We start from the raw sequence: 230,686 nt of genomic DNA on the forward strand, positions 1-230,686 counted from the left end.
AATCGATCGAGCCGTTCACGCGCGCGCTCACGGTCGGCGGTCCGTCGCCGATCGCGATGTACCAGCGCGTCGTCTCGCTGTGGAGCGTTGACCGGCTGGAGGAGGCCGACGGCGCGATGGAGGAGGCATATGCGCTCTACCCGCTCCATTATGCCGTGTGGTTCACGCGCGCCTTCCTGCTCGCCTACACCGGACGTGGCGCCGAGGCGCTCCGCATGATCGAGGATTCGGACCATCGGCCGAGCAGCGTCGACGACGCGAGCTTCACGCTGGCCGCAGGGGGCGCGCGCGCGCTGACGACGCGCGCGCCACGCGAGGTCGCCGCGGCGGCCGCGGCCTATGTCGAGGCGGCGCACCGCGGCAGCGGCCATGCCGAGAACGCGATCCAGTTCCTCAGCGCGGCGGGGCGGCTCGACCAGGCCTTCGCGATCGCGCAGGGCTATTTCCTGCAACGCGGCTTCGCGGTGGGCACGCTGCGCTTCTCGCGGCGGCAGGGCACCTACACCGCGCCCGACCAGAGGGTGAGCTGGTTCCTATTCGCGCCGCCGTGCGCGGCGTTGCGCCGCGATCCGCGCTTCGGATCGCTGGCTCGGACCATGGGGCTGACGCGCTACTGGCGCGAGACCGGCACCCGGCCGGACGATCCTGCCTTGGTACTCGGCTGATCGGCTTCGGCAGGTTTGCGCTAAGGGAAGCGATGGCGACGCCGTCACCCCCGACGCGTCGTCCGACCGCCCCGAGCCCTTCAGCGGGTTGTCAGCGCGGTGGCGTCGCGCTCGCCCAGCGCGATCCGCAACGGGGACGAGCGCCGCGCCGCGCTGGCGACGGTCGCGGCCGCGCAGGCGCGGCGGTCGGCGGCGAGCGGCTGATGCGCGCACAGACGCGTGGCGGCGCGCTCCACCCGCGCCAGCATCGCGGCGCGGCCGGCACTGGTCCGCTGATCGAGTTCGCCCGCGACGATGTGGTAGCTGCCGTTGCCGACGCGATAGCTCTGCGCGGCGGCGGGCGTTGTGGCGGCGACGAGGCCGAGGAGCATGAGCGAGCGCATGGCGAGTCTCCGTTGGCGCGACGGGGATCGTCGCTTCGTCGGAGACTCGCCGTTCGGTGCCGTCCAGTCGCGGCGGCAATGCCGATATGAAACCGATCAATCGCCGATGATCGGATGAAAAGGAGCAGGTCGCGGCACAGCTGAACGCCGGACCGCGGTCACGCCCCGCCCATCAAAGCCGCAGCCCCAACGCCTGTTCACGCGGTCGCGCCAGGATCGCGCGCGCGTCTCCGGGGGTGCGCACCTCACCGTGCGGACCACCGGCGGCGGTGATCACGCGGTCGAGCAGCTCCAGCCCCTCGGGCCAGCGACCCAGCCCGCTCGCGGCGTTGATATGGCCGCACGCGCCGTAGTCGATGAAGTGGCTGCCCCAGTCGACCGCGAGGCTGTGCGCGCGGTCGAGCGTCACCCAGGGATCGTCGCTCGAGGCGACCACGATCGAGGGGAAGGGCAGCGGCTGCTTGGGCGTCGGTGCGAAGGGCGCGAGCTCGGGCGCGACGTCGGCGCGATCGACATCGGCGGGTGCCACCAGCAGCGCGCCGGCAACGGGCCAGCCATAGGGCTGCGGGCTGAGCGATGCCCACCACGCCACCGCGACGCAGCCGAGGCTGTGCGCGACCAGGATCACCGGCGCGCGCGCACTCGCCACCGCCTGGTCGATCTTGGTGACCCAGGTGTTGCGATGCGGTCGATCCCACATCCCCAGCTCGATCCGGGCGGTATCCGGCCGGCTCCTCTCCCACAAGGTTTGCCAGTGCGACGGTCCCGAACCGCCCAGCCCCGGGACGGTCAGAACGGTCGGCTGCACCGACAGATCGAACGCGGAATGTCCCATGACACACCTCCAGTTGGTGAGACCGCGGCGATCGGTCTAGGGGTCGGCACGGCCGCGGCCTCTGACCCTTGAGTATTGCCTACTAAATCGATCGGCAATCCTGCACCGCAGCATTTGACGCGAACGGAGGCCGCCGAGCGACGAGCGGTTGCGGCCAGGCCGTGGCGGCGCGATAGGGCGCCATGCCCAAGCAGCGCGTGGACCAGATGCTCGTCGATCGCGGCCTCGCCGAGTCGCGCACGCGCGCGCAGGCGCTCGTGATGGCCGGGCTGGTGTTCGCCGGCGAGCGCAAGGTCGACAAGCCGGGGCAGGCGCTCGCCGACGACGTCGCGCTGGAGGTGCGCGGGCGCGACCACCCCTGGGTGTCGCGGGGCGGGATCAAGCTGGCCCACGGGCTCGATCGATTCGGCTGGGACGTGACGGGCGCGGTGGCGATCGACGTCGGCAGTTCGACCGGCGGCTTCACCGACGTGCTGCTCAGCTGCGGCGCGGTGCGGGTCTATGCTGTCGACAGCGGCACCAACCAACTCGCCTGGAAGCTGCGCCAGGATCCGCGCGTCGTCGTCCACGAGCAGACCAGCGCGCGCCTGCTCACCGCCGCGCACGTTCCCGAACCGATCGACCTGGTGGTATGCGACGCGAGTTTCATCGGCCTGGCCAAGGTGCTGGAGGTGCCGCTCGGCTTCGTCCCCCCCGGCGGGCGCGTGCTGGCGCTGATCAAGCCGCAGTTCGAGGCCGGGCGCGCCGAGGTAGGCAAGGGCGGGGTAGTGCGCGACCCGGTCGTCCACGCGCGGGTCTGCGCTGAAGTCGTGGCATGGCTCGAGCAGAGCGGCTGGCAGGTACAGGGCGTGGTCGAGAGCCCGATCACCGGGCCGGAAGGCAACGTCGAGTTCCTCGTCGCCGCGACGCGTGCGTGAAAATGGGTAAAGTACCATTTACCTGAGTCGGGCGTTGCGGCAGCAGTACCGGGACGGACCGATCAGGAGACGAGCGTGGGGGGTGTCGCTTCTAGGGAACAGTTGAGAATGTCGTTCCTGCGCTGGGCGGCAGTGGCCGTGCCCGGCGTGCTGCTGCTCGGCTTCCTCTCGGGACGGACGGTACCCTCGGGCGACGCCAACGGCTGGTATCGTGCGCTGGCCAAGCCCGAGTTGACGCCGCCCGGATGGCTGTTTCCGGTCGCCTGGTCGCTGCTGTACGTGATGATGGGGGTCGCGCTCGCGCTGGTCCTGAGCGCACGAGGCGCGCGGTTGCGCTGGCTCGCGCTCGTGCTGTTCGCCGCGCAGCTCGCCGGCAACCTGCTGTGGACCCCGCTCTTCTTCGGGGCGCATCAGGTTTCGGCGGCGTTCCTGCTGATCGTCGCAATCCTCGGGCTGACGATCCTCACCACCTTTGTCTTCGCGCAGGTGCGTCGTCGCGCCGCGTGGCTGCTCGTCCCTTATATGATGTGGCTGGGCTTCGCCGGAACGCTCAACTGGCGTATCGATCAGCTCAACCCCGACGCGGAACGGCTTGTGTCGCCGGCCGCGGCGTCCCAGATGGTCGGTTAAGCGCCTCTACAGGAATTTGAACTTATGCAGTCCGAGAACCATCTGTTCGGCGATCTCGCCAAGCTCTTCAACGGCGCGGCGGGCACGCTCGCCGGCGTCGGGCGCGAAGCCGAGGCGAATGCGCGGGCGCGCGCGCGCGAGTGGATCGGTGGCCTCGACTTCGTCGCGCGCGACGAGTTCGAGGTGGTGAAGGCGATGGCGGCCGCGGCGCGCGACGAGAACGACGCGCTGCGCGCGCGGATCGAGACGCTGGAGGCGGCGCTGGCTGCCAAATCCGGCGTCTGATCGCGCCGCGCCAGGGAAGGGGGCCGCGTGCCAAGCGATAAGTTACTGATGCTCGACGAGGCGGACGACGACACGGCGGGCGAGGCGCCGCTCGACATGCTCGAGGCCTATTTCCTCGCGCATGGCTGGCCGTGCGAGCGCGGCGAGGACGAGATCACCGCGTCGATCAAGGGCAGCTGGACCGAATATGAGCTGCGTGCGCTGTGGCGCGAGGAGGACGGGGTCCTCCAGCTGCTCGCCTTCCCCGACGTTAAGGTGGCCGAGGGCCGGCGCGGGCCGGTCTACGAGGTGCTCGCGCTCGTCAACGAGCAGCTGTGGATGGGGCATTTCGAGATCTGGTCGAGCAGCGGTATTCTACTCTACCGCAACGCCACCGCGATCGAGGCGGAGGACGGCGACGCCACGATGGCGCTGAGCACCGCCGAGCTGCTCGTCGAATCCGCGATCGACGAGTGCGAGCGTTTCTATCCCGTCTTCCAGTTCGTGCTGTGGGGCGGCAAGTCGCCGAGCGAGGCGATCGCCGCGGCGATGGTCGAGACCGCGGGCGAGGCCTGACGCGCGATGCGGCTGTGGATGATCGGCTGCGGCAACATGGCCTCGGCGATGCTGCGACGCTGGCTGGCTAGCGGTGTGGTGGCGGCCGAGGACGTCGACGTGGTCAATCGCCAGCATCGCGTGCTGCCCGTCGGCGTGCGCCAGGCGCGCGACCTGCCCGACGCGCCGCCGCCCGACGCGGTGATCCTCGGCATCAAGCCGCAGCAACTCGACGAGGTCGCGGCGGTGCATCGCGGCCGCGTCGTCGCGGCGCCGCTGCTCATCTCCATGCTCGCGGGCGCCGATCCGGCGCGACTGGCAGCGGCCTTCCCCGGCCCAGTGCCGATCCAGACGATGCCCAACCTGCCGGTCGAGCTCGGGCGCGGCGTGGTGGCGGTGCACGCGCCCGACGCGCCGGCGACGGCACGGACAGTGGCCGACCGGTTGCTCGTGCCACTCGGCCTGGTCGAGTGGTTCGACGATCCGGCGCTGTTCGCCGCCGCTGGCGCGCTCTCGGGCACTGGGCCGGCCTTCCTGTTCCGCTTCGTCGACGCGCTGACCGCGGCGGGAGTCGCGCTCGGTCTGTCACGCGAGGCGGCCGCGGCGGTGGCCCTCGCGACCGTCGATGGCGCCGCGGCGATGGCGTCGGCGAGCGTGCGCAGCCCGGCCGCGCTGGCCGACGCGGTGGCGAGCCCCGGCGGCATGACTCGCGCCGGGCTCGACGTGCTCGATCGCGAACGCAGGTTGGCGGCGTTGCTGGAGGAGACACTGCGTGCGGTGGCGCGACGCGGTGCGGAGATGGCGGCGGGTCAGTAGGCCTCGGCCGCGATCAGAGCGGCAAGGCGGTGGTGGACTTGATCTCCTGCATTGCGAAGGAGGAGCTGACGTCGTGCAGCGACGCCACCTTGATCAGCTTGCGGTAGATCCGGTCATAGTCGGCGATGTCGCGCGCGACGACCTTGAGCAGATAGTCGACCTCGCCGCTCATGCGATAGAATTCCACCACCTCGGGGATCCGCGCCACTCCCTCGGCGAAGGTCTGCAGCCACTCGTCGCTGTGCTGCGTGGTGCGCACCGCGACGAAGACGGTGACGTCGAGCCCGAGCGCGGCACGGTCGAGCAGCGCCACGCGTCCCCGGATCAGCCCGGTTCGCTCCAGCCGTTTGACCCGCTTCCAGCAGGGCGTCGGCGAGAGACCGATCCGCGTGGCAAGGTCGGCCACCGATAGAGCGGCATCCTCTTGCAGCAGAGCCAGCAGGCGGCGGTCGATGGCATCGAGTACCACATTCTCCATATAGGCTGTCACGTAGCACAAATCGACTGCACTTACCTCGTTATCGTAGCGTGAAGAGATGCTCATCGCCGCCGATCGACGCTATCCTGCTCGGAGAGTGAGGAGGGCCTAATGCTGAGTCGGATGTTCGTCGATCACCCGCGCGCGGTCGGAGAGAGCTATCTCGCGCATGCGCGCGTCGCGTCACATTTCGGGGTCACGTTGCTGGGGGCGGGTCTCGCCTGCCTGGTCCACGCGCTCGTCCCGGGGCTCTTCCGCTCGACCGGCAGTGGCGCAGTGGAGCGACTATACCAGGAGATGATCGCACGTCGTCGTGCGGGCTGACCGGTTCGGCGGACGACTCGCCGGCGCTGATCGGTAGCGTCGTTCGCGGGCGGTTCGCTCTAGACGCGTGATCGCGTATGGTGACTGCTCGACCCACGCGGAGGACTGCCGTGTTCACCCTTCTCATGCTCGGAGCGACGCCGATGACCGATGCGCCCGATCCACCGGCACAAAGTCGCTCGCGACTGGCACCGCCCGGCGCTTCGCAGCGGCGCCTCGCCGGCACCGGGGCGGTGCCGAGCTGTCGTGGCGCAGCTCTGGTCGGTAAGAGATGGTCCGAGGACATGCGCGCGCCGCTGCGCGGCGATCGCTATCGCGAGGTGCGAGTCCTCCGCGTCGGCCAGCCGCGGACCATGGACCTGCGCGAGGATCGATTGAACGTGATCCTCGATTCGACGGGGCATGTCGTCGAGGTCACCTGCGGCTGAGGGCGAGCTGTCCTGATTCCACGCGTCATCCTCGCGATTGCGACCGTTGGTAAGAACTATCCTCGAAGTTTCAGAGCATCGCACTTTATTTCAGAGCAGTAATTCTCCGTCTTGTCAGCCTCCTTGCTCATAGTTAACCTCGATCTCGCTCGAGCAACAATGTGCGTCCGACCGATCAGGGAAACGGCGGCGACGACAACGGCGGCACCACCGCCGCGCGCTCGTGCATCCCCGGCCGGCCGACCTTCACCGGGAGTGAGACAGGCATGGCATCGAAGCTTAACACAGCGTTGCGGACCGCCGGGCAGCGGATCGACCAGGGCACGTTCGGCCCCGGCGACATGGCCGCGCTCGCCCCCGCACGCGCCGGTGTCGTCGGACAACGGGCGACCACCGGACCGCTCGACACCGCCGCGCTGAGTACCCAGCCCGGCGCCGCCCCCGCCGCAGCGGCCACCCCGACCCCGAACCTCGCCTTCGATCTCTCGACGGGGAAGGACGTCACCACCGCGTTCAAGCTCTACGCGATCGACGTCGCCGATCCGCTCGCGAAGGACCAATGGCATCTCCAGCGCCTCGGCGACCTGCAAGCCGTGTGGAAGGACTATACCGGCAAGGACGTGACCGTCGGCGTCTACGATTCCGGGGTGCAATATGCGCATTGGGACCTCGACGGAAATTATGACGCCTCGAAGCAGGTGGTGGTCGATGGCAAGGTCTACGACGGCGACTATCGACCCGCCTCGGGCCCGCACGGCACCTCGGTCGCCGGGCTGATCGCGGCCGAGCGCAACGGCGCGGGCGGGGTGGGTGTCGCTTATGGCGCCCACGTCACCGGCGTGAACATCTTCGATCCCTATTCCGAGGACGATTCGAAGGAAGGAATCTTCGTCAACGGCGCCGATCTCACCAAGTTCTTCGAGGCGGTGAAACAGTCGGCGCGCTACGACGTCACCAATCACAGCTGGGGCGGGCTGGACTATGTCTCCACCGCCGCGGCGCGGACCACCGCGGGCTCGTTCGCCAACGGCATGGTGACGGCGCTCAGCTACGGCTCGGCCGAGGGACGCGGCGGCCTGGGCACGACCCACGTCGCCGCGGCGGGCAATGACGTGATCGACGGTCAGGCCGACAGCTGGAAGAGCGACCGCCACGTCGTCGCCGTCGGTGCCTATCGCGAGGTCGACGGCAGCTCGTCGCAATATGTCGACAGCGGGGCGCACCTGCTCGTGTCGGCGCCGTCGAACGACTATGCCGAGCTCGGCGGCACCGGGCAGGTGACCACCGATCTGCTCGGCCGCGACGGCTACAACACGAACGCCAAGCCCGGCGGGCCGGAGGACTATACCGACACGTTCGGCGGCACCTCCGGCGCGACCCCCATCGTGAGCGGCGTCGTCAGCCTGATCCTCGACGCGAACAGCGAGCTCGGCTGGCGCGACGTCAAGGACATCCTGGCCGCCTCGGCCAAGCTGCCGGTCGCCTTCGACACCGGGCAGACCGCCGCGACGTCGACGATCAGCGGGTTCACCTACGTGCTGAACAATCGCCAGTTCCAGCTCAACGGCGACGATGCCGGCTGGAACGGCGGCGCGATGCACTACAGCAACGATTATGGCTATGGCGCGGTCGACGCCTACAATGCGGTGCGGCTCGCCGAAGTGTGGTCGCTGTTCGGCGCGGCCAAGACGAGCGACAACGAGCTGAGCGCGTCGACGGGCACGATCCGCGTCGGCAAGACCTCGGTCGCGACCAAGGCGGACACCGCGCTCACGCAGTTCCATGATTTCGTCGGCACGCCGACCAGCTTCCAGTTCCGCGTGACCAAGGACGTCGACGTCGAGCACCTCGACCTCACGCTCAACTTCGCCACCCAGCTCGGCGACGGAACGTCGCTGCTCAACACCAGCGCGGTCGGGCTCAAGATCAAGCTGATCGCGCCCGATGGCACCGAGGGCTATATCGACCTCAGCGACACCAACGCCACCACCGTCACCGGTACGTCGCAGACCTTCACCTTCGGGCTCAGCGGCTTCCGCGGTGTCGACACGCTCGGCACCTGGACGTTCCAGTTCGAACAGACCGCCGGGGTGTTCGACACCTATGATGCCAATCGCACCACGGTGAACACGCTCAAGCTCGACATGTACGGCGCCGCGCCTGGCACCGGCGACGTCTACACCTATACCAACGAGTTCTTCACCATGGCCGCGATCGCGGGCGAGAGTGGGCGACACACGCTGGTCGACAGCGACGGCGGCACCGACTGGATCAACGCCGCCGCGATCGCCGCGGACGTGACGATCTCGCTCAAGCAGGGCGGCGTGACCAGCTTCGGCGGCACCCAGGCCTTCACCATCGGCGCCGGCACGCAGATCGAGAATGCGGTCAGCGGCGACGGCAACGACACGCTCAACGGCAACGCTTTGGCCAACGAACTACATGGCATGCGCGGCAATGACCGCCTGTTCGGCGATGCCGGTAGCGACATCCTGTTCGGCGGTTGGGGCGACGATCGGCTCGACGGCGGTAGCGGCGCCGACGTGCTGCGCGGCGAGCAGGGGAACGACACTTACGTGGTCGATAACCGCGGTGACGTGGTCATCGAAGATGCCGGCCAGGGAACGGACGCCGTCCTAGCCTCAATCGACTACACCCTCGGCTCGCAGGTCGAGAAGCTGTACCTCGCGGGTGACGCGCGCGTCGGAACTGGCAATGGGCTCGACAACGAACTGTATGGCACCGCCGGTGACGACTCGCTGTACGGCCTCGATGGTCAAGACCTGGTACGTGGCGGCGCTGGCAACGACCGACTCGACGGGGGTGCCGGCAACGACCAATTGTACGGCGGCGTGGGTGACGACCGGCTCGACGGCGGTGCCGGTGATGACCGTCTGGACGGCGGCGTGGGCAACGATCGGCTCGACGGCGGCAAGGGTGACGACGTGATGCGCGGGGAGGAAGGTAACGACACGTTCGTGGTCGACAGCCTCGGCGACCAAGTGATCGAGCTCAGCGGTGGCGGTATCGACCTCGTGCTCGCCTCGGTCGACTATCGCCTCGCCGTGAACGTCGAGAACCTCACGTTGAGCGGCAGCGCCTATAGCGGCACCGGCAACGCGCTCAACAACGTGATCCGCGGCAGCGCGGGGGCCAACGCCCTCAGCGGCGAGGCGGGCAACGACACGCTGATCGGCGGCGCCGGCGACGACGTGCTCACGGGGGGCAGCGGCAGCGACCGCTTCGTCTTCGCCGACGGCTTCGGCAAGGACACGATCCGCGACTTCGGGCGGGGCGACACGATCGACTTCGCCGCCTACACGCTCGACGGCACGCCGATCATCACCGACGTCGGCAGCGACACGCTGATCGACCTGGGCCACGGCAACACGATCCTGCTCAAGGGGATCCAGCCGGGCCAGCTGAGCTTTACCGGCGACGCCTTCGGTTACGTCGGTTGAGCACCGGAGGGACGGGCGGCGACGGCTCGCCCGGTCCGCTCAGGCGATCGTCCAGGGGTCGACCGGCGCGGCGCGAATCCAGCGCGTGGCGAGCCATTTGGCGCCCCGGGTGACCGGGAGGCCCGCATGCCGTGTCGCCGGGTCGGGGCGATCGTCGCCGCGCGTGTTGGCGAACATCAGCGCGTCACCGCCGCGTGGCGTGACCGTGACGCCCGCCTCGGGGAAGTGCGTCTCGCCCCCCGCAAACCCCTGGTTGAGGTAGAGCAGCACGGTGACGATCCGCTGATTGGCGGCGCCCTGGATCGTGTCCAGGTGCGGGCGATATTCCTGCCCCGGCAGATAGCGCAGCACCGTCAGCGGCTCGCCCTGCTCGACGCGGGTGCCGCTGATCGCGGCCACGCGCGCGTTGATCGCGCGGACGACGAGATCCTCGCGCGTCGGTCCGATCGCGCCGCCGTCGGAGGTGCGGATCGGATGTGCCACCCAGGCGCCGCTGCGCGGATCGATCACGCGCGCGGGCTCGAGCAGCGCCGCGCCGACTCCGGCCAGATGCGCGCACTCGGCGGCGGTGAGCAGCGCCGGGAAGCGGACGATGCGGGGTGCGACGCTCAACGGCTCGGACGCGGGCAAGTTGGCCGGCGAACCGCCGGCGGTGAGCGACATCGCCTCGACCAGCGCGAGCTGCGCCGCGGCCACGGGATCGCTGACGGCGGCGGTCCGCAGCAGCGTGAGCGCGCGCGGCCAGTCTGCCGGCATACCGCTGCCGTTGGCGGTGAGCGCGATCTCGGTGAGCGCGGCGTCGACGTGACCGATCGCCACCGCCCGCCGCAGCCAGACCCGTGCGCCGGCAAGGTCGCGCCGCAGCGGCGTGCCGCGCAGCAGCCAGACCGCGAGCAGCATCGCCGCCTCGGCATCGCCGCCGCCGCCGGCGTTCGCCAGCAGTTCGGCCGCGGCGACCGCCTGCCCCGATGCCGCGAGCCGCTCTGCCTCCTCCACTGCCATCTGCCGCTCCGTGCCGAATGAAAAAGGGGCCGGGCAGATGCCCGACCCCTCTTCCCTAACACGCTGATCCGCAGATCAGAACTTCGCGGTGACGCCCATGTAGATGAAGCGGCCGCGATTGTCGTAGATGGCCGAGGTCGTGCCGATGTTCGACACACCGACACCGGTCAAGCCGTACGGCGGATCGACGTCGCCGACGTTTGTCACACCACCGTAAAAGTTGAACATGTCGCTGACGTCGAGGCCGAAGCGGATGTCGTTGTAGGTGACGCTCGGATACTTCTGGATCGGTGCGTAATCCAGGTTCTGCGCCGGCAGACCGTTGACCCCGTTATAATCCTCCCAAGTGTTCAGGTACATCTTGTCGATCCAGCGCAGCGAGTGGCCGATCGTGAAGTTGCCGAATTTCAAGTTGGTGCTGATGTTGAAGCGGTCCGACGGGCTGCCCAATTCGTCGGTGATAACGTCCTTGAAGTTGGGGCGCGACGGATCGGTGTAATCGTCACGCTGGATCGCGTGGGTCCACACGCCCTCGATCGAGGCGCGAACGAAACCGAAGTCGTGATTGTACGCGATCTGCGTGTCGATGCCGCGCGCGCGCAGCTGTGCGTAGTTGCGCGGCGCATCCTGGTACGAGCCCTCCAGGATCTGGTAAGGCTGCTCGCCGGCCGGCCCGCCGTCGGCGCCCGCGCGCTGGAACAGCGCGCAGAACTGATTGTCGATCGAAGGCGCGTCGTAGCAGGCGTTGAGGGCCTGCTGCACCGACGGCGAGGTGATCACATTCTCGACCTTGATGTCATAATAGTCGACCGACACCGACAGGCCGGGCACGAAGCTCGGCTGGTACACGCCGCCGAGCGTCAGCGACTTGGACGTCTCGGCCCCGAGATTGGGGTTGCCGCCGCTGCTGATCTCGAGCGACTGTGTGTAAACGTAATCGTAGCTGGTCGGAATGCCTTGTGCGGCGCAGTTGGCGGCGCGGTTCGCCGAGCCGGTGCCGATATTGCGCAGCGAGCAGGGATCGTTCGGGGCTGGCGTGAAGTTCTGACCCGCCGCCGCATAGGCCTCGCCCAGATAGGGCGAACGCACCGACTTGGCATAGCCGCCGCGCAGCTGCAGGTCGCTGAACGGACGCCACACCGCCTGACCGTTCCAGGCGACGACGGTGCCCACCGAGCCCTTGTAATCCGCCACGCGCGCCGCGCCGGAAAGGGTCAGCTCCTTGATCAGGAAGATATCCTTGAGCAGCGGGACCGACAGCTCGCCGAACGCCTCCTTCACCTCGAACGAGGGTGCACGGAAGCTCGGGATGGCATTGTAGAAGTTGTAGCCCGCCTGGGTCAGCGGATCGAGATCGTAGGTCAGCGTCTCGCGGCGGTACTCGGCGCCGACCGAGAAGCCGACGGGGCCGCCCGGCAGCTCGAACAGCTGGCTGAGGTCGCCGGCGACGAAGCCGTTGGCGACGAACTGAGTCGCCTTGCCCGAGGCGGTGGTGGGCGCGATCAGATAAGCACGCGCGGCGTCGCTGACCGAACCCTGGCCGAACGGGTTGAGCGGCACGCAGGCGGCGATGTCCGCGGCGAGACGCGCCGGATCACCGCCGATGTCCTCGCCCGCATAGGCGGGATCGACCTGCGAGCGGCAGACGACCTGGCCGGCGGCGTTGCGCGTCGAGTCGAGCGCCAGGAGGAAGCGCTGCGTGTTCACGTTGCCCGTGATCACGCTGTTCTCCTTGTGCTGACCGTAGTTCGCCGACACTTCATAGTGCCAGTCGTCGTTGAAATCGCCGCGTACGCCGACCACCGCGCGATAGGTGTCGCGGTTGAGCCGCTCGTCGCGCGTGCCGAGATCCACCCAGTTGCGGCGCAGCGAGAAGCGATAGGTGCCCGCCGCGATCTGCGCCAGTGCGGCAGCCTGGTTGGCGGCCGCGTTGGCGCCGGTGAAGGCCGCACCCGTGTTGGGGTTCACGCCCGAGTTGACCGCGGCGGCCAGCTGCGCCGCGATGGTCGTGCGCGCGTTCGCGTTGAGATACGGGTTGTCCAGCCGGACGCCCTCGCGGTTGGTGCCGGCCGTGCCGGCGTTCGAGTAGGAGCGATCCGCGAAGCCGCTGTCGACGAAGTCACCCAGCGTGGTGCCCTGCGAGAAGAACGGGCCGCTCTGCGAGCCGAACGCCTCGGTGCGGACGTACTTGGCCTCGAAGAAGGGCACGAACGCCGGTGACACCTCGAAATGGCCGAGGACGTTGACGACGTAGCGCTTCAGGTCGGGCGAGAGGACGACCAGATTGCCCTCCCGGCTGGTCGTGCCGTTGCCGCCGACGAAGTTGCCGTTCGGCGCGAGGCCGACGCGGGTACCGGTCTGCGACGCGAGCGAGCCGTCGGGCTGGAACAGATAGGAGCAGGTGAACGAACCGCCGATCGAGTCGGTGCCGCACGGCGCCGTGCCCGCGCCGTAGCGGAAGCCGAGCTGGCCGCCGAGCGAGATCGTCGCGGCGCGCAGGTCGCGATAGAAGGTGCGGTCCGGCGTGCCGTCCGAGGGTGCGCTCGCCGGGTCTGTGTCGGTGACGATGAAGGCGTCGTTCTGGCGCAGGTTGCGACGGCCAGAGGCGTAATAATCCTGTTGGTGCGCGAACTCGGCGTTGATGGCGATGTTGCCGCGCCCGTCGGCGAAGTTCTTGCCCGCGAGGACCGAGACATACTGGTTCCCGGCGTCGCCGTAGGTGCTGATGCCGTTCTGGCCGTGCAGCTGCAGTCCGTCGAAATTGTCTTTGAGCACGAAGTTGACGACGCCAGCGATCGCGTCCGACCCGTAGACCGACGAGACGCCCCCCGTGACGATGTCGATCCGCTCGACCAGGTCGGTCGGGATGGTGTTGATATCGACGGCGTTGCCGTTGTTGATGATATCGGCCGTGACCTGCCGCCGGCCGTTGGTCAGCACCAGCGTGCGCGAGCGGCCGAGGTTACGCAGATCGAGGAAGTTGAGGCCGCGCGTGCCGAGCCCCGAGGTCGAGTTCTGCGAACCGAGCGTCGGGTTGAGCTGCGGCAGCTGGTTGAGCGTGTCGCCGATCGAGATGCGGCCGGTCTCGAAGATATCCTGCGCGGTCACCGTGGTGATCGGGATGGGCGAATCGTCGTTCGGGCGACGGATGCGCGAGCCGGTGACGACGACGTCCTCGGTGCCGACCTCGGTCGTGCCCGGCGCGGTGGCGTCCTGCTCCTGGCTCGGCGAGCCGGCCTGGGCTGATGCCGCAACCGGCAGTGCGATGGCGCCCGCGATCGCGGTGGCGCACAGGAAACGCGACAATCTCATGGTTTTTGAACCCCTTTATCGTTGGGGCCACTCAAAACATTGGAGCAGGAAGACACAAGCCTTGTAGCGCGGCCGCAATACGCGGGTAACAAATTTGCAAATTCCTGTGACATTCTTACAACGGCGCGACAGGTTGCGGCTGTGGCTTAGCCGAGTGTGAACGTGGCCGCGAGGCCGTCTGCCTCTGCGGACGGCGCGACCCACAGGCGGAACGCGCCGGGCTCCACCGTCCGTTCGAGATCGCGGCCGACGAACAGCAGGTCATCACGGCGCAGCGTGAAGGTGACCACTTTCCGCTCGCCGGCCGCCAGCGCTACCCGCTGAAATGCCTTGAGCTCGCGCACGGGCCGGGTGACGCTGGCGGCGACGTCGTGGACGTACAATTGCACCACCTCCTCGGCGCCGTGGCGCCCGTGATTGGCCACGGTCGCGCGGACCGTCAGCGTGCCGCCCGGCGCGAGCCGCTCGCCGCTCAGCGACAGGTCCGAATAGACGACGTCGCCGTAGGTCAGGCCGTGGCCGAAGGGGAAGAGCGCGCCCTGCTCGAATTCGCGGTAATGCGCCTTGAACGGCTGGAGCGGACCGGGCGGGTTGGGGCGCCCGGTCGACTTGTGCGCGTAATAATAGGGCGACTGGCCGGTCGCGCGCGGGAAGGAGACGGGCAGCCGCGCCGAGGGCGCCACCGCGCCGAACAGCACGTCCGCGATCGCCGGCCCGTCCTGCGAGCCGAGGAACCAGGTCACCGCGATCGCGCGCGTGCCGAGCACCGCCGCGTCGAGCGCGAGCGCGCGTCCGGTGCGCAGCAGCACCACCACCGGCGTGCCGGTCGCGGCGACCGCGCGCGCCAGCGCGAGCTGCGGCTCGGGCACCACCACAGCCGAGCGCGACTGCGCCTCGCCCGACATGTCCTGTGCCTCGCCGATCGCGAGCACCGCGACGTCGGCGTCGCGCGCCGCCGCGACCGCCGCGGCGATCCCGCCGGGCAGCGGCGCGTGCACCGCTGACCCCGGCGTGACGCTCACCTGCGTCGCGTCCGCGACCGCGCCGCGCACCGCGGTGGCGAGGTCCACCGCGCCGGCGTCGGTGCCGTAGACGTTCCACGGACCGACCAAGTCGTGCTGGCCGGAGACGAAGGGGCCGATCAGCGCGATGCGCTTGCCCGCGCGCGGCAGCGGCAGCAGCTGGCCGTCGTTCTTGAGCAGCACGATCGATCGCGCCCCCGCCTCGCGCGCCAGCGCCAGCGTGGCGGGCGTGCGCACCTCGGCACGCTCGCGCGCCGGATCGATGCGGCGGAACGGGTCGTCGAACAGCCCCAGCGTCACCTTGAGCGCGAGCACGCGCCGCACCGCCGCGTCGAACCGCGCACCGGGCACCTCGCCCGTCGCGACGAGGCCGGGCAGGTGCTTGAGGTAGAAGCCGCTCTGCATCGACATGTCGACGCCGGCGAGGAACGCCAGCCTGGTCGCCTCGCGCGCGTCGGCGGCGAGGCCGTGGGCGACCAGCTCCTCGTCGCCGGTATAGTCGGACACGACCAGCCCGGCGAAGCCCCACTCGCGGCGCAGTACCTCGGTGAGCAGCCAGTCGTTGGCGGTGGCGGGCACGCCCGAGATCTCGTTGAACGAGGCCATCAGCGTGGGCGCACCCGCCGCCAACGCCGCTTGGAACGGCGGGAAATAGATCTCGCGCAGCGTCCGCTCCGAGACGTCGACGCTATTATAATCGAGCCCGCCCTCGCCGGCGCCGTAGGCGACGAAATGCTTGGCGCAGGCGGCGACCGCGCGCGGGTCGGCGAGCCCGCTCTCGCCCTGGAAGCCGCGCACGCGCGCCGCCGCCATCAGGCGCCCGAGCAGCACGTCCTCGCCCGCGCCCTCGACGCCGCGGCCCCAGCGTGCGTCGCGCGCGATGTCGACCATCGGGGCGAAGGTCCAGTCGATCCCCGACGCCGCCGCTTCCGCGCCCGCGGCGCGCGCGGTGCGGCGCGCGAGCTCGGGATCGAAGCTCGCGGCCTCGGCCAGCGGCACCGGGAAGACGGTGCGGAAGCCGTGGATGATGTCGGCCGCGAACAGCAGCGGAATCTTGAGCCGCGACTGCGTCATCGCCGCGCGCTGCATCCGCTGCGCCATCACCGCGCCATTGCCGTTGAACACGCCGGTGATCCGGCCGCGCCGCACGTCGCGCAACTGTCCCTCGAAGCTGGCGCCCGCGCCCGCGGGGTTGAGCGCGGCCGCCGCGCCGCCCGCCCAGGCCGCGGCCATCAGCGTCAACTGGCCCGCTTTCTCCTCTACCGTCATGCGCGCGACGAGCGACTCGACCGCGGCGGGAAGCGGCGCCACGGCGGCCTGCGCGAGTAGGGCGCGCGCCGGGCTGGCAGCCCAGGCGAGCGTCGCGCCCGCGCCCATCAGCCAGGCGCGGCGCGAGGGCCGTGATGCCTCCTGGGTCATGTCCTCTCCCCTCGTTCGCGGCAGGATTGATCGTCTCGAATGTTACGTGTAAACGGTTACATCAACGACGGCAATCGCGACATGCGTGCCGTCCCGGGAGAGGATGTCCAGGCGGCGCATGCCGAACGCTACGATCCGTGACGTCGCCCGCGAGGCGCAGGTATCGGTCGCGTCGGTATCGCGCGCGCTCAACGGGCATGAGCGGGTGCGCCCCGAATTGCGCGCGCGCGTGCAGGCGGTGGCGGCGCGGCTCGGCTATGTGCCGCACGCGGGCGCGCGCAGCCTCAGCCTGGCGCGGACCTCGGTGATCGGCGTGGTGCTGCCCGACCTCCACGGCGAATTCTACTCCGAGCTGCTGCGCGGCATGGATCGCGAGGGGGCGGCGCACAAGCTCGCGCTGTTGCTCACGGTGCTGCAGGACGGGCGCGGGCTCAACACGCTGGCGGCGCTGCGCGGCCAGGTCGACGGGCTGGTGGTGATGGCGCCGCAGCTCGGCGCGGCGGAGCTGCGCGCGCAGCTGCCCGCGGGGCTGCCCGCGGTGTTCCTCAACTGCGTGCCGGAGCTCACCGGCGCGGCCTTGCGCGTCGACAATGCGGCGGGCGCGGCGGCGATGGTCGATCATCTCGTCGCCGGTGGGGCGTGCGCTATCGCGCATGTCGCCGGGCCGGTGGGCAACGTCGACGCCGAGGAGCGCCGCTACGGCGCGATCGTCGCGGCCGAGCGCGCCGGCGTCGCGCTGACGGTGATCGAGGGCGACTTCACCGAGGCGAGCGGCGTCGCCGCGGGGGCGCAGGTCGCGCGCGGCGCGGTCCGGGCCGACGCGCTGTTCGCCGGCAACGACGCGATGGCGATCGGCGCGCTCGTCGCGCTCAAGCGGCACGGCATCGCGGTGCCCGCGCAGGTGCGCGTCGCGGGCTTCGACGACATCCCGCTCGCTCGGCTGGTGACGCCGGCGCTGACGACGATGCAGGTCGATATCGCGGCGCTGGGCGCGCGCGCGGTGCAGCTGCTGGCGCGGCGGATCACCGCGCCGGCCGAGGGGCTGGTTCAGGTCGGCCCGGCCGAGGCGGAGGCGATCGTCCCGCGTCTGGTGGTGCGCGACACGACAACAGAAACGGACAGGGAGAGACAGTCATGATCATGAGCTCGAACCGGCGCAGGACGATGCGCGCGGCATGGGCGCGCGCGACCGCGCTCGGCGCCTTGGGCGCGCTCGGCGCCACGCTCGCCACCGCCTGGAGCGCCCCCGCGGCGGCGCAGGTGGGGCAGGCGTCACTGCGCGGCGTCATCCGCTCGACCCCGGACAATCCCGTCACCGAGGTGACGATCGTCGAGGTCGCGACCAATTACCGCCGCTCCACCGTGGTCGGCCCGGACGGCAGCTACAATTTCGCCTCGCTGCGCGCCGGCGCCTATCGGCTTGAGATCCGCACCAAGGCAGGCGTGCGCAACTCGGACCAGTTCACCTTGCGCGTCGGGCAGAACGCCGGGCTCGACCTCGATCTCTCCACCCCCGCCTCGACCGCGCCGGCGCCGGCTTCCGGAGGAGACGCGAACGGCACCGCACCGCAGCAGGGAGCGACGGGCGACGCCGCCACCGAGGAGCAGGGCGGAGCGACGCCACAGGGCGAGCCGGGCGACATCATCGTCACCGGCAGCCGGCTGCGCTCGCTCTCGGGCGGGCAGGTCGGCATCAACGTGACCCAGCGACTGATCGAGCAGCTGCCGCAGAACAGCCGCAACTTCCTCGCCTTCGCGGATCTGGCGCCCGGCGTGCGCTTCATCGAGAGCGCCGACGGCAGCTCGCGCATCCAGGGCGGCGCGCAGGGCAGCAACTCGGTCAACGTGTTCATCGACGGCGTCAGTCAGAAGGATTATGTGCTGCGCGGCGGCCTCACCGGGCAGGACAGCTCGCCCGGCAACCCGTTCCCGCAGCTCGCCATCGGCGAGTATCAGGTGTTGTCGTCCAACTATAAGGCCGAGTTCGACCAGGTCGGCTCGGTGGCGATCGTCGCGGGCACCAAATCGGGCACCAACGAGTTCCACGGCGACGGCTTCTTCGACTATACCAACCAGAACCTGCGCGATCGCCGCCCGACCGAGATCTTCCCCGAGAAGATCGACAAGGTCGCCTCGACCGACAAGCAATATGGCGTGGCGCTGGGTGGCCCGATCGTCAAGGATGTCGCGCACTTCTTCGCCAGCTACGAGGGCAAGCGTCGCGAGATCCCGGTCGACATCCTGCCGGGCAACGGCGTGGCGGTGAGCAGCCTGCCGGCACAATATCAGGACCTGTTCGGCTCGTTCAACGCGACCTTCAAGCAGGACCTGTATTTCGGCAAGATCGACCTGACGCCGACCGACAAGGACCTGTTCGAGCTCACCGGCAAATATCGGAACGAGTCGGGCTACCAGATCAGCAACGGCATCGCCGCTTATTCCACCGCGACCCTGACCAAGGTCGAGGAGGTTCGCGCGATGGGCCGGTGGCAGCACAGCGAGGAGAAGTGGGTCAACGACTTCCGCGTCTCCTACGAGGACGTCAGCTGGTCGCCGCAGCCCGCCACCAATGGCATCAGCCAGCAGTTCCGCGCCACCTCGCGCACGCCGACGGGGGTGAGCACATACAATCTGTTCCGCGACGGCGCCGGGCTGAGCCTGCAGGACAAGGGCCAGACCGGCTGGACGGTGCAGGACGATCTCACCTGGACCGGCTTCGAGGGTCACACGATCAAGGTCGGCGCCAAAGCCAAATGGGTGAAGCTCAACTCGCTCGAGCAGAATCTGATCAACCCACTCTATTCGTACGACACGACACTGCCGAGCGCGAGCGGCTTCAATAACGCGATCCCGTACAGCCTGGAGTTCGGCGCCAACGGCTCGCTCGGCGACCCGCGCATCCGCTCGAACAACTTTCAGTTCGGCGCGTACATCCAGGACGATTGGGACGTGACCGATCGGCTGACGCTCAATCTCGGCGTCCGCTGGGACTATGAGCGCACGCCGGCGTTCCTCAACTATGTCACCTCGGCGGAGGATCTCGCCGCCGTGTCGCCGGCGAACTACCCGAACCTCGTCGCCGCCGACTACAACATCAACGACTATATCTCGACGGGCAGCAACAGGAAGGCGTTCAAGGGCGCGTGGCAGCCGCGCCTCGGCTTCACCTACCGGCTCGACGAGCAGGGCCGTTACACCGTGTTCGGCGGCTATGGACGCTCCTACGACCGCAACCAGTTCGACTTCCTCCAGCAGGAGCTGTCAAACGGCCGCTTCCAGCGCCGCCAGTTCCTCTTCCAGGGTGCCGACACGGTCAATCCGTGCACGCCGAGCGCGACCTGTATCCCGTGGAACGAGACCTACCTCACCGAGGCGGGGCGGCAGCAGCTGGCCGGGAACGGCGCGCCGGGCGGGCGCGAGTTCCGCTTCATCAAGAACGACCTGAAGGTCCCTTACTCGGACCAGTTCAGCCTCGGCATCCGCGGTCGCTTCAACCCGGTCGAGCTCGAGCTGGGCTACACGCGGATCGTCAGCAAGGACGGCTTCGTCTACCTGCTCGGCACGCGCCGCCCGGACGGCTCCTTCTTCGCGCCGTCGTCATCGACTGGCGCGCCGCAGGGCCCCGACGTGTCGTTCGCGCCCTCGGGCTACGGCGCGATCATCATCGGCGACAACGGGCTCGAGACCAAGGCGAACTCGGCCTATGTCAAGCTGACCAAGGCCTATTCGGCGGCCTCGCCGTGGAGCCTCGACGCGACCTACACCTTCACCGCGGCGACCGACAACCGGCCCAACAACGACCAGGCGGCCTATTTCCTGCTCGATTTCCCCAGCGCCTCGGACTACCCGATGCTGCGCTCGGGCGTGGTGCCGCGCCACCGCTTCGTAGTGGCGGGCAGCGCGGACACGCCGATCGGCGTGACGCTCTCGGCCAAGTTCCAGATCGAGTCGCCGCTGTTCCAGCGCGCGCTGCTCGACACCGCCACGCCGTATGAGCGCCAGATCGTCGGTTCCGAGGTGTTCGGGCTCGGCGATCGCTGGGGCCGGCGCCAGCTCGACCTCGCCTTCACCAAATATGTGCCGCTTGGGTTTCTCTCGGACCAGACCCGCGTGCGCCTGCGGGTCGACATCCTCAACGCGATGAACGATCGCAATTTCGTCGACTATAACAACGACCCGACCGACACGACGCGCACCGATGCGTCGCCGAGCGTCTATCGCGAACGCTCGACCTACAGCATCGGCGGCAACCCGCCGCGCACGGTGAAGCTGTCCGCCGGTTTCAGCTTCTGACACCAGTTCGAGCGGACGGTCTGCTAGGATAGATCGTCCACTCTCCCTCATCGCCAGGAGGTATGTGATCCTAGACCGACGTGACATGCTGCGCGCCGCCGCGTTGGGCGGCGCGGCGTTCGCCGGGGGATGTACCGCCCCGGCACCCCGCGTCCCGCGGCTCGCTTTCCCCGGCGTGCTGCCCGAGGTGGGCACCACGCCGGCCTCGGCGAGCGACCCGCTGATGGACGACATCCAGAAGCGCACCGTCAGCTTCTTCTGGAACACGACCGACCAGGTGATGGGGCTCGCCCCCGATCGCTGGCCCACGCCCAGCTTCGCCTCGATCGCGGCGGTCGGCTTCGCGCTGACGACCTATCCGATCGCCGCGACGCGCGGCTGGATCACGCGGCCGGCGGCGGCGGAGCGGACGCTGACCACCTTGCGCTTCTTCGCCGAGGCGCCGCAGGGGGCGGGCGACGACACCAGCGGCTACAAGGGCTTCTTCTACCACTTCCTCGGCACCACCAAGGGCCACCGCTTCGCGCGCTGCGAGCTGTCGACGATCGACACCGCGCTGCTGCTCGGCGGCGTGCTGTTCGCGCAGACCTGGTTCGACGATCCCACCGACGCGCGCGAGAAGCAGATCCGCGACCTCGCCGACCAGATCTATCGCGCGGTGGAATGGGACTGGATCACGCCGCGCGCGCCCTTCGTGGCGATGGGCTGGCATCCGGAGAGCGGCTTCATCGGCTCGGACTGGAACATCTACAACGAGAGCCTGATCCTCTACGTGCTCGCGCTCGGCTCGCCGACGCACGCGCTGCCGCCGACCACCTGGGCCGAGTGGACCGACCGTTTCGACCCTTCGTGGGACGAGAAGTACGACAACCCGTTCACCGCTTTCCCGCCGCTGTTCGGCCACCAGTACAGCCAGGTATGGCTCGACTTCCGCGGCGTGCGCGACGCCTATTCGATCCGCCGCGGGCTCGACTATTTCGAGAACAGCCGCCGCGCCACCTACGCGCAGCGGCGCTATTGCATCAACAACCCGCCGGGCTGGCGCGGCTATGACGAGAATGTCTGGGGTCTCACCGCCTGCGACGGGCCGGGCGACTTCGTCCGCCAGATCGACGGGCGCAACCGCGAGTTCTTCTCCTACTCGGCGCGCGGGCCGGGCGACCGCGACGACGGCACGATCGCGCCGACGGCGGCGCTCGGCTCGATCGCTTTCGCGCCCGAGATCGTGCTGCCCGCGGCGCGCGAGATGTACCAGCGCTACGGCACCGCGATCTACGGCCAGTACGGCTTCTTCGACAGCTTCAACCCGACGCTGACGCTCCCGAACGTGCCGCTCAAGCACGGCAAGGTGGTGCCCGGGGTTGGCTGGGTGGCGAGCGACTATCTGGGCATCGACCAGGGACCGATCGCCTGCATGATCGAGAACTGGCGCAGCGGGCTGATCTGGAAGACGATGCAGCGCAACCCGTACATTCGCGCCGGGCTGGAACGCGCGGGGTTCAAGGGCGGCTGGATGGGGAGCTGAGGGTGGAATCGCGGGCGGGGGCGGCTTGGTCAGTCCCGTCTCGCCTGCTTCCGCTCCGTTCGTGCTGAGGAGGCACTGAGCGGAGTCGAAGTGCCGTCTCGAAGCATCGCCAGGTCCGCCGGGCAGGGTGCTTCGAGAGGAGGCTGCGACAAGCTCAGCCTCAGCACGAACGGAGCGTGGGGATCAGCCTGGCCCAAAAGGGGAGATGCGTGCGGCGCCCCTCTCACGCGTCCCCGAACGCGCCGATCTCCGCCACCGTCAGCTGCGACACCGGCAGCGCGACCGCGTCGAAGCTCACGCGCAGGTAGCGCGCGCGGCGCGGCGTGAACGCCACCCGCTGCGTCGACAGCGCATAGGCGATGTTGCCGAACTCGCCGCTGGCGGCGGGCTGCCAGCTCGTGCCGTCGGCGCTGGTCTCGCAGCGATAGCCGCGCGGCGGTGCGGTATCCTTCGCCACCGTGCGCGAGGGCGTGAGGCTGAAACCCGTCAGCGTCAGCGGCTTGGCCAGGTCGATCGTCACGCTCGCCGGAGCCGCGGCGGAGGGGGCTGGGACGGTCCAGCGCGTCGCCGCGTCGCCGTCGATCAGCGCCTCGGCGCCGGCGCCGCTCGCGGCGACGATCCGCCACTTGTCCTTGGCGAGCACGGTCGGGTCGGACGAGCGCACGGGCGCCACCGCGGCCGGTGCGACCTGGCGGAACAGCGCGATCTCGCTGATCGCGGGGCAGGCGGGCGCCTCGATCACGCGCAGCCGCAGCCGCCGCGCCGCGCTCGGCCGCGGCAGACGGATGATCCGCTGCGCGCCGATGCCTTCGTGCTCCGCGACCGTGCGCCACGCGCCGCCTTCCTCCAGGTCGATCGCGAACCGGGTCACGCGTACGCCGAGCGGGAGATGCTCGCGCAGCCGGATCACGTCGAACGCGCGGCCCGGCGGCAGGTCGAGCGTCAGCGTCGGAGTCGTGATCGCGTCGGGCGTCGACCAATAGGTGTCGCGCCGTCCGTCGAGCACGTACGCCGCGGCGAAGGCGGGCCCGCGCTCGGCGCTGGCGTGCGCGACCGCGCCGCGTGCGAGATCGGTCGCGTAGGTCGCCGCCTGCGCGTCGCCGAAGCTCTTGAGCACCGCGACGTCATGGTCGTGGAGCCGGCCGCGGCGATCGGGCGGCAGGTTGAGGTTGAGGTTGGTGCCGCGCCCGACCGACTCGTCATACAGCCGCAGCAGCCGCGCCGGGTCCTTGACCTTGGCGTCCTCGTCGGCGTGATAGAACCAGCCCGGGCGGATCGAGACGTCGGTCTCGGCCGGCCACCACAGAGGTGCGCCGCGCACGCCCGAATTGCCCTCGCTCTGCACGTAGGGGTGGTTGGGCATGGTCGGCCAGCACGGGTCGCCCGCGACGCCGTCCTCGTTGCCGACCCAGCGCACGTCCGCGCCGAGCGGGTCGAAGGTGCAGGCCATCGGCTGGTGCTGGTGGACCAGCGCCACGATCGAGGGCCAGTTATAATATCTCGGCGCGTCGATCTTCCGCGCCTCGCGTGCGCCGCCGTAATAGCCGTCCCCGCCGTTGGCACCGTCGAACCAGAACTCGAACAGCTCGCCGTAGCCGGTGCAGAGCTCGACCACCTGCTTGCGGAAATAATCGACGTAGCCGGGACGCCCATACTCGGGATGGTTGCGGTCCCACGGCGACAGGTACAGGCCGAAGGCGAGCCCGGCGCGGCGCGTCGCCTGCTCCATCTCGCGGACGATGTCGCCCTTGCCCTGCTTGTACGGGCTGTTGCGGATGCAATGCTCGGTCAGCCGGGTCGGCCAGAGGCAGAAGCCGTCATGGTGTTTGGCGGTGAGGATGATGCCGCGCATGCCGCCCGCCTTGGCCGCGGCGACGATCTGGTCGGCCGAGAAGTCGGTCGGGTCGAAGAGCTGGGGGATCTCGTCGCCATAACCCCATTCGCGATCGGTGAAGGTGTTGATGGAGAAATGGACGAAGGCATATTGCTCGCGGGCGTGCCAGGCGAGCTGACGCCGCGACGGCGTCGCGCCCCAGGGCTCGGGCGCGCCGGAGCGCTGCGCGGCGGCGGGGAGGGCGGCGGTGGCGGCACCGGCGGCGAGCAGCGCGCGGCGGGTGAGGTCGGTCATGGGCGGCTCCAGCGTGAAGAGCTTGTGCCCCGGCGCAGGCCGGGGCCCAGTATCGGGTCGGTGAGAGGGGTGCGGCAACGTCCCCCAACTGGGCCCCGGCCTGCGCCGGGGCACCGCGTCATGAGGGCACCCGCCCGAACGACGGCGGTCGGTCGGCCATCGCGCGGCCGAAGCCGGGCGCCGGCGTCGCGCTCATCGTGAAGCGCAGCGTGCCGCCCTTGACCAGCTCGGCGTGGCTGATCCAGCTCCTGCTCCACGGCCGCCCGTTCCACGTCACCGCGGCGACATAGGGCGTGTCGGCGCGGTTGCCCGGCGCCTCGATCACCAGCCGCTTGCCGTCACCGACGCGCAGCGTCGCGCGAGCGAACAGGGGCGAGCCGAACACATAGGCCGCCTCGACCGGGTCGACCGGGTAGAAGCCGAGCGCCGAGAAGACGAACCAGGCGCTCATCTGCCCGCAATCGTCGTTGCCGATCACGCCCTTGGGCGCGTTCTGGTACATCTCGACGCAGAGCCGCCGCACCATCGCCTGCGTTTTCCACGGCGCGCCGACATAGGCGTAGAGATAGGGCGCGTGCTGGTCGGGCTCGTTGCCGTGCGCGTATTGCCCGACCAACCCCGCGATGTCGGGCGGCGCGTTGGCGGGCAAGGTCGAGGGCGCGGTGAACAGCGCGTCCAGTCTGGCCTCGAACGCCTGATCGCCGCCGATATGCCGGATCAGGCCGTAGACGTCGTGCTGGTTGAGGAAGGTCGCCTGCCAGCCGTTCGCCTCGGTGTAGTCGCGCCACCACGGCTTGGGCATGTGGCCGAGCTGGATCGGGTCATAGTCCTTCCACCAGCTGCCGTCGGCGAAGCGCGGGCGCGCGAACCCGATGGCGGGGTCGATCACGTTGCGCCAGTTGCCGGAACGCTTCGCCAGCCGCTCGGCGTCGGCGCTCTGCCCCGCGGCGCGCGCGAGGTGCGACGACGCCCAGTCGTCATAGGCATATTCCTGCGTGCGGCTGACGCTCTCGAACCAGACGTCGGCGGGGACATAGCCCTTGGCGTCGTACAGGTCGCGGCCCTTGCTGTTGTCGAGGTCGGGCGCGGCGAAGTCGAACGAGCGCCTCCTGATCGCCGGCCAGGCCGCGGCATAGTCGGCCGGAATGCCCTTGGCCTGCGCCTCGGCGAGCACCGAGACGCCGTGCCAGCCCATCATCGTCCCGGTCTCTACCCCCTGGAGCGGCCAGACGAGCGGGCCATAGGGGCTCTGCTGCGTCTGGCGGACGAGGTCGCGGACCAGTGCGCCGGCCTGATCGGGCGCCACCAGCGTCAGCAGCGGGTGGAGCGCGCGATACGTGTCCCACAGCGAGTAGGTCGAGAAGGCGCGCTCGCCCGCGGGGACTCGCTGCGGCTTTCGGTCGAGCCCGATATAGCGACCGTCGACGTCGGAGAAGAGCGTCGGTGCCACCATCGCGTGGTACAAGGCCGAGGCCATGATGACGCGCTGGTCGGCGCTGCCGCCCTCGACCGTGACCGCGCCGAGCTGCTCGGCCCAGCGGCGCGCGGCGGCGCGGCGGACCGTGTCGAAGTCCCAGCCGCGCGCCTCGGCGGCGAGGTTGGCGCGCGCCCCCGCGACGTCGACCGCGGAGATGCCGCAGCGCGCCAACAGCGGCGCGCCGCCGGACTCGTCGAAGTGGAGCACCGCCTTGACGCGCTTGCCCTGCACGCCGCTGGCGCCGGCGGGCTGCTCCCTGTCGTCGTCGCCGTAGAAGGTGACGCGGTCGGGCCGGCGCGAGAGCTGCAGCGCGAAGTGGATGCGGCGCCCTTTGGCCCAGCGGTGGACGCGGCGGCTGCCGGTCAGCGTGCCGTCGGCGTCGAGCGCGAGCGAGGCCTCGTCGATCAGCGGTTTGGCGTCGCTCTTGTCGAGCACGAGATGCGACAAGTCGACCAGCACATGTGCCGCACCCTTGGGGAAGGTGTAGCGATGCCAGCCGGTGCGCTCGGTCACGGTGAGCTCGGCGAGCACGCCGCTCTCGAGCTTCACCCGGTAATAGCCGGGCTCGGCGCGCTCGTCCGAGTAGCGCTGGCGATAGCCAGCGTCGGGATCGGCGAGCGGGCCGGGTGTGAGCTTAACCTCGCCGCGCGCCGGCACCAGCAGCACGTCGAGCATGTCGCCGATGCCCGTGCCGGAGAGGTGGGTGTGGCTGAACCCCATGATCGAGCCGTCACCGTGGTGGTAGCCCGAGCAGGTGTCCCAGCGCTCGACGTCGGTGTCGGGCGAGAGCTGCACCATGCCGAAGGGCAGCGTCGCCCCCGGGTAGGTGTGGCCGTCGCCGCCGGTGCCGACGAAGAGATTGGGCACGGTGCGCTCCGCTCGCGCCGCGGCGGCGAGCGGAAGGGGGGCGGCGAGCGCGGTGCTCGCGGCGGTGGCGAGCAGCGCGCGGCGGCTGAGCTGGAGGCGGGGGGTGGTAAGGGGGGCGGTGCCAGTCCCCACACTACCACCCCGGCGGACGCCGGGGTCCAGTTGGGAAGGCCGTGGTGACTTCTTACCAGCGTCCCCCAACTGGGCCCCGGCGTCCGCCGGGGCGGAGCCAGGAGCGGGGGCCGTTGCAGCGAGCGCCCCGACCTCATCCCGCTCCATCACAGCGCCCCCGCGAGCAGCGCGGGCTGCGTCGTCGCCAGCCGCACGATCAGCTCGCCGAACAGCCCGTTGGCCCAGGCGAACCAGTGACGTGTCCACGTGTTCGGATCGTCTTGGTCGAAGCTCTCGTGGATGAAGCCGGTGCCCGCATCGGTGTCGCGGATCGTCGTGAGGCAGGCGCGGATCACCGCCGGATCGCTGGTCGAGAGCGCGCGCACGATCAGTGACATCGGCCAGATCTGGCGCAGTCCCGCGTGCGGGCCGCCGATCCCCTCGCCGGCGCGGCCGCGGAAGAAATAGGGGTTCACGTCGCTCCACGCCGCCGCCTCGGTACGGCGCCACAGCGCGTCGTCGGGGGCGACGCAGCCGAGATAGGAGAGCCCCGACAGCGACGGCACGTTGGCGTCGTCCATGAAATAGGCGTTGCCGTAGCCGTCGACCTCATAGGCCCAGACCTCGCGGCCGTCGCGCAGCTTCATCGTGCCATGGGCGCGCAGCGCCGCGTCGACCTCGTCGGCGAGCGCGGTGGCCTCCCGCGCCAGTGCGGCGTCGCGCCTGGCCTCGTTCGCCACCGTCGCGAGGCCGCGCAGCGCGCTCACCGCGAACAGGTTGGACGGGATCAGGAAGGGATATTGGCACGCGTCGTCCGAGGGGCGGAAGCCCGAGGCGATCAGCCCGACCGGCCTGATCGGGTTGCCATAGCCGCGCGAGGGCAGGGTCTCGGTGTTGCGATCGGACACGCGCAGGAAGCGGTACGGCCCCGGCCCATCCTTGCGCTGCTGCTCGCGGAAGGTGCGGATGCTCGCTCGCGCGCCCGCGGCCCAGGTCGAGTCGAACGGGCGGGGGTCGCCGGTCGCCCGCCAATATTGCAGCGCCAGCCGCATCGGATAGCAGAGCGAGTCGATCTCCCACTTGCGCTCGGCCACGCCCAGCTTGAGCTCGGTGACGTCCTTGAGCGACCATTCCAGCTGCGTCTTGGCTTTGGGATCTTCCAGGAAGGCGTTGGCATAGGGGTCGATCAGGATGCAGCGCGCCTGCCGCGCGATCAGCCCGCGGAACAGCTCCGCGAGCCGCGGGTCGGCCTTGGCGAGATGGACGTAGGGGGCCACCTGCGCCGAGCTGTCGCGCAGCCACATCGCGTCGATGTCGCCGGTGATCACGAACGTGTCGGCGCGGCCGTCGACCGTGCCCAGCCGCACCGTCGTGTCGAGCGTGTTGGTGTAGCAGTTGCCGAACATCCAGCGCAGCTTGGGGTCGCCGATCTTGGTCGAGACACGCTGCATCTCCTGCTCCACCGCGCGACTGGTGAAGCGGCGCTCGCCGAGCGGCGGGCGCTTGCTGGCGAAGGTCGCTGGGGTGGCGGCACGCGCGGTCGTGGGGGCGGTGGCCAGTGCCGCGGCGGCGCCCACGAAGGTGCGGCGGTCGATCGTCATGCTCTGTCTTCTCCTAGGCCGTCATCCCGGACCCGATCCGGGATCCACCGCGCCGCGCACGCCGCGGTCGCGCGGTGCGCTGCGAGGTAGGCCCCGGAACGAGCCCGGGGAGACGAGGTGGTCAGGCGAGGCGCCCTCACTTCGGCAGGTCTTCGTCCTCGCCCGTTAGAGTCACGTCGACCCAGTTTCCTGCCGCGTCGCCGGGCTGACCGCCGCCGACCCAGACGCGATAGGCGCCCGGCGGCACGTGGCGGCGGCCGTCACGCTCGACCACGCTGAGGAAGCGCGGATCGAGCGTGAGCCGCGCGGTGCCGCTCTTGCCCGGGCGGAGGGCGATGCGCTGGAAGCCCGCCAGCTGGCGCTGCAGTACCGGCGCGGTGAAGCTGCCGCCCTTGATGGCGGGCGGCACGACATAGGCCTGCACCACCTCCTCGCCGGCGCGCGGGCCCTGGTTGGTGATGCGCGCGGTGAGCGTCAGCGGCGCGCCCGCGGCGAGCGTCGCGGGCGCGCTCACCCGGTCATAGCCGAAGCGCGTGTAGCTCAGCCCGTGGCCGAACCCCCACAGGGGCGTGCCGGTGAAATAGCGATAGGTCCGCTCCTTCATGCCGTAGTCGACGAAGGCGGGCAGGTCGGTGGTCGCCTTGTAGAAGGTCACCGGCAGCCGGCCCGACGGGTTGGTCGCGCCCGAGAGCACGTCCGCCAACGCGGTGCCGCCCGCCTCGCCGGGGTACCACAAGGCCAGGATCGAGTCCGCCACCGCGGGGTCGACCGCGACCGCGCTGCCGCTGGCGAGCACGAGCACGATCGGCTTTCCCGTCGCCTTGAGCGCGGCGAGCAGCCGCTGCTGCGGCGCGGGCAACGCGATGTCGGTGCGGTCGCCGCCGACGAAGCCGGGCACCTGCACCTGGAGCGCCTCCCCCTCGAGGTCGGGCGAGAGCCCGCCGACCACCACCGCCACGTCGGCAGCGCGCGCGGCGGCGACCGCCTCGTCCAGCAGCGCGTCCGCGGGCGGCAGCCACAGCAGGCGGAAGCTGTCGTCCTCGCTGCGGTGGTCGAGCAGGAGCTCCAGCGGCTGCGCGCTGCCGTCGCTGTCATAGTCGATCTCGACGCGGCCCTTGGGCAGCGCACCGTCGTGGAGCACGCGCCCGCCGATCGTCAGCCGCGCGCTGTCGTGCGTGGTGCAGTTCTTCCAGCATTGCGTCTGGTCGAGCACCAGCCGGTAGCGTCCCGCCGCGGGCGGCTGGAGCGCGCCCCTCCAGCGCGCGACATAGCCGTTCGCCGGCAGGTCTGGCGCCGGGGCGGCGCGGTTGAGGTCGAGATCGATCGTGCGCGCCGCGGCGGCGGCGACGGTGCGCTCGCCCGCGGTGTAGCTCACGGTCAGCCCCTTGAGCGCGGTCTCGGGCAGCACCACCGGCGCGCCGTCGGCGAGCACCGAGCCCTGCGCGTAGGTCGCGCCCGGGAAGCGCGCGCGCACGCCCTGGAGCGGCGTCACCGGGCGCGCCGCGGTGCCGTGGTAATTGCCCTGGAGCACGCCGAGATCGTCGGCGTTGGCGCCGATCACCGCCACCTTGGTGCCCGGCGCGAGCGGCAGCCGGCCGGCGTCGTTCTTGAGCAGCACGATCGCCTTGCGCGCCGCCTCGAGCGCGACGGCGTGGTGCGCGGGCGTGCCGACCTCGCTCGCCGCGATCCTCGACCAGGGGCTGGTCGCGCCGAAGGCGATGCCGAGCGCGCGGCGTGCCTCGAGCGAGCGGATGAGCGCGCGGTCGACCTCCTGCTCGCTCACCAGTCCGCGCTTCACCGCCTCGGGCAGCGCGCCATAGGTATTGCCGCAGTTGAGATCGTCGCCGCCGCGCACCGACACCGCGGCCGCCTCGGCGGCGTCGAGCCGGTAATGGTGGAACAGGTGGACGTTGGCGACCGCGTCGCAGTCGGAGACGGTGAAGCCGGTGAAGCCCCAGTCGCGCCGCAGCCGGTCGTTGAGCAAAGGCGACGAGGCGCAGGCGGGAACCCCGTGGATCGAGTTATAGGCGCACATCAGCGAGCGCGCCTTGCCCTCGGTGATCGCGAGGCGGAAGGCGGGGGTGTAGGTCGCTTCCAGGTCCTGCGGGCTGGGGTCGACGTCGAAACCGTCGCGACCGGCCTCGGGGCCGCTGTGGACCGCGAAATGCTTCGGGGTGGCGATCACCTTGGGATAGAGCGGGTTCGGTCCCTGCAGCCCGCTGATGAAGGCGACTCCGAGCGTGCCCGTGAGATACGGGTCCTCGCCGTAGGTCTCCTGCCCGCGGCCCCAGCGCGGATCTCGGAAGATGTTGATGTTGGGGGACCAGATCGTCAGCCCCTCGTAGATGCGACGGTCGGCGTCGATCGGCCGCGCGTTGAAGCGCGCGCGCGCCTCGGTCGCGACCACGTCGCCGATGCGGTGGACCAGGTCGGTGTCCCAGGTCGCGGCCATGCCGATCGCCTGCGGGAAGACGGTGGCATAGCCGTTGCGCGCCAGCCCGTGCAGCCCCTCGTTCCACCAGTCATAGGCGGGCAGCTTGGCCTTGGCGTCGGCCGGCGCGGTGCTCTGCAGCTGCGCCGCTTTCTCCTCGATCGTCATCGTCGCGACGGTCGCAACCACCGGGTCGGCGGCCTGCGCGAGTAACAGCCAGATCAATGCGTTCCTCCTAGCGAACGAAGCATCAGGGCGCGCTTCAGCGCGGCGGGGGATGCCGCGGACTCGATCGTGATGGTGCGGCTCTCGCCGGGCAAGAGGTCGAAACCGTCGTCGGACGGTTGCGCCGCGGTGGCGCCGAAGTCGAGCATCACCGCCCGCGCCAGCTTCCGCGCGGTGACGGTGACGCTGCGTCCGTCCCAGCGCGCGCTGAGACCGGGGTCGGGCCAGCGCATCGCCTTGGGCAGCACGCGCTCGATCACGCGGCGGCTCACCACCGCGTCGCCGATGATGAGCTCGGCCACCGCGTAGCTCGCCTCGGCGGGGGCGGCGGCGAACAGCCCGGCGTCGGCGATCGACGCCACCTCGGCGGCGGTGAGCGGCGCCAGCGTGAGGTCGCCGCCGCGCTCGCCCACCACTCCCCCGTCGGTGGCGAAGGCACGCACGCGCCAGCGCGCCGCGATCGGCTGGGTCGCGTCGGACACGACCGCGACGCGCAGCGTGCCGTCGTGATGCTCGGCGACGATCGCCTGCGGCGCGAAGAAGCGACGCGCCGCGTAATGGAGCAGCTTCCACCGCCCCGAGTGATCGATGCTTGCCCAGGAGATCGCGGGCCAGACGTCGTTGAGCTGCCAGAAGAGCGAGCCCATGTTGGTCGGCCGGCAGGCGCGGTGGTGCAGCGCGGCGAGCTCGATCGCCTGCATCTGGTTGACCTGGGTGAGATAGACGAAGTCGGCGAAGTCGCGCGGCTCGCCGAGACGCTCGCGCAGGTAGAACATCAGCCGCTCGTTGCCCGCGCCGGCGAGGAACTTCTGGTGCGCGCGCATCACCGGCGCGTCGGGGGTGAGCTCGAGCGTGCCCGCGAAGTCCTGGATCGTGGCGAGGTCGGGTGCGCCCTGGAAGCCGTACTCGCTCATGAAGCGCGGGCAGCTGTCGAGATAGTTCTCGACCGGCTTGGAGCCCGACCAGACGTCCCAGAAGTGGCGGTCGCCCGCGGCATCCGTGTCGACCGGTCCCTCGTAGCCGGTCGAGGGCGAGCCGGGCCAATAGGGGACCGCCGGGTCATAGTCGCGCACCGCGTCGCGCAGCACGCGGTCGAACAGCACCGCCATGCCGGTGCCGATCCGCTCCTGCTCGTCGGCGCCGACGCGCTTCTTGAACGCCTTGCGATCGGACCAATTCTCCCAGCCCGACAGCACCTCGTTGCCGCCCGCCCACAGCACGATCGAGGGGTGGCCGGAGAGGCGCGCGACCTGCTCCTCGGCCTCGACGCGGACGTTCTCGCGGAACGCCGCGTCGGGCGGGGTGACCGAACCGCCGAACATGAAGTCCGACCAGATCATCAGCCCCAGCTCGTCGGCGGCGTCGAAGAAGGAGTCGGGCAGATAATGGCCGCCGCCCCAGACCCGCAGCATGTTCATGTTGACCGCCTTGGCGTCGCGCAGCAGCCCGCGCATCGTCTCAGCGGTGACGCGCGACGGGAAGCTGTCGAACGGGATCACGTTCGCGCCCTTGGCGAAGATCGGCGTGCCGTTGACGCGGAAGCCGAAGGCGCCGTCGTCGCGGATCAGCTCGACGGTGCGCAGGCCGATCCGCCGCTCGGCGCCGTCGTTCGCGACGCCGTCCTCGACCAAGGCGCCGCTGACGCGGTATAACGGTTGCGCGCCGTAGCCGACCGGCTGCCAGCGCTGCGGCGACGCGACCGACAGCGGCACGGTGACGCGGTTGAGCCCGGCGGCGAGCGAGACGTTCTGCTCGGCGGTGACGGTCGTGCCGTCCGGTCCCGCCACCTGCGCGCGCAACGTCGCGGTGCGCGCGCGGTCGGCGATCACCTCGAACTTGGCGGCGAGCCGCGCCTCCTGGTCGTTGAGCGCGACCTGCTCGACCAGCATACGGTCGAGCCGCGCCTCGTCCCACGCCTCGAGCCGCACGCCCTGCCACACGCCGATGTTGACGATGCGCGGGCCCCAGTCCCAGCTGTAATGATACTTGGGTTTGCGGATATAGGGCGAGGTCTGCTTTCCCCTGGGCTCGTCGCCGAACGCCGAGTCATACTCGCCCGGCAGCGGCTCGGCCTGGGCCAGCACCATCGGCTGGAGCTTCCTGATCGGCGAGGCGAAGGCGATCGTCACCTCGTTGCGACCGGCCCTGAGCCATTTCTTGGCGTCGACCCGCCAGCGGCGGTGCGCATTGTCCGCGGTGAGCGCGACCTGGCCGTTGATCGAGACGGTCGCGAACGTGTCGAGCCCGTCGAACACGAGGTCGAGATGGTCGCGCGCCAGCGTCGCGGGCGTGACGTCGAGCACGCGCTGATATTGCCAGGCGGTGAGCCCGGCCCATTGGATCGCGGCCTCGTTGGTGCGCAGGAAGGGGTCGGGCACCTGCCGCGTCGCGATCAGGTCCTGCTGGACGCTGCCGGGCACCGTCGCGGCGAACCAGCGCGCGGCGCGGGGATGCGCCTTGGCCGCGGCGGTATCGGCGGGATCGATCCGCACGCGCCAGCCGGTGTCGAGCGAGGTGACGGTCTTGGGAGCGGCGGCCGCGGCGCCGGTGACGAACAGGAGCGGCACGCAGAGCAGAGCGGTACGACGCATCAACGGCGATCCGCGAGGCTGACTCGCTCGACCGCGTAGAGCGGCTCGGTCAGTGGGGAGGTGAACTGGAAGCAGAGGTCGCGGTCGCCGTCCGTCGCGGGCAGCGTGCCGGTGAAGCGCAGCCGCTGCGGCGCGCTCGCGGGATCGGGCAGCGGGAAGCTGGCGGCGATGACGGGGCGGGGCGCGTCCGGGTCGGGCTTGCCGTCCTTCATCGCGGGGCAGCCCAGCGTCACCAGCAGCTCGCCGTGCGGGGTGACGTTGAAGTGGCGGCGCACCTTGTCGATGTCGTGCGCCAGCCCGTGGTTGCGCGCGAGCCGAGCGACCTCGACGGTGAAGCCGCCCGCCACGTCGAGCGGCGCGGCGGGGTAGACGCTGCACAGGTTGAAGATGTTGACGTCATAGGTCGGCGCGTTGGCGGTCGCGTCGGTGGTGAGCGGCACGCGCAGCCCGCGCGTCTCGCCGGGGCAGGCGGCCATCTCGCCCGACACGCGCGTGAGCAGCGCCTCCCGCCCGGTGTCGAACGCGCGCGGCGCGGCGAGCGCGGTACCCGCGGCATCGAACGGCGCGGCGCGCACGGTCTGCCCGAGCGCGAGCGACAGCGGCGCGGCGTAGCGGCGCGACCGGGGCGTCGGCGCCGAGCCGTCGAGCGTGTAGCGGATCGCGCCCTGCGGCGCGTCCTGCGCGAGCGTGAGACTGACCCGCTTGCCGCGCAGCGCCTCGCCGCGCGTACCCGCGAGCTTGAAATCGACCGCGGCGCTGGAATCGGCCACCTCTACCCCGCCGCGCTTCCAGCGCGCCACCTGCGGCTGGAGCCGCGTCAGGAAGCCGGCGAAGTCGCGCGGCCGCTCGATCCAGCTGTTCTCCGCCAGCGCGGCGAGCCGCGGGAAGATCGAGTGCTGGTACTGGTAGGGCGAGACGAGATACTCGCTCCACAGGTTCATCTGCGCGCCGAGCACGTGGCCCGCCTTGGCCGGGTCGAGCCCCTTGGGCATCGGCTCATAGGCATAGGTGTCGGCGAGCGTCTGTACCTGGATCGGGCCGGGCGGCTCGTCGGCGCGGTGGCTCTGGAGATAGTTGATGTACATCGTCGGCGCGGGCGAGAGCACGACGTCATGGTCCTGGTTCGCGGCGTCGACCGCGCCTTTCTCGCCGCGCCACGACATCACCGAGGCCGAGGGGGGCAGCCCGCCCTCGAGGATCTCGTCCCAGCCGATCAGCCGCCGGCCCTTGCTCGACAGATAGGTGCCGAGCTCGTCGATCAGCCAGCTCTGCAGCGCGTTCTCGTCCTTGAGGTTGAGCGCCCTGATCTGCGCCTGCACCGCGGGGCTGCGCTCCCACTGGTCCTTCACCGCCTCGTCGCCGCCGAGATGGACGTAGGTGCCGGGGAACACGTCGATCAGCTCGTCGAGCACCTGCTTGACGAAGGCGACGCCCTTCGGCCCGGGGTTGAGCAGATAGGGGAAGATGCCCCAGCCGTTGCCGGTCTCGGGCCGGTCGCCGAGCACGCCGAACTCGGGATAGGCCGCGACCAGCGCCTGGGCATGGCCGGGCAGGTCGATCTCGGGGACGATCGTGATGCCGCGCTCGGCGGCGTAGCGCACGAGGCCGCGCAGCGCGTCCTGCGTGTAGAAGCCGCCGTAGCGCTGCGTCGGCGCCGCGCCGCCGGTGGAAGGCGGGGTGCGCCACGCGCCGACCTCGGTGAGCCTGGGGTAGCGCTTCACCTCGAAGCGCCAGCCCTGGTCGTCGCTGAGATGGAGGTGGAGCGTGTTGAGCTTCACCGCCGCCATCTGATCGACGATCTTCTCGATTTCAGGGAGCGGGAGGAAGTGGCGCGCGGTGTCGAGCATCAGCCCGCGCCAGGCGAAGCGCGGCGAGTCCTCGATCGTCACCGCGGGCACGCGCACGGGCTGGCCGACGCGCGCGTCGGGGCTGAGCAGCTGCACCAGCGTCATCGCGCCATGGACGAAGCCTGGCGCGGCCGAGGCGGCGACGCGGACGCCGTCGCGCGCGACGGTGAGGCGATAGGCCTCGTCGCCCTTGACCGATGCGTCTGCGACGAAGCGGATGCGGGCGGTCGCGGCCTCGACGGGCGCGAGCGCGATACCGCGCGCGGTGCGGACGTGATCGATCAGCAGCGTGGCGGCGCTCCGGGCGAGCGGGGACTCCGCGGCCACGCCGGCACCGGCGCCGATCGTCAGCGTGCCGGAACCGCGCGCGATCGACTGCGGCATGGGGAGCAGCTTGGGTACGTCACCGCCGCGCTGCGCCGCCGCCGGCGCCGCGATCACCAATGCCGCCCCGATCGAGGCTCCCAGCGTGCTGCGGATCATGCCCACCCCTTGGTTACGTTTTGGTATTAAGAGGTATCATGACCGATGCACCGCCGGGCGTCCATGCCTCGGCCATAAAAAGAAAAGCCGTACAATGAGGGGGCTGGCACGACCTGATGCGGACAGGCGGTAGTAATGTGGGAGGAGGACCTCTCCTCCTCCTGTCACCCCGGCGAACGCCGGGGTCCAGTTGGGCGACGTTGGTGGCTCCCACTTCGGCTTTCCCAACTGGGCCCCGGCGTCCGCCGGGGCGACAGGTAGAGAAGCGCAACTCACAGCCGGAAGGTGACACTCCCCACGAAGGTGCGGCCGTTCTTGTACGAGGCCGAGGGGCGATCGCGCGTGCCGCTATATTGCAGGTAGGTCTCGTCGAGCAGGTTCTGCGCGTTGACCGTCAGCGAGATGTTCGGCGTCAGCGCGAACGAGGCCGAGGCGTCGAGCTGGTTGTACGGCGCCACCATCTCGAACGAGTTGAGGCGGCCGATCGCGCGGAAGTAGGACGAGCGATAATTGTAGCTGACGCGCGCCTGGAACGGTCCCTTCTCGAAATAAGGGATGACGTTGACGGTGTGCTTCGAGAGATAGGGCAGGTTCAGCTCGCCGTCGACGCCCGGGATCACCGAGGTCGAGCTGTCCTGATAGGCATAGTTCGCCTGGATGCCGAAGCCGCCCCAGATCTCCGCCTGGCCGTTGACTAGCACGCCGTTGACCTTCGCCTTGCCCGCGTTGATCGGGCTGGACAGGCGATAGGTGTTGATCACCCGACCCTCGAGCGAGTTGTAGAAGCTCTGGTTGTTGAGTGTGGTCGACAGGATGTAATTGCCGATCTCGCGCCGATACAATTCGAGCGACAGCAGCGCGCCCGCGCGCGGGTAGAATTCGGCGGTCACCTCATAGTTGGTCGACTCATAGGGCTTCAGGTTCGGGTTGCCGCCGCCCGCGTCGAAGGTGACGTCGTTCTGCGTGATCGACGCCGCGAGGTCCTGGTAGCGCGGACGCGAGATCACCTTGGCCACCGCGCCGCGGACGATCACCTGCGGGTTGATCTCATAGGCAACGTTGAGCGCGGGCAGGAACTTCAGGTAATCGGTCGAGGTGCTCGTCGGCACCGGCACCGGGTTGGGGTTGTCCAGGGTCGGCAGCGACAGCGCGTAGTACGAGACGTCGCGCGTGTAGACCAAGCGGCCGCCCAGGTTGCCGCGTAGACCCCCTTGATCGAAATTGACCTGGACGTAGCTGGCCGCGGTACGCTCCTCGACGCGGGTCGAACCGCCGACCTTGGTGAACAGCGGCGTGTTGATGCTGTTCGCCAGGATGTCGATCACCGCGTCGCGCGGCAGGTTCAGATATTTGGTCGCCGAGCCCGAGCCGCCCGAGCCGTCGAAGATGCCGTCCGGCGTGGTCAGCGTGGTCACGCCCAGCTCGGAGCCGAGCTTCGACGTGGTCAGATAGGTGTTGATGCCGCGCGCGTCGATCTTGTTGACGTGGTCGGTGATGCGTGCGCCGATCAGCACCTGCTTGAAGAAGCCGTCGCTGAGCGGGACGGTCGCGTCGAAGCCGCCGAAGATGTCGCGATCGGTGGTGACGCTATAGTCGAGGCCGCCGATCTGCGCCGCGTTCAGCTGCGTGCCGTTGACGTTGTAGGGCACGCCCTCGATCGTCACCGGGTTGTTCTGCGGGTTGGTGAAGTAATTGGCCGGGTTGGTCAGGTCGCCCGTGTAATTGACCTCGGCCGTGGTGGGGCTGATCGCGTAACTGAACGGCAGCTTGGTCTGGACGTTGAAGAGATACTCGGGGTTGCGGCCGCCGGTCGCCTTGCTCCACCCGCCGAGGAACGTCACCTTGGCACCGTCATCGCCCTCCCAGTCGGCGAAGAAGTTGAGGTTGTCGGTCTTCAGCTTGGTCGAGCGCACCAGCGTATCGAGCTGCGCGTTGCGCTGACTGGTCGCCGCGCCGAACGAGGCCTGGGTGACGAGGCCGTTCGAGATCGTCGCCGACTGCAGGTCCGCGCCGCTCCACGCGCCCGGGATGGTGTACATCGACTGGCTGTAGTTGTTGTAATTACCGTTGATGTGTAGGCCGTTCAGGGTCAGCGTCAGGTTGCTCGCGGGCCGGTACTGTACCGTCCCCGAGACGCTGGTGCGCTCGCGCTGCTGCTGGAAGTACGCGTAGTTGATGCCGAACGGCGAGGCCGCCTGGTACAGGTCAGAGATCGTGCCGCCGCTGACCGTCGCGTTCGGGTTCTTCAGGCTGAGCGCGCCGGTGGTGCTGTCACGGTTGACGAACGGGCTGTTGTACGTGCCGTCGGCGTTGGGCGTGCTATTGTCATAGCCGAAGAACTCGACGCCCGAGCGGACCAGCTGCTGCTTGTCGTAGGTGGCGGCGACGAGGAAGCCGAAGGTCTCGTCCTTGTTCTTCCAGCTGTACAGACCCGAGCCGCGGACGCTGCCCTTGTCCGACCGGTCATTGTAGGTGTAGCCGGCCGAGCCGAACAGCGAGTTGGCCTCCAGCTCCAGCGGGCGCCGCGTGCGCACGATCACCGTGCCGCCGAGGCTGCCGTCCTCGAGCCGCGCCTCGGGCGACTTGTAGACCTCCAGCCGGTCGACCAGCTCGGGCGCGAGCAGCGAATAGTTGAAGGTACGGCTTGAGGGATCGTTGTCGTTGCCGCCCCAGTCTGCCGAGGCGAGCGCGTGGCCGTCGAGCAGCATGCGGTTGAGCGCCGGGTCGGTGCCGAGGATCGCGACCTTCTCGCCCTCGCCGAAGCGGCGGTCGATCGACACGCCCGGGATGTGCGCGAGCGACTCGGCGACGTTGCGATCGGGGAACTTGCCGATGTCCTCGGCCGAGATCGCGTCCACCACCGCGTTGGCGCTGCGCTTCACCTCGATCGCCTGGCGGAGACTGCGCGCGTAGCCGGTGACGACGACGTCCTCGCCGGTGGCGTCGCCCGACGAGTCGACCGACGGGGCGGCCTCGCTCGGCGGAGTCGTCGAGGGCGGGGTCTGCTGCGCCTGCGCGGTGCCGGCGAGGCCGGTGAGCGCGGTCGAGAGTAGGACCAATTGCCGCATACGCATCGTCATATTCTCCCCTTTGGGCGACGCGGCCCTGACCGCTCGCTCCATGTGAAAAGCCGTGTTCGCCCCGCGACCGCGCGTCGGGTTGGCCCCGCTCCTGCGATTCCAAGATCGTATAACCAAAGTATACCAATCAGGCGACAAAAAATTGCACTTTGGTTACGTGTCGCGCATGCTCCAGTAAGTGTCGGAGGGTCCGCGATTTCCTGATCGCGCCGCTGTCGTTGGGGGTTGCCGAGGCGCCAGCGGCAAGTGGTTCTATCGACTGGGGAGCGGCGATTGTGGCGCTGGACCTGTTCCGGTACGCTACGGTGATCCGGCGACGATCGACCGACAGTGGGGAGAAGGGAATGGGGTTCGCCGAGGAGATAGGCAAGTTCCGGCGAGGCAATGCGGCGCCACTCTACCTTCAGCTACAGCAGGTAATCCGCGACGGGATCGGCGGCGGCAAGCTCCAGCAGGGCGACGCGATCCCGGCCGAGCGCGACCTCGCGGTGGAGTATGACGTGTCGCGCATCACCGTGCGCAAGGCGATCGGCGGCCTGGTCGAGGAGGGATTGCTGACCCGGCGACGCGGCGCGGGCACCTTCGTCGCGGGGCGCGTCGAGAAGAGCTTCTCCAAATTGTCCTCCTTCACCGAGGACATGGCCGCGCGCGGCAAGACCGCGTCGAGCCAGTGGATCCTGCGCGCCGCCGGCACGGTGAGCCCCGAGGAGTCGATGGCGCTCGGCCTCTCGCCCGGCGCGGCGGTCTACCGCTTCCACCGGCTGCGCAGCGCCGACGACGAGCCGATGGCGCTCGAGCTCTCGACCATCGCGGGCTACTGCCTTTCCTCGGCCGAGGCGGTGGGTGACTCGCTCTACACCGCGCTCCAGGCCGCGGGCAGCCGGCCGGCGCGCGCGCTGCAGCGGCTTCGCGCGGTGCCGTTCGGCGGCGAGCACGCGCGCATGCTCGGCGTCGAGTCGGGCCATGCCGGGCTGCTGATCGAGCGGCGCGGCTTCCTGCGCGACGGACGCGCGGTGGAGTTCACCCGCTCTTACTATCGCGGTGACGCCTACGACTTCGTCGCCGAACTGTCCGATCTCTGATGCGGCGGCGTGACCTGCTGCGCGGCACCGCCGCGCTCGCGACCGTCGCGGGCGCGCCGCTCGCCGCCGCGCCGGCGGACCGTCGCGGTGCGAGCGACGGGCTGCCGATGCCCGCGCCCGTCGACGCGCTGCCACCGCGCGCCTTCGACGGCGATCCCACGCGGGTGCGGCTCGAGCGCGGCTGGCTGTTCCACGAGGGCGATATCGCGCCGCCGCGGCTCGACACGCACAATGCAACCTATGCCAGCGTCAAGGCCGGTAACGCGCAGGGTGCGGCGGCGATCGACTATGACGACTCCGACTGGCAGCGGGTCCGACTGCCACACGACTGGGCGTCGGCGCAGCCCGTCGTCGAGACCGCCAACGTCGCGCAAGGCTATCGTTCGCGCGGCATCGGCTGGTACCGGCGCCACTTCGCACTCGAGGCGCGCGACCGCGGGCAGCGGATCGAACTGCACTTCGACGGCATCGCCACCAACGCGACGATCTGGGTCAACGGCAGCGTCGTGGCGCACCATTGGTCCGGCTACACCAGCGTCTACGTCGACCTGACCCCGTTCGCGCGCTTCGGCGACGAGCTCAACACCGTCGCTGTACGGGTCGACGCCGAGGCGATGGAGGGTTGGTGGTACGAGGGCGCCGGCCTCTACCGCCACGCCTGGCTGGTGCGCCGGCCGCCCGTCTCGATCGCGAGCGACGGTGTCCACTGCGACCCGCGCCGCGGCGAAGACGGCGCTTGGCACGTGCCGGTGGCGGTGACTCTCACCAGCGTCGCGCGCGACGATCGCGCGGCGCGGGTGGAGGCGCGGCTGCTCGACCCCGACGGGCGCGAGGTCGCGCGCGGTGAGACCGACGCGACCGTCACCGCGCTCGACGAGGTGGAGGCGCGGCTGACGCTCGCGATCGGCACGCCGCTGTCATGGTCGATCGAGCGGCCGACACTCTACACCGTCGTCACGCGCGTCACCGGCGAGGGCGTCGCCGACGAGCGCCGCACGCGGATCGGCTTCCGCACCGCGCGCTTCGACGCCGACGAGGGCTTCTTCCTCAACGATCGGCCGGTCAAGCTGAAGGGCGTCTGCCTCCACCAGGACCACGCCGGGGTGGGCACCGCCATGCCCGACGCGCTGCACCGCTGGCGGCTCGAGCGGCTCAAGGCGATCGGCTGCAACGCGATCCGCTGCTCGCACAACGCGCCCGCGGCCGAGTTCCTCGACCTGTGCGACGAACTCGGCTTCCTCGTCATGGACGAGAACCGCCAGTTCAATCCCGCGCCCGACTATATGGCGCAGCTGCGCTGGCTGGTGCGGCGCGACCGCAACCATCCCTCGGTGATCCTCTGGTCGGTGTTCAACGAGGAGCCGATGCAGGGCACGCCCGCGGGCGTCGAGATGGTGCGGCGGATGGCACACGCGGTCCGCGCGCTCGACGATAGCCGCCCGGTCACCGCGGCGATGAACGGCGCCTTCTTCGAGCCCGCCAGCGTGTCGAGCGTCGTCGACGTCACCGGGTTCAACTATTACCAGGGCGACTATGACCGGTTCCACCGGCTCTTCCCGACGCGCCCGATGACCAGCTCGGAGGACACCAGCGCGTTCGAGACGCGGGGCGCCTTCGCCAGCGACCCCGTTCGCCACGTCATCTCCTCCTACGACGACGAGGCGGCGAGCTGGGGCGGGACGCACCGCGCGACATGGCGCGCCATCGCGGAGCGGCGCTTCGTCGCGGGCGGCTTCACCTGGACCGGCTTCGACTATCACGGCGAACCGACGCCTTATGACTGGCCGACGGTCTCGAGCTTCTTCGGCATCATGGACCTCTGCGGCTTCCCCAAGACCGCCTATGACGTGCACCGCGCGCACTGGGTCGACGACGCCGCGGTCGTGTCGATCGCGCCGCACTGGACCTGGCCGGGGCGCGAGGGCCAGACCGTTCCCGTGCTGGTGATGAGCAACGCCGAGGAGGTGACGCTGTCGCTCAACGGCCGCTCGCTCGGCACGCAGCGGGTCGACCGGATCATGGGCAACGAGTGGCAGGTGCCGTACGCGCCCGGTCGGATCGAGGCAGTGGCGCGGCGCGGCGGGCGCGAGGTGGCGAGGGCGGCGCACGAGACCGCGGGCGCGCCGGTGGCGCTGCGGCTCACCCCGGCGCGACGGGTGATGCTGGGCGACTGCGACGACGCGCTGCCGGTGGCCGTCGACGCGATCGACTCACGCGGCCGGCATGTGCCCACCGCCAACCTCCCGGTGCGCTTCGGCGTGACCGGCGCCGAGATCATCGGCCTGGGCAACGGCGATCCCAACAGCCATGAGCCCGAGCAGGGTGATACGCGCAGCCTGTTCAACGGGCTGGCGCAGGTGATCGTGCGCGCGGCAGCCGGCGGCGGCGCGGTGACGCTGACCGCGACCGCGTCGGGGCTACGAGCCGCGCGCGCGACGATCGACCGGCGCGCGGTCGCGCCACCGGCCAACTGGCCGGAGCGGCGTCGCGCCCAGCCGCTCGCCGAGTGGCGCCGCTCGCCCGCGCTGCGCGAGCGCCCCGCCGCGGACGTCGCACCGCCGGACGGCGACAACAACAGCTGGGCATTCGTCCGCCCCGGCGCGCTGGTGCCCGGCGAGGCCGGCGCGGACTGGCGCGCGTGGCGCGCGGTGGTGCGGCCATGGCGGCGGGCCGGCGCGGAAGGCGGGACGATCCGTTTCGGGTCGGTCGCGGGCCGCGCCGAACTGCTCGTTGACGGACGTCCGATCGCGAGCAAGCGCGACACGGCGCCAGGTCCGATCGAGGCGCGGGTGCCGGCCGGCGCGGGCGAGCGGGTCGTGCTGCTGCTGGTGGAGGGCGAGGCGCCCGCGGGGATCGTCGGCACGGTGACGCTCGGCGCGGATTAGCACGGGATCGTGCCCGGCTTTCTCTGTGCTCCCGCGGAAGCAGGAGCCCAGAGCCGCGAGCGGTGGTATTGGCTGCCCTGGGCTCCTGCTTCCGCAGGAGCACGTCAGTTCGGAATGATAGCCTCCGCCGTATCTGATCCCTCAAGGGCAGGCGACGAGACCCATCGCGGCCGCGGCCGGTCTTGCCGCCTTAGCTGCGGTAATCCGCGTTGATCGAGATGTAACCGTGCGTCAGGTCGCAGGTCCACACCGTGGCATGGCCCTCGCCGAGCCCGAGGTCGACCCCGATCTCGACCTCCTGTCCCTTCAGATGCGCCGCGACCGGGGCCTCGTCGTAGCCTTCCACCGCGAGCCCGTCGCGCGCTACCTGGGTCGCGCCGAACCGGATCGACAGCTTGTCGCGCTCGGCCGGCTCGCCCGCCTTGCCGACCGCCATCACGACCCGGCCCCAGTTGGCGTCCTCGCCCGCGATCGCGGTCTTCACCAGCGGCGAGTTCGCGATCGACAGCGCGACGCGGTGCGCCGATGCGTCGCTCTCGGCACCCTCGACGGTCACCTCGATCAGCTTGGTCGCGCCCTCGCCGTCGCGGACCACCAGCAGCGCGAGCTGGCGGCAGACGTCGGCCAGCGCGGCACGGAAGGCGTCGGCGCCGGGGCTGTCGTCATCGGTCAGCGGCGTGTTGCCCGCCGCCCCGGTGGCGAAGGCGAGCACCGTGTCACTGGTCGAGGTGTCGCCGTCGACGGTGATGCACGAGAAGGTGCGCGTGTTCGCCGCGGCGAGCGCGGTCTGGAGGAAGGGGGCCTCCACCGCGGCGTCGGTGAAGACGAAGCCGAGCATCGTCGCCATGTCGGGCGCGATCATCCCCGATCCCTTGATGATCGCCGCGATCGTCACGGTGTGACCGTCGATGACCGCGGTCGCGCTCGCACCCTTGGGGTAGGTGTCGGTGGTGCCGATCGTGTCGGCCGCGTCCCGCCAGCTCGCCTCGGGTGCGGCGAAGGCGGCGGCGACGCCGGCCTGCGCCTTGTCGATCGGCAACGGTACGCCGATCACACCGGTGGAGGCGACGAACACGTCGGACGGCTGGCAGCCGAGCTGCTGCGCCGCCTGCGCCGCGATCGCCTCCACCGCGGCGCGCCCGCGATTCCCGGTGAAGGCATTCGAATTGCCCGCGTTCACCACCAGCGCGCGAGCGTGGCCGAGCACCAGCGCGGCGCGGCACCACTCCACCTCGGGCGAGGGGCATCTGGAGCGGGTGAGCACGCCGGCGACGGTGGTGCCGTGGGCGAGCTCGGCGAGCGTGAGGTCGGTGCGGTCCCACGTCTTATAGTGCGCGCGCGCGACCCGCAGCGTCACGCCCGCGACGGTCGCCATATCGGGGAAGGGAGTAGCGAGCGGGGAGATGGACGTCGACATGGCGCCCTCTTAGGCGCGGCGTGGAGGCAGGCAAAGGGGGCGCCTTGGTGAAGCATCTGGTCGATTGCAGCGTCTCGTCCTGTTGGAACGCACGGCGGCCAGGGATGCGACTGGTCATGACGACCTGATGGGCCGTGACGGGCGCCACCGCTGTCGGGGGAGCGCCGCTCGAGAACGGGCGGCGGCTCTACGCGGAGCGATGCGCCATGTGCCACGGTGCCGACGCGCGTGGCAACGGGCCGCTCGCGCACAAGAGTCATCCGCCCACACCCGACCTGACGACCGCGGCCTTCAGGAAGCGTCTGGCTGCCTGTCCCGGCGTCATCGTTTCCTCCATCATCCTGAGGCCGAACGGTGACCTGATCCCCCGAACTTTGCGCGAGAATGGCATCCGGTTGCCGCCGCACGCGTGGACCATCCGCGACTTCCGAGACTTGGACGCCTACCTGAAGAAGATCATCGGTGTTGCCCGACCGCCTGATGGGCGCCCCACGCGCTGAGCAAATTGATGGTTGACGCGATCGAGCGCCGGTGGACGCGCGGTTCGTCTCGTCTTATGTCCAAGTCCGTGAATCTGTTGCTGCTCCTCTCGGCCCTGCTCTCCGCGCTGACCGGCGTGGGAGCGAGCGCGCGTCAGGCGGCGCCGGCACAGGCCGTGGCGCAGCAGGCGCGCGCGGCCGCGCTCGTCTCCGCCACGCGCCGCGTCGCGGTACGGCCTCGGCAGGCGCTCGCCGGCCGGATCGCGAGCGCCGCGGCGCCGCGCAGGGCCGCGCTCGCGCTCGCGCCGCGCGAGCCGATCTTCGCGGGCCGCCGGCGCGTCTAGCGCCGCGCCGCTTCCGCTTTCCCCTTATCAGACCAGCGTGCGCGCGCCGATAAACGGCGCTGCGGCGCGCTCCCATACAGGATCAAGCCCATGTTCGGCGGCCTTGCCAAAACCCTCTTCGGTTCGTCCAACGACCGCTACGTCAAGTCGCTCAACCCGACCCTCGAGAAGATCGCGTCGTTCGAGCCGACGCTGCAGGCGATGGACGACGACACGCTCGCGCAGCAGACCGTCCGCTTCCGCGAGCGGCTGGCGAACGGTGAGACGCTCGACCAGCTGCTGCCAGAGGCGTTCGCCACGGTGCGCGAGGCGGCCAAGCGCGTGCTCGGCCAGCGCCACTATGACGTGCAGATGGTCGGCGGCATCGTGCTCCACCGCGGCGAGATCGCCGAGATGCGCACCGGCGAGGGCAAGACGCTGGTCGCGACGCTCGCGACCTATCTCAACGCCCTGCCGGGCGACGGCGTCCACGTCATCACCGTCAACGATTATCTCGCCAGTCGCGACGCCGACTGGATGGGCCGCGTCTACCGCTTCCTCGGGCTGACCACCGGCGTGATCGTGCCCAACCTCACCGACGAGGAGCGCCGCGCCGCCTATGCGGCGGACATCACCTACGGCACGAACAACGAGTTCGGCTTCGACTATCTGCGCGACAACATGAAGTATGAGCGCCAGCAGATGGTGCAGCGCGCCTTCGCGATGGCGATCGTCGACGAGGTCGACTCGGTGCTGATCGACGAGGCACGCACGCCCTTGATCATCTCGGGGCCGACCGACGACAAGTCCGAGCTCTACATCAGCGTCGACGCGATCGTGAAGCAGCTCTCGCCCGACGATTACGAGAAGGACGAGAAGCAGAAGACGATCGTGCTGACCGAGGACGGCACCGAGCGCGCCGAGCGCATGCTCGAGGCCGCCGGGCTGCTCCAGGGCGCCAACCTCTACGACTTCGAGAACACGCAGGTGGTGCACCACCTCAACCAGGCGCTGCGCGCCAATGTCATGTTCAAGCGTGACACCGATTATATCGTCAAGGATGGCAAGGTCATCATCATCGACGAGTTCACCGGGCGCATGATGGACGGCCGGCGCTGGTCGGACGGGCTGCACCAGGCGGTCGAGGCGAAGGAGGGCGTGCAGATCGAGCCCGAGAACCAGACCATGGCCTCGATCACCTTCCAGAATTATTTCCGCATGTACCCTAAGTTGGCGGGCATGACCGGCACCGCCGCGACCGAGGCGGCCGAGTTCTACGACATCTACAAGATGAACGTCGTCACCATCCCGACGAACCGGCCGGTCAACCGGGTCGACGAGGAGGATGAGTTCTACAAGGACACGCAGGACAAGTTCCGCGCGATCGCCAAGAAGATCCGTGAGCATGCCGACAAGGGGCAGCCGGTGCTGGTCGGCACGGTGTCGATCGAGAAGTCGGAGCTGCTCAGCGAGTTCCTGCGGCAAGAGGGGGTCGATCACTCGGTCCTCAACGCGCGCTACCACGAGCGCGAGGCTCATATCGTGGCGCAGGCGGGCCGGCTCGGTGCGGTGACGATCGCCACCAACATGGCCGGCCGCGGCACCGACATCCAGCTCGGCGGCAACCTCGAGATGCGCGTCGAGGACGAGCTGGCGGGCATGCCTGAAGGCCCCGAGCGCGAGGGGGCGATCGAGCAGATCCGCGGCGAGATCGCGGCGGAGAAGCAGAAGGTGCTCGAGGCCGGCGGGCTGTTCGTGCTCGCCACTGAGCGGCACGAGAGCCGTCGCATCGACAACCAGCTGCGCGGCCGCTCGGGGCGCCAGGGCGACCCCGGCCTGAGCCGCTTCTACCTCTCGCTCGACGACGACCTGCTCCGCATCTTCGGGCCGGACACTCTGTTCGCCAAGATGATGCGCAGCAACATCGGCGACGGCGAGGCGATCGGCAGCAAGTGGCTGACCAAAGCGATCGAGACCGCGCAGAAGAAGGTCGAGGCGCGCAACTACGACATCCGCAAGCAGGTCGTCGAATATGATGACGTGATGAACGACCAGCGCAAGGTGATCTACGAGCAGCGCGCCGACATCATGGACGCGGAGACCGTCGGCGAGGTGGTGAGCGACATGCGCGCCGAGACGGTCAACGCGATCGTCGGCGAGGCCTGCCCGCCCAACTCCTATCCCGAGCAGTGGGACGTGGAGGGGATGAAGGCGCGGCTCGCCGATATCCTCAACCTCGAGCTGCCCGTCGACGAGTGGCTGAAGGAGGATGCGATCGACCCCGAGGTCGTCACCGAGCGCGTCCAGGCCGAGGCGGACGCCGCGGTGGCGAGCAAGTCGGCCGATCTCGAGCCCGAGACCTGGACCCAGGTCGAGAAGTCGATCCTCCTGCAGAACCTCGACCATCACTGGAAGGAGCATCTGTCGACGCTCGACGCGCTGCGCCAGGTGGTCCACCTGCGCGCCTATGCGCAGAAGACGCCGATCAACGAGTATAAGCAGGAGGCGTTCAACCTCTTCCAGCGCATGCTCGACGCGATCCGCGAGGACGTCACCAAGACGATCGCGCACGCGCAGTTCCGCATGCAGGAGCCGCCGCCGCTGCCCGAGCTGCCCGACTTCATTACCACCCACTTCGACCCCTTCACCGGCGAGGACAATTCGAACGACATCGACGCCGGTTCGCTCGGGCTGGTGACGACCCAGCTGCCGCCGCTCCAGATCCCGCAGCCGACCGCCGCCGACCTGGGCACGGATCCGGCGAGCTGGGAGGGGCAGGTCAGCCGCAACGCGCCGTGTCCATGCGGCTCGGGGCGCAAGTACAAGCACTGCCACGGGGCGGCGTGAGGTGATCGGTCTCCTGCCGCGGCGGGAGCCCGTGAACGTGCCGGCAGGTCTCATCGGAAAGCTGTCTTCCCGCGAAGGCGGGAACCCAAGGTCAAGCAGGACAAGGCAGGACGTGCGCGACCATCCCGGACTCCCGCGTTCGCGGGAGAAGGAGAAGGTCGTCGGACATGATCTCGCTGCGGCACGAGCCGATGGCCGCGAGCTCGTCCCGCTGTTGAACATGTAAAACATTCTGCCTCGACAGCGTCACGCTCGCACCGTATCGACGGTGGCATCACGTCGCAGCGAAGGTGACTTATGCCCCAGGCCAGCAAGGTTCTCGACCGTGTCCTCGTGCTCGAGATGGTGCGGGTCACCGAGGCGGCGGCGATCGCCGCCTCGACGCTGACCGGCCGCGGCGACGAGAAAGCCGCCGACGCCGCCGCGGTGGAGGCGATGCGCGCCGCGCTCAACGAACTCGACATGGACGGCACCGTCGTGATCGGCGAGGGCGAGCGCGACGAGGCGCCGATGCTGTTCATCGGCGAGAAGGTCGGCACCGGCAACGGCCCGGCGATCGACATCGCGCTCGATCCGCTCGAGGGCACCACCATCTGCGCCAAGTCGGGGCCGAACAGCCTCGCGGTGCTCGCCATCGCCGAGGCGGGCGGGCTGCTCAACGCGCCGGACGTCTACATGGACAAGCTCGCCGTCGGCCCTGGCCTGCCCGCCGGCATCATCGACCTCGACCGCACACCCACGCAGAACGTCGAGGCGATCGCCGCGGCCAAGGGCGTGCGCGCGCAGGATATCGTCGCCTGCGTGCTCGACCGCCCGCGGCACGAGGCGCTGATCGCCGAGCTGCGCGCGCTCGGCTGCGGCGTGGTGCTGATCGGCGACGGCGACGTCGCGGGCGTGATCGCGACCAGCGACCCGGACACGACGATCGACGTCTACATGGGCTCGGGCGGCGCGCCCGAGGGCGTGCTCGCCTGCGCCGCGCTGCGCTGCGTCGGCGGCCAGTTCAAGGGCCGGCTGCTGTTCCGCAACGACGACGAGCGCGCGCGCGCGCGCAAATGGGGGATCGAGGACCTCGACCGGCAGTATGATCTCAAGGAGCTCGCCAAGGGCGACTGTATCTTCGCCGCGACCGGCGTGACCGACGGCTCGCTGCTGGAGGGCGTCAAGCGCCGCCGCGACAAGATGACGACCGAGAGCGTGGTGATGCGCGCCTCGTCGGGCACGGTGCGCTGGGTCAAGGGCGAGCACCGCCTCCAGCGCTGACGCGATGGCCGGCGCGGCGCTGTGGCTGGCGGCGGCGCTGGCGAGCCTCGCGCTGTTCCTGCGCGGCGGCACGCGCCACTACCGCTGGCTCTACCGCCCTGGCGGGAACGCGCGGCGGCGCCGCTTCCTGCTGCGCGCGCTGCGGCCGACGCTCCACCTCGCGCTGGTGAGCCTGGTGGCGCTCGCTGCTCTGGGGCGGCTCGACGCCTTGGCGACGCTGCCGGCGGAGTTCGCGCCGGTCCGCGCCGCCGCGATCGAGCTGGTGGGCGGGACCATGCCGCTCGACCTGCTCGCCTGGTCGACGCTGGGGGGGCTGGCCGTGGGTGGCGTGATCGCCGGCCTCGTCGAGCGCTGTCGCGGTCGATCGGTGACGCTGGGGGACGTCGAGTCGGTGCTCCCGACGACCCGTGCCGAGCTCGGCTGGGGCGCGCTGCTGTCGGTGAGCGCGGGCGTGACCGAGGAGCTGTTCTTCCGCCTGCTGCTGCCGCTGCTGCTGCTGCTCTGCGGAGTGCCGGGAGTCGCGGCCGTCGCGCTGGCGTGCGTGCTGTTCGGGGCGGCGCATCGTTACCAGGGCGCGATCGGCATGGTCGCGACCGCGCTGGTCGGGGCGGTGCTGGCGCTCGCCTATCTGCTCAGCGGCTCGCTCATGGCGGCGGTGCTGCTCCACGTCGCGATCGATCTCAACGCGTTGGTGGTGCGACCCGTTCTGTCCGGACGGGTGCGGTGAGAGAGGCTTCGACACGGCACGTCGACGGGCTCAGTGCCTCCTCAGCCCGAACGAAGCATATGGTACCGTTCGCGCTGAGGAGAGGCTGAGCCTGTCGAGGTCTCGACTCGAAACGCCCCTTCGGAACGCCCGCCGCGGTGACCGTCCCGCTCAGCTCTTCAGCCGCCACCCGGTGCGGAAGATCGCCACCACGGCCGCCAGGCAGAACGCGCCGAAGCCCGCGGTCACCGCCACGCAGGCGAGCACGTCGACGTCGCTGATGCCGAAGAAGGTCCAGCGGAAGCCGTTGATCAGATAGGCGACCGGGTTGAACAGCGTGACCGTCCGCCACGGCTCGGGCAGCACCGTCAGCGAGTAGAAGGCGCCGCCGAGGAAGGTCAGCGGCGTGATCACCAGCAGCGGGATGATCTGGAGCTGCTCGAACCCGTTGGCCCAGATCCCGAGGCAGAAGCCGAACAGCGAGAAGCTGGCGGCCACCAGCAGCAGATAGAAGAGCATCAGCAGCGGGTGAGCGACGTGCAGATCGACGAACAGGTGCGCGGTGGCGAAGATCACCAGTCCGATCACCAGCGACTTGGTCGCCGCCGCGCCGACATAGCCGATCACCGTCTCCACCGCCGAGAGCGGGGCGGACAGCAGTTCGTAGATCGTGCCGGTGAATTTGGGCATGTAGATGCCGAGGCTGGCGTTGAAGACGCTCTCCGAGAAGATCGTCAGCAGCATCAGCCCGGGCACGATGAAGGCGCCGTAGGGCACGTCGCCGATGTTCTTCATCTGCGACCCGATCGCGGAGCCGAAGACGATGAAGTACAGAGTGGTGGTGATCACCGGCGTGGCGAGGCTGGTCCAGATCGTGCGCCCGAAGCGCGCCATCTCGAAACGGTAGATCGCCCAGATACCATGGAGGTTCATGCGCGCTGCCCCACCAGGTCGACGAAGATGTCCTCTAGGCTCGACTTGCGCGTCTCAAGGTCCTTGAAGGCGATGTGCCGCTCCGCGACCGCGGCGAGCAGCTCGGGAATGCCGGTATTCTCCGCCTTGGCGTCGAAGACGTAGCGCAGCGTGTGTCCCTCGTCCTCGAGCGTCGGCGACCAGCGCGCCAGCGCCGCGGGCACCGCGTCGAGCGGCTCGACCAAGGTGAGATCCATCTGGCGCTTTCCCAGCTTGGCCATCAGCGCGTCCTTCTCCTCCACCAGGAGCAACTCGCCGCGCGAGATCACGCCGACGCGGTCGGCCATCTCCTCGGCCTCCTCGATGTAATGCGTGGTGAGGATGATGGTCGCGCCCTGTTCACGCAGGCGATGCACCAGCTTCCACATGTCGCGCCGCAGCGCGACGTCGACCCCAGCGGTGGGCTCGTCGAGGAACAGGATCTCGGGCTCGTGCGCCAGCGCCTTGGCGATCAGCACGCGGCGCTTCATGCCACCCGACAGGTCCTTGATCTTGGCGTCGCGCTTCTCCCACAGCGAGAGGTCGCGCAGCACCTGCTCGATATAGTCGGAGTGGCCCGAGCGGCCGAACAGCCGGCGCGAGAAGGTGACGGTGGCGAGCACGCTCTCGAACTGATCGGTGGCGAGTTCCTGCGGCACCAGCCCGATCGCGCGCCGTGCCGCTTTATAGTCGCGCACCACGTCGTGCCCGGCGACGGTGACGCTGCCCGATGAGGGCGTGACGATGCCGCAGATGATGCTGATCAGCGTGGTCTTGCCCGCGCCGTTGGGGCCGAGCAGCGCGACGATCTCGCCCCTATTGACCTCGAGGTCGACGGTCTTGAGCGCGGTGGGACCGTTCTTGTAGGTCTTGGACACGCCGGCGACGGTCAGGATTGGTTCCGGCATGTCGTCCCCCTGCTTCTCGCGTCAGTTAGGGAGCGGGGTAGGGGGCGGCAAGCGCGGAAACGCGGCGGCTCGAAATTGCGGCGTCTGGGGGAGGGCGAAGCGTATGGTTCTCAGCCGCGCTCGTTGCCTATCGACCGTCTCCCATGAACGTCACCCCCGCGCAGGCGGGGATCCATCCACGCTGACGGTGCGCCTCTATCGACAGGTCCGCGCGTCTGGATCCCCGCCGTCGCGGGGATGACGGTGGTGGGCGTTGGCGGGTGCGAGGTTCGATGAGGACGACCAGATCGGCCGAAACGCGCCGATGGGAACCTACGACACCCGCGCCTTGACGATCGCTTCCTTGAGCCGCTCGATCGGCAGCGCGCCCGACAGCAGCTCGTCGCCCACCACCCAGCTCGGCGTGCCGGTGATGCCGAGCTTCTGCGCCACCTCTAAGTTGGCGCGAATCGTCGCGTCGGCGTCGGCGGGCGGCTTGGCGAGATCGACCCCGGTAGCCTTCGCCGCCGTGGCGATCGTGGTCGCGCTCACCGGCCCGGCGGCGTAGAGCGCGTCGTGGAACGGCTTGAAACGTCCCTGCGCCGCCGCCGTCAGCGCCGCGCGCGCCGCTAGCCGGCTGCTGTCGGCGAGCACGGGCAGCTCCTTGAACACCACGCGCAGATTCTTGTCCTCGGCGACGAGCTGCTCGATCGTCGCGAGACTGGCGCGGCAGAAGCCGCAATTATAGTCGTAATATTCGACCAAGGTGACGTCGCCCCTGGGGTTGCCGATCCAGGCGCCGGCATAAGGCTCCTCGATCGCGCCGCGCGACGCCGCGATCGCGCGCGTCGCATCCTTCGCCTGCAGGCGCTCGATCGCCTGGGGGATGATCTCGGGGTTGGCGAGGACATAGTCGTGCACCACGCGCTCGATGCGGACGCGGTCGCCGACAGGGAGCGGGGCAGGGGCGACGCGGTTGGCGAGCCACATCCCGCCCGCGCCGAAGAGTGCGCCCAGCACCACCATGCCGAGCAGCCACAACCTGTTCACCGTCGCTTCTTCCTGTTCTTGTCGAGCCCGTTCTGCGACGTCATGGCGATGTCCTGCGCGCGGATCCAGTCGGGCGTGTTCTTGGGTAGCCCGGCGAGCGCGTAGCGCGCGCGGTCGGCGGCGGTGCGCTCGTCACCCAACATGCTGGCGCGCTCGGCACTGGCGAGCGCGGCGCGGGGCTCGTCGCCGGTCAGCTCGTAGACGGTGCCGAGCTGGAACCAGGCGAAGGGGTTCTCGTCGTCTCGCCCCACCGCTGTCTTGAGGATGCGCTTGGCCTCATCGTAGTTCTTCGGGTCCTCGGTCGCGATCAGCGCGTGGCCGTAGGTGGTGGCGATCAGCGGGTCCGAGCGCGATCCCTCGGTGGCGCGACGCAGCGGCTCGATCGCCAGTTTGGGCTTGCCCGCCTCGAGCAGGATCTGCCCCATGATCTCCTGAAAATACGGGTCGTTGGGCTCCTTCGCGACGAGCGCCTCCGCCTCGGCGTCGGCTTTGTCGGGGTAGCCGGCGCGGTGATAGGCATAAGCGCGGGCATAGTGCGCATAGACCGTCTGGTCGCTGTCGGGATATTTCTGCAGCGCCTGCGCCGGGGGCAGCAGATAACCGTCGAGCTTGGCGCGGATGCGCTTGAAGCGCTCCTCCATGCCCGCGTCGAGCGGCTTCTTCCACGCCGGCGAGCCCTGCAGGTCGGCGGTCATCGTCTGGATGCGCGTGCCAGACAGCGGGTGCGACTGCATGAACGGATCGATGTTCTTGGTGCCGTAGCGAAATTCCTGCTGCTGAAGCTTCTTGAAGAATTCCAGCATGCCGCGCCCGGTGATCCCGGCGGTGTTGAGGTAGCGCACCGCCGAGGCGTCGGCGGTGGCTTCCTGCACGCGGCTGAAGGCGAGATACTTGCCCATCGCCGCCTGCTGCCCGGCGGAGAGGATGCCCGCGCCGGCCTCGCCGCCGCCGGCCGCCATCGCGGCGAGCCCGAGCACCATCGACAGCAGGTAGATGCCCATCGCGGGGCGCTGGCCCTCGCTGCTGGTGATGACATGACCGTCGGCGATATGGCCGAGCTCGTGCGCGATCACGCCCTGTACCTGGTTGGCGGTGTCGGCGGCCTGGATCAGCCCGGAATGGACGTAGACGGTCTGCCCGCCGACGACGAAGGCGTTGATCGAATCGTCGTTGATCAGCGCTATCTGGACGTCGCGCGGGCGCAGCCCGGCGGCGGTGACGAGCGGCGCGGACATGTCGCGCAGAAGCGCCTCGGTCTCCGCGTCGCGCAGGATCGACTGAGCCTGAACGGGCTGGGCGAGGAGGAGGATTGCGGTCGCCGCCGCGGCGGCGAGACGGCGCCAGCCGCGGACGCGGTCGTCGGACGGGCGCGCCCTCAGCCCCGTCTCGTCATACCGGACGTGCTCCGGGATCCACCGGGCCGAGTCCGCTCGGGTCGGCGCAGACGCGGAAGCCTTGATTCCGGAACACGTCCGGGGTGGCGGCGAGCGTCGAGCGTGCGAATCAACCGGTCGCGCCGCGCGAGTGGGTGCCCGAGGCAAACAACGCCCGCGTTCGTCGCACTGGTTTCCTGCGTGCGCAGGAAACCGGCGATCGCTCCGAGACGTCACGGCGCCGTCCTCTTCACGATCGTCCGGGAGCGTCGGCGCGGCAAGTGGCATCGATGAGGGCATGCGCCGAGCGTCGTGCCGCGGTTCCACTGAACCGCGGCTGAAGCCCGGCGCATCACGTCACGCGCCGAAGGTGCGCTGCCACCAGCCGCGGCGCGGTGCGGCCTCGCCGTCGGCTGGCGTCGGCTCGGCTTCGGTCTCGGGCTCTGCCGTCGCATCCGCCTCGGGCTCCGGCGCGGGCGGTGTCTCGTCCACCGGCGCGACATCGGCCTTCTTGCGGCGCGTTCGCTTCGGCTTGGCCGCGGGCTCGACCGCCTCCGGCTCGTCAACGTCGGGGGCTGGCAGGCCGTCGTTGACTGGACCGGCGTCCGCCGCCTCCGCGATCGGCTCGACCACCTTCTTGCGACGCGTGCGCTTGGGCTTGGCGGGTGCGTCCTCCGCCACGGGCGCAGGCGCCGGCGTCTCCGCCTCCGGCTCCTCGACCTCGACCTCTGGCTCGGTCACCGCCGCGGTCGCGGCGCGCGCGCGCGGGCGACGGCGAGTCTTGGGGACCGGCGCGGGCTCGGGCTCGGGTGCGGCGAGCGGCTCGGCGATCGGGTCGGCTTCCGGCTCCTCCACCGGCTCGACCGAGGCGTCCGTCGGCGCGGCGGCCTCCTCGACGCGATCACCCTCGCGGCGGCGGTTGCGGCGACCGCGGCGACGGCGGCGGCCGCCCTCGCGCTCGCCTGCCTCAGCCGACGCGTCGGCCTCGGCCTCGACGGCCTCCTCGTCCTCGACCGGATCGGCGGTGTCGACGAGCTCCTCCTCGTCCACGCCCTCGGCGGCCTCGACGTCACCCTCGCCCTCGCCGTCGGGCCGAGTGCGACCGCGGCGGCCGCGCCGGCGCCGGCGCCGGCGATTGCCGCGACCGCCCTCGTCGTCGCCCTGGTCGGCGCGCGCGCGCGGCTCGGCGGCGGTCTCCTCGACCTCCTCGTCCTCGAACTCCTCCTCGACCTCGTCCTCGATCAGGTCGTCCTCGGCCTCGACGATCGGGCGGTCGAACTTGGGCGCGTGCGCTGGCGGCGGGCCGTTGGCCTCGACCGACATGCGCGCGCCCTCCTGCTCCTCGTCGGGGATGATCTCGACCTGGACGCCGTAGCGATCCTCGATCTCCGCGATGTCGGAGCGCTTGCGGTTGAGCACGTAGAAGGCGGCTTCCTGGCTGCACCGCAGCGTCAGCAGCGAGCCGCGCCCGCGCGCCGCCTCGTCCTCGATGAGACGGAGCGCCGAGATGCCCGACGACGAGGCGGTGCGGACGAAGCCGGTGCCCTCGCAGTGCGGGCAGGGGCGGGTCGACGCCTCGAGCACGCCGGTGCGCAGCCGCTGGCGGCTCATCTCCATCAGGCCGAAGCTGGAGATGCGGCCGACCTGGATGCGCGCGCGATCGTTCTTGAGCGCCTCCTTCATCGCCTTCTCGACCTTCCGGACGTTGGAGCCATTGTCCATGTCGATGAAGTCGATGACGACGAGGCCCGCCATGTCGCGCAGCCGGAGCTGTCGCGCGATCTCATGCGCCGCCTCGAGGTTGGTCGCGGTCGCGGTCTGCTCGATGTTATGCTCGCGCGTCGAGCGGCCCGAGTTGATGTCGATCGAGACCAGGGCCTCGGTCGGGTTGATGACGAGATAGCCGCCCGACTTCAGCTGCACCACGGGATGATACATCGCGGCGAGCTGCTCTTCCACGCCGGCGCGCTGGAACAGCGGCACAGGGTCGCTGTAATGCTTCACCTTTTTGGCGTGACTCGGCATCAACAGCCGCATGAACTCCTTGGCCTGGCGATAGCCGTCGCTGCCCTCGACGATGACCTCGTCGATGTCCTTGTTGTAGATGTCGCGGATCGCGCGCTTCATCAGGTCGCTGTCGCCGTAGATCAGTGCGGGAGCGCTGCTCGACAGCGTCTTCTCGCGGATCTCATCCCACAGTCGTGCGAGATAGTCGAAGTCGCGCTTGATCTCGGTCTTGGTACGCTGGAGACCGGCGGTGCGAACGATGCAGCCCATCGACGACGGCAGCGCCAGCTCGGCCATGATCGTCTTGAGCCGCTTGCGATCGCCCGCGTTCGAGATCTTGCGGCTGATGCCACCGCCGTGCGACGTATTGGGCATCAGCACGCAATAGCGGCCGGCGAGGCTGAGATAGCTGGTCAGCGCGGCGCCCTTGTTGCCGCGCTCCTCCTTGACGACCTGCACCAGCAGCACCTGGCGGCGGCGGATGACGTCCTGGATCTTGTAGCGGCGCCGCAGCGACATGCGGCGCTGGCGCAGCGCCTCGACCTGGTCGTCGTTGGCGCCGGCGCGGCCGCGGCGGCTGCGCGGCTGGCGCGGCTCGCCGCCGGCGTCGTCCTCGGATTCGCCGGTCTCCCCGGCGGCGTCGTCGTCGACACCGTCGTCATGGTCGTGCTCGTCGGCGTCGAGCTCGTCCTCGTCGCCGTCGAACTCGGCGTCATCGAACGCGTCCTGCTCGGCGCGCAGCGCTGCCTCCTCGGCGGCATGCTCGGCCTCCTCGCGCAGCAGCGCGTCGCGATCCTCCTTGGGAATCTGATAATAATCGGGGTGGATCTCGCTGAAGGCGAGGAAGCCGTGGCGATTGCCACCATAGTCGACGAACGCCGCCTGGAGTGACGGCTCGACGCGCGTCACCTTGGCGAGATAGATGTTGCCCTTGAGCTGCTTGCGCTCGGCGCTCTCGAAATCAAACTCCTCGATCCGGTTACCCTTGACGACGGCGACCCGGGTTTCCTCCCGGTGGCGTGCGTCGATCAGCATACGCATGGTCATTGAACGGTCTCCACGCGCCGCCTCGCCCGTACAGGGCGGCGGCGCGACGATAGGGCGCTGCCGGCCGCCCGAGAGGGCCGGCCGCGCGGATGGTGATGGGTGCTGCTGTCGCGTGCTGCGCCGCCCCGCGCGAGATGCTGGCGGGGCGACCCGCGACCGCGCGACCGCCGGCAGAGGCCGGGCTGGGCAGCGGTCGGGCGGGGTGCGGCATTGCGAGCGTCAACCTGATGACCCGGGGCCGGCGTCGCGCCGGGCGGGCAGTGGTGCCGGAGCTGCGTCGCGCGTGGATCGCGCAACATTCCGGTCATGATCTCGGTAGCATCGCCGAACCGCCGCATCAACCGGCACGATTCACGTTACTATTCCATCGAGTGGCGCGGTCCGTTAACCACGGAGTGAGGTTCGGCGCGATAGGGAGCGGGGATGATACCGCGAACGTACCGTACGGGAAGGCTGGCAGCGCGCGGCGGCGTGGCGCTGGCGCTCGCCGCGCTGGTGGCGCTCGCCCCGGCGGCCGCGGCGGCGCCGCGCGAGGGCGATCAGGACGCGCCGTCGCTCGACTTCCTGCCGTGGAAGTCGCGCGCGGAGCGGGACTCGCACCGCGACGGTTATAAGGTCACGGTCGCGGTGCCGCCGCCCGCGCGCGGCCTGCGCCTTCCCAGGGTGGCGGGTGCCGAGGGTCGCCCGCTGGTGGTGATCGACGCCGGCCACGGCGGCAACGATCCGGGGGCGATCAACCCGCAGGCGGCGCTGCGCGAGAAGGACGTCACGCTCAAGATCGCCAAGGCGATCCGTGACGCGCTGGTCGAGGGGGGGCGCGCGCGCGTCGCGCTGACCCGCGACGACGACCGCTACGTTCCCCTGCGCGAGCGCTTCGGTATCGCGCGGCGGCTGCGCGCCGACCTGTTCATCTCGGTGCACTGCGACAGCGTCGGCGCCGGCCTGCCGACCGGCGCCACCGCCTACACGCTGTCCGACATCGCCTCCGACAGGGAGGCGGCACTGCTGGCAGCGCGCGAGAACAAGTCCGATGTGATCGCGGGCGTCCAGCTCGGGCGTGACGCCGACGTCACTTCGATCCTGATCGACCTTACCCAGCGCGAGACGATGAACGCCTCGGCCGGCTTCGCGCGGCTGCTCGGGCGCGAGGCCAAACCGCTGATGCCGATCAAGACGAACTTCCATCGCACCGCCTCGCTGATGGTGCTCAAGGCGCCCGACATGCCCTCGGTGCTGTTCGAGACGGGTTATATCTCGACTCCGGCCGACGCCGCCTTCCTGGACAGCAAGGCGGGCCGCGAGAAGATCGCCGAGACGGTGCGTCGCGCGGTCGAGGTGTATTTCGCGCGCCGTCTGGCGGTGCGCTGACCCCGGCTGACGCGCGCGGCTTCCCCCGCGCCGCGAACCTGCTAAACGCCGTGCGCGATGGCTTCCGATCCCCTCGATGTGCGTGACTCCTCCGCTGGGCCGGGCGAGGCGACCGCGCGCGGCTGGCGCGGGCTGTGGCAGCGCCGGCTGGTGCGCTGGGCAACCTATCTGCTCGCGCTACTGGTCGTCGCGTTCGGCGTGTTCTGGCTGGTGTTCGCGCGCGACCTGCCGTCGGTGGAGAAGCTGAAGGCCTATGAGCCGCCGCTGCCGACCAACGTGCGCGGTGCCGACGGTGCGCCGATCTATTCCTACGCGCGCGAGCGGCGGGTCGAGCTCGCCTACAACGAATATCCGCCGCTGCTGGTCAAGGCGTTCCTCGCCGCCGAGGATCGCACCTTCTTCGAGCATCACGGTGTCGACTTCCCCGGCCTGGCCGGGGCAGTGGTCGATTATGCGCGCAAGTTCGGCAGCGGCCAGCGCGCCAAGGGCGGCTCCACCATCACCCAGCAGGTCGCGAAGAACCTGCTGATCGGCAACGAATATTCTCCCACGCGCAAGATCCGCGAGGCGCTGCTGGCGTATAAGATCGAGGAGACGCTGACCAAGCAGCAGATCATCGAACTGTACCTCAATCAGATCTTCCTCGGCCGCAACGCCTACGGGGTCGAGGCCGCGGCGCACGCTTATTTCGACAAGGAGCTGGGCGAGCTGACGCTGGGCCAGATGGCCTATCTCGCGATCCTGCCCAAGGGCCCGTCCAACTACGACCCGATCCGCAGTACCGACCGCGCGCTCGAGCGGCGCAACTACGTGCTGCGCGAGATGGTGCGCAACGGCTTCGTGACGCAGGAGCAGGCGCGCGTCGCCGCGGCCGAGCCGATCGGCGCGATCACGCGGCGCACGCCCAAGTTCGAGCGCGTCGGCGGCTATTTCGTCGAGGAAGTGCGGCGCGAGCTGATCGACAAGTTCGGCGAGAGCGCGCAGGACGGCCCGCACAGCGTCTACGCCGGCGGCCTGTGGGTGCGCACCTCGCTCGACAAGCGCATCCAGGGTTTCGCCGCCGAGGCGCTGCGCAATGGCCTGCTGCGCTTCGACAGCGGGCGCGGCTGGTCGGGGCCGCTGCGCCACGTCGATGTCGACGGCGACAAATGGTATGGCGCGCTGCTCAACACCAACATCTCGCTCGATTACAGCGACTGGCGCGCCGCGATCGCGATCGCGCGCGACGGCGCGGCGTGGCGGATCGGCTTCGCCGACGGCACCACCGGCGAGCTGCCGCGCGACGCCGCGCAGATGCCGGTGCGCAACGTCGGCGGCGCCGCGTTCACCGCGATCGAGCCCGGCGACATCATCGCGGTGGCGCCGGTGGGGCGCAGCTTCGCGCTGCGCTCGGTGCCCAAGATCTCCGGCGGCTTCGTCGTGCAGGAGCCGATGACGGGGCGCATCCTGGCGATGCAGGGCGGCTTCGACTCGAGCGTGCAGTCGTTCAATCGCGCGACGCAGGCGATGCGCCAGCCCGGCTCGACGATCAAACCGATCGTCTACTCCGCCGCGCTGGAGAACGGCATGACGCCCGCGTCGATCATCGTCGACGGGCCGTTCTGCGTCTACCAGGGCGCCGCGCTGGGCAACAAATGCTTCCGCAACTTCGGCAACTCGCGCGGGGCGGGGCCGCACACGATGCGCTGGGGCATCGAGCAGTCGCGCAACCTGATGACGGTGCGCACCGCCGCGCAGACCGGCATGGGCAAGGTCACCAAGCTGATCAAGGCGATGCAGATCGGCGACTATGCGCCCTATCTCAGCTACGCGCTGGGGGCGGGCGAGACCACGGTCGAGAAGATGGTCAACGCGTACGGCGTGCTCGCCAACTGGGGGCGCTGGCACGACCCGACGCTGATCGACTTCGTCCAGGACCGCCGCGGCCAGGTGATCTGGCCCGAGAATTGGCACGCCTGCGACGGCTGCAACATGGCCGACTGGAACGGTCGCGCCATGCCGCGCCTGCCGACCCGCGGCCATCAGGTGCTCGACGCGATGAGCGCCTATCAGATGGTGCACATCACCGAGGGCGTGATCCAGCGCGGCACCGCCACCGCGCTGCGCGATCTGAACCGCCCGATGTTCGGCAAGACCGGCACCAACAATGGTCCGACCGACGTGTGGTTCATCGGGGGCACGCCGCAGATGATCGCGGGCCTGTACCTCGGCTTCGACACGCCGCGCAGCCTCGGCGGCTACGCGCAGGGCGGCACCGTAGCGGTGCCGGTGTTCAAGGAATGGGCGCAGAAGGCCTATGACGGGCTGCCCGTGCTGCCGTTCCGCGCGCCCGCTGGCATGCGCATGGTGCGGATCGACCGCGCCTCGGGCCGGCCGGTGTACGGCACCTTCCCGACCGGTGACGATCCCAAGCCGGCGGTGATCTGGGAGGCGTTCAAGCCGCAGAGCGAGGCGCGCCGCGCCCGCCGCGCCGGACCGATCGCCGCCCCGAGTGCGGCGCCCAGTGCCGGGACGACCGGCGCGCCCGCGAGCGACAGCGACTTCTTGCAGAGGCAGGGGGGCATCTACTAAGTCGTCGGGCTGAACATTCTTTCGTCATCCCAGCGTCGGCCGGGATCTCCGGCCACGATGCGATCCCCGTGCCGCGCGAGATTCCGGCGCCTGCTGGATGATGTGACCGCTGGAGATACCCTATGCGCGCCGAAGCGCAGGCTCATGTCGACACCATCAACGCGGCGCTGGCGCTGCTGCGCCAGTCGCTCGACTGGGACCGCGCGCTGCGCCGGCTCGACGAGCTCAACGCACGCGTCGAGGACCAGTCGCTCTGGAACAATCCCAAGGAAGCACAGGCCGTGATGCGCGAGCGCCGCCGCCTCGACGAGGCGATCGGCGCGACCCGCGCGATCGAGCGCGAGCTGGCGGACACGGTCGAGCTGATCGAGATGGCCGATGCCGAGGGCGATGCCGAGATGGCGGACGAGGGCACCGACGCGCTCGCCCAGCTCGCCGGGCGTGCCCAGGCCGACAAGGTCAAGGCGCTGCTGGCGGGCGAGGCCGACGCCAACGACACCTATCTCGAGATCAACGCCGGCGCGGGCGGCACCGAGAGCCAGGACTGGGCCGAGATGCTCCAGCGCATGTACACGCGCTGGGCCGAGCGCCACGGCTACAAGGTGGAGCTGGTCGATTATCACGCCGGCGAGCAGGCCGGGATCAAGTCGGCGACGCTGCTGGTGAAGGGCGAGAACGCCTACGGCTATGCCAAGGTGGAATCGGGCGTTCACCGGCTGGTGCGGATCAGTCCGTACGACAGCGCGGCGCGCCGCCACACGAGCTTCTCGAGCGTGTGGGTCTACCCGGTGATCGACGACAATATCGAGGTCGAGATCAACGAAGGCGATCTGCGCATCGACACCTATCGTGCGTCGGGCGCCGGCGGGCAGCACATCAACACCACCGACTCCGCGGTGCGCATCACGCATTTGCCGACGGGGATCGTGGTGCAGTGCCAGAACCAGCGCTCGCAGCACAAGAACAAGGCCGAGGCGTACAACCAGCTGCGTGCGCGTCTCTATGAGCGCGAGCTGGCCGAGCGCGAGGCGGTCAGCAACGCCGAGAACGCCACCAAGACCGACATCGGCTGGGGCCACCAGATCCGCTCCTACGTGCTCCAGCCCTACCAGCTGGTGAAGGACCTGCGCACCGGCGCGACCTCGACCTCGCCGGGTGACGTGCTCGACGGCGACCTCGACACCTTCATGGCCGCGGCGCTGTCGCAGCGCGTCACCGGCGAGAAGGTCGCGGTGGAGGACGTCGAGTAAGTGGCGCGCGCGCTCGCCCGCTCGGCGCTGCTCGCCGCGACGCTGCTACTCGCGGCGTGCGACGGCACGCAGCCGCTGATCAAGCACGAGCCCAAGCAGCCGGGCCCCTTCCCGGAGGCGGACCGGCCGGTGGCGACGATCGTGTCGGCGCGCTGGTCCACCGAGGAGGCGCGCGACCGGCTCAACGAGGCCAGCCGCGTCATGGACCTGGCCGAGATCCGCAAGGGCATGTCGGTCGCCGACCTCGGCGCGGGCGAGGGCTATTACACCACGCGCCTGGCGAGCCGCGTCGGTGCGGAGGGGCGCGTGCTGGCGGAGGACATCGTGCCCGCGGTGCGCGACGCGCTGGCCGAGCGCGTGACGCGCGAGCGGCTCGAGAATGTCAGCGTGCGGCTCGGCCTCCCGGCCGATCCGCGGCTGCCCGAGAACAGCTTCGATCGCATCCTGATGGTGCACATGTACCATGAGATCGCGCAGCCGTACGAGTTCCTGTGGCGCATGCGACCGTCGCTGCGCGCCGGCGGGCTGGTGGTGGTGGTCGACGCCAACCGCCCGACGCGCGATCACGGCACGCCGCCGGCGCTGCTCAAGTGCGAGTTCGCCGCGGTCGGCTACGCCCAGGTCGATTTCCGCGAGATGCGCTCGGCGGGCGGCTATTTCACGACCTTCCGGGCGGCGGGGCCGCGGCCTAACCCGGCCGCGATCCGCGCCTGCCGCATCAACGACGAGGCGAGGGCGGGATAGGGGGGCGGCGTGCCTCCCCCGGTTGTTCCCCGGCGAAGGCCGGGACCCAGTTGGGCGACGCTGTTAAAAGCCACACCGGCCTTCCCGCCTGGGCCCCGGCCCTTTGCCGGGGTACATGAGGCGAGGCGTGTCATTGTCCTACCCGGGAGATGACGCCCGCCGCGGCATCCGCTACCACCCGCCGCATGCCGCATCCCGAACAGCCCTATCTCGACCTGATGGCGCAGGTGCTCGAGCGCGGCGACGAGCGACTCGATCGCACCGGCGTCGGCACGCGCTCGCTGTTCGGCGCGATGCTGCGCTTCGACCTCGCCGACGGCACCGCGCCGATCCTGACCACCAAGCGGGTCTATTGGAAGACCGCGGTGAAGGAGATGCTGTGGTTCCTCAGCGGCGGCACCAACATTCAGCCGCTGCTCCGCGACAATGTCCGCATCTGGACCGACTGGCCGCTCGACGTCTATCGCCGCGCGACGGGCGAGACGATCGCGCAGGAGGAGTTCGAGCGCCGCATCCTCGCCGACGACGAGTTCGCCGCGCGCTGGGGCGGGCTCGGCCCGGTCTATGGCAAGCAGTGGCGGCGCTGGCTCGGCGCGGACGGGCGTGAGTACGACCAGATCGCCGAGCTCGTCCGCACGCTGCGGGAGAATCCGACGAGCCGCCGCATGCTGTTCCACGCTTGGAACGTGCCCGAGCTGGGGGCGATGTCGCTGCCGCCCTGCCACATGGTCTATCAATATCATGTCAGCGGGGGCGGGCGGCTCAACTGCCTGCTGTACCAGCGCTCGGTCGATCTGCTGCTCGGCGCGCCGTTCAACTTCGTCGGCGCCGCGGCGCTGCAGCTGATGCTGGCGCAGCAGGCGGATCTCATGCCCGGCGAGCTGGTCTGGGTCGGGGGCGACGTTCACCTCTACCTCAACCACTTGGAGCAGGCGCAGGAGCAGCTGCGCCGCACGCCCCGCGTCGTGCCGCAGATGCGCCTCACGCGCCGGCCCGACTCGATCGACGGCTATGCGATCGGCGACTTCGCGGTGGAGGGTTATGATCCCCATGGCGTGATCAGGGCGGACGTGGCGGTGTAATTTAGAAGCGGTTCGGACCATCATCGCTCGTGACAGAGCAAGTAGTTAGTTAACAAACTGAATAGTCGATGAACTCGGCGGCGGGACGCTCGTTAGCGGGGCGAACTTGCCTGAGGTGAAGATCATGCCGAGCGCCTCCGTCTCCCGCCCCGCGATCACGTCTCCCTTCACCCCCGGCGCGCTGCCGTGGCAGACCAGCGGCATCGCCGCTCTGGTCGACCATGCGCGGCCCGCGGGCAACGTCCACGACCGTGCCTCGCGCGCGGTGCTGCTGCGCCGCATCGCCGCGCTGCTCGACCAGCCGCTGCTGTCGCCGATGGACGCCGCCGCGGCGGCCTCGACGACCGCGCTGCTCGTTCCCGGCGACGCGCTGATAGAGGAGGACGCGACCGCGGCGGGTATCTTCGATCGCGGCGATATCCTGGGCGGCGTGGTGCCGGCCCTCTTCGTCGGCACCAAGGCGATCTCGCACGGTCTGGTCGGCGCGCACGCCGCGCGGCCGCGCGACTGGTCGGACGAGATGGCGCGCCGGCTCGGCGACGCGGCATTGCCGGGCTATACCGCTTTCTCGCGCGCCGACGCGGCCGAGGCGGGGCGGCTGCTGCTGCGCGACGGTCCGGTGCGGATCAAGGACGTCTGCGGCAAGGCGGGGCTCGGTCAGGAGGTGGTACGTGACGCCGCCGCGCTCGACGCCGCGCTGGCGCAGGAGGATGAGCGCGATCTGGCGCACTGCGGCATCGTGCTCGAGCAGAACCTCACTGACGTGGTCACTTACAGCGTCGGCGCGGTCGAGCTCGGCGGCGCGACGATCAGCTATTGGGGCAGCCAGAACCTGACTCGCGACCATCACGGGCGCGAGGTGTACGGCGGCTCCGACCTCACCGTCGTGCGCGGCGGGTTGAAGGCGCTACGCCGGCTCGACCTGCCCGCGCCTCTCGCCCGCGCGGTGGAGTGCGCGGCGCGCTTCGACGCGGCGGCGCGCGCCTGCTACCCCGGCCTGATCCTGACGCGACGCAACTATGACGTGATCGAGGGGGTGGCCCCGAGTGGTCAACGGCGCATCGGCGTGCTCGAGCAGTCGTGGCGGGTCGGCGGCGCGAGCGGCGCCGAGATCGCCGCGTTCGAGGCGTTCCGCGACGAGCCCGACACCGACCGGGTGTGCTGCTCCACCGTCGAGGTCTACGACCTCGTCACGCCGCCGACCGGCGCGATCACTTACTATCGCGGCACCGATCCCCGGGTCGGCGTCATGACCAAATATGCGATGCGCTACGCGTGAGCGATATGGGTGACGTGGAGGATGATGCGGTCGCGCTGTCGGTCGACCGGCAGCGGGTCGCCGGCACGCTGCTGCGACCGGAGGTGCCCGTGCCCGGCTTCCTCTTCGTCCACGGCTGGGGCGGCGACCAGGAGGACGATCTCGGCGACGCCGAGGAACTCGCGCGGCTCGGCTGCGTGTGCTTCACCTTCGACCTTCGCGGCCATGCCGACAGCGACGCCGACAAGGAGCGCGTGACGCGGCAGGACGGTCTCGACGACGTGATCGCCGCCTACGACTATCTCGCGGCGCAGCCGGGGATCGATCCGACCGCGATCGGGGTGATCGGCACCAGCTACGGCGGCTATCTCGCGATGCTGCTGACGCGCGAGCGGCCGGTGCGCTGGCTGGCGATGCGTGTGCCCGCGCTCTACCCCGACGCCGACTGGGACGTGCCCAAGGCCAAGCTGGATAAGGCGGCGGTGCGCGCCTATCGCGAACGTCCGCCCGCGCCCGAGCAGGACCGTGCGCTCTCTGCCTGCGCCGACTTCCCGGGCGACGTGCTAGTGGTATCCTCCGAACGCGACGATCGCATCCCTCCGACCGCGATCACCGCGATCCAGGCGGCGTTCCGACGCGCGAACTCGTTCAGCCATCGCGTCATCCAGGGCGCCACGCACGCGATGCGCGACGAGCGCCATCAGCGCGTCTATCGCCGGCTGCTGGTCGGCTGGATCGAGGACATGGTGCGCGCCAGCCGACTGACGGCGCGCTGAGCGCTCGCGCCGCTCAGTCCGCCACGCCGAGCAGGTCTCGCGCCGCCGCCTGGAGCAGCTCCTCGACCGTGGGGTGATACCAGGCCTGGTCGGCGAAGGTCGCGACGTCGGTGCCGCGATCGATCGCCAGTGCCACGAGGTGGCCGAGATGCTCGCCGCCCGGTGCCGCGATCGCCGCGCCGATGAGACGGCCGTCGGCGTCGCCGTAGAGGCGTACGAGTCCCTGATCTTCGCCGTCGGCCGTAGCGCGGCCGTTGTCGCTGACCCTGGCCGCGCCGACCTGCGCGTTCTCGGGCAAGGAATCGAAGTCACGTCCCACCGACACCAGATTGGGCTCGGTGAAGGCGACCGCGAAGGCCGGCAGCCGGCGCTGCGGCTTGCCGCCGGCGGCGACGTCGCCGGCGATCCGCCCGCCGCGCGCGGCCTCGTGGAGCACCGGCCGCCACGCGCCTGCGTCGCCCGCGACGAAGATCGCGCTGTCGCCGCAGCGGTGCGAGCGCGCGTCGAACTCGGGCGTACCGTGCTCGTCGAGCGCGACCCCGGTGGTCTCGAGCGCCAGCTCGGCGAGGCTCGGCGGGCGTCCGGTCGCGGCGAGGATCAGGTCGACGATGGCATCACCGCCGTCCCATGTCAGCCGCGCGCGACCATCGTCGGTGGCCGATACCTCGGCCTCGACGCCGAGCGCGAGCGTCATCTCGCGCCCGAGCGCCGCGACGGCGGCCCGGTTGACCTCGGGATCCTTCAGCCCGCCGACATTCTGTCCGTCATCGATCACCGTGACGTCCACGTCGAGCCGCGCGAACGCCTGACCTAGCTCGAGTCCGAGCGGTCCGGCGCCGATCACCGCGAGCGCGCGCGGCAGCGTGTCGAGGTCGAAGATCGTCTCGTGCGTGTGCACGAGGTGACGAACCGGCTCGAGCAGTTCCGGCACGATCGGGTGGCCGCCCGTCGCGATCACTATCCCGCGCCGCGCGGTCACCCGCCTGTCGCCGACCATCACGGCGTCCGCCGCGCAGAAGCGCGCGGTGCCGTGGACCACGCGGTCCGCGGGGATGGCATGATATTCGTCGAGCACGGCCCGGACGAAGCGGTCGCGCTCGGCGCGCACCCGCTGCCACACGCGTGCCGCGTCGACCGTCACCGCGCCGGTGTCGACGCCGAACGCCGCCGCGCCGCGTGCCTGATGCGCGGCGCGGCCCGCCGCGATCAGCAGCTTGGACGGCATGCAGCCGACCCGCGTGCAGGTCGATCCGCCGGGACCGCGCTCGACGATCAGCGTGTCGGCGCCGCGCGCGGTGGCGGCCTTGTAGGCCTTCAGTCCGGCGGTGCCGGCACCCAGGATCAGCACGTCGCAGTCGCGCGGGTCCATCGTCTTCCTCCGCCATCGTGTTCGGCGTGGAACGAGACTGTCACGCTGCCGATCGAACGTGCCGACAAGCACGAACGTTGCACATAGATTAGGATTTTAGCGTCGGCGCCGCGTGCTTCATGGGATCAGGCGTCCGGCTCTCAGCCGCTCGAACAGCGCGAAGAAAGCGTCGTCGGTGGGCTGATAGGCGGTGAAGCCGAGCCGGCGGCTCTTGCCCATGTCGGTCACCACCTCGATCGGGCGCCCGAGATCGGCGTCGGTATGCCACGGCGAGGCGAGCCGCGCGAGCTCCGGTTCGGCCAGCCCCTCGCGCAGCGCGAGCTCGCGCCACACCGGCGCGTCGGCCGCCATCTGCTGCTCGAGCGGGCGCACGGTGCCGTCGAACGGCGCCGCCTCGACGCCGAACCAGCCGGCGATCCGCTCCCACATCCACTGCCAGCGGAAGACGTCGCCGTCGACGACGTTGAACGCCTCGTCGTGCGCCGCCTCGGTCTGCGCCGCCCACAGCAGGTGGCGCGCGAGCAGGCCGGCGTCGGTCATGTCGGTCAGCCCGGACCATTGCGCCGCCGAGCCGGGGAAGGTGAACGGGCGGCCGAGCTCGCGGCACAAGGTCGCGTAGACCGCCAGTGTGGTCCCCATGTTCATCGCGTTGCCGACCGCCATGCCGATCACGGTATGCGGGCGATGGACGCTCCAGCTGAAGCCATCGCGCGCCGCGGCGGCGAACAGCTCGTCCTCCTGCGCGTAATAGAAGTTCTCGACGTCCAGCCGGCCCTGCTCCTCGCGGAACGGCGTCTGCGGCAGCGTGCCTTTGCCATAGGCCTCGAACGGCCCGAGATAATGCTTGAGCCCGGTGACCAGCGCGACGTGGCGCGGCGCGGTCGGCGCGGGGAGCGCGTCGAGCAGGTGACGCACCATCGCGGAGTTGACGCGGATATTCTCCGCCTCGCTGTCCTGGCGCAGCCAGGTGGTGATGAACACCGCGTCGGGCGCGAGCGCGCCGATCGCCGCGCGCGTCGCCGCGGCGTCGCGCAGGTCGGCCGCGACCGGGGTCACGCCCGGCAGGTCGACCGCGCGCCGCGCGAGCCCGTGCACCGTCCAGCCCTGCTCCACCAGCAGCGCCGCGGTCGCGCCGCCCACGATCCCGCTCGCGCCCACCACCAATGCCGTCTTCGCCACGTCAGATCCTTTCGTACGTCGAGCGTTGCCAGGGAGCTAGGCAGCCGGGCCGCCAGCTTCTAGACGGCACCCGAACGTGCCCTAGGCACCAGGAGGTGACCATGGATGCCGGCAGCCCCGACGACGAATGGCGCGAGGATTGCGCGCCGCGCCGCGTGCTCGAGCTGTTCGCGACCAAATGGACCAGCATGGTGCTGCACACGCTCCACGCGCGCCACGGCGGCGCGGCGCGCACCGGCGTGCTCCAGCGCAGCCTGCCCGGCATCTCCAAGAAGATGCTGACCCAGACGCTGCGCGAGATGGAAGCGAGCGGGCTGATCACGCGCCACGTCGAGACGGTGGTGCCGCCCGCGGTGGAGTATCGCCTGACGCCGCTAGGGGAACGGTTCGTGGTGCCGGTCGAGCTGCTCTACGCCTGGGGGCGCGACAACGCCGACGCGCTCGACACGTTGGTGCCGCGGCCGGGCTCGCGGCGGCGCTGAGGGGGGGCGGGAGCAGCGCAAGCCGCGCACTGGCGTCATCCTGAACCTGTTGGGATCCACGGTGCCGCTAGTGCATCGTTGACGGCGCTTGCTGGCCGGTTGATCCTGAAACGAGTACAGGATGACGCCTGTTTGTAGCCGGAGCTTCGGCGCGTCACTTCGGCGAAGTCGCCCACCACTGGCCCCGTCCGCCGGCGCGCGCTACCACCCCGCCGATGATCACCTTCGTTCTAGCCCGCGCCGATAACGGCGTCATCGGCGTCGATGGGCGGCTGCCGTGGCATCTCCCCCCCGATCTCAGGCGCTTCAAGGCGCTCACGATGGGGCAGGCGATGGTGATGGGGCGCAAGACGTTCGAGAGCTTCCCTGCGCCGCTGGAGGGCCGCCGCCATATCGTGCTCACGCGCGACCCGGCGTGGCGCGCCGCCGGTGCCGAGGTGGCGCACACGCCCGCCGCCGCCCTCGCGCTCGCCCGCGCCGGCGACGCGGACGCGCGCGTCGCGGTGATCGGCGGCGCCGAGATCTTCGCGCTGCTGCTCGACCGCGCCGATCGGATCGAGCTCACCGAGGTCCATGCCGCGCCCGCGGGCGACGCGATCGTCCCCGCCTTCACCGGCTGGCGCGAGCTGACGCGCGAGGCGCATGTCGCCGAGGGGCAGCGCCCCGGCTACGACTTCGTCACGCTGGCACGGTGACGCTGGCACCGCGCCGGCCGAGCCGCTAAGGCCCCACGCATGGAGCGGCTTGACGGCGGCTCGGCGGTGCCGGCCGGGCTGGCCGGCGGGATCGTCGCGCTGGGCAATTTCGACGGTTTTCACCTCGGTCACCAGGCGGTCGTCGGCCGCGCGGTCGAGCGCGCGCGCGCGGGAGGCAGGCCCGCGCTGGTCGCCACCTTCGACCCGCACCCGGTGCGCTATTTCCGCCCCGATACGCCGCCGTTCCGGCTCACCACGCTGGACCAGCGCGCGCGCCTCTTCGCCGCCGCGGGCGCCGACGCGATGGTGGTGTTCCACTTCGACGCGACGCTCGCCGGGCTCCACGCCGACGCGTTCGTGACGGAGCGGCTGGTCGGCGCGCTGCGCGTCGGCGGCGTCGTCACCGGCGAGGACTTCACTTTCGGCCACCGCAAGAGCGGCGACATCGCCACGCTGCGGGCCGCGGGCGCGGTGAACGGCTTCTCGGTCGACACGGTCGGCGCGGTGATGCTCGACGGCGAGCCGGTCTCGTCCACGCGCGTCCGTGCCGCGCTCGGCGCGGGCGACCCGCGCGGCGCGGCGCGGCTGCTCACCCGGCCGTTCGCGATCGAGGGAAGGGTCCAGCACGGCGACAAGCTCGGCCGCACGATCGGCTATCCCACCGCCAACCTCGACATGGGCAAGTATCTGCGCCCGGCCTACGGCATCTACGCGGTGCGCGGTCGGCTGGCGGACGGGCGCGTGCTCGACGGGGCCGCCAACCTCGGCATCCGCCCCAGCTTCGACCCGCCCAAGGAGCTGCTGGAGCCCTTCTTCTTCGACTTCTCGGGCGATCTCTACGGCCAGCCGCTCGAGGTCGAGCTGATCGACTATATCCGCCCGGAGGCCAAGTTCGACACGCTCGACGCGCTGGTCGCGCAGATGGAGTCCGACTGCGCGAGAGCGCGGGCGTTGCTGGCGCGCTGACGCGGCGCTAAGGCCATGCCCCACATGGCCGACGCACCCGACACGCCGCGCGACTGGCGCAACACCGTCTTCCTGCCGAAGACCGACTTCCCGATGAAGGCGGGGCTCGCGCAGAAGGAGCCCGCGATCCTCGACCGCTGGAAGCGGATCGGGCTGTACGAGCGCCTGCGCGAGCAGCGGCAGGGGCGCGAGCGCTGGATCCTCCACGACGGCCCGCCCTACGCCAACGGCGACATCCACATGGGCCACGCGATGAACAAGGTGCTGAAGGACGTGATCGTCCGCAGCCGCTCGCTGATGGGCTATGACGCGCCCTACGTGCCCGGCTGGGACTGCCACGGCCTGCCGATCGAGTGGAAGGTCGAGGAGGCGTATCGCGTCAAGAAGCTCGACAAGGACCAGGTGCCGGTCGCGCAGTTCCGCGCCGAGTGCCGCGCCTATGCCGACAATTGGGTGCAGATCCAGAAGGAGCAGTTCCAGCGGCTCGGCGTGATGGGCGATTGGGACAACCCCTATCTCACCATGCGCTACGAGGCCGAGGCGGTGATCGCGGGCGAGCTGCTCAAGTTCGCCGAGAGCGGCCAGCTGTATCGCGGCGCCAAGCCGGTGATGTGGAGCCCGGTGGAGAAGACCGCGCTGGCCGAGGCCGAGGTCGAATATGAGGACGTGGTCTCGACCCAGATCGACGTCGGCTTCGAGGTGATCGACTGTCCCGAGTATCCGGGCCTCGCGGGCACGCTCGCGGTGATCTGGACGACCACGCCCTGGACGATCCCGGTCAACCAGGCGCTCGCCTATGGCTCGGCGATCGATTATCTCCAGTTCGAGCACGAGGGCCGGCGCTATCTCGTCGCCGAGCCGCTGATGCCCGCCTTCACCAAGCGCACCGGCATCCCGATGGGCACGATCGTCGCGCTGATCAAAGGCCCGGTGCTGGAGGGCGCGACCGCGCGCCACCCGATGCACCACCTCGGCGGCTTCTTCGCCACGCCGCGGCCGTTCCTCGAGGGCGAGTTCGTCACCACCGACGCGGGCACCGGGCTGGTCCATATGGCGCCCGATCACGGCGAGGACGACTTCCTGCTGTGCAAGGCGAACGGGATCGAGCCGGTGTTCGCGGTCGACGCCGCCGGCTTCTACCGCGCCGACTGGGCCTGGCTGGGCGGGCAGGGCAGCGTGATCAACAAGAAGTTCGTCGCGAGCGAGGGGCCGATCTGCGCGGACCTGCGCGCCGCGGGCGCGCTGCTCGGCGCGAGCGACGACTTTCAGCACAGCTATCCGCACTCGTGGCGCTCGAAGGCGAAGGTGATCTTCCGCGCGACCCCGCAATGGTTCATCCCGATGGACGTGGCGACCGGTGCGGCGGCGGGTGACTCCGCCACGCCCGGGGCGGGTGCGGCGGACGAGGCCGAGCGCGGCAACGGCGCCACGCTGCGCCAGCTCGCGCTCGACTCGATCGCGCGGACCCAGTGGGTGCCGCCGCGTGCGGAGAACCGCATCCGCTCGATGGTGGAGGGCCGCCCCGACTGGGTGATCAGCCGCCAGCGCGCCTGGGGCGTGCCGATCGCGCTCTACGTCAACCGCGCCACCGGACAGTATCTCAACGATCCCGCGGTCAACGCGCGCATCGTCGCCGCCTTCCGCGACGGCGGCGCCGACGCCTGGTTCACCGCCGACCATCAGGCGCTGCTCGGCGACGCGCACGATCTCGCTGACTATGAGCCGGTCAACGACATCCTCGACGTGTGGTTCGACTCGGGCTCGACCCACGCCTTCGTCGTCGAGGCGCGGTACGGGGATGGCGCGCGCGCCAACCTCTACGTCGAGGGCTCGGACCAGCATCGCGGCTGGTTCCAGTCGTCGCTGCTGGAGAGCTGCGGCACGCGCGGGCGTGCGCCCTATGACGCGGTGCTCACCCACGGCTTCGCGCTCGACGGGCAGGGCCGCAAGATGTCGAAGAGCCTCGGCAACGTCGTCGACCCGCTCAAGGTGATCGGCGAGTCGGGCGCGGACATCCTCCGGCTCTGGGCGGTCTCGACCGACTATTTCGACGATATCCGCATCGGCAAGGAGGTGCTCGCCACCGCCTCGGACTCGTACCGCAAGTTGCGCAACACCTTCCGCTATCTGCTGGGCGCGCTCGACGGCTTCGCCGAGGAGGAGCGCGTGCCGGTCGCCGAGATGCCCGAGCTGGAGCGCTACGTACTCCACCTGCTCCACGCGCTCGACATGGAGCTGAGGGAGGCGGCGCGCGGCTTCGAGTTCAACCGCTACGTCCGCCTGCTCGCCGACTTCGCCAACGAGGATCTGTCGGCCTTCTTCTTCGACGTGCGCAAGGACTCGCTCTACTGCGACGCCGCCGACGACGTGAAGCGCCGCGCCTATCGCACCGTGCTCGACGTGCTGTTCCACGCTCTGGTGCGCTACGCCGCGCCGGTGCTGGTCTTCACCGCCGAGGAGGTGTGGCAGGCGCGCTTCCCCGACGAGGCGAGCTCGGTCCACTTCCTCGAGTGGCCGATCCTGCCCGATCCCGCCGCCGAGGACCTCTCGGCGCGCTGGCAGGCGGTGCGCGCGCTGCGCGTCCGCGTCACCGAGGCGATCGAGCCGCTGCGGCGCGCGAAGACGGTGCGCTCCAGCCTGGAGGCCGAGGTGACCGTGCCCGACCTGCCGCTCGACGCCGCGCAGCTCGCCGAGACGTTCATCGTGGCGAAGGTGACGCCGGGCCATGGCGTCGACGTGACCCGGACCGACTATCACAAATGCGGCCGCTGCTGGCGCCACCTGCCCGAGGTGACGGTCGACGACGCGCTGTGCGACCGCTGCGCCACCGTGGTGGGGGAGGACGCGTGAGCCGGTCGCTGCCGCGGCTCGGGCTCGCCATCGCGCTGGTCGTCTTCGTCGTCGACCAGCTGGTGAAATGGGTCGTCACCGGCCCGCTCGCGATCGACTTCCTCGGCGCTTACCGCGAGATCCTGCCGATCTTCGACCTGCGCTTCACCAAGAACGAGGGCGTCTCGCTCGGCATGCTCCGCGCCGAGACCGACACGATGCGCTGGCTGCTCGTCGCCTTCACCGGCGCGATCGCGGTGGCGGTCGCGGTGTGGCTGTTCCGCGAGGAGAAGACCGGCGAGCAGGCGGCGCTCGGTATGGTGCTGGGCGGTGCAGTCGGCAACATCCTCGATCGCGTGCGGCTGGGCTATGTGGTCGACTTCGCCGACCTCCATTTCGGCGAGTGGCGGCCGTTCCTGGTCTTCAACGTCGCCGACGCCGCGATTACGATCGGCGTGCTGATTCTGCTGGTGCGCGCGCTCCTGATCCGCGAGAAGCGCCCCGATCCTTCGGAGAATGTCCATGCGTAAGTCTGTCGTCGCGGTGTCCGGTATGGCGATGCTCGCCCTGCTCGCCGGCTGCGGCAAGCGCGGCTACGACCGCGCCCGCCCCGACGAGTTCGCGGTGGCGCGCCAGGCGCCGCTGATCATCCCGCCCGATTTCGCGCTGGTGCCGCCGCAGCCCGGCGCGGCGCGCACCCAGGGCAACAACCCGCAGGCGCAGGCGATCGACGCCTTGTTCGGCGGCCCGGCGCAGCGCAGCGCGGCCGAGGCCGGCGTGGTCGATCAGGCCGGCGGCACCGGCGCGGCGCCGGCGGGGATCCGCTCGGAGGCGGGCGACCCCAAGACCAACGTCGTCGACAAGGGTCAGACCACGCGCGACATCATCGCCGCACCGCAGGGCGACGGCCAGGACGCGCGGGCGAACGCGGGGGCCGCGAGCGCGCCGGCGGCGGCTCAGTCGACAGCAGCGCCTGCCGCGCCGACGCCGGCGCCCGCGACGCCGACGCCGCAGCAGTAAAGGGCGGGGGGCGATCTCGCGTTAGGGTGAGCCCGCGTCTCGTTCGAGCTGGCAGTCCGACTGCCAGGTCAGTGACCCGCCTTCGATCCTCCCCTGCAAGGAGAGGATGGTGTCAGCCTCCATGTCCTGACAGAGACGAGTGGCTACCCCGCCACCACCCCGCGCCATGCCGCGAGCCCGCGCTCCAGGTCGGCGATCAGGTCGTCCGGATGCTCCAGCCCGATCTGCAACCGCACCAGCGGCCCCTCGAACGCGCAGACGGTCGCGCTGCGATGGCGCTGCGGGTCGATCGGCACGGCGAGGCTCTCGAACCCGCCCCAGCTGTAGCCGATGCCGAAATGGTCGAGCGAGTCGATCAGCGCCGCGCGCGCCGCATCGCTGCCGCCGTCCAGCACGAACGAGAACAGCCCCGAGGCGCCGGCGAAGTCACGCTTCCACAGCTCATGCCCCGGACAGGACGGCAAGGCCGGGTGGAGCACCCGCGTCACCTCCGGCCGCGCTTCCAGCCAGCGCGCCACCGCCAGCGCGCTGCGCTCGTGCTGCGCCAGCCGTACCGCCATCGTGCGCAGCCCGCGGCTGCCGAGGAAGGCGTCGTCGGCGCTGATCACCTGCCCGAGCTGGAAGCTGGTGTCGCGCAGCGGGGCGAACCGCCCCGGCGCCGCGGTGACCGAGCCCATCATCACGTCGGAATGGCCACCGACATATTTGGTGCAGGCGAGCACCGAATAATCGACGCCCAGCGCGATGACCGGGAAGAGCAGCGGCGTCGCCCAGGTGTTGTCGATCACCGTCGCCACGCCGCGCGCCTTGGCGGCGGCGACGATCGCCGGCACGTCCTGCACCTCGAAGGTGAGGCTGCCGGGGCTCTCCATGAAGATCACGCGGGTGCGATCGCCGATCAGCTCGGCGATACCCGCGCCGATCAGCGGATCGTAATAGCGCGTCGTGATCCCCATCCGCGCGAGCAGCTTGTCGGCGAGCGAGCGGGTCGGGTCATAGGCGCTGTCGACCAGCAGCAGCTCGTCGCCGGGCGACAGCAGCGTCAGCAGGCAGGCCGCGATCGCCGCGACGCCCGAGGGATAGAGGAAGGTCGCCTCGGCACCGGGCTCCAGCTCGGTGAGCGCGTCGGCGAGGCTCCACTGCGTCGGTGTGCCGCGGCGGCCATAGAACAGGCGGTGGTGCGTGTCGCGCGCGCCGGTCGCGCGCAGGTGCGCGACGTCGTCGTAGAGGATCGTCGAGGCGCGCCACACCGGCGTGTTGACGACTCCGCCGGTCCACTCGTCGCGGCGCCCGGCCTGGACGACCCGGGTAGCGGGCTTGATCGGTCGGTCGCTCATGCCGCCCCCGTCGTCTTGGGGGTGCTCGGGTCCGCGCCCCACTCGGTCCAGCTGCCGTCATAGACCGCGGCGTCGCGCCCGAGCAGGTGCGCGCCGAAGGCGAGCACGCTCGCGGTGATGCCCGAGCCGCAGGTCATCACCATCGGCCGTTCGAGGGCGACGCCGGCGTCGCGGAAGGCGGCGGCGAGCGCCGCACCGCGCTTCCACCGGCCGTCTTCCTCTAACAGCCGCTTGTAGGGCAGGTTGCGCGCGCCGGGCATATGGCCGGGGGCGACGCCGGCGCGCGGGTCGGGCTCCGCGCCGGTGAACCGCGCGGCCGAGCGCGCGTCGAGGATCTGCTCGCTCGCGTCGCGCTGGATCGAGCGCATCGCGGCGAGATCGCGCAGCCCCGTCGTCCCAGTGCCGGCGTCGACCGCGCGCGGCGGCACCGCGCCGTCGCCCTGTTCGAGCGGGAGGTCCGCTCGCTTCCATGCTGCCAGCCCGCCGTCGAGCAGCGCGACCCTGTCGAAGCCGAAGGCGCGCAGCATCACCCAGGCGCGCGCGGCGGTATGATGCGGCGCGTCGTCGTAGAGCACGATCCGGGTGGCGCGATCGATCCCCAGCCGTGCCGCACGCTCGGCGAACTGGGCCGCCCCGGGCATGGTCGAGGGGAGGGCGCTCGTCGCGTCCGAGAAGCCCGCCAGGTCCATGTAGAGCGCGCCCGGCACATGGCCCGAGCGATACTCGGCGGCATGGTCGCGCGGCGGCTCACTCGGCAGCAGTGCGTCGTAGCTGGCGTCGAGGACGCGCAGGTCGGGCGCGTCGAGCTGGTCGGCGAGCCAGGTGGCGGAGACGAGCGGTTCCATGCCCTCTCTCATAGCCGGGCCAGCAGGCGCGGCAACAGGTCGCATTCCGCGCCGCGCGCGCCTATGTGCGCGCGCATGACCCCGATGCATCTTGGCCAGAACAGCCCGCTCCCCACCTCGCCGAAGGAGGCGGTGCTCGACTATGTCCCCAACCCGCGCCCCGGCCAGACCTATCTGGTGCGCTTCACCCAGCCCGAGTTCACCTCGCTCTGCCCGGTGACGGGACAGCCCGACTTCGCTCACCTCGTGCTCGACTATGTGCCCGGCGAGACGATCGTCGAGTCCAAATCGCTCAAGCTGTTCCTCGGCGCGTTCCGCAACCATGCGGCTTTCCACGAAGATTGCACCGTCGGGATCGGCGAGCGGCTTTACGAGGAGATGCGCCCGCGCTGGCTGCGCATCGGCGGCTATTGGTATCCGCGCGGCGGCATGCCGATCGACGTCTTCTGGCAGTCGGCCGCCCCGCCGGCGGATCTGTGGCTGCCCGACCAGGGGGTTGCGCCCTATCGAGGCCGCGGTTGATCCCAATCGACCAACGCAGGTATTCCGCGGTGCAGCAAATTTGCAACCAATCACGTTATCGCTGGTTCATGTAGGAGGCACGGCGCTACGTGGTGTCCGTGCTGCACCAGCGAAGGTATGAGGATGAACCAGTCGGCCGTTCTGCAGGACGTCAACCACATCGCGCTGATCGGTAATTTCCTGCCGCGACAGTGCGGCATCGCGACGTTCACGACCGACACCTACCAGGCATTGCGCGCACGCTTCCCTGACACCCAGGTGGATGTCTACGCGATGGACGATCATCCGGGGCGGTACGCGTACCCCGAGGCGGTCACCGCGGCGATCCCGCAGCACGACCTCTCCGCCTATGTCGCGACCGCGCGGCGGATCGAGGAGAGCGGTGCCCAGGTGCTGTGGCTTCAGCACGAGTACGGCATCTTCGGCGGCGAGGCGGGGAGCCATATCTTCGCGCTGCTCGACCGCCTCACGATCCCGTTGATCGTGACGCTTCACACGGTGCTGGAGAAGCCGAGCACGTCCGAGCGCACGGTGCTCGAAGGGTTGCTGCGTCGCGCCTCCAAGGTGATCGTGATGGCAGAGCGCGGCCGCGAGATCCTGGAGCGCGTGTACGGCGCGAGCCCCAAGTCGATCGCGACGATCCCGCACGGCGTGCCCGACCGATCGTTCGCCGAGCCGGACGCCTTCAAGGCGCGCTTCGGCTGGGACGGCAAGCGCGTGATCCTCACCTTCGGCCTGTTGGCGCCGGGCAAGGGTATCGAGACGATCGTCGAGGCGATGCCCGCGGTGGTCGAGAAGAACCCGGACGCGATGTACATCGTGCTCGGGGCGACCCATCCCAACCTAGTCGCGCACGAGGGCGAGAAGTATCGCGATTCGCTGAAGGCGCGCGCGGCCGAGCTCGGCGTCGGCGACAATGTCGCCTTCATCGACGCCTTCGTCGATCACGACGATTTGATCGACTATCTCCAGGCGGCGGACATCTACGCCACGCCCTATCTCAACCCGGCCCAGATCACGAGCGGCACGCTCAGCTACGCCGTCGGCGTCGGCAAGGCGGTGATCTCGACACCGTACGTCCACGCCACCGAGATTTTGGCGGACGGGCACGGGGTGCTGGTCGACTTTCGCGACTCTGCCGCCTTCGCGCGTGAGATCAACAATCTTCTGGGCAGCGCCCGCAACCTCGGACGTCTGTCCTCGCGTGCCTATGCGCGTGGCCGAACGATGATCTGGCCTCGTGTAGTGGAGCAAGCAATGCAAGAGATCGCGACGAGTATCGCGACCCAGCCGCGGCGCCTCCGCGGCGGCGGCGACACCGACACAAAGGTGTTGCCTCCCGCGATCGCCGCCGTCGAGCGGATGAGTGACTCGACCGGCATGTTGCAGCACTCGATCTACTCGGTGCCCGACCGCCGGCATGGCTATTGCATCGACGATAACGCGCGCGCGCTGATGCTGATGAGCGCCGTCCCCGAGCTCGACGCGGCGACGCGCGACAAGTGGATGACGATCTACGCCTCGTTCGTGCAATATGCCTGGAACCCCGAGGTACGGCGTTTCCGCAACTTCATGAACTTCGACCGCACGTGGTGCGAGGACGTCGGGTCGGAGGATTCGAACGGCCGCACGCTCTGGGCGCTGGGAGTCACCGCGCGTGACGCGCACGAGGCCAAGCACCGCGACTGGGCACGCGCGATGTTCGATTCGACTGCGACGCTCGCGCTCGAGCTGGAGAGTCCGCGCGCGCAGGCGTTCGCGATGCTCGGCGCGGCCGCGATGCTCGAGGCATCGCCGCGTCACGAGTTGGCGACGCAGATCCTGCGCCGCTTCCCCGACGAGCATCTCAAGCTGCTCGATGCGGCGCGGCGTCCCGAGTGGGGCTGGTTCGAGATCGTGCTTGCCTATGACAACGCGCGCCTGCCCGAGGCGATGCTGCGTGCCGGCGTCGCGCTCCAGCGCCCCGACCTGATCGCCTGCGGGATCGACACGCTCGAGTGGATCGTCGCCAAGCAGACTGCGCCCGAGGGGCATTTCCGCGCGGTAGGCTCGGAGAGCTTCGGCCGGGTCTATGCCGAGCCGCTGCCGTTCGACCAACAGCCGCTCGAGGCGCAGGCCACGATCGACGCCTGCGCCGCGGCGTTCGACGCCACCGGTGATGCCCGCTGGTACGACGAGGCGAAGCGCGCCTACGACTGGTATCTCGGCGTCAACGATCTCGACCTGCCGCTGGCGACCCAGCGCGACGGCGGCTGTTTCGACGGGTTGATGCCGACCGGGCTCAACCGCAACCAGGGCGCCGAGTCGATCCTCGCGCTGCAAATGGCCTCGTGCGCGATTTCGGGGCTATCAATCCGCGCGGGAAAAGTGGCAGGGACGCAGCGCGACGTCGCCTGAGCGGCGTCGCACACGTACCGTCGTTCACTAAGACGAGGCTGGTCCTTGGAGCTGTTCAACCACCGGCTGCGTCTGCATGCCGATCCGTCGCGCGTCGTGGTGCGGCCCTTCCACATCGGCTGGATCGCCAACGCCAATGGCGTCAGCCGGTCGGAACGGCTGATCGCCGAGGTGCTCGACATGCCTCCGCAGGAGGCGCGCGACCAGCTCGACCTCGTGCTCAAGGACTTCGAGGCGCGTCACTGGCAGACTCGTCGCGTGTTCATGACTCGCTACGACGAGATCGCGACCGCGCACGGGCTCGACGGCAGCCGTATCAGCGACGAGAAGCGGCAGCTGATCGGCGCCTATTTCTGCCACGAGTACAGTTATGCCGCGGCCGCGCTGATGAACCCCAGCGCGGTGCCGCATCCCGACCAGAGCGGCATGGAGGACGGCGCGCAGCGCATCCTGATGAGCCTTCGCGCGGTCGGAGAGGGGCATATTTCCTCCGTCGCCTTCCGCGAGGGCATCATCACCTCGGACAATGAGCTCAAGCTCGCGCCCGAGCCGCCGTTCGCGACGGCGACCGACGCGATCGGGACCGACGAGGAAGCGCCGCCGACCGGGCCGGTGACGGTGCACCGCCATCGCGACAGCACGCTCTCGGGCACGGTGATCTTCCCGATCACCGACGCGCAGTCGAAAGGGCTGGAGGACCTGCGCCTCGTCCATTTCGAGCATGACGACGGCAGCGTCGAGTGGCTCGGCACCTATACCGCGTACAATGGCGCGACGATCCAATCCGAGCTGATGCGCACGCGCGACTTCCGCGCCTTCGATCTGGTGCCGATGACGGGCAGCGCGGCGCGCAACAAGGGCATCGCGCTCTTCCCGCGCAAGGTCGGCGGGCAGTATCTCTCGATCGGGCGGCAGGACGGCGAGAATCTGTACCTGCTCAAGACCGACGACCTTACCCATTGGGACGAGGGCGAGCTGATCCTCAAGCCGGTCTTCCCCTGGGAGTTCGTCCAGATCGGCAATTGCGGGCCGCCGATCGAGATCGACGAGGGCTGGCTGCTGCTGACCCACGGCGTCGGTGCGATGCGCAAATATTCGATCGGCGCGGCTTTGCTCGACAAGGACAATCCCGCCCGCGTGATCGGCCGCACCCGATCGCCGATCCTCGCCGCGGCGGACCAGGATCGCGAGGGCTATGTGCCCAACGTGGTCTACACCTGCGGCGCGATGAAGCACGGCGACAAATTGTTCATGCCCTATGGCATCGCCGACAGTTCGGTAGGCTTCGCCTTCGTCTCGATCCGCGAGCTGCTCGACAAGATGTGAAGGGGTGGGGGCGGAAGGCGGCAATCGCTTCCCGCCCCACTCCCGTCGTCGCGGCCTTGAGCCGGGACCCATCTTTCCGCACGAGCAACGCTTGTGGCGTACGTTGCGCGATAGCTCCCGCTCAAGGCCGGGATGACGGGAGCGAGCTCACCCCACCGCCAGCCGTCGCGTCCGCCGGTACAGCGCCCAGGTCACCGCCGCGAACATTAGCGTCCCCGCGATCAGCGCGACCTGCTCGTGCCCGCTCACCAGCGCGAGCGGCGAGTCGGTGCCGCTCTCGTAGACGATCCCGGCGAACACCACGTTCCACAGGCTCTCGCCGACGATCATCCCGGTCGCGGTGAGCACGCCGAGCCGCCTCGACGCCTCGATGTCCGCCGTCCGCTCCGCCCATTTGTCGTAGAAATGGCCGATCAGCGCGCCGATCACCACCGTCAGCGTCGCCGACATCGGCAGGTAGATGCCCAGCCCGACACCGAGCGGCGGCAGACGCAGCCGGCCCGCGCGCCCCAGCGCCTCGTCCAGCAGCACGAACACGCCCCCCGCGGCGGCGCCCCAGCCGATCATCGTCCAGTTCAGGTCGCCGCCCAGCACACCTTGCGCCAGCGCCGAGATCAGCGCCGCCTGCGGTGCCGCCAGCGCGTTCGGCCCCGCCCCCGGCATGCCGGCGAACCCGAACGACGTGTAGAGCAGCTGCATCACCGGGGGCACCACCAGCGAGCCGAAGCAGACGCCGATCACCAGTGCGACCTGCTGCTTCCACGGCGTCGCCCCGACCAGCTGGCCGGTCTTGAGATCCTGCAGGTTGTCGTTCGAGATCGTGGCGATGCCGAAGACGATCCCGGTCACGATCAGCGCATAGGCGACCAGCGCCGCGGTCTGATCGGGTGCCCCGCCGCGGCCGAACCAGCCCGCCAGCATCGCCGCCGCGGCGAGCACTGAGAGGATGCCGATGCCCGAGACGGGCGAGTTGGACGCGCCGATCAGCCCCGCCATATAGCCGCACACCGCCGCGATCACGAGCCCGACCACCAGCACGAACAGCAGGCTGCCGACGATCAGCAGCCACTCGCTCCCTGCCAGCGGGCCGCCGCTGATCACCGAGTGGAGCAGCAGCGCGATCGGCACCAGCGTCGCCAGCGTGCCCGCGGCGACGACCCAGAAGGGCAGGTCCCGCTCCTCCACCGCCATGTCCGCCCCGCGCGACGCACCGAGCGAGGCGCGTAGCCCCGCGGCGACCGGCGCGGCGATGCGGATCAGCGTCCAGATCGCGGCGACGCCGATCACGCCCGCGCCGAAGAAGCGCACGTCGGTGCGGAACACGCCATTGGCCCAGGCGGCGACGTCGCCGGCCTGCGGCGCCATCGCGGTGAGGATCGGCAGCACCAGCCACCAGCCGACCGCGACGCCGAGCAGGATCGCCATGCCCGCCGACAGGCCGATCAGATGCCCCGCGCCGAGCAGGGCGAAGGAGAGGCCACCGGTGATCCCGGTCGCGCCCGCGCCGACGCGGAAGAAGGTCGCCGCCTCGGCCGCGATCAGTCGCGTCTGGGTGAGGATCGCGAAGGCGGCGGAGGCGAGCGTGCTGCCGAGGATGGCGGCGAGCCCGCGCGCGCTCTCGCTGCTGCCGCTGCGGCTCTCCTCGCCGACCTTGAGCACCTCCGCGGCGGCGCGTCCCTCGGGATAGGGCAGCGGCGTGTCGACCACGAGTGCGCGGCGCAGCGGCACCGAGAACATCACGCCGAGGATCCCGCCGGTGGCGGTGATCGCCGCGGTGGTGAGGAAGGGGAAGCCCTGCCAATAGCCGATCATCACCAGCCCGGGCAGCACGAAGATGATCGCCGCCAGCGTCCCCGCGGCCGAGGCGACCGTCTGGACGATGTTGTTCTCGAGGATCGAGGCGCCGCGGAAGGCGCGCAGCACCGCCATGGAGATCACCGCGGCGGGGATCGAGGTGGCGAAGGTCAGCCCGATCTTGAGCCCGAGATACACGTTGGCGGCGGTGAACAGCAACGTGATCACGCCGCCGAGCAGGATGCCGCGGAGGGTGAGTTCGGTGGCGAGCGGGGCGGCAAGACCGAGTTCAGCGGGAGATTGGTTCATACCGCAACCGTGCCACAGCGTGACGGATGATGACAGAGGCGGCAAGTCTGCTCGCCGGCACTGCCACGGCGCACTATGCGAGGGACACCAGCCCGGGAGGAAGCGGCCCTGTGCCGCTCCCTCCGCTCGCGTGCCGGTCCGACCGGCTACATCCTATCCATCCTGCCCGCGCGCTTATTGTTGTCGAAGAACTGCGGTGATTCGGACCGTAGCCGCGACGCGGGCCAAAAAAAAGGCCGGGCAGAGCCCGGCCGAAAAGTTTTTAGGAGAGGATGCCTGAAAGGCACCGCTTTTGTGCATCGCACCACGACAGGACGCAAGTGCAATAATTCCAATCCGAGTTGCGTTAACTGCAATCGTCCGCGGAAATCGGGCCTTCTCGACAGCCGCCACCCGACCGCCTAGCAGGCGGCGACCAACAGGAGGCAGGACGGATGGCGCAGGCGCTGCGAGTGGCATTGGCAGGGCTGGGGACGGTCGGCGGCGGGGTCATCCGCGTGCTCGACGCCAACCGCGAGCTGATCGCGCGCCGCGCCGGGCGGCCGATCGAGGTGGTCGCGGTCTCCGCGCGTGATCGGAGCAAGGATCGCGGCGTCGATCTGTCGCGCTTCGCCTGGGTCGACGACACCGCGGCGCTCGCCGAAACAGACGCCGACGTCGTCGTCGAGCTGATCGGCGGCGCTGACGGTCCGGCGCTGACGCTCGCCCGCCGCGCGCTGTCGGCCGGCCGCCATCTCGTCACCGCCAACAAGGCGATGCTCGCACATCACGGGCTCGAGCTGGCCGGTGCCGCCGAGGCGAGCGGCGCGGCGCTCAAATTCGAGGCCGCGGTCGCGGGCGGTATCCCGGTGATCAAGGGGCTGCGCGAGGGCGCCGCCGCCAACGCGATCGCGCGCGTCTACGGCATCCTCAATGGCACCTGCAATTTCATCCTGTCGAAGATGGAGGCCGAGGGCCGCGACTTCGCCGACGTGCTCGCCGAGGCGCAGGCGCTCGGCTATGCCGAGGCCGACCCGTCGTTCGACATCGACGGGGTCGACGCCGCGCACAAGCTCTCGATCCTCGCCAGCCTCGCCTTCGGCACCGCGCCCGCCTTCGCGCAGGTCGCCGCTAGCGGGATCCGCCACCTGCTCGCCGCCGACATCGCCGAGGCCGCGGCGCTGGGCTATCGCGTCCGGCTCGTCGGCGTCGCCGAGGCGGACGGCGCGCAGCTGTTCCAGCGTGTCCACGCGCATCTGGTCCGCTTCGATCACCCGCTCGCGCACGTCACCGGCGCCACCAACGCGGTGGTGGCGGAGGGCAATTTCGTCGGTCGGCTGCTGTTTCAGGGCGCCGGCGCCGGCGAGGGGCCGACCGCCAGCGCGGTAGTGGCCGATCTGATCGACATCGCACGCGGCGAGTTCGGCCCGCCCTTCGCCATGCCCGCCGCGGCGCTGACGGAGGCGACCGCCGCGCCCAGCGGCGAGCGCCGCGGCCGCGCCTACCTCCGCTTCGCCGTGGCCGACCGAGTCGGCGTGCTCGCCGAGATCGCCGCGGCGATGCGCGACGCCGGGGTCTCGATCGAGAGCCTGATCCAGCGCGGCGCGCTCGCCGACGGCAGCGTGCTGGTCGCGATCGTCACGCACGAGGGGCCGGAGCGCTGCGTCGCCGCCGCGCTGGAGCGGCTGCGCGGCTCGCAGAGCCTGTACGGCGAGCCGATGTGGATGCACCTGCTCGACTGAATGGGTAGCGCGCCGACTACCGAATGCTCGACCTCCTTCGACCTGCCGTGCTCCAGCGCACGCGGGAGCCCAGAGCCGCGTACGTCACCCTCTTGGCTCTGGGCTCCGGCGTTCGCCGGAGAACGCCCGGAGAAGAAAGGCTACGGCCGCACGCGGCCCTTCATGTCGGGCTCGTCGAGGTCGATGCCGACCGCGTCACGTTGGGGCTTCTTGCCGCGGAACGCGCCGGCGATGTCGCGTACCAGCAGGCCGGGGTTGGTCGCCGCACCGGCATCCTCGCAGCAGCTGCCTGGCGCCACCAGCTTCTGCACGCCGCGCACCAGCGCGGTGCCCAGCCCGAGTAGATTGACCCCGGTGGTGCAGCCCTTCTGCATCGCGGCGCATGGCGATCCCTCCGACCGCAGCGCGCCGGAACCGGTCAGATCGGGGTTGACCGCGATGGGCCCGATCGGCGCCGCCTCGGCGGGCAGCGGCAGCGACTGGTCGCGCGGCGCGTCGGCGCAGACCACCACCTCGCCGTCCGCCCGCGCGCGCGTGCAGCGCTGATCGGCGACCGGGACCAGGATCGAGAAGCGCTCGGGCGATGCCGGGGCGGGAGAGGTCGCCTGAAGCGCGAGGAGCAGCAGTAGCATCGCGCTGCAGCGTGAGCGCGACGTCCGCCGCGGTCAAGCCGGCGCGATCAGCGATACGCCGCGCAGCGACTCGCGTCCGAAGGAGCACCGAAGAGCGGCCGCGCCGGCGGTGTCTCGGCTGACAATGCTACCGGCCGCAGACCCGTCCCGCATGCCGAAGACGTCGGCCGCCCGAGGCTTCGAGGTGTCGCGGCGCGCTCATAGGCAGACACGCTCGCCTGTGCCTGCGCCGCCGCGCGCACGATCGTCGCATCGCCCGCGCGCTGCTGCGGCGAGCCGCACGCGCTGCCGAGCAGCGGCACGGCGATGAGGCTGGCGCAGCGCGCGCCCGCACGCGCCACGTGGGGCGCGATCACGGGTTGAGCGCGATGTCGTCGCGGTCATCGAGTTCGTCGTCGTCGACGCTGCCGTCGTCGAACTCGTCCTGCACCTCGTCCTCCTCGACATCGGCCTCGTCCTGGTCGGTGTCGCCGTCCTGCTCGGCGACCTCGCCGTCGACCATCTCGAGCTCGTCCTCACTCTCGCTCTCGTCGTCCTCGCCGGTGTCGGGGTCGAGGTCGGTGATGATGGTGCCGTCGCTGGGTCCATCGCGGGTCGCCTCGAGGATCTCCGCGCGCTGGCTCTCGTCGTAGCCGTCCTCGTCATAGCCGTCGTCACCGGGACCCTGACCGTGAATATGCTGCCCGCCCATGCCGATCTCCTCCTTCTACGATGCGGGACGAACGGCAGGCGAGGGCGCGCGGTTCCGTCAGCGCGCCGCGAAGAGCCGCCCGCGCTCGGTCACCAGCACGATCGCCAGCGCCGCGACGCCCGCCAACAGGAAGCCGGCGTTGAGCGGTACCGTGGTGCCGTCGTAATACTGGCCGATCATCGCCCCGATCGCCGCGCCGACGGTCACGCTGGTGAAGCCCTGCACGCTCGAGGCGGTGCCGGCGATATGGCCCATTCTCTCCATCGCCATCGCCGAGAAGTTCGAGCTGGCGAGGCCGAAACAGCCCATCGCCACCGCCTGCAGCACGGCGAAGCCGACGAGCGTCTCATGCCCGGTCAGCGCCAGCAGGAGGTGCAGCCCGGCGACGAGGATCAGCGTCACCACGGCGGCATGGCCGAGCCGGCGCGTGCCGACTCGCATCACCAGCCGCGCGTTGGTGAGATTGGCGACCGCCATCGTCCCCGCGGTGGTGGCGAAGATCAGCAGCAGCAGGCGCGGTCGCCCGAACACGTCGGCCATCACCTGCTGGATCGAGTTGATGTAACCGTAGAGCGCGCCCATCAGGCCGGTCGCGGCGAGCGTGTAACCGAGCGACCCGCGGTCGCTGAGCGTGAGCTTCCACCCCGCTGCGAGCCGGTGGAACGAGAAGGGGTGTTGATCCTCGGGGTGGAGCGTCTCGGGCATGCGGAGCGCGAACCAGGCGAGCACCAGCAGGGTCGCGCCGCCGACCGCCCAGAAGATGTCGCGCCAGCCGCCGAACAGCAGCACGATCGTGCCGAAGCCGGGCGCCAGCACGGGGACGATCATGAAGACGATGAAGGTCATCGACATCACCCGCGCCATCGCGCGCCCCTCGAAACAGTCGCGCACGATCGCCACCGTCGTCACGCGCGCCGCCGCGATCGCCAGCCCGGCGACCACGCGCGCCGCGAGCAGCAGCCCGAAGCTGCCCGCCAGCGCGCAGAGCGCGTTGGCCACGGCATAGACCGCGAGCGCGACGAGCAGCGAGCGCCGCCGTCCGAACCGATCCGCGAGCGGGCCATGGAGCAGCTGCCCCGCGCCGAACGCGATCAGGAAGGCGCCGATCACATATTGCCGCTCGTTCGCGCCCGGCGCGTCGAGCGCCGCGCCGATCGTCGGCAGCGCGGGCAGCATCGAGTCGATCCCCAGAGCGGTGAGCGCCATCAGCGCCGCGATCAGCGCCACGAACTCGGGCAGCGGGATCGGCGGCGCGGCGACGGGAGGCGCGGAAAGCGAGGCGGGGGGCGTCGACATGCCGCGGCCATTAGGTGCCGGTCGCCGCGCTGTCACCTCGCCGCGCGCGGGTAGCAACCCGGATCGGGAAGGTTTATTGGCCGCTCATCAACCGATTGGACCGACGTCATGCTCGATACCCCCGCCGCCGCGGTGCCCACGCTCAGCCTCGCCGACCAGGATCGCGACCCCGACGGCTTCGCCGCCGCGCTGGGCGGCTCGTTCGAGCGCTTCGGCTTCGCCATCGTCGCCGACCACGGCGTGCCGCAGGATCTCATCGGGCGCGCATGGGCCGAGACCGCCGCGCTGTTCGCGCTGTCCGAGGAGGAGAAGCGCGGCTATCACGTCCCCGGCGCGGGTGGCGCGCGGGGCTACACGCCGTTCAAGACCGAGATCGCCAAGGACGCCCGGCACGTCGACCTCAAGGAATTCTGGCACGTCGGGCGCGAGCTGTCCGCGGGGCACCGCTATTCCGCGGACATGCCCGCCAACGTCTGGCCGGCGCGACCTGAGGGGTTCAAGGACACGTTCCTCGCGCTGTTCGAGGCGTTCGACCGCGCCGGCGACCGGCTGCTGTCCGCGATCGCGCGCCATCTCGGGCTCGCGCCCGATTGGTTCGACCCGGCAGTGCGGGACGGCAATTCGGTGCTGCGCCTGCTCCACTATCCGCCGATCCCCGCCGACGCCGAGGGGGTGCGCGCCGGCGCGCATGAGGACATCAACCTTATCACGCTCCTGCTCGGCGCCGAAGAGGCCGGGCTGGAGCTGCTCGAGCGCGACAGCGGGCGCTGGCTCGCGATCAAGCCGCCGGCCGGGGCGATGGTGGTCAACGTCGGGGACATGCTGCAGCGGCTGACCAACCACGTGCTGCCGTCGACGACGCACCGCGTCGTCAACCCGCCGCCCGAGCGTCGCGGCCACTCGCGCTACTCGATGCCCTTCTTCCTGCACCCCGCGCCCGACTTCCTGATCGAGACGCTGCCGCAGACGATCACCCTGGAGAGACCGGACCGTTACCCGACGCCGATCACCGCCAACGGCTATCTGCACGAGCGGCTGGTCGAGATCGGGCTGATCAAGAAATAGCGAGGGCAGGAGGGTGGATCGTCCGAGAGACGCGTCGCACTCCTTCATTCTGGCGTCATCCTGAACTCGTTTCAGGATCCACGGCACCGCCTACTCAGCCGCCGGACGGTCCGCGGCAGGGTGGATCCTGAAATAAGTTCAGGATGACGCTAGAGTCGAAGCGTCTGCGTAGCTCGCGAATGAGCAACGGCACGCTCGGGCGCGCGACATCTTGCGGTAACGGTTATCCCCGCTCTCACGCGATCCGCTCCGGCCGCTCCGCGGCGTCGGCAGCGATCGCGCTGTCGGGGGCCATCGCCTCCCAGGGGAAGACGAACCAGTCCTTGGTCACGGCGCGATCGATCGCGCGCGCGGCGTAGTCGACCCGCTGCGCGGAGCCGACATTGTCGATCAGCGTGGCGAACCGCACACTGCCTGACGTCGCGTCGGCGCGCGCGAGCATGGCGCGCAGGTGGCCGATGGTGCGGCCCGAGTCGTTGATGTCGTCGACGAACAGGAGCGGCTCGCCCGCGCGCGTCCGCGCCGCCAGCCGCTCGATCGTGTCGACGGCGAGCGCCTCGGACTGCGAGGAATAGTCCACCGCCAGCATCGGAAGCCCGGTCGCGTGGCTGAGATAGACCGCGGGGATCAGCCCGCCGCGACCGACGCCGATAAGATGCGCCGGCGCCCAGTCGGAGGCGGCGAGCGACTCGGCCAGCGCGCGGACGGCGGCGACCAGTTCGGCATGGGTGATGGCGGTGTAGATCGGCATCGCGGGCGTGTAGCGCTGATCGGGCCGGCGGACGAGGGGGGCGGCCGTGAAGGCACCGCCCTACCACGCGTGCCACCCCGGCGCACCCCGGACCCCGGTTGGGAAGTCTTCTGCGAGTGCCACTTAGGCCTCCCAACTGGACCCCGGCGTGCGCCGGGGTGGCAGCTCTCTGGTGAGGGGCAGCCTTGTGACACCAGATCACCCCCCGCTCACCGCCGCAGCAATCCCCCGAGCACCCCGCGCACGACCGAACCCAGCAGCCCGCCCGACGCACCGCCGCCCCGCCGCCCGCCACCGAGCACCGCCTTGGTCACCTCGTTCGCGACCGTCCGCCCCAGCGCGGAGGAGGCCGATCGCGTCGCCGAGGTCATCGCCCGGTTCCACGGGTCGTTGGCGCGCTCGCGCTCCTCGGCACGCTGGCTGCGCTCGGCCTCGCGCTGCGCGGCGACCCGCTCGCGCGCCTGCCGAGCCTCCTCCTTGGCCTGGAGCGCGGCGGCCTTGCTCGCCTCGTCCTGCGCGGTCGCGGCGGCGCGCGCGGCGGCGGCCTCCTGCGTCTTGGCCGACAGCAGCTCCTCCGCCGACTCGCGGTTCACCAGCGTGTCGTAGCGATCGCCGATCGCGTCGGTGGCGAGCAGCACCTTGCGCTCCTCCGGCGTCACCGGCCCGACCCGGCTAGACGGCGGGCGCACCAACGTCCGCTCGACCGGACTGGGCGAGCCGTCGCCCTGGAGCAGCGACACCAGCGCTTCGCCGGTCTTGAGCTCGGTGATCGCTGCGGCGACATCGAGCCCGGGATTGGCGCGGAAAGTCTGCGCCGCCGCCTGCACCGCTTTCTGGTCGCGCGGGGTGAAGGCGTTGAGCTTGTGCTGCACGCGATTGCCGAGCTGGCCCGCCACCTTGTCGGGAATGTCGATCGGGTTCTGCGTGATGAAATAGACGCCCACGCCCTTGGAGCGGATCAGTCGCACGACCTGCTCGATCTTGTCGAGCAGCGCGTCGGGCGCGTCGTCGAACAGCAGATGCGCCTCGTCGAAGAAGAAGCATAACTTGGGTTTGTCGAGGTCGCCCACCTCGGGCAGCTGCTCGAACAGCTCGCTCAGCAGCCACAGCAGGAAGGTGGAGTAGAGCCGCGGCGCCGCCATCAGCTTGTCGGCGGCGAGGACGTTGACGAGGCCCTGGCCCTGGTCGTCATGGCCGAGCAGGTCGCCCAGCTCGAGCGCGGGCTCGCCGAAGAAGTGGGTCGCACCCTGGCTGCGCAGCTGGAGCAGCGAGCGCTGGATCGCGCCGACCGACTGTCTGGAGACATTGCCCCATCTCGCGGTCAGCTCCTGCGCGCGCTCGGCGCAATGCGCCAGCACCGCCTGGAGGTCGTCGAGGTCGAGCAGCAGCAGATGCTCCTCGTCGGCGAGCTGGAAGGCGATCGTCAGCACGCCCTCCTGCACCTCGTTGAGCCCCATCAGCCGCGCGAGCAGCAGCGGTCCCATCTCGCTCACCGTGGTGCGTACGGGGTGGCCCTGTTCGCCGAACAGGTCCCAGAACTGCACCGGGCAGGGGGCATAGGCCCAGTCGGTCAATCCGATCTCGGCGGCGCGCGCGGCGAAGGCGGCGTGGGTCTTGGCGGTCGCGGCGCCCGGCAGCGCGAGGCCGGAGAGGTCACCCTTCACGTCGGCGACGAAGCAGGCGACGCCGGCGCGCGAGAAGCCCTCGACGACGCCCTGGAGTGTGACGGTCTTGCCGGTGCCGGTCGCGCCCGCGATCAGACCGTGGCGGTTGGCGCGCGCGAGTTGGAGCCATTGCGGCCGCGCGCCGCCCGCGTTCGCGCCGATGAAGATGCCGTCCGCCAAGGTCGTCGCTCCTGCCGCTGGTCTCGCTATCGTATGTCATAGGATGCGGCGCTCGCGGCGTCACGAGGGAGACGGGCGAACTTGCGCTGCTCGGCCGTGGACGACCGTCCCGACCTTTTCGGATCGTCTGAACCAGAACGGCAAAAGGGGATCGCAGACCGAACGTCGAAGGAAATCGCCGCACAGTGGCCGGCCCACTTCCTACTTCGTCATTCCCACCTTCCCGGGAATGACGGGAGTGGGGCGTGGCGATGATGGAAGCGATGCACTGAAGCTCGCGCCCATCGTGGAAAGGGCCGCGACGACCCTTGCGTCCGCGCACGACGCGTGTTCGGCGATACGAGGCGCTCGTACCGCACCTCCTTCCCCGCCACCAACAGGAGAGGGGCCGCCGCACTCTTCGGCGCGGCGGCCCCTCCACCCTGACGGGCTGCCCCGGCCTTACTTGATCTTCACCGCCACGAAACCACCGGCCTGGCGCCCCCGGGTGATGTTGAGCAGCACTTGCGGCCGCCCCGCCGCCTTCGCCGCCGCCACGATGCGCGCGACGTCGGCGGCGCTGCGCACCGGCTGCGAGTTGACCGAGGAGATCACGTCGCCGCGGCGCAGCTTCTGTGCCGCATCGCTCGACGGATCGGTCGCCGCGACCACCACGCCCTGGACGGTCGAGTCCACCCCGAGCGAGCGCGCGATCTGCGGCGTCAGCGGCTGCACCGTGATGCCGAGCGAGCTCGACGCGGGTGCGGCCTGCTCGCTGTCGTCGCCGCCGCCGAAGCTGTCGTCGTCGTCACCGCTACCGCCGGTCAGCGCCGCCATCTGATCCTCGGACGGGCGCGTGCCCACCGTGGCGTTGAGCGACTGGCGCTTGCCGTCACGGATCACGTCGAGCTTGATCGTCGACCCCGGCGCGGCATTGGCGACGAGGTAGGAGAGCGTCTTCTCCGGCGTCACCGCCTGGCCGTTGATCGCGGTCACGACGTCGCCCGCGCGAAGTCCCGCCTTGGCACCAGGGCCGGCCGGCTCGACGCGCCCGACGATCTCGCCCGAGTCCTTGGGCAGGCCGAGCGCCGAGGCCATGTCGGCGTTGACCGCCTGGATGCTGACGCCGAGATAGCCGCGCTTGATCGCCTGGCCCTTCACCAGCGTGTCGATGATCGGCTTGGCCTCGGTGGTCGGGATGGCGAAGCCGATGCCAATGTTGCCGCCCGACTGCGAGTAGATCTGGCTGTTGATGCCGATCACCTCGCCGTTGAGGTTGAACATCGGGCCGCCCGAGTTGCCCTGGTTGATCGCGGCGTCGGTCTGGATGAACGTGTCGAACGGACCGCCGCCGGTGGCGCGGTGCACCGCCGAGACGATACCCGCCGTCACGGTGCCGCCGAGGCCGAACGGCTGGCCGATCGCGACCACCCAGTCGCCGACGCGCGCGCGGCTCGAGTCACCGAGGCGGACGAACGGCAGCGGCGTGGGCGAGGTGATCTTGAGCACCGCGAGATCGCTGGTCGGGTCGCGGCCGACGAGCTTGGCGGTATATTCCTTGCGGTCCTGCAAGGTCACCGTGATCGACTCGACCGTGGCGCCGCGCGACGCCGGCGCGATCACGTGGTTGTTGGTGACGACATAGCCGTCGGCCGAGATCAGGAAGCCCGAACCGAGCGAGGTGCCCTCGCGCGTCACCGGGGCACCGCCGCCACCGCCGCCGCCACCGCCGAACTGGCCGAACAGGTCGCCGAACGGCGTGCCGGCGAACGGGTTGGCCGACTGCTGGACGGTCACCTTCTGCGTGGTGGAGATGTTGACCACCGCCGGTTGCAGCTTCGCCACCAGGTCGGCGAAGCTCATCGGCGCGCCGGCGCGGGGCGCCGAGGCACTGATCGCGCCCGGCTCGTTCTGCGCGACCTGCGCGGTCGCGGGGTTCTGCAGCGTCAGCGACGCCGCGGTGCCGCCGAGGAGAAGGGCGCCGGTGAGGGCGTAGGCGTAACGCACTTTCTTCATGTCCTCTGAATCACCCTGTCGAATAAAGCGGGAACGCTGCGTCCTGTGCCGAACAAGCGATGAACGTCGATTGAATATGAACGCGCGACATCGCCGCGGGTTCTATCGCCGCCCGCCTTCGAACTCACGCAGATAGCCGTTGTTGGGGCTCATGATGATATTGGTGCTGCCCTCGGGCTGCGGGCCGCCGTCCGCCCCGAAAGTGTGGCGGTAGCTCTGCATCGCGCGGTAGAAGTCGTAGAAATCGGCGTCCTTGCTGAAGGCGTCGGCGTAGATCCGAGCCGCCTCGGCGTCGGCCTCGGCGCGGACGATCTGCGCCTGCTTCTGGCCCTGCGCGCGGATCGTGTTGGCCTCCTGCTGGCGCGCGGTGCGCATCCGCTGGAGCGCGCTCTCGAGCGGGCTGCCGTCGGGCAGGTCGGCGTGCTTGATCCGCACGTCGACGATCTCGGCGCCATATTGCTTGGCCGAGCGGCCGAGCGACTCCTGGATCTCGTCCATCACGCGACCGCGCTCCGGGCTGAGCAAGGTCGCGAACGGCACCTTGCCGAGCTCGTTGCGCAGCGCGGTGCCGAGCAGCGGGCGGAGCTGGTCGGCGACCCGCTCCTCGGTGTTCGAGGTGCTGCCGGTCGAGGTCACCGCACGCAGCGGATCGACGATGCGGAAGCGCGCGAAAGCGTCGACGTTGAGCCGCAGCTGGTCGGTCGAGAGCACCAAGGTGTTGTCGAGATCGGCGTCGAGCACGCGCTTGTCGACCCAGACAATCTTGTCGACGAAGGGGATTCGCGCGATCACGCCGGCGCCGGTGCGGCCGATCGACTGGCCCGGCTGCCACTGGTTGATCAGGCGCACCGGGTTGTTGAGGCGGAGCACCACCGCCTGCTGCGTCTCGGGCACGATCGCGAAGGTCGCCGCGGCGACGATCACCAGCGCCAGCGCGAGCAGGCCGGCGGCGACGGGGTTGCGGAGCCAGACGGGCATCAGCGCGCTCCCCCGTTGCTCGGCTGCGCCGGGGCGGTGCCGGACGCGGTCGCGCCGGGCTCCTGCAGGCGGCGGCCGCGCTCGATCGGCAGATAGGGCGTCACGCCCGGGGTCTCGACGATCGTCTTGTCGGTCTTGGCCAGCACGGCCTCCATGGTCTCGTAATACATGCGGCGGCGGGTCACCTCGGGGGCGAGGCGATATTGCGCGTACACCTGGTCGAACGCCGAGGCCTCGCCCTGCGCGCGCGCGACCACCTGCTGCGAGTAGGAGCGCGCGTTGTTGAGGTTGCCCACCGCCTCCTGCTGTGCCGCGGTCACCGCGTTGAAGTCGTCGGCGAGCTGCGACGGCGGCGCCGCCTGCTTGATCGACACGCCCTGGACCTGCACGCCCGCCTGATAACTGGTGAGGATCTGCTGCATCGTCTCGGCGACGCGCGCCTCGATCTCGGTCCGCCCCGCGCCGATCGCCTGGTTGAGCGTGGTGGTGGCCAGCACCGAGCGCATCGCGCTCTCCGCGGTGGCGCGCACCGTCTCCTGGGGATCCTTGATCTCGAACACGTAGTTGCGCGCGTCCGAGACGCGCCAGCGCACGGTGTAAGCGAGATCGATGATGTTCTGGTCGCCGGTCAGCACGGTCTCGCCGCCGTCGCGCGGGAACTCGTCGGTGCGGACCTGCTCGACGTCGACCTTGGTGACGTTGACGATCGGCGCGGGCAGGGTGACTCGGATGCCCGGCTCGAGCATCCCCGAGTAGCGCCCGAAATAGGTGACGACGCCGCGCTGCTGCGGGCCGATCTGGTGGATCGAGGTGAGCACCAGCCAGATCGCGACCAGCACGGCGACGCCGAGCAGCCACAGCACCCGCGCGTTGGCGCCGATCGGGAAATGCGGCCCGCCGCCGCCTTCGCCACCACCGCCGCCGCCCCCGCCGCGCGCACGGCGGATGAATTCGTCGAGCGCGGTCGGCTTGGCGCCGGCGCGTTTGGCGCCCGGCGGCACCGACCAGGGGTTGCGCGGACCGACATTGTCGTCGTTGCCCCAGGGTCCGTTGCTTTGTGCGGCGAGGGGGATGGGGCGCCGAAGCCAGCGTCGCGAGATGATCATCCCGCCTTTATAAGTGCGGATCGGCCGAAAAACAGTGGCAAGCCGCGACGCGGGGCGTAACGGATCATGTCCATGGACGAGAATGACGTGAGACAGGCGATCCGCGCGGTCGCGGGCGAGCGCGCGACGGTGCGCCTCGAGGGGCAGCGGATCGGCGTGGTGATCGACGCCAGCGGGCTCGACGCTTCCGCGCGCGACGCGCTGGAGGCGGCGGTGCGCATGGCGGCGGCGCGGCCCGGCTACGACGTGCGCACCGTCGTGACCGCCGAGCGCGCGCGGCGGCGGCTGATCGCGGTGGCGAGCGGCAAGGGCGGCGTCGGCAAGTCGACGCTCTCGGCCAATCTCGCGATCGCGCTCGCCCGCGCGGGCCGGCGGACGGGGCTGGTCGATGCCGACATCTACGGCCCGTCGCAGCCGCGGCTGATGGCGGTGGAGGGCACCCGACCCGAGGCGCGCGACAAGGTGCTGCTGCCCGTCGCGACGCCCTATGGCGTACCGCTGCTGTCGATGGGGCAGTTGGTCGAGCCCGGCCGCGCGATCGCGTGGCGCGGGCCGATGACCGCGGGCGCGCTCGGGCAGCTGGTCGACGCCGACTGGGGGCTCACCGACACGCTCGTGGTCGACCTGCCGCCGGGGACGGGCGACGTCCAGCTCACCATGGTGCAGAAGCACCGGCCCGCCGGCGCGGTGATCGTCTCCACGCCGCAGGACCTCGCGCTGATCGACGCGCGGCGCGCGATCGACCTGTTCCAGAAAGCGGGCGTGCCGATCATCGGGCTGGTCGAGAATATGGCGGGCTATGCCTGCCCGCATTGCGGCGAGGTGTCCGACCCGTTCGGCCGCGGCGGTGCGGAGGCGGCGGCGCGCGAGGCGGGGAGCCCTTTCCTCGGGCGGGTGCCGCTCGATCTGGCGATTCGAGTCGCCTCGGACGCAGGCGATCCGCCCGCGGCGCATGACGACGACCGCGTGTTCGCGCCGATCGCGGCGCAGGTGGCGGAGTGGCTCGAGGCGAACTGAAGGGGCGTGCTCCTGCGCACGCAGGAGTCAAGGGCCCGGTAGCGCCGCGCCCGGCGCCCTGGGCGCCTGCTTGCGCAGGAACACGATGCCGACGTCGGCAACCGACGCGCTGACCCCTCGTTCGGATAAAGGTGCTACGAGTGTCAGAAAGAGGAGAGCTCCGATGCCGCTTACCGCCGACGACGACATCCGCGCGCTGCTCGAGGAGACCCGCACGATCGCGCTGGTCGGCGCCTCCGACCGACCTGACCGCCCCTCGAACGGCGTGATGAAGACGCTCCAGGCGCACGGTTATCGCGTCATCCCGGTCAACCCGCAGCTCACCGGCGAGCATATCCACGGCGAGTTCGTCTTCCGCGAGCTCGCCCAGCTCGGCGACCCGATCGACATGGTCGACATCTTCCGCCGCTCCTCGGCCGCGGGCGAGATCGTCGACCAGGCGATCGCGATCGGCGCCAAGGCGGTGTGGCTCCAGCTGGGCGTGATCGATCAGGCGGCGGCGTCGCGCGCCGAAGCCGCCGGGCTCAAGGTGGTGATGGACCGCTGTCCCGCGATCGACTTGCCGCGGCTGGGCGTGGCGTCCCTGCGGGAGAAAGCTACCGGAGCGTAGCTGTCCGGGCGACGAAAGAACATGGCTCCGCGGTGAATGAGCCGGACGAAGCGCGGAGCCGTGCTGCACACTTATGGCTGGATGCTCCCCGCGCGGTCGATGCGGCCGCACGATAACCGACGCGCACTCCTGCACGGTAAGTCCGCTCATGTGGCGTTCCGCCCCGGGGAGTGGATCACCGCTCCGGGTCATCGCGTCGCTGGCGCCATCGCGCGCGGCGCTCGACCCTTTCCAGCTGGTCGTCGCCTCTGTTACGACCCGGCGTACGAGAGGGAGGGTCCATGTCCACATTGTTCCGGCGCAAGCCGGTCGCGATCGATCACCGCGGCGGCACCGTGCTCGCGCGCACCTTGTCTTGGCCGCATCTGGTCGCGCTGGGCGTCGGCGCGATCGTCGGCACCGGCATCCTGACGTTGATCGGCGTCGGCGCCGAGCGCGCCGGGCCGGCGGTGATCCTCTCCTTCGTCATCGCCGGCGCAATCTGCGCCTGCGCCGCGCTGGCCTATGCCGAGATGGCGACGATGATCCCCGCCTCGGGCAGCGCCTATACCTACAGCTATGTCGTCTTGGGCGAGGTGGTCGCCTGGGTGATCGGCTGGTCGCTGATCCTCGAATATTCGCTGGTGGTGTCGACCGTCGCGGTGGGCTGGTCGGGCTATGCCTCGGCGCTGCTCACCCCGCTCGGCTTCCCCACCGCGCTGACGCAGGGGCCGGCGCTGGGCGGCATCGTCAACCTGCCCGCGGTCTTCATCATCGCGGTCGTCGCAGCGCTGCTCTCGCTCGGCACCAAGGAGAGCGCGACGCTCAACGCGGTGCTGGTCGCGGTCAAGCTGGTCGCGCTGGCGGTGTTCGTCGCGGTGGCGGTGCCGCATTTCGATGGCGCCAACCTCGAGCCGTTCATGCCCTATGGCTTCGCCAAGTCGGTGGGCACGGACGGGGGCGAGCGCGGCGTGATGGCGGCGGCGGCGATCATCTTCTTCGCCTTCTACGGCTTCGACGCCATCTCCACCGCGGCCGAGGAGACCAAGGATCCCGGCCGCGACCTGTCGATCGGCATCGTCGGCTCGATGCTGGCGTGCGTGGTGATCTACATGGGCGTGGCGGTCGCGGCGGTGGGCGCGCTGCACTTCTCCCGCTTCGCCGACTCGCCCGAGCCGCTCGCGCTGATCCTGCGCGGCATCGGCCGGCCCGGCTTCGCCACCTTCCTCGCCGCCAGCGCGGTGATCGCGCTGCCGACGGTGCTGCTCGGCTTCCTGTTCGGGCAGAGCCGCATCTTCTTCGTGATGGCGCGCGACGGGCTGCTGCCGCAGGCGCTCGCCAAGGTGTCGAGGCGCGGCACGCCGGTGCGGATCACGATGTTGACCGCGGTGCTGGTCGCGGTGATCGCAGGGGTGATGCCGATCGACGCCATCGCCGCGCTCGCCAACGCCGGGACGCTCGCGGCCTTCGTCGCCGTGTGCGTGTGCATGCTGGTGATGCGTCGACGCGCGCCCCATGCCGAGCGGCGCTTCCGCACGCCGGCCGCCCCGCTGGTCGGCGCGATCGGCGTGCTGGGCTGCGCCTATCTCTTCTTCAGCCTGCCGCATCGGACGCAGCTCTATTTCCTGCTGTGGAACCTGCTCGGGCTGGCGGTCTACCTGCTGTGGGGCCGCCACCGCGCGGCGATCGCGGCGGCGGCGTAAGGGGGGGAGGTGCGGAGGGGAGGAGGCGCGAAGTAGAAGGGGTTCACGCGGAGACGCGGAGGCGCGGAGGTGTCACGGTCTTGGGCGTGAGCGGCCTGTAAACGCCTGATGGAAGGGCGCTACGCGCCGGTCTAGCTCCCTCCGCGCCTCCGCGCCTCCGGGTGCCACACCCTCTTCGCGTCTTCCCGTCTTCGCGTGAACTCCTCTTCACATCCCCGCGGCGCCCGAGCCCTGCAGCTTGGTCGCCTCAACGATGTGGCGCTTGACGATCGGCACCGCCGCCTTGGCCGAGGCCTTGAGCGGCGCCTTGTCGCCGCCCGCCGCATAGCTCTCGTGCAGGTCGAGCGCGGCCTGGTGCGCCGGAACCTGCTGCGCGAGATAGATGCGGTCGAAGTCCGTCGCGGACGCGGTCTGGAGCTCGTTGATCGACGCCGTCGCCCCCGGATCGAGCGCTGGCGGCGGCGGATTGAGTCCAGCCTTCCGCGCGGCCTTGACCGTCGCCGCGGTGGTCTTCAGGTGGTGATCGATCAGCATCTGCGCGAACGTCTTGATCGCAGGGTTCCGCGATTTCTGCAGCGCGATCTGGCTCGAGTTGATCTCGAACAGGTCGCTCTGACCCGCCGCCGTGACATAGGCGTCGGCGTTCGTCTTCGCCTCGGCCGGAGGCGGCGGCGGCGGAGTCTGCGCGCTGCCGACTACGGGCGCGGCGAACAGCGCGGCGCCGAGCAGCAGGCGAGTGGTGGCCATCATCATCGTCTCTCCCACGTCAAACTGCGGCAAGAGCGGCGCGCCTCAGGCAAAGTTCCGATATACGTCAGTAACTTGCGTTCGATCAGTCGGTTCGGTCGCGGGTCTCGGGCATGGCCAGCGCGTAGAGCAGCAGTCCGCCGCCCGCGATCGCCGCGAGCGTGAGGAAGGTCGGCGAATAGCCAGCGCCGACGATGATCGTCCCCGCCAGCGTCGCGCTCAGCGCCGCGCCGAGCCCCTGCGCGGTCGCCACCGCGCCCTGCGCGACGTTGAATCGCCCGCTGCCGCGGGTCAGATCGGCGATGACGACCGGGAAGAGCGCGCCGAAAATGCCGGCGCCGACGCCGTCGAGCGCCTGCACCGCCACCAGCCACCACGGGTCGTTCGACAAGGTGTAGAGCGCCCCGCGCGCCGCCAGCACAGCGAAGGCCGCGAGGAACAGCGGCTTGCGCCCCCAGGCGTCGGCCTTGCGCCCGACCAGCAGCGCCATCGGCACCATCACCAGCTGCGCCGCCACGATGCAGGCGGCGGTGAGCGAGGTCGCCTGGTCCTTGCCCACGGTGCGCGCGAGCAGCTGGCTCACCGAGGTGAGCATCGCGGCGTTGGCGAGGTGGAACAGGAACGCCAGCGCGGCGAACAGCAGCAGCGCCTTCTGCTCGAGCAGCACGCGCCAGCCGGGAGACGGATCACAGTCGGCGTCGGCGGCGTCGGGCGCGCAGTCGAGCCCGCGCGCGACCTCGTCGTCGATCTGGCGCGGATCGATCCGCAGCGCGGCGAAGACGCTCGCCACCGTCAGCCCCGCCATCAGGTAGAAGACCACCACCGGCCCGAATCGCCACGCCAGCACCCCCGCCAGCGCGGCCGAGACCGCGTTGCCGGCATGGTTGAAGGCCTCGTTGCGCCCGACCCGCGCGGAGAAGGCGCGCGCGCCGAACAGGCCGAGCGTGATCGCCGCGATCGCCGGCGCGAACAGCGCGCCCGCCGCGGCGGCGAGCGACTGGGTCACCACCACCGGGCCGAAGCCGTGAACGAACGGGAGCGACACGCTGCCGAACGTGACCACCAGCGCGGCGGCGATGACGATCGCGGGCTTGCGCGTCGAGCGGTCGATCAGCCAGCCTGCCGGGGTCTGTGCGAGCAGGCCGACGATGCCGGCGATGGTGAGCACCAGCCCGGCGGTCGCCTCGTTCCACCCGTGCGTCGGCCCGCGCACCGCGACGAGATAGATGGCGAGATACGGTCCGAGCCCGTCGCGCACGTCGGCGAGGAAGAAGTTGAGCGCGTCGAGCGCGCGCCCGGGCGGGTGGGGCGCGGCCTCCGGCGGCGCCGGGCGGGTGGGGGCGAGCGTGGCCATGCGACGAATGCTCCGCGGGAGGGTTCGCGGGCAACGTTCGGTTACGAGGCGCGATCCGGGGCCGACCGGGCTTGCGCTAGGTTAGGGAGGGAAGTGGTTGAGATGTCGAAGCAAGTATTTTTGCCAACACAACCTCCCCGCATGGCGGGGAGGGGCCGCTCGCCGAAGGCGAGTGGTGGAGGGGTTCTCCACGAGGCGCAGGGTCTGCGGCGAGCCCCCCTTCACCAGCCTGCGGCTGGTCCCCCTCCCGGCGAGCGGAGAGGATCTAGGGTCGCGGCCAACCGCATCCGCCAAAGAAAAAGGGAGGGCTCCTCGCGGAACCCTCCCTCTCTCACCCCGTCGTTAACGCGCCGCCTCAGGCGGCGAGCTTGCGCAGCACGTACTGGAGAATGCCGCCGTTGAGGAAATATTCCAGCTCGTTGACGGTATCGATCCGGCAGCGGGTTTCGAACGTCTCGGTCGAGCCGTCGGCGCGCTTCAGCGTCACGGTCACGTTCTGGCGCGGGCGCAGCCCCGCGACGTTCTCGATCGTGAAGGTCTCGTCGCCGGTCAGTCCGAGCGACTGGCGCGACACGCCGTCGGCGAACTGCAGCGGCAGCACGCCCATGCCCACCAGGTTCGAGCGGTGGATGCGCTCGAAGCTCTCCGCGATCACCGCGCGCACGCCGAGCAGGTTGGTGCCCTTCGCCGCCCAGTCGCGCGACGAGCCGGTGCCATATTCCTTGCCTGCGACCACCACCAGCGGCGTGCCGTCGGCCTTGTGGCGCATCGCCGCGTCGTAGATCGGCATGACCTCGCCGTTGTAGCGGCTCATCCCGCCCTCGACGCCCGGCACCATCTCGTTCTTGATGCGGATGTTGGCGAAGGTGCCGCGCATCATCACCTCGTGGTGGCCGCGGCGCGCGCCGTAGCTGTTGAAGTCATGGCGCGAGACCTGATGCTCCTGCAGCCACGTCCCCGCCGGGCTGTCGGCCTTGATCGAGCCGGCCGGCGAGATGTGGTCGGTGGTGATCGAGTCGCCCAGGATCGCCAGCGGCTTGGCGTCGACGATGTCGGTCGTCGGCTTGGGCGTCATCTCCATGCCCTCGAAATAGGGCGGGTTGGCGACATAGGTCGAGCCGGCGCGCCAGCTGTACGTGTCCGAGCCGGTGACGTCGATCGCCTGCCACTTGTTGTCGCCGGCGTAGACGTTGCCGTAGCGCGCGCGGAACATGCCGTCGTCGATGTTTGCCGCCATCAGCGCGGCGACCTCCTGGTTGGTCGGCCAGATGTCGCGCAGGTAGACGTCGCCGCCGTCCTTGCCCTGGCCGATCGGCGTCTCGTTCATGTCGGTCGTCACCGTGCCCTTGAGCGCGTAGGCGACCACCAGCGGCGGCGAGGCGAGGAAGTTGGCGCGCACGTCGGGCGAGACGCGGCCCTCGAAGTTGCGGTTGCCCGATAGCACCGAGGCGGCGACCAGGTCGTTCTCGTTGATCGCCCTGCTGATCGGCGCGGCGAGCGGGCCCGAGTTGCCGATGCAGGTGGTGCAGCCGTAGCCGACCAGGTTGAAGCCGATCGCGTCGAGATCCGCCGACAACCCGGCCTTGTCGAGATAGTCGGTGACGACCTGCGACCCCGGCGCGAGCGACGTCTTCACCCACGGCTTCGGCTTCAGCCCCAGCGCGTTCGCCTTCCGCGCGACCAGACCGGCGGCGACCAGCACCGAGGGGTTGGAGGTGTTGGTGCAGCTCGTGATCGCGGCGATCACGACGTCGCCGTCGCCGATGTCATGGCCGCGCTCGTCGACATCGACGCGCGCCGGCTTTTCCTTGTGGTACAGCTTGAACAGGTCGCCGTTGAACACCTCGTCGACGGTGTCGAGGCTGACCTTGTCCTGCGGGCGCTTCGGGCCGGCGAGCGACGGGACGACCGTGCCCATGTCGAGCTCGAGCGTGTCGGTGAAGACGGGATCGGGCGCGTCGGCATAGCGCCACATGCCCTGCGCCTTGGCATAGGCCTCGGTCAGCGCGACGACCTCGTCGGGGCGGCCGGTCAGGCGCATATAGTCCATCGTCTTGTCGTCGACCGGGAAGAAGCCGCAGGTCGCGCCATATTCGGGCGCCATGTTGGCGATCGTCGCGCGGTCGGCGAGCGTCATCTGGTCGAGCCCGGGGCCGTAGAACTCGACGAAACGGCCGACGACGCCCTTGGCGCGCAGCATCTGCGTCACGGTCAGCACCAGGTCGGTCGCGGTGATGCCCTCGCGCAAGGATCCGGTCAGCTTGAAGCCGACCACCTCGGGGATCAGCATCGAGACGGGCTGGCCGAGCATCGCCGCCTCGGCCTCGATCCCGCCGACGCCCCAGCCGAGCACGCCCAGGCCGTTGATCATCGTGGTGTGGCTGTCGGTGCCCACCAAAGTGTCCGGATAAGCGATCGTCGCGCCGCCCTTGGCGTGGTCACCCGTCTCCTCGGACGCCCATACCGCGTGGCCGATATACTCCAGGTTGACCTGGTGGCAGATCCCGGTGCCCGGCGGGACCACCTTGAAATTGTCGAGCGCCTTGGAGCCCCATTTGAGGAACTCGTAGCGCTCGGCGTTGCGGGCATATTCGAGGTCGACGTTCTCCTCGAACGCCTTGGGCGTGCCGAACTCGTCGACCATCACCGAGTGGTCGATGACGAGGTGGACGGGCACCTGCGGGTTGATCTTGGCCGCGTCGCCGCCGAGCTTGGTAATGGCGTCGCGCATCGCGGCGAGGTCGACCACGCAGGGCACGCCGGTGAAGTCCTGCATCAGCACGCGCGCGGGGCGGTACTGGATCTCACGGTCGCTGCGACGTTCCTGCTGCCAGTCGACGATCGCCTTCACGTCCGCCTCGGTCACGGTCACGCCGTCCTCGAAGCGCAGCATGTTCTCCAGCAGCACCTTCATCGAGAAGGGCAGGCGCGAGATGTCGCCGAACTTCGCTTCCGCCGCCTTCAGGGCGAAATAGTCGTAGGTCTTGCCCCCGGCCGTCAGCGTGGTGCGGGCGTTGAGCGTGTCGTGGCCGATGGCCGTCATGGGCAGATGTCCTTCCTCATGGGAGCCTCGCACTCGCGGCGATGCGGCGCGGCCGCGTGCGCGCGGGTGCGGGCGAAACTCTCGATCGCCGCGGGCGATAGCAGCGGGGCGGCAAGCGGGGAAGGGTGGAACGGCACGCGCACGTAAGCGATTGTGGCCGAGCGGGGCGTGGTCCCTCGGAGAGGCGGGGAGATGGCGCGCAAGCTCAAGGTTTTTCGCACGCCCGCCGGCTTCCACGACGCCTATGTCGCGGCGCCGAGTCGCAAGGCAGCGCTGGCCGCCTGGGGCGCCGACGCTGATTTGTTCGCGCGCGGCGTGGCGGAGGAAGTGACCGACGCGGCGCTGATGGAGGAGCCGCTGGCGTGCCCCGGCGAGGTGGTGCGGCGCTCACGGGGCAGTGCGGCGGAGCAGCTCGCCGCACTGCCGCCGGACCGGCCGAAGCGCGCGCGGACGGCGGCGGAGGAGGAGGTGCCGCGGCGCAAGGCGACGGCGCGGGCGAAGGTGGCGAAGGAACCGCCCGCGCCGCGACCCAGCCGCGCCGAGCTGGAGGCGGCCGAGGCGGCGCTGGAGCAGGAGGACGCGCGCCGCCGCGACGAGGAGAAAGCGCTGGCCGAGCGCCAGGCCGCGCTCGACCGCCAGCGGCGCGAGGCGGGTCGCCGGCATGAGCGCGAGCGGGCGCGGCTGGACGACGCGCGCGTGCGGGCGGCGGAGGCGTATGCGGCGTCGGTCGAGAAGTGGCGGCGGTAGGGGATTTCGACCCACTTCCGCCACCGTTCGCGCTGAGGAGAGGCTGAGCTTGTCGAAGCCTCGTCTCGAGCGCGGCCACGAGCGGGACGCCAAGTGCTTCGAGACGGCGCTTCGACGAGCTCAGCGCCCCCTCAGCACGAACGGGGGTGAGGGAACGAACCTTTACCTCACCTCCGTCATCCTGAGCTCGTCTCAGGATCCACCGTGCCGCATATCCAACCGCGCATGGGTGAGCGGACGGGTGGATCCTGAGACAAGCTCAGGATGACGCAGGAGTCGGAAGGTGAGCCCCGCACCTCCGCCACCTCCGTCACCCCGCCACCACCCCCATCTTCTTGACCCAGAGCACCCCTCATCGCATAGCCGGCTGATGGAGCAGGATATCGAGACGCTTACGTTCGAGGCCGGCCTACGCGAGCTGGAGACGATCGTCGCCCGGCTCGAGTCGGGCGATACCCCGCTGGAGGAGGCGATCCGGCTCTACGAGCGCGGCAGCGCGCTGCGCCAGCGCTGCGCCGACCGGCTCGACGCCGCACAGGCGCGGATCGAGGCGATCCGGCTCGGCGCCGACGGGCGCCCCGCCGCCACCGAGCCCTTCGCCGCGGGATGACCATCACCGCCACCGCGTCGCCCAAGCTCCAGGCCGCGCTCAAGGAAGTCGCGGCCGAGATGGACCGTCGCTTCGACGCGCTGCTGCCGATCCCGGACGATCCCCGCGCCGATCTGTACCGCGCGATGCGCCACGCCACGATCGGTGGCGGCAAAAGGCTGCGCCCGCTGCTGGTGTTCGCCACCGCGCGGCTGTTCGACGTGGCGCGCGACGCGGCGGCGCGCGCCGCGGTCGCGCTCGAGGCGATCCATGCCTACTCGCTGATCCACGACGATCTGCCCGCGATGGACGACGACGACATGCGCCACGGCAAGGCGACCGTGCACAAGGCGTTCGACGAGGCCACCGCGATCCTCGCGGGGGACTGCCTTCACGCGCTCGCCTTCGAGGTGCTCGCCGATCCCGCCACCCACGCCGACCCGTTCGTCCGCGCCGAGCTGGTCGCCGATCTCGCACGCGCCTCTGGCCCGGGTGGCATGGCGGGCGGGCAGGCGATGGACCTCAAGGCCGATGGCGCCGCGTTCGACCTGAATACCGTCACCCGCCTCCAGCAGATGAAGACCGGCGCGCTGATCGGCGCGGCGGTGGAGGCGGGCGCGATCCTCGGCCGCGTCCCGCCCGAGGGGCGCCGCCACCTGCGCGGCTACGCGCACGACCTCGGCCTCGCCTTCCAGATCGTCGACGACCTGCTCGACGTCGAGGGTGACGAGCAGCTCGCCGGCAAGAAGCTGCGCAAGGACGGCGAGGCGGGCAAGGAGACGTTCGTCTCGCTGCTCGGCGTCGAGCGCGCCAAGCAGCAGTCGCAGATGCTGGTCGACCAGGCGATCGACCATCTGCGCAGCTACGGCGACGAGGCCGATCTGCTGCGCGCGATCGCACGCTTCGTCACCGAGCGGCGCGGGTGAGCGGCATGGGCGCGCGCGTCGGCGTCTACCCGGGCACGTTCGATCCGATCACGCTCGGCCACATGGACATCATCCGCCGCGGCGCCAAATTGGTCGACCGGCTGGTGATCGGCGTCACCACCAATCCCAGCAAGTCGCCGATGTTCAGCGTCGCCGAGCGGATGGCGATGGTGCAGCGCGAGGTCGCCGCGATCGGCGGCGAGATCCACGTGGTGGAGTTCGACTCGCTGCTGATGGATTTCGCCGAGCGCGAGGGCGCGACGATGATCGTGCGCGGGCTGCGCGCGGTCGCCGACTTCGAGTACGAATATCAGATGGCGGGGATGAACCAGCAGCTCAACGACCGGATCGAGACGGTCTTCCTGATGGCCGACGTCGGGCTGCAGCCGATCGCCTCCAAGCTGGTCAAGGAGATCGCATTATTCGGCGGCGACATCCGCAAGTTCGTCACCGCCGCGGTGTGCCGGGAGGTGGTCGACCGCGTCGCCCTCGTGGGGCGGCGTGGGGGCTGAGCGGCGCGGCGCGGGCGAGGAAGGGGCGGCCGTCTTCCCCTTCCGTCATGCCGCTCTCTTCTTCCGTCATCCCGGGCTGGGTCCCGGATCCACCGGGCCGCAGGCTCTCCGGCTTCTGGCTGCGCGGTGAAGTGGATCCCGGACCAAGTCCGGGATGACGGCAGTGAGGGGATGACGATGGGGTTCGCCCCTCGCGAGACAGCCCCACCGCCATCCCCATTCAGTTTGGCGCAAGCGTGAATCTGGTCTAGACGCCGCCGCTGACACTCTCCTGACAGACCCGAAAGCACCGATGCGCCCGTCCGCCCTCCTGTCCGCCCTCTTCGCCGCCGCCGTGCTCACCGCTGCCCCCGCCGCCGCGCAGGAACGGCTCGCGCCGCCGCCGCTGGGCGACAAGACCAACACCTGGCTGCTCGATCTCTCCACCGGCGGTCGGGTCGAGATCGCGCTGCGTCCCGACGTCGCGCCCAAGATGGTGGAGCGGATCAAGCAGCTCACCCGCCAACATTTCTACGACGGCCTCGTGTTCCATCGCGTGATCGACGGCTTCATGGCGCAGGGCGGCGACCCCAAGGGCGACGGCACCGGCGGCAGTCAGCTCCCCGACCTGCCCGCCGAGTTCAACTATCTGCCGCACGTGCGCGGCTCGGTCGCCGCCGCGCGCGCCGAGAAAGAGGATAGCGCCAACAGCCAGTTCTACATCGTCTTCCAGCCGCGCTTCTCGCTCGACAAGAAGTACACCGTGTTCGGCCGAGTCACGTCCGGGATGAACTACGTCGACGCGATCGAGCGCGGCGAGCCGCCGGCGAACCCGTCGCGCATCGTCCACGCCTATATCGCCTCGGACAACCCGCCGGCCTACCAGCCGCTGCCCGCCGCCGCGCCCGCGCCGCTGCCGACCCTGCCGGGTACCACGCCGACGCTGCCGGGGACGACGCCGCGGGCGACCACCGCCCCCGCGCCGCGCGCCAAGCCGGCGCCGCGCCGCCGCTGAGCCGGCGCGCGCGCCGCCGATGAACGTCGACCTCTTCGACTTCGACCTGCCGCCCGAGCGGATCGCGCTGCGCCCGGCGAGCCCGCGCGACGCCGCGCGGCTGCTCGTGGTGCGCGGCGACGCGCTCGACGACCGCATCGTCGCCGACCTGCCCGAGGTGCTGCGCGGGGGCGACCTGCTCGTCTTCAACGACACGCGCGTGATCCCCGCGCAGCTCGAAGGCAGGCGCGGCGACGCCCGGATCGGCGCGACGCTGCACAAGCGTGAGGGGCCGCGGCGCTGGCGGGCCTTCGTGCGCAACGCGCGCCGGCTGCATGACGGCGACTCGATCGACTTCGGCGCGGGCGTGAGCGCCACCGCGCGCGACCGCGAGGACGACGGCAGCTGGGCGCTCGACTTCGTCGGCGACGAGCCCGTCGAGCTGCTGCTCGATCGCGCGGGGCGGATGCCGCTGCCGCCCTATATCGCGGGCAAGCGCGCCGCCGACGCGCGCGACGCCGACGATTACCAGACGATGTTCGCCGCCGCGCCCGGCGCGGTGGCGGCGCCCACCGCCGCGCTGCACTTCACGCCCGCGCTGCTGGAACGGCTCGCCGCCGCCGGCGTGGAGCATGCCACGCTCACCCTCCACGTCGGCGCGGGCACCTTCCTGCCGGTCAAGGCGGAAGACACCGCCGACCACCGGATGCACGCCGAGTGGGGGCGGATCGACCAGGCGACCGCCGACCGGCTCAACGCGGTGCGCGCGCGCGGCGGGCGCGTGATCGCGGTCGGCACCACCTCGCTGCGGCTGATCGAGAGCGCCGCCGGGGCGGACGGGATCGTCCGCCCGTTCGAGGGCGACACCGCGATCTTCATCACGCCGGGCTATCGCTTCCGCGGCATCGACGGGCTGATGACCAACTTCCACCTGCCGCGCTCGACCCTGTTCATGCTGGTCTCGGCGCTGATGGGGCTGGGGCGGATGCAGGCGGCCTACGCGCACGCGATCGCGCGAGGGTATCGCTTCTACAGCTACGGGGACGGGTCGCTGCTGCTGCCATAGGGGCAAGCCGTGACTCCCCGGCGTGCGCAGGGGCAGGTTCGAGAGTAGAGGAAGAGCGGCACCTGACGCTATTGGTGGCAGCGGGCTATCCTACGCCCGTAGCCGTGTGGCAGAAACATCGACGCTCTGTCTCATCGCCGGCGCGTGCGTCGGCGCCCGGTACCATGACAATCGCCGCGCGCGTCGCCGCAAACGCGTCAGCGACTCAACATTCGCAACATTCGCATGCGGCCGCGACACGGGCGACGCGGGCGAAAGGCTGCGGCGGCAGACTCTTGACGTGTGTGTTCGGTCGCAAGCGCGACTGCGCGAACGTTGAGTCATGTTGGAGCGTCGCGAGCCGATCGGGCGCGAATGTTGAGTCATGTTGGAGCCGGGCGCACCGATCCGGCGCGAACCTTGAGTCGCCTCGACGCGTCGCGCCCCCACCGACCGGCACCGCTAACTGGATCGCGCCAGCACCGGTCTCCCGGCGATCGAGCATGATCGACGGGCTTCACCACCGGCGCGACCCGGGCGCCCGCGCCGCGCCTCAGCGCGCGATGCCGCCCGCGGCGAGCACCGCCAGCGTCACCAGCTCGCTCGCGGTGGAGGTCATCGGCGCGATCTGCACCGGCTTCTCCATGCCCACCAGCATCGGCCCGATCATGTCATCGCCGCCCAGCTCGCGCAGCAGCTTGGCCGAGATATTGGCCGATTGCAGCCCCGGCATGACGAGGATGTTGGCCGGCCCCGACAGCCGCGCGAACGGGTAGTTCGCCAGCTGCTTGGGGTTGAGCGCGACGTCGGGCGCCATCTCGCCCTCGTACTCGAAGCTCACCTCGCGCTGGTCGAGCACGTGGACCGCCTCGCGAATATTGTCGAGCCACTGGCCGGTCGGGTTGCCGAAGGTGGAATAGCTCAGGAAGGCGACGCGCGGCTCGTGACCCATCTGGCGCGCGACGGTCGCGGTCTGCTCGGCGATGTCGGCCAGCTCCTCGGGGTTGGGGCGCTCGTTCACCGTCGTGTCGGCGATGAAGACGGTGTGCGACTGGCCCACCAGCACGTGGATGCCGAAGGCGGTGCGGCCCGGCGCGGGGTCGATCACGCGCTTGATCTCGCGCATCGACTGCGCCCAGGGGCGAGTGACGCCGGTGATCATCGCGTCGGCCTCACCGAGCTGGAGCAGCACCGCGCCGAAGATGTTGCGGTCCTGGTTGATCATCCGCTCCACCTCGCGGCGCAGGAAGCCGCGGCGCTGGAGGCGCTGGTAGAGGAAGTCGACCATCTTGGGCACCAGCGGCGAGACGCGGCTGTTGTGCAGCTCATATTCCTCGGGGTTGTCGATCCCGAGCGCGCGCAGATTGTCGTACACGTCCTCGCGTCCGACCAGCACGGGGATGCCGTAGCCGCCTTCCTTGAAGGCGATGGCGGCGCGCAGCACCACCTCTTCCTCGCCCTCGGCGAAGAGCACGCGCTTGGGGTTGGCCTTGGCGCCCTCATAGGCGAGGCTCAGCACCGCGGTGGTGGGGTTAAGTCGCGCGCGGAGCGACTCGCGATAGGCGTTCATGTCGGTGATCGGCTTGGTGGCCACGCCCGAGTCCATCGCCGCCTGCGCGACCGCGACTGACACCATCTCCATCAGCCGCGGGTCGAACGGCGCGGGGATGATATAATCCGGCCCGAACGTATGGCGCGTGCCATAGGCCACCGCGACCTCCTCCGGCACGCGGTCGCGCGCCAGCTCGGCGATGGCGTTGGCGGCCGCGATCTTCATGTCGTCGTTGATGCCCGTGGCGCGCACGTCGAGTGCACCGCGGAAGATGAAGGGAAAGCCGAGCACGTTGTTGACCTGGTTCGGATAGTCCGACCGGCCGGTGGCGACGATGGCGTCGGGGCGCGCCGCCTTGGCGAGCTCGGGGCGGATCTCCGGCTCGGGGTTGGCCATCGCGAAGATGATCGGCGCGGGCGCCATGTCCTTGACCATCTCGGGCTTGAGCGCGCCCGCGGCGGAGAGGCCGAGGAAGACGTCGGCGCCGTGCAGCGCCTCGGTCAGGGTGCGCCGGTCGGTGTTGGCGGCGTGCGCCGACTGCCACTGGTTCACGTCGTCGCGGCCCTGGTAGATCACGCCGGTGCGGTCGCAGATCAGCACATTGTCCGCGCGCACGCCCATCGCCTTGATCAGCTCGGTGCAGGCGATCGCGGCCGCGCCGGCGCCGTTGACCACCACCTTGACCGAGGAGAGCTGGCGCCCGGTGAGCAGGCAGGCGTTGATCAGGCCGGCGGCGCAGATGATCGCGGTGCCGTGCTGGTCGTCGTGGAAGACGGGGATGTTCATCCGCTCGCGCAGGGTCTGCTCGATGATGAAACACTCGGGCGCCTTGATGTCCTCGAGGTTGATGCCGCCGAAGCTCGGCTCCATCAGCTCGACCGCGTCGATGAAGCGGTTGACGTCCTCGGTCTTCAGCTCGATGTCGATCGAGTCGACGTCGGCGAAGCGCTTGAACAGCACCGCCTTGCCCTCCATCACCGGCTTGGAGGCGAGCGCGCCGAGATTTCCCATGCCGAGGATCGCGGTGCCGTTCGAGATCACCGCGACCAGGTTGCCCTTGGCGGTGTAATCATAGGCAGTGGCGGGATCGTCGGCGATCGCCTGCACCGGGACCGCGACGCCGGGCGAGTAGGCGAGCGCCAGGTCGCGCTGCGTCGCCATCGGCTTGGAGGCGATGATCTCGATCTTGCCGGGGCGCCCCTCCGAGTGGAACAGCAGGGCCTCGCGCTCGGAGAACTGGTCGTGGCGCGTCTCGGTTGAGGTGCGATCGTCGGTCATGGCGTTCCTCTAGGGAAGGCGGGCGCGTTTGGGAACCATCGCTAACGTCGCTCGTGTGCGAGCAGATGTTGCTTGGCCGCGAGCCCGCCCGCGAAGCCGGTGAGCTGGCCCGAGGCGCCGATCACGCGGTGGCACGGTACCACGATCGACAGCGGGTTGCGGCCATTAGCGGCGCCGACCGCGCGGCTGGCGGTGGGGCGGCCGATCGCGCGGGCGATCTCGGCGTAGCTGCGCGTCTCGCCGTGCGGGATGGCGGCGAGCGCGGCCCAGACCGCGCGCTGGAAGGCACTGCCGCTGGGCGCGAGCGGCAGGTCGAAGGTACGGCGCTCGCCGGCGAAATACTCGCCGAGCTGCGCGCGGGTGGCAGCGAGCACGGGATGATCGGCGCGCTCCTCGGCGGCGGCGAGGCGGACGCGGCCGGGCGAGTCGTCGGGCCACAGCACCGCGACGAGGCCCGCGTCGCTGGCGACCAGAGTGAGCGTGCCGACGGGCGAGTCCGTGGTGGTGCGGTAGAGCATGGCGGCAGGTGTAGCGGGTTGAGCAGGGGCGTGCATCCCGCCGGTTGCGGTCAAAGCGCGTGGATGGCCAAAGCAGGTGCATGGTCGTATGTTGGTGGCATGGAGCACGACGCAGGCATCTTCGAGGAGCGGGATCCCGACGCCGAAGACGCGTCGGTCGCCCGCGCTCGCGCGGACCTTGCGGCCGGGCGCGTCTATTCCCACGAGGAGGTGGCCGCTTGGCTCGAGACCTGGGGCACCGGCGCCTACCGGCCTTTCCCGCGTAGATGGCGACGGTAGTCTGGACCGATCGGGCGATCCAGCCGCTTGAGCAGATCGTCAACTACGTCAATGCGTTTGATCCCGGCGCGGCCCGGCGTATGGCGGCGCGGCTGGTCGCGGCAACGACGAGCCTGCGACACTTTCCACAGCGCGGCCGGCCTGTGCGCCACGGCTATCGCGAGCTGCCAAGCATACGGCCCTCCATCATTATCTACGACATCCAGGGTGACAGCGTGACGATCCTCGACATCCGGCACGGCGCGCAGCGCCAGCGTGACGTTTGACATCATGACGTCCCCCACGCCGATGATGGCGCAATATCTCGCACTCAAGGCGGAGGCGGCGGACTGCCTGCTGTTCTACCGCATGGGCGACTTCTTCGAACTGTTCTTCGACGACGCGCGTGTCGCCGCCCAGGTGCTCGACATCGCCCTGACCGCGCGAGGCGAGCATGAGGGTGAGAAGATCCCGATGTGCGGCGTGCCGATCCACGCCGCCACCGCCTATCTCCAGCGTCTCATCAAGGCGGGCCACCGCGTCGCTATCGCCGAGCAGACCGAGACGCCTGAGGCGGCGCGCAAGGCACGCGGCTCCAAGGCGCTGGTCGAGCGCGCCATCGTCCGGGTCGTCACCGCCGGCACGCTGACAGAGGAGACGCTGCTCGATTCGCGGTCCGCCAACTGGTGCGTCGCGGTGGGCGAGGCCGCGGGCGAGGTCGCGCTCGCCGCGGCGGACGTCTCGACCGGCCGCTTCGAGGTGATCGCCTGCGATCGCGCCGGTCTCGCCGCTGAGCTCGCGCGGCTCGGCGCGGCCGAGGTGATCGCCGCCGAGGACAGCGACGCTCCCGCCACGGTGCGACGCCCGCGCGGCGAGTTCGACAGCGGCGCGGGCGAGGCACGGCTCAAGCGGCTGTTCGGGGTGGCGACGCTCGACGGCTTCGGCCAGTTCGGCCGCGCCGCGCTCGCCGCTTCGGGCGGGCTGGTCGCCTACCTCGACCATACCGCCAAGGGTCAGCTGCCGTTCCTCCGGCCGCCGGTGCTCGCCGTCGCGCGCGACGCGATGGCGATCGACGCCGCCACGCGCGAGAGTCTTGAGCTGACCTGCACCGCCGCGGGCCAGCGCAAGGGCAGCTTGCTCGACGCGGTCGACCGCACCGTCACCGGGGCGGGGGCGCGGCTGCTCGCGGCCGACCTCGGCGCGCCGCTGATGGCGCGCGAGGCGATCGAGGCTCGGCTCGACCTCGTCCAGCTGCTGCACGACGATGCCGCGTTGCGCGATCGCGTCCGCGCCGCGCTGCGCGCGCTGCCCGACATCGGCCGCGCGCTGGGACGGCTGGCGGCGGGCCGGGGCAGCCCGCGCGACCTCGGCCAGCTGCGCGACGGGCTCGACGGCGCCTGGACGCTCGGCGAGCGACTCGACGCGTTGCGACCGGCGCCCGCGCTGTTGCGTGAGCTGGCACCGCTGCTGCGTGGCCATGGCGCGCTGATCGACCTGCTCAAGCGCGCGCTCGTGCCCGCGCCACCGATCGAGGCGAGCGACGGCGGCTATATCGCCGCTGGCTACGATGCCGCGCTCGACGCCCTTCGCGAGACCGGCAGCGGCGGCCGCCGCGCCATCGCCGCGCTGGAGGCGAGCTTCCGCGAGCGCACCAAGATCGCGGCGCTCAAGATCCGCCACAACGGCGTGCTCGGCTACCATATCGAGGTGCCCGCGCGCGCCGCCGACTCGCTGATGCGCGCCGACTCGGGCTTTACCCACCGCCAGACACTCGCCGGCGTGGTGCGCTTCAACGCGCCCGAGCTGCACGAGGTCGCCGCGAGCGTCACCCAGGCAGGCGCGCACGCGCTCGCGGCGGAGGCGGCGCATCTGGAAGACCTCACCGCCACCGCTCTCGCCGGGCGCGAGGCGATCGCCGCGACCGCGGACGCGCTCGCCCGGCTCGACGTCGCCGCCGGCCTGGCCGAGCGCGCGGCCGAGGGCGCCTGGTCGAGACCGAGCTTCGCCGAGGAGGCGTGCTTCGACGTGCGCGAGGGGCGGCACCCCGTTGTCGAGGCCGCGCTGGCGAAGAGCGGCGACCGCTTCGTTGCCAACGACTGCGCGCTCGGCGGCGAGGCCGCGCGGCTGTGGCTCGTCACCGGGCCGAACATGGGCGGCAAGTCGACCTTCCTGCGCCAGAACGCGCTGATCGCGGTGCTGGCGCAGGCGGGCGCCTATGTCCCAGCGGCGGCGGCGCGGCTGGGGCTGGTCGACCGGCTGTTCAGCCGCGTCGGTGCGTCGGACAATCTCGCGCGCGGTCGCTCGACCTTCATGGTCGAGATGGTCGAGACCGCGGCGATCCTGGCGCAGGCGACCGAGCGCAGTTTCGTGATCCTCGATGAGGTCGGGCGCGGGACGAGCACCTATGACGGGCTCGCGATCGCCTGGGCGGTGGTCGAGGCGATCCACGAGGACAATCGCTGCCGCTGCCTGTTCGCCACCCACTATCACGAGCTGACGCGGCTGGCCGAGCGGTGCGAGTCGCTGGCACTCCATCACGTCCGCGCGCGCGAGTGGAAGGGCGAGCTGGTGCTGCTCCACGAGGTCGCGGACGGACCGGCCGACCGCAGCTACGGACTCGCGGTGGCTCGGCTGGCGGGCATGCCACCGGCGACGGTGCAGCGCGCCAAGGCGGTGCTCGCCAAACTGGAGGCTGGACGCGCCAAGACCGGCGGCCTCGCGGCGGGGCTCGACGACCTGCCGCTGTTCGCCGCCGCGGCGCAGGCGGAGGAGGCGCAATGCGACGCCGTCCGCGCCGAGGTCGAGGCGCTCGACGTGGACGCGCTCACGCCGCGCGAGGCGCTCGATACCCTGTACCGGCTGAGAGCGCTGGCGCGCGAGGGGTAGAGCCGGTTGCTGCTTCTCGCCTCGTGTTCCTGCGGACGCAGTCGGGGCGGAGCACGCGCGATCCTGGGCTCCTGCGCGCGCAGGAGCCCGACAGAGTGGAACTATCGCATCGGCTACTGCCCGCCCTGGTACAACCCCACGGCGCCGAACAGCGTCGTCAGCCCGGCACGCTCCGCCGCGGTCAGCTCAGGTCGCCACACCTCGAACAGCAGCACCACGCGAGCGTCGTCGCTGTCGTTCCACGCCTCGTGCTCGATCGAGTCGTCGAAGATCATCAGCTCGCCGGCGCGTACCGCGCGCTCCTCGTTGCCGACGCGTAGCCGGCAATCATCGGGCACGATCAGCGGCAGATGGACGATCAGGCGTGTGTTGAGCATGCCGTGGTGCGGCGGGATATGGGTGTGCGGCCGTAGCACCGAGAAGAGCGCCATCGGCGAGCGTCCGGCGATCTGCGGCAGCGGCGCGGCGGCCAGTGCGGCGAGCGTGGCCGGACAGCGCGGCGCGTTGGCAGCATGCGGTACGCCGTTCTCGAGCAGGTGATAGGCGCTCCAGCGCGGATCGTCGAGCAGCGCGTGGCCGCGGCTGGCGCGCGTCGGATCGGCCTGGACATAGGGCGCGGAGCCGCTGCCGCTCGCGATCAGTGCCTCCAGCTCGGCGCGGATCGCGGGCGCGGCGGCGACCAGAGACGGTGCCCAGTCGAACTCCGCCGCCTCGAAGAACTGGCGGTGCGGCAGGCCCGGGAAGAAGAAGCTGGTCGGCTGCTGCAGGTAGAGCTGCTTCTCGCCCGTCACCAGCGCCACTGCCTCGGCGAAGCGCGGGCCCGCGTCGGCGGCGGCGACCTGCGCGCGCAGATGGTCGGCGAAGCGCCGCGACGCCGCGGCCAGCCGTTCCTGTGCGGCGCGGAGGAGCGGCTGCGCGAGCTCGGCCCCGGACGCACCCGCCAGCGCCAGGCCGTAGAACGAGCAGGCGGCGCGATCGTCCTCGGCATGGTCGCCGCGCAGCACCAGCGCCTGGCGGTGACGCGGTTCGGCGGCGAGCACGCGGTCGAGCGCCTCGGCGACCGCGGTCCGCTCGGCGCCGGTGTCGGCGCGCGCCTGGGCGAGCAGCAGCCACAGCTGCGGCGTCGCCACGCCGGCCGCGGCGACGGTCTCGAACGCGTCGCGGGCCGCGACCGCGTCGCCGCGCTGCCACGCCGAATATCCCACCTGCGCCCGTCGCGCGTGCTCGCTCTGTGCTGCCATGCCGCGGATGGTAGAGTGGGAGAGGGCGGGATTGAAGGTGCTTGTGGGGGCTGGACCCGAGCAAAAAAGCGATGCTCGGACGCGACGACGAGTGCGGCGTGAGCGAGGGGGCGACTCGCTAACCCTCGCATCCTATGAGAGCGCGCATGACCGGGCGCTTCGACCATCTTCCCCACCGCCGCGCGATCGTCAGCCGTCGCGCGCTCGCCGAGGCGGCCGCGTTGCTACCGGGCGACGATCCCGCGACCCTGCGCCGCGGGCTGAGTCAGCTGCTGCGCGAGGCGCTGGACGCCGGCCGCGCCGAGATCGCGCGGCGGCTCGCCGCGACGCCGTCGCGCGGGCTCGAGGCCGCCAACGCCCAAGCCTATCTGGTCGACCAGCTGCTGACCGTGCTCGCCGAGGTGACGACGCAGCGGCTCTATCCGGTCCACAACCCAACCGCGGGTGAGCGGCTGCTGCTGATCGCGGTGGGTGGCTATGGCCGCGGCGAGATGGCGCCCTTCTCCGACGTCGACATCGGCTTCCTCACGCCGGGCAAGCAGACCCCCTGGGCCGAGCAGGTCATCGAGTCGATGCTCTACACCTTGTGGGACTTGGGGCTGAAGATCGGCCACTCGAGCCGCTCGCTCGACGAGATGGTGCGCCAGGCGAAGGCCGACGTGACCGTGCGCACCGCGCTGCTGGAAGGTCGCTACGTCTGGGGCGACGAGGCACTCTACGCCGACGCGGCAAAGCGCTTCAACGACGACGTGCGGCACGGCACCGAGCGCCAGTTCATCGCCGACAAGCTGGCCGAGCGCAACGCGCGCCACGTCCGCATGGGCGACACGCGCTACGTCGTCGAGCCCAACATCAAGGAAGGCAAGGGCGGGCTGCGCGACCTGCACGCGCTCTTCTGGATCGGCAAATATGTCTATGACGTGCAGCGCGCCGCCGAGCTGGTCGAGATCGGGCTGTTCACCCGCGTGGAATATCGCGCCTTCCATCGCGCCGACAATTTCCTTTGGGCGGTGCGCTGCCACCTTCACCTGATCGCCGGTCGCGCCGAGGACCGGTTGACCTTCGACTATCAGCGCGAGATCGCCGAACGGATGCGCTACGCCGCGCGCCCGGGGAAGCCGGCGGTCGAGCGCTTCATGCAATTCTACTTCCTCCAGGCCAAGGCGGTGGGCTCGCTCACCGGGCTGTTCCTGGCGCATCTGGAGGAACGGTTCGCGCCGAAGCGGCGCTACGGCCTGCCCCGTCTTCGCCGCGCGCCGCGCAAACTCCACGGCTTGACCGTGGACGGCGGCCGGATCGCGCTGCCCGACGACGATTTCCTCCGCGCCGATCCGGTGAGGCTGGTCGAGCTGTTCGCGCTCGCCGCGCGCGAGGCGAAGGAGATCCACCCGCTCGCGATGCGCGCCGCCACGCGCGACGCCAAGCTGGTCGCGACCGTGCGCCGCGATGCCCGCGCCAACGCCGCGTTCCTGGAGCTGCTCGCCGGCGACGCTGACCCCGAATTGGCGCTGCGCTGGATGAACGAGGCGGGGGTGCTCGGCCAGTTCGTGCCCGACTTCGCCCGCGTCGTCGCGCAGATGCAATTCGACATGTACCATCATTACACGGTCGATGAGCACACCATCCGCGCGCTCGGCCTGCTCAGCCGGCTGGAACACGGTCAGCTCGCCGATGAGCATCCGCTGCCCAGCGCGGTGATCGAGCAGATCGTGTCGCGCCGCGTGCTGTATGTCGCGGTGTTCCTCCACGACATCGCCAAGGGGCGGGGCGGGGATCACTCGATCCTGGGCGCCGAGGTGGCCGAGCGGCTCGGCCCGCGCTTCGGCCTGACTCCGGCAGAGACCGAGACGGTCGCCTGGCTGGTGCGCCACCACCTGCTGATGAGCGCCACCGCCTTCCGCCGGGACCTCACCGACTTCAAGACGATCCTCGACTTCGCGGACATCGTGCAGAGCCCGGAACGGCTGCGGCTACTGCTGGTGCTCACCGTGGTCGACATCAGGGCGGTGGGACCAGGGACGTGGAACGGCTGGAAGGGCCAGCTGCTCGGCGACCTGTACGACCGCGCCGAGGAGGTACTGCGGCTCGGCCACAAGCAGAAGGGGCGCGGCGAGCGGCTGCTCGCCAAGCAGGACGGGCTGCGCGCGGCGATGGGGTGGAGCGAGGCCGAGCTCGCCGCCTACGCGCACCGCCTGCCCGAGGCCTATTGGATCGCCGAGCCCGTGGATGTGCTCGCGCACAACGCCGCCTTCGTCACGGCCGCGGGCGACGCGCTGCTGTCGATCGACGCGCAGGTCTATCCCGAGCGCGGCGCGACGCTGGTGACGGTCTATGCCGCCGACCATCCCGGCCTGTTCAGCCGCATCGCCGGCGCGATCCACGTCGCCGGCGGCAACATCATCGACGCGCGCATCCACACCACGCGCGACGGCATGGCGCTCGACAATTTCCTCGTACAGGATCCGCTCGGCCGCCCGTTCGACGAGGCCGGGCAGCTCGAGCGACTCAAGACCGCGATCGAGGACGCGCTGGCGGGGCGCGGCAAGCTGACCGATCGGCTGCGCGCCAAGCCGCTGCCGCGCGCGCGCGCCGACGCCTTCCGCATCGAACCCAACGTGCTGGTCGACAACAAGGCGTCCAACCGCTTCACCGTGGTGGAGGTGGCGGCGCGCGATCGGCCCGCGCTGCTCAACCAGCTGGCGCACGCGCTGTTCCTGTCGAAGGTGACGATCCACTCGGCGCATGTCGCCACGTACGGCGAGCGCGCGGTCGACGTCTTCTACCTGACTGACCTCACCGGCGACAAGCTGGCGGCCGGCGCGCGGCAGCGCGCGCTGGAGAAGCGCCTGCTCGCCGCCGCCGCCGGCGTACCGTACGAGGAGGCGGCGTAGATAGGCTCGCGCGGAGCTGCGCCGTCCCCGCCATATCCGCGCCGAGGGGCGTATTCAGGCGCAACGCGGCGATCCCAAGACCCGTTCGCTCGGAGGGCTTCCCCGTACCGTACCGCGACACCGCTTGAGCCCTCAGTCGCGCTCGTCCTCGTCGACCGCATCGTCGTACGCGCCCGCGTCGGGCCCTTCGCCCGCGCCGGCGCGGGTCTCGCCGGTGCCGTGCTCGGCGAGATCCTCCGTCGTGGTGCCGTCGTTCTGCTGGTCGATGTCGGTGGCGGGGTCGGCCCCCTCGCCAGCATTGGCGCGATCGTCGGACATCGGTGAGGCTCCTGCTACTCGCTGTCCTAACCCGCCGCGCGGGCGAACGGGCGCGCCTGGACACGCTGTCTTGGGTTAACCGGGCGGTAATCCCGCGTGCGCAGGAGCGCGGTCACTCTGCACCGGACTCGGCCGTGGATGCCGTGTGCCACAGCACGCCATAGCCGAACAGGCCCGAGACAAGCGACGCCGCCAGCACCGCGAGCGCGGCCATCTCGGTCAGCTCGGCCTCGGCGAAGGCGAGCTCGGCGATGAACAGCGAGATGGTGAAGCCGATCCCTGCCAGCGCTCCGATCCCGAGCACCATCCGCCACGTGACCCCGTCTGGCAGCCGCGCCTGACCGAGCCGCGTCGCCAGCCACGTGGCTGAGAGGAAGCCCACCGGCTTGCCCAGCGCCAGCCCGACGACGATGCCGAGCGCCAGCGGCGACCGCGCGGCGTCGCTGACCAGCGCCGGCGAGAAGTGGATCCGCACGTTCGACAGCGCGAACAGCGGCAGCACGATATACGACACCCAGGGCGTCAGGATCCGCACGAGCCGCTCCGCCGCCTCGTCGGTCGCCGCCGCCATCTCGTGCAGATAGCCCAATCGCTGCTGCGCCTTCTCGCGATATTGCTCGGCCTCCTCCTCGTCGCTGGCGCGGTCGGCCGCCGCCTGGGCGGCCTTGAGTTGGTCGACGGGCTTCTGCACACGTTCGACGAAGCGTTTCTCGGAGAGTCGCGAGCTGGTCGGCAGCAACAGCCCGATCGCGACGCCGGCGATGGTCGGGTGGACGCCCGAGCCGAGCACCCCGACCCAGACCACGAGTCCGCAGGCGATGTAGAGGATCGGTGCCACCCAGCGGAGCCGCAGCAGCACCATCATCGCGGCATAGCCGATCGCGGCGAGCAACAGGAACCACGGGTGCAACGCCTCGGTATAGGCCACCGCGATGACGAGCAGCCCGAACACGTCGTCGATCGCGGCGAACGCGAGCAGCACCGCGCGCACCGCGGGCGGCAGCCGCGTGGTGAACATCGCGACGATAGCGAGGCTGAAGGCCGTGTCCATCGCCGCGACCACGCCCCAGCCGTGCTGCGTCGGCGTGCCGTAGTTGAAGGCGAGATAGAGGCCAACGGGCACGACCAGCCCGCCGATCGCGCCCGCCACGGGGAAGATCGCTGTCTGCCACGAGCTCAGCGAGCCCTTGACGAATTCACGCTTCACCTCGGTGCCGATGATCAGGAAGAACAACGGCATCAGCGCGTCGTTGACCCATTCGGCGACCGAGCGCTCGATTTGCCAGCTGCCGTAGCTGAACCGCAGCGGCCGGTCCCACAGCCGCGCATAGTCGGCGCTCCACGGCGAGTTGATCGCGACCAGCGCGACCAGTGATGCGAGCAGTAGCGGCCCGCCCGAGACCTGGCCGATCGCAAAGAAGGGCTCGATCTTGCGGAGCATGCGGGCGACCGGCGAGTGATGCGCGCGCGCCGCGACCTGGCCGGACAGGCGCGGGCTGAGCGCCATGGATGCGTTCTCCCGCGAGTGAATAGTGGTAGGCATACGGGCGAGCGGGGCAGGGCGTTCCCTCTCAGGGCAGCCCACTGACCCGTATCAATGACTAAGCGCCGATGCTGGCCCCTGTAACGTCATCGTCCGGGAAGCACCGTGCCGCTGATGGGGCGATCGTTGCTCGCGCGGACGATTGGATCCCGGACCAAGTCCGGGATGACGTTAAGCAGCAGCGGATCGACCCCAGTGTCAGCCGTCCTCTCCCTCACATCACGCGGTACGGCACCGCGCGCCGCTCCGAGGAATCGACCGCGATGGCGCGATCGGTCGGCGGGAAGGCGCGCTGGTCGCAGTCGATGCGCGGACACAGGCGACAGCTGATCCCGATCGGGGTCGCAGCGCCGCGCGGGTCCACCGCGTCGGCGTAGACGAAATCGGCCGCGTGGCGCGCCTCGCAGCCGAGCAGCACCGCATAGCGCCGCGGGCTGCGCGCGAACTGACCCGAGGGCTTGACCAGCCCCTTGGCGAGCGAGACGTAGCGCGCGCCGTCGGGCGTCTCGGCGAGCTGGACCAGGATGCGGTCCGGGATCGCCGCCGCCTCGTGGACGTGCCACAGCGGACAAGCGCCGCCGAAGCGCGCGAACTGGAGCGGGGTCGCCGAGTGGCGCTTGGTGATGTTGCCCGCCATGTCGACACGGCAGAAATAGAAGGGGATACCCTCCTCGCCAGGGCGTTGCAGCGTCGAGAGGCGGTGACAGGTCTGTTCGAAGCTGGTGGCGAAGCGACGCGCGAGCCGGTCGATGTCGTGACGCACGCGGCGCGCTTCCGAGCGAAACGCGCCATAGGGCATCAGCAGCGCGCCGGCGGCGTAATTGGCCAGGCCTGTCGCGAGCAGCCGCCGCGCCTCGTCCTGAACCAGCGGCGCGGCGGCCACGATCCCCTCTATCGGCGCGGCGAAGGCGAGCGCCGCGAGCCGGTGCGCGATCAGGAAGCGCCGGCTCTCCGTCGGGAGCGCCGCGGCGAGCGTCAGGCGCGTGCCGTCGAAGCGCGCGAGCGGGGCGTCGTCATGCTGGTCGGTGGCGATCGTCACGCCGTGCCCGCGCAGCGCCGCCACGACCCACTCGCCTCCGCCCGTGGCGCCCTGCGCATCGGCGAGCGCCTCCGCGGCGCGGTCGAGCGGGTCGACGTAATTGCCGGCCTCGTGGAACCAGTCGCGCACCGCTTCCCACGGCAGCCGGGCGCCCGCACCGGCCGTCATCGCCTCCTCGGCGAGCGCGGCGCGCGCGTCGGCGGCGCGCTTGGCGGCATGGAGCGCGATCAGCCGATCGGCGAGGTCGGGACTCTGCTCGGCGAGCCGCGCCACCTCGTCGGGTGCCATCGGCGCGACGGCGGGGTCGGCGAGTACCTGCGTCAGCGCGGTGAGGCGTCGCGCGGGCACCTCGCCCTCGATCTGCGCCAGCGCGGCAGGGAAGTGGCGCGCGAGCGCGGCGAGGACCGCGCCGGTGAGCGGGCGCTCGTCGCTCTCGATCTGCGAGAGATAGCTCACCGACAGCGTCAGCCGCTGCGCCATCGCGCGCTGGGTGAGTCCGGCGTCGCGGCGCAGGTCACGTAGCGCGGCGCCGGCGTAGAGCCGCTGTCTCATCGCAACCACCTTATTCGCAAAACAATGCTTCGCAAATTCGCAACTTCGCATTTGCGCGGGCGCGCGGCGGCGGGCAGGACGACGCCGCACGTCACGGGAGAGCCGCATGTCCTCGACCATCGCCGAGCTGGAACGTCGCCGCGCCGCCGCGCGCGCGGGCGGCGGCGAGAGGCGCGTCGCTGCGCAGCACGCCAAGGGGAAGCTGACCGCGCGCGAGCGGCTCGACGTGCTGCTCGACGAGGGCAGCTTCGAGGAGGTCGACATGTTCGTCGAGCACAATTGCGTCGACTTCGGCATGGCGGAGCAGGTGATCCCCGGCGACGGGGTCGTCACCGGATCGGGCACGATCAACGGCCGCCTCGTCTTCGTGTTCAGCCAGGACTTCACCGTGTTCGGCGGCTCGCTGTCCGAGCGGCACGCGCAGAAGATCTGCAAGATCATGGACATGGCGATAAAGGTCGGCGCGCCCGTGATCGGCCTGAACGACAGCGGCGGCGCGCGCATCCAGGAGGGCGTCGCGAGCCTCGGCGGTTATGCCGAGGTGTTCCAGCGCAACGTGCTGGCGAGCGGCGTCGTGCCGCAGCTGTCGCTGATCATGGGGCCGTGCGCGGGCGGCGCTGTTTACAGCCCGGCGATGACCGACTTTATCTTCATGGTGAAGGGTTCGAGCTACATGTTCGTCACCGGCCCGGAGGTGGTGAAGACGGTGACCAACGAGGTGGTGACGCAGGAGGCGTTGGGCGGCGCGATCACCCACACCACCCGGACCAGCGTCGCAGACGTGGCGTTCGAGGACGACATCGAGACGCTGCTGGCCGCGCGCGACTTCGTCGACTTCCTTCCCGCCTCCAACCGCGGGACGGCGCCGGAGCGGCCGACCGCCGACGCCTGGGACCGGATCGAGCCCAGCCTCGACACGCTCGTCCCCGCCAACGCCAACCAGCCCTACGACATGCACGAGCTGATCCGGAAGACCGTGGACGAGGGCGACTTCTTCGAGGTGCAGCCGGCGCATGCGGCCAATATCCTCTGCGGCTTCGGCCGGGTCGAGGGGCGTACCGTCGGGATCGTCGCCAACCAGCCGATGGTGCTCGCGGGCGTGCTCGACATCAACAGCTCGAAGAAGGCGGCGCGCTTCGTCCGCTTCTGCGACGCCTTCGAGATCCCGATCGTCACCTTCGTCGACGTCCCCGGTTTCCTGCCTGGCACCGTGCAGGAGCATAACGGCATCATCAAGCACGGCGCCAAGCTGCTGTTCGCCTATGCCGAGGCGACCGTCCCCAAGATCACGGTGATCACGCGCAAGGCCTATGGCGGCGCCTATGACGTGATGGCGTCCAAGCACCTGCGTGGCGACCTCAATTACGCCTGGCCCACCGCTGAGATCGCGGTGATGGGGGCGAAGGGCGCGGTGGAGATCATCTTCCGCGGCCGCACGCCCGAGGAGATCGCGGAGCGCACTGCCGAATATGAGGCGCGCTTCGCCAACCCCTTCGTCGCGGCGAGCAAGGGCTTCGTCGACGAGGTGATCCAGCCGCACTCGACGCGCCGCCGCATCGCTCTCGGGTTGCGCAAGCTGCGCGGCAAGTTACTGGAGAACCCGTGGAAAAAGCACGACAACATCCCTCTGTGACGCCTCATCATGTACAGCGTAAGGGCATGTGAAGGAGTGCGGCGATGCAGACAGAGCGAGTGACGTTCCTGACCACCCGCGATCACAAGGCAGCGCTCGACGCGTTCGCGCGCGAGAACGGCATGTCTGTCGGGCATGTCCTGCGCGAGGCGACGAGCCGTTACATCGTGGACCCAGCACCGTCATCGGACGACGAGCGAGTCGTGGACCTGCTCGTGCCGCTGGTGAACGGTGCTGTCGTCGACATGCGTGAGACGATCGCGGCGATGCGCGGCGATATCGAGCGTGCTTGTGCGGGGGTCGATGCGGTACTGGCAGGGGAGCCAAAGTGAGCGCCGTCGATAAAGCGCTGGGCGCGCTCAAGACAGTGATGACCGTCAAGGATCAGCTCGATCTGTTGGCGAGAGACTTGACCTGGCTCAACGCACGGGTCGCCGCGCTCGCCGAGGCACATGGGGGATTGCGCGATCGGGTCAGCCGGTTGGAGGGCGTGATACAAGGAGCCGCGATGATGAACGCTCGCCCGCGGCTCGAGGAATGACGTATCTCCCGCGCCTCGGCCGCCTCAATCACGTCGGCATCGCCACGCCCTCGATCGAGCGCTCGGTCGAGACGTACCGCATGCTGCTCGGCGCGGAGGCGAACGGCGCGCCTTTCGACCTGCCTGCGCAAGGCGTGCGCGTCTGCTTCATCGACGCGCCCAATACGCAGATCGAGCTGATCCAGCCCTATGACGACGCGTCACCGATCGCCGGCTTCCTCCGCCGGAACCCCAGCGGCGGCCAGCATCACGTCTGCTTCGAGGTGCCCGACATCCATGCCGCGGTGGCGCATCTCACCGATCAGGGCGCGACCGTGCTGGGCGAGCCGCGGATCGGCGCGCACGGCACCCCGATCGTGTTCGTCCACCCGCGCGACATGGGCGGCGTGCTCGTCGAGCTGATGGAGAGGCCCCACGGAGACCCGCATGACTGAGCCGGCGATGATCCTGACTGAGCGGCGCGGCGACGTGCTCGTCCTCACGCTCAACCGGCCCGACCGGCTCAACGCCGCCCCGCCCGCGATGTTCGAGGCGATCACCGCCGCGCTGGGCGATCTCGGCGACGCGCGGGCGGTGCTGATCCGTGGCGCCGGCCGGGCCTTCTGCTCAGGCGCCGACGTTGGCGCGGGCGCGCTGACCAGCGACGATCCCGGCGCAGCGACGCATGCGGCGCTGAGCCACTCCTACAATCCCGCGATCCTCGCCGTCGCTGCGGCGCGGGTGCCGGTGGTGAGCGCTGTGCGAGGTCCGGCGGCCGGGATCGGCTGTAGCCTCGCGCTCGCCGCCGACCTGTGCGTCGCCGGGGACACCGCCTATTTCCTCCAGGCCTTCGTCAACATCGGTCTCGTCCCCGACGGCGGCGCGAGCTGGCTGCTGCCGCGGCTGATCGGGCGCGGGCGCGCCGCGGAGATGATGCTGCTCGGCGAGCGCGTGCTCGCCGCCAAGGCGCTCGACTGGGGCATGATCCACAGATTGGTGGCGGACGTCGACCTTGACGCGGCGGCGTTCGCGCTGGCCGAGCGGCTCGCCGCCGGACCGACCGTCGCGCTGGGCGCGATCCGCCGCGGACTGCACGCCGCGCTGGAGAGCGACCTCGCCACCGCGCTTGCGCGCGAGGCCGACGACCAGCGCGCAATTCGCGGCACCGTCGACGCGATCGAGGGCGGTACGGCCTTTCTCCAGAAGCGCGCACCCGCGTTCAAGGGCGCCTGACATGGCCGAGATCGAGCGTAACATCGGCGAGGACGCCGGCAGCACCCGCGTGCCCGAAATGACACCCGAACCGACCTCGCGCCCGAGCCACGCCGACTGGCAGGCTGCCGCTTCCAGAGAGGTGAAGGACAAGGACCTTACCTGGCACACGCCGGAAGGCATAGACGTCAAGCCGCTCTACACCGCGGACGATGTCGTCGACTGGGAGCCGGGCCTGCCCGGCTTCGCGCCGTTCACGCGCGGCGTGCGGGCTTCGATGTACGCGGGCCGGCCGTGGACGATCCGTCAGTATGCCGGCTTCTCCACCGCAGAAGAATCGAACGCTTTCTACCGCCGCAACCTAGCGGCGGGGCAGAAGGGGCTGTCGGTCGCGTTCGACCTCGCCACCCACCGCGGGTATGACAGCGACCACCCGCGTGTCACCGGCGACGTTGGCAAGGCGGGGGTCGCGATAGACAGCGTCGAGGACATGAAGATCCTGTTCGACGGCATCCCGCTCGATCAGATGTCGGTCAGCATGACGATGAACGGCGCGGTCATCCCGATCCTCGCTTTCTTCATCGTCGCGGGCGAGGAGCAGGGCGTCGACCGCAAGCTGCTCGACGGGACCATCCAGAACGACATCCTCAAGGAGTTCATGGTCCGCAACACCTATATCTACCCGCCCGAGCCGAGCATGCGGATCATCTCGGACATCTTCGCCTATACGTCGCGCGAGATGCCCAAGTTCAACAGCATCTCGATCAGCGGCTATCACATGCAGGAGGCGGGGGCCACGCAGCTCCACGAGCTGGCCTTCACCATCGCCGACGGCATCGATTATGTGAAATACGGCGTCGCCAGCGGGCTCGACATCGACAAGTTCGCTGGGCGCCTTAGCTTCTTCTTCGCGATCGGCATGAACTTTTTCATGGAGGTGGCGAAGCTGCGCGCGGCGCGGGTGCTGTGGCACCGTGCGATGACTCAGCTGGGTGCGAGGGACGAGCGCTCCAAGATGCTGCGCACCCACTGCCAGACCAGCGGCGTGTCGCTGACCGAGCAGGACCCGTACAATAACGTCATGCGCACCACGATCGAGGCGATGGCGGCGATGCTGGGCGGCACCCAGTCGCTGCACACCAACGCGCTCGACGAGGCGATCGCGCTGCCCACCGACTTCTCCGCGCGGATCGCGCGCAACACGCAGATCGTGCTGCAGGAAGAGACGGGGATGACCAAGGTGGTCGACCCGCTCGGCGGCAGCTATTACGTCGAGAGCCTGACCAAGAGCCTGGTCGACGGCGCCTGGGAGATCATTGAGCGCGTCGAGCGCGAGGGCGGCATGGCCAAGGCGGTCGCCGCCGGCTGGCCCAAGGCGATGATCGAGGAGGCCGCGGCGGCGCGGGCGGCGCGGGTCGATCGCGGCGAGGACGTGATCGTCGGCGTCAACAAATACCGGCTGGCGGACGAGGCGCCGATCGACATCCTCGACGTCGACAATGTCGCGGTGCGCGAGGCGCAGGTGAGGCGCATCGCCGCGGTCAAGTCGGCGCGCGACGAGGCGGCGTGCCAGCGCGCGCTCGACAAGTTGCGTGAGGGGGCTCGTGCTGGGCGAAATCCTCTTCTGGAAGGAGCATCGGATCGGATCGTTCCCCGGACAATCCTTGATCATGCGGTGCATGATCAACCCGGTGCTGGAGACCATGCGCAGCATGGTGGAGGGGGGGCGCCGCAGGCGATCGCGCCTGAGGAAGCCCCCCTCCGTCAGCCTACGGCTGCCACCTCCCCGTCCCGGGGAGGAGTTGAAACCAACCTCCTCGCCCTCGCCGTCGATGCCGCCCGCGCGCGCGCCACGCTCGGCGAGATCTCCGCCGCGATGGAGGACGTGTTCGGCCGCTTCGGCACTTACCCCAGGCCGGTCACGGGCATCTACGGCGGCGCCTATGCCGACGACGAGCGCTGGGCGCGCCTCGTGCGCGGCGTCGAGGCGACCGAGCGGCGGCTCGGTCGCCGCCCGCGCCTGCTCGTGGCGAAGATGGGCCAGGACGGCCACGACCGCGGCGCCAATCTGGTCAGCAGCATGTTCGGCGATCTCGGGTTCGACGTGGTCCCGGGGCCGCTTTTCCAGACTCCACGGGAGGCGAGCGAGCTCGCGCTGGAGGAAGACGTCGACGTCGTCGGCGCTTCCAGCCTCGCCGCCGGGCACAAGACGCTGATCCCCGAGCTGATCGGCCATCTGCGCGACGCCGGACGCGCCGACATCAAGGTGATCGCGGGCGGCGTCATCCCCGCGCAGGATTATGAGACGTTGCGCGACGCCGGCGTGCAGGCGATCTTCGGGCCCGGTACCAACCTGATCCAGGCGGCGGAGGAGGTGCTCCGCCTGCTCGGCCACAACATGCCCCCGGAGGGGGAGGCCGCGTGACCGTTCATCCTTCGCGCCGCGACAGCATGGTGCGCCGACTGACAATGACGATCGGAGGCGCACTCGCGCTTCTCGCCACATCAGCCGCGGCGCAGACCAAGGCGCAGATGAATCAGCAGGCCGGCGCCGCGTACCGACAAGCCGACGCGCAGATGACCCAGGCGTGGCGCGTGCTCTACGCCGATATGAAGAAGCGCGACTCCGCCGACGGCTCACGCGGCGGCGGCTTCGGCTATGCCGCGGCGGCGCTCGCCAGTCAGCGCGCCTGGCTCCAGTTTCGCGACAAGCAATGCGTGCTAGAGGGGGCTGAGTTCGCGGGCGGCTCGCTCCAGCCGATGGCGCAGGTGCGATGTCTCGCCAAGGTGACTCGGGCGCGGACGCAGCAGTTGAAGGGAATGCAGTGGACGAAGTGACGGGCGCGGTACGCAACGATTGGACTCGCGACGAGATCGCTGCGCTGTTCGACCTGCCGTTCAACGAGCTGATGTGGCAGGCGCAGACCGTGCACCGCGCCCATCACGCGCCCGGCCAGGTGCAGCTCTCCACGTTGCTGTCGATCAAGACCGGCGGCTGCCCGGAGGATTGCGGCTATTGCTCGCAGTCGGTCAGCGCGGAGAGCGGCGTCAAGGCGACCAAGCTGATGGACGTGCGCGCGGTGCTGCAGGCGGCGGCGCAGGCGAAGGACAATGGCTCGACCCGCTTCTGCATGGGCGCGGCGTGGCGCAATCCCAAGGACCGCGACATGGACGCGATCGTCGCGATGGTCGAGGGCGTGCGCGGCATGGGCATGGAGACGTGCATGACGTTGGGCATGCTCGAGCCGCACCAGGCCGATCGCCTCGCGGCGGCGGGGCTCGACTATTACAACCATAATATCGACACCTCGCCCGAGCGATACGGCGACGTGATCACCACCCGCACCTTCCAGGCGCGGCTCGACACGCTCGACGCGGTGCGCTCGGCCGGGATCAACGTCTGCTGCGGCGGCATCGTCGGCATGGGCGAGACGCGAGAGGATCGCGTCGGCTTCGTCCACGCGCTGGCGACGCTGCCGGAGCATCCCGGCAGCGTGCCGGTCAACGCTTTGGTGCCGGTGAAGGGCACCGTGCTCGGCGACATGCTGGCGGACACGCCGCTCGCCAAGATCGACGAGATCGAGTTCGTCCGAACCGTCGCGGTGGCGCGCATCACGATGCCGGCCAGCATGGTGCGGCTGTCGGCCGGGCGCGAGAGCATGTCGGACTCGACCCAGGCACTGTGCTTCATGGCGGGCGCCAACTCGATCTTCACCGGGGACAAGTTGCTGACCGCGGGCAACGCCGGCGATGATAAGGACGCCGCTCTCTTCGCCAAGCTGGGGGTGACGCCGATGGCCGCCGAGTGCCGGCTGGCGCAGGCGGCCGAATAACCGGCGGCGGTCGGGGCCGGATAAGACAAGCGCTCGTCGCCGCTCGCGGCGGCGGAGCAGCAGGAGAGGTCTGTGTTCAAGAAGATCCTGGTCGCCAATCGCGGCGAGATCGCGTGCCGCGTGTTCCGCACCGCGAAGCGGATGGGGCTTCAGACGGTGGCGGTCTATTCCGACGCCGACGCGCGCGCGCCGCACGTGCTGATGGCGGACGAGGCGGTGCGGCTCGGGCCGGCGCCGGCGGCGGAGAGCTATCTAAAGGCCGAACTGATCCTCCTCGCCGCCAGGGAGACCGGCGCCGACTGCATCCATCCCGGCTACGGCTTCCTGTCCGAGCGCGAGAGCTTCGCGCGCGCCTGCGCCGAGGCGGGCATCGCCTTCGTCGGACCGCCACCGGGCGCGATCGCGGCGATGGGCGACAAGATCGAGTCGAAGAAGCTGGCCAAGCAGGCCGGCGTCAACGTCGTCCCCGGCTATCTCGGCGAGATCGCCGACACCGACGAGGCGGTGCGGATCGCGGGTGAGATCGGCTATCCCGTGATGATGAAGGCGTCGGCCGGCGGCGGCGGCAAGGGCATGCGGCTCGCCTGGAGCGAGCAGGACGTGCGCGAGGGTTTCGAGGCGACCAAGCGCGAGGGGCTGGCGAGCTTCGGCGACGACCGCGTCTTCATCGAGAAGTTCATCGAGAGCCCGCGCCATATCGAGATCCAGGTGCTCGGCGATCAGCACGGCAACATCGTCTATCTCAACGAACGCGAATGTTCGGTGCAGCGCCGCCACCAGAAGGTCGTCGAGGAGGCGCCGTCGCCCTTCGTCACGCCCAAGATGCGCGCCGCGATGGGCGAGCAGGCGGTCGCGCTCGCGCGAGCGGTGGACTATCATTCGGCGGGCACGGTCGAGCTGATCGTCTCGGGCACCGATACGACCGGCGAGAGCTTCTACTTCCTCGAGATGAACACGCGGCTGCAGGTCGAGCATCCGGTGACGGAGGAGATCACCGGGCTCGATCTCGTCGAGCAGATGATCCGCGTCGCCGCCGGTGAGCCGCTCGCGTTCGGGCAGAGCGACGTCGGTATCAACGGCTGGTCGGTCGAGAACCGCGTCTATGCCGAGGACCCGTATCGCGGTTTCCTGCCGAGCATCGGGCGACTGGTGCGGTACAATCCTCCCCGGCACGGGGAGGATTTGGTGCGCACCCGCGTCGACGACGGCGTCGCCGAGGGCGGCGAGGTCAGCATGTTCTACGACCCGATGATCGCCAAGCTGATCACCTGGGCGCCGACGCGCGCGGCGGCGATCGACGCGCAGGTCACGGCGCTCGACGCCTTCGAGATCGAGGGGCCGGGCACCAACATCGACTTCCTCTCGGCGCTGATGCAGCACCCCCGCTTCCGTGCGGGTCGCCTGACGACCGGCTTCATCGCGGAGGAATATCCCGACGGCTTCCACGGCGCGCCGGCCGCGCCGGCGCTGTTGCGCGAACTTGCCGCGATCGCTGCCTTCGCCGCGACCGCGCACGCCGACCGGGCACGGCGGATCGAGGGTCAGCTCGGTCACCGCCTCCAACCCCCCGCCGAATGGGTAGTGCGGATCGGCGAAGTCGATCATGACGTCCACGTCTCGCCCGACGCGATCAACGTCGACGGCGAACCCCTGGATATCGGGATCGAATACACGCCCGGCGACCGGCTGATCGAGGCGGAGCTGGCGGACGAGGCGCGATTGGCGGTGCGGATCGCGCCGACGCGCACCGGCTTCAGGCTAACGACGCGCGGCGCCAGCCATGTCGCGCGCGTGCTGCCCGCGCGGGTCGCGCCTTACGCGCAGCACCTGCTCGAGAAGGTGCCGCCCGACCTGTCCAAGTTCCTGATCGCGCCGATGCCGGGCCTGCTCGTTCGGCTCGATGTTGCAGTAGGCGACAAGGTCGAGGCCGGCCAGCCGCTCGCGGTCGTCGAGGCGATGAAGATGGAGAACATCCTGCGCGCCGAGAAGAGCGCGACGGTGAAGACGCTCAACGCGGCGGCGGGCGACAGCCTGGCGGTCGATCAGGTGATCCTAGAGCTGGAGTGAGGGGGGCGGACGGCGTATCGCCTTCGGGCCAGGTGCCGCCGGTTCATCCCATTCCCCATCCTAAACTCGTTCCAGGATCCACGCTGCCGCACACTGAGGAGCTGCGTCGCTCGCGGCCCAGTGGATGCTGCAACGAGTTCAGGATGACGCCCTTTTCAGCCGTGTCTCACCACGGCGAGGGCAGTCATCGTCATGGCGCCGGCGGCGGCCACAGTTCCCCTCGAGCGCCAACCCGCCACGACAACTTGCGACATATTAACGCTGGACGCGCCCGGCGGTCATGTTCATGCATCGCAGCATGAGGCGTGCGACCCTTGCGACGACCCTGCTCGCGCTGGCAGGCTGCACTGTCGGCCCCGATTACCAGCCGCGGTCGGCGTCCGAGCTCGGCGTGCCGGTCGCTTACTCCGTCCCCGCGCCGCCGACCCGCGAAGACCTCACGCGCTGGTGGCGGCGCTTCGACGATCCCGTCCTGGGCGAGCTGGTCGAGCAGGCCGCGACCGCCAACCTCGACCTCGCGCAGGCGATCGCGCGGCTGCGTCAGGCGCGCGAGTCGCTGGTGCAGAGCCGCGCCGACCTGCTCCCCTCGCTCAGCGGCAACACCGGCTACAGCCGCTCCGAGACGCTGCGCGGCGGCGGGCAGACGATCACCTTGCCCGACGGCACGGTGCAGAACGTCGGCGGCGGCGGCGCGGACAATTACTCGGTCGGGCTGAGTGCCTCCTACCAGCTCGGCCTGTTCGGTGAGGTGCGCCGCACCGTCGAGGCGAGCCGCGCGCAATATCAGGCCTCGGGCTTCGACTATGCGACCACGCTGCTGTCGGTGCAGCAGGAGGTGGCGCGCAACTATGTGCTCGCGCGGCTCTACCAGGCGCAGCTCGCCAACGCGCGCGCCAGCCTCGCGCTGCAGGACGACAATCTCGAGATCGCTGGCTTCCGCGTCCAGGCCGGGCTGGTCTCGTCGCTCGATCAGGAGCAGGCGCGCCAGCAGCGTGCGCAGACCGCGGCGACGATCCCCTCGCTCGAGCAGCAGTATAACGCGGCGGTGTCGCGCATCGGCGTGCTCACCGCGCAGGCGCCGGGCGCGCTCAAGCCGCGGCTGGCGGCGGCGCGGCCGATCCCGGTCGGCGCCGTTCCCTCCGGCATCGGCATCCCCGCCGACGTGCTGCGTCAGCGACCCGACGTGCGCGCCGCCGAGCGCTCGCTCGCCGCGGCGACCGCACAGATCGGCGTCGCCAAGGCGGCGCTCTACCCCAATCTCGCGATCACCGGGAACATCAACACGCGCGCCGCGGGCGTCGGGACGCTACTCGACACCGTCACCGGGGGGCTGTTCGCGGGCATCACCCAGGCGATCTTCAACGGCGGTCGGCTCAACAGCCAGGTGCGCGGGCAGGAAGCGGCCGCCGACGCCGCGCTCGCCGCCTACAAGTCGACCGTGCTGACCGCGCTGGAGGACGTCGAGAATGCCGCGGTCGCGCTCGATACCGCGCGGCGGCGGGAGGAGCAGTTGACGATCGCCTATGAGGCCGCGAACAATGCCGCGATCCTGTCGCGCAGCCAGTATCGCACCGGCCTGACCGACTTCACGACCCTCAGCCAGCAGGAGGCGACGCTGCTCAGCACGCGCAACAGCGCGGCGCAGGCGCAGGCCGACGCGGCGACCGCGCTGGTGCAGCTCTTCGGTGCGCTGGGCGGCGGGTGGGACGCGGCCAGCGTGCCCGAGGCGCCGCCGCGCGCCGCATCGGCGCCGACGCTGGTGCAGCCCGCCCCCACCACCACGCCCAGCGACGGACAGCCCTGATGCCCGAGACACAGCTCGACGACTTCCTGGGCGTCCAGCCGCAGCCGGCGTGGCGGCGCTGGGCCAAGTGGGTACTGGTGCTCGCCGGCCTCGTCGTGGTGCTGCTGCTCCTCTCGCGCTGCGTCTTCGGCGGCACCGAGCCGGTGCGCTACGCGACCGCGGCGGCGAAACGCGGTGACCTCACCGTCACCGTTTCCGCCACCGGCAAGCTGGCGCCGACCAACCAGGTGACGGTCGGCTCGCAGCTCTCCGGCCTCGTCACCAAGGTGGTGGTCGACGTCAACGACCGAGTCACCGCTGGCCAGCCGCTCGCGCTGATCGATCCCGAACAGATCGACGACCAGATCCGCGCGGGCCAGGCGCAGCTCGCCGCCAACGAGGCGCAGGTGGCGCAGGCGCGCGCCACGGTCGCGGAGTCGCAGGCGCAGCTCGCCCGGCTCAACGAGGTGTTCAAGTTGTCGAAGGGCCGCGTGCCGTCGCGCACCGAGCTGCAGACCGGCCAGGCCGACGCGCAGCGTGCCACCGCCGCGCTGCGCGTCGCCGAGGCGAATGTCGCCGCCGCGCGCGCGACTCTGTCGCAGTCGCAGACGCAGCGTGCGCGCGCGATCATCCGCTCGCCCGTCAACGGCGTGGTGCTCGCGCGCCAGGTCGACCCCGGCCAGACCGTCGCCGCCTCGTTCAACACGCCGACGCTGTTCGTGATCGCGGAGGACCTGTCGGCGATGAAGCTGGAGGTCGCGATCGACGAGGCCGACGTCGGCGAGGTGCAGGTCGGCCAGAAGGCGAGCTTCACCGTCGACGCTTTCCCCGGCCGCAGCTTCCCGGCGACGATCACGCGCGTCGATCTCGGCTCGAACCTGACGGTGAGCAGCGCCACGGCGTCTTCCTCCTCGTCGACCAGCTCGACGTCGAGCACGAGCGGGCAAGTGGTATCGTACGCGGCAGATCTGACGGTGGCGAACCCGACGCTCCAGCTGCGCCCGGGCATGACCGCCACCGCCGACATCGTCACCGCGGACAAGCGCAACGTGCTGCTCGTCCCCAACGCCGCCTTCCGCTTCAAGCCCAGCACCGGGGGCAGCGGGCGGGGCGGCATCACGGGCACGATCCTGGCGGGGCCGCCGCGCCGCGCGCGTACCGAGCGCAGCGCCACGGTCGGGCGCGGCGCGTCGCAGACCGTCTACGTCAAGGCCGAGGACGGTACGCCGCAGCCGATCCAGGTCACCACCGGCGACACCGACGGCACGCAGACCGAGGTGCTGTCGGGCGGTCTTCGGCCGGGCATGGAGGTGATCACCGGCCAGCTCGCCGCGGGCACCGACCAGGCCGGCGCCGCCAGCGCGAGCGGGCGCGGGCGCCGCAGCGGGGGAGGGGGCTCGGCGGGTGGCCAGTGAAGCGCCCCTCATCAGTCTGCGCGGCGTCACCAAGGTCTATGGCGAGGGAGCGACGCAGTTCCAGGCGCTCAAGGGCGTCGACCTCGACATCGCCGCGGGCGACTTCGTCGCGGTGATGGGCCCGTCGGGCTCGGGCAAGTCGACCACGATGAACATCCTCGGCTGCCTCGACGTGCCGAGCGCAGGCACCTTCCTGTTCCAGGGTCACCACGTCGAGACGCTCGACCGCGACCAGCGCGCGTTGCTGCGTCGCCGTCATCTCGGCTTCGTGTTCCAGGGCTTCAATTTGCTCAGCCGCACCACCGCCCTGGAGAATGTCGAGCTGCCCCTGCTGTACCGCGGCGACGAGAAGCGCGCGCGGCGCCAGGCGGCGATGGCGGCGCTCGAGAAGGTCGGGCTCGACCCATGGTGGGATCATACCCCCGCCGAGCTCTCCGGTGGCCAGCAGCAGCGCGTCGCGATCGCGCGCGCGATCGTCACCTCCCCCGACGTGCTGCTCGCCGACGAGCCCACCGGCAACCTCGATTCCGAGCGATCGGTCGAGATCATGGAGCTGCTCACCGGGCTCAACCGCGACAGCAATATCACGGTGCTGATGGTGACGCACGAGCCCGACATGGCCGCCTTCGCCCGTACCGTGATCCACTTCAAGGACGGATTGGTCGAGCGGATCGAGGCACGTCATCGGCCGGGCGAGTTGCCCGAGCGGGTCGAGACGCACTGATGCTGGGCACCACCTTCCTGCTCGCGCTGCGCTCGATCCGGCGTCACATCCTGCGCTCGTTCCTGACGATCCTGGGCATCGTCATCGGTGTCGGCGCGGTCGTCACGATGGTCACGCTCGGCAAGGCGACCACCGCCGCGGTGCAGTCGCAGATCGCGGCTTTGGGCACCAACATCCTCCAGATCCGCCCCGGCCAGGGCTTCGGCCGCGGCGGCGGCGGGCCGCGCCCGCCCGACTTCAAGCCCGAGGACGTCACCGCGATCGCGGGGCAGATCGCGGGCGTCACCGCGGTTGCCCCGCAGGCGCAGGCGAGCGCCACGGCGATCTACGAGGGCGCCAATTGGTCGACCACGATCAACGGTACCACGGCGGCCTATTTCCAGGTCCAGCCTTGGCCGCTGGTGAGCGGCCGGCAGTGGACGCCGCAGGAGGAGCAGGCGGGCAAGGCGGTCTGCATCATCGGCAACACGGTGCGGCAGAACCTTTTCCGCGGCGGCGAGGCGGTGGGCGAGCGCTTCCGGCTCGGCGACGTCAGCTGCGACGTGATCGGCGTGCTCTCGACCAAGGGCCAGGCCGGGTTCGGCGGCGACCAGGACGATATCGTGATCATGCCGATCAAGACGGTGCAGCGCCGCTTCACCGGCAACCGCGACGTGCGCCTGATGCTCGTCGGCGTCGACCAGGCCTATGCCACCAGCACCGTCCAGGCGTCGATTACCCAGCTGCTGCGCGAGCGCCGCACCATTACCGACGGGCGCGAGGACGATTTCAACATCTTCGATACCAAGCAGATCAGCGACACGCTGACCGGCACCACCACCGCGCTGACCCGCATCGTCGCCGCGGTGGCGGCGATCAGCCTCGTCGTCGGCGGGATCGGCATCATGAACATCATGCTGGTGTCGGTGACCGAGCGCACGCGCGAGATCGGCATCCGGCTCGCGATCGGGGCGGTGGCGCGAGAGGTATTGCTCCAGTTCCTGGTCGAGGCGGTGGCGCTGTCGTGCCTCGGCGGGCTGATCGGGCTGGTGCTGGCGCAGGCGGTGATAGCCGGTCTGACGCCGCTGCTCCAGGTGCCGTGGACGTTCGATCCGCGGATCAACCTTGTGGCCTTCGCGATCTCGGCGGTGATCGGGGTGGTGTTCGGCTATTTCCCGGCGCGGCGGGCGGCAGCGCTCAACCCGATCGACGCGCTGCGGCACGAGTGATCCGGCCCGTCTCCTAGCGCCGACCACCCCGGCGAACGCCGGGGTCCAGGTGGCAAGGCGGTGGTGAGTCTCAGCAGTGTCCTCCAACTGGACCCCGGCGTTCGCCGGGGTGGCAGCTTACTTCCTGACAAGCCCTCACTCCCCCAAAATCGCCTTCAGCTCCGCGCGCAAGGCCGCCAGGGCCTCGGCATCACCGCCGCGCAGCACGTGCGAGTCCGGCCGCGACAGCGCCTCGGGCGCGTGGACCAGCTCACGCAGCGCCTCGAGCTCCTCGGGCGTGTCGACGTCGATCAGCTCGGCACCGTTGGTCACGACATGGCGCCCCGACTGGATCAGGTCGCGCGCGCCCTGGTCGCCGCTGATCGCGAGCAGCTCGTCGAAGCGCGCCCGGCCGAACAAGGCGGGCGGCTTGGGCGAGCGGCCGTCGCTCGACGCCACCACCGCCCGCTCGCCCATCTCGCTCGCGTCGAACAGCCGGTGGATGTGCGCCGCGGTCACGCGCGGCATGTCGGCGAGCGCGATCAGCACGGCCTTCGCGTCATGCGCGCGCGCGCACTCCACCCCGATCCGCACCGAGGACGCCATGTCGCGCTCGGGATCGTCGTTGTGCGTGACGAAGAAGCCGAACTGCGCGAAGTCGATCGTGCAGCCGTCCACCACCACGATGCGCTGGCGGAACGGCATGTCCTCCAGCGCCACCGCGACGTGCAGCCCGAGCGGGCGTGCGAGAAACGGCTGGTCGAGCTTGCTGCCGATGTCGCCGAACCGCTCGGAGCGACCGGCGGCGAGAAGGACGAGCACGGTATCCTCAACGGCGATCATTGAAGGCTCCCACCATCGCCGCCGCGATCGACAGCGCGATCTCGGACGGGCCGATCGCGCCGATGTCGATCCCGACGGGACCGTCGATGCGGTCGAGTTGCTCCGCCGTAACGCCCGAGCGGACGAGCCGCTCCCGCCGCGCCGCGTGGCTGCGCCGGCTGCCGAGCGCGCCGACATAGCCGGTCTCGGCCGCCAGCGCGGCGATCAGCGCGGGGTCGTCGATCTTGGTGTCGTGGCTGAGCGTCACCACCGCGGTGGACGGGCCGGGCTTCCACGCCGCCACCGCCTCGTCGGGCCAGCGGTCGTCGAGCGTCACGCCGGGGAAGCGCTCCGCGGTGAGGAAGCGCCCGCGCGGATCGATCACCACCGTCTCGATGCCGAGCGCCTGGGTGAGCGCGGCGAGGCTCTGCGCGATCTGTACCGCGCCGACGATCAGCAGCCGGCGCGGCGGGTCGTAGCGGTTGGCGAACACCTCGCCGGTCTCGAGCGGGCGCAGGTCGGACTGGCCGGTGGCGAGATCGGTGGTGACGGTCAGCGAGCGACCGTTGGCGCGCGCCTCGGCGATGCGGTCGAAGAGTTCAGGGGCAAAGCCCTCCGCGGACACGGGCTGAACCATGACGCTGATCTCACCCCCGCACGGCAGGCCGACCTCCCAGGCGCTGTCATCGGCGACACCGTAGCGCTTGAGCTGGAACGGCGCGCCCGCGATCACCTGCGCGGCGGCGTCGAGGATATCGCCCTCCACGCAGCCGCCCGAGACCGAGCCCTCGAACCGCCCGTCGGCGTGGACCAGCATGTGGCTGCCGCGCGGCCGCGGCGCCGAGCCCCAGGTGGAGACCACCGTGGCGAGCGCGAGCGGGGAGCCCTTCCAGTTCTGCGCGGCGGCGAGGACGGTGTCGTTGTCGGCCATAACTTAGTCGGTCCTACGAAGCGTTGTGCTCCTGCGCACGCAGGGGCCCAGAGTGACGGGCGCGGCGAGCGCAGCCCTGGGTTCCTGCGTTCGCGGGAACACGGGAGCCGGCGGAAGCATGAGGCGAGAGCCGTCGGTACCAACTGGCGGCGCCGTTCTGATTCCCGTCGTCATGCCGGGCTTGACCCGGCATCCATCGTGCTGTGCATATCTCGCTGGGTTGTTCTCGTCGCGCGATCCCGACTCAAGGCCGGGATGACGAGAGTAGACAACCCAGCCATATAGCACCGCTGCCCGCTCACACCGGCGGCAGCGCGGCGAGCAGCGTATCGAGCGTCGCGGGCACGTCACGCACGCGCACGCCCGTGGCGTTGTGGATCGCGTTGATCACCGCCGCGCCCGCGCCCGAGATGCCGAGCTCGCCCACCGCCTTCGCGCCGGTCTGGTTGGCGGCATCGTCGATCTCCTCGACGAAGTGGCACTCGATGTTTGGCACGTCGGCGTTCACCGCGACGTGGTATTCGCCGAAGTCGGGGTTCACGAACCGGCCCGAGCGCGGATCGACCACCGCGGCTTCGCCGAGCGCGTAGCTGATCCCCCAGATCATGCCACCGACCAGCTGGTTGGTCGCGGTGGCGCGGTTGAGCACGCGGCCGACGTCGAACACGCCCACCATCCGCCGCACGCGCACCTCGCCGGTGACCGCATTGACCGCTACCTCGGCGAAATGCGCGCCGTGGCTCGCCTGGCTGGTGCGCTTGGCCTGTTGGCCAGGCGTGCTGCGCCCGCGCGCAACGATCGGCGCGTCGCGGACGAGGTCGGCGAGCGGCACCGTTCGCGACCCCGCGCTCACCTGACCGTCGCGCAGCACCAGCTCCTCCGGCGCGGCGTTCATCCGGCGCGCCAGCTCGGCGAGCACATCCTCGCACGCCAGCGCCGCGGCGGAGGTGGCGCTGCCCGCGCCGAACGAGCCCCCCGAGCCGGCGGTGGGCGGCAGGTCGGTGTCGCCGAGCCGCACCGTCACCGTGGCCGGCGCGAGGCCGAGGATCTCGCCGACGGTCTGCGCCAGGATCGTGTAGGTGCCGGTGCCGATATCGGTCATGTCGCACGAGACGGTCGCCGCGCCGCCGGCGTCTAGCCGTACCTCCGCCTCCGCGGAGACGGTGAAATTGCCGCGCAGCGCGGTCGCCATGCCGATGCCGACCAGCCACTCGCCATCGAGCGTGGTGCCGGGGTCCGGCACGCGCGCGGGCCAGCCGAAGCGCCGAGCGCCCTCGTCGTAGCAGTCGAGCAGCCGCCGGGTGGAGAAGGGGCGCGAGGTGGTGGGATCATAGGCCGGCTCGTTGCGGCGGCGCAGGTCGATCGGGTCGAGCCCGAGTTCATCGGCGAGCTCGTCCATCGCGCACTCGGTGGCGAAGGTGCCGATCGCCTCGCCGGGCGCGCGCACGGCGCCCGTCGGCGGCAGGTTCACGCGGACCAGATCGGTCGTCATCCGCCGCGCCGCGCCGGCGTAGAGCGGGATCGTCCCGAAGGGCACCGGCTCGACGAACCCGGCGTCGTCGTTCTGCTGCGCGACGCTCTCGTGCGCGATCGCGGCGATATACCCGTCGCGGTCGCAGCCGATGCGGACGCGCTGGGTCGTCGGACTGCGATGGTGCACCAGATAGGCGGTGTCGCGCCGGGGCAGCGCCACCTTCACCGGGCGGCGCAGTCGCTCGGCGGCGATCGCGGCGAGGATCACCTCGGGGCCGACGCCGGTCTTGCCGCCGAAGCCGCCGCCGACATAGGGCGCGAGTACCCGCACCTTGTCGGCCGCCATGCCGAGCGCGGTGGCGATCGTGTTGCGGGCGGCGCCGACGATCTGGTTGCTCGAGCGGACGGTGAGCACGTCGCCCTCCCACCAGATCGTCGAGGCATGCGGCTCGAGCGCGGCGGGAAAGTGGGCGGGGGTCGTGTAGGTACGATCGAACACCACCTCGGCCTCGCGCAGCGCGGCGTCGAGATCGCCGGTGTCGACGGGGGCGAGGAAGGCGGACTTGGGCTGGCGCTCGATCGGCAGGTCGGCGGTGTCGTAGCGGCCCGGCGCCGCCTCCGCCTCGACGTGGACGAGCGCTGCCGCCTCGCGCGCGATCGCCTGAGTCTCGGCGACCACCACCGCGACCGGCTGGCCGTAGTGGAAGACGCGGTCTGTGCCCTGGCTCGGCATCGCGCGTGAGTTGGCGCCGCCCGCGGGCAGCCGCGGGTCGTCGTCGATCACCGTCAGCACGCCGGGCAGCGCGCGTGCCGCCGCGGCGTCGACGCGGGTGATGCGGCCGGCGCCGACCGGGGTGCCGACGATTGCGGCATGGGCCACGCCCTCCGGTGCCCGCTCATAGGCGTAGATGGCGGTACCGGTGACCTTGAGCGGTCCCTCGACGCGCGCCACGGCAGCGCCGAGCACGCCCTGCACCGCTCGCGCGAGCCCGCCCGGCCGTTCCGCCGTGTCGATCGCCTGCTCGATCATCCTGTTCGTCCGGTTTGTCCTGCGTTTACCTTAGTCTGGCAGGCCGGGCAGCAGCTTGTCGAGCGTGATCGGATAGTCGCGCACGCGTACGCCCGTGGCGTTATAGATCGCATTGGCAATGGCAGCGCCCGCGCCCGAAATGCCGAGCTCGCCGATACCTTTGGCATGGATCGGGTTGGCGTGGTGATCGCGCCCGTCGAGGAACTCGACCTCCAGCTGCGGGATGTCGGCGTTGACCGGCACGTGATACTCGGCAAGATCGCGGTTCACCACCTTGCCGTTGCGGCGGTCGTGGACCAGCTCCTCGCTGAGCGCCGCGCCGATCCCGAACGTCATCCCGCCGAGGCACTGCGAGCGCGCGGTCTTTTGATTCAGGATGCGCCCGGCCTCGAACACGCCGAGCATGCGCACGACGCGTACCTCACCCGTCACCGCATTCACCTTCACCTCGGCGAAATGCGCGCCGTAGCTCGCCTGGCGGACCGCCTTTTCCTGGTGTCCGGGCTGGATCGTGCCGACGACCTTCATGCCGTCGCCGACCAGCTCGGTGATCTCCACCGCGCGGTTCTCAGCGATGGCGCGACCGTCCTTGAGCGTCAGCTCGTCGGCGTCGACGCCCATCGCCTTGGCGAGCTTCTCGCGCAGCGCCTCGCAGGCGACATAGACCGAGGAACCCGACGAACCCGCGCCCCACGAGCCGCCGGAGCCAGCCGCTGGCGGCGCCTCGCCGTCACCGAGGTGGACGATCACGCGGTCGAGCGGCAGGCCGAGCGTCTCGGCCGCGATCTGCGCCAGGATCGTGTAAGTGCCGGTGCCGATGTCGGTCATGTCGGTGGACACGATCGCGCGGCCGTCCGAGGTCAGCTCGACCGAAGCCGACGACTTCTGCAGCATGTTCGAGCGTACCGCGGCGGCGACACCCATGCCGTGAAGCCACTCGCCGCGACGGTCACCCGCGGCCTTCCTGCGCGCCGACCAGCCGAATGTCTCGGCCCCTCGGTCGAAGCACGGAATCATCTGGCGGCTCGAGAAGGGCACCTTCTTCTCGGGATCCTGCTCGGGCTCGTTGCGCCGGCGCAGCTCGATCGGGTCGATCCCAATCACCTCGGCCAGCTCGTCCATCGCCGCCTCGAGCGCGAGCATGCCGACGGCTTCGCCGGGCGCCCGCATCGAGCCGGAGAGAAGCCAGTTGAGCCGCACCAGCTTGTGGTCGGTCAGTCGGTTCTCCGCGGCGTAAGCGAAGTGCGTACCGATCGCGGCGGGCTCGAAATAGTCCTCGCCGGGCAGGTTGCTCGCCAGCGTCTCATGCCCGATCGCGGTGAGCTTGCCGTCATGGTCGGCGGCGAGGCGAATGCGCTGCTCGGTGTTCGAGCGACGCACCGTGGCGTCGAACACCTGCTGGCGTGCCATCGCCACCTTGACCGGCCGGTCGAGCCGCTTGGCCGCGATCGCGGCGGCGACGCTCTCGGGCGCGATCCCGAGCTTGGAGCCGAACCCGCCGCCGACGTAGCGCGAGATGATTCTCACCTGATCGTTCTTCACGCCGAGCGCCTGGGCGAGCTGCATCTGATCCGACGCGACCATCTGGTACGAGCCGTGCAGCGTCAGCTTGCCGTCCTTCCACTCGGCGATCGATGCGTGCGGCTCCATCGCGGCGGAGTTCTGGCTCGGCGTGGTATAGGTCTGGTCGACGGTGTAAGCGGCAGACGCCATCGCCGCCTCGACGTCGCCCTGCTTGGAATGAGGCGGGATCTGGTCGGCCGGGGGCCGATCGGCCTCGTCGCGATGCTCCTCGAAGACGAAAGCACCTTCGGCCGGCTCGTAAGCGATCTTGACCCGCGCGGCGGCGTCGCGCGCCGCCTCGAACGTCTCGGCGACGACGATCGCGACGATCTCGCCGTGATAGTCGACCTTCTCGACGCCCTGCGTCGGCGCCTTCTTCTCGCCGCCCTGCTGCGGGTTGCGGATGAAGCTGGGGTAATCGGTGATGACGTCGATCACGCCCGGCAGCGCCCTGGCCTCGTCCGCGACCACGTCGGTGATCGTGCCCGAGCCGAACGGGGCGCGCACCAGCACGCCGTAGCTGAGCCGCTCGGCCGGATATTCCGCCGCATAGGTAGCACGGCCGGCGACCTTGAGCGGCCCTTCGACGCGATCGATCGGCTGGCCGATCACGCCCTGCGCGCCGCGGTCGAGCAGGCTGTCGGGGATGGGCTTGTCCATGCGGAGCGAGCGATGCTCGTCGCGGCCCAGAACGGTGTCGAGCAGGGTCATTGCGTGAGATCCCGGAGCGTGGCGATGAGGACGCGCCGCGCGAGCGGCAGCTTGAAGTCGTTGGTACCGAAGCCCTTGGCGCCGTCGAGCAGCGCATCGGCGGCGGCTTCGAAGGCGGCGGTACCCGGCGCCTGGCCGACCAGCGCGGCCTCGACCGCGGGGTTGCGCCACGGCATGTGCGCGAGGCCACCGAAGGCGAGCGCGGCGGAGGCGATCCTGCCGTCCTCGACCGCGATCACCGCAGCGACCGAGACGAGCGCGAAGGCGTAGGAAGCGCGGTCGCGTACCTTGCGATATGTCTGCTTGCCCTCGGGTGGGGCGGGCAGCTCGACATGGGTGATCAGCTCACCCGGCTCGAGCACGTTCTCGATGTGCGGGGTGTCGCCGGGCAGCCGGTAGAAGTCCGCGATCGGGATTCGGCGCTTGTCGCCGTCGCCGCGCTGCGTGACGATCACCGCGTCGAGCGCGCGCATCGCCACCGGCATGTCGCCGGGGTGGGTGGCGATGCACTGGTCGCTGGTGCCGAGGATGGCGTGAATGCGGTTGAAGCCGCCGATCGCCTCGCAGCCGCTGCCGGGTTCGCGCTTATTGCAGCCCGCGGCGGTGTCGTAGAAATAGTAACAGCGCGTGCGCTGGAGCAGGTTGCCGCCGGTCGTCGCCTTGTTGCGCAGCTGGCCGCTCGCGCCCGCGAGCAGCGCGCGGCTGAGCACCTCATACTTCTCGATCACGCGCGGGTCGGCGGCGAGGTCGCTGTTGGGCACCAGCGCGCCGACGGTGAGACCGCCGTCCTCGCGCTCCTCGATCTGGTCGAGGTCGAGACGGCTGATGTCGACGAGCCTCTCGGGCGTCTCTACCTGAAGCTTCATCAGATCGAGCAGGTTGGTGCCGCCGGCGATGAAGCGACCGCCCGCCTGCACCGCCTCGGCGACGCTGCCCGGGCGGGCGTAGTCGAAGGTCTTCATGCCGTTACCTCGCGCTGCTCGGCGGCGACCTCACGAATCGCCTCGACGATGTTGGGGTAGGCGGCGCAGCGGCAGATATTACCGCTCATCCGCTCGCTGATCTCGCTCTCGTCGAAGGTGACGTCGGTCAGGTCGGCGGAGGCGTGGCTGGGCCAGCCCTTCTTCACCTCGTCGAGCATCCCCACCGCGGAGCAGATCTGCCCCGGCGTGCAATAGCCGCACTGATAGCCGTCATGCTTGACGAACGCGGCCTGGAGCGGGTGGAGGTTCTCGACCGTGCCGAGCCCCTCGATCGTCATGATCTCGTCATCCTGGTGCATCACGGCGAGCGTGAGGCAGGCGTTGATGCGGCGACCATTCACCAACATGGTGCAGGCGCCGCACTGGCCGTGGTCGCAGCCCTTCTTGCTGCCGGTGAGCCCGAGATGCTCACGGCACAGGTCGAGCAGCGAGGTGCGGATATCGACCTCGGCCTCGTAGGAATTCCCATTGATGGTGAAGTGCATGGAGCGGCCCCTGACTAACATGTGCGAAACGTCGGGGCCGCTCGGCGGGTCCGTGCGAACGACTCTCATGGGAGTGGCGCTGCTGCTGGCGCCCGGCGCGGCGCTGGCGCAAAAGGCCGCGATGACCACACCGACGCGCCCGCTCATCATCGCGCACCGCGGCGCCAGCGGGGAACGGCCCGAGCACACCATCGCGAGCTACACGCGCGCGATCGAGCAGGGCGCCGACGTGATCGAGCCCGACCTGGTGCCCACCAAGGACGACGTGCTGGTCGCGCGCCACGAGAACGAGATCTCCGAGACCACCGACGTCGCGCAGCATCCCGAGTTCGCGTCGCGGCGCACCACCAAGACGATCGACGGCCAGTCGCTGACCGGCTGGTTCGTCGAGGATTTCACGCTGGCCGAGCTGAAGGCACTGCGCGCGAAGGAGCGGCTGCCCCAGCTGCGCCCCGCTAATACCGCCTGGGACGGCAAGGAGGCGATCCCGACCTTCGCGGAGGTGATCGCGCTGGCGAAGCAGCATCACGTCGGCATCTACCCCGAGACCAAGCATCCGACCTATTTCCGCTCGATCGGCCACCCGACCGACGCGCTGCTGGTCGCACAGCTGCGCGCCGCCGGCTGGGACTCGCGCGCGGCGCCGGTGTTCATCCAGTCGTTCGAGGTGGACAATCTGAAGCGGCTGGCGGCCATGACCAAGATCCGGCTGATCCAGCTCGTCGCCGCCAGGGGCGCGCCGGCGGACGGCGCCGCCCCGAGCTATGCCGCGATGGTCACGCCCGAGGGGCTGCGCGCGGTGGCACGCTACGCCTACGGCCTCGGGCCGGAGAAGGCGATGCTATGGTCGGGCGCGAGCGCGACGCCGCTGGTGCGCGACTCGCACGCCGCGGGGCTCAAGGTGCACCCCTGGACCTATCGTGCCGAGAACGTCTTCGTCGACCCGCGCTTCCGCCGCGGCGACCAGCCCGCCGCTCACGGCGACCTCGTCGGCGAGATCTGCGCCGCGCTGGGGCAGGGGATCGACGGGTTCTTCACCGATTTTCCTGCTATCGGGGTGGAGGCACGAGGTCGGGAGACGAAGTGATGCGCGGGTTCTTGGTGATGATGGCGGCGGTGCCGCTGCTCGCGACCGGCGGATGCGTGCGAACGGCGTGGAACGTCGCGACGCTGCCGGTGAAAGCGGTCGGCAAGGGCGCCGATGTGATGACGACCAGCCCCAAGGAGCGCGACGAGAAATACGTCCGCCAGCAGCGCAAGCAGGCGGAGCGCGACGAGAAGGAGCGGCGCGAGCGCGAGAAGGAATGCCGTAAGCATCCTGACCGGTGTGAAGCGGAGCCGGGGTACGCAGGGGCGAGGCGCTGAGGCACTCGCCCGGGTGGGTGAGGTGAGCGGGCCTCGTTGGGCATGTTCGTGCGCAGGCAGGAACCCAGAGTCACGAGCGACGCGCTGAGCAACGCCGGGCTCCTCCGTGCACAGGAGCTCGGTCGTTGATCAAGGGAGTGCCTTTGCGACCTGCGTCGCCCCGGCGGGGGCCGGGGCCCAGTTGGGAAGGTGGAAGTTAGATTCGACGAAGTCTCTCAACTGGACCCCGGCTTCCGCCGGAGTGACAACTGATTGGGGGGGTGGAGTGCGATCCGTCGGCGATGGGTGCCGCGTGGAGGTCGCCCGCGCATCGGACGCTACAACTTGCCGCGCCACTCCAGCGACCGGCGATTTAACGCCACAAGGTCCGCCTCCCCCGTGACGACCGCCTCACCCAGCGCGACGGCTCCGTCCAGCTGCGCATCCGTCGCGTGGCGGTAAGCCGGCCGTGCCGCGATGGCGTCGTACCAGCGCCCGCCGCAGGCGTGATCGAGCAGGATGCGCTGGAAGCAGTGATCGGCGCGCACCGGCCAGCCGCGCGCGCGTGCCAGCCCTGGCATCACCTCACGGGTGAGCGCGAGCCAGCGGCGCTCGCGCTCCTCCCGGGTCACGCCGGCCGGCTCAGATATGGATCGGCTTGCCGGTGACCGCCATCGCGGCCTCCTTGATCGCCTCCGAGTGCGTCGGGTGCGCGTGGCAGGTGTAGGCGATATCCTCGCTGGTGGCACCGAACTCCATCGCCTGCGCCGCCTGCGCGATCATCGTACCGCCGACAGTGGCGATGCACCACACGCCGAGCACGCGGTCGGTCTTGGCGTCAGCAATGATCTTCACGAGACCATCGGGCTCGTGATTGGTCTTGGCGCGACTGTTGGCCATCATCGGGAACTTGCCGACCTTCACCTCGCCGCGCTCGCGCGCGAGCTCCTCGGTGAGGCCGACCCCTGCGATCTCGGGCCAGGTGTACACCACCGAGGGAATCACGTCGTGGTTCACGATCCCGTGCTGGCCGGCGATATTCTCGGCCACCGCGATGCCTTCGTCCTCGGCCTTGTGCGCCAGCATCGGGCCGGGGACGACGTCCCCGATCGCCCAGATCCCGTCCACCGCGGTGCGGAAGTCGTGGTCGATCTCGACCTGCCCGCGCTGGTTGGTGGCGAGCCCGGCGGCCTCGAGATGGAGACCGTCGGTGTTGGGCCGGCGCCCGATCGACACCAGCACGCAATCGGCCTCCAGCGTCGTCGCCTCGCCGCCCTGCGCGGGCTCGAGCGTCAGCACCGCCTTGCCGCCCTCGACCGCGACCTTGGTCACCTTGGTCGAGAGCTTGAACTCGATGCCCTGCTTCTTGAAGATCTTGTTCGACTCCTTGCGGATGTCGCCGTCGAAGCCGGGCAGGATCTGGTCGAGGAACTCGACGCAGGTCACCTTGGCGCCCAGCCGGCGCCACACCGAGCCGAGCTCGAGCCCGATCACGCCGCCGCCGATCACCACCATATGCTCGGGCACGCGCGGCAGCTCGAGCGCGCCGGTCGAGTCGACCACCACCTGCTGGTCGATCGTCACGCCGGGCAGCGCGGTGACCGACGAGCCGGTCGCGATCACGATGTTCCTGGCGGTGACGCGCTGGTCGCCGACGCTGACGCTGTGCGCGTCCTGGAAGGCGGCGCGGCCCTTGAGCCAGGTCACCTTGTTCTTCTTGAACAGATACTCGATGCCGCCGGTGAGCTGCTTCACCGCATCGCGGCGCTGCCCGTGCATCGTGTCGAGATCGAGCTCGACCTGGGTCTTGATGCCGAGCTTGGCCATCGCGCCGTTGGCGGCATGGTCGTACAGCTCGGAAGCGTGGAGCATCGCCTTCGAGGGGATGCAGCCGACGTTGAGGCAGGTGCCGCCCAGCGTCTCGCGGCTCTCGGCGCAGGCGGTGCGAAGCCCGAGCTGCGCGGCGCGGATCGCGGCGACATAGCCGCCCGGCCCGGCGCCGATCACGAGAACGTCATAGTCGTACTGCTGTTCGTCAGCCATTCCATGCCTCCACCCCGGCGAACGCCGGGGTCCAGTTACGGGCCGCATATAGGGATCGCTGCGGCCGGTTACCTCTATGTCCCAACTGGACCCCGGCGTTTGCCGGGGTGGTGCGTTGGGGCGTCACCTTACAGGTCGATCAGGATGCGCGTCGGGTCCTCGATCGCGTTCTTGAGCGCGACGAGGAAGGTCACCGCCTCGCGGCCGTCGATCAGGCGGTGATCGTAGCTGAGCGCGAGGTACATCATCGGGCGCACCACCACCTGGCCGTCGCGGACCACGGGGCGCTCCTCGATACGGTGCAGGCCGAGCACCGCCGACTGCGGCGGGTTGATGATCGGGGTCGACATCAGTGAGCCGAACACGCCGCCGTTGGAGATGGTGAAGGTGCCCCCGCGCATCTCGTCCATCTTGAGCGTGCCGTCCTTGGCGCGCTTGCCGAAATCGCCGATCGTCTTCTCGATGCCCGCGACCGTCAGCGTCTGCGCGTCGCGGATCACCGGAACGACCAGCCCGTTCGGCGCCGAGACCGCGACCGAGATGTCGGCGTAATCGTGGTAGACGATCTCGTCACCCTCGATCGAGGCGTTGACCGACGGGATGTCCTTCAGCGCCATCGTCGCGGCCTTCACGAAGAAGCCCATGAAGCCGAGCCGGACGCCGTGCTTCTTCTCGAACAGGTCCTTGTACTTGGCGCGCGCCTCGATCACCGCGGTCATGTCGACGTCGTTGAACGTCGTCAGCATCGCGGCGCTGTTCTGCGCTTCCTTGAGGCGCTTGGCGATCGTCTGGCGCAGGCGCGTCATCTTGACGCGCTCTTCCTTGCGGCCGCTCGACGCGGCGACCGAGGGAGTCTGCGGCGCCGGCGCGGCACTCGCCTCGGCGGGCTTGGTCGAGGCGGCGGCGGCGACGTCCTCCTTGGTGAGGCGGCCGTCCTTGCCGGTGCCCTTCACGGTCGAGGGATCGACGCCGTGCTCGAGCACCGCGCGGCGCACCGACGGCGACAGCGCGGCCGGCGCGTTGGTGGTCACCGGCGTCTCACCGTGGTTGCCGTAGCCGCCCGCGACCGGTGCGGCCTGCGCTGCCGTTTGGGGCGCGCTCGCCGCCGGGGCCGGCGCGGGGCTGGTCGACGCGGCCGCGGCCACGTCACCGCTCTCGATCGTCGCGATCAGCGCGCCGACCTCAACCGTGTCACCCACCTTCGCCGCGTGCTGGCCCATCACGCCCGCGACGGGGGAGGGGACCTCGACCGAGACCTTGTCGGTCTCGAGGCTGGCGATGGGCTCGTCGGCGGCGACCGCCTCGCCCGGCTGCTTGAGCCACTCGCCGACGGTGGCCTCGGTGATCGACTCGCCCAGCGTGGGGACCAGAACTTCGGTTGCCATTGTGTACCTCGTCATCCCGAGCGCGGGGTCTAGCATCTAACAGGACGCCCCGGCGAACGACCGGGGCGCGGGATCGAATCAGGAGGAGGGCTGCGCCGCCTTCTTGGTGGTGTCGAGCTCGCGCGTGCGGCGGATCTCGTCGCGCACGTTGTGGCCGAGCGCGTCGGCGATCAGCGCGCCCTGCTCGGCCTGGTGACGCTTCATCAGGCCGGTCGCGGGCGAGGCCGCGGCGGCGCGGCCGGCGTAGCGCGGGCGCGCCACGCGCGATTGGGCGAGACCGAGCGCCTCCTCGATCAGCGGCTCGACGAAGAACCAATACCCGTTGTTGCGCGGCTCCTCCTGCGCCCAGATCACTTCCTCCAGCGCGGTCAGGCGCGAGAGACGCTCGGCGAGCGCGTCGGTGGGGAAGGGGTAGAGCTGCTCGATGCGGACGATCTGCGTCTCGGTGTCACCCGCCGCATCGCGCGCCTCGATCAGGTCATACGCCACCTTGCCGGTGCACAGCACGAGCCGTTTGGTCTGCGCGTCGGGCGCACCGTTGGTGTCCGACAGGATGCGGCGGAAGTGCGTGTCGCCGACGAAATCCGCCGCGCTGCTGACCGCCAGCTTGTGCCGCAGCAGCGACTTGGGCGTGAACACCACCAGCGGCTTGCGGAAGTTGCGGTGCATCTGCCGGCGCAGCAGGTGATAATAGTTCGCCGGCGTGGTGCAGTTGGCGACCTGGATATTGTCGCCCGCGCACAGCTGGAGGAAGCGCTCCGGGCGCGCCGAGCTGTGCTCCGGGCCCTGGCCCTCGTAGCCGTGCGGCAACAGCATCACCAGGCCGTTGGCGCGCAGCCACTTGGCCTCGCCCGCGGCGATGAACTGGTCGATCATGATCTGCGCGCCGTTGACGAAATCGCCGAACTGCGCCTCCCACAGCACCAGCGTCTTGGGGTCGGCGAGCGCGTAGCCATATTCGAAGCCGAGCACGCCATATTCGGACAGCGGGCTGTCGAGCACCTCGAAGCTGCCGTGCGGCACGGTCCAGAGCGGCACGTACTTATGCTCGTCCTTCTGGTCGACCCAGACGGCATGGCGCTGCGAGAAGGTCCCGCGGCCCGAGTCCTGCCCCGAGAGGCGGACGCCATAGCCCTCGTGGAGCAGCGAGCCGAACGCCAGCGCCTCGCCGGTCGCCCAGTCGAAATTCTCGCCGGTCGTGAACATCTGGCGCTTGGCATCGAGCACCCGCGCGAGCGTCTTGTGGATCGTGATGCTGTCCGGGACGGTCGTCAGCGTGCGGCCGATCGAGTCGAACAGTTTCTGCTCGATCCCGGTGTCGACGCTGCGACGCGAGATCTCCGCGTCGGCGGGCGCGTGGAGCCCCGACCAGCGGCCGGCGAACCAGTCCGCCTTGTTGGGCTTGTAGCTCGTGCCCGCCTCGAACTCACCTTCCAGCAGCGCCGTGAACTGGCCGACATTGTCGTCGATGAAGGCCTGGTCGACCACGCCCTCGGCGACCAGCCGCTTGCCGTAGATCTCGCTGACCGGCGGGTGGCTGCGGATCGCCTTGTACATCAGCGGCTGGGTGAAGCCGGGCTCGTCGCCCTCGTTGTGGCCGAAGCGGCGATAGCACCACATGTCGATCACGACGTCGCGGTGGAACTTCTGGCGATACTCCATCGCGATCTTGGTCGCGAAGGTGACCGCCTCGGGATCGTCGCCGTTGACGTGGAAGATCGGTGCCTGGACACCCTTGGCGACGTCCGACGGATAGGGCGACGAGCGCGCGAACTGCGGGCTGGTCGTGAAGCCGATCTGGTTGTTGATGACGAAGTGGACGCAGCCGCCGGTGTTGTAGCCGCGGATGCCGGAGAAGCCGAAACACTCCCACACGATGCCCTGGCCCGCGAAGGCGGCGTCGCCGTGGATCAGCACCGGCAGCGAGCGCGCGTGGGTGTCGAGATCCTTGGCGATGGTCTGGATGGCGCGGATCTTGCCGAGCACCACCGGGTCCGCCGCCTCGAGGTGCGACGGGTTGGCAACCAGCGACATATGGACGTGATGCCCGTCGAACTCGCGGTCGGTGGAGGTGCCGAGGTGGTACTTGACGTCGCCCGAGCCGCCGATGTCGTCGGGGTGCGCCGAGCCGCCCGCGAACTCGTGGAAGATCACGCGCAGCGGCTTGGCCATGACGTTGGCGAGCACGTTGAGGCGACCGCGGTGCGCCATGCCGAACACGATCTCGTTGACACCAGCGGCGCCGCCATACTTGATCACGCTCTCCAGCGCGGGGATCATGCTCTCGCCGCCGTCGAGCCCGAAGCGCTTCGTACCGACGTACTTGCGACCGAGGAACTTCTCCCACTGCTCGGCCTCGATCACCTTGGTGAGGATCGCCTTCTTGCCGGCGGTGGTGAACTCGACGCCCTTATCCTTGCCCTCCATCCGCTCCTGGAGGAACTTGCGCTCCTCGACGTCGGCGATGTGCATATATTCGAGGCCGACGCTGCCGCAGTAATTGGCACGCAGCGTGTCGACCACCTCGCGGATCGTCGCCCATTGCAACCCGAGCGAGCCGCCGAGATAGACCGGGCGGTCGATGTCGGCGTCGGAGAAGCCGTGATAGTCGGTCTTGAGGTCGGCGGGCAGCTCGCGCGCCGAGGACAGGCCGAGCGGGTCGAGGTTGGCGGCGAGATGGCCGCGCACGCGATAGGTGCGGATCAGCAGCTGCGCGCGGATCGAGTCCGCCGCCGCCTTGACGATCGCGTCCTGCGACGGGGCAGGGGCAGCCGGCGCGGCGGGCGCGGGCTTGCCACCCTTCGCCGGCTTGGGCGCGGGCTCCATCTGCGTCGGGTCGAGCCCGGCGGTGAGGTCGTCGGTGGTGGTGAGCGGCCAGCGCTTGTTCTGCCACGATGGCGCGTTCAGCGATCCTTCCAGCCCCTCGAAGAAGCTGCGCCAGCCGGTCTCGACCGAGTCAGGCGATTCCTTGAAGCGAGCGTAGAGCGCGTCGATGAACGCCGGGCTGACGTTACCCGCGATGTCGCTGAAATCCTGGCCTTCGTAGCCCATGTCACGCATCCTCGACCGCTCGACTAATGGGGTCGTCACCCCGGCATGGAGGCCGGATTCCAGGGCCGCGAACGGCCCGCTGACCGCCCTGGATCCCGACCCGCGCCGGGATGACGTCAGCTCACTTACTTATTGAGCACGCTCAGCAGCGTCGAGCCCAGCTCGCTGGGGCTCGCCGCGACCTTGATGCCGGCCGCTTCCATCGCCGCGATCTTGCTCTCCGCATCGCCCTTACCACCCGACACGATCGCACCGGCATGGCCCATGCGCCGCCCCGGGGGCGCGGTGCGGCCCGCGATGAAGCCGGCCATCGGCTTCTTGCGGCCACGCTTGGCCTCGTCGATCAGGAATTGCGCCGCCTGCTCCTCGGCGTCGCCGCCGATCTCGCCGATCATGATGATCGACTGCGTTTCCTCGTCGGCGAGGAACAGCTCGAGCACGTCGATGAAGTTGGTGCCGTTGACCGGGTCGCCGCCGATACCCACCGCGGTGGTCTGGCCGAGCCCGGCGTTCGAGGTCTGGAACACCGCCTCATAGGTCAGCGTGCCCGAGCGCGACACGACGCCGACCGAGCCCTTCTTGAAGATGTTGCCCGGCATGATGCCGATCTTGCACTCGCCCGGCGTCAGCACGCCCGGGCAGTTCGGACCGATCAGCCGCGACTTGCTGCCCGACAGCGCGCGCTTGACGCGCACCATGTCGAGCACCGGAATGCCCTCGGTGATCGCGACGATCAGCGGCACCTCTGCGTCGATCGCCTCGAGGATCGAGTCCGCGGCGAAGGGTGGCGGCACGTAGATCACTGACGCATTGGCACCGGTCTTGGCGACCGCCTCGGCGACGGTGTCGAAGTTCGGCAGGCCGAGCTCCTCGTGCGTGGTGCCGCCCTTGCCGGGCGTCACGCCGCCGACCATCTGCGTGCCATAGTCCAGCGCCGCCCTGGTGTGGAAGGTGCCAGTCTTGCCGGTCATCCCTTGCGTGATGACCTTGGTGTTCTTGTCGACGAGGATGCTCAAGTCCGTCTCCCTAGATCGGGCGATGTGCGTGCCCCGGCGAAGGCCGGGGCCCAGTTACGGTGGCGGTCATGGCGACGCGATACGATCGTACAGGTCGTCCCACTCCGGGTTGAGCCCTTCGATCTCGCGCAGCTTCCACGCCCGCTTCCACTCCTTCATCTGCAGCTCACGATGCCGGGCTGCCTCGATGCTCTCATGCGCCTCATACCAGACGAGGCGATGACAGTGATGCTTCTTGGTGAAGCCGCCGATGACGCCGCTGCGATGCTCCCAAATACGTTTGGGTAGGTCGCTTGTAACGCCGATGTAGATCGTGCCGTTTCGTTCGCTCGCCGTGATGTAGACGAAGCCGGCTTTCTCCACCTCGGGACTTCTCCCAACTGGGCCCCGGCCTCCGCCGGGGCACAGCTGCTCGTTCACGCCCCCAGCGAGCCGTCGATCCCCTTGCAGGCCACGAGCAGCTCCTTGACCGCATCGACCGACACCTGGAGGTTGGCCTTGGCCTCGTCCGAGAGCGGGACCTCGACGATCTTCTCGACGCCGCCCGCGCCGATCACCACCGGCACGCCGACGTACAGGTCGTCGATACCATATTGGCCCGAGAGATGCGCCGCCGCCGGCAGGATACGCTTCTGGTCGTAGAGATAGGCCTCGGCCATCGCGATGCCGCTGGTCGCCGGCGCGTAATAGGCCGAGCCGGTCTTGAGCAGCGCGACGATCTCGCCGCCGCCGCCGCGCGTGCGCTTGATGATCTCGTCCACCTTCTCCTTGGTGGAAAAACCCATCGCGATCAGGTCGCTGACCGGGATGCCGCTGACGGTCGAATATTCGAGCACCGGCACCATCGTGTCGCCGTGGCCGCCGAGCACGAAGGTGTTCACGTCCTTGACCGACACGCCGAACTCCTCGGCGAGGAAATGGCTGAAGCGCGCCGAGTCGAGCACGCCCGCCATGCCGACTACCTTCTGATGCGGCAGGCCGGAGAACTCGCGCAACGCCCACACCATCGCGTCGAGCGGGTTGGTGATGCAGATCACGAAGGCGTCGGGTGCGTTGTCGCGGATGCCCTCGCCGACCGCCTTCATCACCTTGAGGTTGATACCGAGAAGGTCGTCGCGGCTCATGCCGGGCTTGCGCGCGACACCGGCGGTGACGATGATCACGTCGGCGCCAGCGATGTCGGCATAGTCGTTCGAACCCTTGATCGAGGCGTCGAAGCCCTCGACCGGGCCGCACTGGCTGAGGTCGAGCGCCTTGCCCTGGGGCACGCCCTCGACCACGTCGAACAGAACGATGTCCCCCAAGCCCTTGAGCGCTGCGAGGTGCGCGAGCGTGCCGCCGATATTACCGGCGCCGATCAGCGCGATTTTCTTCCGGGCCATCCCATCCCTCTCTGATGCCGAGCCGTGAATGGAACAGCCGCCTACGCCCTTCGCGCGCATCCGGCAACCCGCTAATACCGGCTAAGTCAAAGTTAAATTGCACATCGTTCGCAGGAGCAATAAGCCTCAGCTGACGCCGTGACCTTCGCGCAAGTAGCTTTCCGAGCGCATCTCTTCGAGTCGGCTCGCGGTGCGGCGAAACTCGAATGCGCCGTCGCCGCTCGGGTAAAGCTGGTCGGGCTCGGCGTCCGCGGCGGCGAGCAGCTTGACCTTATGCTCGTACAGCGCGTCGATCAGCGCGACGAAGCGCGCCGCCTCGTTGCGATTGTCCGGACCGAGGATCGGGATGCCGACGAGGATGACGGTATGGTAGCGTCGGGCGATCGCGAGATAGTCGGCGGCGCCGCGCGCCTCCCCGCACAGTTTCTTGAACGCGAACACCGCGACCCCCTTCAGCGTCTTCGGGACGCGCAGCGTGCGGCCCTGCACCACCAGCTCCTCGCTGGGGACATGGTCACGGTCCTCGGGGGGATAGTCGGTGAGACGGTAGAACGCGGCGGAGAGCTCCGCGGTGGCCTGCTCGCCATTGGGAACGAGCCAGGTCTTGTGCGCGCCGAGCCGGTCGCGGCGATAGTCCACCGGGCCGTTGAGCGCCTGCACGTCGAGCCGCTCCTCGACAAGCGCGATGAACGCGAGGAAATGCTCGCGGTTCAACCCGTTCTTGTAGAGGTCGGCGGGCGCGCGATTGGAGGTGGTGACGACGGTCACGCCGGCCTCGATCAGCGCGGTGAACAGCCGCGACAGGATCATCGCGTCGGGCGAGTTGGTCACCATCATCTCGTCGAAGGCGAGCAGTTGCGCCTCGTCGGCGAGCGCCTCGGCGACGGGAAGGATCGGGTCGCCTTCCTCCTTGCGCCGCTCAACCGCGATGCGCGCGTGCACCTCGAGCATGAACTCGGCGAAGTGTACGCGACGCTTCCTCCCCACCGCGACATTGGCGAAGAGCAGGTCCATCAGCATCGACTTGCCGCGGCCGACGTCGCCCCACAGGTAGACGCCCTTGGCGGGAACGCGACGGCGGCGGAACAGGCCGGTGGTGCGAGGCTTCTCCAGCTCCTGCGCGAGCGCGTCGAGCCGCAATGCGGCGGCTTCCTGCTCGGGATCGGGGCGGAGTTCGTCGTCTGCGATCAGCCGACGATATGCGTCACTAACTTTACCCATCGTCACCCTTCATCGCGCTGCATCGCAGCATGGTGACGTCTGTGGGGATAGCGGGCGAGGGGATCAACCCTCGCGACGGTGACGTTGTGTGGCGGGGTTGAGGGCAGCGGTAACTCATGACGGGCATGAGGCGGATGGTGTTACCTTTTCGTCTCCCACGACTGCCCCGCGAACGCCGGGGTCCAGGTGGAAAAGCCCTCGCGAATATGACTTGCGTCCCCAACTGGACCCCGGCGTTCGCCGGGGTGGTCGTAAGAGGGAGGATGAATCTACGGCATGAGGAGGTGAGCTGACCTCACGATTAGCTTAGGGCCCACTAGCCCCTCGCCGATCACACGATCCGCTCGACCTCCATCTTCTTGATCTCGGCGATCGCCTTGGCCGGCGACAGTCCCTTGGGGCAGACGTTGGCGCAGTTCATGATCGTGTGGCAGCGATACAGGCGAAACGGATCCTCCAGCGCGTCGAGCCGCTCGCCGGTCATCTCGTCGCGGCTGTCGGCGAGCCAGCGATAGGCCTGGAGCAGGATCGCCGGTCCGAGGAACTTGTCCGAATTCCACCAGTAGCTCGGGCACGAGGTCGAGCAGCAGGCGCACAGGATGCACTCGTACAGGCCGTCGAGCTTGGCACGCTCCTCGGGCGACTGCAGCCGCTCCTTGCCCGCGGGCGGCGGCGTCACCGTCTGCAGCCACGGGGTGATCGACGCATATTGGGCATAGAAGCGTGTGAAGTCGGGAACGAGGTCCTTGATCACGTCCATCGCGGGCAGCGGCGTGATCTTGATCTCGCCCTTCACGTCCTCGATCGCCGTGGTGCAGGCAAGGCCGTTGCGCCCGTCGATGTTCATCGAGCACGAGCCGCAGATGCCCTCGCGGCACGAGCGCCGGAAGGTCAGCGAGCTGTCCTGCTCCGACTTGATCTTGATCAGCGCGTCCAGGACCATCGGGCCGCACTCGTCGAGGTTGACCTCGAACGTGTCGTAGCGCGGGTTCTCGCCCGAGTCCGGGTCGTAGCGGTAGACTTTGAAGTTGCGCATCGTGCCGCCCGGCTGCGGCGAGGCGACCTTACGACCACCCTTGATCTTGCTGTTCTTCGGGAGCGTGAACTCGGCCATGCGCGTCTCTACTTCGTTGGGCCGTCGGCGCACAGGAGGCGCACCGGCGCCGTTCGTGGGGCGGGTACACGATCGCGGGGCTGGCCGCAAACGTGACCAATACCGCCTACCTAGAGATTATGGCCGCGCGCTCAAGGGGCGATCGCGCGTTCCAGCGCCGCGACATCGATCCGCGTCATCGTCATCATCGCCTGCATCGCCCTGGCGCCATGGACCGGATCCCGCATCAGCTCGGTGAGACGGCGCGGGACGATCTGCCAGGCAACGCCCCAGCGGTCCCTGATCCAGCCGCATGCTACCGCGGTGCCGCCGTTCGCCAGGATCGCGTCCCAGCAACGGTCGACTTCGGCCTGGTCGACGCAGTCGACCTGGAGCGACATCGCCTCGCTATGTGCGGGGCCGGCGCCGCCGTTGAGCAGGGCGAAGGAGCGACCCGCGAGCGTGAAGGTCACGGTGAGGACGTCGCCCGCCTTGCCAGCGGGATAGTCGGCCGGCGCGCGCGACACCGCGGTGATGGCGCTGCCGGGAATCAGCCCGGTGTAGAAGTGCGCCTGCTCCTCCGCCGTGCCGTCGCACCACAGCCAGACCGACACCTTGTCGGTCACGCGCGCCGCTCCCCGACGAAGCCGAACGAGGCGCCCTCCGCGTCGGCCGCGACCACCGAGAAGCTGCCGCCCGGGATCTGGTCGGGGCCTTGGACGACGCGCCCGCCAGCCTCGGTCAGGCGCGCGACGGCGGCGTCGACGTCGTCGACCATGAAGTAGAACTGCCAGCCCGGTCGCTTGCCGGCAAAGCTGTTCATCGTGGCGCCGAGGCAGGTCGTTCCCGAGTGGACGAACTTATACTCGCCCAGCGGACCCATCGGCATCGCGCCGTCGTGCCGCCAGCCGAACAGGCCGGCGTAGAAGGCGAGCGCGGCGTCCTGGTCGGGCGCGGTCAGCTCGTTCCACACCGCGTGGCCGGCCGTGGCGGTGTCGGCGCTGCGGAACGCGCGCGACTCATCGTCGCCGCTCGCGCGCATGACGTAGAAGGGCGTGCCCTGCGGATCGGCGACCAGCGCGAGGCGTCCGACCTCGGGAATGTCCGTCGGCGGCATCGTCACCGAACCGCCGGCCGCGCTCACTCGCGCCGCGGTAGCGTCGACATCGTCGACCGCGAGGTAGAATAGCCAGCCCGGCGCCAACGGCGCGCCCGGCGGCACCGCCATCAGTCCTGCTACGCCGTCGCCGTCGGGCGCGACCAGCACGCGATAGTCGGGCGCGGCGGCGAGCTGCGGCCGCTCCACTGTCCAGCCGAGCACGTGCGTGTAGAAACGCTCGGCCGCGTCCGGCTCGCGCGCGACCAGCTCGTACCAGATCGGCAAAACTTCTCTATCCGTCATCCCTCTCTCTCCCTCAGGGCAGGTTGCGCGGCGCAGAGCCGCCGTCGATCATGCGAGCTGCTCCACCCGCGCCGCCCGCCTCGCGATCCACTCAGCGAACCCAGGCGGCGGGCTGCCGGTGAAGCCGGCGAGCTGGTCAGCGAGCGCGCGGCGGAAGGCGGGGCGCGCCTCGCCGCGCGCGACATAGGCGGCGAGCGTCGGCTGCGCGGCGAGCAGCGCGTGATCGCGCAGGATGCGCAGCACCGCCACCATCAGCAGGTCGCCCGCGGAGAAGTCGCCGTCGTACCATTCGCGATCGCCGAGCCGCGCCGCCACCTCGCCGAGCCGCTCGGCGATACGCGCCTCTACCGCCGACAGGCGCGGCTTTGACCAGGGCTGGTCAGCCTCGAACAAGGTGGCGATCGCCTGGTCCATGATCGGCGGCTCGACCGTGTTGAGCGCGGCAAAGGCCCATTCGGTGGCCCGCGCGCGGCCGACACGGTCGTCGGGCAGCAGTCCGTCGCGGCTATCGGCGAGATGCAGCACGATCGCGCCCGACTCGAAGAGGACCAGCTCGCCCTCCTCATAGGTCGGCACCTGGCCGAACGGCTGGCGGGCGCGGTGCGGCGGTGCCTTCTGCTCGCCCTGTGCGAGATAGCGGACGCGATAGGATTGGCCGACTTCTTCCAAAGCCCAGCGCACGCGCAGGTCGCGCACCTGGCCGCGCGCGAAATCCGGTACCCAGTCGAACGCGGTGATCACGGGTTGCATGGAAGCCTCTCCTTCCTTTCTTTCTCGCGAAACGGTCCCGATACTAGCTTGTTGTCCCGCGCAAGCGGGAGACCAGTGACGCGGCAAGATGCGCCGTTGCTCTGCCTGGTTCTGTGTTCCCGCGTGCGCGGGAACACACCAGATGGATCGGCGCTACGGGCGGCTATAATGGCGCTCCCGCTTGCCACAACAGCGTGGCGGTCAGCGCGAAGGCGGCCAGACCGGGCGGCAGCGGCCGGTTGGACACGCGCCGCGCGGTGCCGCGGCTAGGCCGGCACCGCGGCGTCATGCTGCTCGGCCGGCCTGGCGTTCGCGTCCATGTGCATCACCTCCCAGCCGTGGCCGTCGAGGTCGTCGAAGGCGCGACCGTACATGAAGCCGCGGTCGTCGGCACCGTGCAGCTCGCGCCCGCCCGCCGCCAGTGCCGCCGCGCCCAGCCGGTCGACCTCGTCCCGCGAGCTGCAGGAGAGGCAGAGCAGCGCCGCGCTGGTAGTACGCGTGTCCGCGATCGCCTTGGGCGTGAAGGTGCGATAGAAGTCGTGCCCCAGCAGCATCACCCAGATCGAGTTCGACCAGACCATCCCGGACGCCTGATCGTTCGAGAAATCTGGGTTCCGCACGAAGCCCAGCGCCTCGTAGAAGCGGGTCGCCGCGGCCACGTCGGCCACCGGCAGGTTCACGAATATCGTCCTCTCCATGGTGCGATCTCCCTCTTGTCGCTTGTGCGATCCTGCGGCGCGTGGTTAGGTAAAGCAACCATGAAGTTAGAAAATGTAACAAAAAGGTCCGTGGCGCGCGAGCGCTGGTACGATGACGCCTGCGGCACCGCGCTGGCGATGGAGCTGCTCGGCGAGCGCTGGGCGTTGCTGATCGTCCGCGAGCTGTTGTTCGGGCCGCGCCGTTTCACCGAGCTGCGCGCGGGCCTGCCGGGGATCAGCGCCAACGTGCTGACTCAGCGGCTCGAGCGGCTCGCGTCGACGGCGGTGGTGGAGAAGGTCGAGCTGCCCGGCCGTGCGACCGGCTACGCGCTGACCGAATGGGGCTATGAGACCGAGCCCGCGATCATGACGCTGGGGCGCTGGGCGGCGCGCTCGCCCGACCACGACCCGACGCTGCCGCTGTCGGCCGCCTCGATGATGATGTCGCTGCGCACGATGGTCGATCCCACGCGCGCCCACGGTTCGATGACGATCGGCTTCCTGTTCGGACGCGACTCGTTCGTGGCACGGCTCGCCGACGGCGCGCTGCCGATCGAGCGCGCCCCCGCCTTCGGCGATGCCGTGTTCGACACCGATCCGCAGACCATGGCCGCGATCGTCTACGGCAAGCTGCCGATCACCGCGGCCGAGGCGGCGGGCAGGTTGCGCTTCGGCGGCGATCGCGCCGCGGCGAAGGCGTTCATCGACCTGTTCCACCTGCCCGCGAAGGCAACCCCGGCCCCGTTGGCGGGTTGACGGGGGCGCGTTCCCTTCCCACTGGAACGGCATCCTCCAGCGAACGGCGTGCCCGCGAATGACCGATCTGCCCAATACCCAGCCCGACAGCCGCGACACGACCATCCTCGACGCGCCCGACAAGATGGTCGGCGTGCGCGACCTGTTCGGCATCGACAGCGACATGCAGGTGCCGGCGTTCAGCGAGTCGGACGAGCGCGTCCCCGACCTCGATCCCGCCTATGTGTTCGACCCGGACACCACGCTCGCGATCGTCGCCGGCTTCGCGCACAACCGCCGCGTGATGGTGCAGGGCTATCACGGCACCGGCAAGTCGAGCCACATCGAGCAGGTGGCCGCGCGGCTGAAGTGGCCGTGCATCCGCATCAACCTGGACGCGCACATCAGCCGCATCGACCTGGTCGGCCGCGACGCGATCGTGCTCCGCGACGGCCAGCAGATCACCGAGTTCCGCGAAGGTCTGCTCCCCTGGGCGCTGCAGACGCCGACCGCGCTGGTCTTCGACGAATATGACGCAGGTCGCCCCGACGTCATGTTCGTGATCCAGCGCGTGCTCGAGACCGAGGGCAAGCTGACCCTGCTCGATCAGAACCGCGTGATCCGGCCCAACCCGTGGTTCCGCCTGTTCGCGACCGCGAACACGGTCGGGCTCGGCGACACCAGCGGGCTCTACCACGGCACGCAGCAGATCAATCAGGGTCAGATGGACCGCTGGAACGTGGTCGTCACGCTCAACTATCTGCCGGCCGCGATCGAGGCGAACATCGTGCTCGCCAAGTCGGGCGAGTATGACAAGCCCGAGGGAAAGAAGCTGGTCGAGAACATGGTGCGCGTCGCCGACCTGACGCGGCGCGGCTTCGTCAACGGCGATATCTCGACCGTGATGAGCCCGCGCACGGTGATCAGCTGGGCGCAGAACGCGCTGATCTTCGGCGACGTCGGCTTCTCGTTCCGGCTGTCGTTCCTCAACAAGTGCGACGAGGCCGAGCGTGCCCTGGTCGCCGAATATTACCAGCGCGTTTTCGGCAAGGACCTGCCGGAGAGCGTCGCGGCGAAGGCGTGAGGTGAGGCGTAGCGAGGCGATCGACCTGCTCCGTGCGTGCGAGCCTGAGCTCCACGCGCTCGGCATCCGCGCGCTTTCGCTCTTCGGCTCGACCGCGCGCGACGAGGCGGGCGCCGAGTCGGACATCGATCTCGCCGCCGCCCTCGACTATGACACCGTGCAAGATGCGGGGCCGTTAGCGCTTCTTCGCGTTGAGCGACGCCGCCGCGGGCATGCTTGGGCGGCGCGTCGATCTCGTCACCGAGCCCGATCGGAATCTGGCGCTCCGGGCGGAGATCGACCGAGATCGTGTCCGTGTCTACTAGAGACACGGCCCGTCGCTTGCGCGATATCGTCGACAATGCCGCCCGCATCGACGCTCACGTCACTGGGCTCGGCCTTGCGGCGCTCGCTGCCGATGGCAAGACTATCGACGCGTGCGAGCGCTGCCTGGAGCGGATCGCCGAGGCGGTGGTGAAGCTCGGTGCCGAGCAGTTCGCGACAGTCGCTCCCGATGTGTCATTCGAGCGCGTGCGTGGGCTCGGCAATGTTCTGCGGCGCGCCTATGATGACATCGACCTGACCATCCTGTTCGGGCTGGTCCACAATGAAGTGCCCGCGTTGCGCCTGGCGGCGCTCCGCGCGTTGGAGGGCTGATGGCCACCGATACCCCGCTCGACCGCTTCAAGTCCGTTCTCGGCGGCACCGCGCGCGCTTTGTCCGACGAGGCCGAGGTGGAGCTCGCCTTCACCGCCGACACGCCGGCGCAGTCGGGCAAACACCTGCGCGTGCCGATGCCGGCGCGCACCTTGCCCGCCGACCAGGTCGCCGAGGCGCGTGGCTTCGCCGATTCGTTCGCGCTGCGGCTGCGCCATCACGACATCGCACTTCACGCGCGCGGCGCGCCCGACGATGCCACCGCGCGCGGTGTCTACGACGCGATCGAGGACGCGCGAGTCGAGGCGCTCGGCAGCCGCGGCTATCAGGGGATCACCGCCAACCTCGCCACCGCGCTCGACGCGCGCCTGCGCGCTGATCCGATCCTGCGTGCGCGCAACCGCAGCGAGGTGCCACTCGCCACCGCGCTGGGGCTGATGGTGCGCGAGGCGCTCACCGGCGAGCGCCCGCCCGCCGCGACCGAGCCGGGCCTCGCGCTGGTGCGCGAATGGGTCGAGGAGCGCGCTGACCTCGCCGCGCTCGGGCTCGCGCTGGACGACCAGCGCGCCTTCCAGGGGCTCGCGCGCAAGCTGCTCGAGGACCTCGAGTTGGTCGAGGGGGAGCGCACGCCCGAGGAGAGCGACGAGGGCGGCGACGAGGAAGAGGGCGAGGAGGGGCAGGACACCGACCAGCCGGACGAGGGCGACGCCGAGGGCAGCGAGGGCGAGTCCGAGGTTGAGGCGCGCGGCCAGCAGCGCGACGACGAGTCGAGCGAGGGCGAGAGCGAGCAGCTCGAGGGCGACGATCTCGACGACGACGCCGAGGGTGAGCCTGGCGACGATGGCGAGGAGGGGATGCAACCGGTCCGCCCCAACCGTCCCACCGCCGACCTCGGCCCTGACTTCGACTATCGCGTGTGGACGACGCAGTACGACGAGGTGATCGCCGCGACCGACCTGTGCGACAGTGACGAGCTGGCGCGGCTGCGCGGCTACCTCGACCAGCAGCTGGTGCACCTTCAGTCGGCGGTGTCGCGCCTGGCCAACCGCTTGCAGCGCCGGCTGATGGCGCAGCAGTCGCGCTCGTGGGACTTCGACCAGGACGAGGGATTGCTCGACGCCGCGCGGCTGGCGCGCGTGGTGGTCAACCCTACCCAGTCACTGAGCTACAAGGTCGAGCGCGACACCGAGTTCCGCGACACGGTGGTGACGCTGCTGATCGACAATTCGGGCTCGATGCGCGGCCGCCCGATCTCGATCGCGGCGATCAGCGCCGACATCCTGGCGCGCACGCTCGAGCGCTGCGGCGTCAAGACCGAGATCCTCGGCTTCACCACGCGCGCCTGGAAGGGCGGGCAGAGCCGCGAGACCTGGCTCGCCGCGGGTCGGCCGCCGCAGCCCGGTCGGCTCAACGACGTACGCCACATCGTCTACAAGAAGGCCGACGAGCCCTGGCGGCGCGCGCGCAACGCGCTCGGGCTGATGATGCGCGAGGGGCTGCTCAAGGAGAATATTGACGGCGAGGCGCTGCTCTGGGCGCACGCGCGCATGTTGGCGCGGCCGGAGGAGCGGCGCATCCTGATGGTGATCTCGGACGGCGCGCCCGTCGACGATTCGACGCTGAGCGTCAACACCGGCTCCTACCTCGAGCGGCATCTGCGACAGGTGATCGGCTGGATCGAGAAGAAGTCATCGGTCGAGCTGGTCGCGATCGGCATCGGCCACGACGTCACGCGCTATTACAGCCGCGCGGTGACGATCATGGACGCGGAGCAGCTCGGCGGCACGATCATCGAGCAGCTCGCCGCGCTGTTCGACGCCGAGTGATCGCGGCGCCGCCGGGCGGCTTCGTCGGCCCGGTCAAACGCTCGATCACGATCGCGGGGCATCAGACCTCGATCAGCCTCGAGCCGGTGTTCTGGGTGGCCCTGGAGCACGCCGCGACGGCGCGCCGGCTGCCGCTCTCGGCGCTGGTGGCGCAGGTGGACGCGCTGCGCGTGAGCGACCCGGCGCCGGCGAACCTCGCGAGCGCACTGCGGACGTGGCTGATGGCGGAGGCGGGAGGCAGCGAGCGACGCGAGTGAGCGCGGCGGCGCGGTATCTCAGGTGTTCAGCCACTTGCTCATCAGCACGCGCGGCATGTCCTCGTAGCCGAGCTTCTCGTAGAAAGGCAGGACCGCGGCGTTGGCCGGGCGCACCATCAGCTGCACCTTGACGACGCCGCGACCGCGCAGCCAAGCTTCGCCGGCCGAGACGATGCTGCTGCCCAACCCTTCGCCGCGGCGCTCGAGCGCGCACGCGACATAATAGAGCCACCCGCGATGACCGTCGTGGCCGACCATCGCGCTCGCGACGATCTGCTCGTCCACGAACGCGACCAGCACCGTCGAGGCAGGTCCGGCGACGGCGAAGAGAAAGTCTGCGGTTGGATCGTTGTGAGGTGCGACCAGCCCGCAGGCGCGCCAGAGCGCGATGACCTGGTGCTCGTCCTCTGCCGTGGCGTCGCGGATGGAGAAGGGCATCGCCACCGACTAGCGCCTGATCCATCGAAGCTGAAGCGTGCTCCGGCGAACGCCGGAGCCCAGGGCCGCGAGGATAGCGATCGCGACACGGGGCTCCTGCTTCCGCAGGAGCACGCTCACGTTCAAACGTGGCGGATCGGGCAAGACTTTGGCCCAGCGCGCCTGTCCCCCGAGCGACGGGGATCCTTGAAGCCGCCCGCTTGCCAGCGCGACCGTCTGCGCCTAAGGCGCGCGCATTCGCAAGGACCCGGTGAGAACCCGGGTGGCTCTTCCGGCCGCCGATCCGCCGGACAACACAACGCACTGACTTAGACGCGCCCGAGCTGGCGCCGCGTGCCCCGTTGTGGATATTCCAATGACCTCCGCATTCTTCACCTATCGCCGCCAGTGGTTCACCGACGGCGCCGCCGCCCGCCGAGAGGTGCTCGCGGGCATCGTCGTCGCGCTCGCGCTCATCCCCGAGGCGATCGGCTTCTCGATCATCGCCGGCGTCGATCCGCGCGTCGGGCTCTATGCCTCGGTCGCGATCGCGATGACGATCGCGCTGATCGGCGGCCGGCCCGGCATGATCTCCGCCGCCACCGCCGCGGTGGCGGTCGTCGTCGGGCCGCTGGTGCGCACGCATGGCGTAGACTATCTGTTCGCCGCGACGATCCTAATGGGGCTGATCCAGGCGGCCGCCGGCCTGCTACGGCTCGACCTCGTGATGCAGTTCGTCTCGCGCTCGGTCATCACCGGCTTCGTCAATGCGCTCGCCATCCTGATCTTCCTCGCACAGCTGCCGCAGCTCACCGGGGTGAGCTGGGTGAGCTACGCGCTGGTCGCGGGTGGCCTAGCGATCATCTACGGGCTGCCGCGTCTGACGCGCGCGGTGCCGTCTCCGCTGATCGCGATCCTCGTGCTCAGCGCGATCAGCGTGGTGCTCGGCCTTCAGGTCAACACCGTCGGTGACATGGGCCGGCTGCCCGAGGGGCTGCCCAGCCTCGCGTTGCCGCAGGTGCCGGTCACGCTCGAGACACTGCGGATCATCCTGCCCTACTCGCTGACCATGGCCGCGGTCGGTCTGCTCGAGTCGCTGCTGACCGCGCAGATCGTCGACGACATGACCGATAGCGAGAGCGACAAGCGCCGCGAGTGCGCGGGGCAGGGCGGCGCGAATATCGTCGCCGCACTGCTCGGCGGCATGGGGGGCTGCGCGATGATCGGCCAGTCGGTGATCAACGTCACCTCGGGCGGACGCGGGCGATTGTCGACCTTCACCGCGGGCGCCTTTCTCTTGTTCCTGCTCGCGGTGCTCGGGCCGTGGGTCGGGCGCGTGCCGATGCCGGCGCTGGTCGCGGTGATGATCATGGTGTCGATCGGCACGTTCAGCTGGAACTCGATCGCCAACCTCCGCCGCCACCCGCCGACGTCGTCGGCGGTGATGCTGGTGACGGTCGTCGCGGTGGTGGCGACGCGCGACCTCTCGCTCGGCGTGCTCGCGGGCGTGCTGCTGTCCGGCCTCTTCTTCGCGGGCAAGGTGCAGCGGCTGTTCGCCGTCGAGCGCGTCGCGAGGGGCGAGCGGGCGATCTATCGCGTGACGGGCGCGATCTTCTTCGCCACGGTCGAGCGCTTCACCCGCGCCTTCCAGGCGGCGAACGGCGTGCGGCACGTCACGATCGACGTGGAGCGGGCGCATTTCTGGGACATCTCGGGGGTTGCCGCGCTCGATAAGGTGGTGACGCGACTACGGCGCGACGGGTGCATCGTGGAGGTGATCGGCTATAACCGCGCGAGTGCCGACCTGGTCGACCGGTTCGCGCTGCACGACAAGACCGGCGTGGAGATGGGGGTCGCGCCGCACTGAAGGTGCGGCGTACCGCGCGTGGGCGAGCGCCGGCGCCCGACTAGCGCTGCCCGCCGAACTTGCGCTGCGTCTTGCCGAAGCGCGTCTTGCGGGTCCCCGGCTTGCCCTCGTTCGAGCGGCCCATCAGCGGCGCCTTCTGCTGCTCCACGGGCAGGCCGAGTTCCTCCTGCTCCAGCTGGCGGATCTCGTCGCGCAGGCGTCCCGCCTCCTCGAACTCGAGGTCGGAGGCGGCCTTGCGCATCTTCTTCTCGAGCTCCTCGATGTAGGCGCGTAGGTTGTGGCCGACCATGTGCGGCCGCTCGTCGTCGATCTCGACGGTGACCTGGTCTTTCGAAGCGACGTGCGCGATGATGTCGCCGATGTTGCGGCGGATCGTCGTCGGCGTGATGCCGTGCTCGCGGTTGTACGCTTCCTGTTTCTCGCGACGGCGCGCGGTCTCGTTCATCGCGCGCTCCATGCTGCCGGTGATTCGGTCGGCGTAGAGGATCACGCGCCCGTCGACGTTGCGCGCGGCGCGCCCGATCGTCTGGATCAGCGAGGTCTCCGAGCGCAGGAAACCTTCCTTGTCCGCGTCGAGGATCGCGACCAGACCGCACTCGGGGATGTCGAGGCCCTCGCGCAGCAGGTTGATGCCGATCAGCACGTCATAGACGCCGAGCCGCAGGTCGCGGATCAGCTCGATACGCTCCAGCGTCTCGACGTCCGAGTGCATGTAGCGGACCTTGATGCCGGCCTCGTGCATGTACTCGGTGAGGTCCTCTGCCATCCGCTTGGTCAGCGTGGTGACGAGCGTGCGATAGCCCTTCTCGGTGGTGGCGCGGCACTCGATGATCAGGTCCTGCACCTGCTCCTCGACCGGCTTGATCTCGACCGGCGGGTCGATCAGTCCGGTCGGGCGGATCACCTGCTCGGCGAAGACGCCGCTGGCCTGCTCCATCTCCCAGCTGCCAGGCGTGGCGGAGACGCACACCGTCTGCGGGCGCATCGCGTCCCACTCGTTGAAGCGCAGCGGACGGTTGTCGATCGCGGAGGGCAGGCGGAAGCCGTACTCGGCCAGCGTGATCTTGCGGCGATGGTCGCCGCGCGACATGCCGTTGATCTGGCCGATCGTCTGGTGGCTCTCGTCGACGAAGAGCAAAGCGTTCTCGGGCAGATACTCGAATAAGGTGGGCGGCGGCTCGCCGGGCAGGCGGCCGGTGAGGAAGCGGCTGTAATTCTCGATGCCGTTGCAGCTGCCCGTCGCCGCGATCATCTCGAGATCGAAGTTGGTACGCTGCTCCAGTCGCTGGCGCTCAAGCAGCTTGCCCTCGATCTCCAGCTCCTTGAGCCGCTCGCTGAGCTCATGGCGAATCGCCTCGGCGGCCTGCTTCATCGTCGGCCCGGGGGTGACATAATGCGAGTTGGCGTAGATACGCACGGTATTGAGCGAGGCGCTCTTCTTGCCGGTGAGCGGGTCGAATTCGACGATCTCCTCGATCTCGTCGCCGAAGAACGAGATACGCCATGCGCTGTCCTCATAGTGCGACGGGAAGATCTCGAGCGTGTCGCCCTTCACGCGGAAGTTGCCGCGCTGGAACGCGGCGTCGTTGCGCTTGTATTGCAGCGCGACGAGCTTGCGCACGATCTCGCGCTGGTCGACGCTCTGCCCCTTCTTCAGGTCGAAGATCATCGCCGAATAGGTCTCGACCGAGCCGATGCCGTACAGGCACGAGACCGAGGCGACGATGATCACGTCATCGCGCTCTAGCAAAGATCGGGTGGCGGAGTGGCGCATGCGGTCAATTGACTCGTTGATCGAGCTCTCTTTCTCGATATACGTGTCGGAGCGCGGTACATAGGCCTCCGGCTGGTAGTAATCGTAGTAGCTGACGAAATACTCGACCGCGTTGTCCGGAAAAAAGCTCTTGAACTCGCCGTAGAGCTGCGCGGCAAGGATCTTGTTGGGCGCTAGGATCAGCGCGGGGCGCTGCATCTCCTCTATCACCTTGGCCATGGTGAAGGTCTTGCCCGAACCGGTGACGCCGAGCAGCACCTGATCGCGCTCTCCAGCCTTGGCCGCGTCGACCAGTTCGCGGATCGCGGTCGGCTGGTCGCCCGAGGGCTCATATTCGCTGACCAGTTTGAACGGCCGTCCGCCCTCGACCTTCTGCGGGCGGTTGGGGCGGTGCGGGACGAAGTCGGTGCCGGTCTCCGGCTCGGCAAGGGACGTACGGATCTGGATCGCCATGCCGCTGATATGGGCGCGGGAAGGGGCGGGGGAAAGGGTGTGCGGAGAGCGAAGATCCTCCCCGCTCGCGGGGAGAGGGACCGCCAGCCGCAGGCCGGTGGGGGAAGGGCTCTTGACCAACGGGCGGCTCGTATGTGGAAGCCCCCCTCCACCGCTCGGTCAAGCGAGCGGTCCCCCTCCCGTGCCGGGGAGGACTTTGCTGCTCCTCTTGCTTACACGCCATTATCTAGCTACTGCGAGTCAGTCGCAGAAAAAAGAGGTGACGATGTACCGCTTCCTCGACCGGCCACTCGACCAACTCGACGAGCACCTCCACTTCCTCGTCAGCGCGATGCGGCACTGGACGATGGTGACGCGCGGCGGTCGTTGCGCCTGCCGCGCGCTGGCGCCGGCCTTCGCCTGGCGCGGGGTGAGCGCGGCGCTGCCCGACTTTGCCGCGGCGATGGCGGCGTTCGATCGCGAGGGAAAGCGCTGGCTGCGGTTCGGCGCCGCCACCGCGCGCACGGTGGGCGACGACGAGGCGGTGCTGCTGGCGCTGGTCGACTCGGCGATGCGCGGCGAGCGCGACGCCGCGAGGCGGATCGCTGCGACGCTCGTGACCGAGCCCGCGCTGGCGCGGACCCTCACCGCGATCGAGTGGGTAGCGCTACGCTTTCTCCAGGTGCCGCTGGCACATCGCGACGGCGCGCCGAGACAAGCCTGACCGCGCGCGCTCCAAGCCGGGCTATGGTTGACCCTGCGCGCCCCGCGCCATAATGCGCCCCATTCGCACGACATTCCCCGTTCTCAGACCGGATCGCCGATGACCGACCTCCGCGCGCCAGTGCTCATTCCCGAATCCACCGCCTTCCACAGCGTCGCGGTCACCTGGGTGCGTCACTGGAACGAGCATCTGTTCAGCTTCGCGGTCGAACGCCCCGCCTCGTTCCGCTTCCGCTCGGGCGAGTTCGTGATGATCGGCCTGCCCGGACTGGAAGGCGCCGACGGCAAGGCCGCCAAGCCGGTGATGCGTGCCTATTCGATCGCCAGCCCGGCCTGGGCCGAGGAGCTCGAGTTCCTGTCGATCAAGGTGCCCGAGGGGCCGCTGACCGGGCGGTTGCAGCAGGTCGAGGCGGGTGACCAGGTCTATCTCGGCAAGAAGCCGACCGGCACGTTGGTGCTCGACGCTCTGCTCGGCGGGCGGCGGCTGTTCCTGCTCTCGACCGGTACCGGGCTGGCGCCCTTCCTGAGTGTGGCGCGCGACCCCGACGTCTACGAGCGGTTCGACGAGGTGGTGGTGGTGCACGGCGTCCGCCGCGTCGACGACCTCGCCTGGCGCGAGATGCTGGAGGCACGGTTGGCGGAGGACCCGCTGGTGTCGGAGCAGGCGGCGACGCAGTTCCGCTACCTGCCGACCGTGACGCGCGAGGATTTCCCGGTACAGGCGCGTATCCCCGCGCTGATCGAGGACGGGCGCCTGTTCGACGGGCTGGGCGGCGAGGCCAAGTTCGATCCGGAGAACGACCGCGTGATGCTGTGCGGCTCGACTGCGATGATCCGCGAGGTCGCGAGCATGCTCGAGCACCGCGGGCTGGTCGAGGGCTCGAACGCCAACCCGGGCCAGTTCGTGATCGAGCGCGCCTTCGTCGACTGAGGCAGTGAGACGGCCCAGGATCAGACACTAGGTCATGTCCGCTGCCTTTCTTCCTGCCGTCATCCCGGACTTGGTCCGGGATCCACCGTTCCGCACAACTGCCGCCGGCGAATGCGTGGACGAGTGGACCCCGGCCTTCGCCGGGGTGACGGCAAGGAGTGGAAGGTCCGGCGGATGGAGCGGACGGCCACGCTCTTCCTTCGTACCACCGCCCGCTGGCGACTCCGCCGCGCTTCCTCTACGCTCGGGCGATAATAGAGGAGAGAGGCGATGGCGACGCTCGCGTCGGTGGACACTGCGGCCTATGCGCCCGGCGAGTGGGAGGCGCGGGTCGATCTCGCCGCCGCCTACCGGCTGGTCGCGCTGTACGGCTGGGACGACCTGATCTTCACCCATCTGTCGGCGCGCGTGCCGGGGCCCGAGCACCATTTCCTGATCAACCCGTACGACATGATGTTCGAGGAGATCACCGCCTCGACCCTGGTCAAGATCGACGCCGACGGGCAACCGGTCGGGCGCTCGGACCATCCGGTCAATCCGGCGGGCTTCACCATCCACTCCGCGATCCACATGGCGCGCGACGACGCGCACGCGGTCATGCACCTCCACACGCCGCACGGCCAGGCGGTGTCGGCGATGGCGTGCGGGCTGCTGCCGCACACCCAGACCGCGATGATCGCGAGCCACGACGTCGCCTACCACGACTATGAGGGCATCGCGACCGACCTCGCCGAGCGTGAGCGGCTGGTCGCCGATCTCGGCACCAAGAACGCGATGATCCTGCGCAATCACGGCACGCTCGCCGTCGGCCAATCGGTCGCGGCGTGTTTCCTGCGGCTCTACTTCCTCGAGCGCGCGTGTCAGGCGCAGGTGCACATGCTCGCGGCGGGCCGTGACGGGCTCAACCCGCCGCCCGACGGCGTCGAGGAGAAGGTCGCGCACCAGGCAAGCCCGGCGGGGATGGGGATGGTGGCGCAGGCGCTCGCCTGGCCGGCGCTGCTGCGCAAGCTCGACCGGGTGAGCCCAGGGTACAGCGAGTAGCGGCCTGAGCTTCAAGCGACCACCCCGGCGTCCGCCGGGGTGGCGATGAGGGGAGCTGATCCCTCACACGTCTCCCTCATCCACGTCCGGCGCTTCATCCGTCGCTGCAGCGCCGCTCTCCAGCGCCGCCTCGTCCGCGGCGAGCGCGTCGGCGTCGGCCGCGGTGATGCCGAAGCGCGCCGCCACGTCGGGGGCGTAGCGCAGGAGGTCGGGGCGCAGCTTGAGCAGGCTGACGTCCTTGGCCTTGCCCTCCATCATCACGTCAAACACCAGCCCCTCCGCGGTGCGCATGAAGGTGGCGAACTCGAACGGGTTGGTGAAGTCGGCGTGACCGGTCCACACCGGCGGCCGCAGCACCGTCTTCACGCGCGCGCCGGCCTTGACCGGCGCTTTGACCAGCTCGCCCTTGCGCACCGTCTTGCCGCTCGCGCGCTGCTTGGCAGTGATCTTCTGTTTGATCTCCCGCATCTCGGTCCGGGGCGAGGAGAAATGGATCTTCGGCCGCACCCCCTCAGGCCAGGTCGCGAGGAAGCGCTCCAGCGTCTCGCGCATGTCCAGCCCCTCGGGATTGAGGCACCAGAAATGCTGATAGTCGAAAATCAGCCGCACGCCGCAGCGCTCGTGGATCCACAGAGCGTCGGCGGCGGAGAAGCGCAGGTCGTCGTTCTCGAGCACGAGCCGCTGGCGCACATGCTCGGGACAGCGCTCCCAGCCGCGCAGCCAGCGCTCGCGGCTGGCGTCATGGTCGTCGTAGACGCCGCCGACGTGCGTCACCATCACCGCCTCCTCGTCGAGGCCCATGCGGTCGAGCATCTCGGCCTGCGACGACAGGTCCCAGACCGACTTGGCGGTGAGCGCGTCGTCGGGGCTGTTGAGCAACACGTATTGGGACGGGTGGAACGACAGGCGGATACCCAGCGAGCGCGCCTTGGTGCCGAAGGCGGCGAGCTCGGCATCGCTCTCGCGCACCATGTCGTGGAACTGCGGCATGTCCGGGTGCGTGGCATAGGGAGCCAGGTCGGACGAGAGCCGGTACATGTCGAGCCGCTCGCTGGCGAGATAGTCGAGCACCTTGTCGACCTGCTCGAGCGAGCATCGCAGATGCGGGTTGGCCTGCCAGCGGCGCGTGTCGCCGCTCTTGAGGCCGGGCTTGCCCATCACCTTGACCGGAAAGCCGAGGCGGAGCGGGTGATCGGAAGGTGTAGGCATGGCAAGGTAACGCCGCGAAGAGCGCGAGGGTGCCGCGGCTTCTCAGGCACTTGCCGGGCAGCGCCGGGTTCGCGTCTCGGCGAGGTTGACGGACACGCCCGCAACGACCAATCGGGCGGCGACCGGCGGACAGCAGGGCTCGCGGCGCATCGCCGTCGGGTGCGGCGCCGCAACGCGGACGGGACGATGACGATGACGCCTCACCCCTGCCTACTCGTCGCGGACGAGCGGGAGCAACGCGCGTGACCGCGCTGCTGCCCGAGGGGCTGCGCGACCGCCTGCCGCCCGTCGCCGACGCGGCGGCGGCGCTCGAGGCCCGCGTGCTCGGCGCGATCCGCGCGCATGGCTATGAGCGGGTCGACCCGCCGCTGGCCGAGTTCGCCGAGGGGCTGGGCTCGCGGCTCAAGGCCGGCGCGCTGCAGGACGCGGTGCGCTTCGTCGACCCGGTGTCGCAGCGCACGCTGGCGATCCGGCCGGACCTCACGGCGCAGGTGGCGCGGATCGCGGCGACGCGGATGGGGCATCACCCGCGGCCGGTGCGGCTGAGCTACGCCGGGGCGGTGCTCAAGCTGCGCGCCAGCCAGCTCGCCCCCGCGCGCGAGACGCGGCAGATCGGTGCCGAATTGTTCGGGCTCGACACCGTGGCGGCGGCGCAGGAGGTCGTAACTGTCGCGATCGAAGCGGTCGCCGCCGCGGGCGTCGCGCGTCCCTCGATCGACTTCACTTTGCCCGATCTGGTCGACACGCTCGCGGCGGGCGCGCTACCGGTCGCGTCCGAGAGGCTCGACGCGCTGCGCCAGCGGCTCGACGCGAAGGACGCGGGCGCGGTCGCCGAGCTCGCGCCCGATTATCTCCCGCTGGTTTCCGCGGCCGGGCCGTTCGATCAGGCGCTGGCGCGGCTGCGCGAGTTCGACCGCGACGGCGCGCTGGGATCACGGCTCGACGCGCTCGCCGCGATCGCGCGTGCGGTGGACGGGCGCGCGGTGCTGACGCTCGACCCGACCGAGCGGCACGGCTTCGAATATCAGAGCTGGCTCGGCTTCTCGCTCTTCACCGGCACCTCGGCGGCGGAGGTCGGCCGCGGCGGCACCTACACGGTGGTGCATGAGGGCGGCGCGGAGGAGGCGGCAACCGGCTTCTCGCTGTTCGCGGACCGGCTGATCGGCGACCAGCCCGCGGGCGAGCGCCGCCGGCTGTTTCTGCCGTTCGGCACGCCGCCGGCGGAGGGTGCGGCGATGCGGGCGCAGGGTTGGGTCACCGTCGCGGCGCTGGAGCCGGGCGACACGCCCGAGGCGCAGGTCTGCACCCACCTCTACGCCGAGCGCGCGGCGCGGCCGCTCGACTGAGCGCCGCGCCCGCCGCGGCGGCTCATTGTGTCGCCATCGGGCCCTTGAACAACAGGCCGAAATAATCGCCCTTGTTCCAGCGCGGCCGGTCGGCGGCGTCGGCAATCTCGCGCGCGATGCGGTAATTGGCGTCGACGAAGCGGACCCCCTGGTCCCACAGGATCGGCTGCGACAGATCGTCGCACGGCTTGTGGTAGCAATTGCCCATGAAGTCGGCGACCGCGGCCTTGCCCGGCCCCTTCTGCCCCGGCCACAGGAAGACCGAGGGCACGCCCTTCTGCACGAAGCGGAAATGGTCCGAGCGGACGAAGATCGCCTCCTCCGGCATCGGATCCGGCGAGAGGCCGACGCCGATCGCGCCGACCGCGCGCGCGATGATCGGTCCGAGCGACGAACGGTCGCCGCCGAACGCCACCATGTCCTCGAACTTATAGGTCAGGATCGGCATGTCGAGGTTCACGTCGGCGACGATGTCGGCGATCGGCACGGTCGGGTGATTGGTGAAATAGTCGCTGCCGACGAGCCCCTTCTCCTCGGCCGTCACGGCGAGGAACAGCACCGATCGCTTCGGCGGCGGCGCCTGCTTGAAGCGCTTGGCGGCCTCGATCAGGCTGGCGATGCCGATCGCGTCGTCGAGCGCGCCGTTGTAGATCGTGTCGCCCTTCACCGCCTTGCCGACGCCGACGTGATCGAGGTGCGCGGACAGCACCACGGTCTCGCGTCCGACGCTCGGATCGGTGCCGGGAATCATGCCGATGACGTTGCTGCTCGGCAGCGAGCGAAAGCCGGTCGCGCTCTGAACGGTGAGCGTGCCGGCGGCCGTGATCGGGCGTGCGCGCAGCACCTTCTTCTTCGCCGCCCGCGCCATCGTCGCCCAGTCGCGCCCGAAGAGCTTAGCCGCGCCGGCGGGGGACAACGTGCCGAGCAGCGGGACCGAGGGCGAGGCAGTGCTGCCGGTGCCGTCGGGCAGCGCCCAGGTCACGCGCTCCGAGTCATAGCCCTTTTTTACCGCGTCGAACCCCGGCGCCCCGCGCCCGGGCGAGCGCAGGTCGGCGATCGCGACCGCTCCCACTGCGCCGTGCGCCGCCGCGGCGGCGAGCCGCGCGGGTGCACCGCTCAGCGTCGCCGCCACCTCGCTGGGCAGCCCGGCGGGCACCCCGCCGACATAGGCGACGATCTTGCCGCGCACGTCGGCGCCCGCGTAATCGTCGATGCCATAGGCGCTCGCCGACAGGCCGTAGCCGACATAGACCAATGGTGCGGACACGCGCGTCTGCTTGGCGGCGGGATTGGCGGTGGGCACGTAGTCGGTGCCAAACGCCAGCGTCTGCGGCCCGCCGGCCGCCGGCGCCCAGTTGAACGCGCCGCGGTCCGCGATCTTGTAGGCAGTCAACGGGACCTTCTGCAGGTAGCCGCCGTCGTCACCCATCGGCTTGAGTCCGGCGGCGTAGAATTGCGCGGCGACATATTGCGCGGCGATGTCGTACTCGCCGCTGCCGGCCTCGCGCCCGCGCATCGCGTCCGAGGCGAGGAACATCACGTGCGCCTTCATCGCCGCCTGTTCGGCCGGCAGCGATGCGGTGAGCGCGGCGTTGCGCGCGTTCGGCGTGGGCGTCGGGGCCGGGGCGGGGGTCTGGGCGGGCGCGGACGTCTGGGCGGTGGCGACGGTGGCGCAGGCGATCAGCAGCGGAGTGACGATACGACGATACATCGGCGACCTTCGGCAATTGGAAGGAATCGCCGTAGCTTAGCTTTTCACGTCGCGCACCTGCCGAATGGCTCGGTGGGGCGGCGGCGTACGCCGCTTTCCCGTGGAACCAACGCGCTGCGCGTTTATAGTCAAGGCCATGGACGCACGCCTCAACGCCGCCGCACCCCTGGTCACCTATCGCCGCGACTATCAGGCGCCCGCCTGGCTCGTGCCCGAGGTCGCGCTCGATTTCGCACTCGACCCTACGCTCACCCGCGTTCGAGCCCGGCTCAACGTGCAGCGCAACGGCACGCACGACCTGCCGCTGCGGCTCGACGGCGCGGGGCAGGTGCCGCTCGCCGTGACGGTGGACGGCGCACCCCTCCAGGACTGGACGATCGAGGGCGAGCAGCTCGTCGTGCCGCTCTCCGGCGACCGCCACGTGATCGAGACCGAGGTCGAGATCGCGCCCGACCGCAACACCCAGCTCATGGGTCTCTATGCCTCGGGCGGGATCCTGTGCACCCAGTGCGAGGCCGAGGGTTTCCGCCGCATCACCTATTTCCCCGATCGCCCGGACGTGCTTGCCACCTATCGCGTCCGGATGAGCGCAGACCGGGGCCGCTTCCCCGTGCTGCTCGCCAACGGCGACCCGGTCCAGCAGGGCGAGGGCGAGAATGGGACGCACTGGGCCGAGTGGCACGACCCCTATCCCAAGCCCTCCTATCTCTTCGCGCTGGTAGCGGGTGATCTCGCGGTCAACCGCGACATCTTCACCACGCGTTCGGGGCGCGAGGTGGCCCTCGGCATCTGGGTCCGCGCCGCCGATCTGCCTAAGACCGCGCACGCGCTCGACGCGCTCAAGCTCTCGATGGCCTGGGACGAGCGAGTCTACGGCCGCGAATACGATCTCGACGTGTTCAACATCGTCGCGGTGGACGATTTCAACTTCGGCGCCATGGAGAACAAGGGGCTGAATATCTTCAACAGCCGGTACATCCTCGCCGATCCCGATACTGCGACCGACTATGACTATGACGCCATTGCCGCGGTAGTGGCACACGAATATTTCCACAATTGGTCGGGCAATCGCGTCACCTGCCGCGACTGGTTCCAGCTGAGCCTCAAGGAAGGCTTCACCGTCTACCGCGACCAGTCGTTCAGCGCCGACCAGGGCTCCGCCGCGGTCAAGCGGATCGAGGACGTGCGCGGCCTGCGCGCGGCGCAGTTTCCCGAGGATGCCGGTCCGCTCGCCCATCCGGTGCGCCCCGAGAGCTATATCGAGATCAGCAATTTCTACACCGCCACCATCTACAACAAGGGTGCCGAACTGATCCGCATGCTGGCGACGATGCTCGGCGACGCTGCCTTTCGCGCCGGCGCCGATCTGTATTTCGACCGCCACGACGGCACCGCCGCCACCTGCGAGGATTTCGTCCGCTGCATGGAGGAGGCGAGCGGCGCTGACCTGGCGCAGTTTCGCCTGTGGTACAGCCAGGCGGGCACGCCGCGCGTCTCTGCCACGGTCGAGCACGAACCCGGCAGCGGCCGAGCGCTGCTCCACCTCGCGCAGAAGGTGCCCGACACGCCCGGCCAGAGCGGCAAAGTGCCGCAGGTGCTGCCGTTGCGGGTACGCCTGTTCGGCAGCGCCACCGGCCAGGCGCTCGGCGCGGAGCAGTTGGTGGTGCTGCGCGACGGGGCGGAGAGCATCGCCTTCGAGGAGGTGGCCGAGCGACCGATCGTGTCGCTCAACCGCGGTTTCTCCGCGCCGGTGATCGTCGAGAGTGACCGTACCGCCGCCGACCTCGCCTTTCTCGCGCGCCACGACGATGATTCGTTCGCGCGCTATGAGGCGATGCAGCAGCTCATGCTCGACACGTTGGTGGCGGCCACCGTCGAGGGTGAGGCCGACAATCGCGCTGTGGTCGAGGCGGTGGCGGACACGCTCGACGATCCGGCGCTCGATCGCGCCTTCGTCGCCGAGGCGGTGCTGCTACCGTCGGAGAATTTCATCGGCGACCAGCTCGCCACGGTAGACCCGGAGGCGGTCTTCGCCGCGCGCGAGGCGCTGCGGCGCGCGCTCGCGCGTGCGCTCGACCAGCGTTGGCGCGCCGCCTGCGACCCGGCCGAGCGCGCGCCCTACGCCTACACGCCGGCAGCGAAAGGCGTGCGGCGGCTGCGCAACGTCGCGCTCCACTACCTCCAAGCGGGCGGCGCGGCGGATGCGCCGGCGCTGGCCTGGGCGCAGTTCGAAGCAGCGGATAATATGACCGATCGGCAGGGCGCGCTCACCGCGCTGGCGAGCGGCTATTCCGACGAGCGCGACGCCGCACTCGCGGCCTTCTACGCGCGCTACGCGGACAATCCGCTCGTGCTCGACAAATGGTTCCAGACGCAGGCGCTGTCCTCGCGCGACGATACGCCCGCGCTGGTCGTCGAGCTGGCGCGCCACCCTGATTTCTCGCTGGCGAACCCGAATCGCGCGCGCGCGCTGATCGGCGCATTCGCGGTCAACCAGCGGGCCTTTCACGTCACCGGGGGCGCCGGCTATCGATGGCTGACAGACCAGTTGCTCGCCCTCGACCCGCTCAACCCGCAGACCTCGGCCCGGCTACTACCGCCGCTCGGTCGCTGGCGCCGCTTCGACCCGACGCGCGCGGCGCTGATGCGCGCCGAGCTGGAGCGGATCGTCGCGACGCCGGGGATCAGCAAGGACCTGTTCGAGCAGGCGTCGAAGAGTCTGGAAGGATAGGTGTCGCCGCCGACCGCTTGAGAGCCGTGATCGAAGTGAGGTGCGGTCGGATTATGTAGCCACGTCGTATCTCAACCAACGTCATCCCCGCCTGCGCGGGGATGACGTTGGGTCGCGGGCATGACGGGGGCAAGCAGCTAGCGACAGGAACGACGCGCCGCTCCTCACCCCGAGTTGCGCAGCGCCGTCGCGATCGCGTTGATCGACAGCAGGATGCCTTGGCGCACGCGCTCGTCGGCCTCGCCCGCACGGTGGCGCTTCATCAGCTCGATCTGGAGCAGGTTGAGCGGCTCGATATAGGGGAGACGCAGCCGGATCGAGGCGTCGAGCGCGGGGTGCTTCTCGAGCAGGTGCGACTGGTCGGTGACGTCGAGCAGCCCGTCATGCGTCTGTCGCCAGCCGTCGCGGATCCGTCCGAACACCGTGTCTCGCAGGCCCGGATCCTCGACCAGCCCGGCGTAACGCTCGGCGATCCCCATGTCCGACTTAGCGAGCACCATCTCCATGTTGGCCAGCGTCGCGGCGAACAACGGCCAGCCCTGCGCCATGTCGCGCAGCAGCGCGCGGTCCTCGAAGGCGGCGATCGCCTGGCCGACGCCGTACCAGCCCGGCAGCATCACACGCGCCTGCGCCCAGCTGAATACCCAGGGGATGGCGCGCAGGTCCTCGATCGCGTCCGACTGCTTGCGGCTGGCCGGTCGACTGCCGATCTTGAGTCCGGCGATCTCGGCGATCGGCGTCATCTGGCGGAAGAAGGTGCGGAATCCCTCCGTCTCGTAGACCAGCCCGCGATAGGCACGGAAGGCGGCGTCGGAGAGCCGGTCCATCGCCGCGGCGAAACTGGCATTGTCGCTGTTCGACAGCTGTTCGGGCTCGAGGCTGGCGAGCAAGGTCGCCGAGGCCATCGCCTCCAGGTTGGTCGTGGCGCTCTCGCGTGTGCCGTATTTGCCCGCGATCACCTCGCCCTGCTCGGTGATGCGGATGCGGCCCTGTACCGTGCCCGCGGGCTGCGCGCGGATCGCGGCGAAGCTGGATCCGCCGCCGCGCCCGACCGCGCCGCCGCGGCCGTGGAAGAGCTGCATGCCCACTCCGGCGGCGTCGAACACCGGCTTCAGCGCGGTCGAGGCGCGTGAGAGCTGCCACGTCGAGGTGAGATAGCCGCCGTCCTTGTTGCTGTCGGAATAGCCGATCATCACTTCCTGGTGGCCGCGCGCGCGTGCGATGTCGCGCACCTCGGGGATGGCGAACCACTCGGTCATGATCGCCGGCGCCGCCTCGAGGTCCTCGATCGTCTCGAACAGCGGCACCGCCATCACCGCCGCGCTGGCGGCCGCGTCGCCGGTCGCGGGGCGGTACAGGCCGACTTCCTTGAGCAGCAGGTGGACCTCAAGCAGATCTGACACCGACTTCGTCATCGAGACGATATATTGGCGGATACAAGCCGTACCATAGTTGGCATGCGCCTCGGCGGCGGCCTGGACGATCGCCAGCTCGGACGCGGTCTCGTCCGAGAAAGCCGTGAAGCGGCTTGTCAGCGGGCGCGGCGTCGCCAGCTCCTGGCGCAGCAGCATCACGCGCGCGTCCTCGTCAAGCGCGGTGTAATCGGCGCAGACGCCGGCACCGCGCAGCATCTCGGCGACGACCTTCTCGTGCACCGCGCTGTTCTGGCGCAGGTCGAGTGTGGCGAGATGGAAGCCGAACACCTCCACCGCGCGGATCAGCCGCCCGATCGCGCCGCCGGTGCCGAGCAGGCCGGCCCCCTCGGCCGAGAGTGGGCGCGCGATCGTCTTGAGGTCGGCGCGCAACGCGGCGGGGTCGGGATAGGGTTCGCCGCGCAGCGTGCCGGGGCGCGGCGCGGGCTCGCCGGTGAGCTTCTGGTAGGTCGCCGCGGTGCGAGCGTAGATGCCGCTGATGGCACGGCGATAGGGCTCGTCGCTGCGCGTCTCCGACGTGTCGCCGCTCGCCTCGGCCAGCGCGAGCACGCCCTCGTCGACCGCGCCGTGATCGGAGGAGATCGACAGCTCGGCGCCCATCGCGTGGAGCTGGTCGAGATAATAGCCCAGCACCGCGCGCGAGGCGCGGGCGAGCGCGGCGCGCAGGCTGTCCGCGGTGACGAAGGGGTTGCCGTCTCGGTCGCCGCCGATCCAGCTGCCCGGGCGCAGGAAGGCGGGCACGCGCGCGCCGAGCGCGCGATCCCAGCGCTGGTAGAGCGCGGGGATCACCGGCAGGAACACGTCGCGCAGGTAGCTGAGCGCGGTCTCCACCTCGTCGGTGACGTACAGCCGCTCGCGCCGCAGCACGCGGGTCTGCCACAACAGCGCGACCTGGCGCACGATCGCCTCGTCGACCTGGTCCCCTTCGGGCGTGGTGTCGGTCCCGCGATCGCGCAGCGCCATCAGCTGCGCGATGCGGTTGCGGTGATCGATCATGCTTTTGCGCCGCACCTCGGTGGGGTGAGCGGTGAGCACGGGCGCGATCAGCGCGCGCTCGAGCAGCGCCAGCACCTGGTCGCGGTCGACCCCGGCCTCGGCCAGTCGGCCGAGCGCGGCGGCGACGTCGGCGCCCTCCTCGGCGGCGATCCCCTGGCGATCCTCGGCGAGATTGGCGAGCATCGAGAAGAGCATGAAGCCGCGCACGAAATCGAGCGTCTCGTCGAGGTCGAGCGCGCCGAGGCCCACATCGGGCGAGCCCTGGCCGTTGCCGCGGTGGCGCTCGACCGAGGCGGAGCGGATCGCCTCGGTGCGCTCGTAGAGCGTCTCGCCCCCGTAAGCGCGGATAACGTCGCCCAGCACGCGGCCGAGATAGCGGACATCGGGATTGTTGGTGATCGGGGGGAGTGTGGCCATGCCGCGATGCTGCGTCGCGGCAGGCGCGGGGTCAACCGGTTAGGACTGATTAGGGGAAGGTGCGGGGGCGGCCGCGGTTATCCGCCCCCTCGTCATCCCGGTCTTGGTCCGGGATCCACCATCCACTTGTTAACAGGCCGCTGATTGCGCGGCGCCGTGACTCCCGGAACAAGTCCGGGGTGACGGAAAAAAAGAAGACCGTCATTCTACAAAAACGTCGTGCCCGGCGCTCACAGACATGCCTCCAGATACGCCTGATCGAAGCCGAACTGCTTGGCCTTGTCGAACGTGTACGGGCGCAGCCCCATCGAGCGATACTCGCCGATGATCTTGCCGTCGGCGCTCTCGTCGAGATACTCGAACTTGAACAGCTCCTGCGTCACGATCACTGGCCCCTCCATCCCGATCACCTCGGTGATGTTGGTGACGCGGCGCGAGCCGTCGCGCAGGCGCTTGACCTGGATGATCATGTCGACGGAGTCGGCGATCTGTCGGCTGATCGCCTCCTTGGGCACCTTGATGTCCGACATCATCACCATGTTCTCCATACGCGCCAGCGCCTCGCGCGGGCTATTGGAGTGGAGCGTGCACATCGAACCGTCGTGGCCGGTGTTCATGGCGGCGAGCATGTCGAAACACTCGCTGCCGCGGATCTCGCCCAGGATGATGCGGTCGGGGCGCATACGCAGCGCGTTCTTGACGAGATCGCGGATCGAGATCTCGCCCTGGCCCTCGAGGTTGGCGGGGCGGGTCTCGAGCGGCAGCCAGTGCGGCTGCTGCAGCCGCAGCTCGGCGGCGTCCTCGATCGTCAGCACGCGCTCGCCCGGGTCGATCATCTTCGACAGCGCGTTGAGCATCGTCGTCTTGCCCGAGCCGGTGCCGCCCGAGATCACGACGTTGAAGCGGCACGCGCCGGCGATCTTGAGCGCCGTTGCCATCTTCGCCGACATGCTGCCGAAGCCCGCCATCATGTCGAGCGTGATCGGCTTGGCGGAGAACTTACGGATCGAGATGGCGGTGCCGCGCAGGCTCAGCGGCGGCACGATCACGTTGACGCGGCTGCCGTCCTTGAGGCGCGCGTCGGCGAGGGGCGTGGTCTGGTCGACGCGGCGGCCGACCGAGTTGCAGATCCGCTGCGCGATCTGGAACAGGTGCTCCTCGTCGCGGAACTGGATGTTGGCCAGCTCCAGCTTGCCCTTGCGCTCGACGAAGGTCTGGTCGGGGCCGTTGACCATGATGTCGCTGATGTCGGCGTCGGCGAGCAGCTCCTCGAGCGGCCCGAGCCCGAGCAGCTCGTCGACCAGCACCTTCTCCAGCGCGAACTGCTCGCGGCGGTTGAGCGTCAGCTTCAATTCGGCGAGCACCTCGCCGATGATCGGGCGGAACTCCTCCGCCAGCTCGTCCTTGCCGAGCGTCGCCGCGGCCTCGGGATCGACGCGCTCGAGCAGGCGCGGCAGCACCTGCTCCTTGATGCGGTGGATCGAGGCCTCGAAGCCCTCCATCCGGCTCGCGCCGGCGTCGCCGCTGGCGTTCTGCCGGTCGGCGAGGCGCTGCATCGCGTCGACCGTGCCCTGCGGCACCAGCGATGCGTCGCCCTCGCCTGGCAGCGCGGATGCGTCGGCAGTGGGGAAGGGCTCGGCCTCGGGCCGCGCATGGGGGTTGGCTTGCATGGGCCGTGCCACGCCGAAGCCGCCGCGCGCGCCTGTCGTCCCCATCCCGCCGTTGCGGCGTCCGAACGCGTTCATCGACCCGATCATCCTCGAAAGTCCGGGGATCGAGCTAAGCGACAAGCCTTTATAATCGACTAACCACGGGCGCGACCGGCGCGAGCCCGCCGCACCGTGCCTCGGCGAGGTCCTGGTGCAGTAAGAGAAATTCTCCGCTCTGCAGAGTCGCGGAGGAAGGCGCTCATCATCCTCTGCACCTGCACGCGCGGGAGCAGAGATCTACTCGATCCGTGCCCGGACACGTATTCCGGCGAGGGACACCGCGCGCCGCTGCGCCTCTGTCAACGCCGCGTCGAGCGGCAGCGACGCGGACTCCGCCCAGCGCAACGCGCGCGACCGCTCGCGATCGTCCGCCTGCCTCACCGTCGCCGCTGGTAGCAGCTCCGCCAGCGCCGGCGCGTCCTCGTCGAAGCCGACGTGGCACAGACCGCGCTCGGTCTGCGCCACCAGCAGCGGGCCGAGTGGCGTCGGCAGCACGCACCAGCCGACTCGCTCGCCCGTTCCACCGTTCGCCCAGGCGGCGGGCGCCATGCCCAGCGCGGTGGCGTCGGCGTAGAAGCGGCTGGGGCCGGTATAGCCCGCGGCATAGATAGCCGCGGTGACCTTGCCCTCCGCGCGCAGTGCCGCGGCGGCGCGGAGCGTGCGCCGGTCGCGCGCATAGGCGGCGGGAGAGAGGCGGGTGGCGCGCGTGAACAGCCTCTGGAAGTGATGCGGCGCGTAGCCGACCGCCGCGGCGAGCTCGGTGAGCGACAGCGGGCGCTCGGCCTCGTCGAGTAGCGTGAGCGCGCGCGTCACCGCCGCCGCGTCGCGCGCGACGTCGTCGGGCAGGCAGCGTAGACAGGCGCGATAGCCCGCCGCGCGCGCGGCCGCGCCGTCGCGGAGGAAGCCGACGTGCTCGCGCCGCGGCCGTCGCGCGGCGCAACTCGGGCGGCAGTAGATGCGCGTCGAGCTGACCGTGACGACGAAGCGGCCGTCACAGGCACGGTCGCGGCGCGTGAAGGCGGCCCAGGCGGCGTCGGGATCGATGGCGGCGGGGGCCTTTATGGTGGTGGAGGAGGCGGGGCGGGCGTCGCCGTCTACCACAGGCACTCCGTCATCCCGGACCTGTTCCGCGTTCCACGGTGTCCCACGCGCCGTCGCCGCGGCATGCTCGGACGGGCGGATCCCGGAACAGGTCCGGGCTGACGCGGGTGTGAGGAGCGGGGGTGCCGCGTGAGCCATCGGCGATCTCTTTTGTATTCGGTCGCGGCGACGTTCCACGAGCAACGCCCCTTTTCGCCTATCTATACGCTACCGCCCGCGTCGCCGCATCCCGCGCCTTGCGGTCGAACCCCGGCGCCACCGCGCCGCGTTGAGCACGTTCAACACTGCCGCGCCCGCTTCGGTTGCATCCCCGGCAACCCTTTGCTACGCGCGCCGTCACCCAAGCGAAGGCGCGGTCGCGCGCCACTCGGTCGCATGGGTTCGACACCCTTGGGTTTATGCGAGGAAAGTGGATCGCGTGGAGAGTTCCAGCGGTAATCAGGGCAGCAGCATCCAGGCCAGCCTCGGCGGACGCTACGCGAGCGCGCTGTTCGATCTGGCGGTGGAGGCCAAGGCGGTCGACCAGGTCGAGCGCAGCCTCGCCGCGGTGCGCGACACGCTCGCCGAATCGGCCGACTTCAGAGCGCTGATCGCGTCGCCCGTCGTGGCGCGGCGCGACGCGGTGCGCGCGGTGGTCGCGGCGGCGGATGCGATCGGCGTGGACGCGACCACGCGCAGCTTCCTCGGCGTGCTCGCGGAGAATCGCCGGCTCTCGCAGCTGCCGCAGATCATCCGCGCCTTCCGCACCTTCGCGGCGCGCCATCGCGGCGAGACCACCGCCGAGGTGACCAGCGCGCACCCGCTCACGCCTGAGCAGGTCGACGAGCTCAAGCAGCAGCTCCGCCGCCGCGTCGGCCGCGAGGTGTCGGTCGACCTCGAGGTCGATCCGTCGATCCTCGGCGGACTCGTCGTTCGCATCGGCTCCCAGATGATCGATTCCTCGATCCGTACCCGTTTGAATGCGCTCGCCAGCGCGATGAAGGGCTAACCACATGGATATCCGCGCCGCAGAAATCTCGAAGGTCATCAAGGACCAGATCGCCAATTTCGGCACCGAGGCCCAGGTGTCCGAGACCGGCCAGGTGCTCAGCGTCGGTGACGGCATCGCCCGCATCTACGGGCTCGACAACGTCCAGGCCGGCGAGATGGTCGAATTCTCGAACGGCGTGCAGGGCATGGCGCTCAACCTGGAGGCGGACAACGTCGGCGTCGTGATCTTCGGCTCGGACTCGGAGATCAAAGAGGGGGACGTCGTCCGCCGCACCGGTACCATCGTCGACGTGCCCGTCGGCAAGGGCCTGCTCGGCCGCGTGGTCGACGGGCTCGGCAATCCGATCGACGGCAAGGGCCCGATCGTCGCCGAGCAGCGCAGCCGCGTCGAGGTCAAGGCGCCCGGCATCATCCCGCGCAAGTCGGTGCACGAGCCGGTGCAGACCGGGCTCAAGGCGATCGACGCGCTGGTGCCGGTCGGGCGCGGCCAGCGCGAGCTGATCATCGGCGACCGCCAGACCGGCAAGTCCGCGATCGCGATCGACACGTTCATCAACCAGAAGCAGGCAAACGCCGGCACCGACGAGTCGAAGAAGCTGTACTGCGTCTATGTCGCGGTCGGCCAGAAGCGCTCGACCGTCGCGCAGCTCGTCCGCACGCTCGAGGAGAACGGCGCGATGGACTATTCCATCGTCGTCGCCGCGACCGCGTCCGACCCCGCCCCGCTGCAGTTCCTCGCACCCTACACGGGTACGGCGATGGGCGAGTATTTCCGTGACAACGGGATGCACGCGGTCATCGTGTTCGACGACCTGTCGAAGCAGGCGGTGGCGTATCGCCAGATGTCGCTGTTGCTGCGCCGTCCGCCGGGCCGCGAGGCCTATCCGGGCGACGTCTTCTATCTCCACTCGCGCCTGCTCGAGCGCGCGGCGAAGATGAACGACGCCAACGGCAACGGCTCGCTCACCGCGCTGCCGATCATCGAGACCCAGGCGGGCGACGTCTCGGCGTACATCCCGACCAACGTGATCTCGATCACCGACGGCCAGATCTTCCTCGAGACCGACCTGTTCTTCGCTGGCATCCGCCCCGCGATCAACGTCGGCCTGTCGGTCAGCCGCGTCGGCGGCGCGGCGCAGACCAAGGCGATGAAGAAGGTGTCGGGCTCGATCAAGCTGGAGCTGGCGCAGTATCGCGAGATGGCGGCGTTCGCGCAATTCGGCTCGGACCTCGATGCCTCGACGCAGCGGCTGCTCAACCGCGGCGCGCGCCTGACCGAGCTGCTCAAGCAGCCGCAGTTCTCGCCGATGCCGTTCGAGGAGCAGACCGCGTCGATCTACGCCGGCACCAACGGCTATCTCGACAAGGTGCCGGTCGCCGACGTGACGCGCTACGAGGCGGCGATGCTGGCGTTCCTCCGCAACGACCATGCCGACGTGCTGGGCACGATCCGCGACTCGCGCGAGCTGGGCAAGGACACCGAGGGTAAGCTCAAGGGCGCGCTCGATCAGTTCGCGAAAACCTTCGCCTGAGGTGCGGGCTCCGGCGTACGCGGGAGCCCAGTGCTACAGTCGATCCGCTGAAAAACCCTGGGCTCCTGCCTATGCAGGAGCACGAGAAGGCAGGAAATGGCGTCACTCAAGGCCCTCAAGATCCGCATCGGCTCGGTCAAGTCGACGCAGAAGATCACCAAGGCGATGAAGATGGTCGCCGCCGCCAAGCTGCGTCGCGCGCAGGAGGCGGCGATTGCCGGCCGCCCCTATGCCGAGCGGCTCGAGGGCGTCGTCGCCAGCCTGGCGCGCAACGTCGGCGTCGGCGCCTCGCCGCTGCTGGCGGGAACGGGCAAGGACCAGGTGCATCTGCTGGTGGTCGCCACCTCGGAGCGCGGCCTGGCGGGCGCGTTCAACACCAACATCGTCCGCGCCGCGCGCCGCAAGGCCGAGGAGCTGGAGGCCGCGGGCAAGACCGTGATCTTCTATCTGGCCGGCAAGAAGGGGCGTGTGCTGCGCCGCTTCTACCCGCAGGCGATCAAGGTCGACCACGATCTCTCGACGGTCAAGACCGTGGCGTTCGACGACGCCAAGGCGATCGCGGACGACCTGATCGCGCGCTACACCGCGGGTGAGTTCGACGTCGCGCACCTGTTCTATGCCAAGTTCCAGTCGGCGCTGGTACAGCTGCCGGTCGGCCAGCAGATCATCCCGGTCGCGATCCCCGATCGCGGCGAGCCCAAGCTGGCCAACGCCGGCGACGCCACGGTGGAATATGAGCCGAGCGAGGAGGCGATCCTGGCGGACCTGCTGCCGCGCAACGTCGCGAACCAGATCTTCCGTGCCATGCTGGAGAATGCCGCGTCCGAGCAGGGCAGCCGCATGACGGCGATGGACAATGCCACCCGCAACGCCGGCGACATGATCAAGCGGCTCAGCATCCAGTACAACCGCGCGCGCCAGGCGGCGATCACCACCGAGCTGGTGGAGATCATCTCCGGCGCCGAGGCGCTGTGACCCGGCGGGTGACCCGCACCGATATCATCAAGGAGCGGCTGTCGGCCGTGACCTTCACCCGCTCCGCGCCTACATCGGGGCAGACGAACCAAGGAAAGATGTGATGGCAACCCTCGCCGAAGACATTCGCCCGACCAGCGGGAGCACCGGGTCGGGCAGCAACAACGTCGGCCGTATCAGCCAGGTGATCGGCGCGGTCGTCGACGTGCACTTCGACAACAACCTGCCCGCGATCCTGTCGGCGCTGGAGACGAGCAACAACGGCCAGCGGCTGGTGCTCGAGGTCGCGCAGCATCTCGGCGAGAACACCGTCCGCACGATCGCGATGGACTCGACCGAGGGTCTCACCCGTGGCCAGAACGTGACCGACACCGGCGGCCAGATCCAGGTGCCGGTCGGCCCCGCGACGCTGGGTCGTATCATGAACGTCATCGGCGAGCCGATCGACGAGCGCGGCCCCGTGCAGACCGAGCTGCGTGCGCCGATCCATGCCGCGGCGCCGCTGTTCGTCGACCAATCGACCGAGAGCGCGATCCTCGTCACCGGCATCAAGGTGATTGACCTGCTCGCGCCCTATGCGAAGGGCGGCAAGATCGGCCTGTTCGGCGGCGCCGGCGTCGGTAAGACCGTGCTGATCCAGGAGCTGATCAACAATATCGCCAAGGGCCATGGCGGCACCTCGGTGTTCGCCGGCGTCGGCGAGCGCACCCGCGAGGGCAACGACCTGTACCATGAGTTCCTCGACGCGGGCGTGATCGCCAAGGACGCCGAGGGCAACGCGATCAGTGAGGGCTCGAAGGTGGCCCTGGTCTACGGCCAGATGAACGAGCCGCCGGGCGCGCGCGCGCGCGTCGCGCTGTCCGGTCTCGCCATCGCGGAATATTTCCGCGACCAGGAGGGCCAGGACGTGCTCTTCTTCGTCGACAATATCTTCCGCTTCACCCAGGCGGGTGCTGAAGTGTCGGCGCTGCTCGGCCGCATCCCCTCGGCGGTGGGCTATCAGCCGACGCTGTCGACCGACATGGGCGCGCTGCAGGAGCGCATCACCTCGACCAACAAGGGCTCGATCACCTCGGTCCAGGCCGTCTATGTGCCCGCGGACGATCTGACCGACCCGGCGCCGGCAACGTCGTTCGCGCACCTTGACGCGACGACGGTGCTCAACCGCGCGATCTCCGAGCTGGGCATCTATCCCGCGGTTGATCCCCTGGATTCCACCAGCCGCGTGCTGGAGCCGCGCACCGTCGGCCAAGATCACTACGAGACCGCGCGTGCGGTGCAGGCGACCTTGCAGAAGTACAAGTCGCTGCAGGACATCATCGCGATCCTGGGGATGGACGAGCTGTCGGAGGAGGATAAGCTGACGGTCAGCCGCGCGCGCAAGATCCAGCGCTTCCTGTCGCAGCCGTTCCACGTCGCCGAGGTGTTCACCAATATCCCGGGCAAGTTCGTCCAGCTCGATGACACGATCCGCTCGTTCAAGGCGGTGGTGAACGGTGAGTATGACCATCTGCCCGAAGCCGCCTTCTACATGGTCGGCGGCATCGACGAGGCAGTCGCCAAAGCGGAGAAGCTGGCGCAGGACGCCTGATCGACTCGGCGTCGGTGCTCGGCTACCTTCAAGGGCATGGGCATCGACACGCTCTCGATCGCGAAGGACCTGCGCGCGGCGGCGCTGCCGCAGGACCAGGCCGAGGCCATCGCCGCGGCGATCGGTCGCGCGATGAGCGAGGGCGCGGCGACGAGGGCGGACCTGGATCGGCTCGGCGAGCGGATCGATGCCCGCTTCGAGCAGGAGGCCGCCCGGATCGAAGCCCGCTTCGACCAGGAGGCGGCCCGGATCGACGCTCGCTTCGATCGAGAGGCCGCCAGGGTCGATGCGCGCTTTGCCCAGGTTGACGCTCGCTTCGATCAGATCGAGGCGCGACTCGAGGAGGCAGACGTCAAAGTCGACGCGCGCTTCATGCAGGTCGCCACCGATCTCCGCCTGGTCGAGGAGCGCATGACCGCCCGGATCGAGTCGGCCAAGACGCAGCTGTTGACCTGGCTCGTCGGCGCGATCTTCACCGCCACCGGCGTGCTGATCGCGGTGCTGAAGCTATGATCGACTAGCCCCGCGTCGACACCCGTGCGATGTCGCCCGCGCGCCTCGGCCTCACCCCTTCCACGCCGTACAGGATATCAGACCTATGCTGCACTTCGAACTCGTCACCCCCGAACGCCTGGTCCGCTCGGATGAGGTGCACATGGTCACGGTGCCCGGCACCGACGGCGACTTCGCCGTGCTCGAGGGGCACGCGCCCTTCATGTCGACGATCCGCGACGGCGACGTGCTGGTGCAGAAGGCACCGGGCGCCGCGCCCGAGACGATCGCGATCCGCGGCGGCTTCGCCGAGGTCAACGCCAAGGGACTGACCGTCTTGGCCGAGCACGCCGGCTGAGGCCGCTCGCCGGCGCGTCTCACAGGAAGCTGTACGGGTCGACGTCCACCGCGACCCGCACCTTAGCCGGCCAGTCGAGCGCGCCCAGCCAGGCGCGGATCACGTCCTGCACGTCGAGCGCGCGCCGCGCATGGACCAGCAGGCGGAAGCGGTGCCGCCCGCGCAGCATCGCCAGCGCCGCCGGGGCGGGGCCGTACACCGCCATGCCCTCGACCTCGGGCGCGTGGCGCCCGATCAGCCGCGCCACCTCGTGCGCGGCGTTCTGCTCCTCGCTCGAGACGATGATCGCGGCATAGCGGCCGTACGGCGGCGCCCCCGCGTCCTGCCGCGCCTCGGTCTCGGCGGCGTAGAAGGCATCGGCGTCGCCCGTCACCAGCGCCTGCATCACCTGCGCCTTGGGGCTGTGCGTCTGGATGAACACCTGCCCCTTCTTGGCGCCGCGCCCGGCGCGCCCCGAGACCTGACGGATCTGCTGGAAGGTGCGCTCGGCCGCACGCAGGTCACCGCCGTCGAGCCCGAGGTCGGCGTCGACCACCCCGACCAGGGTGAGGTTGGGAAAGTGATAGCCCTTGGTCACCAATTGCGTGCCCACGACGATGTCGATCGCGCCTTCCTCCATCCGGGCGACGAACTCGGCGGCCTTGGCGGGCGACCAGATCGTGTCCGAGGTCACCACCGCGGCGCGCGCCTCGGGAAACAGCGCCGCGACCTCGTCGGCGATCCGCTCGACCCCGGGGCCACACGCCACCAACGTATCCTCGTTGCTGCACTCGGGGCAGAGCCGCGGCACCGGCTCAACGTGGCCGCAATGATGGCAGGCGAGCCGGCGTGTCAGCCGATGCTCGACCATCCAGGCGGTGCAGTTCGGACATTGAAAACGGTGCCCGCAGGTGCGGCAGAGCGTGAGCGGCGCATAGCCGCGGCGGTTGAGGAACAGCAGCGACTGCTCGCCCCGCGCGAGCGTGTCGCGCAGCGCCTCGACGAGCCGCGGGCTGAGCCAGCGGCCGCGCTCGGGCGGCTCCTCGATCAGGTCGATCGCCGCGATCGCCGGCATCTCGGCGAGGCCATAGCGGCCCGGCAGCTTCACCTCGGCATAGGTGCCGAGCGCGACCTGATGGCGGGTCTCGATCGCGGGCGTGGCGGAGGCGAGGATCACCGGGCAGCGCTCGAACAGCCCGCGCATCACCGCGACGTCGCGCGCGTGATAGTGGACGCCGTCCTCCTGCTTGAAGCTGGTCTCGTGCGCCTCGTCGACCACGATCAGTCCGAGCTCGGCGTAGGGCAGGAACAGCGCGGAGCGTGCCCCGACGGTCACCTTGGCCTCGCCGCTCGCCACCGCGCGCCAGGCGCGGCGCCGCTGCGTCGCGCGTAGCCCGGAGTGCCACGCCACCGGCTCGCAGCCGAAGCGGTCGTGGAAACGCTTGAGGAAGGGCTCGGTCAGCGCGATCTCGGGGAGCAGGACCAGCACCTGCTTGCCCGCGCGCAGTGCCGCCGCGACCGCCTCGAAATATACCTCGGTCTTGCCCGAGCCGGTGACGCCGTCGAGCAGGATCGGCCGGAACGCGACGGCCTCGACCGCGCCGACCAGCGTCGTCGCCGCTTCGCGTTGCTCGGGCGAGAGCGCGGGGGGCGCGTGGTCGGGGTCGGGCAGCGGAAAGGGGCTGTCGATGCCGACCTCGACGGCCTCGATCGCGCCGCTCTTGACCAGCCCGCGGATCACCGCGTCGCTCACCTCGGCGATCGTCGCCAGCTCGCGGATCAATCCTTGCCGGTCGCCGATCCGCTCGAGCGCCTGCGCGCGCTGCGGCGTCAGCCGGTCGGGCACCGCACCCGTGGCGCGATACTCGACCGCGCTACGTGCCCCCTCCAGCGCCGCGCTGGACGAAAGCGTCATCCGCGCCACCGCCGCAGGGGGCGCGAGATAATAGTCCGCGGTCCACTCGATCAGCCGGCGTAGCGGCGCGCGCAGCGGCGGGACCTCAGCGACGGCGAGCAGGTTGCGCAGGCGATTGTCGCCGACCTCGGCGTCGGACGGCATCCGCTCGGGCTCCCACACCACGCCGAGCAGCTGGCGCGGCCCGAGCGGCGCGACCACGATCGAGCCCGGCTCGACGTCCAGCTCGCGCGGCACGCGATAGTCGAGCGGACCGAGCGCGGAGTTGAGGACGAGGACGCGCGCACGAGAAGACATGGGCGCCATATGGGGCAGGCCGGAGTCGGCGGGAAGCCCGCCGCGGCAGCGCGACGCGTGACGCGGCGGAACCGCGGTACGCTGCCGGAGCTTTGGCCAGCATGGCGCGCGACGATCACGACGGTGGAGCGGAGGCCGGCATCGCGCTGATCGTGACGCGCGTGCTCGCCAAGGGCGCCGAGGACGATTTCCGCGCCTGGGCCGAGCGCGTCGATCGCAGCGCCGCGGCGGCGCACGGTCATCGCGGTGGGCTGCGGCTGGAGCAGACCGGCGGCCTGTTCCACACGCTCCAGCGCTTCGCCTCGCACGATTCGCTCGAGGCATGGCGCCGCTCGGACGATTACGCGCGGCTGATGCGCGAGGGCGATCGTTTCTCCACCCCGCGCACGCAGGAGGTGGCGGGCGCGCCCGCGGTGGCGCGGCTGCCGAGTGACGGCGACGGTCCCAAGTGGAAGCTGTTCCTGATGAGCTGGCTCGGCGTGCTGCCGCTGGTCCTGCTGTTCAACGGCTTGATCCAGCTGCTGCCGATGCAGCCGCCCTGGTATTGGCGCGCGCTGCTGCAATCCTGCTTCCTCGTCGCGCTGATGACGTGGCTGGTCCGCCCCGCGCTGGCGCGGAGGCTCAAGCCCTGGACGATGCGCGACAGCGACGGTGACGCGCGTGTCACGAACGACGATTGAGGGCGCGGCGTCCGCCTTGGGTGAAGCGACCGGGATCTCGCGTGAAGGTCGCGGCGCCCGCGAGCGATGGGGCGCTGGACCAAGTTCCCTGAACCGCTAATGGGGCGACGACGCCGCGGCGCGCCCCCGCCAGGGCGGCACGCGCCTGACCGCGAGAGGAGATCGGAATGACGGTGAAGACGGCGATCGTGACGGGCGCCACCTCGGGCATCGGCGCCGCCACGGCGCGCGCGCTGGTCAACGCCGGCTGGCAGGTGATCGCGAGCGGGCGGCGCGGCGAGCGGCTCGACACGCTCCGCGCCGAACTCGGCGATGTCCTGCTGCCGGCCGTGTTCGACGTGCGCGACGAGGACGCGGTCGCGGCGGCGCTGGACGCGCTGCCCGAGCGCTTCCGCGGCATCGACCTGCTCGTCAACAATGCCGGGCTCGCGTTGGGGACCAGCCCCGCGCAGCACGCCGATCTCGCGCAGTGGAAAACGATGATCGACACCAACGTCACGGCTCTGGTGGCGATCACGCACCGGCTGCTCCCCGAGCTGATCGAGCGCAGGGGCGCGATCATCAATCTCGCCTCGGTCGCGGGCAGCTACCCGTATCCCGGCGGCAACGTGTACGGCGGCACCAAGGCGTTCGTGCAGCAGTTCACGCTGATGTTGCGCTCGGACCTGCACGGCACGGGGGTGCGAGTCAGCGCGATCGACCCGGGCATGGTCGAGACCGAGTTCACCCTGGTACGCACCGGCGGCGACCAGGCCGCTTCCGACACGCTCTACGCCGGCGCCGAGCCGATGACCGCCGAGGACATCGCCGCGACGGTGCTGTGGATCGCGACCTTGCCGCCACATCTCAACGTCAACCGGCTCGAGCTGATGCCGGTGACCCAGTCCTTCGCGGGTTTCCAGGTGGCGCGGGGCGGCTGATCCGTGGCGGTAGGCGTCGTTATGCCACGCGGCGCGGCGGGGCGAAGCGGCGCTGGCCGACGCGCGCGCGCTTGGCCTGGTACAGCAGCACATCGGCGCGCCGCGCGAGGTCGCGCAGCGAGTGGCAGTCGTCGTCGAAGGCCGCGATGCCGACCGAACCGGCGCTCGTCATCGTCACGCCGTTCGCCTCGACCGCGACTCGCAGCGCCGCCTCGACCCGCTCGCGCAGCGAGTCGAGGCCCGCGAGCAGCGCGGGGTCCTCGACGATCAGCGCGAACTCGTCGCCGCCGATCCGCGCCGCGAGCGTGCCGCTCAGCCACGGCTCGGACAGCGCCGCGCCGGTGAGCCGCAACACGTCGTCGCCGGCGGCGTGGCCCAGCGTGTCGTTGATCGCCTTGAAGCCGTCGAGGTCGATCAGCACAAGATGGAGCGGGGTGCGATCACGGCGCGCTCGCGCCATCGCATAGTCGAGCGCGCGGTCGAAGGCGGCGCGGTTGGCCAAGCCGGTGAGCGCGTCGGTATCGGCGGCGTGACGCAGCTGCACTTCGAGCGCGTGGCGGTCGGTGATGTCCTGGAACACGCCGATCATGCCGACGACCTCGCCGTCGACGAGCTCGGGGTCGCCCATCGAGCGGACGCGCAGCGTACGCCCGTCGGCGGTGACGAAGTCGCTCTCGAAATCGAAGCGCCGACCGTCGCGGATCGCCGCCGCGATCGTGGTGGCGATGCCGTCACGCACGGCTGCGGGATAGAAGGTGAGTGCGCGCGACAGGTCGGGCTTCTCCCCCAGGGGCAGGCCATGGATGCGGTAGACGTTGTCCGACCATTCCAGCGACTGATCCGCGATCGACAGCCGCCACGAGCCGATCATCGCGATCTGCTCGGCCTGGCGGAAGACATGGTCCTGCCGCGCGAGCCGCGTGACGAGCAGCTCGCCCGTGGTGGCGATATGGATCGCCTTGAGCGCGGTGCGGCGCGCCTCCAGCAGCGCCTCGGCGAGCGCGGCGAGGTGGCGCAGCGCGGCGCGCGCCGGCTCGTCGAGCGTCCTCGGCGCGACGTCGATGGCGCACAGCGTGCCAACGGTGTGGCGCGCGCCGTCCTGGCCCAACACGTTGACGGGCGCGCCGGCGTAGAAGCGCAGCCCCTTGTCCACCACCAATGGACTGGTGCCGAAGCGCGGGTCGGCCGCGAGATCCTCGATCACCACCATGTCGCGCTCGGCAACGGTGCGGTCGCAGAAAGCGATGTCGCGCTGAAGCTCGCGCGTCTCGGTCGGCCGCGCGCTTGCCTTGATCCACAGCCGGTCGCGGTCGACCAGGTTGAGCAGCGCGATGGGGCAGCCGAGCAGCTGCGCGGCGAGGGCGACCAGCGCGTCGAACTCCTTCTCTGGCTCGCTGTCGAGCAGCGCGAGCGCGTTCAGCGCGGCGAGGCGGCTCGACTCGTCCGCGGAAGCCGTGGGAGAAGGAAGGATTGTCATCGCCGACCTTATGGTTGCCTCCCGTTAATTTACCTTTTCCTCCCGCGCGTAAGCACGCAAATTGCGACGAAAGGAGAAGTTCGACCGCGATGCTGGACGTCCCGCTGACGCTTGCCGATCATTATGCGATCCATCTCGCGCGCGACCGGCGCCGCTCGGAGCATACGGTCCGCGCCTATCGCGCCACGGCGGCGCGGCTGCTGGCCTTCCTGTCCGAACACTGGGGCGAGGAGGTGGATCGCGCGCGACTGGCGCGGATCGAGGCGACTGACCTGCGCGCCTACCTCGCGCGGCGGCGCGGTGCCGGGGTGGGCAGCGGTGCGGGGCTCGGCAATGCCTCGGCGGCACGCGAGCTCTCGGCCGTGCGCGGCTTCCTCGACTGGGCAGGCGGCACGGCGACGGCACCGCGGCTGCGCGGACCGCGCGTGCGCAAGGGGGTGCCGCGCCCGATCGGACCGGGCGAGGCGGTCGCCCTTGCCAGCGACGTGGCGGAGGACAGCGACGAGCCCTGGGTGGCGGCACGCGACTGGGCGGTGCTGCTGCTGCTGTACGGCGCCGGGCTGCGGATCGGCGAGGCGGTGACGTTGCTGAGCGGGGTGCTGCCGCTCGGGGACACGCTGCGCGTCACCGGCAAGCGCGGCAAGACCCGCGTGGTGCCGCTGCTCGCCGATGTGCGCGCCGCGATCGAGCGCTACGCCGCGCTGTGTCCGTGGCCGCTCGCGGCTCAGGCGCCGCTGTTCCGCGGGGTCAAGGGCGGGGCGCTCTCACCCGGCGTGGTACGGCTCAAGGTGCGCGGCGCGCGCGCGCGGCTGGGGCTGGGTGAGCGCACCACGCCGCACGCGCTGCGCCACAGTTTCGCGACCCATCTGCTCGGCCGGGGAGCCGACCTGCGCGCGCTGCAGGAGCTGCTCGGCCATGCCAGCCTGAGCTCGACCCAGGTCTACACGGCGGTCGACGCGGCGCACCTGCTCGACGTCTATCGCGCCGCGCACCCGAGGGGGTGAGGTTGAACTCTCCCCGTGCCGGCGAGGATCTGTCCGCTATTCGGCGCGCGGCGACCAAGTCACGACGCGGTAGACGTAATAGCCCAGCGCCAACACCGTCACGACGATCCCGACCGGCCCGACATAGCGGTCGAGCTCGCTGAAGCGGCTGCCGAGATAATAGCCCGCGCCCGCCAGCACCGCGTTCCAGATGATGCTGCCGAGGAAGGTCATGACGAGGAATCGCCACAGCGGCATCGCCGCCATGCCGGCGGGCAGCGAGATCATCGTGCGAAAGGTCGGCATGAAGCGAAAGACGAAGATCACCCAGCCGCCATGGTGGTGAAAGAAGTGCTGCACCCGCTCGACGTCCTCCCAGTCCATCGTCAGCCAGCGCCCGTGACGCTCGACGAAAGGCCGGAAGCGCGCGTAACCGACGCGTCGGCCGATCACGTACCAGAAGACGTTCCCCGCGGTGGTCCCGGCAGTGCCCCAGAGCAGCAGCGGCACCAGCTCCATCTGCCCGCGTGCCACCGCGATGCCGCCCAGCCCCATGATCACCTCGGAGGGAATGGGGGGAACGACATTCTCCAGCGCCATCAGCAGGAAAATGCCGAGGTAGCCGCCTTTGACGATCCAGCTGACGATGAACTCGGTCACGTGACCGGCAACGGCGCGGTCAGCGCGTCCGTTCCGCGTGGCGGCGCTCGATCGCGTCCCAGATGAGACCGGCGACGTCGGTGCCGTCGAACCGCTCGATCGCGACGATACCGGTCGGCGAGGTGACGTTGATCTCGGTCAGCCACTCGCCGCCGATCACGTCGATGCCGACGAAGATCAGCCCGCGCCGCTTGAGCTCGGGCCCGAGCGCGGCGCAGATCTCGCGCTCGCGCGGCGTGAGCTCGGTCTTCTCCGCCGAGCCGCCGACCGCGAGGTTGCTGCGGATCTCGCCCTCGCCGGGGAGCCGGTTGATCGCCCCCGCCACCTGGCCGTCGACCAGCACGATGCGCTTGTCGCCCTTGGCGACGTCGGGGAGGAAGGCCTGGACCATGTGCGGCTCGCGCCACGTCTGGTTGAACACCTCGATCAGCGCGGACAGGTTCTCGCCTTCGGGGCCGACGCGGAAGATCGCCTTGCCGCCGTTGCCGTGGAGCGGCTTGACCACGATCGCGCCGTGCTGCCGGAGGAAGGCGCGTGTCTCGTCGAGCGAGCGAGTCACCAAGGTCGGCGGCATGAAGCGCGCATAGTCGAGCACGAACACCTTTTCAGGCGCGTTGCGCACGCTGGCGGGATCGTTCACCACGATGGTGCGATCCGCGACCCGCTCGAGCAGGTGGGTGGCGGTGATATAGCCGAGGTCGAACGGCGGATCCTGGCGCATCAGTACCACGTCGGCCGCGTCGTCGAGGTCGAGCGCCACCGGCTCCTCGAAGCGGAAATGGTCGCCCGGCACGCGCTGGACCGTCACCGGACGCGCGCTGGTCCACAGCCTACCGTCCGACCAGTTGAGCTGATCGGGGGTATAGTGGAACAGGCGGTGCCCGCGCGCCTGGCCGGCGAGCATCAGCGCGAAGGTCGAGTCGCCGGCGATGTTGATCTGGTCGAGCGGGTCCATCTGGACCGCGACGGTGAGCGCCATGGACTGTCCCTTTCCGGCAGAGCGATGCGCCGGCAGGTAGGGCCGTGCTTGGCCAATGTCACGCGGGTGATCTTTCGGAGAGTCAGCCGATCCAGGCGTTCTCGATGTGGCGCGGGCGCGTGCCTGGCGCCAGCAGCAGCACGTCGACGCGAATGTCGTCGCCCGGCAGCGCGTAGCGCGGCATCAGCAGCTCGGCGGCCGCCGCGACGCGCGCGAGCCGGCGCTCGTCGATCGCGGCGTCGAGCTCGGCGACGGTGCGCCGTGCCTTGACCTCGACGAAGGCGACCAGCGCGCCGCGCCGTGCCACCAGGTCGACCTCGCCCGCGGGGGTGCGCACGCGACGGTCGAGGATCTGCCAGCCCTGCAGCCGAAGCCACCAGGCGGCGAGCCGCTCGCCGCGCCGCCCCGCCGCCTCGGCGTCGCGGCGGTCTAAAAGGGAGCGGGGGCGGCGCATGACCGCGGCGTGCCCGACCCGACCGGGCGCGGCAAGCGCGAGCTGGCCCGGCTCAGCGGATCGGTTCGCTCTGCCGGTGCAGATAGGCGATCAGGTCGGCGCGATCGAGCGGGTCGCGCACGCCGGGAAAGCGCATCGCGGTACCGGGCGCGACGGCGGCCGGGTCGGTGAGCCAGGCGTCCATCGCGGCGTCGGTCCAGCGGCCGCCGCGCCCACGCAGCGCGGCGGTGTAGCCGTATCGCGGGCTCACCCCGGCGACGGGCGCGCCCATCGCGCCGTGCAGGTTGGGGCCGTTTCGATCCCCTGCGGCCGCGCCGATGGTATGGCAGGCGGCGCATTGCCCGAACAGCCGCGCGCCGCGGCCAGCGTCTGCGGCGGCGAGCCGCGTCGCGAGCGTCGGGTTCGCGGCCAGCGCCTTCCGCCGCGCCGCCACGTCACCGTCGCCGCAGCCGGCGAGCAGCGCCAGGACGGCCGCCACGAGCGAGGCGCGCCGCCCGATCACTGGTCGAAGTCGCTCTCGCCGGAGGTCCCGTGCAGGTCAGACCAGAGCCCGCGCGTCCCCGCCTCCTGCGCGCGGTTGACATATTGCGACGCGACCAGCCAGCCCTTGATCGGGCGCAGCGGCAGCAGCGTACCCAGCGTCATCACAGGCACCGAGGTGACGAGATGCACCCAGGCGGGCGGCTCGAAGGCGACCTGGAGCCACACGACGAAGGCGGTCAGCGGCAGCGCGATGATGCACAGCGAGAAGAAGGCGGGGCCGTCGTCGGGCGCGGCGAAGCGATAGTCCAGCCCGCAATGATCACAGCGCGGCACCACCTTGAGCCACGACGCGAACATCCTGCCTTCGCCGCAGCGCGGGCAGCGGCCGCGCCAGCCCGAGCGGATGATCCACCAGAAGCGGTCTCGGCCGGTGGGCACGACGGGGGACGGGGGTGACGGTTCCATGCGCTTCGATGTAGGCGCGCTGGCACCCGGATTCGATGGGACAGAACGTCCCACCCGCCGTCGCACGGTCGCCACGCTCCGCCCGATCCGGAGGAAAAAGGGAGTGTGCACAGGCGCCTGGCTTGCCTAGTCTGGGCGTGGCGGACGGGAGAGAGGCGATGGTCGTTCCCTGTCTGGCAGCGTTGGTCATCGCCGCGGCACAGCTTCCCGCGCCGGTGCCCGGCGTCGCGGCACCGCCGTCGGAGCCGGCGGGCGCGGCTCGCGCCGATACAGACCCTGTGCCCGTGCCCGCGGCGGAACAGCGGCTCGGCGACAACGGCGACATCATCGTCGCCGCGCCCACGCGCAAGGTCATCGGCAACCGGGTGCGTGCCGCGACCGGCCCGGTATCGCAGAACGTGCCGATCGCGCGCTTCCAGGCGCCCGTCTGCGTCGCGGTGGGCGGCCTGCCGGGCAGGGTATCGGGCGAGATCGCGCAGCGCATGCTCGAGGACGCCGACGTCGCGGGCATCTCGCTCGCGGGCGAGCGATGCCGTCCCAACACGATGGTGCTGTTCGTCGACGACGCGCACGCCGAGGTGGCGAGAATGGCCAAGTCCAACCATCGCGCGCTGCTGGGCGTCGGTTTCAGAGCTCGTCGCGCGCTGCTCAAAAGCGCGGGGCCGGCGTTCGCGTGGCGGCTCACCGAGGTGCGCACGCGCGACGGCGAGACGAGCCTGCCGGGCGACGGTCCGCCGACCTTCCATGTCGCGAGCGCCTCGCGGATCGTCCAGCCGGTGCGGCAGGACGTGGTCACCGCCGTGCTGATCGTGGAGCGCAAGGCGGTAGTGGGGAAGACGTCGCGTCAGCTCGCCGACTATGCCGCACTGCGCCTGTTCGCCGGCGCGCGCGAACTGCCCGGCGGCGGGCTCGAGTCGATGCTCACGCTGTTCGGCAGCAGCGCCGAACCGCCGGCGCAACTCACCGCCTTCGACCGCGGCTATCTGCGCGGCCTGTACACCGGCGCGGCGAACGCCTTCGCCTTCAGCCAGCGCGGTCGGATGGCGGGCGCGATCGCGCGGGAGAACGAGGCCGGCGCGCCCGCTACCCCTTGAGCTCCATAGCCCGCGCGTAGAGCGCGCGGCGATCGAGCCCGAGTGCCTTGGCCACCTCACCCGCCGCCTTGGACGCGGGCAGGCGAGTGAGCGCCTCGGTCAGTGCGGCGTCGGCATCGTCCGCGCTCGCCGGGGCAGGCGGAGCGGGGGGCGCGATCACGATCACGATCTCGCCTCTGGGCGGCGCGTCGGCATAGCGCGCTGCCAGCGCGCCGAGCGTGCCGGTCACCGCCTCCTCGAACTTCTTGGTGATCTCGCGACACACCGCCGCCTCGCGATCGCCCAGCCAATGTGCCAGCGCGGCGAGGCAGGCACCCAGCCGCGGCCCCGATTCGTACAGCACCAGCGTGGCGCGTACCGCCGCGACCTCGCGGATCGCCTCGGCGCGCGCCTGCTCCTTGGGCGGGAGGAACCCGAGGAACAGGAAGCGGTCGGTCGGCAGTCCGGCGAGCGTCAGCGCGGCCACCGCGGCGCAGGCGCCGGGGACGGTGACGACGTGACGCCCCGCCGCGCGTGCCTCGCGCACCAGCTTGTAGCCGGGATCGGAGATCAGCGGCGTGCCCGCGTCGGAGACGAGCGCGACCACCTCGCTCGCCATCCGCTCGATCAGGCGCGGCCGCACCTCGGCGGCATTGTGGTCGTGATAGGGAGTCATCGGCCGCTTGGTGCCGATGTGGCGCAGCAGCCCGGCGGTGACCCGCGAATCCTCCACCGCGATGACGTCGGCGGCGGCGAGCACCTCGGCAGCACGCGGCGAGAGATCGCCGAGATTGCCGATCGGGGTGGCGACGATGTAGAGGCCAGGCGGTAGAGAGTTCACGGGAGTTGTCATGGCAGAGGCGATCGGGCGGCCGCAATGGTCGAACGCGTGGGGCCGATTGGTCGCGGTCACCGGCGCGCTGCTGCTCGCGGCCTGCTCGACGGTGGTGCCGCGCGCGCCCGTCGAGGCGCCGCGGCCGCAGACCCAGGCGCCGCCGCCGCGCGACACCGCGCCCGAGGTGATCAGCGGCCTGCCACAAGACACTGAGCGGCACCGCGTCGCGCTGCTGGTGCCGCTGTCGGGCAGCAACGCCGGGGTGGGGCGCAGCCTCGCCAACGCCACCCAGCTGGCGCTGCTCGACACGCGCAACGCGCAGGTGCGAATCACCAGCTATGACACCGCCACCGGCGCCGCCCAGGCGGCGTCGCGCGCGATCGCCGACGGCGCGCAGCTGATCCTCGGGCCGCTGCTGGCCGAGGACGTGCGCGCGGTGGCGCCGATCGCCCGCGCCGCGAAGGTGCCGGTGCTGTCTTTCTCCAACGACACCGGCGTGGCGGGCGACGGCACCTATGTGCTGGGCTATGCGCCGGCGCAGTCGATCGAGCGCGTGGTCGGCTTCGCGCGCGCCCGCGGCATGAACAATTTCGGCGGGCTGGTGCCCAACGCGTTGTACGGCAGCCGCGCCTCCACCGCCTTCCTGCGCGCGGTCGAGCAGGTCGGCGGGCGGGTGGTCTCGCTGCAGACCTATGACCGCGGCCCGGGCGCGCTCAGCGCGGCGGTGCAGCGCATGGCCAAGGACGCGCCGTTCGACGCGATCCTGATCGCCGACAGCGCCGGCTCGGCAACCGCGGCGGTGCCGCTGCTCCGGCGCAACAGCCCCTCGGCGCAGGTCCTCGGCACCGAGCTGTGGAACGCCGACAAGGGCGCCAGCGCGCCGGCGCTGAGCGGCGCGTGGTTCGCCAGCGTCCCCGACGATCTCTATCGCCAATATGCGCGCAACTATCGCACGCGCTTCAACGCCGCGCCCTATCGGTTGTCCAGTCTCGGCTACGATTCGGTTCTGCTGGTGGTGCGGATCGCGCGCGACTGGCGGCCGGGCACGGCCTTCCCCGAGCCGCGGCTGCGCGACGCGGACGGCTTCGCCGGGATCGACGGCGCCTTCCGCTTCGGTCGCGACGGCGTGGCCGAGCGCGCGCTCGAGGTGAAGGAGCTGCGTACCGGCGACGCGGTGGCGGTCTCGCCTGCGCCGACGGGGTTCGCGGGCAAGTGACAGCCGCCGCGGCGCGGCCGCGGCGGAGCGCCCTGTTCCTGCCTGCGTCCAACCAGCGCGCGCTCGTAAAGGCGCCCACGCTCGACTGCGACGCGGTCATCCTCGACCTCGAGGACTCAGTCGCGCCCGCGGTGAAGCCCGACGCGCGAGGGGCCGTTCTCATGGGCCTAGCAGCGAGGAGCTGGGGCACGCGCGAGCGCGTGGTGCGCGTGAACGGCGCCGACACGGACTGGGGCGCCGACGACCTCGCCGCGCTGCGTGGCGCGCCGCTCGACGCGGTGCTGCTCCCCAAGGTCGACGGCCCCGCCACGCTTCACGCCGCCCGCGCGGCGCTGGGCGAGGGCCCGGCGCTATGGGCGATGATCGAGACCTGCGCCGGCGTTGCGGCATTGCGCGCGATCGCCGCGGCGGCGCGCGAGACCGGGCTCGCCGCGCTCGTCGTCGGGCCCAACGACCTCGCACGCGAGCTGCGCTGCACGCCGGGCGAGGATCGCGCGCCGCTGTGGCCCATCCTCACCCAGGTGGTGCTCGCCGCCCGGCTCGCCGATATCGTCGCGCTCGACGGCGTGACCAACGTGATCGACGATGCCGCGGTGATCGAGCGTGCTTGCGCGCAGGGCGCGCGCTGGGGCTTCGACGGCAAGACTCTGATCCACCCGGCGCAGATCGCAGCGGCCAACCGCGCCTTCGCCCCATCGGCGGAGGCGGTGGCTCGCGCCGCACGGATCGTCGCCGCCTTCACCTTGCCTGAGCACGAGGCGTCAGGGGCGATCCGGCTCGAGGGGGAGATGGTGGAGCGGCTTCATCTCGCCGAGGCGGAGCGACTCCTCGCGCTCGACCGCGCGGTTCAGTCGCGGCAATAGCCCTCACCGGGCTCGACGGTCAGGCAGTCCTTCTTGCCGTCGAGATACTTCAGCCCGGTCGTGGCACCGTCACTCGGCCGAAGGAGTTCGCGCACGCCCGCCCGCTCGAAGGCGATACCTTCTGGCGTTACCTCGCCGTCGTACGTGCCCTTGTCGTCGAGGCTCCATTGCATCGCCAGCGACACCGCATCTCCCTCGCCCGAGCGTGGGGCGACGACGAGGTTGAGCCCTTCCACACCGCGCCATCGACCGAGATAGCGCGCGCGCGACACTGGTACGGCGCCGCTCACGGTGGGAGAGGGCGCCGCGAGGCCGACGTTCGAGATGCCTCCGTCCGGGGCGGCGGTTGCGTCGGCCGCAGCCCCGGTGGTGACGTTCCCCTCGGTCTCCCGTTTCCGGTCACCGCAGCCAGAGAGTAGCAGCAGCGCGGTAAGGGTCAGCGCGAGCTTCATCACCGCTCAACTCGCGCACCTCGGCACCGTTCCCGCCGCGGCGCGGTTCAATCCTTCGGCGCGGGCTCGTTGAGCAGCGGGATCAGCTCTCGGTTGAGATCGTCCAGGTCGAGCGCCGCGGCCTTGGCATAGCGGACGATCCCGGCGCGATCGATGATATAGTTGGTCGGCACGGCCGGCATTTCCGCGCTGATGCCCTTGATGCGGCGCACCGCGGGGATCGCCATGGCGGCGAATACCGGCTTGAGCTGCCGAAGCGGCGCTGACCCGTCGGTCGCCACCGCGAAGACGCTCAGCCCGTGCTGTCGCGCGCGGCGGTAATAGCCGTCGAGGAGCGGCAGCTCGGCGCGACACGGCACGCACCAGGTCGCCCAGAAGTTGAGCAGCACCACCTCGCCGCGATGCTCGGCGAGCGTGGTGGTGCGGCCGTCGACCAGCGTCAGCTCGATCGGCGGCGCCGGCTGACCCAGCTTGAGGTCACGCGCCGCGGCGGGTGTCGCCATGAGCGCGCCCGCCAGCGCGTAGAGCAGTAGGTGTCGCATCGTTCGGTTGCCCCCTTGGCAAGCTGACGCAGCGGCGCGTGCGCGGTCAAGCGGTTGATCGGCCCGATCCGGCGGGCATGTTCAGGAGGCCGAGGCGAGCGAGAGCCGGACACTCGCCGGTGGCGCCGCGGCGCGATCGAGCAGGAACAGGCCGGCGTCGTCGACGCGCTGCCGCTCGCCACCAGGGGCGGGCGCGGGAGGTCGCGTGGTCGGAAGAAGTTCTGCGTCGCGTGATAGCGCTGCGGCGAGGGCAGGTAGGTGGTGCGGTCGCTCGGCGGCACCCAGCAGCAGGTAATGAACGACCAGACCGTCGGTGATCGTACCGGCGAGATCCGCCTGGTAGAGCCGCGTGTGATAGGATCGTGACGGGTGATCAGCACGCTGACGGTGCCGTCGCCGCGCGGGCCGCCATCGACGCAGAAGGAGGAGTAAGCGCGCGCTCGATCGAGCCGCGACTCGCCGAGGCGACCCGCTCCAGCCCGGCGCGAGGGCGTAGCGCCCGCGAAGCAGCAGGTCGCGGCGCCACCCGCTGGCACGCATCCAACGCGCACCTAGGTTGCGGTCGCTCGGCGGCAGCGGCCGCAGCGTGACGCGGCCACCGCGTGGCGTGAGCGCGAAACCTGTCGGCTCGGCGATGTCGCGCGCGACATGCTCGGCGTCGAGGGTGACCCTGAGCCGTTCGCTCGGCCGCCAGTCAAGCGCCGCGGCGGCGAGGCGGCGCCATCCATCGACCCGCGCCATGTTGCGAGTCGCTCGCAACGCGCCGCGGGCCCGCTTCGACGGCCGGCCGCGGTTGACCTGTCGCCGCCTCGCGGCTACCCGCGCCACCGACATCGCTGAACCACTCGCGCGCCGAGTCCTGTCGAAGGGCGCGCGGGTTCGCCCGGCAGGCGGAGACCTGTATCCATGGCCAACGTAGCAGTCATCGGCGCGCAATGGGGCGACGAGGGCAAGGGCAAGATCGTCGACTGGCTCGCCGAGCGCGCTGACATCGTCGTCCGCTTCCAGGGCGGGCACAATGCCGGCCATACCCTCGTCGTCGGCGAGTCGGTCTACAAGCTGTCCCTGCTGCCGTCGGGGATCGTGCGCGGCACGCCCTCGGTGATCGGCAACGGCGTGGTGCTCGATCCCTGGGCGCTGAAGGCGGAGATCGAGCGGCTGTTGGGGCAGGGCGTCGTCGCCACGCCCGAGACGTTGCGGATCGCCGACAATTGCGCGTTGATCCTGCCGTTCCACCGCGATCTCGACGGCATGCGCGAGGATGCCAGCGGCGCGGGCAAGATCGGCACGACCCGGCGCGGCATCGGCCCCGCCTATGAGGACAAGGTAGGTCGTCGCGCGCTGCGCGTGTGCGACCTCGCGCACCTCGACGACCTTGGCCCTCAGCTCGACCGGCTCACCGCGCACCATGACGCACTGCGCGCCGGCTTCGGCGAGGCGCCGATCGATCGCGACGCGCTGGTCGCCGAGTTGCGCGCGATCGCCGGCTTCGTGCTGCCCTTCGCCAAGCCGGTGTGGCGCGATCTCAATGCGGCGAAGGAGGCGGGCAAGCGCATCCTGTTCGAGGGGGCGCAGGGCGTGCTGCTCGACATCGACCACGGGACCTACCCGTTCGTCACCTCGTCGAACACGATCGCTGGCACCGCCGCGGGCGGCTCGGGACTGGGGCCGGCGGCGGTGGGGTTCGTCCTCGGGATCGCCAAGGCCTACACGACACGCGTCGGCTCGGGACCGTTCCCGACCGAGCTCGAGGACGCGACGGGCGAGCGGCTCGGCACGCGCGGGCATGAGTTCGGCACGGTGACGGGACGCAAGCGACGTTGCGGGTGGTTCGACGCGGTGCTGGTGCGCCAGTCCGCGGCGGTGGGCGGGATAACCGGGATCGCGCTGACGAAGATCGACGTCCTCGACGGCCTGGACGAGGTCCGGATCTGCACCGGCTATCGTCTGCGAGGCGAGGTGATCGACTATTTCCCGGCGCACGCCGCCGACCAGGCGCTGGTCGAGCCGGTCTATGAGACGGTGGAGGGTTGGCAGGAGTCGACTGCTGGGGCGCGGAGCTGGGCCGACCTGCCGGCGCAGGCGATCAAATATATCCGTCGGATCGAGGAGCTGATCCGCTGCCCCGTGGCCTTGGTATCGACCAGTCCGGAGCGCGATGACACTATCCTGGTGCGCGACCCATTCGCCGACTGAGCGCGGAACGACCCCCATGCGGTCGCACGGGGGTCGGATCGGCGACGTTACTGCGGCGACTGCGGCGTGGTCGCCATCGGGTCGGCGCCGGTGGTGCGCGGGTTGTTCTGCGACATCGGGGCGACCGTGGGATCCGGATTCATCGTCTGAGTCGACGGGTCCGGCGTCGTGCTGGTGCTCGGCTGGCTCATCGTCGACCGGTTGCGCGACGAGCGCGCCGACTTACGGGCCGAGCGCGGCGAGGTCGTCGACATCGTGTCCGACTGCGTGCTCTGGGTGCTGGTGCCGGTCGAGCCGGGCTGCTGCATCGTGCCCATCGAACCCTGGTCCATGCCGGTGCCGGACTGGCCCATGCCCGTGCCCATGCTGCCGCCGGTGCTGCCGCCCGTCCCGCCGGTGGTCTGTGCCGAGGCGACGGCGGGCAGAGCGAGTGCGGCCGCGGCCGCGATCACGAGAATACGCATGTGAACCTCTCCTTGTGTGTGCGGTCCGAACGAAGCGCACGAAGCAGGTGTTCCAGCGATCCCTCGCCTAAATTAACCAAGTTAACCGCACTGCGCGCGGTGAAGCAAGGCCTGGTCCGCGAGCACCAGCGCGACCATCGCCTCCACCACGGGCACGCCGCGGATGCCGACGCACGGGTCGTGCCGGCCCTTGGTCGCGATCTCGACCGCCTCGCCCGTGCGCGTGACCGTCGGCACCGGGGTCAGGATCGAGCTGGTCGGCTTGAACGCGACGCGGACCCGGATCGGCTGGCCGGTGGCGATCCCGCCCGCGATCCCGCCGGCATGGTTGGCGAGGAAGGCGGGGCCGTCCGCGCCGGGACGCATCGCGTCGGCGTTCTGCTCCCCCGAGAGCGCAGCGGCGGCGAAGCCGTCGCCGATCTCGACGCCCTTCACCGCGTTGATCGACATGCAGGCGGCGGCGAGCTCGCTGTCGAGCTTGGCGTAGAGCGGCGCGCCCCAGCCCGCGGGCACGCCGGTCGCCTCGCACACCACCACCGCGCCGAGCGAGGAGCCCGCCTTGCGCGCGGCGTCGACCGTCTCTTCCCAGCGCGCCGCCGCCACGGGGTCGGGGCAGAAGAAGGGATTGGCGTCGATCGCGGCGTCGTCGAAGGTCGCCGGGTCGATCGCGTCGCCGCCGATCGCCTCGACCCAGGCGCGCACGCGCACCTGCGGCACCACCAGCCGCGCCACCGCGCCCGCCGCGACGCGCGCGGCGGTCTCGCGCGCCGAGGAGCGGCCGCCGCCGCGATAGTCGCGGAAGCCGTACTTGGCGTCATAGGCGTAGTCGGCGTGGCCGGGGCGATAGGCGAGCGCGACGTCCGAATAGTCCTTGGAGCGCTGGTCGACATTCTCGATCACGAGGCTGATCGGCGTGCCGGTGGTGCGGCCCTCGAACACGCCCGAGAGAATACGAACCTGGTCGGGCTCGCGCCGCTGCGTGGTGAAGCGCGACTGGCCGGGGCGGCGCCGGTCGAGCCAGGGCTGGATGTGCGCCTCGCCGAGCGCGATCCCCGGCGGGCAGCCGTCGACCACCGCGCCCAGCGCCGGCCCGTGGCTCTCGCCCCAGGTGGTGAAGCGGAACACGCGGCCGAAGGTGTTGTAGCTCATGCGCGAGGGTCCGGATGTTGCGAATGTTGAGTCGCCGGCGCGTCGAGACTCAACGTTCGCGGGCGGCCGATGTGGAACATGGCGCGCGCTGTGCCAGAAGCGTGCGGCTTAGGACAGGGGGCGGCTCTCGTCGGCGTGCCCTGTTTTCACGTCCACCCCGACGGGCACCGGGGTCCAGTCGGGGAACGTCTGTGAGTCTCACGTCAGCCTTCCCACCTGGACCCCGGCGTTCGCCGCGGTGGTGGCAATATAGAAGAGCGCACGCCCACCCGACTGCCGCTCACCCAGCGCCGAGCACCGCGAAGGCATCGGCGTGGCGCGCGTCGCCGCGGACGCCGCAGGGCATCAGCCCGCCCTGCAGCGGCAGCGCCAACAGATGCTCGCCCGCGTAGGGAGAGACGAAGTTGGACGCGTAATCCTCGTGAAAGCCGAAGCGCCGATAGTAAGCCGCGGCGCCCAGCACGAAGCACAGCAATACGCGCTCGGCCTCGAGCCGCTCGAGCCCGGCCTGCACCAGCGCCTCGCCGACACCGCGGCGGCGATAGGCGGGCGCCACCGCGAGGGGCGCCAGCGCCACCGCGGGCACCGCACGATCGTTGACCGTCACCGCCATCCGGCTGAACGCCACCGCGCCGACGATCGCGCCGGTGGCGCCGTCGACCGCCGCCATCATCAGCACCATCGCGCCGTCGACGCACAGCCGTCGCACGAGATCGGCCTCGTCGGCGCGCGCGAAGCAGGTGCGCAGCAGCGCGTCGATCCCCGCCACGTCCTCGCCGCGCGCGGGGCGGACGATCAGCTCGGCCGGGGCGCCCTCCTCAAGCAAGCGCGATGTCCGGCGCGTCCTCCGCCTTCATGCCGATGACGTTGTAGCCCGCGTCGACATGGTGGATCTCGCCGGTGACGCCGCTGGCGAGCGAGCTGAGCAGGTACAGGCCCGCGCCACCGACCTCCTCGATCGAGACGGTGCGGCGCAGCGGCGCGTTGAGCTCGTTCCACTTGAGGATGTAGTTGAAGTCGCCGATGCCGCGCGCCGCCAGGGTCTGGATCGGCCCCGCCGAGATCGCGTTGATGCGGATGTTCTCCGGCCCGAGATCGACCGCGAGATATTTGACGCTCGTCTCAAGCGCGGCCTTGGCGACGCCCATCACGTTATAGTGCGGGATCACCTTCTCGGCGCCATAGTAGGTCAGCGTCAGGATCGCGCCGCCGTTGGGCATCATCCTGCGCGCGCGCTGCGCCACCGCGACCAACGAATAGGCCGAGACGTTCATCGTCATCAGGAAGTTGTCGAGCGTGGTGTCGTAGTAGCGACCGCGCAGCTGCGACTTGTCGGAGAAGCCAATGGCATGGACGACGAAGTCGATCGTCGGCCATTCCCGCGCCAGCGCGGCGAAGGTGTCGTCCAGCGCGGCCATGTCGGAGACGTCGCAGTCGAACAGCCGCGCCACGCCGAGCTGCTCGGCGAGCGGCCGCACGCGCTTCTCCATCGCCGCGCCCTGGTAGGAGAAGGCCAGCTCGGCGCCGGCCTCGCTGAGCTGCTTGGCGATACCCCAGGCCAGCGACTTGTCATTGGCGAGCCCCATGATCAGCCCGCGCTTGCCCGCCATCAATCCGTTCACGTCCTTGCCCTGTATGTCATTCATCTTGTTCCGCCCCCTCTACAACCGCTACGGGCGGCTCCGCCAGTGCCGCGTTCAGGTGAGCGCCGAACACCAGGCCGAGGCCGATCAGATAGAAGAACAGCAGCATCACCACCACCCCGGCGAGGCTGCCGTAGGTGAGGTCATAGCCGCCGAGCTGCGACAGCACCCAGGGCAGGCCGGCGGTCATGCTCACCCACCACAGAGTGGTGAACAGCGCGCCGGGCCACTTCTTGCTGTCACTGCGGCGATAGCGGCCCGGCGTGACCGAGTAGAACAGCATGTACAGCGCGCCGAACATCACCGCCGCGGGCACCAGCCGGGCGAGGTTGAGCCAGTCTGCGACATGCTGCGCCACGGGGAGGAGCCGGTAGATGAACTGCTCGGCCGCGATCAGAAGCCCCTGCACCAGGAAGGAGAAGAGCGCGATCACGATCGAGCCGATGATCGCCAGGCTGAGCCCGAGCCGCGCGCGCCACAGCGACTGCGACGAGCGCGTGCCATAGGCGCGGCGGAAGATGTCGCGGATCGTCTCGGCGAAGCTGCCGACGGTCCACAGGCCGACCAGCGCGCCGAACCACAAGAGCGAGCCGGTGCGTGCGTGCAGCACGTTGCCGATCGGCTCGCGCAGGATCGTGCCGACATCGCGCGGCAGCACCGAGAGGAAGCTGGCGACCCCGCGCTGCACCTCGTCGGTCTGCCCGAACAGCGAGGCGACCGCGGCGGCGACGATGAAGAACGGGAACACCGTCATCAGCGCGAGATAGGCGAGGTTGCCGGCGTGGATGAAGCCGTCGGTATAGACGCCGACCGCGGCACGCTTCAGCACGGACCAGGTATAGCTGCCGGGTCGGACATGCGCGAGCTGGCGGTCTAGGCGACGTCGCGCGGCGCCGTGATGGCGCGCGCGATCCTCAGGCGTGAGCGTGGGAGGGGCGTCCTTCACCCACATCAGACTCCCATGGTCGCGCGCGGGTTCCCCGCGCCGGCCCAGCCCGCCACGAAGGACTTCAACGCGGCGTCGTCGGCGGGCACGTCAATCACGAGGCGAACGAGCTGGTCGCCGCGGCCTCCGGCCTTGCGGTGGAAGCCTTTGCCCTTCAACCGCAGCGTCTTGCCCGAGGTGGAGCCGGCCGGCACGGTGAGCATCACCGGCTTGTCGACGGTCGGCACCTTCACCGCGCCGCCCTCGACCGCCTCTTTGAGCGTGACCGGCAGGTCGATCCGTACGTCGTCGCCCTCGCGCGTGAAGAAGCGGTGCGGCTGGATCTCGATCGTCACGATCGCGTCGCCCGGGCCGCCGGCGCCGGGGTCGCCCTTGCCGGAGAGGCGCATCTGCGTGCCGGTGTCGACCCCGGCGGGCAGCTTGAGGTCGATCGTGCTGCCGTCGGCCAGGGTCACGCGCTGCGGCGCGAGCGCGGCGGCGTCGGCGAAGGGGACCTGGAGACGGTAGGCGACGTTGCCGCCCTTCGGCGGCGGCCCGGCGCCGCGGCGACCGAAGCCGCTGGCGAAGCCTCCCCCGCCGCCGCCGCGGCCGCCGAACAGCCCCTCGAAGATGTCGGACATGTCGGGCGCCTCGCCGCCGCCCATGTCGAACTGCTGCGAGCGGAAGCCACCCGCGCCGCCCGGTCGCCCGCCGCCGGCACCATAGCCGAAGGGGGCGGCGGGATTGCCGTCGCCGTCGATCTCGCCGCGATCGTAGCGCGCGCGCTTGTCCTTGTCGGTGAGCAGGTCATAGGCCGAGGTCACCTGGCCGAACCGCTCCGCCGCCTTCGGGTTGTCCTGATTGCGGTCGGGATGCAGCTCCTTGGCGAGCTTGCGATAGGCTTTCTTGATGTCCGCCTCGCTGGCGCCGCGCGCCACGCCCAGCGTCGCATATGGATCGGCCATGGATTCCCCGACTGGTGTGTTACTTCCCTATGTGGGATAGTCGCGGCACGAGCGCAATCGCCGTCGCGGCGCAAGCACCATCGCGCACGGTGTTGACCCGCCGCGGCGGGCCACCGTAGAAGACCGGCCGGGGCGGTCCGGTCGGGCCGCCCTTGTTCTTTCCGAGGAGAAGACCCCGTGTCGTCCACCCCTGCGCTGATGCCCGTCTACCCGCGGTGCGGCGTGCGCCCGGTGCGAGGCGAGGGCGTCTACCTCTACGGCGAGGACGGCGAGCGCTATCTCGACTTCGCCAGCGGCATCGCGGTGAACGCGCTCGGGCACGGGCACCCGAAGCTGGTCAAGGCGATCGCGGACCAGGCCGCGACGCTGATGCACACCAGCAACCTCTACGGCAGCCCGCAGGGCGAGCATCTCGCGCAGCGGCTCGTCGACAATACTTTCGCCGACACGGTGTTCTTCACCAACTCGGGCGCCGAGGCGGTGGAGTGCGCGATCAAGACCGCGCGGCGCTATCATTATGCCAACGGCAACCCGCAGCGGCACGACCTGATCACCTTCGACACCGCCTTCCACGGGCGGACACTCGGCGCGATCTCGGCGACCAACCAGGCCAAGATGCGCGACGGCTTCGAGCCGCTGCTGCCGGGCTTCCAATACGCCACGTTCAACGATCTGGCGGGCGCGCTCGCGCTGATCGACGAGCATACAGCGGGCTTCCTGGTCGAGCCGATCCAGGGCGAGGGCGGTATTCGCCCGGCGTCCGAGGAGTTTCTGCAGGGATTGCGCAAGGCGTGCGACGAGCACGGCCTGCTGCTGGTGCTCGACGAGGTGCAGGCGGGCTACGGCCGCACCGGCAAGTTCTTCGCGCACGAGCTGTACGGCATCACGCCCGACATCATGGCGGTGGCCAAGGGCATCGGTGGCGGCTTTCCGCTCGGCGCCTGTCTCGCCACCGCCGAGGCGGCCAAGGGCATGGTGTTCGGCACGCACGGCTCGACCTATGGCGGGAACCCGCTGGCGATGGCGGCGGGCGAGGCGGTACTCGACGTGATCCTGGAGGACGGCTTCCTCGACCAGGTGGCGCGGATGGGGGAGCGGCTGCGCGCCTCGCTCGAGCAGCTGATCCCCAACCACGATCACCTGTTCGATCACGTCCGCGGCCACGGGCTGATGCTCGGCCTCAAGCTGAAGAGCGATAGCCGCCGCTTCGTCGCGCACTGCCGTGACCAGCACGGGCTGCTGCTGGTGGCGGCGGGCGAGAACGTCGTCCGCGTGCTGCCGCCGCTGGTGATCGACGAGAAGCATATCGCCGAGTGCGTCGAGAGACTGAGCGAGGCCGCGCGGGTCTACGTGCCGGTGGCCGACGAGTAGGAGCAATCCTCCCCGCTCGCGGGGAGGGGGACCGCCGCGCGCCAGCGCGGTGGTGGAGGGGGCTCTCCGCGAACGGCAGCGCTGGTGGCGGCCCCCCTCCACCACTCGCTGCGCGAGCGGTCCCCAGTGGCAGGTCGATCATGCCCCCGGCATGATCTCGACTTGCCGGGGGCAAGTCGCCCTGCCACTCCAGTCTGGGGAGGATGTAAATGCGCCATTTCCTGAGCCTCAGCGACGCCGGTGGCGACGCGATCGCCGCCATGCTGAACGACGCGCTCGAGCGCAAACAGGCGCGCGCGGGCTGGCCCAAGGGCCGCGCCGACGCCGACGCGCCGCTCGCCGGCCGCGTGCTGGCGATGATCTTCGAGAAGAACTCGACGCGTACCCGCGTCAGCTTCGACATGGCGATCCGCCAGCTCGGCGGCCAGTCGATCGTGATGGAGGCGGGGCAGATGCAGCTCGGCCGCGGCGAGACGGTGGCCGACACCGCGCGCGTGCTGTCGGGCTATGTCGACGCGATCATGATCCGCACCGACGACCACGCCAAGCTGGAGGAGATGGCGGCGCACGCCAGCGTGCCGGTGATCAACGGCCTCACCGACGAGTCGCACCCGTGCCAGATCATGGCCGACCTGCTCACCGTCGTGGAGAGCGGGCGCCAGCTGCCCGGGCTCAAGGTCGCGTGGCTCGGCGACGGCAACAACGTGCTCGCCTCGATCGTCGAGGCGGCGGCGCTGCTCCACTTCGACGTGGTCGCGGCGTGCCCGCAGGGATTCCAGCCCGAGGAGGGGGCGATCGTCCGCGCCTCGGGCCGCGCGCGCGTCGTCGCCGACCCGCGCGAGGCAGTGGCCGACGCCGACGTGGTCGTGACCGACACCTGGATCTCGATGGGCCAGGCGCAGGCCGAGACCAAGCTGCGCGCGATGATGCCCTATCAGGTCGACGCCGCGCTGATGGCGGCAGCCAAGCCGGGTGCCGCCTTCCTCCACTGCCTCCCCGCGCACCGCGGCGAGGAGGTCACCCCCGAGGTGATCGACGGGCCGCAGTCGCTGATCTGGCAGGAGGCGGAGAACCGCCTCCACGCGCAGAAATCGGTGCTGCGCTGGTGCTTCGGCCAGATCGGTTGATCGGCGCGGCGCGGCTACCCAATTAGGGAGAACCAACCCACCTGCTCGCCCCTCCTCGTCGTGCCGGGATCGACCCGGCATCCATGGTGCGGCGCACGCCACCGGCCGGAGCGTGCGCCGAACGATGGACCCCGCAACACGTCCGGGGCGACGGACAGGGCAGCCGATTGTTCTGCGACCCCGCCAGCACGAGGCAGCCTTGACCGATCCCCGCGACCACGTCCCCGACCTCGACCGTGCGCTCGGCTTCACCATCCCGGCGCAGCACGCGCGCGGGCGCGTGGTGCGGCTCGGGCCGACGCTCGACACGATCCTGGCCGCGCACGCTTATCCCCCCGCGATCGAGACGCTGCTCGCCGAGGCGCTGACGCTGACCGCGCTGATCGGCAGCACGCTCAAGGACCCGCAAGGCCAGCTTACGATGCAGACGCAGACCGGGGCGGGCGTCGTCACCTTGCTGGTGTGCGACTATCGCGGCGGTGAGGTGCGCGGGTACATCCAATATGACGCCGAGCGGCTCGCCGCGGCACCGGCGCAGCCGTCGCTGTTCGCGCTGTTCGGTAAGGGTTATCTCGCGATCACCTTCGATCTCGCCACCACCGGCGAGCGCTATCAGGGAATCGTCCCGCTCGACGGTGACACGCTGAGCGAGGCGGCGCAGAGCTACTTCTACCAGTCGGAGCAGATCCCGACGCTGGTACGGGTGGGACTGAGCAAGGGTGCGGACGGGCGCTTCGTCGCGGGCGGTCTGCTGCTCCAGCACCTGCCCGAGGGCGAGGAGGGGCGCGAGCGGCTTCATACCAAGCTGGACCATCCCGAGTGGGAGCATGTCGAGGCGCTCGGTCAGACGATGGGCGTGGACGAGCTGGCCGACGCCGCCGTGCCGCTGGAGACTCTGGTGTGGCGGCTGTTCAACGAGGAGGCCGAGGTGCGCGTGCTGGCAGGGCAGGCGCTGGTGAAGGGCTGCCGCTGCGACGTCGACTATATCCGCTCGGTGCTCGCGCGCTTCCCGCTCGAGGAGCGGCTGGCGATGGCGGACGAGGCGGGCGTGATCGCGGTGGACTGCGCCTTCTGCTCGACCAGCTTCCCGGTGCGCGCGGACGAACTGGTGGGGTGAGGGGGGCTGCCGTGACGAGCGGCGCTCCTGTTCTCCCTGCACCGTCCGCTTGATCTCCTTAGCCGTCCGCTTCGAGTAGTCGTTGAGCTTGTCGAGACGGCGTGTCGGGGCCGCGGGCGGCACGCTCTCGACAGGCTCGATCACCACGCGAGCCGAACGGAGGGGAGGAGACGGGGAAAGGCGATAAAGAACATCACCGTTAGTCCGATCTTAACCTTCCTGCTCCATAAGCATCCTCGTGCTGTTCATGCGGCACGCTCTCTCCCTAGCTTGACCGCTCAAGCTCCTCACGGGCCGCCCTCGGGCGGCCCTTTTTCTTGCGCTCGGCCGCGCGAGGGCCTAGCTGGCGCCGCATCATGACCCAACTGACCCCCGCCGTCGCGCTCGTCTCGGGCGGGCTCGACTCGATGGTGTCCGCCGCGCTCGCGCGCGAGGCGGGCCACCCGCTGCTCGCGCTCTCGATCGACTATAACCAGCGCCATCAGGTCGAGCTCGCCGCCGCGCGGCGGATCGCGCACGCGCTCGGCGCGACGCGTCACGTCGTGCTGCCGATCGACCTCTCGGTCTTCGGCGGCTCGGCACTGACTGACCGGGACATCGACGTGCCGAAGGACGGTGTCGACGGCACCATCCCGGTCACCTACGTGCCGGCGCGCAACACGATCTTCCTCAGCCTGGCGCTCGGCTGGGCAGAGGCGGCGGGGGCACGCGACATCTACCTCGGCGTCAACGCGCTCGATTACTCGGGCTATCCCGACTGCCGCCCCGAGTTCATCGCGGCGTACGAGCGGCTCGCCGAGCTCGCCACCAAGGCGGGTGTGGAGGGCCAGCCGTTCCGTTTCCAGGCGCCGCTGCAGCACATGACCAAGGCCGATATCGTGCGCGAGGGTGCGCGGCTCGCGCTCGACATGGGGATGAGCTGGTCGTGCTACGATCCCGCGCCGGGCGGTCTGCATTGCGGACGCTGCGACAGCTGCCGGTTGCGGCACAAGGGCTTCGTCGAGGCCGGCGTGCCCGATCCGACGCTCTACGCGGCCGCCCCGCCGGTCGAGTGAGATGAGCTACGCGGTCAAAGAGATGTTCCTGACGCTCCAGGGCGAGGGCGTCCAGGCGGGACGGCGCGCGGTGTTCGTCCGCTTCGCCGGCTGCAACCTGTGGAGCGGGCGCGAGCAGGATCGCGCCACCGCGGTGTGCCGTTTCTGCGACACCGATTTCGTCGGGATCGACGGCGCGGGCGGCGGCCGCTTCGCCGACGCCGCGGCGCTGGTCGCGGCGGCGGAAGCTTTCTGGGGTCCGGACCGCGAGCGGCGCTTCGTGGTGCTGACCGGGGGCGAGCCGATGCTCCAGGTCGACGACGCCCTGGTCGACGCGCTTCACGCCGCCGGGTTCGAGATCGCGATCGAGAGCAACGGGACGCTGCCGGTCCATCGCGGTATCGACTGGGTGTGCATCAGCCCCAAGGCCGGCAGCGAGACGGTGCAGCGCTCGGGCGATGAGCTCAAGCTGGTATGGCCGCAGGCCGGCACCGACCTCGCAACGGTAGAGGGCTGGGAATTCCGCCACTTCCTGCTCCAGCCGCTCGACGACGCGGCGGGCGCGGCGAACGTCGAGGCGGCGATGGCGCTGGTGATGGAGCGACCGCGCTGGCGATTGTCGCTCCAGACGCACAAGCTGCTGGGCCTGCGCTGACGTCGTCGCGGGCCGCCGGCGCCGGCCGACGACCCGCGCGCCATCGTCGATCAGACCAACGCCGCCGGGGCCTCGCGCCGGCGCGAGGCCCCGCCACGCCGATCATCGCGAAGCCGGTCAGCATCATCGTCCAGGTGCCGGGCTCTGGGACCGCACTCAGCACGCCGAACACGTCGGCGCTCGCGCTTTGCCCCTCGCGGACATGGAACTCGCGCGCGGTCGAGTTGAGGTAGCCCTCACCGCGGACGTTGTCGAAGCCGCGCAGCTCGAACTGATAGGCCTGCCCGTCGACGACGAAGTCGTTGATGCTCTGAAGCGTGGGCAAGTAGACATAGTCGGCGTTCGCGTCCGCGCTACCGGTGTTGGGAGTGCTGTACAGGCCCAGCGCGAAGCTCTTGGCGAGATTGATCGACGCGCCCGGCGAAGTATATCTATAATGCCGCGTTAACTTCAGGGTGCTAGTGAGTCCAAAACCAAAACGAACCCCGCCTAAGAAGTCAGCTGACAAGGATGTTGCTGAGCGCCTTCGGCCACTTGCGCGTTTTCGAACCGAAGCATATCCCGAGGGCAATCGCCTCCTTTTCGGACGGGAACGTCACCAAGGTGCGGGGCGGAACGAGATAGTTTAGCAATGGCAGGATCTTGAGCACGGGAGGCTGAAGGGAGCACCGGATTGCCGCTATCGGCCGGTGCAGTATGACTAGGCAAATTGTTCTCGGCGCGAGAAGTTGCTTCGGACGGCGCCCCGATCGCGACTGACCGGCCGACGCGGGATCAGCGCCGGCCGGGCTATCAGTAGGCTGTGCCGCTGTCGCGCGACCCAAGAGGCCGCGCCGGGCGCTGGCTCTTCTCGTTCTCCCCTGTCCGTGGGCGGATGATCAGTCCCTCGTGATCTCAGCGCGCGGCGTAGACGACCGGAGTCAGCGGCGCGCCGCACTTCTGCTCGACGAACAGTCCTTTCTTCCAGCATGCCTCGTCGAACCGCGGCAGCGTCGCTGGCAGCACCTGGAGCGAGGGGAATTGCTGCTCGCCGAACGGCTTGAGACTGTTGCGCAGCTCGCGCATGCGCGCCATCGCGACGTCGCCGAAGCCACCGCGCGGTGCGTAGAGCGCGTCGCGACCGATGTTCGCCGCGGTGGCGCAGAAGTTGAACTGCGCCGCGACTGTGGCGAAGCCGGAATAGGTGCGCGTGCCGAACTGGTCGAGCGCTGTCTGGCCGTCCTTCTTGGTCTTGGCGACGCGGGTGAAGTATTTGCTCAGTGTGTCGAACGAATTCTGCAACTCCACGCGATGGTCGGCGAGGATCGCGTTATAGTTCTGCACCGTCAGCAGCGTCGGCTCGAACTGGCATTGCAGCGCGGCGACGTTGAGCGCGGCGCGCATGTTCCACACCACCCCCGCGCGCAGCTCCGCCGGCGTGGCGCCGGGCAGCGGGTGCCCCATGCCGTCCTCGTTCCCGATGATTGGCTCGCCGCGCAAATCCTTCGATTTGAAGAAAAACTGCGCCGAAGCCGGCGTCGTCGCCAGCACCCCAGCCGCCAGCGCCACCCAGGCGCCGACGATCCCCACCTTCAGCATTCCCCAACACTCCTCGTCGCGGCTACGGCCGCGCCGCCCTTTTACGTCAAATTGGGTAAATGGCCCAAGAACATTCTGTCGCTCGAATGATTCATTCCGGCGCGTGGCGCCGCCGTCATCGCTTTGCTTGTTGGCGTCGCGTAACGACGTGCCCGTTCGCGGGACAAAAGAAGAGGCCGCCCGGTCTCCCGCGCGGCCCCGTCAACACAATCGCCGGATCGCGGCAGATTACATCGCGTTCGACATGTTGGACATGTTCGACATCATCATGTCGTTACCCATCGTGTCGTTCGCCATCATGCCGCCGTTCATGGCGCCGTCCACGGCGGTCATGTTGTCGGTCATGGTGTCCATGCCCTCGGTGGCGTTCATGTCGGTGATCATGGTGTTCTCGCTGGTCTCGGTCTTCGAACCGCACGCCGAGACGGCGAGAGCGGCTGCCGCGAGCGCCGAACCGCCGAGGATCTTGGTGATGACTGCACGCATGAAATTGCTCCCTAGACAAAGGATTTGGCGACCATTCGGCCGTTTTTTGTCCCAAACCGACGTAGACATTAATCGCAGATGAGCGCCCTCTCAAGCCTCGTTTTCACCGACGCAAGTCAGGCTTTCAAGAAAGGCGTCCGCGGTCAACGACAGCGCCGCATCGAAAGTTGCAAGTTCGTGCGGTGAACCGAGCGCGGCGGCGCTGGTGACCGGATAGTCGGCGAGACCGCACGGCACGATGCCGCCGAAGTGCGCGAGATCGGGCGCGAGGTTGACCGAGAAGCCGTGCAGCGTCACCCAGCGGCGCACGCGAATGCCGATCGCGCCGATCTTGGCCTCGGCGCCGGCGCGGTCGCGCGTCCAGATGCCGATCCGGCCGGGCGCGCGGCAGGCGGCGATGCCGAGCTCGGCGAGCGCCGCGATCAGCCAGCCCTCCAGCGCGTGGACGAAGCATCGCACGTCGCGCCCGCGCCGGTTGAGGTCGAGCATGAGATAACCGACGCGCTGCCCCGGCCCGTGATAGGTGTAGCGCCCGCCGCGGCCCGCGGGCACGACCGGGAAGCGCGGGTCGACCAGCTCGCGCGGGTCGGCGCTGGTGCCGGCGGTGTAGACCGGCGGATGCTCGAGCAGCCACACCAGCTCGCGCGCGTCGCCCGCGGCGATCGCGGCGGCGCGCGCCTCCATCTCCGACAGTGCCGCCGCATAGTCGGTGAGCCCGGGCGACACGCGCCACTCCACGTCCTCGATCATCGTCGCGCGCTGCTCCATGCGCGCCAGATGTGCGTGCTCGGCGCGGTTGGCAAGCCGTCGGCGGAGCGCTAGGCCGGCGCGGGAAGGGGACGACGCGATGATCAGGATGGGCATGGTGTGGGAGCGCACGGTCGACGTGCTGCGCGGGCGCGCCGCCATCCTCGCCGGCATCGCTCTCGTCACCCTGTTCCTGCCCGCGGTGCTCAGCGCGGCGGCGACGAGCTTCCTGGGCGCTGTCCCGGCCACGCGCCCGCTGGCGAACCTCGTCTCGGCGGTGCTGATGCTGTTCGGCATGCTCGCGATCACCGCGGTGGCGAGCGATCCGCGCGTCGATCGCGGCGCGGCATATCGGCTCGCCGCGAACCGGTTGCCCGCCGCCGTCGGGGTCACACTGGTCCTGCTGATCGCGCTGTCGCTCACCTTCGTGCCCGGCACGCTCGCGCTGATCGCGGCGGGCGCGACCGTCACCCCCACCGGCATGGTCGAGATGCAGCGCGCCGCGGCCGGCCCGCTCGCGCTGTCGGCGGGGCTGATCCTGGTCGCCGCCGCACTGCTGCTGTGGCTGGGCGCGCGGCTCGCGCCGCTGTTCGCGGTGGTGGTGAACGAGCGGCTGGGGCTCGGTGCGATCCGCCGTGCCTTCGCGCTGACGCGCGGTGCCGCGGCGCGGCTGATCGGCGTGCTGATCCTCTACGCCGTGCTGGTGACGGTGATCACCGTCGCGGTGCGCTCGGTCGTCGGCGTCGTGCTGCGGCTGCTGCTCGACAGTGACGGCGCGGTGCTGTTCGGCACGTCGGTCGCGCTCGCGATCGTCAGCGCCGGCGCCACCGTGGTGCAGAACGTGTTCTACGCCCAATATTACGCCGCCGTGCGCGAGCACGACGAGGGGGCGCCGTTCGCATGAGCCTGACCTTCGCCGGGCTCCTCTCGGTCGCGTGGCGGCTGTTTCGCCGCGACCGCGCGCTGGTGCTTCGGCTCGCCGCGCTGTTCGTCTTCCTGCCCGCTTTCGCCGCGCTGCTGCTATGCGACCCGCTACCGCCGCTGCCGCCCGCGCCGCGCGACGAGCTGATGATGCGCGCGTGGCTCGCCGCGGTGGGCAGCTGGGGGCAGGGCAACGCTCTCTTCTACCTGCTCGCCGACCTGCTCGCCTCCTATGGCGTGGCGGCCATCGCGCTGCTGCTGCTCGACCCCGACCGGCTGACGGTCGGGCAGGCGCTGGGCCAGGCGCTGGCCCGGCTGTGGTCGTTCGTGCTGGTCAGCGTCGCTGTCGCGGTGCCGGTCGGTCTCGGCCTGTGGCTGCTGGTGCTGCCCGGGCTCTACGTCCAGGCGCGGCTGATCGCGGCGGTGCCCGCGCTCGCCCGGCACCCGGCGCTGCGCGCGGGGCCGGCGCTGCGGCTGAGCTGGAGACTGACCAAGGGGCAGGACTGGGCCATCACCGGCGCGCTCGTTACCTTGTTCCTGGCACAATGGGTCGTGGTGTCGCCGCTGCTGAGCGCGGACGAGGCGCTGCGTGCGCCGGGCAGCGGCGATCCGGTGCTGCTCGCGCTGGTGGACGCGCTGCTCGCCGCGGTGCCTGCGGCCTATGCGGTGGCGGTGCTGCTGGTCGGCGTGATCGTCTACCGCGTCGGTGCGAGCAGGGGCAGCTGAGGCGCGACGTCGGCGGGCAGCGCGCCGGTGACGCGCGGATCGGTGAAGGTCTCGATCGTGCGGCGCGCGGGAGTGAAGCCCTGCGCGCGATAGAAGTTGAGCGCCGAGGGATGATCGAGCGTGCAGGTGTGGAGCCACACGCGGTTGACGCCCGCGACCCAGGCACGCGCGAGCGTCTCCGCCATCAGCCAGCGGCCATGCCCTTGGCCCGTTAGCTCTGGCACCAGCGCGAAATAACCGATCTCGCAGGTGCCGGCCGAGCGGAAGTCGAGCTCGACCATGCCGACCTCGACGCCGGCACGGTCGACCGCCGCGAACACCTGCACCTGCGTGTCATGGACGATCGCGACGAGCGCGGCATCGTCTATGACGAGCCGCGAGAACCACAGCCAGCGCGCGCCGACGCGGCGGAACAGCGCGCGATACTTCTCCGGCTCGGGCCGCACCCAGCGCACCAGCCGCAGCGACGAGTCAGGTATGGGGCCCTGCGGCGGGCGGCCTCGCATCTCCAGCGAGGTGACCACCGCGGCGATCTGATCGGCGGGGAGGTGGGTCAGCCCCATGTCGCCACCGGCGGCAGGCTCATCAGGATCGCGTCGACGTTGCCGCCGGTCTTCAGGCCAAACAAGGTGCCGCGATCGTAGACGAGGTTGAACTCGGCGTAGCGCCCGCGCCATTCGCGCTGCTGCGCGACGTCCGCGTCGGTGAACGGCAGGTGCATCCGCCGCCGCACAATGCGCGGATAGGCGTCGAGGAAGGCGCGGCCGACGTCCTGGGTGAAGGCGAGATCAGCGGCGAAGTCGCCCTCCAGATGGTCGTAGAAGATGCCGCCGACGCCGCGGTGCACGCCGCGGTGCGGGATGTAGAAATACTCGTCGGCCCACTGCCTGAAGCGCGGGTAATAGCCGCTGTCGTGACGGTCGCAGGCGCGCGCCAGCGTGGCGTGGAAGTCGTCCGTGTCTTCCGCGATCGGCAGCGGCGGATTGAGGTCGGCGCCGCCGCCGAACCAGCGCTTGGTGGTGGCGAGAAAGCGCGTGTTCATGTGCACCGCGGGGACGTGCGGATTGGCCATGTGCGCGACCAGGCTGATGCCCGTGGCGAAGAAACGCGGATCGTCGCCCGCGCCGTGGATCGTGCGCGCGAAATCGCCCTCGAACGTGCCACCGACGGTGGAGACGTTGACCCCCACCTTCTCGAACACGCGGCCCTTCATCACCCCGCGCACGCCGCCGCCGCCGGGCGCGCCGCTCGGATCGGCGCGGTCCCAGGCGAGATAGTCGAAGCGCGCGTCGGAGCCGGCTTCGCGCTCGATCGCCTCGAACTCGGCGCAGATCAGGTTGCGCAGCTGCTCGAACCAGGTCCGGGCGGCGGTCTGCTGTTCGTCCAATATCATGGAGATGTGCTCTCGCCCGCGGGGAGGGTTCGGGTCAATCGGTCAATCTGTCCCATCCGCCGGTCTGGCGCAGCGCCTCGCCGAGAAGCAGCGCGCCCGCCACCGCGACGTTGAGCGAGCGCAGCCCCGCGCGCATCGGCACGCGCACGCGCAGGTCGGCCCGATCGTGGACGTGCGCCGGCACCCCCGCGCCCTCGCTGCCGAGCAGCAGCACGTCGTCCGCGGCGAAGCGCGCCTGCGGCAGCGGCACCGCCCCCGCGGTGGTGGCGAGCACGACGCGGCCCTCGACGGTGGCGAGGAAGGCGTGCCAGTCGGCGTGGCGCCGGACCTGGACGTGCGCGGCATAGTCCATCGCGGCGCGCACCATCACGCGCTCGCCGAACGGAAAGCCCAGCGGCTCGATCAGGTCGACCGCGAGGTCAAGGCAGGCGCCGAGCCGCAGCAAGGTGCCGACGTTGCCGGCGATATCGGGTTGGAACAGCGCGATCCGCATCGCCGCCGCTCTACGCAGGTTGTTGCGCGACCGCAAAATGGGATTGGCAAAGCGCGAGGCCCGCGGCTATCACCCCGCCAGACCGCCTCGGGGAAGGGCAGGTCGACGCGGGGAGGCGGCATGTCGCGACGGCATCGGATCGACCCGGCGGGAGAATGAAACGGGTAGAGGTTTGACGCGAATGGCGACGGTCGAGAACAACATTCCGCCGGGCGAGGACCCCGCACCCTATCACGAGCATGCCCACGACCCGCGTCGCCGCGACTTCATCAACATCGCCGCGGTGTCCTTCGCAGGCGTCGGCGCGGTCGCGATCGTGCTGCCGCTGATCAACCAGATGAACCCCTCGGCCGACGTGCTCGCGCTGTCGACCACCGAGATCGACATCTCGAAGATCGCGCCGGGTCAGGCGATCAAAGCGTCGTTCCGCAAGCAGCCGCTGTTCGTGCGCAATCTCACGCCCAAGGAGATCGGCGAGGCCAATGCGGTCGACGTCGGCTCGCTGCGCGACCCGCAGACGCTCGCCGAGCGCACCAAGGCGGGCAAGGAGAATTGGCTGATCACGCTGGGCGTCTGCACCCACCTCGGCTGCGTGCCGCTGGGCGCGGGCGAGGGCGAGAACAAGGGCCCGTTCGGCGGCTATTTCTGCCCGTGCCACGGCTCGGCCTATGACACCGCCGGCCGCATCCGGCAGGGGCCTGCGCCGCAGAACCTGCACGTGCCCGAGTATAATTTCACGTCCGACACCGTCGTGACGGTCGGTTGAGGGAGAACGAGAGATGAGCTTTCCCTGGGCCAAGCATTATGAGCCGAAGCAGCCGCTGATGCGCTGGCTGGACGAGAAGCTGCCGCTGCCGCGCCTCGTCTACAACGCCATCGGTGCGGGCTATCCGGTGCCGCGCAACCTCAACTATTTCTGGAACTTCGGCGTGCTCGCCGGGGCGGCGCTGGTGATCCAGATCGTCACCGGCGTGGTGCTGGCGATGCATTATGCCGCCAACGGCGGGGTGGCGTTCGGCTCGGTCGAGAGCATCATGCGCGACGTCAACGCGGGCTGGTTCCTGCGCTACGCGCACGCCAACGGCGCGTCGATGTTCCTCGCCGTGGTGTACATCCACATCGGCCGCGGGCTGTATTACGGCTCGTACAAGGCGCCGCGCGAGATGGTGTGGCTGCTCGGTGTGGTCATCTTCCTGCTGATGATGGCCACCGCCTTCATGGGCTATGTGCTTCCCTGGGGGCAGATGAGCTTCTGGGGGGCGCAGGTGATCACCGGCTTCTTCTCGGCGATCCCGCTGGTGGGCGACACCATCCGCATCTGGCTGCTGGGCGGCTTCGCGCCCGACAATGCCGCGCTGAACCGCTTCTTCTCGCTCCACTATCTGCTGCCGTTCGTGATCGCGGGCGTGATCATCCTGCACATCTGGGCGCTCCACATCCCGGGCTCGAACAACCCCACCGGCGTGGACGTGAAGGGCGAGCAGGACACGGTGCCGTTCCACCCTTATTACACCGCCAAGGACGGTGTGGGCGTGGCGGTGTTCTTCCTGATCTTCGCCACCTTCGTGTTCTTCTCGCCGAACCTACTGGGGCATCCGGACAATTATATCGAGGCGAACCCGCTCTCGACGCCGGCGCACATCGTGCCCGAATGGTACTTCCTGCCGTTCTACGCGATCCTGAAGAGCTTCACCGCGGACTTCATCCTGCCGGCGAAGCTGTGGGGAGTGCTGGCGATGTTCGGCTCGATCCTGCTGCTGTTCTTCCTGCCCTGGCTGGACAGCTCGCCGGTGCGCTCGGCCAACTACCGGCCGACCTACCGCTGGTTCCTGATCGTGCTGGTGGTCGACGTGCTGGTGCTCGGCTATGTCGGCGGCGCTGAGGCGAGCGCGCGCAACGTGATGATGGGGCAGATCGCCGCGGCCTATTATTTCGCGCACTTCCTGATCATCCTGCCGCTGGTGTCGGCGGCGGAGCGGCCGCGGCCGCTGCCCAACTCGATCACCGAGGCGGTGCTGTCGAAGCACGGCGGCACCGCGCCCACCAAGACCGCGCTGGCGGGTTGAGAACGAGACGAATAGGGGATCTGACAGGCAATGGTTCGTCTCATATCACTGGTGATCGGTGCGGGGTTCGTCTTCGTGCTCGCGCTCGCGCTGTTCTTCACCGCGAAGGACGCGATCCAGAATCCGGCGCCGCACAGCGCGGAGCATGAGTTCCGCCTGCACCCGGAGGACATCAACCTGTCCTCCGCGGGCTGGTTCGGCAAGTTCGACCGCCAGCAGGTCCAGCGCGGCTTCCAGGTGTACAAGGAGGTCTGCGCGGCCTGCCACTCGCTCAAGTACGTCGCCTTCCGCGACCTGCAGAAGATCGGCTATTCCGAGGCCGAGGTGAAGGCGATCGCCACCCAATGGGTGATCGAGCAGCCCAGCGTGAACCCGGAGACGGGCGAGGCGGCGACGCGCAAGAACCTGCCGTCGGATCACTTCCCGTCGCCGTTCGCCAACGAGGTCGCGGCGCGTGCCGCCAACGCCAACGCGCTGCCGCCCGATCTCTCGCTGATGACCAAGGCGCGCGAGGACGGCAGCAACTACGTCCACGCGCTGATCACGGGCTATCGCGACCAGCCGGCCGAGCTGCTCAAGAAGTTCCCGGACGCCAAGACGCCCGAGGGGCTGCACTACAACCCGTATTTCGCGAACCTCAACATCGCGATGCCGCCGCCGCTGACGTCGGACGGCCAGGTGACCTATTCGGACGGCACCAAGGCGACGCGCGACCAGATGGCGCGCGACGTGGCGGCCTTCCTGACCTGGACCGCCGAGCCCAACCTCGAGGCGCGTCACGCCGCCGGGCTGGCGGTGGTGATCTTCCTGATGATCTTCATCTATCTGACCTGGGGCGCGTATCAGAACGTCTGGCGCGAGGTGAAGCACTGAGCGGCGGTGGCGGGTCGGCGGCCCGTCCCGTCGACCGCCGCTGGCAATCCCCAGCGGGCGAGTGGATGTTCGTAGAAATGCTTGGCCGCTCCCAACGCAGATTTGAGCCGCGGCGCGCCGAACCGGCGTAAAGCGATCCCAACGACCGTGCCGCGCGCCAGCGCGCGGACGCGGGTAGAACAGGGATCGTCGCCATGCACCGCCTCGCCGCCAGTCTCCTCCTCACCAGCGCGCTGACCACCGTCGCACCGGCCGCGTTCGCGCAGCAGCCACAGCCGCGGGGCGAGCTGCCGCAGGCGCAGCCCGCGACCGACGCGCAGGCCGCGCCGACGCAGGACAGCGCCGCACTGCCCGCGGAGAGCGATGACATCGTCGTCACCGGCACGCGCGCCGCGGGGCGCACGCGGCTCGACAGCCCTTCTCCCGTCGACGTGCTGAGCGGCGCCAGCCTCCAGCGCCAGGGCACCACCGAGGTGGCGGCGGCGCTCGCCAACGTCGCGCCCTCGATCAATTTCCCCCGCGCGGCCGCGACCGACGCGACCGACGCGGTGCGCCCCGCGACGCTGCGCGGGCTCTCGCCCGACCAGACCCTGGTGCTGATCAACGGCGTGCGCGGCCACGCCTCGGCCCAGCTCAACACCAACGGCTCGGTCGGGCGCGGCTCGTCCGCGGTCGATCTCAATACCATCCCCGTGGCGGCGCTCGACCGGGTGGAGGTGCTGCGCGACGGCGCCTCGGCGCAATATGGTTCGGACGCGATCGCGGGCGTGGTCAACCTGCGGCTGCGCGAGGCGCGCTCAGGCGGCGGCGCCACCGTCACCTACGGGTTCTATGACACCGACGTCGATACCGCGCGCGGCAGCCGCCACGTCACCGGCGAGAACAACGTCACCGCCTCGGCCTGGCAGGGGATCGGCTTCGGCAGCGACGGCTTCCTGACGCTCTCGGGCGAGTATAATCGCCGCCAGCTGACCAATCGTGCCGACTATGACCCGCGTGTCTCACCCACGCGCGTTACCGGCCGCTTCGGCGACCCCGCGCTGGAGCAATATACCGTCTTCGCCAACGCGGGCACCTCGCTCACCGACACGTGGAGCCTGTACGGCTGGGCCGGCTACCAGGACCGCGACGTGCGCGGCGCCGCCTTCCCGCGGCTGCCGGGCGTCACCAGCGGCTATACCGTCAGCGGGATCTATCCCACCGGCTTCCTGCCGATCATCAACACCAAGTCGACCGATCTCAACTCGGCGCTGGGGGTGCGCGGCGAGGTGGCGGGATGGAACGTCGACCTCAACCTGAGCTACGGACGTAACCGCCTGTCGTTCCGCACGCTCGACACCGCCAATTTCGCCGCCGGCAACGCCTCGCCGACCGCTTTCTACGACGGGCGGCTGATCTACGACCAGTGGGTCGCCGGGCTCGATGTGACGCGCAAGTTCGACGTCTTTCAGTCGCTCAACGTGGCTCTCGGGCTCGAAGGCCGGCGCGAGGGCTATAAGATCGAGGCGGGCGAGGCGGCGGGCCAGCCGGTCTCGGGCGTGTCGGCGGGCGCGCAGGGCTTCCCCGCGCTGACCCAGGCCAACGCCCTCGAGCGCTCGCGCCGCAACGGCAGCGCCTATCTCGACGTCGAGGCGCAGCTCACCGACGCGCTGCTGCTCGGTCTCGCCGGGCGGTACGAAGACTACTCGGACTTCGGCTCGACCGCCAACGGCAAGGCCTCGCTGCGCTACGACATTGCCGAGTGGCTGGCGCTTCGCGGAACCGTGTCGACCGGCTTCCGCGCGCCGTCGCTGCAGCAGCAATATTTCACCTCCACCGCCTCGGTGGTGCAGAACGGCGTGCCCTTCCTGACCGCGACGACGCCCTCGACCAGCGGGCTCGGCACGGCGCTCGGCGGCGCCGCGCTCGACCCGGAGAAGTCGACCAACTTCTCGGCAGGTACGGTGATCCGCTTCGGCGGCTTCGACCTCTCGGTGGACGGCTATTATATCAAGCTGCGCGACCAGCTGGCGCTGTCCGAGAATATCAACGCCTCGTTCAGCCCCGGCGTCGCGGCGCTGCTGTCGCCCTACGGCGTCACCGCGGCGCGCTTCTTCATCAACGGCGTGCGCTCGACCACCAAGGGCATCGACGCGGTCGCGCACTATCGCCTGCGCACCGAGCGCGCGGGCGCGTTCGACCTCACCGTGGCGGGCAACGTCAACAAGGTGGGGGTGACCGACGTGCCGACCTCGACCGCGGTACTCGACCCGGCGCCGACATTGTTCGCGCGCAGCCGCGTGCTGACGGTGGAGCAGGGCACGCCCGGCGAGAAGGTGACGGGCACGGTCGACTGGTCGCTCGACCAGCTCGGCGCGCTCGCCCGCGTGACGTTTTACGGCGACGTCAACCAGCCGGGCACCACCCCGGCGACCGACGTGCGCACGGGGCGCCACGCCGTCACCGACCTCGAGCTGCGCTACCAGGCGCTGCCCGGCGGTCAGGTCGCGCTCGGCGTAAGCAACCTGTTCGACGTCTATCCCGATCGCACCATAACGGCGAACAACTCGACCGGGGTGATCGGCTTCCCTTACTACTCACCTTTCGGTTTCAACGGTCGCTACCTCTACGTGCGGGCCGGGCTGAGCTGGTGAGCGATTGACCCTCCCCGCGCGAGAACCTACGGGGGCGGGCGGCGCCCCCGTAGCTCAGCAGGATAGAGCGACGGTTTCCTAAACCGCAGGCCGGAGGTTCGAATCCTCTCGGGGGCACCATCCTTTGCCCGCCGCGTGTTCCGCCCGCACGCAGCGACGTGCGTTCGCATCACAGGCCTCGCCGCGCGAGCCCGTCAGCCACGATGTCGCGCGCGCAGGCGGACCGCCAGCGAGTATAGCCCGGCCAGTGGTCGAGCCCGCATCGGTAGCGTCACCACCGGCGTCGTCAGTGTCGAATAATGCGTCGGGAAGACCGAGCGGTGATCGTAAGTATCCGCGATGCTGTAGTGCAGCCCGATCTCGGCGGGGGAGCGGAGAAGCCGGTGAGGATATCGCGCGAGCAGAGGAGCGATCGCCCTCGTGTACGCGATCGGGCCAGTGGTACGGAGCACGCCGTTGCGACCGACGCCGACCCGCCACGGTCGATAGCCGTCGATGTTCGCGAGGACCTTGCAGAGCACCGCGCGCAACAACGGGTGCCCCGCCGACGCGATGACGTGCCATTGCTGCAGTTCGCCGAAGCCCGGCCCCAGCTCGGCATGCTTGCCGAAGCCGGGGAACTCGCCACCGGGCTCATTGTCCCAATAGCTGAGGATCATGCGATCGTCGTCCCGCAACGCGGTGCGGAGCGGCCGGTCGAGATAGCTCTTCACGTCGATATAGGCGCCGCCCTCGGCGTACACGATGAGATAGCGCAGGAGATCGGCTCGCGCG

The 230,686-nt window shown here is 70.0% G+C and carries 191 protein-coding genes, 1 tRNA gene, 2 pseudogenes and 1 other annotated feature (2 of these 195 cut by a window edge); of the genes and pseudogenes, 101 read left to right on the forward strand and 93 right to left on the reverse strand.

Annotated features, from left to right (window positions below; all coding sequences use genetic code 11):
- Window positions 1-665 carry the 3' end of a winged helix-turn-helix domain-containing protein gene (locus tag K7957_RS12945; RefSeq protein ID WP_223012408.1) on the forward strand. 910 nt of this gene lie to the left of the window's left edge, so 665 of the gene's 1,575 nt are visible here — the last part of the coding sequence; the start codon falls outside the window, past its left edge; the stop codon is at window positions 663-665.
- An 80-nt stretch (window positions 666-745) separates the two neighbouring features.
- On the opposite strand, the gene K7957_RS12950 is transcribed toward K7957_RS12945, so the two are convergent.
- Window positions 746-1,048: a UrcA family protein gene (locus tag K7957_RS12950; RefSeq protein WP_223012409.1), complete on the reverse strand. Its 303-nt coding sequence runs from the start codon at window positions 1,046-1,048 to the stop codon at window positions 746-748.
- Between the two features lie 172 nt (window positions 1,049-1,220).
- The gene (locus K7957_RS12955; RefSeq protein WP_223012410.1) at window positions 1,221-1,883 is read right to left on the reverse strand and encodes an RBBP9/YdeN family alpha/beta hydrolase; all 663 of its coding nucleotides are present in this window, start codon (window positions 1,881-1,883) and stop codon (window positions 1,221-1,223) included.
- Between the two features lie 182 nt (window positions 1,884-2,065).
- Here K7957_RS12955 and K7957_RS12960 point away from each other — a divergent pair, with 182 nt between their 5' ends.
- The 5 genes from K7957_RS12960 (at window position 2,066) to K7957_RS12980 (ending at window position 5,065) form a co-directional block, all read left to right on the forward strand.
- Window positions 2,066-2,800 (forward strand): TlyA family RNA methyltransferase, encoded by a 735-nt coding sequence (locus tag K7957_RS12960; protein WP_223012411.1) that lies wholly within the window; start codon window positions 2,066-2,068, stop codon window positions 2,798-2,800.
- A 108-nt stretch (window positions 2,801-2,908) separates the two neighbouring features.
- Window positions 2,909-3,430: a TspO/MBR family protein gene (locus K7957_RS12965; protein WP_223012412.1), complete on the forward strand. Its 522-nt coding sequence runs from the start codon at window positions 2,909-2,911 to the stop codon at window positions 3,428-3,430.
- A 24-nt stretch (window positions 3,431-3,454) separates the two neighbouring features.
- Complete coding sequence (locus K7957_RS12970) at window positions 3,455-3,715, forward strand: accessory factor UbiK family protein (RefSeq protein WP_219754845.1); 261 nt, start codon at window positions 3,455-3,457, stop codon at window positions 3,713-3,715.
- A 48-nt stretch (window positions 3,716-3,763) separates the two neighbouring features.
- Window positions 3,764-4,270, forward strand: a complete 507-nt coding sequence (locus tag K7957_RS12975; RefSeq protein ID WP_223012588.1) for a type III secretion system chaperone family protein — start codon at window positions 3,764-3,766, stop codon at window positions 4,268-4,270.
- Between the two features lie 6 nt (window positions 4,271-4,276).
- Window positions 4,277-5,065, forward strand: coding sequence for a pyrroline-5-carboxylate reductase family protein (locus tag K7957_RS12980; RefSeq protein WP_223012413.1), 789 nt, complete (start codon window positions 4,277-4,279; stop codon window positions 5,063-5,065).
- 13 nt (window positions 5,066-5,078) lie between these two features.
- On the opposite strand, the gene K7957_RS12985 is transcribed toward K7957_RS12980, so the two are convergent.
- Entirely contained in the window at window positions 5,079-5,555 is a 477-nt protein-coding gene (locus tag K7957_RS12985; RefSeq protein ID WP_343228405.1) for an Lrp/AsnC family transcriptional regulator, read from the reverse strand.
- 99 nt (window positions 5,556-5,654) lie between these two features.
- Here K7957_RS12985 and K7957_RS12990 point away from each other — a divergent pair, with 99 nt between their 5' ends.
- The 3 genes from K7957_RS12990 (at window position 5,655) to K7957_RS13000 (ending at window position 9,756) form a co-directional block, all read left to right on the forward strand.
- Window positions 5,655-5,867, forward strand: coding sequence for a DUF6356 family protein (locus tag K7957_RS12990; RefSeq protein ID WP_223012414.1), 213 nt, complete (start codon window positions 5,655-5,657; stop codon window positions 5,865-5,867).
- Window positions 5,868-6,010: 143 nt separating this feature from the next.
- Complete coding sequence (locus K7957_RS12995; RefSeq protein ID WP_223012415.1) at window positions 6,011-6,295, forward strand: I78 family peptidase inhibitor; 285 nt, start codon at window positions 6,011-6,013, stop codon at window positions 6,293-6,295.
- 161 nt (window positions 6,296-6,456) lie between these two features.
- Window positions 6,457-9,756 carry a S8 family serine peptidase gene (locus K7957_RS13000; RefSeq protein ID WP_223012416.1) on the forward strand — a complete coding sequence of 1,100 codons (3,300 nt, stop codon included), beginning with the start codon at window positions 6,457-6,459 and terminating at the stop codon, window positions 9,754-9,756.
- A 39-nt stretch (window positions 9,757-9,795) separates the two neighbouring features.
- Here the strand turns inward: K7957_RS13000 and K7957_RS13005 are convergent, their stop codons facing one another.
- The 3 genes from K7957_RS13005 to K7957_RS13015 all read right to left on the reverse strand — a co-directional run bounded on the left by K7957_RS13005 (window position 9,796) and on the right by K7957_RS13015 (window position 16,511).
- The gene (locus tag K7957_RS13005; RefSeq protein WP_223012417.1) at window positions 9,796-10,758 is read right to left on the reverse strand and encodes a 2OG-Fe(II) oxygenase; all 963 of its coding nucleotides are present in this window, start codon (window positions 10,756-10,758) and stop codon (window positions 9,796-9,798) included.
- Between the two features lie 75 nt (window positions 10,759-10,833).
- Entirely contained in the window at window positions 10,834-14,070 is a 3,237-nt protein-coding gene (locus tag K7957_RS13010) for a TonB-dependent receptor domain-containing protein (RefSeq protein ID WP_223012418.1), read from the reverse strand.
- A gap of 146 nt (window positions 14,071-14,216) precedes the next feature.
- Window positions 14,217-16,511 (reverse strand): glycoside hydrolase family 3 N-terminal domain-containing protein, encoded by a 2,295-nt coding sequence (locus K7957_RS13015; protein WP_223012419.1) that lies wholly within the window; start codon window positions 16,509-16,511, stop codon window positions 14,217-14,219.
- A 118-nt stretch (window positions 16,512-16,629) separates the two neighbouring features.
- Between K7957_RS13015 and K7957_RS13020 the strand changes: the two genes are divergently transcribed.
- From K7957_RS13020 to K7957_RS13030, 3 genes are all read left to right on the forward strand, one after another.
- The gene (locus K7957_RS13020; RefSeq protein WP_223012420.1) at window positions 16,630-17,649 is read left to right on the forward strand and encodes a LacI family DNA-binding transcriptional regulator; all 1,020 of its coding nucleotides are present in this window, start codon (window positions 16,630-16,632) and stop codon (window positions 17,647-17,649) included.
- Entirely contained in the window at window positions 17,646-20,804 is a 3,159-nt protein-coding gene (locus K7957_RS13025; RefSeq protein WP_246617061.1) for a TonB-dependent receptor, read from the forward strand. Before K7957_RS13020 ends, K7957_RS13025 begins: the two co-directional genes overlap by 4 nt.
- 67 nt (window positions 20,805-20,871) lie before the next feature.
- Window positions 20,872-22,329 (forward strand): glucoamylase family protein, encoded by a 1,458-nt coding sequence (locus K7957_RS13030; RefSeq protein WP_343228416.1) that lies wholly within the window; start codon window positions 20,872-20,874, stop codon window positions 22,327-22,329.
- A 223-nt stretch (window positions 22,330-22,552) separates the two neighbouring features.
- On the opposite strand, the gene K7957_RS13035 is transcribed toward K7957_RS13030, so the two are convergent.
- The 7 genes from K7957_RS13035 to K7957_RS13065 all read right to left on the reverse strand — a co-directional run bounded on the left by K7957_RS13035 (window position 22,553) and on the right by K7957_RS13065 (window position 39,170).
- Window positions 22,553-24,457 carry an alpha-L-fucosidase gene (locus tag K7957_RS13035; RefSeq protein ID WP_223012421.1) on the reverse strand — a complete coding sequence of 635 codons (1,905 nt, stop codon included), beginning with the start codon at window positions 24,455-24,457 and terminating at the stop codon, window positions 22,553-22,555.
- A 118-nt stretch (window positions 24,458-24,575) separates the two neighbouring features.
- Window positions 24,576-26,933 carry a GH92 family glycosyl hydrolase gene (locus K7957_RS13040; protein WP_343228406.1) on the reverse strand — a complete coding sequence of 786 codons (2,358 nt, stop codon included), beginning with the start codon at window positions 26,931-26,933 and terminating at the stop codon, window positions 24,576-24,578.
- A gap of 146 nt (window positions 26,934-27,079) precedes the next feature.
- A complete protein-coding gene (locus tag K7957_RS13045; RefSeq protein ID WP_223012422.1) occupies window positions 27,080-28,513 on the reverse strand; it encodes a glycoside hydrolase family 125 protein in 1,434 nt (477 codons plus the stop codon).
- Window positions 28,514-28,649: 136 nt separating this feature from the next.
- Window positions 28,650-31,169, reverse strand: a complete 2,520-nt coding sequence (locus K7957_RS13050) for a glycoside hydrolase family 3 C-terminal domain-containing protein (RefSeq protein WP_343228407.1) — start codon at window positions 31,167-31,169, stop codon at window positions 28,650-28,652.
- On the reverse strand, window positions 31,166-33,760 hold the full coding sequence (locus K7957_RS13055; RefSeq protein WP_223012423.1) for a beta-mannosidase: 2,595 nt from the start codon (window positions 33,758-33,760) through the stop codon (window positions 31,166-31,168). The genes K7957_RS13050 and K7957_RS13055 overlap by 4 nt, the downstream gene beginning before the upstream one ends.
- Window positions 33,760-36,090 (reverse strand): beta-N-acetylhexosaminidase, encoded by a 2,331-nt coding sequence (locus tag K7957_RS13060; RefSeq protein ID WP_223012424.1) that lies wholly within the window; start codon window positions 36,088-36,090, stop codon window positions 33,760-33,762. The genes K7957_RS13055 and K7957_RS13060 overlap by 1 nt, the downstream gene beginning before the upstream one ends.
- 272 nt (window positions 36,091-36,362) lie before the next feature.
- Window positions 36,363-39,170, reverse strand: a complete 2,808-nt coding sequence (locus K7957_RS13065; RefSeq protein ID WP_246617062.1) for a TonB-dependent receptor — start codon at window positions 39,168-39,170, stop codon at window positions 36,363-36,365.
- 344 nt (window positions 39,171-39,514) lie between these two features.
- Between K7957_RS13065 and K7957_RS13070 the strand changes: the two genes are divergently transcribed.
- Both K7957_RS13070 and galA read left to right on the forward strand, forming a co-directional pair.
- Entirely contained in the window at window positions 39,515-40,252 is a 738-nt protein-coding gene (locus tag K7957_RS13070; protein ID WP_223012425.1) for a GntR family transcriptional regulator, read from the forward strand.
- The gene (gene galA, locus K7957_RS13075; protein WP_223012426.1) at window positions 40,252-43,137 is read left to right on the forward strand and encodes a beta-galactosidase GalA; all 2,886 of its coding nucleotides are present in this window, start codon (window positions 40,252-40,254) and stop codon (window positions 43,135-43,137) included. The genes K7957_RS13070 and galA overlap by 1 nt, the downstream gene beginning before the upstream one ends.
- 190 nt (window positions 43,138-43,327) lie before the next feature.
- Here galA and argJ read toward each other — a convergent pair whose 3' ends face one another.
- Window positions 43,328-44,554, reverse strand: a complete 1,227-nt coding sequence (argJ, locus tag K7957_RS13080) for a bifunctional glutamate N-acetyltransferase/amino-acid acetyltransferase ArgJ (protein WP_223012427.1) — start codon at window positions 44,552-44,554, stop codon at window positions 43,328-43,330.
- A 134-nt stretch (window positions 44,555-44,688) separates the two neighbouring features.
- Here argJ and K7957_RS13085 point away from each other — a divergent pair, with 134 nt between their 5' ends.
- The 5 genes from K7957_RS13085 (at window position 44,689) to K7957_RS13105 (ending at window position 50,193) form a co-directional block, all read left to right on the forward strand.
- The gene (locus K7957_RS13085) at window positions 44,689-45,054 is read left to right on the forward strand and encodes a c-type cytochrome (RefSeq protein ID WP_223012428.1); all 366 of its coding nucleotides are present in this window, start codon (window positions 44,689-44,691) and stop codon (window positions 45,052-45,054) included.
- A gap of 56 nt (window positions 45,055-45,110) precedes the next feature.
- Entirely contained in the window at window positions 45,111-45,377 is a 267-nt protein-coding gene (locus K7957_RS13090) for a hypothetical protein (protein WP_223012429.1), read from the forward strand.
- 90 nt (window positions 45,378-45,467) lie between these two features.
- Window positions 45,468-48,203, forward strand: coding sequence for a preprotein translocase subunit SecA (secA, locus tag K7957_RS13095; RefSeq protein WP_223012430.1), 2,736 nt, complete (start codon window positions 45,468-45,470; stop codon window positions 48,201-48,203).
- Between the two features lie 297 nt (window positions 48,204-48,500).
- On the forward strand, window positions 48,501-49,466 hold the full coding sequence (gene glpX / locus K7957_RS13100) for a class II fructose-bisphosphatase (RefSeq protein ID WP_223012431.1): 966 nt from the start codon (window positions 48,501-48,503) through the stop codon (window positions 49,464-49,466).
- A 4-nt stretch (window positions 49,467-49,470) separates the two neighbouring features.
- The gene (locus K7957_RS13105) at window positions 49,471-50,193 is read left to right on the forward strand and encodes a CPBP family intramembrane glutamic endopeptidase (protein ID WP_223012432.1); all 723 of its coding nucleotides are present in this window, start codon (window positions 49,471-49,473) and stop codon (window positions 50,191-50,193) included.
- Between the two features lie 150 nt (window positions 50,194-50,343).
- Here K7957_RS13105 and K7957_RS13110 read toward each other — a convergent pair whose 3' ends face one another.
- The 5 genes from K7957_RS13110 to K7957_RS13130 form a co-directional block, all read right to left on the reverse strand.
- Complete coding sequence (locus K7957_RS13110; RefSeq protein ID WP_223012433.1) at window positions 50,344-51,105, reverse strand: ABC transporter permease; 762 nt, start codon at window positions 51,103-51,105, stop codon at window positions 50,344-50,346.
- Window positions 51,102-52,031 carry an ABC transporter ATP-binding protein gene (locus tag K7957_RS13115; RefSeq protein WP_223012434.1) on the reverse strand — a complete coding sequence of 310 codons (930 nt, stop codon included), beginning with the start codon at window positions 52,029-52,031 and terminating at the stop codon, window positions 51,102-51,104. The genes K7957_RS13110 and K7957_RS13115 overlap by 4 nt, the downstream gene beginning before the upstream one ends.
- A 312-nt stretch (window positions 52,032-52,343) precedes the next feature.
- Entirely contained in the window at window positions 52,344-53,060 is a 717-nt protein-coding gene (locus tag K7957_RS13120; protein ID WP_343228408.1) for a DsbA family protein, read from the reverse strand.
- A complete protein-coding gene (locus K7957_RS13125) occupies window positions 53,057-54,439 on the reverse strand; it encodes a M48 family metalloprotease (RefSeq protein ID WP_246617093.1) in 1,383 nt (460 codons plus the stop codon). Before K7957_RS13125 ends, K7957_RS13120 begins: the two co-directional genes overlap by 4 nt.
- Window positions 54,440-54,790: 351 nt before the next feature.
- Window positions 54,791-57,475 (reverse strand): Rne/Rng family ribonuclease, encoded by a 2,685-nt coding sequence (locus K7957_RS13130; RefSeq protein WP_223012597.1) that lies wholly within the window; start codon window positions 57,473-57,475, stop codon window positions 54,791-54,793.
- Window positions 57,476-57,910: 435 nt separating this feature from the next.
- On the opposite strand from K7957_RS13130, the gene K7957_RS13135 reads away from it, so the two are divergent.
- The 7 genes from K7957_RS13135 to K7957_RS13165 all read left to right on the forward strand — a co-directional run bounded on the left by K7957_RS13135 (window position 57,911) and on the right by K7957_RS13165 (window position 66,536).
- A complete protein-coding gene (locus K7957_RS13135) occupies window positions 57,911-58,855 on the forward strand; it encodes an N-acetylmuramoyl-L-alanine amidase family protein (protein ID WP_223012435.1) in 945 nt (314 codons plus the stop codon).
- A 57-nt stretch (window positions 58,856-58,912) separates the two neighbouring features.
- On the forward strand, window positions 58,913-61,426 hold the full coding sequence (locus K7957_RS13140; protein WP_223012436.1) for a penicillin-binding protein 1A: 2,514 nt from the start codon (window positions 58,913-58,915) through the stop codon (window positions 61,424-61,426).
- 122 nt (window positions 61,427-61,548) lie between these two features.
- Complete coding sequence (gene prfB, locus K7957_RS13145; protein WP_223012437.1) at window positions 61,549-62,676, forward strand: peptide chain release factor 2; 1,128 nt, start codon at window positions 61,549-61,551, stop codon at window positions 62,674-62,676.
- A complete protein-coding gene (locus tag K7957_RS13150; RefSeq protein ID WP_223012438.1) occupies window positions 62,677-63,420 on the forward strand; it encodes a class I SAM-dependent methyltransferase in 744 nt (247 codons plus the stop codon).
- A 185-nt stretch (window positions 63,421-63,605) separates the two neighbouring features.
- The gene (gene thyA, locus K7957_RS13155; protein ID WP_223012439.1) at window positions 63,606-64,502 is read left to right on the forward strand and encodes a thymidylate synthase; all 897 of its coding nucleotides are present in this window, start codon (window positions 63,606-63,608) and stop codon (window positions 64,500-64,502) included.
- 124 nt (window positions 64,503-64,626) lie between these two features.
- Window positions 64,627-65,781 (forward strand): DUF3182 family protein, encoded by a 1,155-nt coding sequence (locus tag K7957_RS13160; RefSeq protein ID WP_223012440.1) that lies wholly within the window; start codon window positions 64,627-64,629, stop codon window positions 65,779-65,781.
- Window positions 65,782-65,786: 5 nt separating this feature from the next.
- A complete protein-coding gene (locus tag K7957_RS13165) occupies window positions 65,787-66,536 on the forward strand; it encodes an alpha/beta hydrolase family protein (protein WP_223012598.1) in 750 nt (249 codons plus the stop codon).
- 13 nt (window positions 66,537-66,549) lie between these two features.
- Here the strand turns inward: K7957_RS13165 and K7957_RS13170 are convergent, their stop codons facing one another.
- Window positions 66,550-67,905 carry a dihydrolipoyl dehydrogenase gene (locus tag K7957_RS13170; RefSeq protein ID WP_223012441.1) on the reverse strand — a complete coding sequence of 452 codons (1,356 nt, stop codon included), beginning with the start codon at window positions 67,903-67,905 and terminating at the stop codon, window positions 66,550-66,552.
- A 117-nt stretch (window positions 67,906-68,022) separates the two neighbouring features.
- On the reverse strand, window positions 68,023-69,084 hold the full coding sequence (locus tag K7957_RS13175) for an SDR family oxidoreductase (protein WP_223012442.1): 1,062 nt from the start codon (window positions 69,082-69,084) through the stop codon (window positions 68,023-68,025).
- Window positions 69,085-69,185: 101 nt separating this feature from the next.
- Here K7957_RS13175 and K7957_RS13180 point away from each other — a divergent pair, with 101 nt between their 5' ends.
- The 6 genes from K7957_RS13180 to K7957_RS13205 all read left to right on the forward strand — a co-directional run bounded on the left by K7957_RS13180 (window position 69,186) and on the right by K7957_RS13205 (window position 75,076).
- Entirely contained in the window at window positions 69,186-69,566 is a 381-nt protein-coding gene (locus K7957_RS13180; RefSeq protein WP_223012443.1) for a winged helix-turn-helix transcriptional regulator, read from the forward strand.
- A gap of 215 nt (window positions 69,567-69,781) precedes the next feature.
- Window positions 69,782-70,261 (forward strand): dihydrofolate reductase, encoded by a 480-nt coding sequence (locus K7957_RS13185; protein WP_223012444.1) that lies wholly within the window; start codon window positions 69,782-69,784, stop codon window positions 70,259-70,261.
- Window positions 70,262-70,300: 39 nt separating this feature from the next.
- Window positions 70,301-71,227, forward strand: coding sequence for a bifunctional riboflavin kinase/FAD synthetase (locus K7957_RS13190; RefSeq protein ID WP_223012445.1), 927 nt, complete (start codon window positions 70,301-70,303; stop codon window positions 71,225-71,227).
- A gap of 24 nt (window positions 71,228-71,251) precedes the next feature.
- On the forward strand, window positions 71,252-74,077 hold the full coding sequence (gene ileS, locus K7957_RS13195; RefSeq protein ID WP_223012446.1) for an isoleucine--tRNA ligase: 2,826 nt from the start codon (window positions 71,252-71,254) through the stop codon (window positions 74,075-74,077).
- A complete protein-coding gene (gene lspA / locus K7957_RS13200) occupies window positions 74,074-74,586 on the forward strand; it encodes a signal peptidase II (RefSeq protein WP_343228409.1) in 513 nt (170 codons plus the stop codon). The genes ileS and lspA overlap by 4 nt, the downstream gene beginning before the upstream one ends.
- Entirely contained in the window at window positions 74,579-75,076 is a 498-nt protein-coding gene (locus tag K7957_RS13205) for a DUF3035 domain-containing protein (RefSeq protein ID WP_223012448.1), read from the forward strand. Before lspA ends, K7957_RS13205 begins: the two co-directional genes overlap by 8 nt.
- Window positions 75,077-75,219: 143 nt before the next feature.
- On the opposite strand, the gene metC is transcribed toward K7957_RS13205, so the two are convergent.
- Window positions 75,220-76,413 carry a cystathionine beta-lyase gene (gene metC, locus K7957_RS13210; protein WP_223012449.1) on the reverse strand — a complete coding sequence of 398 codons (1,194 nt, stop codon included), beginning with the start codon at window positions 76,411-76,413 and terminating at the stop codon, window positions 75,220-75,222.
- Window positions 76,410-77,258 carry a sulfurtransferase gene (locus K7957_RS13215; RefSeq protein WP_223012450.1) on the reverse strand — a complete coding sequence of 283 codons (849 nt, stop codon included), beginning with the start codon at window positions 77,256-77,258 and terminating at the stop codon, window positions 76,410-76,412. The genes metC and K7957_RS13215 overlap by 4 nt, the downstream gene beginning before the upstream one ends.
- Window positions 77,259-77,333: 75 nt before the next feature.
- Between K7957_RS13215 and queF the strand changes: the two genes are divergently transcribed.
- From queF to K7957_RS13230, 3 genes are all read left to right on the forward strand, one after another.
- A complete protein-coding gene (queF, locus tag K7957_RS13220; RefSeq protein ID WP_223012451.1) occupies window positions 77,334-77,780 on the forward strand; it encodes a preQ(1) synthase in 447 nt (148 codons plus the stop codon).
- 123 nt (window positions 77,781-77,903) lie between these two features.
- Window positions 77,904-80,177 carry a glycosyltransferase family 4 protein gene (locus K7957_RS13225; protein ID WP_223012452.1) on the forward strand — a complete coding sequence of 758 codons (2,274 nt, stop codon included), beginning with the start codon at window positions 77,904-77,906 and terminating at the stop codon, window positions 80,175-80,177.
- Between the two features lie 45 nt (window positions 80,178-80,222).
- Window positions 80,223-81,503, forward strand: coding sequence for a glycoside hydrolase family 130 protein (locus K7957_RS13230; protein ID WP_223012453.1), 1,281 nt, complete (start codon window positions 80,223-80,225; stop codon window positions 81,501-81,503).
- A gap of 147 nt (window positions 81,504-81,650) precedes the next feature.
- Here K7957_RS13230 and K7957_RS13235 read toward each other — a convergent pair whose 3' ends face one another.
- On the reverse strand, window positions 81,651-83,606 hold the full coding sequence (locus tag K7957_RS13235; RefSeq protein ID WP_223012454.1) for an OPT family oligopeptide transporter: 1,956 nt from the start codon (window positions 83,604-83,606) through the stop codon (window positions 81,651-81,653).
- Window positions 83,607-84,040: 434 nt separating this feature from the next.
- Here K7957_RS13235 and K7957_RS13240 point away from each other — a divergent pair, with 434 nt between their 5' ends.
- Window positions 84,041-85,327 carry a homoserine dehydrogenase gene (locus tag K7957_RS13240; protein ID WP_223012455.1) on the forward strand — a complete coding sequence of 429 codons (1,287 nt, stop codon included), beginning with the start codon at window positions 84,041-84,043 and terminating at the stop codon, window positions 85,325-85,327.
- Between the two features lie 140 nt (window positions 85,328-85,467).
- On the opposite strand, the gene K7957_RS13245 is transcribed toward K7957_RS13240, so the two are convergent.
- The 4 genes from K7957_RS13245 to K7957_RS13260 are packed head-to-tail and all read right to left on the reverse strand — an operon-like array spanning window position 85,468 to window position 87,946.
- Window positions 85,468-85,959, reverse strand: a complete 492-nt coding sequence (locus tag K7957_RS13245; RefSeq protein WP_223012456.1) for a hypothetical protein — start codon at window positions 85,957-85,959, stop codon at window positions 85,468-85,470.
- Between the two features lie 47 nt (window positions 85,960-86,006).
- Complete coding sequence (locus K7957_RS13250) at window positions 86,007-86,315, reverse strand: hypothetical protein (protein WP_223012457.1); 309 nt, start codon at window positions 86,313-86,315, stop codon at window positions 86,007-86,009.
- Entirely contained in the window at window positions 86,312-86,650 is a 339-nt protein-coding gene (locus K7957_RS13255; RefSeq protein WP_223012458.1) for a DNA primase, read from the reverse strand. Before K7957_RS13255 ends, K7957_RS13250 begins: the two co-directional genes overlap by 4 nt.
- 57 nt (window positions 86,651-86,707) lie before the next feature.
- Window positions 86,708-87,946: a multidrug effflux MFS transporter gene (locus tag K7957_RS13260; RefSeq protein ID WP_223012459.1), complete on the reverse strand. Its 1,239-nt coding sequence runs from the start codon at window positions 87,944-87,946 to the stop codon at window positions 86,708-86,710.
- Window positions 87,947-88,054: 108 nt separating this feature from the next.
- On the opposite strand from K7957_RS13260, the gene K7957_RS13265 reads away from it, so the two are divergent.
- The gene (locus K7957_RS13265) at window positions 88,055-89,011 is read left to right on the forward strand and encodes an isopenicillin N synthase family dioxygenase (RefSeq protein ID WP_223012460.1); all 957 of its coding nucleotides are present in this window, start codon (window positions 88,055-88,057) and stop codon (window positions 89,009-89,011) included.
- 235 nt (window positions 89,012-89,246) lie between these two features.
- Here the strand turns inward: K7957_RS13265 and K7957_RS13270 are convergent, their stop codons facing one another.
- The 5 genes from K7957_RS13270 to hflK form a co-directional block, all read right to left on the reverse strand.
- Window positions 89,247-89,762: a phosphoribosyltransferase gene (locus K7957_RS13270; protein ID WP_223012461.1), complete on the reverse strand. Its 516-nt coding sequence runs from the start codon at window positions 89,760-89,762 to the stop codon at window positions 89,247-89,249.
- A gap of 209 nt (window positions 89,763-89,971) precedes the next feature.
- The gene (locus K7957_RS13275) at window positions 89,972-91,606 is read right to left on the reverse strand and encodes a helicase HerA-like domain-containing protein (protein ID WP_223012462.1); all 1,635 of its coding nucleotides are present in this window, start codon (window positions 91,604-91,606) and stop codon (window positions 89,972-89,974) included.
- A 441-nt stretch (window positions 91,607-92,047) separates the two neighbouring features.
- A complete protein-coding gene (locus K7957_RS13280; protein WP_223012599.1) occupies window positions 92,048-93,592 on the reverse strand; it encodes a Do family serine endopeptidase in 1,545 nt (514 codons plus the stop codon).
- Window positions 93,593-93,703: 111 nt separating this feature from the next.
- Window positions 93,704-94,579: a protease modulator HflC gene (gene hflC, locus K7957_RS13285; RefSeq protein WP_223012463.1), complete on the reverse strand. Its 876-nt coding sequence runs from the start codon at window positions 94,577-94,579 to the stop codon at window positions 93,704-93,706.
- A complete protein-coding gene (gene hflK / locus K7957_RS13290; protein WP_223012464.1) occupies window positions 94,579-95,685 on the reverse strand; it encodes a protease modulator HflK in 1,107 nt (368 codons plus the stop codon). Before hflK ends, hflC begins: the two co-directional genes overlap by 1 nt.
- Before the next feature lie 66 nt (window positions 95,686-95,751).
- Between hflK and K7957_RS13295 the strand changes: the two genes are divergently transcribed.
- From K7957_RS13295 to K7957_RS13305, 3 genes are all read left to right on the forward strand, one after another.
- Window positions 95,752-96,702, forward strand: coding sequence for an Mrp/NBP35 family ATP-binding protein (locus K7957_RS13295; protein ID WP_425517205.1), 951 nt, complete (start codon window positions 95,752-95,754; stop codon window positions 96,700-96,702).
- A gap of 163 nt (window positions 96,703-96,865) precedes the next feature.
- A complete protein-coding gene (locus K7957_RS13300) occupies window positions 96,866-97,312 on the forward strand; it encodes a CoA-binding protein (RefSeq protein ID WP_223012465.1) in 447 nt (148 codons plus the stop codon).
- A gap of 281 nt (window positions 97,313-97,593) precedes the next feature.
- The gene (locus tag K7957_RS13305) at window positions 97,594-98,994 is read left to right on the forward strand and encodes an amino acid permease (RefSeq protein WP_223012466.1); all 1,401 of its coding nucleotides are present in this window, start codon (window positions 97,594-97,596) and stop codon (window positions 98,992-98,994) included.
- Between the two features lie 207 nt (window positions 98,995-99,201).
- On the opposite strand, the gene K7957_RS13310 is transcribed toward K7957_RS13305, so the two are convergent.
- From K7957_RS13310 to acnA, 3 genes are all read right to left on the reverse strand, one after another.
- Window positions 99,202-99,741: a DUF4142 domain-containing protein gene (locus tag K7957_RS13310; RefSeq protein WP_246617065.1), complete on the reverse strand. Its 540-nt coding sequence runs from the start codon at window positions 99,739-99,741 to the stop codon at window positions 99,202-99,204.
- A gap of 85 nt (window positions 99,742-99,826) precedes the next feature.
- Window positions 99,827-101,095 (reverse strand): MFS transporter, encoded by a 1,269-nt coding sequence (locus K7957_RS13315; RefSeq protein ID WP_223012467.1) that lies wholly within the window; start codon window positions 101,093-101,095, stop codon window positions 99,827-99,829.
- A 355-nt stretch (window positions 101,096-101,450) separates the two neighbouring features.
- On the reverse strand, window positions 101,451-104,138 hold the full coding sequence (gene acnA, locus K7957_RS13320; protein ID WP_223012468.1) for an aconitate hydratase AcnA: 2,688 nt from the start codon (window positions 104,136-104,138) through the stop codon (window positions 101,451-101,453).
- Between the two features lie 192 nt (window positions 104,139-104,330).
- On the opposite strand from acnA, the gene K7957_RS13325 reads away from it, so the two are divergent.
- The 6 genes from K7957_RS13325 to queA all read left to right on the forward strand — a co-directional run bounded on the left by K7957_RS13325 (window position 104,331) and on the right by queA (window position 108,951).
- Window positions 104,331-104,885 carry a hypothetical protein gene (locus tag K7957_RS13325; RefSeq protein WP_223012469.1) on the forward strand — a complete coding sequence of 185 codons (555 nt, stop codon included), beginning with the start codon at window positions 104,331-104,333 and terminating at the stop codon, window positions 104,883-104,885.
- Between the two features lie 370 nt (window positions 104,886-105,255).
- Entirely contained in the window at window positions 105,256-105,495 is a 240-nt protein-coding gene (locus K7957_RS13330) for an exodeoxyribonuclease VII small subunit (protein ID WP_223012470.1), read from the forward strand.
- A complete protein-coding gene (locus tag K7957_RS13335) occupies window positions 105,492-106,400 on the forward strand; it encodes a polyprenyl synthetase family protein (protein ID WP_223012471.1) in 909 nt (302 codons plus the stop codon). The genes K7957_RS13330 and K7957_RS13335 overlap by 4 nt, the downstream gene beginning before the upstream one ends.
- Window positions 106,401-106,405: 5 nt before the next feature.
- Window positions 106,406-106,912: a pantetheine-phosphate adenylyltransferase gene (gene coaD, locus K7957_RS13340; protein ID WP_223012472.1), complete on the forward strand. Its 507-nt coding sequence runs from the start codon at window positions 106,406-106,408 to the stop codon at window positions 106,910-106,912.
- A gap of 292 nt (window positions 106,913-107,204) precedes the next feature.
- Window positions 107,205-107,906 (forward strand): peptidylprolyl isomerase, encoded by a 702-nt coding sequence (locus K7957_RS13345; RefSeq protein ID WP_223012473.1) that lies wholly within the window; start codon window positions 107,205-107,207, stop codon window positions 107,904-107,906.
- Window positions 107,907-107,925: 19 nt separating this feature from the next.
- A complete protein-coding gene (queA, locus tag K7957_RS13350; RefSeq protein WP_223012474.1) occupies window positions 107,926-108,951 on the forward strand; it encodes a tRNA preQ1(34) S-adenosylmethionine ribosyltransferase-isomerase QueA in 1,026 nt (341 codons plus the stop codon).
- Between the two features lie 532 nt (window positions 108,952-109,483).
- On the opposite strand, the gene K7957_RS13355 is transcribed toward queA, so the two are convergent.
- A complete protein-coding gene (locus K7957_RS13355; protein WP_223012475.1) occupies window positions 109,484-111,760 on the reverse strand; it encodes an NADP-dependent malic enzyme in 2,277 nt (758 codons plus the stop codon).
- A gap of 41 nt (window positions 111,761-111,801) precedes the next feature.
- On the reverse strand, window positions 111,802-112,278 hold the full coding sequence (locus K7957_RS13360; RefSeq protein ID WP_223012476.1) for a methylated-DNA--[protein]-cysteine S-methyltransferase: 477 nt from the start codon (window positions 112,276-112,278) through the stop codon (window positions 111,802-111,804).
- A 266-nt stretch (window positions 112,279-112,544) separates the two neighbouring features.
- On the opposite strand from K7957_RS13360, the gene K7957_RS13365 reads away from it, so the two are divergent.
- On the forward strand, window positions 112,545-112,823 hold the full coding sequence (locus K7957_RS13365; RefSeq protein ID WP_223012477.1) for a type II toxin-antitoxin system RelE/ParE family toxin: 279 nt from the start codon (window positions 112,545-112,547) through the stop codon (window positions 112,821-112,823).
- Window positions 112,824-112,845: 22 nt separating this feature from the next.
- Window positions 112,846-115,422, forward strand: a complete 2,577-nt coding sequence (gene mutS / locus K7957_RS13370; protein WP_223012602.1) for a DNA mismatch repair protein MutS — start codon at window positions 112,846-112,848, stop codon at window positions 115,420-115,422.
- A gap of 113 nt (window positions 115,423-115,535) precedes the next feature.
- Here mutS and K7957_RS13375 read toward each other — a convergent pair whose 3' ends face one another.
- Window positions 115,536-116,663 carry an aspartyl/asparaginyl beta-hydroxylase domain-containing protein gene (locus K7957_RS13375; RefSeq protein WP_223012478.1) on the reverse strand — a complete coding sequence of 376 codons (1,128 nt, stop codon included), beginning with the start codon at window positions 116,661-116,663 and terminating at the stop codon, window positions 115,536-115,538.
- Between the two features lie 146 nt (window positions 116,664-116,809).
- Between K7957_RS13375 and K7957_RS13380 the strand changes: the two genes are divergently transcribed.
- Window positions 116,810-119,554 (forward strand): [protein-PII] uridylyltransferase, encoded by a 2,745-nt coding sequence (locus tag K7957_RS13380; RefSeq protein ID WP_223012479.1) that lies wholly within the window; start codon window positions 116,810-116,812, stop codon window positions 119,552-119,554.
- Window positions 119,555-119,686: 132 nt separating this feature from the next.
- Here K7957_RS13380 and K7957_RS13385 read toward each other — a convergent pair whose 3' ends face one another.
- From K7957_RS13385 to K7957_RS13395, 3 genes are all read right to left on the reverse strand, one after another.
- On the reverse strand, window positions 119,687-119,872 hold the full coding sequence (locus K7957_RS13385) for a hypothetical protein (protein WP_223012480.1): 186 nt from the start codon (window positions 119,870-119,872) through the stop codon (window positions 119,687-119,689).
- 112 nt (window positions 119,873-119,984) lie between these two features.
- Window positions 119,985-121,379, reverse strand: a complete 1,395-nt coding sequence (gene nhaA, locus K7957_RS13390) for a Na+/H+ antiporter NhaA (RefSeq protein WP_223012481.1) — start codon at window positions 121,377-121,379, stop codon at window positions 119,985-119,987.
- Window positions 121,380-121,629: 250 nt separating this feature from the next.
- On the reverse strand, window positions 121,630-123,006 hold the full coding sequence (locus K7957_RS13395) for a helix-turn-helix domain-containing protein (RefSeq protein WP_223012482.1): 1,377 nt from the start codon (window positions 123,004-123,006) through the stop codon (window positions 121,630-121,632).
- Window positions 123,007-123,112: 106 nt separating this feature from the next.
- Between K7957_RS13395 and K7957_RS13400 the strand changes: the two genes are divergently transcribed.
- The 13 genes from K7957_RS13400 to K7957_RS13460 all read left to right on the forward strand — a co-directional run bounded on the left by K7957_RS13400 (window position 123,113) and on the right by K7957_RS13460 (window position 137,401).
- Window positions 123,113-124,639: an acyl-CoA carboxylase subunit beta gene (locus tag K7957_RS13400; protein ID WP_223012483.1), complete on the forward strand. Its 1,527-nt coding sequence runs from the start codon at window positions 123,113-123,115 to the stop codon at window positions 124,637-124,639.
- A 44-nt stretch (window positions 124,640-124,683) separates the two neighbouring features.
- Window positions 124,684-124,971: a hypothetical protein gene (locus K7957_RS13405; RefSeq protein ID WP_223012484.1), complete on the forward strand. Its 288-nt coding sequence runs from the start codon at window positions 124,684-124,686 to the stop codon at window positions 124,969-124,971.
- Complete coding sequence (locus K7957_RS13410) at window positions 124,968-125,180, forward strand: hypothetical protein (RefSeq protein WP_223012485.1); 213 nt, start codon at window positions 124,968-124,970, stop codon at window positions 125,178-125,180. The genes K7957_RS13405 and K7957_RS13410 overlap by 4 nt, the downstream gene beginning before the upstream one ends.
- The gene (gene mce, locus K7957_RS13415; protein ID WP_223012486.1) at window positions 125,177-125,614 is read left to right on the forward strand and encodes a methylmalonyl-CoA epimerase; all 438 of its coding nucleotides are present in this window, start codon (window positions 125,177-125,179) and stop codon (window positions 125,612-125,614) included. The genes K7957_RS13410 and mce overlap by 4 nt, the downstream gene beginning before the upstream one ends.
- Window positions 125,607-126,392, forward strand: a complete 786-nt coding sequence (locus K7957_RS13420) for an enoyl-CoA hydratase-related protein (protein WP_223012487.1) — start codon at window positions 125,607-125,609, stop codon at window positions 126,390-126,392. Before mce ends, K7957_RS13420 begins: the two co-directional genes overlap by 8 nt.
- A 58-nt stretch (window positions 126,393-126,450) precedes the next feature.
- Window positions 126,451-128,796, forward strand: coding sequence for a methylmalonyl-CoA mutase (scpA, locus tag K7957_RS13425; protein WP_223012603.1), 2,346 nt, complete (start codon window positions 126,451-126,453; stop codon window positions 128,794-128,796).
- The gene (locus tag K7957_RS13430) at window positions 128,793-129,209 is read left to right on the forward strand and encodes a lysozyme inhibitor LprI family protein (protein ID WP_343228410.1); all 417 of its coding nucleotides are present in this window, start codon (window positions 128,793-128,795) and stop codon (window positions 129,207-129,209) included. The genes scpA and K7957_RS13430 overlap by 4 nt, the downstream gene beginning before the upstream one ends.
- The gene (gene bioB / locus K7957_RS13435) at window positions 129,146-130,204 is read left to right on the forward strand and encodes a biotin synthase BioB (protein ID WP_425517206.1); all 1,059 of its coding nucleotides are present in this window, start codon (window positions 129,146-129,148) and stop codon (window positions 130,202-130,204) included. Before K7957_RS13430 ends, bioB begins: the two co-directional genes overlap by 64 nt.
- A gap of 72 nt (window positions 130,205-130,276) precedes the next feature.
- Window positions 130,277-132,271 carry an ATP-binding protein gene (locus K7957_RS13440; protein ID WP_223012489.1) on the forward strand — a complete coding sequence of 665 codons (1,995 nt, stop codon included), beginning with the start codon at window positions 130,277-130,279 and terminating at the stop codon, window positions 132,269-132,271.
- A 298-nt stretch (window positions 132,272-132,569) separates the two neighbouring features.
- Complete coding sequence (locus tag K7957_RS13445) at window positions 132,570-134,075, forward strand: efflux transporter outer membrane subunit (protein WP_223012490.1); 1,506 nt, start codon at window positions 132,570-132,572, stop codon at window positions 134,073-134,075.
- The gene (locus K7957_RS13450) at window positions 134,075-135,469 is read left to right on the forward strand and encodes an efflux RND transporter periplasmic adaptor subunit (RefSeq protein WP_223012491.1); all 1,395 of its coding nucleotides are present in this window, start codon (window positions 134,075-134,077) and stop codon (window positions 135,467-135,469) included. Before K7957_RS13445 ends, K7957_RS13450 begins: the two co-directional genes overlap by 1 nt.
- Window positions 135,459-136,193, forward strand: a complete 735-nt coding sequence (locus tag K7957_RS13455; RefSeq protein WP_223012492.1) for an ABC transporter ATP-binding protein — start codon at window positions 135,459-135,461, stop codon at window positions 136,191-136,193. The genes K7957_RS13450 and K7957_RS13455 overlap by 11 nt, the downstream gene beginning before the upstream one ends.
- Window positions 136,193-137,401, forward strand: coding sequence for an ABC transporter permease (locus tag K7957_RS13460; protein WP_183920830.1), 1,209 nt, complete (start codon window positions 136,193-136,195; stop codon window positions 137,399-137,401). Before K7957_RS13455 ends, K7957_RS13460 begins: the two co-directional genes overlap by 1 nt.
- Before the next feature lie 135 nt (window positions 137,402-137,536).
- Here the strand turns inward: K7957_RS13460 and K7957_RS13465 are convergent, their stop codons facing one another.
- The 6 genes from K7957_RS13465 to K7957_RS13490 all read right to left on the reverse strand — a co-directional run bounded on the left by K7957_RS13465 (window position 137,537) and on the right by K7957_RS13490 (window position 145,378).
- Entirely contained in the window at window positions 137,537-138,223 is a 687-nt protein-coding gene (locus K7957_RS13465; protein ID WP_223012493.1) for a nucleotidyltransferase family protein, read from the reverse strand.
- Window positions 138,210-139,133: an XdhC family protein gene (locus K7957_RS13470; RefSeq protein ID WP_223012494.1), complete on the reverse strand. Its 924-nt coding sequence runs from the start codon at window positions 139,131-139,133 to the stop codon at window positions 138,210-138,212. Before K7957_RS13470 ends, K7957_RS13465 begins: the two co-directional genes overlap by 14 nt.
- Before the next feature lie 298 nt (window positions 139,134-139,431).
- A complete protein-coding gene (locus K7957_RS13475) occupies window positions 139,432-141,636 on the reverse strand; it encodes a xanthine dehydrogenase family protein molybdopterin-binding subunit (protein ID WP_223012495.1) in 2,205 nt (734 codons plus the stop codon).
- 30 nt (window positions 141,637-141,666) lie between these two features.
- Window positions 141,667-143,910 (reverse strand): xanthine dehydrogenase family protein molybdopterin-binding subunit, encoded by a 2,244-nt coding sequence (locus K7957_RS13480; protein ID WP_223012496.1) that lies wholly within the window; start codon window positions 143,908-143,910, stop codon window positions 141,667-141,669.
- Entirely contained in the window at window positions 143,907-144,872 is a 966-nt protein-coding gene (locus tag K7957_RS13485; RefSeq protein ID WP_223012497.1) for an FAD binding domain-containing protein, read from the reverse strand. Before K7957_RS13485 ends, K7957_RS13480 begins: the two co-directional genes overlap by 4 nt.
- Window positions 144,869-145,378 (reverse strand): 2Fe-2S iron-sulfur cluster-binding protein, encoded by a 510-nt coding sequence (locus K7957_RS13490; RefSeq protein WP_223012498.1) that lies wholly within the window; start codon window positions 145,376-145,378, stop codon window positions 144,869-144,871. The genes K7957_RS13485 and K7957_RS13490 overlap by 4 nt, the downstream gene beginning before the upstream one ends.
- Before the next feature lie 67 nt (window positions 145,379-145,445).
- Here K7957_RS13490 and K7957_RS13495 point away from each other — a divergent pair, with 67 nt between their 5' ends.
- A complete protein-coding gene (locus tag K7957_RS13495) occupies window positions 145,446-146,465 on the forward strand; it encodes a glycerophosphodiester phosphodiesterase (RefSeq protein ID WP_223012605.1) in 1,020 nt (339 codons plus the stop codon).
- A gap of 17 nt (window positions 146,466-146,482) precedes the next feature.
- Window positions 146,483-146,743, forward strand: a complete 261-nt coding sequence (locus K7957_RS13500) for a hypothetical protein (RefSeq protein ID WP_246617101.1) — start codon at window positions 146,483-146,485, stop codon at window positions 146,741-146,743.
- Window positions 146,744-147,060: 317 nt separating this feature from the next.
- On the opposite strand, the gene K7957_RS13505 is transcribed toward K7957_RS13500, so the two are convergent.
- The 13 genes from K7957_RS13505 to K7957_RS13565 form a co-directional block, all read right to left on the reverse strand.
- Window positions 147,061-147,354, reverse strand: coding sequence for a GCN5-related N-acetyltransferase (locus K7957_RS13505; RefSeq protein WP_343228411.1), 294 nt, complete (start codon window positions 147,352-147,354; stop codon window positions 147,061-147,063).
- 10 nt (window positions 147,355-147,364) lie between these two features.
- Window positions 147,365-148,765, reverse strand: a complete 1,401-nt coding sequence (lpdA, locus tag K7957_RS13510; protein WP_223012500.1) for a dihydrolipoyl dehydrogenase — start codon at window positions 148,763-148,765, stop codon at window positions 147,365-147,367.
- A gap of 128 nt (window positions 148,766-148,893) precedes the next feature.
- Window positions 148,894-150,150, reverse strand: a complete 1,257-nt coding sequence (gene odhB, locus K7957_RS13515) for a 2-oxoglutarate dehydrogenase complex dihydrolipoyllysine-residue succinyltransferase (RefSeq protein ID WP_223012501.1) — start codon at window positions 150,148-150,150, stop codon at window positions 148,894-148,896.
- 78 nt (window positions 150,151-150,228) lie between these two features.
- Window positions 150,229-153,201: a 2-oxoglutarate dehydrogenase E1 component gene (locus tag K7957_RS13520; protein ID WP_223012502.1), complete on the reverse strand. Its 2,973-nt coding sequence runs from the start codon at window positions 153,199-153,201 to the stop codon at window positions 150,229-150,231.
- A gap of 125 nt (window positions 153,202-153,326) precedes the next feature.
- On the reverse strand, window positions 153,327-154,217 hold the full coding sequence (gene sucD, locus K7957_RS13525; protein ID WP_184035604.1) for a succinate--CoA ligase subunit alpha: 891 nt from the start codon (window positions 154,215-154,217) through the stop codon (window positions 153,327-153,329).
- A 66-nt stretch (window positions 154,218-154,283) separates the two neighbouring features.
- On the reverse strand, window positions 154,284-154,580 hold the full coding sequence (locus K7957_RS13530) for a GIY-YIG nuclease family protein (RefSeq protein WP_223012503.1): 297 nt from the start codon (window positions 154,578-154,580) through the stop codon (window positions 154,284-154,286).
- Between the two features lie 53 nt (window positions 154,581-154,633).
- Window positions 154,634-155,599, reverse strand: coding sequence for a malate dehydrogenase (mdh, locus tag K7957_RS13535; RefSeq protein ID WP_223012504.1), 966 nt, complete (start codon window positions 155,597-155,599; stop codon window positions 154,634-154,636).
- A gap of 126 nt (window positions 155,600-155,725) precedes the next feature.
- A complete protein-coding gene (gene zapE / locus K7957_RS13540; protein WP_223012505.1) occupies window positions 155,726-156,820 on the reverse strand; it encodes a cell division protein ZapE in 1,095 nt (364 codons plus the stop codon).
- A gap of 331 nt (window positions 156,821-157,151) precedes the next feature.
- The gene (locus K7957_RS13545; protein ID WP_132907670.1) at window positions 157,152-157,934 is read right to left on the reverse strand and encodes a succinate dehydrogenase iron-sulfur subunit; all 783 of its coding nucleotides are present in this window, start codon (window positions 157,932-157,934) and stop codon (window positions 157,152-157,154) included.
- Between the two features lie 131 nt (window positions 157,935-158,065).
- Window positions 158,066-158,539: a VOC family protein gene (locus tag K7957_RS13550; protein ID WP_223012506.1), complete on the reverse strand. Its 474-nt coding sequence runs from the start codon at window positions 158,537-158,539 to the stop codon at window positions 158,066-158,068.
- Window positions 158,536-159,315, reverse strand: coding sequence for a VOC family protein (locus K7957_RS13555; protein WP_223012507.1), 780 nt, complete (start codon window positions 159,313-159,315; stop codon window positions 158,536-158,538). Before K7957_RS13555 ends, K7957_RS13550 begins: the two co-directional genes overlap by 4 nt.
- Before the next feature lie 48 nt (window positions 159,316-159,363).
- A complete protein-coding gene (locus K7957_RS13560; protein ID WP_223012508.1) occupies window positions 159,364-160,065 on the reverse strand; it encodes a glutathione S-transferase family protein in 702 nt (233 codons plus the stop codon).
- Window positions 160,066-160,331: 266 nt separating this feature from the next.
- A complete protein-coding gene (locus tag K7957_RS13565; RefSeq protein WP_223012509.1) occupies window positions 160,332-160,763 on the reverse strand; it encodes a VOC family protein in 432 nt (143 codons plus the stop codon).
- Window positions 160,764-160,853: 90 nt separating this feature from the next.
- On the opposite strand from K7957_RS13565, the gene K7957_RS13570 reads away from it, so the two are divergent.
- From K7957_RS13570 to K7957_RS13590, 6 genes and pseudogenes are all read left to right on the forward strand, one after another.
- On the forward strand, window positions 160,854-161,519 hold the full coding sequence (locus K7957_RS13570) for a winged helix-turn-helix transcriptional regulator (RefSeq protein WP_343228412.1): 666 nt from the start codon (window positions 160,854-160,856) through the stop codon (window positions 161,517-161,519).
- A gap of 58 nt (window positions 161,520-161,577) precedes the next feature.
- On the forward strand, window positions 161,578-162,582 hold the full coding sequence (gene cobS, locus K7957_RS13575; protein WP_223012511.1) for a cobaltochelatase subunit CobS: 1,005 nt from the start codon (window positions 161,578-161,580) through the stop codon (window positions 162,580-162,582).
- Between the two features lies 1 nt (window position 162,583).
- Window positions 162,584-162,691, forward strand: a pseudogene (locus K7957_RS20675) (hypothetical protein); the annotation flags it as partial.
- 212 nt (window positions 162,692-162,903) lie between these two features.
- Window positions 162,904-163,218: a HepT-like ribonuclease domain-containing protein gene (locus K7957_RS13580; protein WP_246617066.1), complete on the forward strand. Its 315-nt coding sequence runs from the start codon at window positions 162,904-162,906 to the stop codon at window positions 163,216-163,218.
- Window positions 163,218-165,044: a cobaltochelatase subunit CobT gene (gene cobT / locus K7957_RS13585; protein ID WP_223012512.1), complete on the forward strand. Its 1,827-nt coding sequence runs from the start codon at window positions 163,218-163,220 to the stop codon at window positions 165,042-165,044. Before K7957_RS13580 ends, cobT begins: the two co-directional genes overlap by 1 nt.
- Window positions 165,041-165,301 carry a ribbon-helix-helix domain-containing protein gene (locus K7957_RS13590; RefSeq protein ID WP_223012513.1) on the forward strand — a complete coding sequence of 87 codons (261 nt, stop codon included), beginning with the start codon at window positions 165,041-165,043 and terminating at the stop codon, window positions 165,299-165,301. Before cobT ends, K7957_RS13590 begins: the two co-directional genes overlap by 4 nt.
- A gap of 18 nt (window positions 165,302-165,319) precedes the next feature.
- On the opposite strand, the gene K7957_RS13595 is transcribed toward K7957_RS13590, so the two are convergent.
- Window positions 165,320-165,739 (reverse strand): GNAT family acetyltransferase, encoded by a 420-nt coding sequence (locus K7957_RS13595; RefSeq protein ID WP_223012514.1) that lies wholly within the window; start codon window positions 165,737-165,739, stop codon window positions 165,320-165,322.
- A gap of 240 nt (window positions 165,740-165,979) precedes the next feature.
- Window positions 165,980-166,035, forward strand: a sequence feature (sul1 is cis-regulatory element that is thought to sense ions involved in sulfur or methionine metabolism; They are found in Alphaproteobacteria).
- Window positions 166,036-166,094: 59 nt separating this feature from the next.
- Here K7957_RS13595 and K7957_RS13600 point away from each other — a divergent pair.
- A complete protein-coding gene (locus tag K7957_RS13600; RefSeq protein WP_223012515.1) occupies window positions 166,095-167,585 on the forward strand; it encodes a SulP family inorganic anion transporter in 1,491 nt (496 codons plus the stop codon).
- Between the two features lie 40 nt (window positions 167,586-167,625).
- On the opposite strand, the gene uvrB is transcribed toward K7957_RS13600, so the two are convergent.
- Complete coding sequence (uvrB, locus tag K7957_RS13605) at window positions 167,626-169,812, reverse strand: excinuclease ABC subunit UvrB (protein ID WP_223012516.1); 2,187 nt, start codon at window positions 169,810-169,812, stop codon at window positions 167,626-167,628.
- Between the two features lie 265 nt (window positions 169,813-170,077).
- Here uvrB and K7957_RS13610 point away from each other — a divergent pair, with 265 nt between their 5' ends.
- From K7957_RS13610 to K7957_RS13620, 3 genes are all read left to right on the forward strand, one after another.
- Entirely contained in the window at window positions 170,078-170,515 is a 438-nt protein-coding gene (locus K7957_RS13610; protein ID WP_223012517.1) for a hypothetical protein, read from the forward strand.
- Between the two features lie 99 nt (window positions 170,516-170,614).
- Complete coding sequence (locus tag K7957_RS13615; RefSeq protein ID WP_223012518.1) at window positions 170,615-171,445, forward strand: ferredoxin--NADP reductase; 831 nt, start codon at window positions 170,615-170,617, stop codon at window positions 171,443-171,445.
- Window positions 171,446-171,715: 270 nt separating this feature from the next.
- Window positions 171,716-172,486: a class II aldolase/adducin family protein gene (locus K7957_RS13620; RefSeq protein WP_223012519.1), complete on the forward strand. Its 771-nt coding sequence runs from the start codon at window positions 171,716-171,718 to the stop codon at window positions 172,484-172,486.
- A gap of 63 nt (window positions 172,487-172,549) precedes the next feature.
- On the opposite strand, the gene uvsE is transcribed toward K7957_RS13620, so the two are convergent.
- On the reverse strand, window positions 172,550-173,695 hold the full coding sequence (uvsE, locus tag K7957_RS13625) for a UV DNA damage repair endonuclease UvsE (protein ID WP_223012520.1): 1,146 nt from the start codon (window positions 173,693-173,695) through the stop codon (window positions 172,550-172,552).
- Between the two features lie 242 nt (window positions 173,696-173,937).
- Here uvsE and K7957_RS13630 point away from each other — a divergent pair, with 242 nt between their 5' ends.
- Complete coding sequence (locus tag K7957_RS13630; protein WP_223012521.1) at window positions 173,938-175,041, forward strand: ATP phosphoribosyltransferase regulatory subunit; 1,104 nt, start codon at window positions 173,938-173,940, stop codon at window positions 175,039-175,041.
- A 22-nt stretch (window positions 175,042-175,063) separates the two neighbouring features.
- On the opposite strand, the gene K7957_RS13635 is transcribed toward K7957_RS13630, so the two are convergent.
- Complete coding sequence (locus tag K7957_RS13635) at window positions 175,064-176,752, reverse strand: M28 family peptidase (protein WP_223012522.1); 1,689 nt, start codon at window positions 176,750-176,752, stop codon at window positions 175,064-175,066.
- Window positions 176,753-176,888: 136 nt separating this feature from the next.
- Between K7957_RS13635 and pepN the strand changes: the two genes are divergently transcribed.
- Complete coding sequence (pepN, locus tag K7957_RS13640) at window positions 176,889-179,483, forward strand: aminopeptidase N (protein WP_223012523.1); 2,595 nt, start codon at window positions 176,889-176,891, stop codon at window positions 179,481-179,483.
- Between the two features lie 164 nt (window positions 179,484-179,647).
- On the opposite strand, the gene ppc is transcribed toward pepN, so the two are convergent.
- From ppc to K7957_RS20575, 3 genes are all read right to left on the reverse strand, one after another.
- Window positions 179,648-182,329, reverse strand: coding sequence for a phosphoenolpyruvate carboxylase (gene ppc / locus K7957_RS13645; protein ID WP_223012524.1), 2,682 nt, complete (start codon window positions 182,327-182,329; stop codon window positions 179,648-179,650).
- 230 nt (window positions 182,330-182,559) lie between these two features.
- Window positions 182,560-184,074, reverse strand: a complete 1,515-nt coding sequence (locus K7957_RS13650; protein WP_223012525.1) for a TadA family conjugal transfer-associated ATPase — start codon at window positions 184,072-184,074, stop codon at window positions 182,560-182,562.
- A 201-nt stretch (window positions 184,075-184,275) separates the two neighbouring features.
- Entirely contained in the window at window positions 184,276-185,139 is an 864-nt protein-coding gene (locus K7957_RS20575) for an Ada metal-binding domain-containing protein (RefSeq protein WP_343228413.1), read from the reverse strand.
- A 418-nt stretch (window positions 185,140-185,557) separates the two neighbouring features.
- Here K7957_RS20575 and K7957_RS13660 point away from each other — a divergent pair, with 418 nt between their 5' ends.
- From K7957_RS13660 to K7957_RS13685, 6 genes are all read left to right on the forward strand, one after another.
- Entirely contained in the window at window positions 185,558-186,127 is a 570-nt protein-coding gene (locus K7957_RS13660; protein ID WP_343228414.1) for a F0F1 ATP synthase subunit delta, read from the forward strand.
- Window positions 186,128-186,131: 4 nt separating this feature from the next.
- The gene (gene atpA, locus K7957_RS13665) at window positions 186,132-187,661 is read left to right on the forward strand and encodes a F0F1 ATP synthase subunit alpha (RefSeq protein ID WP_223012527.1); all 1,530 of its coding nucleotides are present in this window, start codon (window positions 186,132-186,134) and stop codon (window positions 187,659-187,661) included.
- A gap of 96 nt (window positions 187,662-187,757) precedes the next feature.
- On the forward strand, window positions 187,758-188,636 hold the full coding sequence (locus K7957_RS13670; RefSeq protein WP_223012528.1) for a F0F1 ATP synthase subunit gamma: 879 nt from the start codon (window positions 187,758-187,760) through the stop codon (window positions 188,634-188,636).
- A 103-nt stretch (window positions 188,637-188,739) separates the two neighbouring features.
- Complete coding sequence (gene atpD, locus K7957_RS13675) at window positions 188,740-190,227, forward strand: F0F1 ATP synthase subunit beta (protein ID WP_223012529.1); 1,488 nt, start codon at window positions 188,740-188,742, stop codon at window positions 190,225-190,227.
- Window positions 190,228-190,263: 36 nt separating this feature from the next.
- Entirely contained in the window at window positions 190,264-190,740 is a 477-nt protein-coding gene (locus tag K7957_RS13680) for a CCDC90 family protein (protein WP_223012530.1), read from the forward strand.
- An 85-nt stretch (window positions 190,741-190,825) separates the two neighbouring features.
- Entirely contained in the window at window positions 190,826-191,077 is a 252-nt protein-coding gene (locus K7957_RS13685) for an ATP synthase F1 subunit epsilon (protein WP_223012531.1), read from the forward strand.
- Window positions 191,078-191,096: 19 nt separating this feature from the next.
- On the opposite strand, the gene K7957_RS13690 is transcribed toward K7957_RS13685, so the two are convergent.
- A complete protein-coding gene (locus tag K7957_RS13690; protein ID WP_223012532.1) occupies window positions 191,097-193,268 on the reverse strand; it encodes a primosomal protein N' in 2,172 nt (723 codons plus the stop codon).
- Window positions 193,269-193,369: 101 nt separating this feature from the next.
- Between K7957_RS13690 and K7957_RS13695 the strand changes: the two genes are divergently transcribed.
- Both K7957_RS13695 and K7957_RS13700 read left to right on the forward strand, forming a co-directional pair.
- Window positions 193,370-193,948: a putative antibiotic biosynthesis monooxygenase gene (locus K7957_RS13695; protein WP_223012533.1), complete on the forward strand. Its 579-nt coding sequence runs from the start codon at window positions 193,370-193,372 to the stop codon at window positions 193,946-193,948.
- Window positions 193,949-194,115: 167 nt separating this feature from the next.
- The gene (locus K7957_RS13700; RefSeq protein ID WP_223012534.1) at window positions 194,116-194,868 is read left to right on the forward strand and encodes an SDR family NAD(P)-dependent oxidoreductase; all 753 of its coding nucleotides are present in this window, start codon (window positions 194,116-194,118) and stop codon (window positions 194,866-194,868) included.
- A 19-nt stretch (window positions 194,869-194,887) separates the two neighbouring features.
- Here K7957_RS13700 and K7957_RS13705 read toward each other — a convergent pair whose 3' ends face one another.
- On the reverse strand, window positions 194,888-196,345 hold the full coding sequence (locus K7957_RS13705; protein ID WP_223012535.1) for a diguanylate cyclase domain-containing protein: 1,458 nt from the start codon (window positions 196,343-196,345) through the stop codon (window positions 194,888-194,890).
- An 89-nt stretch (window positions 196,346-196,434) separates the two neighbouring features.
- Between K7957_RS13705 and K7957_RS13710 the strand changes: the two genes are divergently transcribed.
- Window positions 196,435-197,349 carry a tyrosine recombinase XerC gene (locus tag K7957_RS13710; RefSeq protein ID WP_223012536.1) on the forward strand — a complete coding sequence of 305 codons (915 nt, stop codon included), beginning with the start codon at window positions 196,435-196,437 and terminating at the stop codon, window positions 197,347-197,349.
- Window positions 197,350-197,385: 36 nt separating this feature from the next.
- Here the strand turns inward: K7957_RS13710 and K7957_RS13715 are convergent, their stop codons facing one another.
- The 5 genes from K7957_RS13715 to K7957_RS13735 all read right to left on the reverse strand — a co-directional run bounded on the left by K7957_RS13715 (window position 197,386) and on the right by K7957_RS13735 (window position 200,369).
- Window positions 197,386-197,988, reverse strand: a complete 603-nt coding sequence (locus tag K7957_RS13715) for a DedA family protein (RefSeq protein WP_223012537.1) — start codon at window positions 197,986-197,988, stop codon at window positions 197,386-197,388.
- 19 nt (window positions 197,989-198,007) lie between these two features.
- On the reverse strand, window positions 198,008-198,967 hold the full coding sequence (gshB, locus tag K7957_RS13720) for a glutathione synthase (RefSeq protein ID WP_223012538.1): 960 nt from the start codon (window positions 198,965-198,967) through the stop codon (window positions 198,008-198,010).
- An 82-nt stretch (window positions 198,968-199,049) separates the two neighbouring features.
- Window positions 199,050-199,421 (reverse strand): YraN family protein, encoded by a 372-nt coding sequence (locus K7957_RS13725; RefSeq protein WP_223012539.1) that lies wholly within the window; start codon window positions 199,419-199,421, stop codon window positions 199,050-199,052.
- A gap of 52 nt (window positions 199,422-199,473) precedes the next feature.
- Window positions 199,474-199,899 (reverse strand): c-type cytochrome, encoded by a 426-nt coding sequence (locus tag K7957_RS13730; protein ID WP_343228415.1) that lies wholly within the window; start codon window positions 199,897-199,899, stop codon window positions 199,474-199,476.
- Between the two features lie 20 nt (window positions 199,900-199,919).
- On the reverse strand, window positions 199,920-200,369 hold the full coding sequence (locus tag K7957_RS13735) for a DUF983 domain-containing protein (protein ID WP_223012540.1): 450 nt from the start codon (window positions 200,367-200,369) through the stop codon (window positions 199,920-199,922).
- Between the two features lie 158 nt (window positions 200,370-200,527).
- On the opposite strand from K7957_RS13735, the gene K7957_RS13740 reads away from it, so the two are divergent.
- Window positions 200,528-201,463 (forward strand): hypothetical protein, encoded by a 936-nt coding sequence (locus K7957_RS13740; protein ID WP_223012541.1) that lies wholly within the window; start codon window positions 200,528-200,530, stop codon window positions 201,461-201,463.
- On the opposite strand, the gene rsmI is transcribed toward K7957_RS13740, so the two are convergent.
- Window positions 201,453-202,295: a 16S rRNA (cytidine(1402)-2'-O)-methyltransferase gene (rsmI, locus tag K7957_RS13745; protein ID WP_223012542.1), complete on the reverse strand. Its 843-nt coding sequence runs from the start codon at window positions 202,293-202,295 to the stop codon at window positions 201,453-201,455. The genes K7957_RS13740 and rsmI overlap by 11 nt on opposite strands.
- Here rsmI and K7957_RS13750 point away from each other — a divergent pair.
- Together K7957_RS13750 and K7957_RS13755 are read left to right on the forward strand one after the other, a co-directional pair.
- The gene (locus tag K7957_RS13750; RefSeq protein ID WP_223012543.1) at window positions 202,294-203,493 is read left to right on the forward strand and encodes a penicillin-binding protein activator; all 1,200 of its coding nucleotides are present in this window, start codon (window positions 202,294-202,296) and stop codon (window positions 203,491-203,493) included. The genes rsmI and K7957_RS13750 overlap by 2 nt on opposite strands.
- The gene (locus K7957_RS13755; protein ID WP_223012544.1) at window positions 203,490-204,356 is read left to right on the forward strand and encodes an HpcH/HpaI aldolase/citrate lyase family protein; all 867 of its coding nucleotides are present in this window, start codon (window positions 203,490-203,492) and stop codon (window positions 204,354-204,356) included. Before K7957_RS13750 ends, K7957_RS13755 begins: the two co-directional genes overlap by 4 nt.
- Here K7957_RS13755 and K7957_RS13760 read toward each other — a convergent pair.
- The 3 genes from K7957_RS13760 to K7957_RS13770 all read right to left on the reverse strand — a co-directional run bounded on the left by K7957_RS13760 (window position 204,341) and on the right by K7957_RS13770 (window position 206,091).
- Window positions 204,341-204,808: a hypothetical protein gene (locus K7957_RS13760; RefSeq protein WP_223012545.1), complete on the reverse strand. Its 468-nt coding sequence runs from the start codon at window positions 204,806-204,808 to the stop codon at window positions 204,341-204,343. The two genes, K7957_RS13755 and K7957_RS13760, sit on opposite strands and share 16 nt — an antisense overlap.
- A 47-nt stretch (window positions 204,809-204,855) precedes the next feature.
- Window positions 204,856-205,350 (reverse strand): TlpA family protein disulfide reductase, encoded by a 495-nt coding sequence (locus K7957_RS13765; RefSeq protein ID WP_223012546.1) that lies wholly within the window; start codon window positions 205,348-205,350, stop codon window positions 204,856-204,858.
- An 81-nt stretch (window positions 205,351-205,431) separates the two neighbouring features.
- Window positions 205,432-206,091 carry a hypothetical protein gene (locus K7957_RS13770; protein ID WP_223012547.1) on the reverse strand — a complete coding sequence of 220 codons (660 nt, stop codon included), beginning with the start codon at window positions 206,089-206,091 and terminating at the stop codon, window positions 205,432-205,434.
- Window positions 206,092-206,256: 165 nt separating this feature from the next.
- Between K7957_RS13770 and K7957_RS13775 the strand changes: the two genes are divergently transcribed.
- On the forward strand, window positions 206,257-207,546 hold the full coding sequence (locus K7957_RS13775) for an adenylosuccinate synthase (RefSeq protein ID WP_223012548.1): 1,290 nt from the start codon (window positions 206,257-206,259) through the stop codon (window positions 207,544-207,546).
- A 47-nt stretch (window positions 207,547-207,593) separates the two neighbouring features.
- Here the strand turns inward: K7957_RS13775 and K7957_RS13780 are convergent, their stop codons facing one another.
- The 6 genes from K7957_RS13780 to K7957_RS13805 form a co-directional block, all read right to left on the reverse strand.
- Complete coding sequence (locus K7957_RS13780) at window positions 207,594-208,010, reverse strand: hypothetical protein (protein WP_223012549.1); 417 nt, start codon at window positions 208,008-208,010, stop codon at window positions 207,594-207,596.
- A gap of 81 nt (window positions 208,011-208,091) precedes the next feature.
- Window positions 208,092-209,159: a chorismate synthase gene (gene aroC / locus K7957_RS13785; RefSeq protein WP_223012550.1), complete on the reverse strand. Its 1,068-nt coding sequence runs from the start codon at window positions 209,157-209,159 to the stop codon at window positions 208,092-208,094.
- 280 nt (window positions 209,160-209,439) lie between these two features.
- Window positions 209,440-209,985, reverse strand: coding sequence for a GNAT family N-acetyltransferase (locus tag K7957_RS13790; protein ID WP_223012551.1), 546 nt, complete (start codon window positions 209,983-209,985; stop codon window positions 209,440-209,442).
- Window positions 209,978-210,769, reverse strand: coding sequence for an enoyl-ACP reductase FabI (fabI, locus tag K7957_RS13795; RefSeq protein WP_223012610.1), 792 nt, complete (start codon window positions 210,767-210,769; stop codon window positions 209,978-209,980). Before fabI ends, K7957_RS13790 begins: the two co-directional genes overlap by 8 nt.
- A gap of 28 nt (window positions 210,770-210,797) precedes the next feature.
- Window positions 210,798-211,754 carry a YihY/virulence factor BrkB family protein gene (locus K7957_RS13800; RefSeq protein WP_223012552.1) on the reverse strand — a complete coding sequence of 319 codons (957 nt, stop codon included), beginning with the start codon at window positions 211,752-211,754 and terminating at the stop codon, window positions 210,798-210,800.
- On the reverse strand, window positions 211,754-212,692 hold the full coding sequence (locus K7957_RS13805) for a DnaJ C-terminal domain-containing protein (RefSeq protein WP_223012553.1): 939 nt from the start codon (window positions 212,690-212,692) through the stop codon (window positions 211,754-211,756). The genes K7957_RS13800 and K7957_RS13805 overlap by 1 nt, the downstream gene beginning before the upstream one ends.
- 177 nt (window positions 212,693-212,869) lie before the next feature.
- Between K7957_RS13805 and K7957_RS13810 the strand changes: the two genes are divergently transcribed.
- From K7957_RS13810 to queE, 5 genes are all read left to right on the forward strand, one after another.
- Window positions 212,870-214,063: an aspartate aminotransferase family protein gene (locus tag K7957_RS13810; RefSeq protein WP_223012554.1), complete on the forward strand. Its 1,194-nt coding sequence runs from the start codon at window positions 212,870-212,872 to the stop codon at window positions 214,061-214,063.
- Between the two features lie 209 nt (window positions 214,064-214,272).
- Window positions 214,273-215,190: an ornithine carbamoyltransferase gene (gene argF / locus K7957_RS13815; RefSeq protein ID WP_223012555.1), complete on the forward strand. Its 918-nt coding sequence runs from the start codon at window positions 214,273-214,275 to the stop codon at window positions 215,188-215,190.
- 199 nt (window positions 215,191-215,389) lie between these two features.
- On the forward strand, window positions 215,390-216,307 hold the full coding sequence (gene hslO, locus K7957_RS13820) for an Hsp33 family molecular chaperone HslO (protein WP_246617067.1): 918 nt from the start codon (window positions 215,390-215,392) through the stop codon (window positions 216,305-216,307).
- A 356-nt stretch (window positions 216,308-216,663) separates the two neighbouring features.
- On the forward strand, window positions 216,664-217,362 hold the full coding sequence (gene queC / locus K7957_RS13825) for a 7-cyano-7-deazaguanine synthase QueC (RefSeq protein WP_223012557.1): 699 nt from the start codon (window positions 216,664-216,666) through the stop codon (window positions 217,360-217,362).
- A 1-nt stretch (window position 217,363) separates the two neighbouring features.
- On the forward strand, window positions 217,364-217,996 hold the full coding sequence (queE, locus tag K7957_RS13830) for a 7-carboxy-7-deazaguanine synthase (RefSeq protein WP_223012558.1): 633 nt from the start codon (window positions 217,364-217,366) through the stop codon (window positions 217,994-217,996).
- 226 nt (window positions 217,997-218,222) lie between these two features.
- On the opposite strand, the pseudogene K7957_RS20795 reads toward queE, so the two are convergent.
- The 4 genes and pseudogenes from K7957_RS20795 to lipB form a co-directional block, all read right to left on the reverse strand.
- Window positions 218,223-218,567: pseudogene (locus K7957_RS20795) on the reverse strand (choice-of-anchor K domain-containing protein); the annotation flags it as partial.
- A 323-nt stretch (window positions 218,568-218,890) separates the two neighbouring features.
- On the reverse strand, window positions 218,891-219,574 hold the full coding sequence (locus K7957_RS13835; protein WP_223012559.1) for a hypothetical protein: 684 nt from the start codon (window positions 219,572-219,574) through the stop codon (window positions 218,891-218,893).
- A gap of 228 nt (window positions 219,575-219,802) precedes the next feature.
- A complete protein-coding gene (locus K7957_RS13840; protein WP_219756462.1) occupies window positions 219,803-220,060 on the reverse strand; it encodes a hypothetical protein in 258 nt (85 codons plus the stop codon).
- Between the two features lie 90 nt (window positions 220,061-220,150).
- The gene (gene lipB / locus K7957_RS13845; protein WP_223012611.1) at window positions 220,151-220,828 is read right to left on the reverse strand and encodes a lipoyl(octanoyl) transferase LipB; all 678 of its coding nucleotides are present in this window, start codon (window positions 220,826-220,828) and stop codon (window positions 220,151-220,153) included.
- A gap of 79 nt (window positions 220,829-220,907) precedes the next feature.
- On the opposite strand from lipB, the gene K7957_RS13850 reads away from it, so the two are divergent.
- Window positions 220,908-221,711 (forward strand): hypothetical protein, encoded by an 804-nt coding sequence (locus tag K7957_RS13850; protein ID WP_223012560.1) that lies wholly within the window; start codon window positions 220,908-220,910, stop codon window positions 221,709-221,711.
- Window positions 221,708-222,454, forward strand: coding sequence for a hypothetical protein (locus K7957_RS13855; protein ID WP_223012561.1), 747 nt, complete (start codon window positions 221,708-221,710; stop codon window positions 222,452-222,454). Before K7957_RS13850 ends, K7957_RS13855 begins: the two co-directional genes overlap by 4 nt.
- Here the strand turns inward: K7957_RS13855 and K7957_RS13860 are convergent.
- From K7957_RS13860 to K7957_RS13870, 3 genes are read right to left on the reverse strand one after another with little or no spacing between them, the layout of a single operon-like run.
- Window positions 222,424-223,017 (reverse strand): GNAT family N-acetyltransferase, encoded by a 594-nt coding sequence (locus K7957_RS13860; protein ID WP_223012562.1) that lies wholly within the window; start codon window positions 223,015-223,017, stop codon window positions 222,424-222,426. The two genes, K7957_RS13855 and K7957_RS13860, sit on opposite strands and share 31 nt — an antisense overlap.
- Entirely contained in the window at window positions 223,008-223,847 is an 840-nt protein-coding gene (hemF, locus tag K7957_RS13865) for an oxygen-dependent coproporphyrinogen oxidase (RefSeq protein WP_223012563.1), read from the reverse strand. Before hemF ends, K7957_RS13860 begins: the two co-directional genes overlap by 10 nt.
- 34 nt (window positions 223,848-223,881) lie before the next feature.
- Window positions 223,882-224,340, reverse strand: a complete 459-nt coding sequence (locus K7957_RS13870) for a tRNA (cytidine(34)-2'-O)-methyltransferase (RefSeq protein WP_223012564.1) — start codon at window positions 224,338-224,340, stop codon at window positions 223,882-223,884.
- A gap of 181 nt (window positions 224,341-224,521) precedes the next feature.
- On the opposite strand from K7957_RS13870, the gene petA reads away from it, so the two are divergent.
- The 5 genes from petA (at window position 224,522) to K7957_RS13895 (ending at window position 230,032) form a co-directional block, all read left to right on the forward strand.
- Window positions 224,522-225,106 (forward strand): ubiquinol-cytochrome c reductase iron-sulfur subunit, encoded by a 585-nt coding sequence (gene petA, locus K7957_RS13875; RefSeq protein WP_223012565.1) that lies wholly within the window; start codon window positions 224,522-224,524, stop codon window positions 225,104-225,106.
- A gap of 13 nt (window positions 225,107-225,119) precedes the next feature.
- Window positions 225,120-226,406, forward strand: a complete 1,287-nt coding sequence (locus K7957_RS13880; RefSeq protein WP_223012566.1) for a cytochrome b — start codon at window positions 225,120-225,122, stop codon at window positions 226,404-226,406.
- A 30-nt stretch (window positions 226,407-226,436) separates the two neighbouring features.
- Entirely contained in the window at window positions 226,437-227,279 is an 843-nt protein-coding gene (locus K7957_RS13885; RefSeq protein ID WP_223012567.1) for a cytochrome c1, read from the forward strand.
- Between the two features lie 194 nt (window positions 227,280-227,473).
- Entirely contained in the window at window positions 227,474-229,912 is a 2,439-nt protein-coding gene (locus K7957_RS13890) for a TonB-dependent receptor plug domain-containing protein (protein WP_223012568.1), read from the forward strand.
- A gap of 43 nt (window positions 229,913-229,955) precedes the next feature.
- Window positions 229,956-230,032, forward strand: a tRNA-Arg gene (locus tag K7957_RS13895).
- 74 nt (window positions 230,033-230,106) lie between these two features.
- On the opposite strand, the gene K7957_RS13900 is transcribed toward K7957_RS13895, so the two are convergent.
- Window positions 230,107-230,686: the 3' portion of a glycosyltransferase family 32 protein gene (locus tag K7957_RS13900; RefSeq protein WP_223012569.1), read on the reverse strand. Its footprint extends 260 nt past the window's final position; 580 of the gene's 840 nt are visible here — the last part of the coding sequence; its start codon lies off the right edge, out of view; its stop codon occupies window positions 230,107-230,109.

Origin of the sequence: Sphingomonas yunnanensis (assembly GCF_019898765.1) — a bacterium.
Taxonomy (GTDB): domain Bacteria; phylum Pseudomonadota; class Alphaproteobacteria; order Sphingomonadales; family Sphingomonadaceae; genus Sphingomonas; species Sphingomonas yunnanensis.

Bases quoted from the DNA above. Each gene is read 5' to 3' on its own strand.
- K7957_RS12975 (WP_223012588.1), top strand. From the start codon at position 3,764: ATGCTCGACGAGGCGGACGACGACACGGCGGGCGAGGCGCCGCTCGAC.
- K7957_RS13420 (WP_223012487.1), top strand. From the start codon at position 125,607: ATGACTGAGCCGGCGATGATCCTGACTGAGCGGCGCGGCGACGTGCTC.
- K7957_RS13555 (WP_223012507.1), bottom strand. From the start codon at position 159,315: ATGACGGATAGAGAAGTTTTGCCGATCTGGTACGAGCTGGTCGCGCGC.
- K7957_RS13705 (WP_223012535.1), bottom strand. From the start codon at position 196,345: ATGACAATCCTTCCTTCTCCCACGGCTTCCGCGGACGAGTCGAGCCGC.
- hflK (WP_223012464.1), bottom strand. From the start codon at position 95,685: ATGATCATCTCGCGACGCTGGCTTCGGCGCCCCATCCCCCTCGCCGCA.
- K7957_RS13735 (WP_223012540.1), bottom strand. From the start codon at position 200,369: ATGGAACCGTCACCCCCGTCCCCCGTCGTGCCCACCGGCCGAGACCGC.
- K7957_RS13405 (WP_223012484.1), top strand. From the start codon at position 124,684: ATGCAGACAGAGCGAGTGACGTTCCTGACCACCCGCGATCACAAGGCA.
- K7957_RS13185 (WP_223012444.1), top strand. From the start codon at position 69,782: ATGATCACCTTCGTTCTAGCCCGCGCCGATAACGGCGTCATCGGCGTC.
- argJ (WP_223012427.1), bottom strand. From the start codon at position 44,554: ATGTCGACGTCCATCTCCCCGCTCGCTACTCCCTTCCCCGATATGGCG.
- rsmI (WP_223012542.1), bottom strand. From the start codon at position 202,295: ATGACAACTCCCGTGAACTCTCTACCGCCTGGCCTCTACATCGTCGCC.
- K7957_RS13450 (WP_223012491.1), top strand. From the start codon at position 134,075: ATGCCCGAGACACAGCTCGACGACTTCCTGGGCGTCCAGCCGCAGCCG.
- pepN (WP_223012523.1), top strand. From the start codon at position 176,889: ATGGACGCACGCCTCAACGCCGCCGCACCCCTGGTCACCTATCGCCGC.
- K7957_RS13005 (WP_223012417.1), bottom strand. From the start codon at position 10,758: ATGGCAGTGGAGGAGGCAGAGCGGCTCGCGGCATCGGGGCAGGCGGTC.
- K7957_RS13060 (WP_223012424.1), bottom strand. From the start codon at position 36,090: ATGATCCGCAGCACGCTGGGAGCCTCGATCGGGGCGGCATTGGTGATC.
- mdh (WP_223012504.1), bottom strand. From the start codon at position 155,599: ATGGCCCGGAAGAAAATCGCGCTGATCGGCGCCGGTAATATCGGCGGC.
- K7957_RS13690 (WP_223012532.1), bottom strand. From the start codon at position 193,268: ATGTCTTCTCGTGCGCGCGTCCTCGTCCTCAACTCCGCGCTCGGTCCG.
- K7957_RS13465 (WP_223012493.1), bottom strand. From the start codon at position 138,223: ATGATCGCCGTTGAGGATACCGTGCTCGTCCTTCTCGCCGCCGGTCGC.
- K7957_RS13295 (WP_425517205.1), top strand. From the start codon at position 95,752: ATGTCCATGGACGAGAATGACGTGAGACAGGCGATCCGCGCGGTCGCG.
- K7957_RS13695 (WP_223012533.1), top strand. From the start codon at position 193,370: ATGGCGCGCGACGATCACGACGGTGGAGCGGAGGCCGGCATCGCGCTG.
- K7957_RS13165 (WP_223012598.1), top strand. From the start codon at position 65,787: ATGGGTGACGTGGAGGATGATGCGGTCGCGCTGTCGGTCGACCGGCAG.
- K7957_RS13205 (WP_223012448.1), top strand. From the start codon at position 74,579: ATGCGTAAGTCTGTCGTCGCGGTGTCCGGTATGGCGATGCTCGCCCTG.
- K7957_RS13615 (WP_223012518.1), top strand. From the start codon at position 170,615: ATGACCGACCTCCGCGCGCCAGTGCTCATTCCCGAATCCACCGCCTTC.
- K7957_RS13380 (WP_223012479.1), top strand. From the start codon at position 116,810: ATGACCGGGCGCTTCGACCATCTTCCCCACCGCCGCGCGATCGTCAGC.
- K7957_RS12990 (WP_223012414.1), top strand. From the start codon at position 5,655: ATGCTGAGTCGGATGTTCGTCGATCACCCGCGCGCGGTCGGAGAGAGC.
- K7957_RS13270 (WP_223012461.1), bottom strand. From the start codon at position 89,762: ATGCCGATCTACACCGCCATCACCCATGCCGAACTGGTCGCCGCCGTC.
- K7957_RS13070 (WP_223012425.1), top strand. From the start codon at position 39,515: ATGGGGTTCGCCGAGGAGATAGGCAAGTTCCGGCGAGGCAATGCGGCG.
- mce (WP_223012486.1), top strand. From the start codon at position 125,177: ATGACGTATCTCCCGCGCCTCGGCCGCCTCAATCACGTCGGCATCGCC.
- K7957_RS13300 (WP_223012465.1), top strand. From the start codon at position 96,866: ATGCCGCTTACCGCCGACGACGACATCCGCGCGCTGCTCGAGGAGACC.
- K7957_RS13190 (WP_223012445.1), top strand. From the start codon at position 70,301: ATGGAGCGGCTTGACGGCGGCTCGGCGGTGCCGGCCGGGCTGGCCGGC.
- scpA (WP_223012603.1), top strand. From the start codon at position 126,451: ATGACACCCGAACCGACCTCGCGCCCGAGCCACGCCGACTGGCAGGCT.
- gshB (WP_223012538.1), bottom strand. From the start codon at position 198,967: ATGGCGCTCACCGTCGCGGTCCAGATGGACCCGCTCGACCAGATCAAC.
- K7957_RS13805 (WP_223012553.1), bottom strand. From the start codon at position 212,692: ATGGCCGATCCATATGCGACGCTGGGCGTGGCGCGCGGCGCCAGCGAG.
- K7957_RS13635 (WP_223012522.1), bottom strand. From the start codon at position 176,752: ATGTATCGTCGTATCGTCACTCCGCTGCTGATCGCCTGCGCCACCGTC.
- K7957_RS13335 (WP_223012471.1), top strand. From the start codon at position 105,492: ATGACCATCACCGCCACCGCGTCGCCCAAGCTCCAGGCCGCGCTCAAG.
- K7957_RS13600 (WP_223012515.1), top strand. From the start codon at position 166,095: ATGACCTCCGCATTCTTCACCTATCGCCGCCAGTGGTTCACCGACGGC.
- K7957_RS12970 (WP_219754845.1), top strand. From the start codon at position 3,455: ATGCAGTCCGAGAACCATCTGTTCGGCGATCTCGCCAAGCTCTTCAAC.
- K7957_RS12960 (WP_223012411.1), top strand. From the start codon at position 2,066: ATGCCCAAGCAGCGCGTGGACCAGATGCTCGTCGATCGCGGCCTCGCC.
- K7957_RS12955 (WP_223012410.1), bottom strand. From the start codon at position 1,883: ATGGGACATTCCGCGTTCGATCTGTCGGTGCAGCCGACCGTTCTGACC.
- K7957_RS13710 (WP_223012536.1), top strand. From the start codon at position 196,435: ATGCTGGACGTCCCGCTGACGCTTGCCGATCATTATGCGATCCATCTC.
- metC (WP_223012449.1), bottom strand. From the start codon at position 76,413: ATGAGCGACCGACCGATCAAGCCCGCTACCCGGGTCGTCCAGGCCGGG.
- K7957_RS13090 (WP_223012429.1), top strand. From the start codon at position 45,111: ATGTCCAAGTCCGTGAATCTGTTGCTGCTCCTCTCGGCCCTGCTCTCC.
- queA (WP_223012474.1), top strand. From the start codon at position 107,926: ATGAACGTCGACCTCTTCGACTTCGACCTGCCGCCCGAGCGGATCGCG.
- K7957_RS13235 (WP_223012454.1), bottom strand. From the start codon at position 83,606: ATGAACCAATCTCCCGCTGAACTCGGTCTTGCCGCCCCGCTCGCCACC.
- atpD (WP_223012529.1), top strand. From the start codon at position 188,740: ATGGCAACCCTCGCCGAAGACATTCGCCCGACCAGCGGGAGCACCGGG.
- K7957_RS13545 (WP_132907670.1), bottom strand. From the start codon at position 157,934: ATGGCCGAGTTCACGCTCCCGAAGAACAGCAAGATCAAGGGTGGTCGT.
- K7957_RS13885 (WP_223012567.1), top strand. From the start codon at position 226,437: ATGGTTCGTCTCATATCACTGGTGATCGGTGCGGGGTTCGTCTTCGTG.
- mutS (WP_223012602.1), top strand. From the start codon at position 112,846: ATGATGGCGCAATATCTCGCACTCAAGGCGGAGGCGGCGGACTGCCTG.
- K7957_RS13400 (WP_223012483.1), top strand. From the start codon at position 123,113: ATGTCCTCGACCATCGCCGAGCTGGAACGTCGCCGCGCCGCCGCGCGC.
- K7957_RS13760 (WP_223012545.1), bottom strand. From the start codon at position 204,808: ATGAAGCTCGCGCTGACCCTTACCGCGCTGCTGCTACTCTCTGGCTGC.
- K7957_RS13395 (WP_223012482.1), bottom strand. From the start codon at position 123,006: ATGAGACAGCGGCTCTACGCCGGCGCCGCGCTACGTGACCTGCGCCGC.
- uvrB (WP_223012516.1), bottom strand. From the start codon at position 169,812: ATGGCGATCCAGATCCGTACGTCCCTTGCCGAGCCGGAGACCGGCACC.
- K7957_RS13140 (WP_223012436.1), top strand. From the start codon at position 58,913: ATGGCTTCCGATCCCCTCGATGTGCGTGACTCCTCCGCTGGGCCGGGC.
- K7957_RS13685 (WP_223012531.1), top strand. From the start codon at position 190,826: ATGCTGCACTTCGAACTCGTCACCCCCGAACGCCTGGTCCGCTCGGAT.
- glpX (WP_223012431.1), top strand. From the start codon at position 48,501: ATGCCCCAGGCCAGCAAGGTTCTCGACCGTGTCCTCGTGCTCGAGATG.
- K7957_RS13890 (WP_223012568.1), top strand. From the start codon at position 227,474: ATGCACCGCCTCGCCGCCAGTCTCCTCCTCACCAGCGCGCTGACCACC.
- K7957_RS13850 (WP_223012560.1), top strand. From the start codon at position 220,908: ATGATCAGGATGGGCATGGTGTGGGAGCGCACGGTCGACGTGCTGCGC.
- K7957_RS13330 (WP_223012470.1), top strand. From the start codon at position 105,256: ATGGAGCAGGATATCGAGACGCTTACGTTCGAGGCCGGCCTACGCGAG.
- K7957_RS13055 (WP_223012423.1), bottom strand. From the start codon at position 33,760: ATGCGTCGTACCGCTCTGCTCTGCGTGCCGCTCCTGTTCGTCACCGGC.
- fabI (WP_223012610.1), bottom strand. From the start codon at position 210,769: ATGGCGGGCAAGCGCGGGCTGATCATGGGGCTCGCCAATGACAAGTCG.
- K7957_RS13500 (WP_246617101.1), top strand. From the start codon at position 146,483: ATGATGGCGGCGGTGCCGCTGCTCGCGACCGGCGGATGCGTGCGAACG.
- K7957_RS12965 (WP_223012412.1), top strand. From the start codon at position 2,909: ATGTCGTTCCTGCGCTGGGCGGCAGTGGCCGTGCCCGGCGTGCTGCTG.
- K7957_RS13495 (WP_223012605.1), top strand. From the start codon at position 145,446: ATGGGAGTGGCGCTGCTGCTGGCGCCCGGCGCGGCGCTGGCGCAAAAG.
- argF (WP_223012555.1), top strand. From the start codon at position 214,273: ATGCGCCATTTCCTGAGCCTCAGCGACGCCGGTGGCGACGCGATCGCC.
- K7957_RS13240 (WP_223012455.1), top strand. From the start codon at position 84,041: ATGGCGCAGGCGCTGCGAGTGGCATTGGCAGGGCTGGGGACGGTCGGC.
- K7957_RS13485 (WP_223012497.1), bottom strand. From the start codon at position 144,872: ATGAAGACCTTCGACTACGCCCGCCCGGGCAGCGTCGCCGAGGCGGTG.
- K7957_RS13475 (WP_223012495.1), bottom strand. From the start codon at position 141,636: ATGATCGAGCAGGCGATCGACACGGCGGAACGGCCGGGCGGGCTCGCG.
- K7957_RS13670 (WP_223012528.1), top strand. From the start codon at position 187,758: ATGGCGTCACTCAAGGCCCTCAAGATCCGCATCGGCTCGGTCAAGTCG.
- K7957_RS13135 (WP_223012435.1), top strand. From the start codon at position 57,911: ATGATACCGCGAACGTACCGTACGGGAAGGCTGGCAGCGCGCGGCGGC.
- K7957_RS13305 (WP_223012466.1), top strand. From the start codon at position 97,594: ATGTCCACATTGTTCCGGCGCAAGCCGGTCGCGATCGATCACCGCGGC.
- K7957_RS13180 (WP_223012443.1), top strand. From the start codon at position 69,186: ATGGATGCCGGCAGCCCCGACGACGAATGGCGCGAGGATTGCGCGCCG.
- K7957_RS13460 (WP_183920830.1), top strand. From the start codon at position 136,193: ATGCTGGGCACCACCTTCCTGCTCGCGCTGCGCTCGATCCGGCGTCAC.
- secA (WP_223012430.1), top strand. From the start codon at position 45,468: ATGTTCGGCGGCCTTGCCAAAACCCTCTTCGGTTCGTCCAACGACCGC.
- K7957_RS13105 (WP_223012432.1), top strand. From the start codon at position 49,471: ATGGCCGGCGCGGCGCTGTGGCTGGCGGCGGCGCTGGCGAGCCTCGCG.
- acnA (WP_223012468.1), bottom strand. From the start codon at position 104,138: ATGACGGCCATCGGCCACGACACGCTCAACGCCCGCACCACGCTGACG.
- K7957_RS13345 (WP_223012473.1), top strand. From the start codon at position 107,205: ATGCGCCCGTCCGCCCTCCTGTCCGCCCTCTTCGCCGCCGCCGTGCTC.
- zapE (WP_223012505.1), bottom strand. From the start codon at position 156,820: ATGGGTAAAGTTAGTGACGCATATCGTCGGCTGATCGCAGACGACGAA.
- K7957_RS13610 (WP_223012517.1), top strand. From the start codon at position 170,078: ATGTACCGCTTCCTCGACCGGCCACTCGACCAACTCGACGAGCACCTC.
- uvsE (WP_223012520.1), bottom strand. From the start codon at position 173,695: ATGCCTACACCTTCCGATCACCCGCTCCGCCTCGGCTTTCCGGTCAAG.
- K7957_RS13680 (WP_223012530.1), top strand. From the start codon at position 190,264: ATGGGCATCGACACGCTCTCGATCGCGAAGGACCTGCGCGCGGCGGCG.
- K7957_RS13520 (WP_223012502.1), bottom strand. From the start codon at position 153,201: ATGGGCTACGAAGGCCAGGATTTCAGCGACATCGCGGGTAACGTCAGC.
- K7957_RS13015 (WP_223012419.1), bottom strand. From the start codon at position 16,511: ATGACCCAGGAGGCATCACGGCCCTCGCGCCGCGCCTGGCTGATGGGC.
- K7957_RS13010 (WP_223012418.1), bottom strand. From the start codon at position 14,070: ATGAGATTGTCGCGTTTCCTGTGCGCCACCGCGATCGCGGGCGCCATC.
- K7957_RS13170 (WP_223012441.1), bottom strand. From the start codon at position 67,905: ATGGACCCGCGCGACTGCGACGTGCTGATCCTGGGTGCCGGCACCGCC.
- K7957_RS13160 (WP_223012440.1), top strand. From the start codon at position 64,627: ATGCCGAGCGCCTCCGTCTCCCGCCCCGCGATCACGTCTCCCTTCACC.
- K7957_RS13360 (WP_223012476.1), bottom strand. From the start codon at position 112,278: ATGCTCTACCGCACCACCACGGACTCGCCCGTCGGCACGCTCACTCTG.
- K7957_RS13315 (WP_223012467.1), bottom strand. From the start codon at position 101,095: ATGGCCACGCTCGCCCCCACCCGCCCGGCGCCGCCGGAGGCCGCGCCC.
- K7957_RS13750 (WP_223012543.1), top strand. From the start codon at position 202,294: ATGGCAGAGGCGATCGGGCGGCCGCAATGGTCGAACGCGTGGGGCCGA.
- K7957_RS13870 (WP_223012564.1), bottom strand. From the start codon at position 224,340: ATGCGGATCGCGCTGTTCCAACCCGATATCGCCGGCAACGTCGGCACC.
- K7957_RS13565 (WP_223012509.1), bottom strand. From the start codon at position 160,763: ATGGAGAGGACGATATTCGTGAACCTGCCGGTGGCCGACGTGGCCGCG.
- hemF (WP_223012563.1), bottom strand. From the start codon at position 223,847: ATGATATTGGACGAACAGCAGACCGCCGCCCGGACCTGGTTCGAGCAG.
- atpA (WP_223012527.1), top strand. From the start codon at position 186,132: ATGGATATCCGCGCCGCAGAAATCTCGAAGGTCATCAAGGACCAGATC.
- K7957_RS13110 (WP_223012433.1), bottom strand. From the start codon at position 51,105: ATGAACCTCCATGGTATCTGGGCGATCTACCGTTTCGAGATGGCGCGC.
- K7957_RS13775 (WP_223012548.1), top strand. From the start codon at position 206,257: ATGGCCAACGTAGCAGTCATCGGCGCGCAATGGGGCGACGAGGGCAAG.
- thyA (WP_223012439.1), top strand. From the start codon at position 63,606: ATGCCGCATCCCGAACAGCCCTATCTCGACCTGATGGCGCAGGTGCTC.
- K7957_RS13800 (WP_223012552.1), bottom strand. From the start codon at position 211,754: ATGTGGGTGAAGGACGCCCCTCCCACGCTCACGCCTGAGGATCGCGCG.
- galA (WP_223012426.1), top strand. From the start codon at position 40,252: ATGCGGCGGCGTGACCTGCTGCGCGGCACCGCCGCGCTCGCGACCGTC.
- K7957_RS13620 (WP_223012519.1), top strand. From the start codon at position 171,716: ATGGCGACGCTCGCGTCGGTGGACACTGCGGCCTATGCGCCCGGCGAG.
- lpdA (WP_223012500.1), bottom strand. From the start codon at position 148,765: ATGGCTGACGAACAGCAGTACGACTATGACGTTCTCGTGATCGGCGCC.
- K7957_RS13385 (WP_223012480.1), bottom strand. From the start codon at position 119,872: ATGTCCGACGATCGCGCCAATGCTGGCGAGGGGGCCGACCCCGCCACC.
- K7957_RS13840 (WP_219756462.1), bottom strand. From the start codon at position 220,060: ATGCGTGCAGTCATCACCAAGATCCTCGGCGGTTCGGCGCTCGCGGCA.
- K7957_RS13365 (WP_223012477.1), top strand. From the start codon at position 112,545: ATGGCGACGGTAGTCTGGACCGATCGGGCGATCCAGCCGCTTGAGCAG.
- lipB (WP_223012611.1), bottom strand. From the start codon at position 220,828: ATGGAGCAGCGCGCGACGATGATCGAGGACGTGGAGTGGCGCGTGTCG.
- K7957_RS13765 (WP_223012546.1), bottom strand. From the start codon at position 205,350: ATGCGACACCTACTGCTCTACGCGCTGGCGGGCGCGCTCATGGCGACA.
- queF (WP_223012451.1), top strand. From the start codon at position 77,334: ATGACCCCGATGCATCTTGGCCAGAACAGCCCGCTCCCCACCTCGCCG.
- K7957_RS13490 (WP_223012498.1), bottom strand. From the start codon at position 145,378: ATGCACTTCACCATCAATGGGAATTCCTACGAGGCCGAGGTCGATATC.
- prfB (WP_223012437.1), top strand. From the start codon at position 61,549: ATGCGCGCCGAAGCGCAGGCTCATGTCGACACCATCAACGCGGCGCTG.
- K7957_RS13740 (WP_223012541.1), top strand. From the start codon at position 200,528: ATGGTCGTTCCCTGTCTGGCAGCGTTGGTCATCGCCGCGGCACAGCTT.
- K7957_RS12950 (WP_223012409.1), bottom strand. From the start codon at position 1,048: ATGCGCTCGCTCATGCTCCTCGGCCTCGTCGCCGCCACAACGCCCGCC.
- queE (WP_223012558.1), top strand. From the start codon at position 217,364: ATGAGCTACGCGGTCAAAGAGATGTTCCTGACGCTCCAGGGCGAGGGC.
- K7957_RS13595 (WP_223012514.1), bottom strand. From the start codon at position 165,739: ATGCCCTTCTCCATCCGCGACGCCACGGCAGAGGACGAGCACCAGGTC.
- K7957_RS13770 (WP_223012547.1), bottom strand. From the start codon at position 206,091: ATGGCGCGGGTCGATGGATGGCGCCGCCTCGCCGCCGCGGCGCTTGAC.
- K7957_RS13780 (WP_223012549.1), bottom strand. From the start codon at position 208,010: ATGCGTATTCTCGTGATCGCGGCCGCGGCCGCACTCGCTCTGCCCGCC.
- K7957_RS13045 (WP_223012422.1), bottom strand. From the start codon at position 28,513: ATGACGATCGACCGCCGCACCTTCGTGGGCGCCGCCGCGGCACTGGCC.
- K7957_RS13265 (WP_223012460.1), top strand. From the start codon at position 88,055: ATGCTCGATACCCCCGCCGCCGCGGTGCCCACGCTCAGCCTCGCCGAC.
- K7957_RS12980 (WP_223012413.1), top strand. From the start codon at position 4,277: ATGCGGCTGTGGATGATCGGCTGCGGCAACATGGCCTCGGCGATGCTG.
- cobS (WP_223012511.1), top strand. From the start codon at position 161,578: ATGACCGATCTGCCCAATACCCAGCCCGACAGCCGCGACACGACCATC.
- K7957_RS13560 (WP_223012508.1), bottom strand. From the start codon at position 160,065: ATGCAACCCGTGATCACCGCGTTCGACTGGGTACCGGATTTCGCGCGC.
- K7957_RS13130 (WP_223012597.1), bottom strand. From the start codon at position 57,475: ATGCTGATCGACGCACGCCACCGGGAGGAAACCCGGGTCGCCGTCGTC.
- ileS (WP_223012446.1), top strand. From the start codon at position 71,252: ATGGCCGACGCACCCGACACGCCGCGCGACTGGCGCAACACCGTCTTC.
- coaD (WP_223012472.1), top strand. From the start codon at position 106,406: ATGGGCGCGCGCGTCGGCGTCTACCCGGGCACGTTCGATCCGATCACG.
- K7957_RS13860 (WP_223012562.1), bottom strand. From the start codon at position 223,017: ATGGGGCTGACCCACCTCCCCGCCGATCAGATCGCCGCGGTGGTCACC.
- K7957_RS13880 (WP_223012566.1), top strand. From the start codon at position 225,120: ATGAGCTTTCCCTGGGCCAAGCATTATGAGCCGAAGCAGCCGCTGATG.
- ppc (WP_223012524.1), bottom strand. From the start codon at position 182,329: ATGGCCACACTCCCCCCGATCACCAACAATCCCGATGTCCGCTATCTC.
- aroC (WP_223012550.1), bottom strand. From the start codon at position 209,159: ATGAGCTACAACACCTTCGGCCGCGTGTTCCGCTTCACCACCTGGGGC.
- petA (WP_223012565.1), top strand. From the start codon at position 224,522: ATGGCGACGGTCGAGAACAACATTCCGCCGGGCGAGGACCCCGCACCC.
- K7957_RS13260 (WP_223012459.1), bottom strand. From the start codon at position 87,946: ATGTCGACGCCCCCCGCCTCGCTTTCCGCGCCTCCCGTCGCCGCGCCG.
- K7957_RS13855 (WP_223012561.1), top strand. From the start codon at position 221,708: ATGAGCCTGACCTTCGCCGGGCTCCTCTCGGTCGCGTGGCGGCTGTTT.
- K7957_RS13375 (WP_223012478.1), bottom strand. From the start codon at position 116,663: ATGGCAGCACAGAGCGAGCACGCGCGACGGGCGCAGGTGGGATATTCG.
- K7957_RS13835 (WP_223012559.1), bottom strand. From the start codon at position 219,574: ATGCTGAAGGTGGGGATCGTCGGCGCCTGGGTGGCGCTGGCGGCTGGG.
- K7957_RS13025 (WP_246617061.1), top strand. From the start codon at position 17,646: ATGATCATGAGCTCGAACCGGCGCAGGACGATGCGCGCGGCATGGGCG.
- K7957_RS12995 (WP_223012415.1), top strand. From the start codon at position 6,011: ATGACCGATGCGCCCGATCCACCGGCACAAAGTCGCTCGCGACTGGCA.
- K7957_RS13470 (WP_223012494.1), bottom strand. From the start codon at position 139,133: ATGGCCGACAACGACACCGTCCTCGCCGCCGCGCAGAACTGGAAGGGC.
- K7957_RS13650 (WP_223012525.1), bottom strand. From the start codon at position 184,074: ATGAACGCGTTCGGACGCCGCAACGGCGGGATGGGGACGACAGGCGCG.
- queC (WP_223012557.1), top strand. From the start codon at position 216,664: ATGACCCAACTGACCCCCGCCGTCGCGCTCGTCTCGGGCGGGCTCGAC.
- bioB (WP_425517206.1), top strand. From the start codon at position 129,146: ATGTCTCGCCAAGGTGACTCGGGCGCGGACGCAGCAGTTGAAGGGAAT.
- K7957_RS13325 (WP_223012469.1), top strand. From the start codon at position 104,331: ATGGCGCGCAAGCTCAAGGTTTTTCGCACGCCCGCCGGCTTCCACGAC.
- K7957_RS13255 (WP_223012458.1), bottom strand. From the start codon at position 86,650: ATGGGCGGGCAGCATATTCACGGTCAGGGTCCCGGTGACGACGGCTAT.
- K7957_RS13215 (WP_223012450.1), bottom strand. From the start codon at position 77,258: ATGGAACCGCTCGTCTCCGCCACCTGGCTCGCCGACCAGCTCGACGCG.
- K7957_RS13035 (WP_223012421.1), bottom strand. From the start codon at position 24,457: ATGACCGACCTCACCCGCCGCGCGCTGCTCGCCGCCGGTGCCGCCACC.
- K7957_RS13355 (WP_223012475.1), bottom strand. From the start codon at position 111,760: ATGACCGACGATCGCACCTCAACCGAGACGCGCCACGACCAGTTCTCC.
- hflC (WP_223012463.1), bottom strand. From the start codon at position 94,579: ATGCCCGTCTGGCTCCGCAACCCCGTCGCCGCCGGCCTGCTCGCGCTG.
- odhB (WP_223012501.1), bottom strand. From the start codon at position 150,150: ATGGCAACCGAAGTTCTGGTCCCCACGCTGGGCGAGTCGATCACCGAG.
- cobT (WP_223012512.1), top strand. From the start codon at position 163,218: ATGGCCACCGATACCCCGCTCGACCGCTTCAAGTCCGTTCTCGGCGGC.
- K7957_RS13020 (WP_223012420.1), top strand. From the start codon at position 16,630: ATGCCGAACGCTACGATCCGTGACGTCGCCCGCGAGGCGCAGGTATCG.
- K7957_RS13115 (WP_223012434.1), bottom strand. From the start codon at position 52,031: ATGCCGGAACCAATCCTGACCGTCGCCGGCGTGTCCAAGACCTACAAG.
- K7957_RS13480 (WP_223012496.1), bottom strand. From the start codon at position 143,910: ATGACCCTGCTCGACACCGTTCTGGGCCGCGACGAGCATCGCTCGCTC.
- K7957_RS13245 (WP_223012456.1), bottom strand. From the start codon at position 85,959: ATGCTACTGCTGCTCCTCGCGCTTCAGGCGACCTCTCCCGCCCCGGCA.
- K7957_RS13065 (WP_246617062.1), bottom strand. From the start codon at position 39,170: ATGACGATGCGTATGCGGCAATTGGTCCTACTCTCGACCGCGCTCACC.
- K7957_RS13700 (WP_223012534.1), top strand. From the start codon at position 194,116: ATGACGGTGAAGACGGCGATCGTGACGGGCGCCACCTCGGGCATCGGC.
- K7957_RS13310 (WP_246617065.1), bottom strand. From the start codon at position 99,741: ATGGCCACCACTCGCCTGCTGCTCGGCGCCGCGCTGTTCGCCGCGCCC.
- K7957_RS13225 (WP_223012452.1), top strand. From the start codon at position 77,904: ATGAACCAGTCGGCCGTTCTGCAGGACGTCAACCACATCGCGCTGATC.
- nhaA (WP_223012481.1), bottom strand. From the start codon at position 121,379: ATGGCGCTCAGCCCGCGCCTGTCCGGCCAGGTCGCGGCGCGCGCGCAT.
- K7957_RS13445 (WP_223012490.1), top strand. From the start codon at position 132,570: ATGAGGCGTGCGACCCTTGCGACGACCCTGCTCGCGCTGGCAGGCTGC.
- K7957_RS13725 (WP_223012539.1), bottom strand. From the start codon at position 199,421: ATGCGCCGCCCCCGCTCCCTTTTAGACCGCCGCGACGCCGAGGCGGCG.